The following is a 212,402-nucleotide window of genomic DNA, read 5'->3' on the forward strand; positions in this document are numbered from 1 at the left end:
TGGGTTCTAAACTGCTGGAACACCAGTGGGTTCTAAACTGCTGGAACACCAGTGGGTTCTAAACTGCTGGAACACCAGTGGGTTCTAAACTGCTGGAACACCAGTGGGTTCTAAACTGCTGGAACGCCCCCGTTTTGGACAACGGTCCAAAACGGGGGCGTTCTGTTATCGCTGGTATTCGTTTAGATACCCTTCAAAATATCCAGCTTGAGCTGAACCAGATCAAAGATGTTGATGCTGCCGTCGCCATAGTAATCGGCTGCCTTCTCCTGTGCCGCGGAGTATTCTCCTCTGCCCAGGATCATGCTCTTGATGTTGATCAGATCGGCGACACCTTTGATTCCATTGCCGTCCATATCGCCCAAAACCGCCAGCGCAACTGTTTCAACAGTCTCGCCATCCATGGTCAGTACGATCTGGCAGTCTGTGCCGGCTTTGCCGCCCTCTGCGAGCGGGTTTCCATCCTTGTCAAGGATCGAGAGCGTGCCCTCATTGATGTCAAACCGGCTGAGAATCTCCTGTGCATCCATATCGGCCGGAACCACGGCGATGCCGTCCGCTATTGTATAATCATAGGACATGATCTTGCATGGCTGTTCGGCGACATCCATCAAGAACTTCGCATCGGCCCAGTCCGCGTGGTCGTTGCTGTTGTTCTCCACCTTGTCGGCGACCAGCTTGACCTCTTTGACGTCTGTGATGTCCAGATCCACGAACTTCGCGCCGGTATTGTAACGCATCACACCGCTGTCATAGGACTCTGTGCCGTCCAGGTATACCTTGAACTGCACACTGCCCGCGCGGTTGTTGTACTGCGTGTAGTCCACGCCGATCCAGGACTGGAACCTTGTAAGGCCCATACCCTCGACGTCGTAGATGATTGTGGAATCCGCATGGGTGCCAAGACCCTTTTCATAGGTGACCGGGCCGCCGACGTCGTCATGATAGAGGTTCAGCGGAACGCCTTCAATCTCTTGATCCTTCTGGACCGGATGTCCGGACCATCCGCTGGTCGCGCTGACCCAATCGAGATCGCTCAGGTAAACGGCTCCGTCGTTGCGGATGACAAAGCTGTAGACCTTCTCGCTGCCGTCCGGCGCCGTGACGGTCGCCTGCACCTTGTTCGCGCCCTTGTACAGAGGAATCTCGCCGTCCACGGTGTTGTCCTCCGATATAAATTCGATGCCGTTTGCGCGCACCGTGATCCTTGCGCCGAGATCCTCCGCCATCATGCTGAACACGGTGGACTCGTTGTAGCTGGAACCGGTGTAGCTGAGCTGTCCGGTCTGGAAGACGTCGTTCAGTTTCACGCCGCTGAACGATGCCGCTTCGAGGTTGCTGTTGTCCTCCTTGGCGACCTTCACCTGTACGGTGTAGTACTGGATGGCACCCATCGATTCGGATTTGACCGCCACCGTAAATTTGTTGCTGCCGGGCTGTGCTTCACAGGTAATAGCCGAACCCGCTGTGACCGTATGTCCATTCGATACGATGATTTCGGAGCGCGCGTTCTCCGCGCTCGCCTCCAGTGTGAAGGACATCGGCTCGTCCGAAGCAATCAGATATTCGGTCTTGGCCGGATCAAAGCCCTCGATGGTCTGGCCGTTGATCTTCAGGTCGGACAGGTTCGCGTCACGGTAGCCGTTGCGGACCACGACCACGCGGTACTGTTCCGTGGTTTCGCCGTCCGGCGCGGTGACATCCATGTAGATGTAGTTGAGGCCGGAGAGCAGCGTGATCTCTTCGTCAAACGCGGCGACATCCTGTGCAAGGATCTCATCATTGACCTTAACGGTCATCTTCGCGCCTGCGTTCTGCACGGCGCAGCGCAGCGGAAGACTCTCGACATCCTGGGATACGCCGGTGATATAACGCATTGTGTTGTAAGCAAAGCTTGGGGAAAGCTGCGCTTCACCCATCTCGATGTTCGACAGCCATGCGTTCGGGGAAACCGCAATGCTGTTGCGGATGATCGTCACAACATATTCCTTCACAGTGCCGTCCGCGGCAATTACCTGGACTGTTACGGTATTTTCACCCTCATTGAGCGCGATGGTATCGCTGCTTTCTGCAGGTTTTCCGGGCCACTGCAGCGCTATCTGCGCTTCGCTGTTCTCCGCCTGTGCCGTGAGCCTGACAGCGTCTGCGCTGGTGACCGCCTGATAAGCTGTGGTATTTGCATCAAACGCCGGGGACAGCGCGATCACCGCACCGTTTTCCTTCTCCAGCTTCAGCGCCTTCAGATAGTTGTTGCCCTGCGGATTGCTGCGCGCCTTGATGGCCGCAGTTGCTTCGGTATAGACCGCATCTCCCGGAAGATTCATCACATCCGCCGGAATTACCGCCGCCTTGATGTATTTGCCTTCATAGTCCGCGGTCAGTCTCAGTGTCTTTCCGCTGACGCCGTCGATCTTGGTATATGCGCCGTCCGCGCTGTCCGCCATGAACCATGCGACAGCCGTCGCGCCCTCTTTATCGCCGTTCGGGTCGGAGAAGTCGTAGCTGACCGAAAGGGTATCTCCGACAGCCGCTTCGCTCGCGCCCAGCGTCACATTCTGTGCCGACGGGGCCTCGTTCTCATAGGCGAATACCTGTGGTTCGCCGTTGATGGTCAGATCCTCCCACCGGTATACATTTCCGTTTCCGTTGCCCGAAGCCGCCCACATGGTGAGCCGCAGATCGCTGTTGCCGACCGTGTTGTTGTCCGTCTCGCCGATCTTCGTCCAGTCGGCATCGGTCAGGCGTTTATAATAACCTTCGAAATGGTTGTCCCTCTTGACAATCTTAAAGTAGACCTCATTGTCGGCGATCTTGCCGGTGCGGATCGCTTCGCTGCCCTTCGCGTTGGATTCGGTGACCAGCAGCGTTCCCAGATGGTTTTTCTTCTGCACACCGACAAAGTTGTCATAATCCTTCAGGATGCCGAAGCCGGTTTCTTCATAGGTGGCCTTGGTGTTGCCGACCAGCTTGACGGTCGCCTCATAGTTTGTTCCGTCCGGAATCGGGAAGGAGATCAGCGTCTCCGGCTGGTTGCGCGAATCGAAGAACGCATATTTGTTCGATACGACCTGGCTGATGCTGTTCGCGCTGTTGATCCACCACGCGCCCTCCAGTTCGTGTTCGATGTTCGGCACCACAGTATAGCCCGGTATCGCGACTGAAATCAGCTTCGAGCCGGATACGCCGTTGGCGCTGACCGCTTTGACCTCCACAACACCGTTTTTGACCGCGGTCAGAACGCCGTTCTGATCGATCGTGGCTGCGGCAGACGCCGCGCCGGTCGCCGCATCCAGCGCATACCAGGTCACATTCTGCGACGCTTCGGCCGGGGCGACCTGTGCGTTCATCTGTGCGGTGTCGCCTGCTGCACCCAGAACATCCTTATCGGAACTGACCGCAACCGATTTGGCCGGGAACGCCGATCCTCCGGCGACCACAACCGGGATGTAGTTGCTTTCACAGACAGTGTCGTCCGCTGTGGTGATCACGGCATAGACCTGCGCGGAGCCTGTGCCCACCGCTTCGATGGAATTGCCGCTCTCATCGATCCGGATGACATCCTCATCAGAGCTGACATACTGTACCTTGCAGCCCTCCAGCGGGTTGCTGTCGATGTTGCTCTGATTCAGCTTGAAATCGTCGTCCAGAACGGTCACCTCGCTGGTATCCATGTTGGAGGTGGTTGCGCTCTTGTTGAGTCCCGCGCCGTAGGTATTGCCGGAAAGCTCGACGTTTTTGCAGTAATTGAACTGGAACAGCGTCGCGTTGTGCACGGCGGTATCCATATCGAGACTCAGCTGCGCGGTCTCCCCCGGCGTAAGCTCGGTTTTGGCCGCCGTCAGCGTGCTGTTGACGTCGTCATCCGCGCGCTTGATGATATTGTTGCGTATTTTGACATTTTCCACATTGGTCAATGTTACAGCCGCGGTGTTTTTCAGCAGGAAGGTGTTTTCTTCGATCACCAGATTTTTATGCAGCGGATTGTTGCGGTCCGGATTCTGCACAACAGGGCCGAAGTTGATGACCGCCTGGTTGCACAGCTCGAAGGTGTTGCCGCGGATGATGACGTCGCGGCAGTAACCCGACTCATACCAGCTGTTCGCATCGTCTGAGATAAAGATGCTGTGCATGTTCGTATTTTTAAACACATTGTTTTCAATGACAACTTTTTTACGGGTTGTACACAGAATGCCGCGCACCGGGGACTGGTCAAAGATGCAGTCGGTGATCTCGACCTCCGGCGTGTAGGTGATGTTCTCCACCACATAGCCGCTCGGCGTTCCGTTCAGAATCTCCTCCGGAAGATCGCGGTCGAATGTCAGGGTGATCAGCTTGCGCGCTTCTTTATCGTAGCTCTCCTGAGGCGGATTGACCACCTCGGTGACGACGGCGTTCTTATTCTCATCGGTTCCCACCGCGTTTAAGGTGGAACGCTTGATAAATTCGACCTCATCGCCGACATAGTAGTTCGGGAAGCCGTAGGTCTCAGGCTGCATATAGCGCACACGGATTTTATTCGGCGCAAGGACTTCCTCGATCTGCAGGAAGGTACCGTGGATGTTGATCGGATCGTCATGCGGATTGACAAAGTGGCAGTTCTTCACCGTGATTTTGCCCTTACAGCCGGACATCTGAACCATATCCGCACAGGCCGCGCTGACATTTCCCTTGCGCGGATCGGTGATGGTGTCCACATTGTCCAAGGTCACGTTCTCCGTAAACTGTCCGACAATGCCGAAGGAATACATGAAATAGCTGTGGACGTCCCGGATGGTGACATCCTTGCTCTCCCACAATAAAACGGATGGGTTGTCGCGCACCGTTCCATGCATCTGGGTATTGTATCCGGCCTTGACCGGCGTCGCCGTCGAGTAGTGGAAGCGCACCCGGCGGTTTCCAAGCTCCTCGATGGATGTGCAGTTTGAGAACAGCGCCGGTGAACCGCCGGTACGGTAAAGCTCTCCGGTATTGAGTTCGTTGACCAGCGTATAGTAATAATCCTCGATTGTCCAGTAGCGTTCTCCGGTTTTCGGGCTTTCCTCCCCGTAGAATGCCAGCTTATTGCCTTTGATTTCATATTCATAGCAGTCCGGGATATACACATCGGCTGTGTTGTCCCCAACAGATTCGACGGTGATATCGATGGAGAACGGCCTTGCGAAATCATATGAAAGGTTTTGAATCGTGACGTTTTCGCAGCCGATGACGGCAAAGCTCATCATCTTGCCATGATAGATCAGCTTGGAGCCGTTGCCTTCCAGTGTGACATCCTTCATATCCTCAAGCAGGATGCCAATGGTCCTGATGGCGTTCTCCTCTTCGGGCGTGCTGCTCGGGGTCGTCGCGTTGGAGATGTAGATCCTGCGCACGATCGCGTCATCCGGCCAGAGGTTGTATTCGCCCTTCGGAAAACTGATGGTGACCGGTCCGTCCACCTGTTTGGCGGCTTCGATCGCCTTCTGAATCGGAATGACGCTGTCAGTCCTGCCGCTCGGATCGGCGCCGTAATCGGTGACGTCGATGATCGTGGTATCCGAATCCGCGGCCGACGCGGAGAATGTCAGTCCGGTCAGACAGCTTGTCAAAATCATCGAGAGGATGCATAGCCATGAGATGGTTCTTTTCATTGTTTTCATGCTGAAACTCCTTTTCATTTTGTTTTTAAGCGATTATCTGCAGATCCTTCAGGCTGCCTCCTTCCTTTCATGCTGCAGACTTGGATTGGCCTATGTGGTGTTTTGTTGCCATATATTTTCATACAAACTTCATTATAATTTTACTATATTTCAACAACAGTTTCTACTGGCAGAATCCACGTATTTTCATTATTTTTTTGTATAGACCATACAACTATTTTATTTATTTCTCGTTCAACCTGTAAAAAAAACACAAAAAAGGAATGACGCAAACGTCATTCCTTTTTTATTTCGATATTCAGTAAAATCAGAATCTATTCAGCCAGTTTCTATAGGCTTCGGGCAACATACCAGCTGACTCTGCAAGCGAAAGCTTCGCACTGCTTTTGGAAGCAGCTGGCGTTTCCTCAGAGGCAGCGCTCTGCTCCTCGGACGCGCCCGACAGCACACCGGCAGAGCTTTCTTCCCCGCCGCCCTGCTGCTGTTTGTTCGCAAATTCCTTCTTGGCGATTTCAATGACCTCTAGCGCCTTCTGGAGCTGCGAATCATTCGCCTCCGCAAGCGCCACTTCGCCGCTGAGCACATCCGCCGGCAGCTGCACCTCATAGTCCGGCTTGACGCCGATGCCGTCAAAATTGTCGCTCATCGGCGGATTGTATTTCGCCACGGTCAGATCCAGTGCCGAGCCGTCGGACAGCTGGAACACGGTCTGCATGGAGCCCTTGCCAAAGGTCTTCGCACCGACCGACTTTGCCTTATCGTAATCCTTCAGCGCCTGTGTGAACAGCTCCGCGGCACTTGCGGACTTCTCGTTCGTGATGACAACCATCGGCAGCTCCACCTCGTCCGCATCGGACTCCTTGAGCACCTCGGTCTTGCCGTTTTTATAGGTAGCCGATACAATCGTACCCTCCGGCAGCAGGATGTCCAGAATGTCCGCGACCGAATTGATCGTGCCGCCCGGATTGCCGCGCACATCGAAGATCAGCGACTGCGCGCCCTGGTCCGCCAGTTCATCCAGCGCATCCTGGAACTGCGTCGTGGTGGAATCATTGAATTCGGTGATCTTGATGTAGCCGTTCTGATCGCCGATCATCTTGGATTCGACCGTCCTGATCTCAAACTGCCTGCGGGTGATTTCGGTTGTGATCTCCTGCGTGTCGCGGTGGATCACAATGGTCACCTTGGTGCCGGCCTCCCCGCTGAGCTTGTCGATCGCATCGCTGTAATTGTTGGTTGTGATATCCAAATCGTCCACCTTGACGATCAGGTCCCCTTCTTTAAGACCCGCAGACTCGGCGGGAGACTCATCGTACACCTGTTTGACCTTGATATAACCGCTGGCGTCCTTCTCGGAACCGATGCCGATGCCGACCATCTTGCCGGTGTAGGAGTCCATCAGCTGCTTGTACTGCTTTGCAGTCAGATAGGTTCCGTAGGTGTCCCCGGTTCCCCGGATATAGCCGTCCGCAATTTCATCGTTCAGATATTCCTCGTCGATGGTCCCAATATAGTTCTGACGGACCAGACGGTCGACCTCCGCCACCTTGGTGTACATGTTTTCCCGTTCTTCCAGGCTGAGAACCTTCTCATTGAAGCTCTGCATCGAGAAGACCATGGTGATCGAAAACGTGACGGCAATGGTGATGATGATTGCAGACAATGCCGCGCCAAGTGATATTTTTTTATTCATAACATACTCCTAACATCATGTCCTGTTCAAATATGAAGTCAGCGCAAACCGTATTGCACGCTTATAAAAAGTATGGCAGTATTCCGCCGAGGATAAACCATCTTTTTCATCATTTAAAATGGCTCATCGGGTCGGTGGTCTCATTGTTGACGCGGACCTCAAAATGCAGATGCGGCCCGGTGGACCAGCCGGTGCTGCCGACCTTTCCGACCACCTCGCCTTTGGAAACCTCCTGTCCCGGCTTGACCAGGACCTCGTCACAATGGGCATACAATGTGGAGATACCGCCGCCGTGGTCGATCTGGAAGTAGTTTCCGTATCCGTTCGGCATCCAGCCCACCACAATGACGATGCCGGAATTGGCCGCAACAATGTCCTTGCCGCGCGCGCCCCCGCCGGTGATATCGGTGCCGGTGTGGAAATCCGCTCCGCCGAAGCGGGAGCCATATGGCGAGGAAATCGTGTAATATCCCGGAAGCGGCCAGGCAAGGTCGCCGCCCGCATATTCCTCGCTGAGCTCAAACTGGCCGATGGCCTCGCTGTACTTTTGATTCACCTCGTCCCGGATTGCCTTCATCCGCCGGACGGTCTGTTCCCTGTTGTCAATAAATTGACGTTCCAGTTCCTCTATATTGCTAATCTGGTCGACAATCTCACGTTTCTTCTCGGCCAGCTGAGTTTTCTTCTTTTCAACCTCTTTTTTGTTGGACTCCATGTCTTTCTGATCCTTTTCGAGCCGGGTTTTCTCATTGGTCAGCCCCTCCATTTCGCTGGTCAGGGACTCGATCAGCTCGTTGTCATGCTCTGTGATCCGCTCCACCGTGTCGGTCCGGGTCAGCATATCGGTATAACTCTGAGCGCCCAGAAAAATCTCCAAAAGGGAGGTATCCCCCACCATATACATGGCGCGCAGACGCTTTTTAAACAGCTCGAACTTGTCTTCGACGTCGACCTGCTTCTTTTCAATCGCTTGTTTTTTATCCTCAATCCCCTCACCCAGCAGTTTTCCCTGGGTGTTCAGCACCTTCAGCTGCCGTTCAATCAGGACGATGTCCCGCTGCAGCTTCTGCTTTTCGATCTCTTTTTTCTGTTTGTCGTTTTGTACCTCCGAAGACTTCTGCTTGAGTTCCTCCTGCTGCTGTTCCAGCTGTGCATACTGATCCTTCAAGCCCTGCAATTCATCCGGATTTTCGGACGAAGCCGGCGAACCGGATGTCTGGGAAACAGAGCTTTCGGATGACGTCCCGCTCGTCTGCGCCGCGAAGGGCGTTACCGTCAGACTGGAGAGCAAAACAAGAAATGATAAAATCAATGCGGTTACACTTCGTACATTCCTTTTCAGCATGATCATATGCCTCCTGGTATTTGCTTTCTGAGGTTCCAAAGGAAGGCAGTCCCAGAATGTGGATCTGCCTTCCCTTCCATGTCGTTATGTATTCGCTTAGAGGACGCTTTCCGGATCGATGCGGACGCCGTTCTTGTACACCTCAAAGTGCAGGTGCGGTCCGGTCGTCCAGCCGGTATCTCCGACCTTCGCAATCGTCTGGCCGCGGCTGACAGACTGTCCTTCCGAAACCAATATCGCGCTGGTGTGCGCGTACAGTGTCCGGTAGCCGTTTTCATGATCGATGATCAGGTATTTGCCCCAGCCGTCCGCATCCCAGCCGACGTACGCGACCCTGCCGGAATCCGCCGCCACAATGTCCGCGCCGTAGCAGCCGCTTCCCGTGATGTCGATGCCGCCGTGGTTATCGCCAAACTCCGGACGATAGCCGAAGTGGCAGATGATCCATCCGTAGCCCGGCATCGGCCAGGTGAATTCCCCGGTTCCAACCGACGGGGTGTTCGAAGAGCTCCCGCCGGAAGAACCGCCGGACGAGGATTCGCCGGATGAGCCGTTGCCGGAGGACTGGTTCTGCTGTGCCTCCTGCTGCTTTCTGCGTTCCTCTGCCTCCCGGTCTAGCTGTGCCATGACGTCATCAATCTCACTGTCCATGGCCTTCTGCTTCTCTTCAACCTCTTCAGCACTCTGCTGGTATTTCTCCATTTTGGTTGCGATATCGTTGAACGCCTTCTCGGCTTCGGCCATCTTGCTGTCAAGCTCGGTCTTTTTGGCGGTGGTTTCCTGCCGGCTCGCCTCCAGATCCTGCTTGTCCTGCTCGAGTTCGCTCTTGATCTGTTTAAGCTCTTCTATCTCCTTGAGCAGTGTTTCGATAAGCTCATTGTCATGCTGCGCGATACGGTTGACCGTATCCTTCTTGGTCAGCATGTCGGTATAGCTCTCCGAACCGAGGATGATTTCCAAAAGCGCGGTGTCCCCCGCCATATACATGGCGCGCAGGCGTTTCTTAAACAGTTCGTAGTTTTCATCAATCTGCTTTTCTTTTGCCTGAATGTCCTTTTCCCTCTGTTCAATGTTCTCGTTGAGCTTTGCCATTCGCTCATTCAGAATATCAATCTGCCCCTGGATCAATTCGACTTCCTGTACGAGCCGATCATACTCTGTAGCCGCTTCTTTCTTTTCCTGGTCGGCCTGACTGATCTTGTCCTGCAACTCCTTTTTCTGCTGCTCCAATGCACTGTACTGATTCTTTAAGCTGTCAAGTTCATCCTGTGTCGAAGCAGTGGAGACAAACAGCTGGGAGGTCATTAAAACGGTCAGGGCCAATACGAAGGAAACGGCCCTCTTGAGCTGATTTTTCTGCATGGTGCTTCCTACCCCCTGTTTCTCTTTATACCCTTAAATGCTTTCTAACAAATACGAAGCTGCCCAGAACGCCGATGAGCGAACCGCCCAGCGCAAACCCGCCGAAAAGCGGCCAAGCCATCTGGGTAAACGGCACAAAGGAACCGTACGCGCTCTGCAGCCAGCTCTGCGGATTGGCGATCAACCAGCTCATCAGCCAGTTGTAAGCGCCCCACAGGATAAAGAAGGATACAATCGCTGAGATCAGTCCCAGGATGATACCTTCCGCAATGAACGGCAGGCGTATAAACGAATCGGTCGCGCCGACATACTTCATAATGTTGATCTCTGTGCGTCTGGAAAAAACCGTGAGCTTGATGGTGTTCGCAATGATGATCAGCGTGACCACCGCCAAGATCAGGATGATAAACGATCCCGCAAAGGATACCGCATACCGGATGTTGACCAGCATGTCCGCGACATTGCGCGGCGCCTGCGTGCTCTCCACCCCTTTGAGGTGCTCGATATCCCGCACCGTATCATTGATGTATTCCAGATTTTTGAGCTGAACGACAAATTTATCCGGCAGCGGATTGTCTTTAAACAGGCCGTCAAATAAGGCTGCCGCATCGCCCATGTTTTCCATTTCTTTTAACAATGCCTCTTCCTTGGAAACGAAGGTGATGCCGCTCAGGTTGTCGTTGTCGCCAAGCTGGGCACGCAAATCTTCAATTTCCTGGTCGGTCACATCGTCGTCCAGAAAGACGACGACCTCGTTCTGGCTTTCCACATAGCCGACAAAGCTGTTCACGTTGATCGAAAACAGCATGGCGGCGCCCACAATCAGCAGGCAGGCAACCATAACGCCGACCGACGCAAAGGACATGAGACGGTTGTTCCATATATTTTTTGCGCCTTCCTTGATCAGGTAGGTAAAACTGCTTCCTTTCATTATGGCCTCCAATCTAACTCATCCGAATCAACTTCGCCTTCCTTCAGCACGAGAACGCGCTGGTTAAATTTTGTAACCAGATCGTGCTCATGCGTGACGACGACGACCGTTGTTCCGTATTTGTTGATCTCATTCAGGAGTTCCATAATTTCAAGGGACATTTCCGGGTCGATGTTTCCGGTTGGCTCGTCCGCGATGATCAGAGACGGGTTGTTGACCAGCGCGCGCGCCAGACTGACCCTCTGCTGCTCTCCGCCGGAAAGCTGCGTCGGGTAATTCCTGGCCTTCGATGAAAGTCCCACCAGTCCCAGGACATAAGGCACCCTGCGTCTGATGATTCGATTCGAAACATTTGTCACACGCAGCGCAAATGCGACGTTGTCAAACACCGTCATGGTCGGGATCAGCCGAAAATCCTGAAAAACCACGCCAAGGGTCCGGCGGAACTTCGGAATCTTCCGGCGTTTCAGCCGGTTCAGATTGTACCCGTTGACCTCCACCTCGCCGGATGTGGGCTTTTCCTCCCTTAAAATCAGTTTCATCAGCGTACTTTTTCCCGCTCCCGACGCGCCGACAATAAACACAAACTCTCCGTCTTTTATTTCCAAATTGATGTCCTTGAGCGCCTCGGTACCGTTCGCATAGCATTTGCTGACATCCGTAAATTTTATCACGTTTTATTTCGCCCCTTGGAATAAAGTCACCGTAAAAAGCATATTCCAAATACACACTTTCACTTTTTCAGGCTGAACCGGCATCCGCGCAGATACATCCCTATACCCCATGCTGTTCCGCGCGCCGAGGCCAATCAATATTTGATCGGATTGGCCGTCAGATATTTCTTGACCATCAATGCAACCTTGAAGACGATTGCATGGTCAAACTCCCTTAAATCAAGGCCGGTCAGCTTTTTAATCTTTTCTAGACGGTAAACCAGCGTATTGCGGTGTACAAACAGCTTTCTGGAGGTCTCGGACACGTTCAGGTTGTTCTCAAAGAAACGCTGAATCGTGAACAGCGTCTCATGGTCCAGACTTTCGATCGAACCCTTTTTGAAGACTTCCTGCAAAAACATCTCGCACAGCGTAGTCGGAAGCTGATAGATCAGCCTTGCGATGCCAAGGTTCTCATAGCTGACAATCGATTTCTCGTTGTCGAAAACCTTGCCGACTTCCAGCGCCACCTGCGCCTCCTTGAAGGAACGCGCAAGCTCCTTGATGCCCTGTACCGCCGTGCCGATGCCGACCGAGGTCCGGATGTAGAACTCGCTGCCCAGCGTGTCGACGATGGAACGCGCAAGCTTCTCCAGATCCTTGGTCTCGATGCCCGGTTTGATCTCCTTTACCAGCACGATATCCGATTCGCTGATGTTGAAGACAAAGTCCTTCTGCTTGTCCGGAAACAGGTTCTGGACAACATCCAGCGCCGAAATATCGGTGGAGGAGATGATTCTGATCAGTAGCACCACCCGGCTGACATCCGCGTTGAAATGGAGTTCCCTCGATTTCACATAGATGTCGCCCGGCAGAAAGTTGTCGAGAATCACATTTTTGATAAAATTGCTTCTATCGTATTTCTCATCATAGTACTGTTTTATACTCGAAAGGGAAATGGCCAGAATGTTCGCATACTTCATTGCGACCTCATCCGTTCCCTCGACAAATACCGCGTAGTCCGATTTTAAGCGGGTGCCAAACGGTTTGTAGGTGTATCCGTCCCTGATAAATACCTCAGGCGATTCGCCCAAATCCAAGGACACATACTCGCTTGTCTCGCCAATTTTGGACAGCTCGCTGCATGCGACCACGGTAGCGTTGTCATCGATGATGCCGATCGTCCGTTCAATGACATCCCGCATCTGATGGATCACGCCCTGAAAAAGCCTGTTAGACATATTCTTCCCCCTCTTTTTGTTGTTTGAACGGGATGTTTTGAGTTGCCTAAAAAACATCCCAACAAAGCCATCATATACATTGTACAAAATTTGAGCGCGTTTTGCAACATTTTGAATAATAAAACTTGCAAATATTTATTAATTTTTTATCAGACCCGGCGCAAAATCTCTATTTCATACAATTTTATGGGGGTATCATTGTCTATAACTATTTCAGTTGTAATATACTGGTATGTACAATCCTTTCTCTGCCGCCCGGGCAGAGAAAATAAAAAAACGCGCCCGGTTGAGAAGCGGCCTTCACAAACCGGGCTGGATGTTGTTCTTATATTGTTCTGTCAGACGCCCGGGGACACACCGTGTTACAGCGCAATGTTCTTTCCGCTGGATTTGTTGAAAAGGTACAGTGTCCCAGACTGCGGGTACTGTGCGATCTTTTTGGCCTTGCTTTCCTCGATGCACAGCACGACGTCTTCTTTTAATATGTCCGGCGCGGCTTTTTCCACCAGCTCGTCCGGTACCCTCAGCTTGATGCTGCTGTCGGAATAATAACAGAAATAGGCGCCGTCTTTGGTGTTCTTGATGGAACCGTCATAAAAATGAAACTGTGGACTCCCCAATATCTGTGCGACATGCACGTTTTTGGGCACGGAGAGAACCTCCCGGACCTCCCCGCTCTGCAGCACGACGCCATCCTCGATGATGGTCAGCTTTTCCGCCAGATCGAGAATCCCGTCGTTTTTTACGGTTGTACAGAGTATAACACAATCCAGCGCTTTCTGCACGGTTTTCAGTGCAGATTTAACGCTATTTTTATCTTCTGTTAAAACATCCTGCAGCGCTTCCTCGATCAAAATCGCCTTGGGCTGCTTGATGATCGCCTTGGCGAGCAGCACCATCAGCCGGTTGTACGCGCTGAGCTCGGCGGCCGGTTCGCTGAGGATATCCTCGATTTTCAGAAGCTTCACGGCATAGTTGATCCGGTCCGTGTCGATGGTGCGGTCCACGCCCATCAGGCTCTTGATGTTCTCCAGCACCGTCATATTCGGGTACAGCGTACTCTGCTTGAAGATCACCGCGACGCCGCGGTCCCGCGCATGCTTGGCTGTCACATCGGCCTCGTCGATGTAGATTTTGCCGGACATCACGGTGTCCAGCCCGGAAATCACCTTCAGCAGACAGAACAGGCTTTCCGCATTGGAGGACAGCACCACATGGATGGCGCTGCTCTCAAAGGAGATGCTCGCGTTGTTCAGCACGTCGGTCATTTCATAGCTCTTTTTGGATACAGATTTCAAATTAATACACTTCATCTATACACTTCACCCCACTGTATTCGGCCGACTGATCCGTTATGGCCGGTTCTGGCAACCAGTTTCCGATCTCTATGTTTTCTTATTTTTTCCAAACTTTCAGACTTTTCCACTGATACAATCATAACATATCGCGGCAATCTTTTAAACTAGTCAGATGACCAAAGTTTTTTGACGATTCCTTGTGATATTTACCCATAAATGCCCCCGGTAAAATTTCATTCACAGTCTTTTCATGCAAATTAAACCAACCTCGTTTGGGGTAAGCTCCCGGCATTCCCCGGGCTTCAGCGCATCATCCAGCGCGAGCGCGCCCATGCGCACCCGCTTGAGGGCCAGCACCCTTCTGCCGAAGGCCTCGAACATTCGTTTGATCTGATGGTACATCCCCTCGCAGATCGTGATCTGCACGTACGGATGCTCCGCGTCCCTTAAAATCCGCAGCTCTGCCGGGCGGCACAGCGTATCCCCGCCCAGGCTTACGCCCTGGTGGAACCGCCGGATGAGCTCGTCGTCCACCGGCCCGTCAATCTCGGCCTCATAGGTTTTGGGGATGTGGTTTTTGGGCGACAGGATGCGGTGTGCAAATTCACCGTCGTCGGTGATGAGGACAAATCCTTCAGTATCCCTGTCCAGCCGGCCTGCCGGAAACAGGTTTCTGCGCCGAAGCGCTTCCGGAAGCAGATCCAGCACCGTCTTCATCCTCCGGTCTTCGGTTGCGCTGACGACGCCCTTCGGCTTATTGAGCATGATATAGAGGTGCTTCTTAAACTGCAGCCGCTGAGAACTGATCTGGATCTGGTCCTCGTCGGGGTCCGCCTTGTGGTCCGAAGCCCGGATGCGTTCCCCGTTGACCCTGACCATCCCTTTCCTCACCAGGTCCTTGACCTGGCTGCGGGAATATTTTCCCTGCGACGCAATCAACTTGTCAATCCGTTCCTTTGCCAACTGCCGGCACCCCTTTCCAATGTTTGCATATCCTCAGTATATCACAGATCCCTGCCGGGTTGTTACCGAAATGACGGCCCGGCGTAAACTTTCTGCAACCGGCTCCGGGAACCGCGGCACAGGCATCCTGCCGGCCGCTTAATTGATGGTCTGGGGCTGATAAATTCGCTGGACAGTTCTATAAATGACGATGATTTGCTAAGGACGCCGGTCTGCAAAAACGGATTGCCCGCACATCTCATAAAGCCATAAACGCTGTGAGATGCAGCTCATCCAGTCCGCTGTACAAAACGGCTGATCACCAATCCGGCGGCAGCAAAAAAGCGGGGCCCGCTTCGGGGCCCCGCCTGTTTCATATCTCCTTTTCAATATCCTTTTTCAGCCGCTTGATGATGCGCTTTTCCAGCCTCGATATGTAGGACTGCGAGATGCCGATGATATCCGCTACCTCCTTCTGGGTGTGCTCCACACCGGTATTCAGACCGAAGCGAAGCTGCATAATCGTCCGTTCCCGGTCGCACAGCCGGTCCACCGCCTTGTGCAGGATGCCCTTCTCCACATCGTTTTCGATGTCCCGGTTGACACAGTCGTTGTCGGTGCCCAATACGTCGGAGAGCAGCAGCTCATTGCCGTCCCAGTCGATGTTCAGCGGCTCGTCGATGGAAACCTCGTTTTTCAGCGTTTGGCTTTTGCGCAGATGCATGAGAATTTCATTCTCGATGCAGCGCGACGCATAGGTCGCCAGCTTGATGTTCCGTTCCGGACAGAAGGTGTTGACCGCTTTGATCAGCCCGATGGTGCCGATTGAGATCAAATCCTCCACACAGACGCCGGTCGACTCAAACTTTTTCGCGATGTACACAACCAGACGAAGATTGTGCACGATCAGCGTCTGTCGCGCCTGGTCGGTATGGACCTTCAGATCCTCAAACACCCGCACCTCCTCTTCCCGCGAGAGCGGCGCCGGGAGCGTCTCAGGCCCGTTGATATAATGAACGTCCTTTTTCAGTTTCCACCTCAGAAGCAGCTGTTCCAGCTTCAGCCGCAGTCTGTCCAGCACATGCATTCCAGTCATGCCTCCCTGCAAATGAATTGACGGCCTTTCCGGCCAATCATATAAATCCACATCTTTCGATGCATTTCCAACAAACATCCGACAAATACAACCATACCGCCTGAATCAAAACCGCTTTGATGTACGCTTCATTCCGAAAAAACGAACGATTGAATCGCTTTAAAACCGTTCAATAAGAGCCCATTTCCTATTCATCCGCAAAAATGATTTCCGCCGCATCCGCATGCGGACGACCGGTCGTTTCACCGGCAGGCGAACAAGCCGCGGCATATATTACGTAGTATGTACCATCTGCATCTGCTCCCCAAACAGCGACGGGTTCAGCAGGATGTCGCAGTCCCGGCCCGCAAAGCTGTCCGGCGACACGGCGATCAGTACATCCCCGATGTCGCGTCGTTCCTTGTCGTTCTGCACAAAGAAGCGGTCCGGCCGGAAGGCTGGCAGGACACCGGCGCTTCCAACGCCGGCGTACGGCACCATCCGCAGCTTGCAGTAGAACGCGTCCTGCTTGTGCAGGTTCGCGGAAAAGGACTCCATATCGCGATAGAATTCCCCGAAATCCCGCGGCAGCAGCGTTTTGATCTTCTCATACGGACAGACCACGACCGGCGTATCAGAAAACGCATCGGTCAGCTTGTTTCCGGTGTCCACGAAGCCCTTGAGCAGCACCTCTTTGTGTCCCAGGCGCACCGTCACCATATAGTTCTCATGCGGCACTTTGTCCTTCTTGAGATGGCGGTTGACAAAGTAAAGGACCGCGTAGGCGCCGATGGTTGTAAAGATCAGGATCGGCACCGAAATGTTCACATAAAGCACGCCGTTCTGGTAAAGCATATTGTTGGGGCTGATCAGATACCAGACGCCCAGCGTACAGCCCGCAAACGCAAAGTTGACCGCAAAAAAACAGAGCAGCAGCTTGCAGTAGGCCCTCCAGTTGACGAAGCGGAACGCCGCGATCACAATCGTCGCGGACAGCGCGAGCCGGATGAGAAAGGTCAGCGGCAGCGGCATTTCCGGGAAAAAAATGGCGACAGAATACAACGCCCCGAGCAGCGAGGCCGCCAGAAGCCGGCCGCGCGAGGTGTGGCGGCTGCCGATTTTCATGGTTGCCAGCAGCAGGAAGTAATTGATAAACAGATTGATAAAAAACAGTACGTCCAAATAAACAACAGTTTTTTGCAATTCCTATCACAGCCCAGTCAGGTTTTTGATATTGAAAAAAGCCGCCGGTCTTCAGCCGGCCTGCCAGTACCTATTATATGAGTTTGTCTTCCTGTAATATGTCGAAATAGAAATATATTCCCAATATATTTTTCTTAGAACCCCGCGGCCCCTCCGCACACCCGTAGCCGCGGTGATTTTACATTTTAGCCATTGAAATGGTGTTCTTTTTATTGTAGAATGAAGTTTAAGTATCAACGCTTCGGCGGCTGAAAACGGGGCTTTTCTATCTTTCACAGGGAAACGCACCCGTATTTTTTCTACAATGCAGGGCCATTGGCCTGAAACCATGAAAGGAACATCTACTTGTTTGGATATATCAAACCGCTGAAACCGGAGCTCAAGGTCAAGGAGGCCGCACAGTACGACGGCATGTACTGCGGGCTGTGCAAACAGCTGGGCCTGTCCTTCGGGCCGTTCCTGCGCCTGTCCCTGAGCTACGATTTCACCTTTCTCTCGATGCTGAAGGCATCGCTGGACGACAGCTGCCCTAAATATGAAACCAAACGGTGCATACTGAATCCGCTGCGGAAGAAATCCTGCTGCGCGTCCAGCGAGCCGCTCATCTTCAGCGCCAGCATCGCGATGCTGCTCCTTTACTACAAGGTGAAGGACAATCTCAAGGATTCCGGTTTCTTCGGCAGACTGGGCAGCCTGTGCCTGCTGCCGCTCGTCTCATCCGCCCGCAAAAAGGCGCTGAAGCGCTTCGCCGGACACGACCGGGTCATCGCCGCCTGCATGGAGGATCAGGCCGTACTGGAACAGGACGGCTGCACCGATGTGGACAGGGCCTGCGAGCCCACCGCGAAGATGCTGGAATTCATCTGCGTATCTTTATCGGAAGATCCGACTGAACGGCGCATCCTTTCCAGGACGGGATACCTTCTCGGACGCTGGATCTATATGATGGACGCGCTCGACGACCTCGAGAAGGATATCAAACAGAAAAGCTTCAACCCGTTCCTGCCGGCCGACCGTTCGGATGTGTCCGGACAGGATCTGAAGGAAATCCGGGAAAACGCGGCCGGTTCGATCAACCTGACGATGGCCGAGGTGGTCAGTTCCTATGAACTGCTGCCGGTCCGGCATTTCAAACCGATTTTGGACAACATTGTCTATCTGGGCCTGCGGGAAACCTGCAGCCAACTACTGTTAAAAGGAGAAAAATAAATGGCTAACGACCCGTATCAAGTACTAGGCGTCTCCCCCAACGCGAGCGACGACGAAATCAAATCGGCTTACCGTGAGCTTGCGAAGAAGTACCATCCCGACAACTACGCGAACAATCCGCTTTCCGATCTGGCCGCGCAGAAGATGCAGGAGATCAACGAAGCATACGACACCATCATCAACGCACGCCGTACTTCGAAGAACAACGCAGGCGGCCAGCAGGGCTACAACGCGAACGCAGCCGGTTCCCAGTTCCCGGATGTGCGCAGGTTGATCGGCCAGAACCGGATTGACGATGCGGAGGAGATTCTCAACGGCGTCGCGGAGCTTTCCCGGAATGCCGAATGGTATTATCTGAAAGGCATGATCTTCTACCGCCGCGGCTGGATGGACCAGGCCATGAGCTACTATGCCAGGGCCGTGCAGATGGAACCGGGCAATCGGGAGTACGCCACCGCCTACCAGCAGATGAACTATCAGCGTCAGACCGGCACCAACCCGAATTATCAGGGCGGATACAACACCAGGCCCGCCGGCGGCGGATGTACAATGTGCGACTGCTGTACCGCTTATCTGTGTACCGACTGTCTGTGTGACTGCTGCTGCCGATAGGTTTGATATAGGTTTTGATACGCCGGCATGCAACGATAAACGACGGTACGGATGAAAGCGCTCCGCAGCCCATAGGCCGGACTGCAGCCGGCGCTTTGTCAGAACCCGAACCGGCAGCTGCCGCCAGAGCATGCATATTGCGGCAGCCGATGTGCGGCGGATACATTCTGCCGATGCTGCGTTCTTTCCAGACACCATAAGCTTCATATGATATCCGGCGGATTTATTTCGTCGATACTGCGTTCTTTCCGAATACAATCCGTTTCAATATGATGTGCGGCGGACATATCCTGCCGATGCTGCGTTCTTTCCGAACACAGTCCGTTTCATAATGTTGGGCGGCCGTCTTTTGACACATGGAACCTGCATATACTTTTACACGAGGACGAAGTTTTCGTCCCTGCGTGATTGTCCATTGACATCCACTGAAAAACACATCCTGAAGAGGTGTTTCTATGCCAAAACAAAAGAGCAGCTACCGGATTGCGCTTGGCGGACTGATCACCGCGCTGTCCATCCTGTTTTTGTTCATGACCGGCGTCATCCCGTTCGGCACCTTCGCGCTGCCCACGCTCGCCGGTGCGGTACTGGTCGCCATCGTCATTGAGTTTTCCGGCAAAACGGCGCTGCTTACCTATATCGCCGTGTCCATCCTGGCCGTCTTCATCACGCCGGACCGGGAGGCCGCGCTGCTGTTTGTCTTCTTCTTCGGCTACTACCCCATTTTGAAGGAAAAGCTGGAGATGCTCAAAAGCAAAGTCATTTCCTACCTGATCAAATTCGCTGTGTTCAACGTGAGCATCGCCGCGGCCTATTCGCTGCTGATCTTCCTGTTCCAGCTTCCTGTCTTTGAAGCGTTCGGCGTTTACGGTATATGGGGAATCATTGGGCTGTGGGTTGTCGCAAACCTCGTGTTCATCCTGTACGACGTCGCGCTGACCAGGGTCATCAGTATGTATGTGAACTGGTTCCGACCCAAGTTTCTGCGAAAACTCCATTAAATAAGCTTTACATAAAGATATGATATAAAAGGACGGATCAAACTATGAGAAGTAAAAAGATGCTGACGATTGTTTCGCTTGTACTGGTCGGCTGCATGGTGCTGTCTATTGTGGCAGCCGGAATTGCCGCGCTTTTTTCACTCTAAACTGTGGGAAACTGCATAAAAAAGTACCTGTTGTTTAAACTAACAACAGGTACTTTTTTTATATTGGAGATTGAAATATGACAATTATCTTTATTCGAACCATTCTGCTGTACATACTCATTATTTTCGCACTGCGGATAATGGGTAAACGGCAGCTTGGCCAGCTGCAGCCTTCGGAACTTGTGATTACGATTTTGATTTCCGACATTGCGACGCTCCCGATCGAAGACAGCGAAATTCCGCTGCTTGCCGGCATCATACCGATCCTCGCCCTGGTCTGCTTCGAGGTCATCATGTCCGCATGGACGCTCAAATGCAGCCGCGCGCGAACGATCATATCCGGCAATCCAAAGATCATCATCAAGGACGGCGTGATCAACCAGCAGGTCATGAAGGACCTGCGTTTCTCGATCGACGACCTGATGGAGCAGCTTCGAATTAACAGCATCTTCGACGTGGAAGAGGTGTCCTTTGCCATTGTGGAAACCACCGGATCGATCAGCATTTATCAGAAATCTGAACATAGGCCCGTGACGCCAAGCACACTCAATATTCCGAACGACAACCAGAACTTCCCGCCTGCCGTCATCATCGATGACGGAACCATCAACCATCAGTCGCTGGATCTGTGCGGACTGAATGAGGAGTGGGTGTACAGCACCCTCAAGAAGGAAGGCTACCGGTTAAAGGATATCTTTCTGCTGACATCGGATAACGCTGGGAATTATTATATTGTTCCAAAGGAGAAACTCAAAAAATGAAACGATTTATCATCGCGGTCTGCATCTTTCTCCTGCTGATTGGAACCTGCCTGTTTGGCCTCTACGAGGTTTACAACGTCAAAAACGATATGTCGGCCTCGCTTGAAGAGATTGGTGAACAGGTTCTGAACAACCATTTGGAAAAAGCACAGCAGTCTATTGAGAATCTGAAGAAGGATTGGATCGGCTATGAAAAAAAGCTGGTTCAGTTTGTGGGACATATTCCGCTCAACGAAATTTCCAGCACCTTGGAGGGCCTCACCTACTACATCCAATACGACGACACCGCGACCTTTTTCGCGGAGCTGCACCGCATCAAATCGTTGGTGGACCATGTGTGGTATACGGAAATCCCGACGCTTACCAATATCTTTTAAGCGCCCCTGTCTATTTATCTTTCAGGAGCAGCTTCAGCTCATCCATAAAGGAATTGACATCCGCAAACTGACGGTATACCGATGCAAACCTGACATAAGCGACTTCGTCGATCTGTTTGAGCTTGCTCATGCTCAATTCTCCGATCCGATAGGATGTGACTTCGCGGTCCAATGAATTCAGAAGCTCCGCTTCGATTTCATTGACCGCTTTTTCAAGCATTTCCATGCGGACCGGCCTTTTTTCGCAAGCCTTGATCAAACCGCCCAACAACTTGTTCCGGTCAAACGTCTCGATCGACTTGTCCTTTTTGACCACCATCAGGGGCAGTCTCTCTATAATCTCATAGGTGGTAAATCTTTTCAAGCATTTTAAACACTCACGGCGTCTTCTGATTTTTTCGCCCTCGTCGGTGGGCCTTGAATCAACGACGCGGCTTTCTGTATAGGAGCAGTACGGACATTTCAATCTGAACACCTCAAAACATCTTTTATGATGATTGTATCATATCATGTTTTCGCGGGATTCACAAGAAATTTTTTCTATCTCTCATCCAGCTCCCCAGCCGATTCAGAAGCGCGGTGCCCAACCTGTTATCTTTACAGGCCGTAGACGATGCCGAGGTAATCATCCAGAACATCGTAAACATGATCGATGCTCACCCGGCTGTTCACACAGCGGCGTGCAAACTCCTCAGCAAGATTCTTGTCCGGAGAGATGTCCTTGATATCGACGAACGTATTTTTGTGATTTCCATAATACAGTCTTGCGCCGAATGTGACGAATCCTTTCTCCTCGGTTGTCTGAATGGAACTGATCAACTCATAAGCGTGCACAATCGATGTGCTGGGCCTTGTTAACACTACATTTTCCATTGTTCTTTACCTCCATATAATAAATTTTGTGGTGCACTCCTATTATACCGCTAAATCATCATATGGAAAAGAGCTTTTTATCGCAAAATTAGACAGATAAAACCGTGAAATTCTCCATAGTCGATAAGAAATGCGATTCCAATCTGTATATCTTCGTTGTTTTGGAGTAAAATCCGCAAGCATTGTCGAATTTTATCTAACGATTTTTCGTTAACAAATAGTCATAGGATGCTATTAGATCCTGCAAATTTTGGAAATTATTACGATAAAGTTCTATAATAATACCACCGTGGTATGAATTATCATGCATTTTTGCAAAAAATGACTCAAAATCAAAGGTTCCTTCGCCAGGCGGCAGGCAGTCGGCATTTTCCGTAAAATCACTGATGTGGATATGGGCTATATTTTTCCCCATCGCGTCCAGCAGGTCGTAGAATTTGACGCCGCTGCGGATGGCCTGCTTGCTGTCCAGCACAAACGAAACGTCCTCGCCGAGATACTCCCGCATACCGCGGATATAGGACAGATCATGGCTCTTGCAGCGCGCGACATTCTCCTGCGCGACGGTGACGCCAAACGAAGCGCCGGTGTGGTACAGCGTCCGAAACCGCTCCCAGTTTTCCCGCTGGTCCGCCCCCGGGACATTCTTCTCCCCGTGAAACACCAGCAGATCGCTTCCCAGGATGTTCGCCGCCTCGAAATACCGTTTGTAGATATCCAGCGCATCCCGGAAGCGCCGTTCATAATTGGTGAAGAAGAACAGCGTTTCAATCTCCGACGTAAACGGATGAAGCGATTTGACATGTACTCCGTAAATATCCGCCATGATTTTGAGCTGTTTCAGGTACGGGATATGCAGCTCGGACGGCGCGTTGAAGAAAATCTCAACTGTTTTTACGCCGCTTTTGCAGAGCGTTTCCAAGGCCTGCTCGACCTGCATCGGATACAGGCAGGCCGTCGAGATACCCAGTTCCATGTGTTCCTCCCATCCGCCCTCTAGGGCCGTGACTTCTCATCAATATTATACCAGCAAGTCTTGTCGAAATCATCTCTAAAACGTAACCATCGTATACCGGAGCGGCTGGGATACCTTCGGCACCTGCCGTCCTTGTACATCCTATTGATGTATGGTCCGTTCGGTTCCTCTCTTTCGGAACGGGAATAGCCACAGGGAACGGATGTGCGGTGAAAACCGCACAAAAAAGGATACTCCGCTTTCAGATAAGCGGAGTATCCCCATAAAACATTCTTCTATTTCTTTTTGGATTTCTTATTTTCCAGCTTTGCCTTTTCGACCTTCTTGACCTTGTGCTCCTGCCAGGAAACCCAGAGGGAACCGCAGATACAGAGGCTGGAGAAGGCGCCGTACGCGACACCGATGAGCATCGGGAACGCGAAGGTGACAATTGAGCTGATGTTGAAGATCAGCGAGATGACACAGACGGTTCCGATGGCCAGGGCGGTTGTGACACTGGTGTTGATCGAACGCGCGAAGGACTGCGTAATGCTCTTGTTGACCAGTTCCCTGATCGGGACCTTCGGGCCGAGCAGCCTGCGGTTCTCACGAATACGGTCGTAGATGATGATCGTATCGTTGATCGAGTAACCCAAAATCATCAGTTCCACCGCGATGAAGTTGTCGTTCAGCGGAATACGGAAGATGACGAAGACCGCGAAGACGACCAGCATATCGTTGCAGAGGGTCAGAACGCCCATGACGCCGGCCGACAGGCCGCCGATCTTTCTGAACCGGATCGCAACGTAGATGATGATCAGCACCGCCGCAAGCAGCAGCGCGAACAGGGATTTTGCCAGGAACTCGCCGCCGATGGTCGGGTCAACCGTGTTCATCTGCATGACTTCCAGGCTGTTGTCGGCGAATTTCTCCTGCAGCGCCTTGGTAAGTCCAGCCGTCTCATCGACATTCAGCTTGGACGCGACGGTGATGACGACGTTCTTGTTGCCGCTCGCATCCTGCTGTTCCTGGATGCTGGATTCCTTGCCGACAGCGTCCTTGACAGCCGCCTTGACTTCGTCGGCGCTCAGGTCGCCCGTATACGAATAGGTGGCAATGGTACCACCGCTGAACTGCACATCCATTTTGACGCCGAAAACAAAGCTGCAGATGAGGGCCACACCGATGATGCACAATGCGATTGTGAAAAAGATCTTACGTTTTCCAATGAAATCAATCGTTTTGGTCATTTCGAACCCTCCTATACAGACTTTCTTTTCTAAACGGACCCCATTTAGAAAGGGATTTGAGCATCAGGCGCGAGCAGAGCACGCCGAACACCAGGTTCATGATCACGCCGACGAGCAGCGTGTAGCCGAAGGAGTAGATCGAACCTGCCGTGGACGGTCCAAACATGAAGAAGACCGGTGTCAGGATCTTCGCAAAGATGCTCGAAGGAGGTCCAAACGCACCCATCAGAACGATGGATACCAGAATGACGGTGACGTTTCCGTCCAGGATCGCCGAGAACGCGCGGGAGAAACCGGCATCGATGGCGCCGTCGATCGTTTTGCCCACACGCAGCTCCTCTTTGATGCGCTCCGCCGTGATGATGTTGGCGTCCGCGCCGATGCCGATGGTCAAAACGATACCCGCAATACCCGGAAGTGTGAGCGTAAAGCTCGGGATAAACGGCAGGAAGCCGGAAACCGCGGCCACAGAGCCTGCCAGGATGGCCAGCAGCGAAATGGACGCCACCAGGCCGGGGATTCTATAGAAGACAATCAGGTAAGCCGCGACGAGCAGGAAGGCGATCGCCATTGCCAGGATCATCGCGTCCCTTGCGCCCATGCCGAGCGTCGGGCTGATTGTGCTGAAGCTTTCAACATTCAGGCTGAACGGCAGTGCACCGCCGTTGATCTTGTCCGCCAAAGCTTTTGCCGATTCAACGGTGAAGTTTCCGGTGATCGATGCCTTTCCGTCGGTGATGGCGGTCTGAACGGTCGGGGCGGAGATCATGGTGTTGTCCATCCAGATCGAGATGGTGCCCTTGGAAGAGGCCAGACGGGTGGTCGCTTCCGAGAACTTGTCCTTGCCGCTGTCGTTCAGTTCCAGGCTGACGCCCGGTTCATTGGTCTGGGTGTTGATCTGTACGGTAGCCTCTTTGACATCCGCACCGGTCAGGATGATGGTGCTTTCGGTCGTGCCGGTCGGCGCGCCGGTGGTCTCATCGACCTCCGCACCTTCGCGGAAGGTGAGTTCAGCGGTTGCGCCGAGCTCTTTGACCGCGTCCTCCGCGTGCTGGATCTGTTCCTCGTCCTTCCACGGATAACGGACAATGATTCTCTGGTTGTTGTAGTCGGTGTAGATCTCATGGTCCGTGATGTTCTGTGCGACGAGCCTTTGCTTGATAACAGCTTCCGCTGCGTTCATCTGTTCTTCAGTTGCTTTGGTATCGGCTGGCGGTGTGAAAACCACATCGACGCCACCCCTGATATCGATACCCCAACGGATATCATTGACGCCTTTGACATATACCTGCTTGGTATCTGCCACCTGGGAACTGACGCCAAAGAATGAGAGATAGGAAAATGCCAATATCAGAGCCAAAACAATGAAGAATACTGGTTTGCCAACTCTTTTCATGGATAAATCCTCCAATGCTTTAACATGGCCGGGCAGGCCCGCTTTTTGTTCAGACTGCACAAAGCTGACCGATTGGGTTGATCGTTTCATCTCCGGCAGAAAATCCAATGAAAGCGGTCTGTTCGACACTCATGCCATTTATTATATTGCAAATTTCATAAATTGTCAATAAGATGGCTAAAAAATATGAAGAAAAGCTACGAAACTAAACCGATAATTCTGCACTTTCGCCCAAAATCTGTTGATTTTTCGTCAAGATGGGCTGAACAACCTCAGCGAGGTATTCGTCCACCTGTTCGGGGCTTCTTCCGACGAAATTCTTCGGGTCGAGGATCTTGTCCAGCTCCTCATGGCTGGTCATAAAGCTCTCGTCGGCGCAGATACGGTCGATCAGATCGTTCTCGCCGCCCTCCTCCTTGACGACCTTCGCGGCGGCCAGAGAGTGCTGGCGCAGCTTCTCATGCAGCTGCTGGCGATCTCCGCCCTTCTTGACGGCGTTCATCATGATGTTTTCGGTCGCCATGAACGGCAGCTCCTTCATGACGCGCTGGCGGACGACCTTCGGATAGACGACCAGCCCGTCGCAGACGTTGATCAGGATGTTGAGGATCGAATCGATGGCCAAAAAGCCCTCCGCGACCGAGACGCGCTTGTTCGCCGAGTCGTCGAGCGTCCTTTCAAACCACTGGGTACCGGCTGTGAAGGCCGGGTTCAGCGCGTCGATCATGACATATCTCGCAAGCGAGGTGATGCGTTCGCTGCGCATCGGGTTGCGCTTGTACGGCATGGCCGACGAACCGATCTGGTGGCTTTCAAACGGCTCTTCCATCTCCTTGAAGTTCTGCAGGATCCGCATGTCGTTTGAAAACTTGCTGGCCGACTGCGCGATGCCGCTGAGGGTATTCAGGACATTCGTGTCCATCTTTCTGGAATAGGTCTGTCCGGAAACCGGGACGACCTGGTCCTTCTCGAAGCCCATCGCCTCGGCGATCGACTGCTCCACCTTCTTGATCTTCGCGCTGTCGCCGCCGAACAGCTCGACAAAGCTGGCCTGCGTGCCGGTCGTTCCCTTCGAGCCGAGCAGCTTCAGCGTGGTAAGCCTGTGTTCGACCTCCTCGAGATCCATCACAAACTCATTGAGCCACAGCGTCGCGCGCTTGCCGACCGTGGTCAGCTGCGCCGGCTGCAGATGGGTGTAGGCGAGCGCCGGCATATCCTTGTACTGGTCCGCAAATTTCGCCAGCAGCGCAATCACGTTGATCAGCTTGCGGCGGACCGCCTGCAGGGCGTCCCGCATGATGATGACATCGGTGTTGTCGCCGACATAGCAGCTGGTCGCGCCGAGATGGATGATGCCCTTCGCCTTCGGGCACTGCACACCGTAGGCGTAGACATGGCTCATCACGTCGTGGCGGACCTCCTTTTCACGCTGGATGGCCACATCGTAGTTGATGTCGTCCACATGCGCTTCGAGCTCGGCAATCTGTTCGTCGGTGATGGCAAGTCCCTGTTCCTGTTCCGCCTTCGCCAGAGCCACCCAGAGCTTCCTCCAGGTCTTAAACTTCTTGTCGGCGGAGAACAGGTACTGCATCTCCCCGCTCGCATACCGCGTGCTGAATGGGCTTTCATAGCGATCTGTCATGTTGGTTCCTCCCTTTTATATCAACCTTCGTTTGGACAAAAATAAAAAACAGCGCTTGTGACTGCACACATCGCGTCGTTTTTTTGCGTGTTGGATGCTTCCGATGGAAGCATCTCTTATTATACTACAGGATGCGGCGATAGACCAGAGGTATCCGCAAAATCACACAATTTTTTTCAGTTTTCGCAGATACTGCTCCCGACGGCTGTCTGTTTGCGGGATTCGTGAATATCCCCTTCGCGTACATGGCCAAGCTGCGGCCGGTTAAATCGCGGCCATGCCGCCTTAAAACCGCGAAGCGTACGACGGGCATCCTGGACGGCTACATTACAAGCCGGCTGCCTATCAGCCCAGAAAGAAGCCCTATCAAAATGCAGGGGACATCAGGCCAAAGCCCTTCATCCCCTGCCCTGTTTTTTATGAATGATACGGCGCCTTATCTGGAAACCGCCGCGTTTGCTGCCGCTTCACAGACAATTCCGCATGCACGGCTTGCAAGGATTTTCTCAACACTTGCAATTTTGATCGCAATGCAGAGAATTTCCACAGCCTTCGCAAGCTCCGCGCTGCTCGGATAGGTCGGCGCGATGCGGATATTCTGATCCTTCGGGTCATTTCCATACGGATAGGTCGCGCCCGCCGGGGTCATGACGACGCCCGCTTCTTTACAGAGCTGCACCACGCGTTTCGCGCATCCCTCCAGCACATCCAGAGAGATGAAGTATCCGCCGTTCGGATTGGTCCAGGACGCGACGCCCAGCCCATCCAAATGCTTGGACAGACCCTGCAGCACGGCATGGAATTTTGGACGGATGATCGCCGCATGCTTCTTCATATGCGCATGGATGCCGTCGGCATTCTGATAGAACCGGACATGGCGAAGCTGGTTGATCTTATCCGGGCCGATGGTCTGCACCGCAATCTGTCTGCGCAGAAATTCGATGTTGTTTTTGCTGGCCGCAATCATCGAGATGCCGGAACCCGAAAAGCTGATCTTCGAGGTGGAGGCAAACAGGAACACGATGTCCCCGTTGCCGGCCTTCTGCGACTCGGTCAGCAGGTTCAGCAGATGGTCTTTGCGGTCCTCGTACAGGTCGTGGACGCAGTAAGCGTCGTCCCAGAAGATGCGGAAATCCGACGCCTTCGGCTTCAGATTTGCAAAGCGGCGCACCACCTCATCGGAATAGGTGATGCCCTGCGGGTTGGAGTATTTCGGCACGCACCAGATGCCCTTGATCGTCTCATCCTCCAGGACCAGACGCTCAATCATATCCATATCCGGTCCGTCCTCGCGCATGTCGATGTTGACCATCTCGATGCCGAAGAATTCGCAGATGGCGAAATGGCGGTCATAGCCCGGCGCCGGACACAGGAATTTGATCTTATCATATTTGCACCAGGGCTTCTCGCTGCCATACACGCCGTGCGTCATGGCGCGCGCCACGGTGTCGTACATCATGTTGAGGCTGGAGTTTCCGCCGATGATGATCTGATCAGCCGGAATATGCAGGATATCCGCAAACAGCTGTCTTGCCTCGGGAATGCCGTCCAGAAGGCCGTAGTTCCTGCAATCTATGTTATTCTGGGTTTTGACATCGGTAGAGCTGCTCACACAGTCGAGCATATGTACCGCGAGATCCAGCTGTTCGGTGGAAGGCTTGCCTCTGGACATATCCAGCTTCAACCCCTCTGCCTGATAGGCCTGATAGGCTTTTCTGCTCTCTTCCTGCAAACTTTCCAGATCCTGCTTTGACATTTCCAATAATGATGCCATACAAATCCTCCTACCCTGATTTCAATGATTGTATTACAAGCGATCCATCTGTAATACACGAAATACACTCTTATTATCGTACAGACTCTATTGTAATACAAATCCCTTCATTTTGCAAGTTTTATTTTGAAATCTTGCAAAAAGTTCCTGTGAAAATTTTTGAAGCCTGTTGGAGACGTACCATCATCATTATATGTAAAAATCAAAATCCGGTTCAAAAAGTCCTCAATCCTCTGTTTTCTGTGTGCGGTAGCCTTCCAGATCCAGCACAACGCGGTCATAGCCCATGCTCTTAATCTCATGTACCATGTCGTCCGCCTTTTCCAAAAATGCAGGAAAGTTGTATTTGAGTATCTCAATCACCACCATGTTTTCCACAACGCAGACACGGCATTTTTTAAATCCAAGCGTCTGCAGATAGAGCTCAAGCTGTTCAATCATCTTTTACACATCCTTATCATCATGTATCATGCTTCATTCTGTTAAATGTATCCATAATCAGGAATCCTTATTGGATGAAGATGGGCAGAGCCCTGTAAGACAGACCCTGCCCCATCCTATTCAAATCGGTATACGTCACGATTAGAATTCCGCGCTGCCGGTGGTTCTCGGGAACGGCAGGACATCGCGAATGTTCGTCACGCCGGTAACGTACATGACCAGCCGATCAAAGCCGAGCCCATAGCCCGCGTGCTTGGTGCCGCCGTATTTTCTCAAATCCAGATACCAGCTGTAATCCTCCTCCTTGAGGTCCAGCTCCTTCATGCGGCTTAACAGCACATCCAGACGCTCTTCACGCTGGCTGCCGCCGATGATCTCGCCGATGCCCGGAACCAGCAGGTCCATGGCCGCCACGGTTTTGCCGTCGTCGTTCATGCGCATATAGAAGGCCTTGATCTCCTTCGGATAATCGGTGACAAAGACCGGTTTCTTAAAGATCTGTTCGGTCAGATAGCGCTCATGCTCGGTCTGCAGGTCGCATCCCCAGTAGACCGGATATTCAAATTCATCCTTGTGCTGCTCAAGCAGCTCGACCGCTTCGGTATAGGTGACGTGGCCGAAGTCCGAATCCACAATCGTCTGCAGACGCTCGATCAGCCCTTTGTCGTAGAAATTGTTGAAGAACTCCATCTCCTGCGGGCAGTTCTCCAGGATATACTGCAGGACATACTTGATCATGTCGCTGGCAAGCTGCATATCGTCCTCGAGGTCGGCAAACGCGATCTCCGGTTCGATCATCCAGAACTCAGCCGCGTGGCGCGGGGTGTAGGAATTCTCGGCACGGAAGGTCGGGCCGAAGGTGTAGACGTTCGAGAACGCCATCGCCATACATTCCGCGCTCAGCTGTCCGGAAACGGTCAGGCTGGTCATTTTGCCGAAGAAGTCCTGGCTGTAATCCACCTTGCCGTCCTCGGTCAGCGGCGGATTCTGAGCATCCAGCGTGGTCACGCGGAACATCTCGCCGGCGCCCTCACAGTCGCTTCCGGTGATCAGCGGGGTGTGCGCATAGACAAAGCCGCGTTCATTGAAGAACTGATGGATCGCAAACGCCGCCTTCGAACGCACGCGGAACACCGCATTGAAGGTGTTGGTGCGCGGACGCAGATGCGCGATGCTTCTGAGATATTCCAGCGAATGCCGTTTCTTCTGCAGCGGATAATCCGGCGAGGAGGTTCCCTCGATGTCAATGTTATCCGCATGGATTTCAAACGGCTGCTTGGCGCCCGGCGTTTCGACCAGCTTACCGGTCACGACAATTGCGGAGCCGACATTGAGCTTTCCGATCTCCTTGAAATTGTCGATCTTCGCATCCTCGAATACCACCTGCAAATTCTTAAAACAACTGCCGTCGTTGATTTCAATAAATCCCAGACTCTTCGAATTGCGGAGTGTTTTGATCCATCCGCAGACTGTGACGGATGCGCCCAAAAGCCCTGCATCCTGATACAGTGTTTTGATCTCTACTCGCTTCATATGATTTCCTCCAACATTCTGATGGGTTCTGTTTCCCTGCCCATTATGATGTCCGTCTTTTTGTCAAAAATCCGGGTTTGTATGCACAAGGCCCAACAAAACCTCACGTTCTACTCTGCATTTCGCCTAATATTGTTATTATAGTACTTTTTGCCGCTGTCTACAAGTCTTTTCTTGTCGCCTGCCGGCTTATGCATACTGCAGCCTGTCCGGCGTCCAGTTTTCGAGTACCTTTGCCATCCGTGCCCCCATCTTTTTCGCCGAAGCCAGGTCGTGTTCCAAAAAGTTGCCGCATTCCACCACCGTATTGCCGGGTATCTCCCCTTCATACGACGCGATAAACGCCATGGCGTCCTGCACAAGGCGGATGGCATCCGCTTCATCCAGGTCTCGCACAAGCAGGTAGAATCCGGTGCGGCAGCCCATCGGTCCGACATAGATGACCTCATCGGCAAAGGCCGAATTGCGCGCATAGGTTGCAAACAAATGCTCAAAGGTGTGCATGCCCGGGTTGTCCAGATAATCGCCGCCGTTCGGCTTGCACATCCGGATATCGTAGGTCTTGATGTCCCCGTCGATTCTCGACAGATACATCCCCTTTTCAAGCTTCGTATGGTCCACGCAGAAACTGCTGATTTTTTTCATCGTTCTTCCTCCCGTTTCATGATGCGCACTGTTCAGCAACATATGGAAAAGTTCTGAAAAGGCACATATTTCATAAGATTACAGTCTTTTTTGGCTTACCTCACCGCCTGCGGCGGTGAGGTAAGCCGCTTTCATGTTCCCTTAACAAAGCCCATGACATGCCATTCTATCTTATTTTACATCATGAACCGCAAATTGACAAGCATCCCGGGGCGTTGTATAATGAAACAAATGTAAATGGGAGGAATGTTTGATGACATGGGGCATTATAGGCGCGCTGGATACCGAAGTCGCATTGATCAAAAAGAAGATGCAGGTGCGTGAAACCAAAACCATTATGGGCTGTGAATACTATATTGGAACCATCGGCAGCCAGGAGGTCGTGACGGTCTGCTGCAGCATCGGCAAGATCAACGCCGCGATCTGCACCAACACCATCATCCGCGAACTGGGCGCGGATGTGGTGATCAACATCGGTGTCGCCGGCGCGCTGCATCCAAGCTTAAAGATTCTCGACGTCGTGATTTCGGAGAACGTCATCCTGCACGATGCCGACCTGCACATCCTGAAAAACTATTATCCGTTCCGGGAAGATTACAAAGCCGATCCGAAACTGATCGAGCTGTGCAGGAACGCCTGCGAGCGGATTGAAAACCGCAGCTTCCAGGTTCACACCGGCCGGATTGCATCCGGAGACCGGTTCATCGAGGACAAAGCCGTCAAAGCGGATATCATTGAACGCTTCTCCCCCTGGTGCGTCGAGATGGAGGGCGCATCGGTCGGGCAGGTTGCCTATATGAACGACACGCCGTTTCTGATCATCCGGTCCATTTCGGACAACGCGGATGACGGCGCTTACGAGGTCTATGACAATTTTGTAGACCTTGCCGCGCACAACTCCGCCCAGATTGTACTGAACATGATGGCGCTTTATACCGAATAAGGATCAGATGTATACCGTTCCCCTAAGACTGAACGCATCGGTGAACGCATCAAAACGAAACGGAACTGTTGCAAAATAACTCCTCGGAAAAAGATACACAAAAACGCCCTTGAATCTGGCTGTAAGAGGCCATTTTCAAAGGCGTTTTCTTTCGTCGTAAACTGTTTTTCGTGCGATGTGCTGTTACAAATTCATCGCTATCGCTTTTATTGGACCACCGGCACCGTCCGTTCATTGGTCCACAACGAGAACAGCGCCGCAACCAACACGATTGCGGCGCTGTCTTTATTATACTGCCGTTCAATGAATTTCACTCATACATACCCTATATAATACACATTAGGGCTTCAGCACTTTTATGAGATTAAAAAATACTGATTCTGTGATATGACGATCTGTTATCCAAACTCCTGATGCTTTTTCTTTATTTTGATTGTATCGTTCTCATACAACCGGGTTTTTGAAAAGCATCTATCCTTGAGAACACTCCATCGAGAACTCTTGGCCGCTATCTACCTCATAGCAAACCTCATCCCCCACTTTGCCGGATATTTATTTTGATCGCATATCCTGATCATTGACTACTGCATGGGTCTCACCTTTTTACAAGATTCGTTCTTCTGAACAGATGTTTTTTCAATCTGTTCCATCATGACTATTTCATTGGACTCACCATTCCATAGATTATTTTATGAAACTGAACTCCTTTTACTTTATATGAATTTTAAAAAGAACCGAGAATCTATATAAATTTTGCGAGAATGATGAAATTATAGATTGGATGATCAGCTTTCGTGATACACGAAATGTCGTTATTCCTCGATCTCTCGGATAATTCCCATGGGCGTTTGCTCATGACATTGACCTAATGGATTGTCTTTCAGAATGGCTACCAGTCTTTCGATATCATTCTGATCACCGGAATAGCCCAATATATTTCCACCAATATCGTTGATATCGGTGATTGCTACCGGAAACCCAATTTTTTCTGACAGTTCATGTGCAACCTTATCAGGCTGTGCAGGTGTTAAGACTACATACTCATTATATGGAGGTAATGTTCCACTGGTCGGTCCGTCGATTCCACGGGCCTGTTCACCTGCGATCTTGTAGAACCAGCCGCGTCTGCGAAACAATTTGCCAATGGCCGATATAAATGCTGCAAATAATATTCTGATCGTACCGCATTCCCGAAGCGCCATCTCCATGGTTTCCGGCATTGCCAAGCCTATTCCGTAGGGTGTCTTGACAACAAACCTGCTTAAAAACACCGCCAGCCTTCTCGGCTTGATGTCCTTCATGGGAATCGCCCGGTGCTGCGTACATGCTACTATTTTTTCCGTGATAAATAAGATATCGCCATCCTGCAAAAATTCGACCGCGTATTTGTCTACAACTTCGTCGATCTTGTCACTGTCGGTAATGACATGGGTTTTGATGGGTAGCCGCTGATATTTTTTACCATCTACTTCTATAACTTCAACTTTGCCTTCATTGGCCTTTAAAATCTCGCTCACAATTTACCCTCCACACTTCCGTTTTGCTTTTTCTGCACTTGCCATACTACTCAGTATTGCAAACGGAAATTGCCAAACATCGTGCTTTAAGTAAAATTATTTTAAATGTTAGGCCTACAGCGAAATATTATCAAAACAACCGGATTCATATTTCTTCTTTTAACCTGATACGGTGGTCAGCCTTTATCCTTGTATTATGATAATGATTTGCCTTTCAGAGAGCGAAATTCCTCCGGCGTATAATAATGTGACTCGACTGCACTGTCCATTGGACTCGCCTCCTTTCAATGTTCTGTAATGCAGTCATCTCTGACTGTGGCTTTATTATAGCACGCCAATTGGAATATGTCAATAGTTTTATTGAATTTATTTTTCTTTTTCTATATAATATGCAACAATCTTTCGGCTTGAGACAGCCAAAAATAATATATTCAGTAAAATTTATACAAGTGGTTCTCGTCATGTCCTATGGCGCTTTTAAACACATCCGATTCCCTATTTTTATGTCCTCATACCTTCTTATCGCCCTTTACTTCCCTAACTGAGATACGGCATGGAAACGAATGGTTCCCATCTCTCTTACGGGGTACTGCTGTGCATCGCTGCGGTCCTATCCATGCTCCGGTTTGGCGAAACGGTTTTGCATATGAGCAGAATCGCTAAAAAGCAGATGAAATCGACGAAAAAAACCCCGCGAATCTTCCAAAAATTCACTTGACTTCTCGGCAGATTTGTTTTACAATCTTAGATGTTGAACCGTTCGCGGTCTGTTTAAAATGGAAAGGAGCTGAAGTAATTGTCTGAAGAAAAGGAATACAATCCGGAGCTTCTGAACCTTGTGGATGACGAGGGAAATGAACATGAGTTTGAGATCCTGGATGTGCTTGATCTGGATGATAAGCAGTATTTTGCATTGATTCCGGTGTTTGACAAACCCGAAGAGGTTTTGGAGGACGACGCCGAGCTTGTCATCCTCAAAGCCGTGGAGGACGGAGAGGAAAGCTATCTGGAGGTCATCGAGGATGATGACGAATTCAACAAGGTCGCCGCGATTTTTACCGACCGTTTGTCCGAAACTTTTGAAATTGAAGAATAAATTTTAGATATTTTGGATATCGCTCTTGAAAATCCCATCCATCCGTGCTATAATACACTCAAGTAATATAGAACCCTGCCATGTGCGTGAGTGCAGCTTTTATAATCCAACACATTTTTCCAAGGGAATTTGACTCTTGGTGTGAAGTGCAGACCTCCCTATTTATTAGGACGAAGGGAGCGTGCAGCTCCAAGGCATTTACCCACCTGTCGAGAGACGGGTTTTAACTCGCTGTGCAACGGCTTGGCGGGGGTTATATTATAAAAACACCGGGTCTTTGCACTCGGTTTTTTTATGCCCTTTTCTACCGATGTATTGACAACGCCCACCAGGGTATGCTATAGTATGGTCATCATACAGATGTCAGGAGTGAAAGCGTGTATCATTTTTCTTGCTAGATCAAACAAACCGGATATCATCGTTCCAAGGAATCCTTCTTGGGGCTTTATTGGGTATCCGTCTGCAAGAAAAAACGCGCTGCATTCCATGATCTGAAGGATGGGGAGATCTCTTCTCCGTCTGTCATATTTGTCATGTCTGAGCTGCAGGATTTTTCTTGCGGCTCTTATTTTTTGTATGACAGGGGGAAATTCCATTGTCCATGATCAGCGTACAGAACCTCACCTTCCATTACGAAAGCAACTATGAGAACATCTTTGAAAACGTCTCGTTCCAGCTTGACACCGACTGGAAAACCGGCTTTATCTCCCGCAACGGCCGGGGGAAAACCACCTTTTTAAAGCTGCTGATGGGAGAATTCCCGTACAGCGGCCGCATCGAAAGCAGCGTCAGCTTCGATTACTTTCCGTTCCCGGCCGAGGATACAAAACGGCCGGCGATAGAGCTGCTCAAGGAGGTCATCGCCCCTTACAAGGTTTGGGAAGACCGTATGGAACAGCTTTTGGATTCAGATGCACCCGAAGACCAGCTGGCATATTCCACGCTGCTCCAGCGGTATCTGGACCATGACGGTTACACCATCGATGAGCAGATTAAGTGTGAGGCCGGAAAGCTCGGCGTCTCTTCCGACGCTTTGGCCCGCCCGTTTTCCACGCTCAGCTACGGGGAGCGCACCAAGCTTCTGCTCGGCGCGCTGTTCCTGAAAAAGAACAACTTCCTGCTGATCGACGAGCCGACCAACCATCTTGACCTTGCGGGCAAACAGGCGGTCGCCGGTTATCTGGCTTGCAAAAAGGGATTCATCCTGGTATCGCATGACAGGGATTTTCTGGACCGGACGGTGGACCACATCCTTTCGATCAACCGCGCCGGCATCGAAATCCAAAAGGGCAATTTCACCACCTGGAAGCAGAACCGCGACAACATTGACCAATTTGAACGGGATGAGAACGAAAAGCTCAAAAAAGAGATTCGAAAGCTGACCGGCGCGTTCCGGCGCACGGCGGGATGGTCCGATCAGATCGAGAAATCCAAAATCGGGGAGCACTCGGCCGATCGCGGCTTTGTCGGGCATCAGGCCGCGAAGATGATGAAGCGCGCAAAATCCATTGAACAGCGCCGGGAACGCGCGCTCGACGAGAAACAGTCGCTTCTGAAAAACACCGAAATTGTCTCCGCTTTAAAAATTCATCCTCTGACCTTTTCGAAGGAAAAGCTGGTGGAATGCAGCCATCTGACCCTGCGCTATGGGGAGCGGACGGTCGCAGAGGACCTGAATTTCTGCGTACGGCGCGGTGACCGCATTGCACTGCAGGGGCGAAACGGATGCGGTAAATCGAGTGTGCTCAAGCTGATCCTCGGTGAAACGATTGCATACAGCGGCACCCTGCTGGTTTCGAGCGGTCTTGCCATCTCCTATGTACCGCAGGACAGCTCGTTTCTGAAAGGAAGCCTGCGCCAATTCATTGCCGATGAGCGGATCGACGAAAGCCTGTTCAAGGCAATCCTTCGAAAGCTGGATTTCTCCCGCAACCAGTTTGACAAGGATCTGGAAGCATACAGCGAAGGACAGAAGAAAAAGGTCCTGCTTGCCGGCAGCTTGTGCCGGCAGGCGCACCTTTATATCTGGGATGAGCCGCTCAACTACATCGATATCTTTTCTCGCATGCAGATCGAGGAACTGATCACCTCCTACCAGCCCACCATGCTGTTTGTAGACCATGACACGGCGTTTCTGCAGGGAGCGGCAACACAGATCATCACATTGCAGCAAATATAGACTGCGGCCATTTTCAGTTATATCATTTCAATCAAAGAATTCTGTGTTTTTTCATGTAAACGTTCCCGTTTAAACAGCATCGGAACGGATGAAGGCCTTCATCCGTTCCGATTTCTTTTATAGAAAGTATAATTGACCATTTGCATGGAAAAATGTTAGTAGCCCAATTGGAAAAACTGTATCTGGTGGTAATTATGAAAAAGAAACACAATCTGGCTTACGGCCTTATCGGCTTTTTCGGCGGCATTCTGAACGGCCTGTTCGGCGCCGGCGGCGGTATGGTCGTCGTGCCGTTTTTGGAAAAAACCGGCCTTGAGCCGCAGAAATCCCACGCGACCTCCATCTCCATCATCCTGCCGCTCTCCATCTTCAGCGTCGTGCTCTATCTGATGGGCGGCAGATTTTCCATTCAGGACGCACTGATCTTCCTGCCCTCCGGCCTGGTCGGCGCGGCGGTCGGCGCATTTCTGCTGCCGAAGATCCCGAATAAATGGCTGCGCAAAATCTTTGCCGTCCTGATTGTCATCTCATCGATAAGGTTGTTGTTAAAATGATCGGTCTCATTATCGCCGCGTTTTTTGCCGCCATCGCCGGATCGCTCGGTCTGGGCGGCGGCGGCATCCTGCTTTTATATCTGACCGCCTTTGCGGACTATGAACAGCTGAAGGCGCAGGGAATCAATCTGATTTTCTTTATCCCCTGCGCCATCATCGCGCTGATTATCCATGCAAAAAATAAACTGATCGAATGGAAGGCCACATTGGTCTGCGGCATCACCGGGCTTGCCGGCGTCGCGCTCGGCTTTTATCTGGCCGGGCTGTTCGATCCCAAATGGCTGGGCAAGGCCTTCGCCGTATTTCTGCTGTTTCTGGGTCTGAAAGAGCTGTTCCACAGGGAAAAAGATCAAAAGAAACCGTGAAACGTCCGGTGAACAAAAAACCTGCGTTTCATACCGAAAGGCTGCGTCGTTTGTGTCCGCCCGCCTGTCATTTTCATGAAAAAACGGCTGTGTCAGCAGATTACATGCTGACACAGCCGTTTTTGTGAGCGTATTTTCCAATGAGTATATCCGTGCATCCATAGTCTCTCCGATGAGTATCCTTTACTTTTTCGGAGATTATTTTGTGCTCTTGTCAATCAGCTCCTGCAGCTCTTTGCGGTTAAAACGGTATTTCTTGTTGCAAAAATGGCAGTCCACCTCGGTTACCGCCTGCTCCTCCTTCAGCTTGTCAAGCTCCTCTTTTCTAAGGCTCAGGAGAGTTTTTTCCACCCGCTCACGGCTGCAGTCGCATTGATACCGCACCTCGGCCTCATCCAAAATCTCCGGTTCAAAGCCTTCCAGAATTTTCATGCAGATGTCCGCAGGCGTCATGCCGTCGTCGATCATCTGGGACACCGGCTTCAGCGTCTTCATATTTTTTTCCAGCTGATCGATGAGCGAGTCGTCCGCGCCCGGCAGCAGCTGGATCAGGTAGCCGCCGGCCGCTCTCACCGTCAGGTCCGGATTGACCAGCACGCCAAGCCCGCAGGCGGTCGGAATCTGCTCGCTGATCGCATAGTAGCTTGTGATGTCCTCGGCTATCTCGCCCGAAATGATCGGCACCTGTCCGATATACGGGTCCTTGAGACCTAAATCCTTAATGACATACAGGATTCCCTCTTTGCCGACCGCGCCCGCCACATCCAGCTTGCCGTGTTCGTTCAGCGGCAGCTCGACGACCGGGTTCATCACGTAGCCCTTGACATTGCCCAGCCCATCCGACACCACAATCAGCGAGCCGGCCGGGCCGTCGCCTTTCATACGCAGTGTCAGCGAATCATCCTGAGATTTCAGCATTGAGCCCATCAGCGAACCGGCGGTCAGCAGCCTTCCCAGCGCGGCCGTGACGACGGCGGAGGTGCGGTGCAGCCATTCGGCCCGCGACGCGATATCGGTGGAATTGACCGTGGCGGCTGCAATCGAGCCGTCCTTCGAAATGGCCCTTACGATTTTTCCCATAGTGACATCCTTTCTATCATAACGCTGCCGTCCACAATTGTGGACGGCAGTTTTTTCATCCGTTCCAGAAAACGGCCTTTAACAGCCGTTCTGTTTTCTTCCTCTTCATGGCTGCATCCGTCTGTTCCGGCCTTGCAGGATACCTGTAAAGTACGCTGCATGCTATCCCCTGCACAGCATGATGGCATCCATACCGTCATTTCTTTCGCGCCACAAAGATCAGGCGCTCGGAGTCGGGCTTCGGCTCATCCAGGCTGTCCTCATGATGGATGTGCAGCAGCTCAAAGCCTGCCTTCTCCAAAAGCATTTCCAGCTGTTCGGGCTGATAGGCGCGTTCGCAGAAATACTCCGAATAGCGGCGGTAGCACTGCCCGTCCGGCTCAAAGAAATCGAGATCGATCTCGACCACATCATCTTCCTGATGATAGGTATTCTGCCAGGTGCAGAACACCGCATCGGTCTCATAGACAAAGCTGTTGTCCGCCAAAACCTCCCGGTGCTTGTACGGCGTGTTGACGTCAAACACAAACAGCGCGCCCGGATTCGAGAACAGCGACACGCCCTGGAAGGTATCCAGCACATCCTCTTCATCCTCCAGATGGTTGATGCTGTCCAGCGCGCAGACCGCCGCGTCGATGGTGCCGTACAGGTCGATCTCCCGCATATCCTGGCAGAGGTACAGAATCTCGGGCGGGGACTTCTGCATCGCCTTCGAAAGCATCTCCTCTGAAGCGTCGATGCCGATCACATCGTAGCCGCAGGCCGCAAGCTCAACCGACAGGCTGCCGGTGCCGCATCCTAGATCCAAAAGCAGCTTCGCATCCGGCAGATGCTGACGGATGATCCGATTGAAGTAACCCGCGCGGGACTTGTAGTCGACATCCGCCGTCAGCAGGTCGTAATACTCCGCAAATTTATGATATTGACTCATCGTTTGTCTTTTCCTTCTCCTTCAGCCGGTCAAATACAACCGCATATCCGTCGCAGCCATAGGCAAGCGAACGGTTGACACGGCTGATGGTCGCGGTGCTGGCGCCGGTCTGACCGACGATATCGCTGTACACGTTGTGCTCGCTGAGCATCTTCGCCACCTGCAGCCGCTGGGACAGCGCCTTCAATTCCTGCACCGTGCACAGGTCTTCAAAAAAGTTGTAGCATTCCTCTATCGTTCTGAGCTCCAGAATTGCCTGGAACAAAAAATCCACATTGGTATCTTTGAGTTTACTGTTCATAGATCCGCCCTCTTTACCTGTTCGTTAGATTTTTACCGATACTTCATTTTACCACATTAAAAGATAAAAGTAAATGCAGAAACTGCATTTACTTTTATGAATTCACCAGAATATCGGTACGATTCAGCAGATTTATGGGATGATTTCACAATCAATCCAGGTCGTTGCGGACAATATCCGCAAGGGTTTCGCGTTTGACGACAATCCGCTCGGAGCCGCCGTTCACCATGACAACCGCAGGCTTCGGGATGCGGTTGTAATTGGAGGACATCGAATAGTTGTACGCGCCGGTCGAGAGCACCGCCAGCGTATCGCCCGCCCGGACGTCCTGCACCGGCAGGTTTTCACCGATCAGGTCGCCGCTTTCACAGCATTTGCCGGCCACGGTGACCTTGCCGACCCTCGGCTGATCTGCGCGATCCGCAACCAGCACCTCATATTCCGACTGGTACAGCGCATAGCGCGGGTTGTCGGTCATGCCGCCGTCCACAGAGATGTAGGTGCGGATGTTCGGGATATCCTTGAGAGCTCCAACCGTGTACAGCGTGATACCGGCCGTGCCGACGATCGAACGGCCCGGCTCGATGATGATGAACGGGCAGTTGATACCAAGCTCCTCACAGGTCTTTTTGACGGTCTGGGAAACCTTCTCCATGTACTGGTCATACGGAACCGGCTTATCCTGCTCGGTGTATTTGATGCCGAAGCCGCCGCCGAGGTTCAATTCGGACAGCTCGGCCCCGGTTTCCGCTTTGACCTGCGCGATGAAGCGCAGCATGACCTCGCTTGCCAGCTCAAACGGCTGGATGTCGAAGATCTGCGAGCCGATGTGGCAGTGCACGCCCCTGACATGGATGCTCCGCATACCGATGGCCTGTTTCACCACCTGCAGCGCTTCGCCGGTCTCCAGCGCAAGGCCGAACTTCGAATCGATCTGGCCGGTGCGGATGAAGCTGTGGGTGTGCGCATCGATGCCCGGCTTGATCCGGAACAGGATTTCGGCGGTCACATCCATTTCTTCGGCCAGCTTCTGCAGCCGGACAAGCTCGTCCGGATTGTCGACCACAATGCGGCCCACGCCGCATTCCAGTGCGTAGCGCAGCTCGGAGACCGTTTTGTTGTTTCCGTGGAAGACCAGCCGCGACGCCGGGAATCCGCTGGAAACAGCCGTGTAAAGCTCGCCCTCGGAGACGACGTCCAATCCCAGCTTTTCCTCGTTCGCGATCCGGCACATCGCGCGGCAGCAGAACGCCTTGCTGGCGAACGCGACCATGCCTTTGCCGTCGTAGCAGCGGTCGATGGAACGCACATAGGCCCGGCAGTTTTCGCGGATCTGCTGTTCGTCCATGACGTAAAGCGGCGTGCCGTACTGCTTCGCAAGCTCGACGGTGTCCTTCCCGCCGATGGTCAGATGGCCCTTTTCGTTGATATTCAAACAGTCTGAAACAAACATGCGCAACTCTCCTTTAGCTCTCGTCGTTTACAATCTCTTCTATAATCTCTTTGAGCTCCTCGACACCCTCGCCGGTCATCGAGGAGAACGGTATCATCGTGATCTGGTCCGCGTATTCGAGCTCCTGAAGGATCGACTCCATGCGCGCGGCGCGCTGTGTCTTGTTCAGCTTGTCGCTCTTGGTCAGCACCACGACAAACGGAAGCTCCATCTCGATCAGGAATTCGATCATCTGCCTGTCGTCGGCCGTCGGCGGATGCCGCATATCGATGAGCTGGAACACCAGCCCGATGTCCCGACCGCTGTGAAAATATCCCTCAATGAGTCCCGCCCAGCGCTTCTTCTCAACCTTGGAAACCTTCGCGTAGCCGTAGCCCGGCAGGTCGGCAAACCGCACGTCCTCTACCCGAAAAAAGTTGATCGTGCTGGTCTTGCCGGGGCTGGAGCTGACCCTTGCCAGCTGCTTGCGGTTGAAGATCTTGTTGATCAGCGACGACTTACCGACATTTGACCGGCCCGCAAACGCGAATTCGATCTTATCGGACTCCGGCAGCTGCGACGCCAGTCCATATGAGCACTCAAACTCCACCTTGTTAAAATTCATAGAAACTCCTTCGATGTATATCGGATCATTTTGACCCGTTTAATTCCCTATGCGCAGCGCGGCCGGTTCCTTTTCTGTTTCCGGCAGCAGCACCGGCAGCACCGGCTTCGATTCGTCGATGTTTTTATGGATGTTCCTGAGCGCTGTGCCAAGCACCTTATCCATCGTATCGACCGGGATAAACTCAATTTTATCCTTCACGACCTGATCGACCTCAGCCAGATCCGGCTCGTTGTCCATCGGGATCAGCACCGTTTTGATGCCGTAGCGGTAGGCGGCCATCGTCTTCTCCTTGAGCCCGCCGATTGGCAGCACCCGGCCGCGCAGCGTGACCTCGCCGGTCATCGCCACATCGTGCCGCACCGGGATTTCGGTCAGCGCCGAGACAATCGCCGTGCAGATCGTGATGCCCGCGGACGGGCCGTCCTTCGGCACCGCGCCTTCCGGCACATGGATGTGGATATCCTTGTTCTTGTAGAACTCCTTGTCGATCTTAAATAAGTGCGACCGGCTGCGGATGTAGCTGACCGCCGCCTGCGCGGACTCCTTCATGACATCCCCGAGATTGCCGGTCAGCTGCAGCTTGCCGCTGCCCTCGAGTACCGCGACCTCGACCGGCATTGTCTCCCCGCCAACGGAGGTCCAGGCAAGCCCGGTCACCACGCCGACCTCATCGGTCAGCCCCGCCGTTTCGGTCTTATATTTGATCGGACCTAAAAAGTCCGGGAGATTCTTCGGCGTAAAGGAAACCTTTTGATCCTCGCCCGAAACGATGCGCTTGGCAGCCATACGGCAGAGCTTCGCGATCGTGCGCTCCAGACTGCGGACCCCCGCTTCCCTTGTGTAGCTGTCGGCCAGCATGTACAGCGCGTCGTTCGAGATGCGCACCGTCTTTGCGCTCAGTCCGTGCTTTGCGGTCTGCTTGCGCCACAGATGCCGCTTGGCGATCTGGAACTTCTCCTCACGGGTATAGCTGGAAAGATCGATGACATCCATACGGTCATACAGCGGCCCCGGGATCGTCGAAGCGTCGTTCGCCGTCGTGATGAACAGCACGTCGCTCAGATCGAACGGCAGCTCGATGTAGTGGTCGCGGAACGCCACGTTCTGCTCCGAATCGAGTACCTCGAGCAGCGCCGACGCGGGGTCCCCGCGGAAGTCGTTGCCGACCTTGTCGATCTCGTCGAGCAGGATGACCGGATTCTTTGTCCCAGCCAGCTTCATCGCGTTGATGATGCGGCCCGGCATCGCGCCGATATAGGTTTTGCGGTGTCCGCGGATTTCGGATTCGTCCTTGATGCCGCCCAGCGAGATGCGCACATATTTGCGTCCCAGGCTCTTCGCAACCGATTTTGCGATCGAGGTCTTACCGACGCCCGGCGGACCGACAAGGCAGAGGATCTGCCCACGGATATCCGGGTTCAGCCGCCGCACCGCGATGACCTCCAGGATGCGTTCCTTGACCTTCTGAAGCCCGTAGTGGTCGCGGTCCAGAATCTTCTGCGCTTTCAGGATATCGGGCTTCTGTTTGCTGTATGTATTCCAGGGCAGCTCCAGGCAGGTGTCCAGATAGTTCCGGATCACATTGGCCTCCGGCGAACTCGACGGCATCTTGCTCAGCCGATCCAATTCCTTGGCAAGCTTGTCATGCGCCTCTTCGGACAGCCCCAGCTTCTCTATTTTATTGTAGTATTCGTTGAACTCGGCGTCCTCGCCGTCCTCCTCGCCAAGCTCCTGCGAGATGACCCGCATCTGCTCGCGCAGGAAGTATTCGCGCTGGCCCTTGTCGATCTGTTCCTTGACCTTGTCGTAGATCTCGTTCTCCAGCACCAGGATGCTGTTCTCCTGTTCGAACAGCTCGGCGGCCATCTCCAGACGCTTGACCGGGTCGGACTGCTCGAGCATCGCCTGCTTGGTATCCGCGTCGAACGGCAGGTTGCCGACGATGCGTTCGATCAGCGCGTGCGGGTCGTGCTCGGTGATGACCTGCGTGATGATCTCCTGCGGGATCTTCGGCGAGAGCATACAGTATTCCTCAAACTGCTCCTTGACCGTGCGCACCCATGCTTCGATCAGCTCGGCGTCCTTCGCGCGGGGCTGCCGCACATCAAAGCGCTCCACCTCGGTCAGCCAGAACGGATTGGATGCCAGCACATCGCCCATCTTCGCGCGGTAAAGGCCCTCCACCAGCACGCGCAGATGGTTGCCCGGCATCCGCAGGATCTGCGTGATCCTAGCCACCACGCCGACCTTGAAGAGCTGATTCGCGTCCGGGTCGTCGTCCCGCAGGTCCTTCTGCGCCACCAGAAAGATCTGCTGGTTGTAGCTTTTCATCGCCGTTTCCAGCGCTTTGATCGATTTTTCCCGCGCCACTTCGAAGTGCAGGATCATATTCGGATATAGAACCAAACCGCGCAGCGCCAGCATCGGGCAGATTTGCAGCTCGGATTCATGATTCATATTCATAGATTTCCTTTCGTTTCTTCGTATCTTTCCTATCGTTGAGCATCGTCCATGCGAACGATACAGCTACTATCATATGAGAAAGATGTGAATTTTTCAAGATGCATTTTGCAACCTTTTATAGCCGGAATTCGGCTTCACCGCCGGGTTTCCGGGCATTTGACACAAAAAGCCCCCGAGGGCCGGACCGGCCCTTCAGGAGCTCCATTGCTCTTTACATATACAAATCGTTCTTGCCCGAGCCAATGGCCTGAACCGCAAATTTCAGGGTTTTAGGAACCTTGTTCGGGTTGTGCGTGATCTTCGGCGGCTCGTGATCCGCGACGCATTCCTTCGTGATGGTGATCGTCTCGATCATCGGATCGCTCGGCGCGTCGTACATGATCTTTGAGAGGATTTCCTCCATGATGGAGCGGAGTCCGCGCGCGCCGGTCTTACGCTCGATCGCCTTCTTGGCGACCTCGGTCAGCGCGTCCTGCTCAAATTCGAGCTGGATGTCGTCGAGCTCCAGCAGCCGCTTGTACTGTTTGACCAGCGAGTTCTTCGGCTCGACCAGAATCCGCACCAGCGCGTCGGGATCGAGATCCCTGAGCGTGGTCAGCACCGGCAGTCTTCCGACCAGCTCCGGGATGATGCCGTACTTGACCAGGTCGTGCGGGATGATGTACTGAACCAGGTTCTCGCGCGTCGCCTCGGCTTTGGAACGGATGTTCGCGCCGAAGCCCATCACGGTCTTGTTGACCCGGCTCTCCACGATCTTTTCAATGCCCTCGAACGCACCGCCGCAGATAAACAGGATGTTCGCGGTGTTGATCTGGATGAACTCCTGCTGCGGATGCTTCCTGCCGCCCTGCGGCGGCACGTTGGACACGGTGCCCTCGATGATCTTTAAGAGCGCCTGCTGCACGCCCTCTCCGCTGACGTCGCGGGTCAGCGACGTGTTTTCGGATTTGCGCCCGATCTTGTCGATCTCATCGATGTAGATGATGCCGTACTCGGCGCGCTTGACATCGAAGTCCGCATTCTGGATCAGTCTGAGCAGGATGTTCTCGACGTCCTCGCCGACATATCCGGCTTCGGTCAGCGTCGTCGCGTCGGCAATCGCAAACGGGACGTTGAGCATCTTGGCCAGCGTCTGCGCGAGCAGCGTCTTGCCAACGCCGGTCGGGCCGAGCAGCAGCACGTTGCTCTTCTGCAGCTCCACGTCGTCCTGACGGTTGTAGCAGATGCGCTTGTAGTGGTTGTAAACGGCGACCGCCAGCACCATCTTTGCGTCGTCCTGGCCGATCACATACTGGTCGAGGTGCTCCTTGATCTCGGCCGGCTTCGGAATCACGATTTCCGGCGGCTCATTCGACGCTGCCCTGGTTCTGGGCGGGTTGGTATTCTCTTTTTTACCGCGCGGCATCTTTGCCTTCTCATAAAAATGATCCAGGCAGAGTTCGATGCACTCGTCACAGATGCATGCGCCGGTGTAACCGGTGATCATACCGGCCACTTCATTTTCAAATTTTCCGCAAAACGAACACTGTGCGGGTCTTTCATTTTTTGGCATGGACATCACTATCCCTTATAAATCACTTTGTCGACCAGACCGTACTCGGCCGCCTCGGCCGCGGTCATAAAATTGTCACGCTCGGTATCGCGCTCGATGGTTTCCAGCGGTTTTCCGGTGTTCTGAGCGAGCAGCTCGTTGAGGTGCTTCTTCAGACGAAGCATGCGCTCGGCCTGGATGCCGATATCGGTTGTCTGTCCCTGCGCGCCGCCGGACGGCTGATGGATCATGATCTCGCTGTTCGGCAATGCGAAGCGTTTTCCCTTCTGGCCCGCCGCAAGCAGGAAGGCGCCCATCGACGCCGCCATTCCGACGCAGATCGTCGAGACGTCCGCCTTGATGTACTGCATGGTATCATAGATCGCCATGCCGGCGGTGACCGATCCGCCCGGGCTGTTGATGTACAGGTTGATATCCTTATCGGGGTCCTGTGCTTCCAGATACAGAAGCTGTGCGACTACCAAGCTGGCGGACGCGTCGTTGACCTCGTCGCACAGCATGATGATTCTGTCATTGAGCAGCCTTGAGAAGATGTCGTAGGAACGTTCACCGCGGTTGGTCTGTTCCACTACCATTGGCACTAAGCTCATGTAAAACACTCCTTTTCTTCATCTCAAACCGGAAAATCCAAATCGATTGCCGGTCTGATCATGGTATTTCAAATCGTATACGGGAATGCCGGACATCCCTGTCCGGGCGGTTTATGGCTTTGCTCGTCTTCGATATGACTTGCTGAAGGGAACGCCAATCTGCTCGGCAGCCACCGGATGCACTGCGGCTTGATATAAACTGAGGAATAAACCAAATCGCTGCATCCCGGCCAAAAGATACCGCATGGCCCCTTCTTTGAGCCAGGTCACAAAAAACCCGGCCGCGCCACTTTTACAGCGGTTTCCAGATGTATTCCACCCTGATACGAATTACGGAATGAATCAGGCGGCTGCATCCTGACTGAACAATGCCAGAAGCATTTCTCCTGAAGCGGAATAAAAAGATTTGGTATCCCCTGCCGGCAAACGCCGAACCTCACCGCCTTCGACACACATCGACGAAAGGTATCGGCGGCCGTCAGGATGCGCGTATCGTTTCAGGCGAAGCAAAAAACCGCAGTTTTTAAGGCAACAGCCAGCCGACGGATGCGGCTGGCCAATGTTGAGCTTGTAAATTATTGAATTTCTTCCTGTTTGACCTCTTCGGTGATCTTAGCGCTCTCCTTGATGAGGTCGACCGCCTTGTTCATCTTGATATCGTTGACGATATCCTTCACATTGAGCGCCTGCTTGACGTTCTCAACCGGGACGCCGTACTGGGCAGCCAGCTTCTCGCACTCGGCGGCGATATCCTCTTCGGTCGGCTCGATGTTTTCGAGCTGCGCGACCTTTTCGAGGGTCAGACGGGTTTTGACCTGACGTTCGGCCTGCTCGCGGAAGGTTTTGCGGATGGTCTCCTCGTCCTGGTTGGTGATCTGCAGGTAGGTCTTCATATCCATGCCCTGCGACTGCAGTCTGTACTGAAAGTCGCGCAGGTATTCATTGACCGAATTTTCATACATGACTTCCGGAATCTCCGCTTTGAGCGTCGAAACGACCTGTTCGATCAGGCTGTTCTCAACGGCCTGGGTCGCGGTCTTTTCACGCGCTTCCTCTAGTTTGGTCCTAAAATCGGCCTTTAATTCATCCATCGTGTCAAACTCGCTGACATCTTTCGCAAACTCGTCGTCCACATCCGGCAGCTCCATCGTGCGGATCTCGTGCAGCTTGGTCTGGAATACGGCAAGCTTGGAGGCCAGCTCCTTGGAGAAGTACTCATCCGGGAACTTCACGGTGACTTCAAACTCGTCGCCCGGCTTGTGGCCGATGATCTGATCCTCGAAGCCCGGGATAAACTGTCCGGAGCCGAGTTCGAGCTGATAGCCGTCGCCCTTGCCGCCTTCGAACGGCACGCCGTCCACAAAGCCCTCAAAGTCGATGACGACCGTGTCGCCGTTTTGGGAATCGCGGTCCTCCACAGTGACCATGCGGCCGTTCTGCTTGCGGAGCTTGTCGATCTCCTCTTCAATATCCTTGCCGGCGACCGGCTGGATGGTCTTGGTGGCCTCAAGGCCTTTATATTCACCGATTTCAACCTCCGGCTTGACATGGAAGGTTGCCTTGAAGCTGAAACCGTCCTTACTGACTTCCATAACCTCAACGTCGGCCTGCTCGACCGGCTCAAGTCCGCTCTCCGTCATGGCCTCCTCAAAGGCGCCCGGCAGCACATTGTTGACAGCGTCTTCATAAAACACGCCCTCGCCGTACATCTTCTCGATGATGCCGCGCGGCGCTTTGCCCTTTCTGAATCCCGGAACATTGATCTTGGATACGCTCTTGCGGTATGCCTGATCAACCGCTTTGCCAAAGGTTTCGCCGTCCACCGCGATCTCCAAACAGTACTGATTGGTATTTATCTTCTCTGCCTTGGTAAGACTCATCTTAAACTGCCTCCTAAATTTTATGAAAAACAAAATTATCTAATTGATTATAGCATAATGATGCCTAAAAAGCCACTGTCTTGATAAATTTTTTACACCTGTATCTTTAAAGGTTTAAATTTGAGAAAATCCCCTGAAATCAGCTCAAACTGGATGCCCGCAAACTGCCCGCGCAGCGCGTAATCGCAGCTCTGCCCGTGCAGATGCCCGTAGTAGCAGCGCTGTATGTTGTGCTTCACCAGCACGTCGACGATCTTCGCTGAAAGCTGGTTGCCATAGACCGGCGGGTAATGCAGAAACGCGATGATCTCCCCGCCGTACTGCATGGCGTGCCGGATGGACATATCCAGACGGCCGGCTTCCCGGTTCAGGATCTTCTGGTCGTGCGGTTCCCCGGCCTCAAACAGCCATCCGCGGGTGCCGCAGACGACCGCGTTCCCGACCTTGAAGCTGTTGTTGTGCAGAATCTGGATGGTCTCCAGCCCGTTTTCCTCAAAAAAGCCGTCCATTTTGCTTTTGGTCGACCACCAGTAGTCGTGGTTGCCCTTCATCACAATCTTTTTTCCGGGCAGTTTATCGATAAAGCGGAAATCGGTCAGCGACTCCTGCAGCGACATGCCCCATGAGCTGTCGCCCGCAAGCACCACGGTGTCTTCGGCGCCGACCTCTTTCAGCCAGTTTTCCTGTAACCGATCCACATAATTGTCCCAGCCGCTGAAGATATCCATCGGCTTGTCGCTGCCAAGGGACAGATGCAGATCTCCTATTGCAAATAAAGCCATCCTTGTCCTCTCTTGTGTATATCCGTTTGGTTCCTCGTTATACTAACATTGTATCCGTTTACACATTCAAATTATTCCATTTTCTGGGGAGGTCCTTTTCATGAAATCCATCATCGATGAAGAAGAAAACAGCCGCGATTATCTGAACGGCGTACAGTGCCACGTTGACAACTGCATCTACAACGAACAGGGCTGCCGGTGCACTGCCGACCGCATCCTGATCGACCCGCATCACGCGATCACGAGCCAGGATACCATCTGCGCGACCTTCCAGGCGCAGTAAAGCTTCAAAAAGCATACCGGACAGCAGATTGCCGGCCGGTATGCTACATATAATCGATTGGATCGCTACGCTTCGATTCCCAGCATGTCGAACACGACCTGCTTCATATTCTGGCGTTCACAGGCGCTTTCAAAGCGCACCTGTTTTTCACCCAGCGATGCCAGCGGTGCCGGAATCTGTGTGCCGGTTTTCGCGGACAGGGTCTTCACCGCTTCGAATTCGTCGGTCTTCACTTCCCCGCCGTTCAATGCGCTCAGCACGCTGACCGGGAATTTATATGGGCTTGCCGTCGACGCGATGACCGTCTTGGTCTTGTCGCCGGTCTGCTCGATATACTGCCAATAGGCGTTGACCGCCACAGCGGTATGGGTGTCGATCAGGTAACCGTACTGCTCAAACACCTGTTTGATGGTCTGCTTCGTGATGTGGTCGTCACAGCAGGCGGCAAAGAAATCCTTCTGCAGCTTGCCTTTCATCTCGTCGTTGATGGTGTACTGGTTCTCCTTCTGCAACGCGTCCATCAGAGAGACCACCATCCGGTCGTCGTTGCCGCTCAGGTGGTACAGCAGCCGTTCGAGGTTGCTGGAGATCAGGATATCCATCGACGGGGAGATCGTCGTCACAAACCGGCGGTTTTTATCATAGGTGCCGGTGCGGATGAAATCGGTCAGGATGTTGTTCTCATTCGACGCGCAGACCAGCTTCGCGATCGGAAGGCCCATCTCCTTGGCATAGTAGGCCGCGAGGATGTTGCCGAAGTTTCCGGTCGGAACCACGACGTTCATGCTGTCTCCCGGCTGCAGCTCGCCCTTTGCGAGCAGGTCGCAGTAGGCCGAGAAATAGTAGACGATCTGCGGCACCAGGCGGCCCCAGTTGATCGAATTCGCGCTGGAGAAGAGCATACCGTGTGCTTTCAGCTTCTCTTCGATTTCACGGTCGGTGAAGATGGCCTTGACGCCGCTCTGCGCATCGTCGAAGTTGCCTTCGATCGCGCAGACCGATACGTTTTCGCCCTCCTGCGTCGTCATCTGCAGCTTCTGCATGACGCTGACGCCGTCGCGCGGATAGAACACCAGAATCTGTGTGCCGCCGACATCCTTAAAGCCTTCGAGCGCGGCTTTTCCGGTATCGCCGCTGGTGGCGACCAGGATGACGATCTTCTTATCCTTTACGGTCTTTCCGGCCGATACGGTCAGCAGGTACGGAAGAAGCTGCAACGCCATATCCTTGAACGCACAGGTCGGGCCGTGCCAAAGCTCCAGCACAAACGCGCTGTCGTCGAGCTTTCTGAGCGGCGCTTTCTTCGGGTCGGCAAATTTTCCCCCGCCATACGCGCCTTCCACACAGGATGCGATTTCCTGTTCCGTAAAATCGGTCAGATAGCGCGACAGGATGCGTTTCGCCCGGTCGGTGTATCCTTCCCCCGCCATCGCTGCAATTTCATCCATCGAGATGCGCGGGAACGATTCCGGCACAAACAGGCCGGCGTCGCGGGAGATTCCCTGTGTGATCGCCGCGGCGGCTTCCACCTTTGCGGCGCTGTTTCTGGTACTCTGATAAAGCATCTGTTCTTCTCCTTTACCCTGATCTGCCGAATATCGTCGGCGGGTGATGTCCGCACAGCTGTTCTGTGCGGGGTGATCTATATTTTCGTCTGTTATGTTCTGTTTGACTTTTTTCACTGCTTTGGTTTTTTTTAGCTTTGAGGATTGCCGCATGGGCTGATCTGCGCCGATACGCGGCAGTTTTCCTTTGGTTTGCCAAATTCCCCTTGGCAAGGTGGTCGTTACTCTTTTGCGTGGCCAAAAGAGTAACCAGAAAAGGCCATTCAAGGGGTCTACCGCCCCCTTAAAAATCCCCCAATCACGCAGCATTCATCAAATTGGGCAGTTTCTGCTTCTAGATGACGGCTGGGATACCCGCAATGGCTTGGTTCAGAGGCGATGCGATGCGCGGTGTTCTTTACAGCCATTGTGCTGTCGCTGTAAGCGACCCGTCTCATCTTCGTCCTCACGTCGTCCAGCCTCATAGACTTCCGCCCGCTAGGGATGGAATCCTCGCTTTCCGACGTATGGGAGGTAATTTCATGCTTCGTTCTGTAACGGCCATCCAAATAGTTCTTAACTGTTTGACTCCATCAGATGCATCTGCGTTCATCTTTCGCCTGCGTCAAATGTGTTCTCCAGATGTGTGATGGAGATCGGTTCGAAGCTGTCCTTGCTTTGAATCATCACTTCGATGATATCGAACCGGTACTGCGTGTCGGATGGAAACTGTGACGAATACTGCATGGCCGTTTGGATGATCTTCCGCTGCTTTCGGGGATCTACGAATTCCCGCGGCAGCGCGAATGCATCACTGCTGCGGGTTTTGACCTCGACAAACGCCGTGATGCCGCCCTTTTGCGCGATGATATCGATCTCTCCATACCGGCTGCGGTAATTGCGCGTCACAATCTTGTAGCCGTTTTGTATGAGATAACCGGCGGCGCAGTCTTCGCCAAGGCTGCCGGTTTTATGCTTCATGCTTAAAAAGGGTCTTTAAAAACGTGGTTCTATGTATGGCACAGGGTCCATGCTCCAGGATCATGGCATAATGTTCCTTCGTCGGATATCCCTTGTGTTTTTCAAAATGATACTGCGGATACTGCTCAGCCATCTGTTTCATGAAGCGGTCGCGGCTGACCTTCGCGAGGATCGACGCCGCCGCGATGCTGGCGCTCTTGGCGTCTCCCTTGACGATGCAGACCGATTCGATTGGAAGGCCCGGGTCGCGGTTGCCGTCCACCAATGCCAGATCCGGACGTTCCTCCAGTCCGGCTACGGCGCGTTTCATGGCCAAAAAGGTGGCGTTCAGGATGTTGTGCTGATCGATTTCCTTCTCGGTCGCAAACGCGATTTCATAATCCAGCGCCGCGGCGATGATCTGGTCAAACAGCGCTTCGCGCTTCTTTTCACTGAGCTTCTTGGAATCGTCGAGGCCCTCGATCACCGCGTCCGGCGGCAGGATAACCGCCGCGGCGAATACCGGTCCCGCAAGCGGGCCGCGGCCCGCTTCATCGATGCCGCAGACCCGTTCAAATCCATTTTGATAGGCTTCGTGTTCAAACTGCCACAAATCATTCATTGGCATCTGCTTCAAACCTTTCTATGTCGTCCGGCGTTTCCAGCGTGACGCGCCCGATCTTGCTGGCGCGGAATTCATCCAGCACAATGATCGCCGCGCGCTCGGTATCCACCTCGCCGCCTGGAACCAGCATGCCGCGCCGTTTGCCGATCCTTTGGAGCAGCTCATAGGCGTCGTCCGTATCGAGATCCTCCTCGGTCAGCTTATAGCGGTCGGCCAGCAGCTGCCCGTAACGCTCCTTGAGCTGCAGCACCAGACGCATGGCCAGAAGCTCCGTATCCAGGATGTCGTCGCGCACCGCGCCCGTGAACGCCAGATGCTCGCCGACGGTTTTGTTTTCGAATTTCGGCCACAGCACACCCGGCATATCCAGCAGCTCCAGGCCCTTGTCAAGGGTCACCCACTGCTTGCCGCGCGTGACGCCCGGCCGGTCCGCCACCTTCGTACGCTTGGACTTCGCCATGCGGTTGATAAAGGAGGACTTGCCGACATTCGGGATGCCGACGATCATCATGCGGATCGGCTGTCCCTCCATGCCCTTCAGTTTGCGGCGCTTGATCTCATCCTTCAGGGTGCGTCTCAGAAGCGACAGGAAGCCGCCAAGCCCCTTTCCGCTGCGGCAGTCCGCCGCAAGGACCGGGATGCCCTTTTCCTGAAAGTAGCCGCACCACTGCTTGGTGATGCGGTCGTCCGCCGCGTCGCTCTTGTTGAGCAGAACGATTCTCGGCTTTCTGCCGATCATCCTGTCTATTTCAGGGTTCCGGCTGCTGATCGGGATGCGCGCGTCGATGAGTTCCACAACGACGTCGACAAACCGCATGCTGTCCCGCATAATGCGCCGGGTTTTGGCCATATGTCCCGGAAACCACTGAATGGACGGTGTCTCTATCATTAACTTACAACTCCCATACGATTAATCGGAAGGATTCTAAAAATAGCTTTTCCCAGAATATAGCGGTTATCCACCATACCGACCTGTTCAAACCGGCTGTCCAGAGAATGGTTGCGGTTGTCGCCCAGGACAAACACACAGCCTTCCTTCACCTTCACCGGGAAGGTGACATTTCCCTTGGTGTAGGTCGGTTCATTGATATACGGTTCGTCCAGCACCTTGCCGTCCACCGTGACCGCTCCGGAATCGAAATCGATGTCCACCGTCTGTCCTTCGGTAGCAATGACCCGCTTGATAATCGGCACATTCTCCACATTGGTGCCCGGCTTGGTGACGACCACAATGTCGCCCGGCTGCGGTGTGTAGAACATATGGGTCAGTATGACGCGGTCGCCCATGCCGCCGTTATCCCCGCCGTCCAGCGTCGGCTGCATCGAGACGCCTTCCACGCCGACGATGCGGAACACAAAGGTAAACAGGATGATCACCGCCACCACCGATGTGACAATGGCTTCAATCCATTCCATAAATTCCGCTTTCGCGCCGACCGTCCGTTCAGATTCCGGGATTTCTGCATCCTCTAAAAATACGTCTTCTTCCGCGAATTCCTCGGTATCCTGTACGGAATCCGAAAATTCTGCTGGCTGTTCTTTTTCAAATTTGTTTTCATCAAACGGTTCGTTGGACATCAGGACCACATCTCCTTTTGTATGTATTGCAATGGACAAACCGGACTTTTCTCTATTCTATCAAAAAATAAGCGGATATCCAATCTTTATTTTTTACGAGTTGTTGAATTTTAGTCAGCCAGGCGGCTCATAACGGGAATTTTCATGCTTCCATGCATCCCTGCACATCTCTTTGCATGCACACATGCATCTATTCATATTATGATAGCCCCAAGCGCGGACTCCGCGGGGCACCTCAGAGACGACACGGCAACAGCGTCAATGCATTCCGGTATCCCGATAAAAGTATAACAAAAAAGGGACGGAATCGTCCCTTTTTCTGAATCCGTTTTAAATTCAGCGGATTGCTTCTTTAACTTTCGCAGCTTTACCGACTCTGTCACGCAGATAGTACAGCTTGCCTCTGCGGACCTTACCGTGTCTGATAATCTCGACCTTTGCGACATTCGGGCTGTGGATCGGGAATACCCTTTCAATACCGCAGCCATGCGCTACACGGCGAACGGTAAAGGTTTCCGCGATACCGCCATGTTTCTTCGCGATAACGGTGCCTTCAAATGCCTGCAGTCTCTCCCTGTTTCCCTCCTTGATCTTAACAAAGACCCGGATGGTGTCACCGATATCAAACTGCGGCAACTCAGCCTTCAAGCTCTCCTGAGCAATGTGCTTTAAAGCATCCATCGATACTTCCTCCTTAATTTTAGGACATTCATAACCAGCACCTGGAAAGAGGACTGTCCGATTAAATGTCTCGCCGCGAAAAGCGGCGGGCATTAACCACCACCGAACATGCCATCCGGCGTACTTAAATGCTTTGATATTATACCATATTCTGTTCCTGTTTGCAAGTAAAAGGTCAAAAAACTTTTCCGTCCGGCTTGATTTACAAAAACCGTCCATCACGCAGGAATGGAGATGCAGAAACGAGGGATATGCATGCAAATATTATCTTATATGGATCTTCTATCATGCGGCTAACCGTGATTTGTGCATAGGTTGCGCGAAGATTTTCAGTTTTCCTTTTCTGCTTCATATAGACAACACCGAGCATCTTGGGCGGAAGCTGTCGTTTTCAAGATCAGCATCCTATTGAGGCTCCCGCCATATCATGACGCACTGTTTTGGATCATGCTGCTCCATATCCATGATACGAATCCGTCTTAAAAATCAAATCCGTGTTTTCCTGTCACGCGGGAATCAAGTGCGCAGATAAAAAAGGGGCCCGAAGGCCCCTTTAATCCTGAATGTTTTTTTCAAACTCCTCACGCCGCTGCTGTTCCATGTACCCATTTACCTGTTCCTGCAGCGCGGCCACGCCCTGTTCAATCAGGCGAACCGGCGCAGGCGTCAGGGTAAAATAGGATTTCCGAACCCGGTTGGCTGTTTTGAGCGGCTGGAAAGAGAACTCATAGGTCTCGCCAAAAACGGTAAATCTCCAGGCGTCTTCATCGGCCTGCTGCAGCTGCAGCACCTCCTGCGTGGCGTCCCCTGTCAGGCTCCTCGCCTGCGCGGCAATTTGAAAAAACGCCGCCGCAAAGATAATCAGGATCAGCGTGATTGCGATGGATGTAAAATAATATTTTAAACTTTCTTTCATATGTTAAAACGTCCTTTTGGGTGATCTTTATTTCGTGATGGAGGTCAAAAGCTCCGCCAGCGCCTTGCCGACCATCTCGCCGGAATACTGCGCTTCCTTCAGCGAATTGGCGTGGCCTCCCATTTCTATCAGCAGCGAACCGGCCGTGAGGTCCTGGTTGTATTTGCGGTAACAGAAGAAGATCGGGCGGGTCAGCGTCGGGAACATCGACTCGCACTTATCCTGCAGCGCCACGGCAAATCTCAGATTTTTATCCCAGTTCGGCATATCCATCGTGCCATCGTCGCATCCGGCGATGATCATGATCTGCGCCGCCTTCTTGCCGTCAATTTCGGTCACGGGCTTGACACGTACGCCCCCGTCCCGCTCGATGGCGTCACGGTGGATATCCAGCACCACCTGAATCGTCGGGTACTCCTTCAGATACTTTTTAACGGTCTCCGCACTGCGCTCATATCCGCCGTTGTAGGATGGGTAGTCGTGCTTGGTTGTATCGTGCAGCACGCCGATGCCGGCTTTCTTCAGCTGCTCCTCAATCTTGTTGCCGACACTGACCATATTCTGTTCATCGTTGGTGCTTCTGGCGTTGTAGGTTGGATCGTAAAACAGCTGGCTGTGCAGCTGGTAGGATTCCGTCGTATGGGTGTGCATAATCAAAACCTGCGGCTTGTCGGTCTTCTCAAGCTTCATCTCGAGCGGCTTGTCGATGACCTCCTTCACCTGCGCGTTGGACAGCTCGGTTGTATTTTTAAGGAATCCGCTGCCGTATTTGAGCATGGAGGAGCTGCTTTGGATGTTGAAGTCCTCCGCCACGATGTCCTTGGCATTCTCCGGACGCTCCACGGGTTCTTCGGGCTCCTCTTCGCTTGCTGTCTGGGAATCGGCCTTGGAATCATCCGCCGGCTGTGAACCGGATTTGGAATTGTCATTGCTTTTCTGCGAGGAAGCATCATCTGAAACGATGGCATCCTTAAAACGTTTTTCAATAAGGCTCAATCCGCCTTCCGGCATGGCAATGCCGGCGGAAACCATTGCCGCCTGCGCCGTCACCATCTCCAGCGACGGCAGCATCGCACCGGCAAGGCGCAGCACCACCGGCGCGCCCAATGCAATGGCTGTAATGGTCAAAATAATACGTCTTGTATGATTTTTCGCGCGTTTCAATCTATCGCCCATCCCCTTTACGGTAAATTCCTCCCTGTGCAGGCTTAGACAGAAGAAATCAGAACCTCTTCAACGGAAAGCCCGTCCACAGCGGCTTACGCCCTGGGTCTGACCTGGCAGAAATTCTATACTTCCATACATATGCGGCACAGCGGCCGGTTATGTCTTGGGGACGCGTTCAAGAATACGGTCGATCGGCACCGTTCTCTTAAAACGGATACCATACACATCGTTTCTGCGCTTTTTTAAACATCCACCGGGCAGGCTTCATTTATCAATACTTTGAAAGTAAAACACCATCACCGGACAGACCGTCCAGTGGGGTATTGTCCCTTAGCCTATTGCCAGTATAATAAAGAAGGAATACCATCACGGCGGAAAAGATAAGCGCATCACAGATACGGAACCAGATCATAAAACAAAAAGGATCTGACTGTATGATCGACAAAGCGCTTTTCAGGTCAGGCGGTCAGATAGATCAGGTCCTCGTTGGAAACGCCCGGCTGCAGCGCCTTATTGATCGAAAAGGACAGCACCTTCGCGGCCCGTTCCACCAGAAGATCGATTTCCCGCGGCGTGATCATCATCTTCTCGCCGCGTGGTTCCACGTTCCTTTTGATCTCCTCGATGTTGTCCTTCATGCTGCCGCTGAGCAGCTCGCAGACCAGCGTCGTCGCGTCGACCACGGTCGGGATGCCCAGAGACAGCACCGGAACGCCCAAGGTCTCCCGGCTCAGCTCTTTGCGCTTGTTGAAGACGCCCGATCCCGGGGAAATGCCGGTGTTCGAAATCTGGATGGTACATCCGAGCCTGCTCAGCGACATCGATGCCAGCGAGTCGATGATGATGACCGCGGCGGGCTTGATATCCCGGACGATCGACGCTGTGATCTCCGCAACCTCGATACCGGTCTGGCCCAGCACGCCCGGGCTGATAGCGGCTACCGGGCGCAGAAATCCAAAATTCGCGCCGGCGTTGATGTCCTCGGTCACATGACGCGTGGCCAGAATCTGCGAGATGGTTTTCGGGCCGAGCGCATCCGGCGTGATGTTGTAGTTGCCCAGTCCCACCACCAGTACCAGCCCTTTTTCGGGAAGCAGGTTCTGGATTTCCTGCGCCACCACCTCCATTTCGCTGTCGGAGCTCTGCGTTGTGGTGGAAAACGGCGGGACCGTCACCGTCACATAATGCCCGATGGGCTTTTCCATGACCTTGGCGGCTTCCTGATTGGTGATTTCAATCCTCGATATCGTCACATGCTCTTTCTGATATTCTTCAAATTTTACGCCGTCCGGCAGGTTCGGCGCTATGTTCTCCTTGATCTCTATGGCAAGGTCGGTTCTGAAATTCATAGCATTCCCTCGATTCTTCTGGATGTTCCAGGCACAATTTCGTGTCACGGGTCCTGAATTCGCATGTCATTCATTATTGTTCACCGTTCATAGGACTCCATGCATCTGTTTTGCGGCGCATTCTAAAATTTTTTTGCGTATAACGGTTGCAATTTTTCTGAAAAAATGTTATGATGAATTGTAATGTGTAGGAATGCAAAGGAGGTGTCACTATGCCAAACATTAAGTCCGCAAAGAAGAGAGTAAAGGTCATCCAGACCAAGACGATGCAGAACAAGGCTGTCAACTCCAACCTGAAGACCGTTTTGAAGAAAGCTGACGCAGCGATCACAAACGGCAGTGAGGATAAGAACGAAGCCGTAAAGCTCGCGGTCAAAAAGATTGACCAGGCTGTTGCGAAGGGCATCCTTCATAAGAACTGCGCCGCAAGAAAAAAATCCAAGCTGACGGTCAGGCTGAACCAGGCCGGCTAAGGCTTCGCAATTGCAGCATAAACAAAAGGAAGCAGAATCACCGTGTACTTTGTCGTAACGGGTCTGCTTTTTTTGTTGCCTTTTTTGCCCTCTCAGGCAGTCCCATTTTCTGTATTGACTTTCCCGGTTAAATCGGGTATGATAGAAGCATCATAAAACGTGGAGGTGGCAGTACATGAAGCTGATCAAGTTCATCAAAGAGAATAAGGTATTCGTCTCCATCATCTTTTCCGTCCTCTCGCTGGTGATGTCTGCCGGATATATTGTGTACAAGCTGGCAAATGAACGTGCATACCGTGAAAAGTGGAAGGATTATAATGACTGCGGCTTATCCTGACATATATTCTTACTGATAGAAACAAAAAACCGGTCCAGCAATGCTGGGACCGGTTTTTTTTGCCTCTGGACGAAAACACCGAAGGCAGTTTACGATACTTTGTCCATACATTTGAGCGGGTCGACATACTTGCCGTTTTCCTTCATCGCAAAATGCAGATGCGGCTGCAGCGCCACCTCCGCAAGCGCGGTGTTGCCGATGGAACCGATGATGGTGCCGAGTTCCACCTTGTCGCCCTTCTTGACATTGACCGCTTTGTTGAGGTTGCAGTAGATGCTCTGCATGTTGCCGCCGTGGTCGATGACGACCATCATGCCCCACATGGCGTCCTCGGTAACTTCGGAAACCGTTCCGTTGGCCGCGGCTTTCACCTGCGTGCCCTCTTTGCCCTTGATGTCAACGCCGTCGTGGGTGCGCCAGTCGCCCAATGTCTCGGATTTGACAAGCTCGTTGTTGCTGTACTCTTTAATGACGTCCCCCGTGACGGGCAGCATAAACAAGGGCTTCTCCCCCGTCGACGAGCCGGTATCCTTTTTGGACGTTTCGGACTGTTTTGATGAGTCTGACTGCTGCGCCTGCGAGGAGGACTGATTTGAGGAGGAGGAAGCCGACTGAGAAGACTCGTTCTTCTCTACGCTGCTGACGATTTCGCCGGCCTCCTCCAAATCGGGGAAAAGGGAAGACGTGGTGCTGTTCGTGTTCTGATCGCTCAGATAGTTCTGATTTTCTTGTGTGATATTGCCGAGCGTTTTATCCACTGCGACCCATGCAGCAGCACCCGCGCCGACAACACATACTGCCAGGGCTACATAAAATCCTTTGCCTGAAATAAATTTGGAAAATTTTGATTTGCCGAAATGTAGGTTGCTCATATTTCTTTGCACCTCCAATTGTATTTTTGACAGCCGATCAGGCTTTTATGCTCACGCATTCGAGAAAGCGCCAAAATACCGGACTCTTTTCAACGTTATGTAAACGTTGCTGTCTATTGATGATATCCGTCTCACAGGATCTCAAATACTCTGGCAATTTCTTTGGGCGGATATTCTGATGAAAGCCTTTCTTTCATCTGCAGAGCGGATGAAGGCCGGCATATGCCATCCTTTTAAACGCATTCCCGGTAAGCGGCAGCCGCCTGCTGAGGATGCCGGATACTTTAAAATTCCACAGCACCCGCAATGATCACTGAACCTGCGGCGGATACTTCTGTTTCACCTGATCGATCTGGGGCTGCTGAGCTGCCTGCACCGGATACCAGCCGCGTTTGCTCATCTCGGTGAAAAGCTCCATCTGAATCTGATGCTCCTCGTTCAGGATGTTCATCAGTTCGCTTTTGATCTGCTGGGTAGCGCATTCGTTGGCCCAGATGTTGTAATTGTCGGTGATGAATTTCTGTGCCGACAGCGCGTCGGTCATCATCTCTTTGTCGCCAAACATGTTGGTGTTGATTTCCATAACGGTTCCCTCCAAATTAGTTCAATGTGTTCAGCAGCCGGCTGTAATGGTTTTGATGCTTGTTTGCAATCTCCTCGCATTTTGCTTTGATCTGCGGATCCGTGCAGGCCTGCGCATACACCCTGTACTTTTTGATGAGAAGCTGTTCCTGACTCAGCTGATCTTCAATGGCAGTCAGTTCCTTGCTTGTTAAATTCGGCATTTGAATCTCTCCTTTATGGTTGCTTGCATATGAATGCATTCCTAGTTTTTCCTCCTTTTTCATGTTCTATTCCATCTCTTTGTGAATTCTCTGAACCTGCATAAAAAAAGCAGCGAAAATTTTTCGATAATTGAAAAATTTTCGCTGCGGCCTATCAAAAAGGAACATGTATTCTGTCTTTGTTTGTGAAGGTATGCTTTTTGCTATGTTGAGGTGATAACACTGTAACACAGCGGTTTTATTGTGTTTGCCAAGATATCTTGGCAATGTGGTCGTTACTTCTTTGCCGGCCAAAGAAGGTACCAAGAAAGGCCGTTCAAGGGGGCCAGCTGCGCTGGCGCACGCGCTACGCGTCACTGAGATAAGAAAAGAGCCTATGACAAACACACCACAACTATGCGGCAGAAAAGACGGCATAGCCGAGTGCACCACCGCAGGTGGTTACCCTCCTTGAAAATCCCCCTCTGATATCCCTCTTTCTGCTTCGGCCGTCTGCGGACGGCGTTTGGCTTTGGTCAGGGCGGCTGAATGGCTGGCAGCGGACGCTTACGTTCTCTAAGTCGATCTTTGCAGGTACCCCCATTTCCGCAGCTGCTTTGTAAATGACTCTTTAACCGATATTTGTAGACAAGCTGCGCGTATTCCATACAAGCCTTTTCGAAATCATGTTTCATCTGCATTCATCCCTTTATACCATAAATACCGCACAATGTCTGTTTCGTTACAATGTTTCTGCTTATTCTATAAAAAAGAGCCTGCTGTGTCAACAGCAGGTCCCTGTCTCTGTCTGCGTCCATATCCTGATGCCGCCGTCTGCGTCCGGCTTATCCCAACTGGATAACCGAACGATGCCGCGGCAGCCATGCAAAGCATCTTGCCAGACTTGTCGTCCGGATCAGTCTGTGTCCGGCGCGTAGCGGCGCATCAGCGCCTGCGCTACGCGCAGCCCGTCCACGCCGGCGCTGACGATGCCGCCGGCATAACCGGCTCCTTCTCCGCAGGGAAAAAGCCCTTCGGCGCCAGCCGATTGCAGCGTTTCACCGCGCAGGATGCGGATGGGCGACGAGGTGCGCGTTTCCACGCCGGTCAGCACCGCATCGTCACAGGCATACCCTTTGATCCTTCGGTCAAAACGGTACAAGCCTTTTTTCAACATCTGAGAGATAAACGGTGGAAAGAATGCGCCAAAATCGCAGGCTTCCACGCCAAGGCTGTAGCTCGGCTGTATCCTTCCAAGCGTCAGCCCCTTCTTTCCCGCCAGAAAGTTTCCGACGGTCTGCGCGGGCGCGCGGTAGGTGCCGTTCCCGGCCCGGAAGGCCTTCTGTTCCAGCTCCCGCTGGAAATGCATCCCCGCAAACACATCGGAACCGAAATCCGACGCGCCCACCGATACCACAAGCGCCGCGTTCGCATTCTCCCGGTCGCGCGCATACTCGCTCATGCCGTTGGTCACCACGCCTCCGGCCTCGGAGGAGGACGGCACCACCAGCCCGCCCGGGCACATGCAGAAGGTATAGACCGCACGGTCCCCTTCCCGCAGGCTGAGCTGGTATTCCCCATGCCTGAGCGCCGGATGGGACGCGAACTTCCCATACAGTGCGGTGTCGATTTCACGCTGCAGATGCTCAATCCGCACGCCGACCGAGAATGCCTTTGGTTCCATCGGGACTTCCCTATTCCCCAGCATCTCAAAGGTATCCCGTGCGCTGTGCCCGATGGCCAGCACCAGCGCTTCGGTCTCCAGTTTCCCCTCATCCAGCTCAATCGAGCAGAGCCTGCCATTCCGCACCGAGATATCGCGCAGAGCGGCATGGAAGCGGATCTCCCCGCCGAGCGAAAGGATCTCCTCCCGGATGGACCGGACCACCTCGCGCAGCCGGTCGGTCCCGATATGCGGCTTGGCCCTTGTCAGGATCTCCCGGGGCGCGCCGTGCTGCGCAAAGGTCTCCAAGATATAGCCGCATCGATCATCGTGGATGCGGGTCGTGAGCTTGCCGTCCGAAAAGGTGCCGGCGCCGCCTTCGCCGAACTGCACGTTGTTGTTTTCGTCGAGCGTCCCTTCCTTCCAGAAGCGCTCCACCGCCTGTATCCGCTCTTCAACCGGCGCACCGCGCTCCAAAACCAGCGGCCGGTAGCCGTTTCTCGCAAGCGCCAGCGCGGCAAACATGCCGGCCGGACCAAAACCCGCCACAACCGGCCTCGACTTCAGCCGCCGCGTGCCGACCTCAAAGGAAAGCGCGCCGCGCCGCCTGACCGAGATATCCCGGTCCTTTCGGCTCGATGCAGCCCGGTCCTCATCGATGTTCAGATCAAACCCCACCGTATAGCACAGCCGGACGGCATCCTTTCTTCTGGCGTCCACCGATTCCTTCACGATGTACGCCCGCTCAATCTGCGCGGCTTTCAGCCCCGCCTTTCTTGCCGCTCTCTCTACAACGGCGTCCTTGCCTTCCGTCAGTGCCGCATGCACATTGCTCACAATCAGCGCCATATGCCACATCCTGTTCTTTATGATGATAAAAGCAGGAAATGTCCGCTGCAGGAGAAACCGAATTGCATCCAATTTATCCTGCAGGCCGTTTCCTGCTTTTTTGTTATGAACTTTTTTCTTCCACTGTGATCTGGGCGACATAATCGCCATATGCCCAGATCGTCCCCTTCGCCGGAATCGAGATATTGGCCTTCACTTCGGACTGTCCCGTCTTCAGGTTGATCTGTGAGAAATCGATCTCAGCCACCACATCGGCCGCTGTGATGCTGTCCAGATCGGCCGTGGGGCCAATCAGCGTCACGCCGCTGATCCTTGGGCTTACCAGCGAGATATCGTAGTTCGACGGCTTGTTGATCATGTTGATGGTGCTGACCGTGAAAACCTGGGAGGTCATGCCGGTCATGTCGAACTCCACTTCGATCTTCTCATATTTGGAGACATTGAGTACGCCGCTCGGCAGAACCACCTCAAAGGTCAGCGTTTTATCCAGTCCGATCTCCGGCGGGCTGATATACCCGAGCTGAAGCTCCTCCAATTTATCGACGACATGCTTCTTGGCCGCCACCTGAATGGTCTCGACCGGCTGCCCGTCATGCATCAGACGATACTTGATGGAATCCTTCTTAAAACCTTTCGGCAGGTTGTTAAACGCGACGGTCATCGGGATTTCCTTGGTCTTCAGCACCGGGATTGTAACGGTGACCGTTTTGTAATCGGGCGTCAGGTTCTTGTTCTCAATTTCATTTCCGCTTTCATCCAGCAGGGTAACCTCACAGGATTCGTATACATCCTCAGTCAGCACGCCAGTCACCGTCGGCTTAACACGTGCCGTTTTGACAATCGAGATCTCGTCCTTCGGCCCGCTGACGGTGATTTCGGTCGGCGCGGTATAGGCCGCCTGCACCGTATAGCCCTCCTGTGCGGACACGTTGTCCAGCTCGATCTCAATCGGCACCTTGACGCTTTCCAGCTTGTTGAAGTTGAGCTCCACCGTCTTCGGGCTGATCGACACGATCTCAAACATCAGGTTGGAAGCCCGCTCCGACTTCTCGGCCTTCAGCTGCACCTTGTTGACGCCCGGCGAAGTGATGCCCTTGATGTCCGGCGTCACCTTGATGTCGCTCGCTTTGAGCCCGCCGACGACTGTGCGTTCGCCGCTGACCCGGACGTTCACCTTGACCTGCTCGTCGGAGATGATATTCAGCCCCATCTCCTGCATGATATCCGACTGCCCGCTCAAATCGACCACCACGCCCGGAATGGTCTGTTCGGTCGTCTGACTGAAGGTCATGGCGATGATAAACCAGAGGATCACCGAAAGGAAGATGGACAGTACCACCGCATACCGTTTGTTCTCTATGACTTTATGCAAATTTAAGGTTCTCATTTTTTTCTCACCTTCCAGAATGCTTTCTTTTCAGCCGTCTCACTCTGCTTCCGGCTTGGAAACAGTTCCTCCTCGAGCGAAAAACGAAGCGTCTCCGGCGTGATGTTCCTGGTAAGCACCCCGTCATGCGCGATCGAGATGTATCCGGTCTCCTCCGAAACGATGATCACCATCGCGTCGGAATTCTCGCTCATGCCGAGCGCAGCACGGTGGCGGGTTCCCAGCTCGCGGCTGATCGACTGGTTGGTGGACAGCGGCAGAAAGCAGCCGGCTGCGAAAAGCTTGCCGTAGCGCACCACCATCGCGCCGTCATGCAGCGGGGAATTCACGAAAAAGATGTTTCCGATCAGTTCCTTGCTGGGTTCCGCGTCGATGACCGTTCCGGTCTTGATGTATTCGCCCAGCTTGGTTTCCTCCTCCACCACGATCAGCGCGCCGGTCTTGCTCTTCGAAAAGGAGGTACAGGCGTCCACAATCGCGTCGATGGCGATGCGCCACCGCTCCTCGGTCTCCTCGGATATTTGCTGGTTGGAGCCGAACAGCTTGAAGCGCGAGATCCTCGAACGGCCCATCTGCTCCAAAGCGCGCCGCAGCTCCGGCTGAAACACAATCAGGAGCGTGATGACGCCGAACTGGAACAGGTTCTGGAAGATAAAGCTCATCATCTTCAGCTCAAACTGGGTCGCGATGAAGAACGGAATGATCAGAAATAAAAGGCCCTTGACCAGCTGCTCGGCGCGCGTCTCCCGCACCAGCTTGATGCCCTGATAGATCAGGAACGCGACGCAGATCACATCCACGGCGTCAATCAGCTGAAAGGTCTTGAGTACGTTAACAAATGAGCTCCAAATATCCATACCTGCCTCCCAATTTCTACAACATCCGGACCCCTGTATGTCCTTTATGTACAGTCAAGCAGCTTAAAGAAACTTTAAGCCGCTTAAACAAAATTACACATATCCAGTATTATTCTATCACACATTCCCGCGAATTCAATGGATATTGTTTTTTTTAATAATTTCTTTATATCCATACAGAAACGCTTCGCCTGCTCTATGGTGTTGAACGCGCCGATGCTCAGCCGCGCCGCGCCGATCTCCAGCGTGCCCATATACTCATGCGCGAGGGGCGCGCAGTGGTAGCCGCCGCGCAGCGCGTAACCCATCTGGTTGAGCTGCTCGGTGGTCTCCTCGCTGTCCAGGCCCCGGATGTTGAACGCGATGACCGGCAGGTTCCTGCCCATCTTCAGCGGCCCGGTATACAGCAGGACGCCCGGCATCCGGCTCAGCTGGGTATAGATATAGCTGGCAATCTGCATCTCGTGCTTGTAGATGACCGGCAGAGATTTCTGACGGACATAGCGAAGGCCTTCCTTGAGCCCGATGATGCCGAAGACGTTGACCGTGCCGCTTTCCAGCTTGTCGGGCATGAATTCCGGCTGGGTATATTCGGTCGAGCTGCTGCCGGTTCCGCCTTCCATGATGGTGTCCAGCGTCTCGCCGTGATCGGTGATCAGCACGCCGGTGCCGGACGGGCCGTACAGGCTTTTATGTCCGGGCATGCACAGAAAATCGATATTCATCCTCTGCATGTCGATCGGCAGGACGCCCGCGGACTGCGCGGCATCCACCAGAAACAGGATGCCGTGACTGTGCGCCAGCTCTCCGATCTTCTGGATCGGCAGCACCAGGCCGCACACATTTGAGCCATGGGTCGCGATAATCAGCTTCGTATTCGACCGGATGAGCGATTCGTAGCTGCGCAGCGTGCGCTCATCGTCGTTTTCAAACACCTTGGCGATGCTGTAGGTGATCTTTCCCTCCAGGGAAAGCTTGTGCACCGGCCGCAGCACCGAGTTGTGCTCCAGACAGGAGATGATCACATGGTCCCCCTGCCTGAGCACACCCTTGATGCTCTCGTTCAGCGCCTGCGTGCAGTTCTGTGTAAACACCACGTTGCTGACATCCTTCGCATGGAAGAAATCCGCCAGCATCTCGCGGCATTCGAATACCTGTTTGGCTGTTTTGATGGCCATGTCATGGCCGCTCCTTCCCGGATTTGCACCGTAGACATGGAATCCCCGCTCCATGCCCCTCAGCACGCTCTCGGGCTTCGGCGTTGTTGTCGCCGCGTTGTCAAAGTATATCATCCCGATCACGCCCCTTCTCGTGGCCTGAGTATCCTTATATCGTAGGACATCAGCAGCTGCACAGCCTCCTCATACCGGGCCGTATCCCGGATGATCAGGCTGTAGCCGCAGCTGCGTCCGGAAAGTTCCTTCGGCGTCTTCTCCACATAGGAAAAAATACCGCGCTTCTGCAGCAGTTCCTGTGATTTTAACGCATAGGTTATGGAACTGACCATAATCACCTGCTCTTGCATATCTCGTTCACCTCTATACCATGTTTTTATGCCTGACATACAATCTTGTTCTGAAACTGCTCTTTGTAAGTCCGCAAAAAAAGAAAGACTCCACCCCGCCGCTTTGTCATTGGCCGGATGTCGTTTTCTCAGGCAGTCCTTCCCCTCATACCCCGGCAGCGCCGGTTTTAAGCCGTGCCGCCGCTTGCTCCTGGCAGAAGAGGATAAACAGTTTCCTTTTTTATTGTATGTATCCGCCGCTGGTAAGGTGAACGATCTATACCGGATCAGTCTTCCATCAGTAAAACGACGGCATGCGCGCTGATGCCCTCTCCCGCACCCGTAAAGCCCAAATTTTCCTCGGTTGTCGCCTTGATATTAATTCTTTCGGGTTCGCAGTGCAGTACCGCGGAAAGATTTTTTTTCATCTCATCCAGATACGGTGCGAGCTTCGGCCGCTGCGCGATCACCGTGCAGTCCGCGTTGCCGAGCTTACAGCCGCGGCGTTCCATCGTCTCTGCGACCGACTCCAGCAGCTTCATGCTGTCGGCGCCGCGAAAGCTTTCGTCGGTGTCCGGGAACCATTTTCCAATGTCTCCAAGTCCCATCGCGCCGATGACGGCGTCCATCAGCGCATGGGTCAGCACATCCGCATCCGAATGGCCAAGCAGCCCATATTCATATGCGACCTCGACGCCGCCCAGAATCAGCTTCCGGTCCTCTGCCAGCCGGTGCACGTCGTAACCATGTCCAATCCTCATCGAATTACCATCCTTTCTTTTCCCCGAACGTCTCAGCAAACCGTTCGGATATCACAGCCTGCGCCAGGTAGATATCGTCCGGCGTGGTCAGCTTGATGTTTGTGTAGTCCCCCGGCGCGATGTACACCTTTTCCCCGATCTGTTCGACCATCTGCGCGTCGTCGGTAAAATCAAGACCGTTCTCTTCGGCATTCTGCACGGCATGTTCGTAAATATCAAATCGGAAGATCTGCGGCGTCTGGATTGCGTAAAGGCTGTTGCGGTCCGGCGTCGAGACGATCTGCCCGTCATGTGAAACAACCTTGATGGTATCCTTGACACGGACGCCGGCGGCCACGCAGTTCTTCTCATACGCCATGCGGATGCATGCGTCGATCCTGTCCGGTGTGACAAGCGGCCGCGCGCCGTCGTGCACCGCGATAAAGTCGGTGTCGCGCCTGACCGAATGCATGCCGGCAATGACCGACTGCTGCCGGGTCTTTCCTCCACAGACGATGTTGGTCACCTTTGTGATGCCGTACTGCCTGATCAGCTGGGCGATGTGTAAAATCTCCTGACGCCGGGTTACCACCACGATTTCATCCACCAACAGAGACGCTTCAAAGGCCTGGATGCTTTTGATCAGAACCGGAACGCCTTCAATGGTGATCATCTGTTTATCGAGACCGCCCATCCTCGACGCGCTGCCTGCCGCGCAGATCACAGCGCTCAGTGTCGGGCGGGAAGCTTGTGTCCTTTTCATATTGTCCTCCCAGTATGTTGATTGTCCCTCTATTATACTACGGTACACCGTATAGGTAAATCACCTGTGCAAAATTCTTACAAATTTTCTGCGCCGCCGGGCTTCTGCGCACAGTCCCTGCTCTCTATAATCTCCCGGCAGGCCATCTGCGCTGCGATCGTACCCATATTCTGGCCGATCGATTCAAAGATACTGCCAATATATGCGATCTCCACGGCACTGCGTCCTTTGGACAGCGCGGCCGCGATCGCCGATGCGGACAGCATACCGCTCATATCGCCGCATTCCGAACAGCTTCCCATCTCCACTCCACTCCCCGTCAACAAGTGCTTTCTTTATTGTATTGTCCCGCCGCGTCGGATGTGACTGCCAGTATCTTGCTGTTGATTTCAATCAGGTCAAAAATGTTTGCCCTGTCGTTCTTCCTGACAGAAAAACCGGCCCACAAATGCGCTTTGCGGGCCGGTTGTTTTGTTTTACTGTTTTAAAGCGCTGTTATCCCCTGAAAACAACATACAGCTTGACTTCTTCGAGATCAAGATGTTGGCCCAGCCGTCCTGCCCAACAAAACAAACCGGCCCGCGAATATGCTTCGCGGGCCGGTTTGTTTGATTCACTGTGTCAAGGAATTGTTATCCTCTCAAAATATACAGCTTGATCGCAACCAGGTCAAAGATGTTGACCTTGCCATCCTTATTGAAGTCTGCCTGATAGGCCTCTCTCGCCGAGAAATCTGTACGGCCCAGGATGTAGGACTTGATGCTCAGCAGATCGGCCACGCCGATTGCGCCATTGCCGTCCACATCGCCCATCACCGCGCTGGCAACCTCTACCGGGATGTCGATGGAAACCAGCTCGCCGCCGTTCTTCACATCGTAATAGTCCCCGTCGCTGCTGAGCCGCTGGTAGGTCAGTGTCAGCGTGGTCACGCCTTCCTGCTTGCCGGTGACGGTAATGCTGCCGTTCTGCACCGTGACATCTGCGATGTCGCCGTCGGCAATCTTCGCGTCTACACGGTTGAGCACGTTTGCGAGCGGCAGCTTTGCACCGGCCGCGGTCTTCACGTCCACATTGAGGTTCTTCACACCGTCTTCCGCCAGATCGACAAAGAGATCATCCTTGTCGGACTGGATGCTGTACGGAGCGGTTCCGGACGGCACCGGACGGTCGCTTGTGCTCTGGTCCACCCAGATTACCGGCAGTCCGTTTTCATCCAGCTTCGTCTCGTCGATGTACATCCGGTCGGTGTAAAGCCTTCTTCCTCCCGTCGTCGATGAACGGCCATGATATACATAATAGCTTTCCGTTCCATCCGGCGTCGTGATGAAGCTTCCGTGTCCCGTCGAATACATGCCCAGCTCTTCATTCTGAGAGATGACCGGGTTCAGTTCGTATTTGTCCCACGGACCGAGTGGGTTGTCCGCTACGGCATAGCCCACACCGTAATTCTCGTTTTCATAGTTGTTGCAGGAGTACAGGATGTAGTAGATCGGCTCCTTCTCGCCGTCTCCATCCTTATCGTAGTAGTACTTCAGCGTTGTAGAGCCTTCCGCCCATCTGCGGTCCTTCTTCTTGCCGTTGTACTTCTCGTAATCGTTTACATGCGCGTTCTCCCACGCCTGCTTTTCGCTTCCATAGTTGATGATCGGCACAAAGCCGTCCTTGCGGACGTTTTCCGCGTCGTTCTCATCCTTAGTCGCGTTCACATACTCATCCTTAATCGTCGGCTGTGTGCTGCCGGTCGGGTCGTTCCACCACTCGGTGTTCAGTTCCACCGCGTAGATGTTCGACTCCTCGATGTACTTGCCCAGATCGTCGTCCCATACCCAGTTCCGGTATGCGTTTCTTGAATAGTACAGATACATCTTTCCGTTGTCGTCAAAGAAGACGTTCGCGTCGATGGTCGGGATGTAGGTACCCTTCGGCGCCGTCATACCCTCTTCCTGCGTAGCCGGCGGCTTCATCTGCGCAGAATCCATGATCTGGTTTACATCATAGTAATCCGGGTCATACGGGGAATAGTCGATCGGCATATCTCCGATGATGCTGAACGGGCCTTCCGGCTTGTCCGATACCGCCACGCCGATCTTGCACGCTTCGCCGAAATCGGCAAAGCCGAACGCCTCTTCTCTCAGCTCCGGCTTCATCATCGCTGAATAGAAGATGTAGTAGAGCCCGGTGTCCTCATTGTGATACACCTCCGGCGCCCAGAACCAGGTGGAACCCCACTGATTCGGGTCGTTGGACGCGATTGCTCCGCTGGATGCCTTCTCCCAGGTCACAAGGTCCGGCGAACGGTACACGCCGAAGTAATAGCCCCTGTTGGCACCGTCGGTGCTGTAGGCGTAGTAGTAGCCGCTGTCCTTGTCATACAAAACATAGGGATCCGCCGCCGCCATGGTTGCGTTGTTGTAGTAGGTCGCATTGGTTTCCGCAACCAGAACCGGAATGCTGACCGAAACCAATTCGTCGCCATTGGTGACGTCGTAGTAGTTTCCATTACTGCTGAGCCGCTGGTAGGTCAGCGTCAGCGTGGTTTCACCCTTCTGCTTGCCGGTGACGGTCACATTGCCGTTCTTCACAGTGACATCCGCGATGTCTCCGTTGGCAACCTTCGCGTCCACACGGTTCAGAACATTGCTGAGCGGCAGCTTTGCGCCGGCCGCGGTCTTCACATCCACATTGATGTTTGCTGTCATATCTTCGTTGGTCTGATCGATGTACAGCTTATCGGTATCCGCCTGGATGCTGTACGGAGCTGTTCCGGACGGCACCGGACGGTCGCTTGTGCTCTGGTCTACCCAGATCACCGGCAGTCCGTTTTCATCCAGCTTCGTCTCGTCGATGTACATCCGGTCGGTGTAAAGCCTTCTTCCTCCCGTCGTCGATGAACGGCCATGATATACATAATAGCTTTCCGTTCCATCCGGCGTCGTGATGAAGCTTCCGTGTCCCGTCGAATACATGCCCAGCTCTTCATTCTGTGAGATGACCGGGTTCAGTTCGTATTTGTCCCACGGACCGAGTGGGTTGTCCGCTACGGCATAGCCCACACCGTAATTCTCGTTTTCATAGTTGTTGCAGGAGTACAGGATGTAGTAGATCGGCTCTTTCTCACCGTCTCCATCCTTATCATAGTAGTACTTCAGCGTTGTCGAGCCTTCCGCCCATCTGCGGTCCTTCTTCTTGCCGTTGTACTTCTCGTAATCGTTTACATGCGCGTTCTCCCACGCCTGCTTTTCGCTTCCATAGTTGATGATCGGCACAAAGCCGTCCTTGCGGACGTTTTCCGCGTCGTTCTCATCCTTGGTCGCGTTCACATACTCTTCTTTGATCGTCGGCTGTGTGCTGCCGGTCGGGTCGTTCCACCACTCGGTGTTCAGTTCCACCGCGTAGATGTTCGATTCCTCGATGTACTTGCCCAGATCATCGTCCCATACCCAGTTCCGGTATGCGTTTCTTGAATAGTACAGATAGATTCTGCCGTCGTCGTCAAAGAAGACGTTCGCGTCGATGGTCGGGATGTAGGTGCCCTTCGGCGCCGTCATGCCCTCTTCCTGCGTGGCCGGCGGCTTCATCTGCGCAGAATCCATGATCTGGTTGACATCGTAGTAATCCGGGTCATATGGGGAATAGTCGATCGGCATATCCCCGACGATGCTGAACGGGCCTTCCGGCTTGTCCGATACCGCCACGCCGATCTTGCACGCTTCGCCGAAATCGGCAAAGCCGAACGCCTCTTCTCTCAGCTCCGGCTTCATCATCGCCGAGTAGAAGATGTAGTAGAGCCCGGTGTCCTCATTGTGATATACCTCCGGCGCCCAGAACCAGTCGGAACCCCACTGATTCGGGTCGTTGGACGCGATCGCGCCGCTGGATGCCTTCTCCCAGGTCACAAGGTCCGGCGAACGGTACACACCGAAGTAATAGCCCTTGCTGGCTCCTGCTGTACTGTAGGCGTAGTAGTAGCCGCTGTCCTCATCATAGAGCACATGCGGATCTGCCGCATTGATGGTAGCATTGTTGTAATAGGTTGCGTTGGTCTGTGTCTCTGTCTCAGACGGCTGTATTGCCGACATCGCCGGAATCACCGCAGTCGATACCATGGTAACTGCCAGCAAGGTGCTGAGACAACGTGTCAATTTTTTCATTTTGGTCTCCTTTCAAATTTTCCTGTCTCTTGTAGCATTGCGGCTTTCGCTGCGCGGATGGTTCAATCCCTCCTTCAAAGACTAATGTAATATGAGACTGTATGGAAGGTCAATAGGATATATTCCATACAATTTTCAGCTGTATTTGTATGATTATTACAAAATTTCAATCTAAAATATATTCATAATTGTCCAATCATATCAATTGTTATTATAATATATCCGTATCTTTTTTACAAGACTATTTCGTGATCTTTTTCAAAGAAAAAAATGTATGTTCCATTGCTGTTCTGTCCGAATGCCCTTATATTGTCTGATTGAACCTGGATACGTATCCTGCAACCATTATATCTTGTGCTATCACAGCAAATTATCTGAAACTGGTTAAGCCAACAGGCCATCAGTAGAATTTTCTACTGATACTCATTATAAAAATAGGAGCCACGGGTTGAACCCGTAACTCCTATTTTTATAATATGAAATCAACTCAGTGAAAACTGTGCCAGCAAATCCGGATCGACATCACCTGCTTGTTGGATATCGGATTTTATTGCCATGAGGTCGGCAACATCGACGACACCGTCATGATTATAATCAGCAGCAGCCCAGTAGCAGCCAGTAAACGACTCGTCACAGCTTAAAATATAATATTTAATGAGCTCCAAATCCTCTATATCTACAACACCGTTTCCGTCTGCATCACCCATCATCACGACAGTTTTAACCGCTTTATCCATAGAAGTCCGTTCGCTTCCGTCAATGATCATCGTGCCGGTACCGACCACTGCTGCCGGGTCGGTAATCGATGTGCCGTTTTCAATGTCTCGGAAACTGTAGGCTGAATTTAGCGCGAGCCAATCACCGATTGTTTTGCATGTCATCGTGGTTTCTAAAAAATGCTGTGCGGTTGTATCAAATGCATCCTCTCCAGCTGGAGGGGTGTTCTGTAGCTTTTGATTTTTTGCCAATACCAAATCCAGAACATTGATAATATTATTCCCATCCATATCAGCAGCCTTTAAATAGCATCCCGTCAATCCTTCTTCGCTTAAAATATAAAGCCGCATGGTTTCCAGATCATCATCCGAAATAATGCCATCTCCGTTCACATCGCCACGAACATAAAGAGTTGCCACATTTTCGGCTGGATTCTGAAGACCGTCCTGCTTGTAGACCACCATGCCGGTTTTCAGAACCGTTTGCGTATAGTTTTGACCGGTCACGAGATCTCTCGCCTGGTATCCGGCTTCATTGAGCTGTGACACGGTTGTGACATAATCGACGCCATAGAAATATGCAGTCGGCTGCGTGTCGTCGGCAAATACCATCAAAGAACCTCCCGTGATTAACAGCGAACCGGCCAGTGCAGAGCATATCAGTTTTTTCATCATGACACCTTCCTTTTCATAATACTTGATTTTTATTCTAATCGGTTTTGAATATTAGAAGCTGATTCCGGAAGACTTGGAACGCATTGAAATATTCTGCCTGCATCTCAACGTCCAAGCATACATCTCCGTTGACAGGATATTAAGCGGCAATGTCATTTTACCGAAACCATACTTCGAATATTTCTTTCCGTTTAGCACCTGCTGCATTCCATAAAATTCTTGGGGAACCATTACCGTACCTTCCAACAAACCAGATGATCATATTTCTTACTGCAGAGATCCGTGTTCAATATTATATCAAATTCAAAAATTTATCTGTATGACATAATTATAGTTGATATTAGATATATGTCAATATATTCGACAAAAACAGTCTTTTTTCTCTATATTATTGTCAAAATCACCTCATGAAAAGCCTACTGGCCCTTCTTTCCCGGATATCAAAAAACCGGTTCATCCTCCTCAAGAGGACAAACCGGCAACTCATTTCCTGCTACTGATTCTCAGATACACAATAATAAACACCTTTATAATCCAGATAGCTGTGCTTTAAATCGCAGAACACGATATCATGGTGGATGACCTGCTTTTCCTTTGGCGGCGGCTGCATATAGTCACCGAAAGCCATCGTCAGATAGGCGTCGTATCCCACCGGGATCGGGAACTTCTCCCCTTCAAATTCCTTCCAGACAGCGGAAGCAAAGGCTTCCCTCGGATATTCATTCTTCATATAGCCGGGGCCGGAACAAAGTTCGGTGATCTTCTCACACTGCGAAATCGGATACCTGGTCATCTTTCTCTCCGCAAAATTCCGGATCCTGTTGCGCAGCTTTCTGCCCCTCAATAACGCCAAAACGGCTTTGCCGACAAACTCGACCTTCTTACCATGATTGGTCGGCGCCTGCTGGATGCAGAACAGCGAATAGGTCAGCGCCCAGATCTTCTGCATCCGGCGCTGCCATTTTCCGTTAGGGCAGCCGTCCAAGGGAAGGACATCCAGCACCAATCCGTGATTAATGTCCAGGTCCGCCTGATAGGTCTTGATAAACGCCGTATGGTTGTCATTGATCGTGGAGAATAGATTCTTGGTGTAATGGGTGTCGTCGGTGATCTGATAGCTGTAGCGTTCGGTATCCGCATACCGATTCCAGAGCTTTTTCAGCTTCTCATAATCTTCCCGGGGCATGAATACATCCACATCATCGTCCCAGGGGATAAAGCCCTGATGACGCAGGGTCCCAATGCAGCATCCCCCGCAGAAAAAGAAGGTCAGCCCGTGTTCTTCACAGAAATCCCGGAAATAAACGGCCATTTCCAGACCTTTCATCTGCAATTCGCGCAGCTGCTGCGGTGTGAATACATGGTTGTGCTTGTCCATTATGATGACGCCTCCTCTTTGCGGCGGCGGTTGTCGATCAGACACCGGCGCACCTCTTCCATTGCCGTACAGCTGCGATTTTCCTTCCGCAAACGCCAGAATGGCAGCTTAATGATGCCAAACAGCGTTCCGACGCCGTAGCCTGCATGCAGCAGGAAAAACATAAACGGAAGCAGCAGCGCGCGGGCTCCCAGCTTCTTACCCCGGCTGGAAAGGATCGTGAGGATCACATCCATCACGCCATAGAGGACACCCAGCCCGGCCAATGGCTGCCAGATGCCGCATATGGCAAGAATCAGTGCCGCAAGGACCGCCAGCACAAAGCAAAGCGGCATGAAATGATACAGGGAAAAGCAGTTCGGGGAAACGCCAAGCGTCAGGCCGATCCAATTGCCATTCTGATATTTCTGCTTGAGCATCTTCGAAAAGCGGTTCCGCGGATGGTGGTAGGACCGGACCTTGGAATCGAAAAACAGGCGGTACCCAGCTTTCCGCATCCGATAGTGCATCTCGTTGTCCTCTGTCCGGGCCAGACGCTCGTCATAGCCGCCGACCGTTTCAAATACCTCCCGGGCATAGGCCCCATGCGCGAGGGTGCTGACATATTTCGTCTCCTCGCTGTGGCGGTATGCCGCAATGCCGCTGCCGAACAGCGACTCCTCCGCCGTCAGCAGCGTGCGCTGCCAGGGGTCCTCTTCATTGACCACGCTTTTCCTGGGGCCGCCGATAATCTTTTCTCCCCGCTCAAAGCCGGCCACATCGTTTGCTATGAAGTCCGGGTCCAGCGTACAATGCGCATCCACCCGTACGATCAAATCTCCCTTCGCCTGGCGCAGCGCGACATTCCAGCCGCATGGCAGAATCATGCCTGGATTATCCAGCACCAGAATCCCGGCAAATTCATCCTGGCAGGATGCCCCGAAATTCTCCATAATCCGGCGGGTGCCATCCTCCGAGGCGCTGTCCACCAGAATGCACTGGATCAGATGATGCGGATAGGTCTGTGCTTTCAGACTGTCCAGCAGTGCGGGAAGCAGTGATTCTGCGTTCTTTGCGATTACCAGAAACGATACAACCGTATTTTCCTGACCCATAAAACAACCCCTCTTTTTATCTCTCCGGGGCATTCCGACGAAAATCAATCTGATATACGGACTCTGATATCACCGGAAATTCCCATCATCAAACAGCCGGCATCGCCGTGCTTTGCTGTCGCTGAATCCATTTTTTAATCTGCCGGTCTGCTGTTTTCTTCAATTCCATTTCCATAATGTACTGTCATACTCTCTGACGTACCGGCTGTCCATGAACCGATATGAAAAGAACCGATTGTCTCAGACAATCGGTTCTTTTCTATTTGGAGGTGCCACCCAGATTTGAACTGGGGAATGAAGGTTTTGCAGACCTTGGCCTTACCACTTGGCGATGGCACCGGATAAAAAAGACGCTATATTGGCAGCGTCAAAAGAAAAATTGGAGCGGGTTACGAGGCTCGAACTCGCTACCTCCACCTTGGCAAGGTGGCGCTCTACCAGATGAGCTAAACCCGCATACAGTATATGTTGAGCGGATAGAGTGCAGAAGAAACTTCTCACTCTATCGACTCAGGTGTGGTGCCTCCGGTCGGAATCGAACCAACGACACGAGGATTTTCAGTCCTCTGCTCTACCGACTGAGCTACAGAGGCATGTTGGCGACCTGGAAGGGACTCGAACCCTCGACCTCTAGCGTGACAGGCTAGCGTTCTAACCAACTGAACTACCAGGCCAACTACTGGTGGGAACAACAGGGCTCGAACCTGTGACCCCCTGCTTGTAAGGCAGGTGCTCTCCCAGCTGAGCTATGCTCCCGTGTGCCTTAGCCGCTTTATCTCAGCGACGTATTATATTATACTAGATGGTTTCTGAAAAGTCAAGGCCTTTTTTCACAAAAAACAAATTTTTTTGCCTTTATTCGCCTTTCGCTTCCAGAAGCATCGGTACAATCGGCACAGGGGCCCATTTTCCCAGCTTTGTTCAGATGGTTTTCGTTCCGGCCATGCGCAGCACAGCCGGATGAAACCGGTTTTCTCATCTACACTGGTATTATATGCGCCCCTGTTACAAAGTATTCCTGTAAATTATCTGGCCGCCGCCGCGATGGTGTTTTTCAGCAGCATCAGGCGGGTCATCGGGCCTACGCCGCCCGGCACCGGCGTGATGTGGCCGGCAACCTCCTTGACCGCTTCAAAGTCCACATCGCCGCAGAGTTTGCCGTCCTCAAGGCGGTTCATGCCGACGTCAATGACGACCGCGCCTTCCTTGACCATATCGGCCGTGACAAAGTTCGCCCTGCCGATGGCGACCACCAGGATGTCCGCGCGCCTGCAGACTTCCTTTAAATCTTTGGTGCGGGAATGGCAGATTGTAACGGTGCCGTTGCTATGTAACAGCAGCATGGCCATCGGTTTGCCGACGATGTTGCTGCGGCCGATGACGACGCATTCCTTGCCGCAGACATCGATGCCGCATTCCCTGATCAGCTCCATGACACCGGCCGGCGTACACGGCAGGAACTTGTAGTCGCCGATCATGATTTTGCCGACATTCTGCGCATGGAACGCATCCACGTCCTTGTCCGGTGAAATCCGCTCGATGACGGCCTTCTCGTCGAGATGCTTCGGCAGCGGGAGCTGAACGAGGATGCCGTCGATATCGGTTTTGCTGTTGAGCTTGTCGATCAGTGCGATCAGCTCTTCCTGCGTTGTCTCGGCCGGCAGCGCATATTCCTCGGAATAGATGCCCACCTCGGCGCAGTCTTTCTTCTTGTTGTTGACATAGACTCTGGATGCCGGATCGTCGCCCACAATGACAACGGCAAGGCCCGGCGTCGTACCCTGCTCCTCCTCGAGCTTTCTGACCTCTTCGGCCAGCTGTGCGCGGACCTTTGCGGATATCTCTTTACCATTGATGATCTTCGCTGACATTATTGTTCCTCCTCCTGCTCATTCGGGTTCTTCACGCTTTTGGACATCTCGTCAAGCTTCTGTTTGATGAGATCAATATCGCCTTCATCCTCCTCCGACGTTTCATCGGTGGTTTCGGCGGGATTGTTTTCCGGGAAGCTGTCCGCCGGATTCTCCCGTGCCGCTTCTTCCGGCAAAGGTTCACTCGGCGTCATGCTGTCATTGCTTCCATCCGATCCTTGGACTGACGGCTCATCCGCTTCCCCAATCGGTTCTTCCGTTACCGCCGCATCCTGGATCTTTGCATCCTCCTGTTCAGGCGAAAGCGGTTCTTCCTGTTGTTCGCCTATCTCACGCGAATCCGCATGCTGGGAAGCGGCCGCAGAACGGGCTTTTTTCTTCCTGCCCGCTTTGTCTGCGGCGCGGCGCTCGATGGACGCTTCGGTGTTGACATACAATTTAAGGTATTCCGGATCGTTCTTTTTCTTGATTTTGACACGGATGACAATCCAGATCACAATGGCCGTCAGCGCGAACACCGCCGCCAGAATCTGCGAGATGCGCACCGAACCGAGCATCAGGCTGTCGGTGCGCATGCCCTCAATCAGGCAGCGTCCCAAGCCGTACCATGCCGAATAGATCAGAAGCAGCTCGCCGTCAAACCGGCGGTGCTTCAGATAGAAGAACAGGATCAGAAAGCCGATCACGCAGACCAGTGATTCATATAAGAAGGTCGGATGCACCGGCTCCATCGGATGGATGTCCATGCCGTTTCGGGTCAGTTCTTCCAGATGGGAACTCAGATAGGTCTGGATGCGCGCGCTGGTCATGCCCCAGGGCAGATCGGTGTTGGTGCCGAAGGCCTCCATGTTGACAAAGTTGCCCCATCTGCCGATGGCCTGTCCGATAAACAGTCCGCCGACGGCGAGGTCCGCAAACGGCAGGAACTTGATCTTTTTGATCTTGCACATGAGAAGCGCCACCAGGAAGCCGCCGATGATGCCGCCGTAGATGGCAAGCCCGCCTCCCCTGATGTTAAAGATGGCCCCGAGATTCTGGCTGTAGTAATCCCAGCTGAAGATGACGTAGTAAAGCCGCGCGCCGACCACGCCGCCGACCACCGCGCCGATTAGGACGTCCAGAAAGTCGTTCTGGGCAAGGCCGAATTTGTCAATGCGGCGGTAGGTGTAGATGAACGCAAGCAGAAAGCCGACCGCGATAATCGCACCGTACCACTTGATCTCCAGCGGGCCGATATGTAGCATCGTTTCATTGAGCTTAAAAGACAGATCTAAATTTGGAAAATAAAGTGTACCCATTTAAAACCTAGTCCTTTCTGTTGATGTGTTGATATCCATGACGGGTTCTGTCCATGCGGCCCGCCAAAGGGCAGGCCGGCAGGACAGCATCCGTCCGATGGGCAAATGGTTATTCTTCTGCCGCCTCGACAATCGAAAGGGCGCATTTCTGAGGATCCAGAGAGCTTCTGAGCAGCTCGTTCATCTGCTCGAGCGTGCAGTCCGCGATGAAGTCCAGCACATCGTAGCTCTGAATGCCCGAAAAGTGCGACAGAAGCATCAGCGACGCGACCGACTCGACGTTGTTGAGACTGCGCACCTGCCGGCCGTAAGCCGCCTTTTTGCAGCGCCCGAAGGCCGCCGGGTCAATGCCGTCCCGTTTGAGCTGCGCAATGTAGCCCAAAAGCTGTTCCTTGACGGCGTGCGGGTCGCGGGATTCCCCCGCGAAGAAGTTCACGATGTAGTCGCGGCCGCCCATGACCTCGCTGGCAAACACCGCGTTGATGAGTCCCTCGTCGTACAGCTTGCGGTAGATCGGCGAGGTCTCCCCTGCCACGATCTCCAAAAGCAGCTCGTAGAGCACCTGCGCTTTGGTGTTGTAGACGACGTCGCCCGCCTTCTCCTTAAATCCGAGATAGAACAGCGGCGCGGCGACCGGCAAATTCTGTACAACCTCCGACTTGACGATGCTGTCCGGCTCCTTCACTTCGCCGCGGTCAATCGTGATCGGTTCGGCGGGCTTTAGGATTTTATCGGCGAGCTCCAGCACCGTATCCACCTCGAAGTTTCCGGCGATGGACAGCACCATATTGTTCAAGTTGTAGAAGGTATTGTAGCAGCGGTACAGAAGCTTCGCGTCGATCTTGGCGATCGACGCCTTGGTGCCGGCGATGTCCACCCGCACCGGATGGTTGTGGTACAGCGCGCCGAGCAGGTTGAAATACACCCGCCACTGCGGATCGTCGTCATACATGCTGATCTCCTGCCCGATGATGCCCTGTTCCTTCTGCACGGTCTCCTCGGTGAAATACGGGGAGGTCACGAAATTCAGCAGGATTTCCAGCGACGCCTCGAAGTTCTCAGCGGCCGAGAACAGGTAGCAGGTCTTATCGAACGAGGTGTAGGCGTTTGCGCTCGCGCCGGTCTTCGCATACTTCGAAAACGCGTCGCCGTCCTCGCTTTCAAACAATTTATGTTCCAAAAAGTGCGCGATGCCCTCCGGCACCGTTACGAAAGCTTCCTCTTTATCGGTTTTAAAGCAACAGTCCACCGAGCCGTAATTTGTGCCGAACAGCGCGTAGGCGCTGTTGTAGCCCTTCATCGGGCAAAGCAGGATGGTAAGCCCGGTCGGATGCTTGATTTCCAGATACTCGTCCCCGATTCGCGCGCTTTTGATGATCTTCTTCTCCATGATTACGCCTCCTCCTTTGCAGTCAGGAAATAGACCGTGTCGAGCAGCATATGGTTCGCGGCGTCGATCACATCCTGCCGCGTGACCTTGCTGACGCGCTCGATCTGCTCGGCTGGGGAACAGGATGTGCCCAGCATGATCTGGGTCAAATACCAGTTCTCCAGTCCGCCGAGGGAATCCTCCACGGTCCTGAGCGCATTGATCAGGCTTAAGAAGGTGTTCTGCAGTTCCTCTTCGGTAAAGTCCCCGCGCTTCATGACCTCAAACTGCTCGAGGATGGCTTCTCTGGCCTTTTGTTCGTTTTCAATCTCGACGCCGCTGTCCACCAGCATCAGGCTGTTGACCTTGTCATAGCGGGCGGCGCAGTAGTAGCAGAGGCTCAGCTTCTCGCGCACGTTCAGGAACAGCCGCGAGAACGGCGTTCCGCCGTACAGCGCGCACATGACCTGCGCGGCGTTCTGCTTCTCCTGGGAATCCATCTCCTGTCCCTTGAAGCCGAGCACCAGCTTGCCCTGCGTGACCTCCATCGGCTCGGTCACCTGTTTGAGGTTTTTCACCGAGGTGTCCGGCTTCTGCACCTCGAATGGACGGTCCTCTCGCTGCACATCCGCAAAGGCGCTTCGGAAAACCTCCATGACCGCGCCGCTGTCGCCTGAACCGATGAACAGGATTTCTATCCGCGCGGTTTTGATGACCTGACGGTACGCGTCGGTGCACATCTGCGCGGTCAGCGCCTGCGCGCCCTCGACCGTGCCGTACTTGCCGATGCCGAACGGCTGTCCCTCGCACAAAATCGACGTGCAGCGGTTCAGCGCATAGATGCGTTTTTCGTTGATTTCGGCTTCAATTGTGTCAATCAGGAACTGCTTTTCCAGTTCCAGGTCCTTCTGCGGAAACTGTCCGTTTTCAAAGTGCGGCTCCAGCGTCAGATCGCAGAGCAGCTTCGCGCATTCGGACGCGACGGCTTCCCCGCCGATTGAAAAGCGGTCGTCCAGGCTCTGGATGCTCAGGTTCAAAATCTGGCAGCTGCCGGATTTCTTGACGTCCGCGTCCAGCGAAGCGCCGTAGAGCTCCGCAAGCCTCTGGTTGAGCAGTGTGAAGTCGGGCAGCTTCTTCGAGCCCTTGCGCATCAGGAACGGCAGGATGGCCTGGCTGGAAACCGTATCCTCCCGTAAAGGCATCATCAGGTTGACCGAAATCCGGTTGGACTTGAACTTCGGGTCGGTGATGCCGCTGAAATAAATATTTTCATAGAGTTTTTGTCTGATCAATGATTTCTATCTCCTTTTCAATTTATGTAAATGAAGAGACGATGCAGTTCTTGCTTTCCTGTGTCTGCAGACGGCGCCGCCGTTATCAACGGCAGACAGCTATTTCCGCATACGGGAAATTTCTATAAAAGGATTTTTGGTATCATTAGACTGGTCATTCCGCTGCGGTTCAGCGGCCTTATTGTGTTTGCCAAGTGTAATACTTGAAGGCGTGATCATTGTGCCACTACAGTACAGCAGCTTTGGCGTGCTTACCAAGAAATCTTGGCCTAGCGACGGTTGTTCCGCTGTGGCTCAGCGTTTCTACTATGTTTGCCAATTGACCTTGGCATTGTGGTCGTTACTTCTTTGCCGGCCAAAGAAGTAACCAAGAAAGGCCGTTCAAGGGGGCCATGCAGTGTGCCGCTCCTAGCCAGATGGCCCCCTTGAAAATCCCCTCTGATATCCCTTTTTCCGCTTCGGCCATCTGCGGACGGCGTTTTGCTTTGGTCAAGGTGGCTGAATGGCTGGCAGCGGACGCTAACGTTCCCTGTGACAGTCTTTCCCGGTACCCCGATTCCCGCAGCTGCTGCGTTAATAATTCCTAGGCCAGAAAACGCCGCAGGCGATTGCTCCACCACAGGCGGCAGACACTAACGCTCCCTACGACAGTCTATCCCAGTACCCTAATTTCTGCAGCTACTGCGTTAATAACTCCTAGACTGGAGAACGCTGTAAGCGATTGCTTCACCGCAGGCGGCAGACACTAACGCTCCCTACGATAGTCTATCCCAGCACCCTAATTTCTGCAGCTACTGCGTTAATAATTTCTAGGCCGAAGAACGCCGTAGTCGATTACCCCACCGCAGGTGGTTCCTCAACCGTAGAACGGCGCAACTGTCGTTATGCAGCGGTTTTCCGGCAACCTGCCGCTGGCTTTTGAAACAAAAGCCAGCGGACTTTTTCTTCTGACTTCCACCCTCTACGGATGCTGAACGGCCGGTTTGGTCAGGAACAGCGGCTGATCTCTGCAAATATTCTTGCCGCGAATGATCGTTTTAATTATAGCAATGTTTGGTGAAAAATGCTATTGGTTTCGCAAAAATTTTATAAATTTACGCGATCTGCAGTTCCACTGTATGCTTTCCTCCATCCAGATGAACGGTTGAAACCTCTTTGCCGTCCACTTCCAGCCTGTATGCGCCGCCTCTGCGGACTGAAACATCCAGCTGGGTGCCGTCCAGCGTCAGCTGCATGCGAAAACCGTCCCAGCTGCTTGGGATGCGCGGCGAAAGCTCGAGTACATCGCCTTTTTTATATACACCCAGCAGCGATTCCACGGCGGTCCGGTAGTACCAGCCAGCCGAACCGGTGTAGATGCTCCATCCGCCGCGGCCATAGTAATCCCTGCCGGTGTAGATATCCGCCGCGATGTAGTACGGCTCCAGCTTATACCGCTCAGCAAGCTCCTGATTGCTGCAGCGATAGGCCGGATTCAGGATCTGCAACAGCTGATAGCCCTTGTCGCAGTCCCCGTTTTCCAGCAGCGCCATCGCGAACCAGATCGCGCCGTGGGTATACTGCCCGCCGTTTTCGCGCACGCCCTTCGGATAGGCTTTGACATATCCGGGATCCTTATCGCTCTTATCAAACGCTTCTGTGAACAGCTTGACAACCCGGCCCTTCTCATCGACCAGATACCGCCAGGCATTCGACAGCGCCGTGTTCACCCGCTCCCTGTCCGGCATACCGCACAGCACCGCAAAGCTCTGCGGCAGCGAATCGATCTTGCATTCGGTGTCCTCATGCGTGCCCATCTTGGACAGGTCGTCGTAGAAGGCCCGCAGATACCAGTCGCCGTCCCAGGCGTTTTCATCGATGTTACGGCGCAGCTTTTCAGCATCCTCGCGGAGTTTTTCCGCCCTTTCACTGTCCGAACGCCGCTCGCACAGCGCGCTGAAACGCTCCAGCACAATCACTAAGAACATCGCCAGCCAGACGCTTTGGCCGCGTCCTCCCGCGCCGACCGTGTTGTAGCCGTCGTTCCAGTCGCCGCTTCCCATCAGCGGAAGGCCGTATTCGCCCAGCCGCATCGCGTGATCGATGGCGCGCAGGCAATGCTCGTAGACGCTGCCCTTCCTCGGCGCAATGCCCGGCTCCAGATAGAGCTCATGCTCGTGCTCTTTTAGCACCGGCGCGCTCAGGTAGCGCGTCTCGATATCCAGGATGCCGCTGTCCCCGGTCTTCTCGACATACTCGCAGACCGCGTACGGCAGCCACAGCAGATCGTCGCTGTACCGCGTGCGCACGCCCTTCAGCCCGCCCGCGTTTTTCGGCAGGATGTGCCACCAGTGCATCACATCCCCTTCCTCGAACTGCACGGCCGCACAGCGCAGAATCTGCCGCTTCGCCCACTTTGGATCGATTAAGAGATAGCTTGTGACATCCTGCAGCTGGTCGCGGAAGCCGTACGCGCCGCCGGCCTGGTAGAAGCCGATGCGCGCCATCACACGCGCGCCCAGCGTCTGCCATGGAAGCCAGGTGTTGACCAGATGGTCGAGGTACGCGTCCGGCGTCTGAATCCGGATGCGGTTCTTGTCCGCTTCGGGCTTTGGAAGCGGAAGTTCTGCCAACTGCGCGGCCGACCGCTCGGTCATACCGTAGGACAGGACGAACCGTACCTTCTCCTTGCGCCTCGGCGGCAGCTCGATGCCGGTCACCAGCGCGCCGCAGAGATCCGCGCAGGGCGCCGCCGCGCTTTTCTCCCAATCTCCGTTCAGGAAGCCCACCCGGTCGCAGATGGCGCGGACCTCCTGCCGGTCGCAGGAAAGCGCCATATGGCTCTTGACCGCCGTATTGAACGGATTGTGGAACAGCAGCTTCCCATCGCGGAACTGCGGGCTGATCAAGCGGGAATTCCGGCGGTTGACGCCCAGCACCGGTTCGGTGTAGTAGGCGCAGTCAAGCCGTATCTCCCGGTCGGTCGTGTTTTCAAACAGCACATCCACCTGCTTTGCACATCCTTTCCCCGGCACCGTGACCTTGACAGCGCAGCGCACGCCGCGCGCTTCCCCGGCGTAGAACGCGAAGTTCGGCTCAAACACCGCCGAGCTGCCGCTGATGAGATCGAAGGTCTCGTTTTTGATCTTCATGAGCAGCATCTCGCCTTTATTGTCACTGATGACGTCGTTGTTCCAGGGCGTCAGCTTGTTTTCCCGGGAGTTGATCGCCCAGCTGCATCCCAGCGCCCTGTCCGATACCAGCGCGCCGAAGGTCGGGTTCGCCAGGATGTTGCAGAACGGCAGCACGGTCTTGCGGTCGGCATAGAACCGCTCATCTGCGAAGGTGCCGCCGTACACCGTCAGCCCCTCCTCTTCCCGCAGCAGCGGCTTGCTGTCAAGAACCTGCGCCGGATGGAACGGCACCGCCTCGGACGGCTCCTCCGGCTTTGCAGATACAATCATCACCGACTTTGCCAGCAGCAGGTTGTCAAGCGTTTCATCCATCTCCTGCCGGTAGATAAAAAAGATGCCGCCGCGGTGGTTCAGAATCTCCTTACAGCCGAACTGCTCGATCTTCTTCTGGAGCAGCGGGCCGATCTGCTCTTCCCAGTATGGGATGACCAGATCGAATTCCACCTTGTAAAGCCGCAGCCTTTTGAGCGCGAGCAGATAGCCCTCGAGCCGGTCGACATCCTCCTTCGAGCCGATCGGGGCCAGCACGATCGGCAGGTCGCCCGAAATGCCGTACGGCCACAGCGCGTGGTTGCTGAGCTGATTTTTGCCGATCGCCTTCAAAATCTTCTCATCGTCGCAGTATGGATACAACAGCTTCGGCAGCAGCTTCACCGCCGTCCTGCCCTCCAGGCTGTCGGTGAAGATCGGGGACGGCGCATTGCGCTTCTCCTGCACGCTGCCCTGCTCGCGCAGCTTCAGGATTCTCGATATGGCCTCATCCCTCGTCTCGCCGCAGGCACTCAGGAAGGTCACTTCCTTCTGCGCCCCCGCGTTGATGGAAAGCTCCACCCGCAGCGCGCCGATGCAGTCCGGCGTACCAGTTCCGCCCTCGAAATCGAGGTCCGCAAAGTCCAGGATGCTTTGATAGCCGTTTTTCATCAGCTTATCGCGGCTGGTCTCGTAGTCGAAATCGATCTCCTCCAAGAATCCGACCGCCAGATACTTCGCGTGCTTGCCGGACCGCATCTTTCTGGAAAACACCAGCGTCCTGGTCGAGCGGTCGTACCGCGCCTGCACAAACAGCTGTGAGAAGACCGGATGCGCGGCGTCGTCCTCGAACCGGATCAGGCTCGGCTCCAGATAGATCAGCAGCGCGGCGCGCTCCCGCTTCTGCTGCTTGTTGTGCACGACGATCTGCCGCTGCTCGGTCGCATACAGCGAGTGGACCGTACACTTCATCCCCGCTTCGAAATCCCGCGCGTTTGCCAGATATTCGACGCTGTCCTCGCTGAAGGTCGCCGAATAAACGATGTCCTTGCGGTAGAACGGCGCACTGGTCACCGAGAATTTTTCCTTTTCGCTTGCCACAAACGCATAGATGCCCTTCGGCAGGCGTAGCGTGTCGGTCGTCGCCTTGGTCAGGTTGTCCTCGCCGACCGCCAGATAGGAGATGCCCGCGTCGGTGTAGAACGCGCTGAGCTGCCCGTTGGACAGGATGGTCGCGTGCCCGTTTACCGGCGACACCTCGTCATAGGTTTCGGACAATCCCGCCACACGGGCGTTCTTGTCCACGACATCCTTGCGCTTGATCTCCTCAAACACAACGGTGTCCTTCGCAATCTTCTCCTCCAGCAGTTCCTTGGATGCCTGCATATCGTGATCTCTCATAAATCTCTCCTGCATGCGGTTGTGGAACAGGCAGTTGTCGATGCCCAGCAGGCTCATCCCGATGTGATGCGCCATATAGCTGCGGACAACCGATCCGTTTTTGCCCTGCCTGCGTCCGGTGGTGTAATCGACGGCCTCATAGAACCCATACGGCCCGACCGCGCCGCGTTCCTCCAGCAGCATCAGGTTTTTGTAGGAGGTCTGCGGGTTGAACGGCAGCGTCAGAAAGGTGGAATAGGGGCTTACCACCAGCTCCTTGTCCAAATCCTGCTTGATGCCGAGCTTCTGCACGCCGTGCGCCTTGTACTGGTAGTTCATCGTCGCGTCGAAGGTGAAAAACGCGCTCTCGCTGATGCCCCACGGGATGCCCGTCCCCTTGACGCGCCGCTGCTGGCAGTAAATGCAGTAGCGCAGGGCTTCGTCCAGCAGGGATCCGCCGTAGGCCGGCAGCAGCAGATGCGGCATGAAATATTCGAACATCGTGCCGGTCCAGGAGACCGGGCCCGCGAACGAGCCGTCCTTGCTCATGACCCGGCTGAGCGTGCCCCAGTGCTTCTTCGAGGCCATCCGCTTGGCAACCGCAAAGTAGCTGGTCATGCGGGCCTCGCTCATCAGGAAATCGTAGTAGGACTTGCTGTATTCGTTCTTCTCCGTATCGAAGCCGATTGAAATCAGCTTGCGCTGCTTGTTGTAAAACCGCGACAGGTCGGTCTCATCGGCGATCTTACCGATGCGCTTCGCAAGCTCCCCGATCCGCATATCCTCGCCCGCGTAGTCCCGGATGCCCTCTTTGAGCGCCACCATGCAGCAGGCGAAGTTGCCGGAATCGACCGCCGAGACGAACGACGGCTGCAGCAGCGCGAGGGTCTTCGTATCGTACCAGTTGTAGAGGTTCCCATGCCATTTTTCCAGCCTGTCAATCGTGTCAAGGGTGTGGGAAAGCCTCGTGCACATCGAGGCGGTGTCGATGAAATCGAGATCGCGCGCGGCCAGGACGCTGAGCATGTACATGCCGATGTTGGTCGGCGAGGTGCGGTGCGCAATTTTGCGCACCGGGGTTTCCTGCATGTTGTCGGGCGGCAGGTAGTTGTCCCCCGCCGTGCAGTGGTCGCAGTAGAATTCCCACATCAGCGCGGCATAGGCGGTGATCTTCTCCTTCTGCTCGCTGTCCAGCTCGCTGACCTTGTTCCTCAGCTGATACGAGGAGATCATCACAAACGGCATCAGCAGCAGAAACAGCACGCCGAACAGGTTGACAAAGCCGTAGGGACTCACCAGCAGGATGAAAACGCCGGACAGCTCGCCGAGCAGATAGTGCCGAAACAGCGCGCCGATGCTTCCCTTGCGCTTCTCCCCCTCGCTGGCGGTCATCCACTCGAGCAGCCGCTTCTTCGAAACGCACATCCGGTACAGGCTGCGGACGACCGCGTCGAGGTTCTTGATGGCGTGTGCCGGCAGCATGATGATGTTGAAGAGGGCCTGCAGCAGGTTTTCGACCGACAGCGGCAGAATGGCCGCATAGTATTTGCGTGAGAGCGAAAACATACCGCCGCTGGCCACTGCGCGCACAGCGGATAAAAGCTGCGCGAAGGTGACCGACAAAAACGCCGTGATGGTCAGCGCGGCCGCCGCATACTTGCCGGTAAACGGCGAGACGAGGATGGCCAAAAAGGCCAGAACCGGCACGACGCTGCGCCGCAGGTTGTCAAAGATTTTGTACCGGCTCAGCGGTGAAAAGCGGTTCGGCTCCCCGTCAACCCTGGAACCGAGATAGCGGATATTCTGCCAGTCGCCGCGAATCCAGCGGTGGAGCCGGGAAAGCCAGGAGGTCAGGTTGGACGGGAAGGAATCCACCAGCTCTACGTCCGATAAAAACGCCGTGCGCAGGTAGCAGCCCTCCAGGATATCATGGCTGAGCACCCGGTTTTCCGGGAACCGCCGGTCGAGCAGCTCATAGAAGACATCCGCGTCGATCAGGCCCTTGCCGGAGAAGATGCTCTCCCCGAACAGGTCCTGATAGAATTCGCGGCTCTTGGTGTCGTAGGCCGTCGCGCCGCCGGTGCCCGCCATGACGATGGAGAACACCGTCTTCTTCGCGGAATCCAGGCTGGTCGCAATCTTCGGCACAAAGATGCCGTAGCCGCTTTTGACGACGCCGGCTTCATGGTCCACAATCGCCTTGTTGAGCGGGTGCAGCGCGGCCGCCACCATCTTGGAGGCGGTGTCCATCAAAAGCTCGGTGTCGCTGTCCAGCGCCAGCAGGTATTTGACCTCGTTTAACTTGGACAGGTCGCCTGCCGAGCCGAACAGCTCGACCTCCTCGCCGTGCATCATGCGCACAAGCTCGGTGATCGCGCCGCGCTTGCGTTCCCAGCCGCTGTACCGCCCGCTCATCCGGTTGTAGGTGCGGTTTCGGATCAGCAGCATGAAGCGGTTCCCGTACTGCTTGTTGAGCCGCTCGATCTCCTTGATGGCCGCCGCGGCCTGCGAATGGTCGAACGGGTTCTGCTGGTAGGAGGCCTCCCCAAAATCGGCCAGCACGCAGAAGTCGATGTTGCCCATTCCGTTGCTGTAAAGGAGCTTCTCGAGCCGTTTTCCAAGCTTCGCCGCTTCACTGGCCTTCGGCAGCAGCACCGAGATGACCACCAGCGTCTTTGCGTATTTCGGGATGCAGCTGCCGATATCCATGCGCGGTATAAATCCGATATCGGAGAAGCGCAGGCCGACCGTTTCGAGAATCACCTTGGTCACTTCGGTCAGCGGGATGTATAGGAGCACCGCTGTCAGGATACTTCTGCACAGCCAGCCGAGCAGTACGCTGACGGCAAGCGCAAGGATGTAGGTTCCCCAGAGGATCAGCCTGCCGATGGTGCGGTTCTTATGGTGCAGCTTCGGATGATGCAGCAGGTAGTAGCCGACATGCTTTTTTTCATCCTCCTGAGCGGATTTGGCGCGGTCGAGTACCGCTTCGGCAAGCTCCTGCTCCGACTTCCCCTCCACCTGGGAAAGCTCGTACAGCAGATGCCGGTAATAGTTTTTCGTTTCGGTATCCATCCTGCTGTAGACCCCGGCCGGGTCCTCGGCCAGGATTTTTTCGACGACGCTGTACCTGTCGATCAGCTCCGCAAAGCCGATGCTGATCATGTCCTTGAGGTTGACCACCGCGCGCATCATGAGCTGCGGGGCCTGCTCTTCGTCCTGTATCTCAAACAGCGCATAATAGGCCAGCTGCAGCATCGTGATCTTGATCGCCACCGGCAGGAACGCGAACTCGCCGGAATCGAGACTGCGCTGCTCCTGCATGATTTCAATCAACGTGCTGATGGCGTTGTAGTTGACGTCATGGCCTTCCTTTAAAAAGTATTCGCGGGCATAGAGATAGGTAAGCGGCAGACGCGTCTTTGTGTCGCAGGGCAACGCGTCCATCTGTTTCAGTTCCAGCAGCACCGCCTTGCTCTCGCTCTCGATGACATAGTAATTGTCGGTCAGCCACTGCTGGACGCCGCTCTTATCGGGGCGGTCCAGCACCGCGACATATTCCTCCCGGATGCGCCTGAGATTCTGCTGCACGACGCGGCGCAGCGTCTTCGGCTTCATCGGCGAAGCTTTTTTGATATCGATGTCTTTTAAGTATAAGGTTTTCATTCCGGTCTATTCCCCCAAAATATGACACTGTCTTTCGGCGGTATGGCCGCCGGACAGTCAGTTATCCTTATTGTTGCCGGACGAAGGGAAAAACATGCAAACGCATCAAAACCGGATGAAAACGGATTTTTTTGCGTAAAAAATCCCGGCGCCGGTACAGAAGTGTTTCTGTACCGGCGCCGGGCTGTTATCATTTCAAATCGCGGACGATCAGACGGGCATCCAGAGGTTTCTCAGCATCCAGACGGCGTCCCGCATACCGCGGCGGTAGAGCACCTCCATCTGGCGCTCGTAGCTTGCACTGATCTCAAACAGGATTTCATCGACGAATTCCCGCTCCTCCAGTCTCAGATTGGTGGTCAGCATCTCATCCAGATGCCTGCTCCGCTGCCTGTAATACTGGTATTCCACCGTCTCCTTGTGCTCTTGGAGCGCGTGCTCCATCAAATTTTCCACAATTTCATTCCATGCTTCGCTGTTCGTCATAGGATATCTTCCTTTCAAATGTCTTGCAACCCCCTTGAAAGAAATCACAGCGCATGATATAATATTTACGCTGTGACATCTTTTTAGATGGTTGCGGTGTTGGGAAGTGGCTGCTACTTTGCTGGAGAAGAGCCGCTTCCTTTTTTATTTGAGGTCTGGCTTCAAACGTTTAATCCCGCGGCGCGTAGCTTCCATAATGGATACTGCTTCCTGTTCGCAATAGGCATCTAAGATATCTTTTGCTTCCTGATCAAGCTTTACGCCAATTTTATACGGCTTGGGATTGTCCGTTTTGGGACCTCTTTTTTTCCCCGTAGCCAATATGACACCTCCTTCAAATGGGACCATCTTAATTATATAATAAGACCATCCTATTTGTCAACAGATGGTGATGAAAAAGGAAGAAATTTGATAAAATTTATTTTGTTTTGTCGAAAAACAGGTAATGTTCTCATCCATCTATGTTGATTGTCCTCATTCTTCCGCATTATTTTCTTGCCTATCCAGTATTTGTTGTATTCTCAAATACCCGATCAGCAAAAATATGGTTCTACCCCTTGATTTTCATAGAGGTTCATGCTATAATAATTGAACATAAAAGATCGAGTTGAATGGTTCGACCGGTCTCCCTTATCATATCCGGGTGTGGCACAGTTTGGTAGCGCGCTTGAATGGGGTTCAAGAGGCCGCAGGTTCGACTCCTGTCACTCGGACCATTAAAAAGACCGTCGACTTTTGTCGGCGGTCTTTTTTTATTATTGTCTCTCCATACCTGTGCGGATATATACAAAATTCTACATTATATACTTGATAGTAAAATGGAGGTGAATTTATGAATAAAACTCTGTCTTTTTGTGTTAAAAATCAGGACGGTCTAGTCTCTCTGATTAGATTTTTAACAATAAAGCCAGATGGATCCTGCTATATTAACTATAATAGTAAAAAAAGCCTTTATCACTTTTCTCTTCATCCACCAAGTATAAAGTACGTCAATGGTCAAATGCATATCAAAACAAAAAGGAAAATAATTTTCAAACGTACAATTCCTAAATTTTCTGATTTTAATTTTCACAGATGTTTTGAAAGCGTCTTGATACTTGAACCTGAATTAAGACACTCACCAAGAAAAATATTAGATTGCGTTAAAATACTGGAATTACCTAAGAATCATATGGTTCATTTCATGCTTATAAGAAGCGATAAGGCCTGGGGACATATAGAAGAAGCCTTTATAAGTGATAAACCTACCAGCCAACCTAATGAAAGTATTATATCTTACCCTGTATTTTGTGGTATTGAGGATCTGCCTAATGCTAATTACTACCTTACATACAATATTGAACCAATTGACAAAACCGTTATAGATTATGTTTCAAGTATAAAAATGCAAAATATTAAATCAGGGCTTATTAAAAGGAACGTCAACCATATTCTTCATATAAGACATCCTTTTCTTTTTACTGATATAGAAATATGTATAACAGGCGAAGACTTCGCAAAATATGAAGTGAACACAAAAACTCTTAATGATGTAAATACAGTTTTCGACTTGCCTATAAACCACTAATATAACTGGGTTTTTCCAAGCCACATTATTCTACTTCGACTAACTAAAAGAAAGACTTTCGATTACAATCGAAAGTCTTTCTTATTTTTTACACAGATATACGAAAATCCGATCGTTCAAACAGCAGATATTTCACGAAACCTTTTTCAACCCACCATCCACATCCAGCAAAGGCTTCTTTTGTCCACCCATAATTTCCATCGGCTTTTTCTTTGGATATGCAGCTGAATCTTCCCTACGATATTCTGTCCTGCCCATCTGCGTGCTTTCTTTTCCTGACCACAGCCAATACGACGCCCAAACCGGCCAGAAGGACGAAACCGCCGATTGAACCGAAGAACAGCGCCTTGTTGTTGAAGTAACGCACCCAAAGATTCGTCGTCACATAGAAATTCCAGATTTCGGCCACCGTCTCGTTTCCGGCGGCATCCATACTCACAACTCGGACCGCATGGGCCTTTGTGGAATTTCCGGGAATCTCAAAGATAAAGTCCTCCTTTTGAGCCTCCATCGTCTCGATGTCCCCGGATGACCAGGTCCTGTTCTCCTCCCCATCCAGGTAGACCGCTACGGAATCCAGCTTCAGGTTATCCTGCGCAGACAGCAGAACCGAGAGGCTCTCCACCGGATAGGTGACGCCATCCTCCAGATTTGCCACAACCAGGTTGGGCGGAGTCTTGTCGATTCCGAAGCTGATTTCTTTATCCTTGGTTTCCAGTGTGTTTTCGGCGACGTTTCCAGCCGCGTCCTCTGAGTGGATTGAAAGCCGGTAAACGCCGTCATCCTCAAAATTGCTCTTGAAGATGGTGTAGGTATATTTGTACCAGCTGTCATTTCCGCCTTCCACGTCAATCCTGTACTGTTCACCCTCCCGCAAAACCAGGGTTTTGTCATTCTTAAACAGTGTAATCCGGATGTTGACCAGTTCATTCGGGTTTGTTTCCGTGACGACCACATCAACCGGCGCGCGCGTAAACGAGCCGTTGAGCTTCTCCGTCATCAGCGCATAGGTCGAGCCAAACCGGTTGACCGAAAAGACGACCTGTTTTGTCGTGGTGTTGCCCGCCCTGTCGGTCAGGGACGCCTCCAGCGTATAGATGTCGTCCACGTACTTCTCCTTAACAAAGTTTCGAAACGTGAAGGTCTGTCCATTCTGAACCGCCGCATAGCTGCCGTCAAGCTCCACCTCACCTCTGCCCGCGCCCTTCAACGTGATGCGCACCTCATTCACATCGAAGTTCGTATCGGTATAGGAAACGACGGGGATGACATCCCCCTTGTTGGCTGAGCGGTCTTCCACGCCGGATATGCTCAGCTCCGGGGCTGTTCGGTCGACATAGAAGCTCTGCCGCTCAAAATCCGCCGCCCGGTTTCCGGCCTTGTCTGTGTATGAAATATCAAACGTGTAGAGCGCGTCGCCTGCGTAGGTGATGGTCGCAATATGATCGTCCCCGCTTTCCCGCCATCCGCTTACTGATGGGCGGGCGGCGTCCGCGCCGTCATTGACGGCGGTCAGCTCGATGTTGATCCGGCTTTCATCGAAATTGTGCTCCCGGATGGTGACGGTGGCCGTACGCGCCGCGTTGTAATAGCTGCCGTTCTGGACGGCATTGTTGTCATAGGCAACGCGGATCGTCGGGACTGTCTTATCAATCGTAAAGTCGGTCGGCGCCGCTGTGCCGTTCCTATACCGCTCGCCGCTGCATACATTCCCGGCCTGGTCGGCATACGAAATGGCAAACCGGTAGTCCCCATCCGCCGCATAGGTGATGGTAGCCGTCCACTTCGTATTGTCAAGATTCCCGGTACCGGCCGTCCTGCTCCAGGATGAGATGGCCGGCACCGGACCGTCCGTGTTTGTGATGGTCAGCCTGACATCCTTGGGATTAAAGTTGCGTTCGGTCACCACAATGGTTGCCGTTCGGTTTTCCTTAAAGTATTTGCCGCTGTCCGCGTTGTTGTTGTCATATGAAATGTCGATCTGGGGCGCCGTCGTATCGATCTTGATGGTTGTCTGCTCCTGCGATGCGTTTCCGGCATTGTCTTCGGCAAAGACCCGGATGACGACGTCGTTGCTGTTGTTGCGCGTTTTGTCCACCGTGATGCTCCCCGTCCAGGACTCGCGCAGCTGGTCTCTGCCGGGCGCGGGATTGTCAAAGACAAACAGGTTTCCGCTCTGGGTGGTTTTCCCCATATTCAGCACCTCGTACCGGACACGCTTGAGTCCTGAACAGGTGTTCCCGGCGACAGGATCCGTCACCTTGATGTCCACCTTGACATCGCGGCTGTAGATGCCGTTCACAGGCTGCGGCGGCCGGATGGTAACTTCCGGGGCGATGGTTTCCTCCCGCGGCTTTGTGTTGTCGACAATCATACCGTCGGTGCTGATGTAGGTGACGTTGCCGGCGTAGTCCACCAGCTTCAGATAGACGGAAAACTGTTCGTTCGGCTTGATGTTCAGGCTGGAGAAATCGCGCCACTCCTTCACCGCGTCCAGCTCCGAAGTCTTCTTCGCGGCTGTATCGGCTGTCTTATAGTACTGGATGGTCTCAAGCGGCGAGGTCAGGTCATTCGCGTCTCCGGTAATCGTGATGCCCCGATTTGAGAAGAGACCGAAGAGCAGCGGTTCCGTCAGGGATTCCCATCTCCTTTCCCAGCCCTCCTGCGCTTTGGCCTTGATATGGCCCGTCGGGCGGTTCTGGTCCACCGTAAACGCAGTCGGCGCGGCGGAATTCCCATAGCTGACGCCGTCGTTTTGATTGCCTGCCAGATCGGCATAGGAGATATCGAACCGGTAGTTGGCGTCCGCCTCATAGCGGATCACAGCCGTATGCTTCGCTTCGTCCGGGCTGCCGCCTTCGGCCGTCTTCCATTCGCTGATTACGGCATCCCGGTCGATCTCAATCTGCGCGCCATTGCCATCGGCCGCCGCAATTCGGATGCCCCCCGCCGCATCCTCAGGACTGAAATGATGGCTGCGCTCGGTGATCACAACCGTGGCGGTTCTCTGCCTGTCAAAGTAGCCGCGGTCCCCCACGATCTTATGTGCGTCGTTATTGTCATAGGAGACGGTGATCTCAGGCGGCGTGATGTCGATGTCCAGTTCTTCCTCGCTGTACGATTCATTTCCGGCATTGTCGGTACTTCTGACATGCAGCACCACCTCACAGCTGTTGTTGAGATCCGCCTTGACCGTGATATCCCGGCTGAAATCCTGCTGAAGCTGCGCCTGAGCGGGATTTTCAATATCAAAGTCAAACAGCAGCTCCCGCTGTGTTTCCTCTCCATCGCATTCGACCCAGTACTCGACCTGTTTGATACCGGAATAAGGGGCTTCCTCATGGACCGAAACGCCGACTGTGACATCGCCGCTGTAAACGCCGTTCTCATTCGGTTCGCCGGGATGAAGGGTGATGATACTCGGCTGCTTGTCCACAATATAGCCGTTCGAGCTGACATAGGTGTAGTTGCCCGCGTAGTCGGTGATCTTCAGATAGACGACAAACTGTTCGTCCTGTTCCACCCGGAACGGTTCAAACGGCTCAAATTCCACTTCATCCAGCTGCTGTGCGGTCATGGCAAGCGGATTGTCCGTCTTGTAGTATTCCAGTATAACCGGGCTTGTTTCATCCTCCCCTGCCGCATAGGATACATCGTATCCGTCACTGCTGTACAAGCCGAAGGTCAGCACCTCAAGCAGCTGGTCCCAGATCCTTTCGCTGATTTCAATCACACCGCCGGACGGCGCCGTCCGGTCAACAGCGAAGTAAAAGGGCGTGTCGCCGCTGTCCGCCTGAATCTTGGCGGGTGAATGGCCGGCTTTATCGGTATAGGAAATGGACCAGGTGTAATTGGCGTCCTGAAGAAAGCGCACCTGCACAGTGTGAATATCGCCTTCGGTTGTCCAGTCGCCGATCATGGCATCCAGATCCAGCGCAACCGGCGCGCCCTCGGCATCCACCGCCGTGATGTCGATTCCCTGCGTCGCCTTCTGCGCATCAAAGACCGATTCCCGGTTCGTCACGGTGACGACTGCGGTTCTTTCCAGCGCATAGTAACCCTTATCGCCAACCACAGTGACGGCTTCATCCTCAAAATCCACCGACACCGATGGTGGTACGGCGCTGATGGAGAGGACCGCCGATTCTTCGGATACATTGCCCGCATTGTCGGTAGCCGTCACTGTGACACAGACCTGATCGCCGTCGTTTTCCTCAGAATCGACGGTGACCGCACCGCTCCAAACATGTTCGAGCTCTTGGAAGGTGGGATTCTTTTTATCAAAGGTATAGAGGGTCTCTGTACTGGTAACACGGCCGTCACAGGTAATCTGGCAGTCAATCCGGCGGATACCGGAATACGGCTGCGCATCATTCACCTCGATTTCCATGTTGACGTCGTCGCCGTAGAAGCCGTGTTCGTTCGGTTCATCGTACCTCAAATCGATCTTGCTCGCCGTCATATCCACAATCACGCCGTCCGTACTCACATACCGCGTGTTGCCGGCGTTGTCGCTCACCCTGGCATAGATGACAAACAGCTCGTCCGTATCCATCGTATACGGCTGGGTTTGAAACCGCCCCTCCTGATACAGCTCTTCAAGCCGTTCCCAGGTGAGAACCGCCGTTTCATTCGATTTGCAGTACGCCACCTCGTTGACGCCGCTGAGGGTGTCGTCCGCCTTTGCCGTCACAGTGACCGGATGGTTTTTCCAGATGCCGAAGGTGAGCGTTTCTATCACCTGATCCCAGAAATCGGCCTCCAGCGAAAGGCTCGCCGTCGGCTCGGTCCGATCTATGCAGAACGCGAACGCATCGTCGCCGGACACATCCGGCTCAGGATTGGACAGGCCGGCCTTATTCTCATAGGCGACTGACCAATCATAATACGCCTCGGCATAGAAGCGGACAACCGCCCGGTGCTCATCGCCGTCAGAAGTCCATTTCCCAATCATCGACGCGAGGTTCAGTTCGACCGGCCGCCCCTTCTGATCCCGCGCGGCAATGCGGACGCTTCCTGTCGCGGCGGCTTCATCGAAGGTCGACGCGCGGTCCCTGATGGTGACGACAGCCTCTCTCGGCACACCGTAGCAGCCGTCTGCATATGCCTGCCGTTCCTGCGTGATGCTGACGCTCACCTGCGGCTTTGACGAATTGATCTTCAGTGTGAGCGGGTCCGTTTCGTTGCTGACCACATTTCCGGCGAAATCCTTTGCTTCAACATACACCGTGACATGATCGCTGTTGTTTTTGTCCTTGTCTACAACGATCTCTCTGCCAACAGCCTGTTCCTTCCCGCCGGACTCTGAGCTGTAAAGCTTTCCCTCCTGTGTGATCTCACCATCCTCGCCGCTGGTTACGCGGTATTGGATGGATTTGATGCCGGAATACGGCGCCTGATCCTCCGCGCGCACCGAAACTGTGACATTTCCGTTATAATAGCCATGCTGATTGGCCTTCGGCGCATCGACGGCCAGCTTTGGCGCTTGGGTGTCGACGGCCAGCTTGAGCTTCACATCGATCCGGGTCGGATCACGATAACCCATAAGCCCTTTGCTGAGCGTGATGCTGTCGATTTCCGTTGTAGCGTCCCTTACAATGAGCTTTTTCTGAACATCCATGCCGTTCAGCTTGATGAAGGCGTACGCCCCGCTTGGCGCAATGGTGATCTGCGTTCCGGCGGGAAGGACAACCACATGCGTGTCTCCTTCGGTATATCTGCGAAGGATTTCCTTGTCAAACGAAATGGTATACTTGTCACTTGTCAGCGGATCTGAACCCGGATCCGAAACCGGGATCTTCTTAAAAACGGCATGAACCTTTGTATCCGAAGTGACTTTGGGAAGCTTGTATGTATAGGTGTTGTTCCGGCTGGCATCCTCCGCCGCGTCTTCTATGACGTTGTTTCCGTCCAGAAGCAGGGATTCCAGATAAAAGCCGTCCTTCTGTGCAATTTCGAGGACCGGCTCGGACCCATATTCAGCCAGGAATGTCCCGGCATCCTGCCCGCCGGGATACGCTATACCGCCTTCCCCCTCCTGAGATACCGCAACCTGATAACGGTTGAGGGCAAAGGTGACGACGAATTCATAGGGCTGGCCGATTTTGAACTCTTTTTCATAGATATAGTCATTTTCCTCAAAACCGGTAGGTTTCCCATTTATCCGCACCTCTGATACACGGTAATTGGAATTGGGAACGGCCTTGATATGAAACATCGTCTGATCCTTCAACAGGACGCTGCCCGCTTCACAGGCGGGATCGGTGTGCACCTCGCCGTTCTTTCCAACCGTCACGGTAACCTTGTACACCCTGATAAATTCCACCATCACCGTGGTATCCGTTTCCGCACGGAAACTGCCGGCAAAGATACCGGGCACATCGATAGGCTGTGTCACGCCCCCGATAGAAACGGTCTTGATCTGGTATCCTTCCTCTGCCCGGACTTCAAGCTTTACGGTCTCATGTTTGTCTATTTTGAGCACATCGGTCTGCGTGTCGTTCATCAAGACCGTTCCGCCTGCATTTTTCTGAAGCGTCACCGCGGCTTCCTCTTGAAACGCCACCACAACCTCCATATCATCGTCCACCGTATATGTATGTTCATAGGACTCGTATTTTTTGACGGCGGCCGTCTTGCCGTCGATGGAGAGGGTTTTGATATAACTTCCCGCTTTTGGTGTGATCGAGACTGTCGTTCGGCTCCCCTGACGGATCTGAATTTCGCCGCCGTTTTCGTAAAGCTCCCCGTCGATCCGAACCTCTCCTCTGCCAGTCTGGGATATCGTCACCTTCTTCTGGACAACCGCGGTCACGGGTACAGTGACGTTGCCGTCGAATGCGGTGATCTTCTCCTTTGACAGTTCCGCGGTATGGTAGCCGTCCTTCTCAGCAGAACAGGATATCGACACCTCTGACAAAGGCTCAAAAGCAAATCCGGTCATCTCCTCCACCACCGCTATGCCCTGTGCGTTGGTGACGGCGCTGCCGGTTGCATCCGCCCGTCCTGTACAGGATATCGTATACCGCACCCGCGCTTGTTCGACGGCCTGACCGGTCGCCTGATCAGTCACAGTGATCGTAAACGCGCGCTGATCCTGTGTATCCTGCGCGAACGCCGTTGCCGGCAGCATACCGAAAAGCATGACTATAGACAGCAGCACTGCCAGAACCCTCTTTCCAGTTCGTACCCTCAACATTCTCCCCATCATTACACACCTCCTATGTTTTTTCTTGATCCGTTTCATCTTCATCTCTGTCAAAAATCAAATGCTCCGCCCTCAGCGAACGGTAATATCCGCCGTCCAGTATACAATGCCACTGCACTGACAGATACAGCAGGGTCAATGCGGTCATGACCAGAATCCTCGAGCCGGGAAAACAGGCCGCAAACAGAACCAACAGGCACGCCGAAACGATCATGACGGTATCCGTGGCCGCGGCCTCAGGATTCGAAAAGAAAGAGCGCCATCCAATTACTTGATGACAGGCCTTCTCTCCATCGGGCTGTGAGACCCTTTTTCCGCGGCGAACGCCGTGCCAGAAAAGTGCCTGACTGCTCAGCAAGCTGATCCAGAACAGCGCCGCTGTCAGATAAGCCGCCGCTTTCTCCGCGCTTCCCCCGCGGATATTCGTCCACGGGATCAAAAAAAGCAGCACAGCGGATATCAAAGACAGGAGCAGAGTGCCGCAGAGTGGACGCAGCTGCTGAAACGGCCGTTCTTCCGTTCCCGTTTTTTCACGATGTGTTTTAATTATTTTGGCGCGCCGCATCGCATCACTTCCTATTCAATGATTTCGTCGCTCTCGTAATACGTGATCTCCGTCTCCACACGCCAATCCGCTCCAGCTTCCTCTGCGGCAAGAACCGTGGTTTGGGATGCCTGTGCCGGCTCGGTATCCAAGGGCTGATTGGGCCGGCGGGGCACTTCACAGCCGTCCGCACGCAGGGCCGGCCCAAGCCGGGCGGTCGGTGCGCCTCCCACCGCCGAAGGCCGGTCTTTGGCAATGCGCCCGGACGGCGTAATCCTGTCGGTCAGCTTGCCGCGCGCGATGTTGACTTCGCTCGGCTTGTACGTTTTGTCCCCCGTCTGCGCATTCTGCCGGCGGATACGTGCAATCGCCCTTTTTGCATTGGCCCCGCTGATATCCCCTATCAGCTTTGGCACATCGAAAAGGAAAAACAGTGCGGCCGCACAGAGAAAGCAGATCCCGCACAGGATCCATGCGGCGACGGACAGGTTCTGCAGCAGCTCCACCGTCATATCAGCCAACCTCCTTATCCGTACTGTAAACCGTGTCGATGGCGTCCCTCGTATCATCCAGCAGTGACAGGATGCTCCGCTTCTTTTCCTCCGTCTTGTCGGTGGTGGTTTCGATTGTCCGGATGACCTTGGACACCTGCCGGTACATGGCGTCCATCTCCTCCCTGGAAACGCCGTCAATCTTCAGCTTTGCGGCGTACTGCTGCAGGGAGCTGCGCGCGAGCTCCAACAGCTCCAGCCGAACAATTTCGCTCTCGTCCTCCCGTTGGGCAACCGCATCCATCAGTTCCGCCAGATTGTCAAAAAAAGGCCTGTACTGGCCTTTATCGCTCGCTTCGACCGTGTTGATGGAGATATCCCGGTAAAAGGCGCCGACATTCGCATATACCCTCGCCATATTCAGGTTTTCGTCGCCGGCCGGTGCATGCGCGATCGTATCCTCAAACCACTCCACTGCACTTTTCATCCTGGTGATCTGGTTGTCGTTGGCATCGCCGTATTCGTAGTAGTACCAGAACAGCTTGCCGGTTTCAAAACAAACCTTCGCATATCCCGCAGGATCTGCCAGGAGCTGTGCCTTGTGGTTCTTAATCTGCTTGACCAGGATTTTAGCCTCCTCCACCGATAAAGCTGAATCGTCCTCCTTAAAAAGCTGGATCAGACCCAGATAGGCATCCGTCTCCGAAGCTTTGTCTGGAATGGCAATGCACTCCTGATAGATCCGGCTTTTGTCATCGTAGTCCACTGTCTTCGCCGCTTCGTCAAGCTTATCCTGATAGATGTCGGTCGCCATCTGAGCGGCTGAAACCTGCAGCACTGCGCCGCCGGCGGCAAACAGAACCGAGCAGGCGGCCGCCGTGAAGAATATGCCAAGCTTCTTTTTCTGTTTTCTTCTGTACCGGTCGTCGATCTCCTCGTAATGCTCCAGCGCATACATAAGCTCCGCGCAGGACTGGTACCGGTCGTCCGGATTTCTCTGCGTGCATCTTTCTATGATCCTTTCCAGTCCGGTGGAAAGCCCCGGATTGATCTGCCGGATCGGCTTGATCTCATAGGGCGGCTCGCTGGGATTACATCCCGTCACCAGATGGTAGAGGGTGGCGCCCAGGCAGTAGATATCCGTCCGCGCGTCGGTCTGTCCCATGCCGCCGAACTGCTCGGGCGCGGCATAGCCGACCGTTCCCAGGCAGATCGTATCGGCCAGGTTTTTTTCCTTAAACTCGCGGGCGGTTCCAAAGTCGATCAAGGTCAGATTGCCGTCCGGCTTGAGCATCACATTGGCGGGCTTCATATCCCGGTAGATGATGGCCGGTGTCCGCGTATGCAGATAGGCCAGAACATCACAGAGCTGCTTTGCCCACCCGATGACAAGCTCCTGCGGCTGGGCGCCATACTCCGCAAGGGTCTTGGACAACGGATTGCCTTCTATATAATCCATCACAATCAGCAGGGTCGATTCGTCCTCTATGACATCGATGATGCTGGGCAGGTTGGGATGCTTGAGCCTGATGAGCATCTCCGTCTCGACAATCAGCCCTTCCCGGACAGCTTCAAAATTCAGCACGCCGTCTTTGCGCACCTCCTTGATCGCCCACGTTTTATTCGCTTTTTCGTTGATGGCCATATACACCACGCTCATGCCGCCGCGCCCCACCTCGCTCAAAACGCGGTATTTGCCGTCAACCAAGGTTCCTATTTTGAGCATAATGTCCTCCCCTCAATATGTCCTGATTGTGACGACCGAAATATTGTCCCGCTCCTGCCGCTGTTTGTTCAATTCGATCAGCGACCGCTCCTTCTCCCGCATCGTCTGCGTGTCGGTCATGTTTTCGGGGCTGAACGCGGCGTGGATCTCCTGCGCGGATATTTTGTGGCGGAAGCCGTCGCTGCAGAGCATGTACACAGCATCCCCGCAGCTGCCGCCCGAAAACCAATCAGGGAATACCGCATCGGAAGCACCGACACACTGCAGCAGGACATTTCTGCGCGCGTCGGTTTCGGCCTGCTCCTCGGTCAGAGTCCCGCAGGCAACCTCATGCGCGACAACCGTCTGATCCCTTGTCAGCAGGCGTATGGACTCTTTGATCTCATACGCTCTGGTATCGCCGACATGGATGATGCGGCAGCGGTCCGGCGAAAGCAGCATCGCTGTCACAGTTGTGCCCAGACGGATGCCCGACCTGATTCCATATGCTCTGATCTTTTCGCTGCATTCCCGGATGATGGATTCCCAATCGGCCCGAACATCCTCATCGGTCAGCCCGGCCCGGCAAAGCTCCTGCAGCCTCGGGCCGGACCACTTCATAAAGGCATGGACGACGCTTGAGCTTGCCACCTCTCCCTTTTGCAGGCCGCCCATGCCGTCGCAGAGAACCGCAAAAGCGAGCTTCCCTGCGTTTGTCGAGATCACTTTAGCACTCAGGCTGTCCTGGTTGCTGCTTTTTACAATACCGATGTCGGTGCTGGCCGAAATGAGATAGTTCAATGCTGCTTCCTCACTTTCGATTTTGCTGCAGGGCCGGACGCGGCCGCTGTCAATACTCGTGAAATTCGAAGTCCTCATTGGCAAAACGGATTCTCATGCCGTGGCGGATTTCTTTTTCCATATTGCTCGGTATCATCTCGCCGTTCACATAGGTGTGATTGGTGGAATTGGTATCCACAATGTAAAACCTGCCCTCCCGTGTGACGATGTTTGCATGGCTGCGGCTGATGGCCGTATTGTTGCTGATGAAATAGTCCACATAGCTTCTCTCCTTGCCGATACGGAATACAGGTTTATTCAAAGGAATGCGTTCACTGTTTTTTAAGCAGATCAGATAAGGCGTCCTGTTCTCGTCAGGCTGCTGGTATGACAACAGCACCGTTGTTTCACCCGTATTGCCGCCAAGCACCACCGTTTCACCGAAATCGGCCGCAGACTGCGCGGCCGCCCAGTTCACCTGCGTTTCAGCGGGATTCTGAGGCTGTGGGCTAAAGGAAGCCTGCCGTGTATCGGATGAATTGTCATGTTTCCGCGGGGAAGCTGCCGCATTCGGCTGCATGGACGCTTTCTTCTGAGCCGGAGAGCCGGGCTGTATGGGGGAACTGGGAACCGCATAGCCCACCGGCTGCCCACCGGCACTCGGAACCGCATAGCCAGCCGCCTGCACCGGCTTCTTCTGTGCCGCGCTGCCGGCCGCCTGCGGCGCTGCCATCGGTGTTTTGGAACCATTCCTGGCAGCGGGCGCCGGGCATTTCTTCCCGTTTGATTTCCGCTGCTGCTTCTGCGCTTTGTAGGCGGCCGCGTTTTCCTTGTTGTAATGCTGCATCAGATAGAGCCAGGACATCCCCTTTTCCGGTTCCTCCGCTTCCTGTTTCGGCTCAGCGGTTTTATTCAGGGAAATCGGGTGTGCCTGCGGATTTTGACGCGGAGGAGCCTGATGCGGCTGCACCGCCGCCCTGGGCTGCTGTGGAGATTTTCCCTGCATAGGCTGCACCGGCTGCTGGAACTGCTGAACCGCCGGATACACCGCACCCTGCGGCATATCTGTCCCGTCCGGGCCTGAAAAATGCTGTGCCGCAGGCCGCCGGGATGACGCTGCCTGCTGAAACGCGCGGCGATCGTCCGCCGTGCTTTCAATCTCATCCAGCACCCGTTTAAATTCCGTGATGGAAAATGCAGGCGTACTGTTCAGATGGTTGAATATCTTCGCTATGTAATCGTTGTTCGCCGCCTGGTCGAACTGCGCGGAAAAGATGATTTCCTTGATAAAGCTTTTGAGATCCGGGACATCCTTTGATTCGCCGACCAGCGGCAGGCAGATCAGACAGGTCTCCCCGGAGGATACGTCGACGAAGATCCTGTCCAGATCAAAGACCAAAGAGCATGCGTCGATCATGTATTCCTCCGCAGACAGCACCGCTGAAACGATGCCGGACAGTACGCCGAGCAGATGCCGCCGCCTCACCGTCCCGGAAATGAGCTGCCGCACTGAGATTTTTGCCGTGACATTGTATTTCATGAACCGGTCCGTATCCTGCTGTACAAAGACGGCGGATGCAAAATGGGCGATGGTGTTGTTGGTGAGCATTCCAAGCGTAAACGAATCCAGCCGGTCCGATTCCCCGATTTGATAGACTAGAAAGCTGCTGCTTCCCCGATTCTCAAAATAAAAGTCCTTCATTGGTCTTCCCCTCTCAGCGCTATTTCCACAATTTCGAGCAGGTTCTCTGTTTGACCTCGATGGTTCCCAGATTCCAGATATTGAAGTCGTACTCCAGCTCGTATTCCAGCACGACATACAGCGTGTCCTGTGCGACGAAGGACGACGAAAAATTGACGCCTTCAATCCCGTTCACGATATTCAGATTTTTGAGATATTTGTCGGCGGCATCCGTGGCTGCGATGCCATCACTATCGCCGCCGGTGATAAATCCGATAAAACGGTTCTTCGCCGCGCTTGCCACTTCGGCGTTTCCCTTTGTGTACCACTTGTCATTGCTGACAAAATAGGGGTTCTTTTTGGCTGAACCGCAGAGCTTGTTGATCAACTCGCCAAATTTCTGCTCCAGCGTACCGATGCCGTCGACGTAAAACTTCTCCGTGGAGTGCACGTCCAGCGACAGGCTCTCCGAAGTCTGGAGCAGCGCGTGCGCCGTCGCGTTCTGTGCCATAAAGATGACAAACACACTGGAAAGCAGAAGCATCAGGACGAGAAACAGCAGCACCGACACACAGGCTTCCAGCGTAACCGCCCCTTTTTTATTCGCACCGTTCATAATCAATACCCCCTGAACTGTTCCCTCTGGACGGTGAACAGGGACGAATCCGCGAGCGACGGCAGCATCTGCCTGACACTGACGTCCGCCTGCGCCTGGATATAGGTATAGCTCTTCCTGAGGTCAAAGGCATGGACCGTGTCGTGGCAAGCGCCCGGCTTGCTGTAATGGTAGGTGCTCTCCATCTGGATCAGGTTGCTCAGTCTTTCCATCTGCTGTGACCTAGATATTAGAAGCAGCATCAGCACATAGCAGTGCTCCCGGTAATCGAGCTTAAAAGGATCTGAATGCTTTTCTTTCCGACCGTCTTCCTCATTCTCAGAGGAAGACGAGGAGGCCTCGTTGTCTGCCTCTTTCTGATATTCTGCCAGTTTTTTCTGGTAATTGTAATCATCATCGGATGCCTGAAAAACCCCAATCAACCCGGACTCAATCTTTTCTTTCTGCGCTGTCGTTATATTTTTCAGGACACCCCAAAGCTTTGAGAGCATTTTGGGAAGACCGGTCGGTGTCAGATAGATGGATGTCTTGATCAGCGGCTCTGAAGACCCGTTTACCAGCAGAAGGGTGTCTATTAGAGGCTCTGCCAAAACCTCTACAAGCATAACAATCGGATAACCAAGCATGGAAGCCTCCGCCATAACCTGCACCTCCGTATTTGTCAGAATCATAGGAAGATTGAGAAGCAGCCGCACAATGTAGATGGACAGGAAGGTATACGTCTGGTTGGCCATCTCACTGTTGCTGCCAAACAGAACATACTCCAGTTCAGCCCCGCTGAACGCAAGGTCGTCTCCTGAACCTCCCGTGAACGCAATGATCTGTTTGAACAGGGCCGCCAGGCTTCCAATAATCGGGGCTTCATATAACTCCCCATGATTGGGAAGGGTTGATTTGGTAAAGCTATAACCGGTCATCGTCCTGAACGTAGGCTTTTCTTTGATATAATCCGTCCGGCACGGCAGATTAAAGGCAGAATATGCCGTATAGTAAATTCTGTCATAACCCGTCATCAGCTCAGAAATATTTGAGATTATAGTCTTGGCAAATTCCACCAAATCCGACACCAACAACATGGTATTCTGGATCATCCCCTTAAAGGAGAGAAAAATAATCGAGAGTATACCATTTTTCGGAAGATAGCTTTTTTCAAATTCTGACATCATATCGCCCATTCGCGACGCGAGCTTCATAATGTCATTCTCTGAGCTGTCGTTACCGGGGAGGCCGCCCATCCCCTCATAATAATTGGTATCGATATTGGAGCACAGCTTGGGATTGTAAACCGCACTGAGCTGAAAAAGGGATTTGATAAAGGACATGATTCCCTTGACCACCGAGGTAAAGCTTCCCTGATACAGAGCTGCCTGATCCCTCAAATATGCACCCAAATCCGCGGACGAAATAAATCCCGCGACGGTGATATGATATGTGTTCTTGTTTAAGGTATAATTTTTACTGATTGAACTGCCGCGCAGTTTCGCCAGCTCCACATCCAAGCTCTTCAATGCGGAAACCATTCTATCCAGGTTTTGGCCATTGTATGTGCTGATGGATTTTTTCCATCCTTCCGTAACAGTTGAGTATCCCTGTTCCGTAGCTTTATCCATCTCCGCATGGACCGCCAGTTCCAGCACATTATTTTCCAAAGCCTCGCGGGTTTTAAGTAATTTTAAATATTGGGTGTCGCTCTCACTAAATCCATCTTTCTCTAGGCTTCCAATTTTTTTATTTGTCTCTTCCAGCTTGTCATTCTGTTCTTTCAGCTTTTTATTCACTTCGGACGTGTTGGCGGCCACGCTCGCAATATTCTTTCTGATGTTCTCTATGGCATCCATGCAGCCGTCCATCTTTTCCTTATAAGTTGTGAGCAGGGAAATGATGTCCGGTATGGTTTTTCTGTAGGCAGTCACACTGTCGTCCACCAGTTCCCGCAGATATTCAATGTGATCATCATACGCATCGGCCTCATCCTTGTCGCTGGGACGCTTTTCCTTAAGCGCACTGGTCAAACGGTCAACCGCCCGTTTCAACGCATTGTAGCCGCTGTCAAACTCCTTGATCCTCCCTTCCAGCTTTTCTGCAATCCCTTTCAGTTCCTCTGCGGTTTCCGCGAAGGTGATCGCTGAATCGAGCCCATCCGCACTGGAGGAAATGATCTCAAAAAAATTTTTCATATTACCTATTTTCTCTAATTTTCGGATCATACCCGCCAGGTCAAAAAAGCTGGTCGCCAGCTTCGTGGGAGCATTAAACTTGCTGTACTCCATGACCTGATTGTACAGAATCTCCGACTCCGACAATGGATAGATTCCTGTGGCCGTGCTGTCGTTCATCGTCAGGCTGTTTCCCATGATGCCGCCGTTGATCGTGAGGTAGTCGCCGTACAGCTTGTTGATGTCGACATCCTGCGACACCCCCAAAAGACCCCAGCGCTTTTGCAGGTATTCATCGAAGTTCGCGAGCGTTGAGGTAGCGGAAACGCCCATCGCCTCATCCAGAATGGAAACGGAGCTGTTGAATCTGCCAACCTCGACAAGCATCATCGCAATGGTCAAAAATGGCGTCATGAGCACAGCCAGAAACAGGGAGATCGCTCCCTTGCATCCATTGATGCATTTGAACGGATGAAATCTAAACCCCTTCTCCATATGCTTCGCCTCCATCTAAAAAGATATGGCCAAACACCTTCAGAATTTTGCTGATCATTTCGACAAGTCCGCTGTTCAGCTCTTTGAGCGATGTCTGGTAATCCACATAGTCCACGGTGTTGATATAATCGATGATATCCAGGCACTCCGCATACGCCTTCGTCTCATACCGTATAACGCTGTCAAAGCCGAAATAGGACAGCGCGTCGCCGAACGGCACACAGTACTCTCCTGTCACGGTCACCTCGATGTGCCGCCTCGCCAATGCGTCATGCTCCGCATGGGCATGGACATCGGGCTCCGTGACATTTTTCGTGTAGGTGGTCTTCGCCAGCCGCTGAGGGGCGTACACTTTCGCTTTGTTTTCCGCTGCGGTTTCAAGCGCCTTGCCATCATACAGATACCGGTACTCGCGCACATCCAGGATCTGTTCCTTCGTGGCGTAGCCGGTTACCGTATCCGCTTCGCTCAGCTTGTAGGTTGAAGCAATGCGCGCCGCCGTTTCATGGGCGATGGTCTGTATATTCCACCTTTGGAACAGCACGGAAAATATGGCCAGGATAAAAAACAGCAAAAACAGCGTAACGGAATATACGATCAGGGATTCCAGCATAACCTCTCCATTTTCACGTTTCAACAGGATTTGCAATTTCATCTCATATCACCTAACAATCAGAACCAGCTTCAGCATGCGGTACACCAGAATGGCCATGATGGCGCAAAACGCCGCGGCCCTGCAGCATTCCGCCTGAACCGGCTTCAGTCTTTCCGCTTCTTCTTTGCTGTATGCCTCTGCAGGATTGCCTTTCGCATAGTAAAGTGTGATCTTCTCGGGACAGCGAAGTCTCTCAGCATGTGGGGAACGAAACACCAGCTTTTTTCGGTACTGTTGTCCATTTACCTCATAGAGGTAGGTGGCTTTACACCGACTGGACCGATCCCCGCAAGCATTGGCGGCTGTATGATCAGCACGGAGCAGCGCGCTTTGACAAATCCCATACGCAATACGGCCCGATTGTCTTGCCCTTGCAATCAGCCGCGCCTTCCGGCTGCGTTTCAATAATTTCCCTTGGATCATAAAATACAAAAAGAGAAATAATGAGCAGCTTAACGAAAAGATCAGCTGCATCCTTTCGGTCATTCCGCTTCACCTCACTCGAACATAAAATGAAGGATCTGATAGGCGTTTTTCGTCGTGCTCACCATACAGGTTTCTTCGCCGCTGAAATAGTGGGCATCCAGATAGGCATAGTCGATCACAAGTGTAAAGGTATCGTCCACGAAGCCCCAGAGTCCCTGTTCACTCTGCACCGCGGCAAAGCCATTGGAAAAGCTTTTGGCGGATGCGAAGGCAGGCTGCGCCACAATATTCCCGTCCAGATCCGCGTACCCCCATTTTTCACCCTGCCTGAACGCAATCGGACCGCCGCCGATGCAGATGTCAATGTCATCGCAGGAGAAATCACCCTTTTGTTTGAAGTTCTCGTCATAAAGACGATACCTTCCATTCTCCTTTGCGATGATCACGCCGCTTTGCAGATAGCATCCGTACAGATCCAGCTTGATATCCTCATAGGTGTCGTCCGACGCCTTTTTGCCCTGTTCATCGATCAAATACCACCGGCCGTCTTTCCTGACTGCCGCTTTATGGTTATAAAAACTGCCGGCCGATTCATATGCGCCGGGCAGAAATTCTCCATCCAGATTTGTATATTTCCATTTTCCGTCAATTTTGACCGGGATATATCCGGAGGATTCGGTGAAATACCCCGCGTCCTCGATGTCAAAGTCAAACCTTGCCCGCGTCACCTGTTCAGCATCCAGAAGTCTTGTGTCGATCTCGTTGACAAAGATACCCTTTCCGTCGTCGTTGATCAAACCGATCAGCTTGTAGCCGCCCGTCAGGCTCTCCCCGCGGGCGTTGAGAACCTTCCATTGATCCCCGTCAGAAACGGCCAGATATCCATTCAACGCCGTCCTGAAGTCATAATAAAGCTTGAAATCGAGCTTCGTCATGTACAGCAGCTGCTGATAGATGCCGTTGAGCTCCTCCCCGCCGGCGCCGTACTGCTTCGCTCTGCGCACCGTGCTGTAGGCCTTGGTATAATCCGATGCATCCAGATAAAGGTGTGCCTGTGCCACCCAAAAATCGGCGCAGGCCGGATAATCCGCGGCTGCGGCTTCCATATCGGTCAGGTAACTGCCGCGCACAAAAGACGATTCCTCTTCCGCGTAAAACAGGTCGTATGCCTCTTTGATTTTCAGATAAACCGACTGGCTTTTGTTCTGCGTCAGCGCGCTTTTGTAATGCTCAATCGCCTGCTCATACAGCCCGTTCTCCAGGCTTTCCCGCGCCATTTCAATATGGTCGCCGTATACCGCCCACGTCCGGAACGCATTCCCCATATAGACCGTCCACGACAGGGCAAGCGCGGCAGCCAGCAAAACCGGGACAATCACTCTTGAAATCTTCATTTGATCCCCACCATTCCATCAATGCCGTCAATATAATGTCAGAAGGAGCATCCCTGTAAATCCCAGATAGATAAACGGGCCGAAGGGAAGCAGATCCTTCGCTGTTTTCTTCTTTGCAAGCAGCAGGATAACCGCCACAAGGATGCAGGACAGCATGGACAGCAGAAGCGACGTCAGCACGGCATAGATGCCGCAGACAAAGCCGATTGAGCAGATCAGCTTGATGTCCCCTTTTCCAATGCCGCCCTTGGATATCTTGTCCGCAATGACCAGTACGACGCCGCATAAAAAGCACCCCAGAAGGGAACTGAGCATGGCGCTTAAAGCTTCATCCACGCAAAGCAGCTCATACACAAACAAAAGCAGTCTTGCGGCAAGCAGACTCAGCGGAATATAATTGGGAATGATGCGCAGCTTGAAGTCGATGACAGCCGAACCCAGCACGGCCAGATAGCAGACGCCCAACTCGATGCATGCGGCAATGGACACCGCATAAACCGAAACCAGATAGCCGCAGGCCGCGGACACGGCGGTTATGAGCAGCAGTATGGAGCCGGAATACCGGTTCATCCGGTAGGACTTGAAGCTTTGAACACTTTCCCATCCATCCCCTGAAACGGTGCGTACCGCCCGTTTATTTGTGTACAGCGCTGCTAGAATCAGAATGCCGGCGGACAGTATGCCCCAGCAAAGTGATTGGATGATTGAAAACAAGCCGTCCTCTCCTTCCCGTTCAAATCAGTGCGAATGGCAGGAGATTCCGCCGGAATCCCCTGCATCCAATTTTCTGCGTAAATCTTAGGACCTGCCGCCTTTCTGGTTAAAGAAATCGCCGATGTTTTCATCCACCCAGGTCAGAATCTGATCCTTAAACACCAGGAAAACCGCCGCCAAAGCCAAAGCGATGCCCAGAATGACAAGAATGGAAATGAAGTTTGTGTCGCCCTCCTCATCGGTTAAAAAGGTATTCCATCCCTGTGCTGCCCGGATCTTCAGCAAATTGAGTTTGCTCATGATACGCAAAGCATTCACCTCCCTTCCTCCTTCTTTCTCTATCTACACGCTGGCGCGCATAAATCCATCTCAGCAAAGTGGAACACTTTTCTTTTCTGTTTGCCCGCAATCGGAAAGCCTTTCGCCGTCGTCTGCTATACCGGTATTCGTTTCTCATCCGCCTGCACGTATGGACATACCGCTCAGAAGGTCATGCTCTGCATGGCCGCCGCAACGACAATCATGATAATGCCGCCAAACATCAGCCCCAGCGGGATGATCAGCTTTCCCGCGGCAATCTCTCCTTTTTGAAGCGCAAGCTGGCGCTTGTGCGACCAAAGCTCCGTGGCCTGCGCGATCAGAAAATCGGCAAGCTCGCTGTTTCCCTTCTCCATACCCTGAATCATGGCGCTTGTAAACTTCTTGATCTCCGGGGAATCTGAAAGCACGCCAAACTGGTGAATGGCGGAAATATCGGATTCTCCGTTCTCCATACAGGCACAGGCCTTCTGCATCAGGTCGTACAACTCCCCCTCCTTGCCCTTCGCAACGACGTACCAGGCTTCGCGCAGGACCATGCCGGAGTTGATCAGAAGCGACAGCTTCGAGACCATATTGGGAAATTCCAGAACGCAGGCCTCCCTTCGCTTCTGCAGCTTCTCCTTCATTTTAGAGATGGAGAGATTCCACACCGCCAGCACTGCCAGCAGCACGATACACAGAACAAACACAGCGGCACCCGTTTCGAGCATCCCCGCGAAGATCAGCCCAATGGCGGCGAACAGCAGCGAAAGGGTCAGAAACTGCACCCATGCCAGAAGCGCGTAGTATTCATCATAGACATTGTCCCAGATCAGCCTGGCCTGCATGCGCAGGTCCTTCCCAAGCTTCCCTCGCAGCTTGAACAGTTTGAAATCGTTGAGCCCATATCCAACCACATACAGATTCTTCATGATATACTCGGATGAATCCAGGTTCTCAACCAGATAAGCATACTTGCGCCCCCTGACCATGCCGATCAGAAACAGCGCCGTCGCTATGGTCGCCAGCACAAGCAGTATAAAATTCAGCAGCATCGTCTCATCCCTTTATATCCACAATTTTCAGACCGAACTTGTACGCGCCGATAAACACGCCGATCGCTATGGTGTTGACAATGACGCCTGTCGGCGTGGCGAAATTGGCCGCAAACGATTCATTGGTCAGGCGCAGCAGCGCCACGACGGCGATTGGCATCACACTCATGACGTTGTGCTGCATCTTGTTGGAGGTCAGCTTGGTTTCAATTTCATCGGAAACCGCGATCTTCTCACTGATAACGCTGTAGGTCCGGTGGATAATAAACCGCATGTCGCCGCCTTTCCGGTAGCAGATTTCAAACACGTCGGCAAAGCTCAGAATATCCTCGTTTCCGCTGCGGTCCCCGAAATTTCTCAGCATGATTTCCACACTGATGTTTTGATCGATTCCATCGACAATCTCCTGCATCTCCCTGACGATAAAATCCTTGTCGCTGTACTGCATCTTCAAATCACCGAGCGCCGCTTCAAAGGCGCTGCGCACATTGCTGCCCGATGAAAAGGACGCCACCAGCGATTTGAGCATATCGCGGAACTGTGTCTTCAGCTGGCTGCTTCGCTTTTCAAGGCGCCGTTTTTTATAAATCGGCAGAACCAGCTTCATGGCAAGCAGCCCGGCCGCGGCAAAAAACAGCATGTTGGAAATATGTGTTGCCCATGTAGAAAATCCATCTATCTTGAACAGTCCGCCGTAAAACACCAGTCCCGTCAGTCCCCCGACCACAAAGGCTGCCAGTCTCACGAGGATCCCCTCCGCCCTGCTCATCACATAGACGCTGTAATTCAGCATGGGATTGTGCAGCGGGGAATTGATGGTCGGCTGTTCCGCCAGCTTCTTTTTTTTCATCGGCATGTCCCTCCTATATCTCTTCATGAACGCCGGCAAGCTGCAGCTTGAAGGTGTTGATCATTTTGTTCTCTGTGCGGTTCAGCGAGCCGGAAACCTTCTCCAGCGTGCTGTTCGCATCCTCCTCAAACACATACAGGGGATTCAGCGCAATCCTGCCCTGCTCATAGCCGACCACCTCGGTGATTTCCATCGTCTTCCTGGATTTATCTCGAAGCCTTGACAGATGGACGATGATGTCGAGCGCCGACGCGATCTGCTGCCGGATCGCGTCCAGCGGCAGCCCCGCCGCGCCCTGCAGCACCATTGTTTCAAGGCGGCTGAGCATATCCTGCGTCGAGTTTGCATGGCCGGTCGAAAGGGAGCCGTCATGGCCGGTATTCATGGCCTGCAGCATATCGAGCGCTTCGCCGCCGCGCACCTCTCCGACAACGATCCTCTCCGGACGCATGCGCAGCGACGATTTGATCAGGTCACGGATGGTGATCTGACCGGCGCCGGAGGCATTTGCGTTGCGCGTTTCGAGACTTACGAGATTCTCAATCCCGGTAATCTGCAGCTCCGCAGAATCCTCAATGGTGATGACGCGTTCATCCTTTGGAATATAATTGGAGAGCGCGTTCAGAAAGGTGGTCTTTCCGGAGCCCGTACCGCCACTGATAAAGATGTTGTACTTCGCCTGGACAAGCTTCCTCAGCTTGTCCGCAATCTCCTGTGTCAGGGAACCGTATTCGATAAGCTTTTCCATCGTCATCGGCGTTTTAGAGAACTTCCGGATGGTGAGCGTGGGACCGCACAGTGCAATCGGCGGCAGCACCACGTTGACACGGGAGCCGTCCGGAAGCCTCGTATCACAGATTGGATTCGCCTGGTTCACCTCACGGCCCGCAAGGCCGACAATCCGCTGGATGATGTCCTCCAGCCTCCGCTGGTTCTCAAACTGCTTGTTCAGCCTGAACAGACGGCCGTTCTGTTCAATGAAGATGTTCTGCGGACCGTTTATCATCACCTCGGTGATGCTGTCGTCATTGATAATGCTGTCCAGCAGCCCAAAACCGCGGATGGAGCCGTATACCTGCTCTACAATGGAAACCCTCTGCTGAATCGAGCAGTACTCCCCGTTCAGATGCTCCTGGGTGATCTTTTCAATCCGTTCTTCGAGTTCTTCATCTGACAGCTGCGTAAGAGGAAAATGGTCGGTCACAAATTTTCTGATATCGGACACAACGGCCTGTTCCCGTTCAAAGGTCATGTTCTCTCACCTCGGCGGCCCTCCAGCAGGCCTTGGAAAACCTGCATGGACATCAGCTGCCGCATGACTTCCCGGGTGTTGGCATGCTCAAATTTCGGAACACCGCCAAGCCGCTTCATCTCCACATTCTCCAAAACCCTGCCGTTTTTATTGCTGAACTTGTTATACAACACATAGGCCCTGCCCATAATAGAGATATCCCGCTGTTCCTCCAGCGTCTGCATCGCGGCATAGGCCCGCTGAAGCTTCGCGTTGGAGATGTCTGTACCATCGCACACAAAGACGATCTTATCGGCGCTTTGCAGCGTGCCGAGCGTCTTTGCGTTGAGCCGGAAGTCGATATCCAGTACAATCAGGTCATATGACCCGGCCAGGCTGAGCTCCTGCAGGAGCCTGAGCAGATCCTCCTTTGTGAGTTCGGTTATATCGAGGGCATTCTTCGGGCTGCTGTAAAAGTATACGCCGCCGGCATCCTGCTTTACCGCGCCTTCGAGCTTCAAGGACAGGTTGGTTTTTCTGCTTTCCAGCGCGTACAGGACATCGCTGAAATCGAACTGTCCTTCCGCGGTAAAGAAGGTATCCGAACACCCGAACTGCTCCAGATTCAAATACAGGGTCTTGCGTCCCTGCCGGGACGCATAGCCCGCGAACGCGGCCGCAGCTGTAGAACTGCCGGCTCCGCCGCCGGCGGAAGCAAACGCAACCATCTCCGATGAGGAATCACTCAGGCTGAAATTGACAGAGGTACTGGTGTTCTCCGCATACAGGTTCAGTATCTCTTTATACAGCAGATCCGCCCGCTGAAATTTTGAGATGGCTTTCTCACCCCTGATAAGCTTCACATCGGCGCTTTCTACAAAGTAAGCGAAGCTGCAGCGCGCGGGAATCCGTTTCCTGTCGATCTCAAACTCCTCGCCGGCCAAAAGCACATCGATTCTCGAGGTGTTCAGATGGTTTAAAACTGTCTCTTCATTGGTAAAGGAGCAGACCTCCAGTCTATCCGCAAATCTCGCCGTAAACGCTGCGGTGATCCTGTCGAGACAGCTGTTGTCCGTATCCAGTATCGCCAGCCTGATCTTCATGTCAATCCCCCTCATGCAATTGAGCAAAAATATGGATCGTTTTCTTGTCCATCATTATGGAAGAGCCTTTGTATGGGTTTCGAGAAAACTTCGACTCCTGCAATTATTTTTCCATTATTTTCATTTTCGTAGAATAGATTCTTCTATGAATTGAAATCTCTTTTCAAGCAATAGGGTGATTTTATCGAAATACAGACCACATTATTGACCATGAATCGGATACATACGGTCGAGCTGTGCCCGTTTTAACTCAAGTGAAGAATGCACATAGGTGCTCAGTGTAATGTTTACACTCGAATGCCCCAGGATTTCACTCAGTGATTTGATATCCATTCCGGTTTCGATGCATCTTGTTGCAAAGGTATGCCTGAGAGCGTGGAAATTGATACTGCGCAGACGGCATCCCTTCAGGTACCGTTTAAACTGATACTGATAGGACCGCGGATCCATATACTCATAAGATTTTCCCGGGAGAACAAACCTGCCGCTGCGCTTTAAACTGAACGACTGCAAAAGCGGCATAAAAAAAGAAGGAATCGGTATAATACGGTTCGAGGATACGGTTTTCACATCTCCTAAAATAAGCTTTGTTTTGGTTTTCCCATTCTCAGCATACAGATTTGCAACCCGTTCCACAGAATGACGTATATGGATGGAACGATTTTCAAAATCAATATCCTGCCACATCAGACCGCAGACCTCTCCCAACCGCAGACCAGTGTACAGGGACAACAGCACACCCAGCTTTTTTTCATTGCAGTCACAGAGCATATGCTGTTCCAAAATCAACTGTTCCGCCACTGTCATAATTTCAAGCTCCTTCACCCTCTTGGCCGGCCGCTGAATCTCACCGGAAAGAGGCCTGCAAAGATTTTCCTTCGCCGCATATTCCATTGCGGCCTGCATGATAAAAGAGAGCGTTTGAATATAGCTTGCCGACAGACCGCCTTTTCCGTCGAGCCGCCCCCCATCTTTTTTCATATTTAAAAACTGGTTGATTGCTGTCGCATCAAGCCTTTTCACTTGAACATTTCCGATCTCTGGCACAAGATGGTTTTTAATCAGATCAAGATACTTCGCATAGGTCTGATCCTTCAGCCTAATTCGGTTATTTTGAAGCCATAAGAAAAGCACGGCCCTAAATGTTACATTCTGCTCCATTGCTGCTGGCATTCCCCTGCGCAGCTGCTCCTTGGCATTGTTGAGCTTTTCTTTGACTTCAAAATACGTTTTGCCATAAACCGATGCATATTTCGCTTTCCCATCCTCAGCGTAGCCTTTTATATATCGTCCTTCCCATCGGTTGTCCTTTCTTTTCCGAATGTTCTCTCCGCGTCTGGGCATATTTCTACCTCCTAATTCAAAAATTTTACCCATTATTTGACCCGTAATAATTTAAACGGCAGGCTAAGTTTTTTGCGAACGATCCATACATAACATTATTATTAAATCAAATTCATAAATTTCATAAAATCCTGTAAAAAATATTGACGTATTTAATGTTAATATGATACAATATAATAAATTGCAATGGATATGGGCATTCATAGAAGAATCTATTCTGCGAATAAAGCCAGCTCTTCTCAACAAGAATAGCTGGCTTTGTCTATTGTCACGAAAATACTGTATCGTTACTACAATTATCAAAAGATCAATAAGAATTTCCATAATCCATCAATATTACAAATGATATGATTGAAATTTTTACAGATATATCTACATTATAAACCATAATATGGGTATATGCATTTCATAAAACCATATCTATTTTTCATATGATCTCTGAAATTTTATACTCTGCATGATATACAAATGCTCTAAATGAAAACATGGACTTACAGAATGTATATAAGCTCTAAACGATGACTGCACGGTGTTGCAATCCAATATCCAACATTCCAAAATATCCTTTACACCGACAGCGGATACTTCATCGAAACTTGAATGGTCTATCAGACAAAAATCCGCAGGAAATATTCGACTCAGATCCTCTCGTATGGTATAATAAGAAGAAAAATGTGCCACATTACTGACAGAATAAAAACAAAAGGCTTTCGCTTTTTACAGCGGAACATTACAATAGAAAGGATCTGTAATATGGGTATCAGTATACTGTCAACCGGCTGCTTCCTGCCGGAAAAGATCGTCACCAACGACGACCTCGCAACCTTTTTGGACACCAGCGATGAATGGATCACCACACGCACCGGCATCAAAACGAGGCATATCGCGGTTGGCGAAACCACCTCGACCATGGGTGCGAAGGCCGCGGCGCAGGCGCTTGAACGAAGCGGGCTCTCCCCCGATGAAATCGATCTGGTGATCTGCGCGACCGTTTCGCCGGATGTCTGCTGTCCGATGGTCTCGGCCAACATCAAAAAGGCGCTTCAGATAGAATCGGCGGCCACCTTTGACATCAACGTCAACTGCTCCAGCTTTATCTATGCCATCGCAATCGCTTCGAGCATGATGCAGACTTGCGGCTACCGCAACGCGCTGATTGTCGGCTCGGATACCAACAGCCAGATCATCGACTGGTCCGACCGGTCCACCTGTGTGCTGTTCGGCGACGGCGCGGGCGCGGCCATTCTGACAAAGGATGACCGCCGCGGCATATTGTCCTCCCATCTCGACTGCATCATTGATCAGGACAACATGCTGTACTGCGCCAATAAAATCGATCCGACGCCCTTCTCCGATCACGCGGTCCAAGGCGCGGACACCAAGGTCTCGATGCACGGCAGCGGCGTCATGCGCTTCGCCATCCACGCATTTCACGATGCGGTTGAAATCGTCACACAGAAGGCCGGTGTCAAGCTCGAGGATATCCAGCTGATCTTTCCGCATCAGGCCAACATCCGGATCCTGTATTCAGCCGCCAAAAAGATGGGGATCGATATGGATAAATTTTATGTGGATATTGACAAGGTTGCCAACACCTCCTGTGCCTCCATTCCGATTGCGTTGGATCTGGCGGCCACAGAAGGTAAACTGAAGCGCGGCGACCTGATCATGCTGATCGCTTTTGGCGGCGGGCTTTCCTCCGGCGCTATGCTGCTGGAATGGTAATTGGGGACCGGTGATATTTCATCGCGGGAAGACAAGCAGTACCCACATTCTGCTTCTTGGGTTTCTCTCAGGAAGGGTATTTGCATCGCTGCTAAAAGGCCGTTATCATGATCCGCGCATATGGATTGATACAGGAGATCGTCTGTGAGGCCGTCGCCCTGCTCCGCAGGGATTCGCGGCCATAGAAATATGGGGGCATCCACCCGCATTTGCCGCAATTTGACCGGGAACGATTTGACAATCCGGGAAAATTGCTATACAATAGGTTCTGGTTCATTGAAAAACAAAAGCGCCCATAGAAATCACTATGGGTGCCTTTTTGATAGATTCCGTTTACGCTGCGGGATCAGGATACAGGAAAGCGGCGTTCTTTGAATGCGCCGGAACAACAGAAAGGAAGAAATAACATGATAGTGGAACCGAAAGTGCGCGGCTTCATCTGTACGACCGCACATTGGGCAGGATGCAAAGAGAATGTCAGGAGACAGATTGAGACTGTCAAGAACGGACCCAGGATCGACGGCCCTAAAAAGGTGCTGGTCATCGGCGCTTCGACCGGATACGGGCTTGCCTCCCGTATCTCGTCCACCTTCGGATGCGGCGCCGCAACCATCGGGGTGATCTTCGATAAGCCGGCATCGGGCAATCGCACCGCTTCCGCCGGCTGGTACAATACCGCGGCCTTTGAAGAATTCGCGGCGGCCGACGGCTGCTATGCAAAGACGGTCAACGGAGATGCGTTCTCCGACCCGGTCAAACGGCAGACCATCGAGCTGATCAAGCAGGATCTCGGCAAGGTGGATATGGTGGTGTACAGCCTTGCTTCCCCGCGCCGGACCACGGCGGACGGCAGGACCTATACCTCCGTTCTCAAGACGACCGGAGAACCCTACGCCAACAAAACCATCGACCTTAAAAGCAAAAAGGTTTCCGAGATCACCATTGAACCCGCTTCCGAAGAGGAAATCCAGAACACCGTCAAGGTCATGGGCGGCGAGGACTGGTTTGACTGGATGCAGGCGCTGCGCGATGCGGATGTGCTCGAACAGGATGCCGTCACTATCGCCTATTCCTACATCGGCCCTTCCCTGACGCATCCGATTTACCGCGACGGTTCGATCGGCATGGCAAAACGGCATCTGCACGAGACCGCGGGCAAAATCACAAAGGAATTTGCCGACCTCGGCGTCAAAGGCTATATCTCGGTCAACAAGGCGCTGGTCACCCAGTCCAGCGCGGCCATCCCGGTTGTGCCGCTGTATATCTCGATCCTCTACCGCATCATGAAGGATCTGGGAAGCCACGAGGGCTGTATCGAGCAGATTCACCGGCTGTACGCAGAAAAGCTGTTCGGTTCCCATCCGGTTTTGGATGAGGACGGGCTCATCCGCATGGACGATTGGGAGATGCGGCCTGAGGTGCAGGAAAAGGTCACAGAGGTCTGGAACCGCATCGACGACGGCAGCCTAGAAAGCCTCGCAGATCTGGAGGGCTACTGGGAAGACTTCTACCAGATGTTCGGATTCCAGATTCCAGGTATCGATTATCAGCAGGATATCGATATCGACGCCCCAATTCCAAGCCTGCAATAAGCAACGATACGAATCCATGCGCGTTTTCTCACCAACATAATATAAAGGTAAGGGCATCCGCAGTTTGCGGATGCCCTTACCTTTATATTATGGGACTGGTTCATCGGGCATGAAGAAGCTTTACCGCACCGGGCGCTGTCCGTACGGTATGCTTCCCGGTGCTGCCGGCACCCTCGCCGGATGTCTGCAGCCTGAATTTGCAGATGATGACCTGTCCGCATCATTCAGCATAAAAACATCTTTTTCACATAAATTTAAGGCGATCCGGTATTCCCGGTTGACAATCTGTGATATAATGGTCAATGTATAAATTTATAAACTAGGGAAGTGTTTGATTTGTCTTGTTTCAGTGAGGCAAAGCGTATCGTCATCAAGGTCGGCACCTCCGCGCTGACCCATGAATCCGGCCTGTTCAACATCCGCCGCATCGAAAAGCTTGTCAAAGTACTCGCGGACCTGAAAAATTCCGGCCGGGAGGTCATCCTCGTCTCCTCCGGCGCAATCGGCGTCGGCGTCGGCCGGCTCGGCCTCAAGGAGAAGCCGCAGGATATCCCGTCCAAACAGGCCTGCGCCGCGGTTGGACAGTGCGAGCTGATGTACCTGTACGACAAGATGTTCAGCGAATACAACCACACCGTCGCACAGCTGCTGCTCACCAAGGATATCGTCGCGGATGAGAACAAAAAGCGCCGCGTCATCAACACGATGGAAAGCCTGCTGGGCTACAACGCCATCCCGGTCGTCAATGAGAACGACACCGTTTCGATCGCGGAGCTCAAGTTCGGCGATAACGACACGCTGTCCGCACTGGTCGCGGTGCTTTGCAAGGCCGATGTCCTGGTCATCCTGAGCGACATCGACGGGCTGTATGACGGGGACCCGCGCAAGGACCCGGACGCCACGCTGATCGAGACGGTTCCGGTCATCGATGAGAATATCGCGAAGCTGGCCGGCGGCGTCGGAAGCACCCGCGGCACCGGCGGCATGATCACCAAGGTGCAGGCGGCGAAGTACGCAACCAAGCATCACATCGATGTGGCGATCATCAATGGGCTCAAGCCATACAACCTGTATAAGCTGTTTGACGGCGAGAAGCTCGGCACACACTTTCCGGCAAATCCGGTCAAGGTGAAACCAAAAAAATAAGAAAAATACTGCACACACGATAGAACCGACAAAACGGACAGGAGGGATTTTTACATGGGAAATTACATCGACGAACTTGGAAAACGCATTAAAAAAGCATCTAAAACGATTTCGGTGCTGCCTACCACACAAAAGAATGCAGCTCTGCTTGCCATCGCCGACGCGCTGACTGAGAATCAGGCGCGCATTCTGGAGGCCAACGCGCTGGATATTGCCCGCGCGCAGGAGCATTCCCTGAGCAGCGCCATGATTGAACGGCTGACACTCAATGAAAACCGCATCCAGGGCATTTCGGATGCGGTCAAAAAGCTGGTGGATCTCGACGATCCGGTCGGCATCATCGACGAGGGCTTCACCCGCCCGAACGGGCTGCAGCTTATGAAGACCCGCGTTCCGCTCGGCGTGGTCGGCGTGATCTATGAGTCGCGTCCGAATGTCACGGTCGACACGGCGACGCTCTGCTTAAAATCCGGCAACTGCGTGCTGCTGCGCGGCGGCAAGGAGGCCTTTCAGTCCAACAAAATCCTTACTGACATCATGCGCGGCGCGCTGAAAGCACAGCGGCTTCCTGAAGACGCCATCCTGCTTGTCGAGGACACCTCCCGCGAGATTGCCGCCCAGATGATGAAGGCAAACGACTATCTGGACGTGTTGATTCCGCGCGGCGGCGCTGGACTGATAGGCAGCGTTGTGCAGAACGCGACGGTCCCGGTCATCCAGACAGGCGCCGGCAACTGCCATGTCTATATCGACGAGTATGCCGATCTTGATATGGCGGTCAACATCGTGGAAAACGCCAAGACCCACCGCGTATCGGTCTGCAACGCCATTGAAGGCATCCTGGTTCATCAGAAGATCGCCGACGCGGTGCTGCCGATGATCAAGGAAAGGCTGGAGCGCTACCCGGTCGAGCTGATCGGCTGCGAAAGAACCCGCGCGATCCTCGGCGGCGATATCAAGGCCGCGACCGATGCGGATTACGCAACCGAATATCTGGATTATAAACTGTCTGTCAAGGTGGTCGACAGCATCGAAGAGGCCATGGAGCACATCGACCGGTACAGCACGAAGCACAGCGAATGCATTGTGACCGAAAGCTACAGCCGTATGCAGACCTTTACGAAGTCGGTCGACGCGGCCGTTGTGTATGTCAACGCATCCACGCGGTTTACCGATGGCGGAGAGTTCGGCTACGGCGCGGAGATCGGCATCTCCACACAGAAGCTGCACGCGCGCGGCCCAATGGGGCTGCATGAGCTCACCACCATCAAATACATCGCATATGGAAACGGTCAGATCAGAGAATAGGAGTATTTTTTCTATGCAGAATCATATCCACGTGAAACGTAAAAATATGAAGGCATTCCTGTTGGGCGCCGTCTTTCTGGCGCTGGCGCTGGTGGGACTCGTGACCATCATTCTGTCCGCCATCCAGGCCACGCAGAAGCTGCTGGACCAGTCCGACCAGAAGCAGGAATATGCCAGGATCATCGCGCCGGTCGTCATGTTTGACACAGTGGCGTTCGACAACGTCGCGAAGCTTGACAACAAGTCGATTTTACAGTCCTCCATCTGGAAGATTTTGATCGACACACAGCTTGGCAACAGCGAAAACCAGTTCAATTACGACGATACCGGCTTGGTCGTCATTCCGGCATCGGATGTCGAGATTGCGGCCAAAAAACTGTTCGGCCCGAAGGCCAGCATCAAACACGAAAGCTTTACCGACTATGAATCGACCTCCTACTACTACGATGAGGAAACCAAATCCTATCATCTGCCGATGATGGGCAAGGTGCCGCTGTATGTGCCGAAGGTCGAAAGGATCGAGCGCGAAGGCTCGTATGTCAACCTGACGGTCGGTTTTGTGCCGCCGGGCTCGACCTGGGGCATGGACCTCAACAACACCAAGTATGAACCGCAGCCGGCCAAATATATGATGTACCAGCTGATGGATTCGGACGACGGGCTGATCATCTATTCCGTGTCGGAGATCAAGCAGGAGGACCTCGGGAATCTCGCGCCGAGCGGAACTGATGGCCAGGCTGCCAGCAGTCAGACGTCTTCCGCTGCCGAAAGCGTGGAAGCGGCAGGCGGTTCGGAGGACGGCATCAGCGTCGATCTCAACAAAACCACGTAATGTATAAACAAGCACTGTAATAGCAACCCGGCCTCTGACCAATTATGATAACTGGTCAGAGGCCGGGTTATTTTTTTCTATTTTATACTTCTCTCACTTTTAAATTTGACGGCTCAATCGATTTTTACCGTAAACATATCGCCTTGGGCGAGTTCCTGTCCGTCTCTCGAAAATTTAACCTCCACAAATACATTTAATTGGATTCCATGCACTGTTTTTTCTAAGATTTTGTCCATAACAGAACAGGAGATCACGTCGGAATATCGTTCGGACGCGGCTTGCAGAACCTGTTCTTCATACAAATCAAAATTTATATTAGGTATGACCACGCCGTCAAACATCCCCTTGTTCGGAACCGCAAAGGCTGTGATTTCTCCGGTTTCTTTAATAAATACAAAGGCGACATCCGATGTCTTACAACCGTTGATCACTCTGTAATACTGTACGTTGTAATGATTCTGATCTTCGATGAACTGCTCTCCAGAATACTGGTAGTTTTCAATATCCGTGTAAGCTGACAGATACTGCTCGCAGAGCTGTTTTCTTTCTTCCGGAGAAGATGCCCGCAGCACGCTTCTGGATGAGATCGCCTGCTTTTCATTCAACAGAAACCCTGTCATTTCTCCGGCGTCATTGTAAAGATATTGATCGATTCCATTGTCCGTATACACATGCAGCGCCGCTTCAGTGTCGTCATTTCTGGTCGACGACTGATAGGACACTTGCTTGGTTTCACCTTCCAGTGAAACGGTCTTCGTTTCAGGAACCTCCGTCGCGTGAAAGGCATAGATGTTGTCGGACTGTTCCACATATTCCACTGTGTTTTCAGCGGAGATTGTTTGAAAAGACAATAACATCAAAACGCCTAAAACGATACTCCATTTTTTAATGGTTAATTTCTTCATTTTACTTCCCCCTCAATCATTGATTGTCTTCTGCAGGGGAATTGCCGGGCCATCCAGTATATTGCGGAATCCGATCAAATAGTAGCTTTCCACTCCATCCTCATAAACTGTATAGGCATGGTCAGCAGGCTGCTCATCCGCCAACTGGTGCCAGATGATGATCTGATAGCCCAATCCCCTATAATCCGTTGATCCGCCATCATCCAATGATATACTGGAAATCGTAAAAAGCGGTTTTTCTCCCTGCACGGCCCGGTGCAGATCAATCCGATAAAAGACGATTGAAACAATTATTAAAACAATGGCCAATCCTATTAGAATTATAAAACACTTTTTCGCTTTATTCAAATTACTACACCCCCATCATTCGGTCAAATGCTGTGCTGTGTTTCCCCGTACCAGCCGAAAATCCGTACTTCCATGCGATGCCAGATACACCCCTGTCCAATAGTCTGCATCATTACACGCTTGCTTGACAGTCTTGCCATTTTTGCTAGAATAGAAAAACTCATATATCCATCTATTGGCGTGTGTATATACTATAGTATACTCAAACCCAATGACACATTTTGCGCCTTTTTGATATGTAAGGTTGACAATGTTATAAGCACTATTTCCACCACTTCCTCCTCTACACATTGCGTATACAACCATTCTATTTCTATATAAGGAGTAATATGGAAGTGTGCTGAGCATTTCACAATCCAACCAGCTGTCTTTGTTACCGCCGTAAAAAAGCACACCATTAGAATTCCCATGTGCACGGACCGCCCAGATACTGCTGTTCTTCAACTGTGTAAACGCTGTGGCAGCGGTGGGATTTTGATAGGTAATCGTGCTGTATCCCATGTCTCGGGTCGCCGCCGCCGTATTGGGCAGCCAGCTGGTGCGGTCAAGCCCGTCCTCTTGGATGCTTCCATTCAGCGTTGCGGTTCCCTTTTTCGCCGATTCCAGCACCCACATCTCGTTTGTCGTGTCGTTATAGGAATACTGTATGACACTGGCACCACTGTCCGTGGAGCCGCCCTGCACCACCATAGCGCGCGTGTCGTTGCTGCACTTGGATAAAATCCGATATGTCCCGTTTGCGTTTTTTACAAACTTCCACAACGCATAGTCAGGCGTACTCGACGCCCCTACCGCCCAGATATCGATTTTGACTCCCATCGCGTCGTTCGATGTCGAAACGTCGAGCGCCGAGCCCAACGCATTCAGCGGCCGGATGATGTAATATCCGGATCCGACATATTTGATTCTCCATTTCTGACAGGGATCTCCATGGAACCACCATTGCTGTACCTTCGTTCCATTGGCCGTATACGCTTGATATACATCCAGATAATAATTGCTGCGGTAATTGCGGATGTAGTAGTCCCCTTCCGCTATGACCGCATAACCGGACACCGCACGGGTTCCGATTCCCGCATCTGCGCTTTGCAGGGATGGCGAACTGCTCTCCTCCTGCACTTGACCGGATGATTCTGAGACCCGCTCCCCTATACCGCTTTCTTGCTGCGCTTCACTGGTATTTGCGTCCATAGCAAATGACGGGAACATCGAACTGCCCAACACAGAAAGGGTTAACAGGATGGATAGAACAATCTTTTTCATAGAAGCTTCTTCCTTTCTTTGATGTCATATATTCCGCACATATGTTTGTCCAGTCAAATGGTGCATCGGAATCACTTCTTTTAAACAAAGCCGCATTTATGATCTTCTTTAACCAAAATATTATCACAATATTTGCAAAAATCAACATTTATTTTATCATTTATTCAATCTCAGTCGTTTATACAATATCATTACGCTATATTCATGTAAATCAACGATAAAAAAGGGCTTCTGTCCAAAAACAGAAGCCCTTTTTCTATCTCTATTTTTACATTAATATGCTTTGCCCCAATATACCATCTTGGCCGCCGGCTTGCCGCAGCAGACACAGGTATCGGTGATCTGTTCCTGTTCAAACGGCATGCAGCGGGAGGATACGCCCGCCGCTTCCTTGAGCTTCTCCTCGCACTCGAGTTCGCCGCACCACATCGCTTTGATGAAGCCGTTCTTCTCTCCCGCTGTGCTGATCAGCTCGTCGAGATCCTTGACCGCCCAGGTGCGGTTCTCGCGGTTTTCCAGCGCCTTCTGATACAGCGCGTCATGGATTTCCGCCAGCAGCTCCGGAATCTTGACGGACAGCTCATCCAGCGGCACGAAATACTTCTGGCGGTTGTCTCGGCGCACCAGCACACACTGGTTCTTCTCGATGTCCTTCGGCCCGATCTCCAGGCGCAGCGGGACGCCTTTCATCTCATACTGTGCAAACTTCCAGCCCGGTGAATTGTCCGAGGTGTCCATCCTGGCCCGGCAGACATCCTTCAGGCTTTCGAGCAGCTCGGATGCCTTGTCCAGCACGCCTTCCTTGTGCATCGCAACCGGGATGATCATGCACTGGATCGGCGCGATGGCCGGCGGCAGGACCAAACCGTTGTCGTCGCCGTGGGTCATGATGATGGCACCGATGATCCTGGTGGACATGCCCCAGGAGGTCTGGTGCGGGTACTGCAACTTGTTTTCACGGTCGGTAAAAGTGATGTCGAACGCCTTTGCGAAGCCGTCGCCAAAATAGTGGGAGGTGCCGCTCTGCAGCGCCTTGCCGTCATGCATCATCGCTTCGATGGTGTAGGTCGCTTCGGCGCCCGCAAACTTCTCCTTCTCGGTCTTCTGGCCCTTGACGACCGGAATCGCCAGCTGATTTTCACAGAAGGATGCATAGACATTCAGCATCCGGATGGTTTCGGCCTCGGCATCCTCTTTGGTCTCATGCATGGTGTGTCCTTCCTGCCACAGAAATTCACAGGAGCGCAGGAACGGACGGGTGGTTTTCTCCCAGCGGACAACGCTGCACCACTGGTTGTACAGCTTCGGCAGGTCGCGGTAGGAGTTGATGATGTGCGCATAGTGCTCACAGAACAGCGTCTCGGAGGTCGGGCGCACGCACAGCCGCTCTCCCAGCTTCTCGCTTCCGCCGTGGGTCACCCATGCAACCTCCGGCGCGAAGCCTTCGACATGATCCTTCTCCTTCTGCAGAAGGCCTTCCGGAATAAAGAGGGGCATATAGACGTTTTCATGTCCCGTCTCTTTGAACATGCCGTCCAGAATATGTTGAATGTTTTCCCAGATCGCATATCCGTACGGTCGGATGATCATGCATCCGCGCACCGACGAGTAGTCGATCAGGTCCGCTTTTTTCACAATATCGGTATACCATTTCGCAAAATCTTCATCCATGGAAGTGATCGCTTCCACCATCTTTTTCTGTTCAGCCATTGGTCTGATACCGCCTTTCTTTTGATACAGCTTCTATTATAAGGGGAATTGCGCTTTTTTTCAAGCTGTTTTTCTAAATTGTCGGCAGAATCCGTTTTATGTCTTGATATTGAATTTATTAGACAATATATAAATTTTATAAACATAATGTGTTTACAGGTATATACAATTATGTTATATTGGATATATAACAGGAATTTCATAATAGAATGCAAGAAAAGAGGTTAAAAGAATGGACACTATCATAGAAACCGTCAATTTATGTCGAAACTATGGTACCGGCTCTAACCTGGTTCAAGCACTGAAATCCGTCAACATCCAAATACCTGCAGGCTCCTTCACAGCCATTATGGGAAAAAGCGGTTCCGGAAAATCCACCCTGTTGCATTTGATCGGCGGTTTGGACCGACCAAGCTCCGGAAAGGTGATTGTCGACGGCGAAGACCTTTATGTACTGAATCAAGATAAGCTTGCCGATTACCGGCGGCGGAAAATCGGTCTTGTCTTTCAGTCATACAACCTGATTGAAGAGTTAAATGCTTATGACAACATCGTCTTTCCGATTCTGCTGGATAAAAAAAAGCCGGACCGCGGATATGTCGAAATGCTTGCCGAAGAATTAGGAATAAAAGACCGATTATCCCATCTTCCGCATCAGCTGTCCGGCGGTCAGCAACAGCGTGTCGCCATTGCGCGCGCTCTGGCGCACAAGCCTACGGTTATTCTCGCGGACGAGCCGACCGGAAACTTGGATCAGGAAAGCGGTCAGGAGGTGCTGAAGCTCTTTTTGGCATGTCATGAGAAATTCGGACAGACCATTGTCATGGTCACACATGACCCGGACATCGGCGCGCTGGCCGATCAGATCCTGAACATTGAGGACGGAAGGATTGTGGGGGATGCCGTGTGATTTATCTGAAATTTATCTGGAACAGCCTGCGCCGCAGAAAAAAACGGACAGCATTTCTATTGCTGAGCATGGTGTTATCGCTGTCATTTCTCATTGCCTTGGTAACCTTTGTTTCGTCTTACATCGCAACGATGAAGCAAGAAAGTCTTTACCTGTATGGTGATTTTGATGTAGCATATCATGTGACTCCCGACCAGCCTGCATCTCTATCTGACCAAAGCGGATTTGAATACACTGGGCATTTATACAACATTGGACGCACTTTTGGACAGCGCTCTGAAACTTCTGTCTTCTCTGAAATTGGCTGTTTGGACGTGCAAGGGGAAGCTTTATCTTATTTAAAACTGAAACAAGGGCATTTTCCACAAAGTAGAAATGAAGTTGCCATGACGGAGAATGCTTTACTCCTATGGAAATTGGATAATCAAATTCAGCATGAAATCTCTATAGGAGACACGATCTCTATTCCATGTGTAGATTTCAATCATATTACGGAGAAATCTCCTTCCTATCGGCAGGAATTTGTTTTGAGCGGTATCCTGACAGATTTGGACACACGTCAAAATATCAGAACAATTCCTTTTCCCAGTATTTATTTCTCCACAGAACAATTAAGTAATTTCCCAAATTATATAGAAACTCTCTTGCTTAAAGCGGATGATCCATCAAACATCTCAAAATACAGTTCCAATCTATCTTCTTTAGAGCTAATAAAGAATGATCTAAAATACACTCTTACCGGTAATAAACTGGCCGAAGGATATCACTCCATGTTCTCCAACTTGTGGTTGGTTGCTGTATTGATTCTGTTGATTACTTCTGTCAGTGTTTGTGCCTCCTATATGATCAGTGCAAAGGAAAGAGAAAAGAATGCCGGTTTATTACGTGCTTTAGGCGCCACTCGTAAGCAAATTCTCAAGTTGAATTTGCTTGAAATCAGCATTTTATTAGCAGTCTCAACCTTGGTTTCAATACTGCTTGGCTTAGGCACTTCTTACTTTTTTGTGATTGGCATAATGACACAGGTTCAGCAAATCTCGTTTCTGTTTACAGTAGACATTCTATTATTATTCCTTGTTGTGGCATGGACATTGATAATTGTTTTAATATGTGTGTATATCTTTTCTAAAAGGATGACGTTTCACCCGCCTATCAGACTGATTTTAGGAGATAACGTTTCGATTCGCAGGCATCCGCCGGGCAGACATCTATCTCACTCTGCTCTTTGGCGTTTATATGTACGTTTTTTGTCTCATCGTCCACTCCCTATATCCGTCGCAGCAATGATTTTAGCCATCAGCTGTGTTGTGTTAACGCAGACCTCTCTGCTTGCATCCAGTTTTACGGAGCAGTACAAGCCTTGGGAAATTGCAGACTACATGCTCTCCACAGAAAACATTAAAGCATCTGGAGGGTATGATTATCTCAACATGCCTTTTGGTGACCCACTTTCCTTTACGACAGAAGATCTAGAAACTTTGGAGCATCACCCTGCCGTCGACCTCTATACGGCCTGTCACTCTTTAATGACAACAGAAATTTTGATTTCAGAAGAACAGTTAAATGGAAAGAATGCAGCTTTTATGCCACCCAACGATCTCCGGTCAAAACTACAGCAGGATATTGCCGATTGGGGAGATGCACAGCGCTTGGATCAATTTGATCAACATATGGTTTCCTGCGGTATATCTTCGGATGACTATCTGTTTTCCATCAATTGGGTCGGCTTTGATAATGACACATTGCATTGGTTTGAACAGTTCTTGGTAGAAGGTGAGATTGATTTAGATGCGCTAAATGCAGGCAAACAGGCACTTATTGTAGATATTGCCTACACCGATGACGTTGTTCCTGAAACATGCGTCTCACCATTTGAAGTGGGACAAATTGTTCAAATAATGGATTTCTACCCCCTTACGGAAGAGGACGGACTTGACGAGCATATATTGGGTCCTGTAAAACGCGTGGATTATCCCATACAGATTGGTGGCAGATTGAAATTTGATGACCCTTCTGTGTTTGCACGGCGGGATCTTTTAAAAATGAAAACATCTTCTAATATTATTACTGGACTAGGTGCGTTTTCACACTGCGATCTGCCGTTTAAAAATCTTCAGATATCTTTCTTTTTAAAAGAGAATGCCGATTGGCAGAGTTTTGAGTCATCATTGAAAAATACTGCTCAAACGGATCTTTTCATGATTTCATCCCGACGGGATGAAAAGGAACGGGTCGAAGCACTGAGATTGACTACGAAAATTTGTGGCACAGCACTCACTTTGATGGTTGCTCTGTTAGGCTTTTTTTCCTTTGCCAGTGTTATGCAGGCCCGTATCGCCAGGCGACAGCGTTCATTTGCTATTCTTCGTTCTATTGGCATGACATCTAGACAGCTTAGAGTTCTCATTCTAACTGAATCCATATTTTATGGAATTTTATCCGCTGTAAGCGGCTTGATATTTTCTATATTTTTCTTTATTGTCTTTCACAGTCAAACAGGCTCATTTCCATGGCTATTACTGGTTCTCTACCTGATTTCTCTGGTGGCAGGAAGTTTTTTATTCACTATCTTTCCTGCCGCAAAAGCATCTAAATCGTCCACGATAAAGGACATTCAAGATTTAGTATGACAAAACTACAGGAGGTTGCAAAAATGAAAAAGTTGATTGCACTTTTATGCTTAGGCGCACTTACGTATCATTAAGTTGCATATCTGTTGCCGCTTATACGCAACAAGGCCCCTACGTCATATCAACTGCGGGATATACACTCTCTCCATCGAACCTTTCGACAAACGCTACATTGCCCAGCATGTCGGTGGACGCATTAAAAGTAACACAGATCCATACACCCAAACCCTCAGGAAGCACGGGAAAATACTCTGTTCGAGCTGGTAGTAAAACTCGTACTTTCTCAGCTACTGGCAGCGGCATAAGAACCGAAGCTTTGCTGGAACAATCCTATTACAATGCAAAACCATTGGTCACATGGACTAAAACAGATGGTAATGCAGGTAGTATCGTGTTGTCTTACATTTCTTATTACAAAATGTATAAATAATACGGTTCATTGAGCTTATCTGACTGTAAAGATACACCCGCTGCATTTGCCTGCAGCGGGTTCTATTTATTAAAGGAAAGGATGTACTGTCATGAAAAAAGCATTGTCTGTTCTTTGTTTATGCGCAACTTTGTTCACTCTGTTTCAATTGAGCGTTCATTCCATTGCCAAACAGTCGTTCATAGAAAAAGGGCCTTATGTTATTACTGTCTCCAGCTGGAATCTGACAAAAACACTTGATCACATATCCGTTCCAACTGTCCTTGATCAAACAATAAGCAACGCTCTTGCTGATACAACAGCTATACTTCCTGAAATATCTGCTGATGGCATAGAAATTAGTCAAGTACATTACTCTGACGTGATTGGATCCAGTTATGAGGTTACGGCCGGCAGTAAATATAAACTTTTCCTCATAGACAAAAACTACACTCGCACACAAGCATACTTATGGCAATCCTACTATAACGCACAACCTCAGATTCGTTGGAGTAAAATAAATGATAAAGATTGTACAATAACACTTTCTTATATCAGCTATTATAAACTTTTTTACTCCTAGTAAACTCTACTCTAACAAAAAACAAACCCGCCTCGGATTCCAATAATCCGGGGCGGGTTCAGCTGATTGTGGTGCAATCCAAAAATTAGTAGATATCTATGTATTACAGGGACATGCCCAGTCGGATCGCTTTCATATTCGGCTCCAGAAGGTGCTGCTTACTTGCAGGCACACATTTCCGCAGCGCTTTTTCGATCATCTCTTCGGTGGTGAAGGCGGTCTCCCCAAGCATCTTGCCGAGCATGATGATGTTGGCAAGGCCTGCAAGACCGTTTGCATTCGCCTGCTTGGTCGCATCGATATAGAAGACGCTGATGTCGTCGCGGTCGGTCCTCTTGTCGATCAGGGAACTGTCCACAATGGCCGTTCCGCCCGGCACCACGGTGTCGATGAATTTGTCAAACGACTGTACATTCATGACGACGAGGATATCCGGCGCGAGCACCAGCGGCGAGCCGATCGGCTCATCCGAGATGCAGACGCTGCAGTTCGCCGTTCCACCGCGCATCTCCGGGCCGTAGGAAGGCAGCCAGGAAACCTGCTTCTCCTCCATCAGTCCGGCGTATGCGGCCACCTTCGCGGCAAACAGGATGCCCTGTCCGCCGAAACCTGCCAGTAACATATTCTTTGTAGCCATCAAACATTCCCTCCTTATTCTTTCTCTTTGTAGACGCCCAACGGATAGTAGGGAATCATGTTGTCTCTGAGCCAATCCAGCGCCTTGACCGGGGTCAGCCCCCAGTTGGTCGGGCAGGTGGAGAGAATTTCGACGATCGAGAAGCCCTTCTTGTTGATCTGGTTCTCAAACGCCTTCTTGATGGCCTTTTTCGCTTCGCGGATATGCTTGACGTTGTCGACCGTGACGCGCTGCGCCAATGCGACGCCGTCGAGTGTCGCGAGCATCTCGCAGACCCGGACCGGATAACCGGCAAGGTTGGTGTCGCGTCCGTACGGCGTGGTCTGGGTGACCTGGCCCGGCAGCGTGGTCGGCGCCATCTGTCCGCCGGTCATGCCGTAGATCGCGTTGTTGACGAAGATGACCGTGATGTTTTCGCCTCTGGTCGCGGCATGAACCGTCTCAGCCGTGCCGATGGCCGCTAAATCGCCGTCGCCCTGATAGGTGAAGACCACGCTGTCCGGCAGGCTCCTTTTCAGGCCGGTAGCAACGGCCGGCGCGCGTCCGTGCGGTGCCTGCACAAAGTCGCAGGAGAAATAATCGTAGGACATGACCGAGCATCCGACCGACGCAACGCCGACCGCTTTGCCTTCCACACCGAGCTCATCCATGACCTCCGCCACCAGACGGTGGATGATGCCGTGCGTACAGCCCGGGCAGTAATGAAATGTGACATCGATTAAGGATTTCGGCCTGTCAAATACTACTTCGCTCATTATTTGACACCTCCTGCAATCTTCTTGATCTGTTCGAGCACCTCAGCCGGCGTCGGGATGACGCCGCCGGTGCGTCCGAAGAAGTGGACATCCTTCTTGCCGTTGACGGCAAGGCGAACGTCGTCGACCATCTGGCCCATGCTCATTTCGACGCACAGGAACGCCTTTGCGGTATCGGCCGCGGCGGCGATGGCCTTATCCGGGAACGGCCACAGGGTGATCGGACGGATCACGCCGGCTTTGATGCCCTGTTCCCGCGCGGATTTGACCGCGCTCTTGACAATTCTGGAGGTCGCGCCGTAGGCCACGACGATGATATCCGCGTCCTCGGTGCCCAGGCACTCGACGCGCGGTTCATTCTCCTTGACGATCTCATATCTCTTAAAACGGTCCACCACGCGCTTTTCCAGCTCGTTCGGCGTCAGGTAAAGCGTGTTGGTGACGTTGCGTTCTCTCTTGAATCCATGGCCGTTGGTCGCCCACGGCTTCTCCGCCGGGACATATTCCTTATCCTCGAAGACAACCGGCTCCATCATCTGTCCGAGCATGCCGTCGGCCAGAATCATGGCCGGCATGCGGTATTTCTCCGCCATATCGTAGGCATCCGCGACGGTGTCGACCATCTCCTGCACCGTGGACGGCGCAAAGACCAGAATCTGAAAATCGCCGTGGCCGGTCGCCTTGGTGGCCTGCCAGTAGTCCGCCTGGGACGGCTGGATGCCGCCGAGTCCCGGTCCGCCGCGCTGTACGTTGATGATCAGGCACGGCAGGTCGGAGCCTGCGATATACGAGATGCCTTCGCCTTTGAGCGAGATGCCCGGGGAGGAGGACGAGGTCATTGCCCTGACGCCCGCCGATGCGGAGCCTAAAATCATGTTGATCGCGGCAACCTCCGACTCGGCCTGCATATATGTACCGCCGATTTTTGGCATTCTCTTTGCCATATAGGCGGCGACCTCGGTCTGCGGGGTGATGGGATATCCGAAGAAGTGACGGCAGCCGGAACGGATAGCGGCTTCAGCCAATGCTTCGTTGCCTTTCATTAAAACTCTTTCTGACATGTTCACACTACCTTTCCACACGTATTGCGACATCCGGACACATGGTTGCACAGAACGCGCAGCCGATGCAGCTGTCGATATCGATGACTTCACACGGATTATAGCCCTTTGCGTTGATCTTTTCTTTGGACAAAGCAAGAATCTTCTTGGGACATGCCGTTGTGCACAGCCCGCAGCCCTTACATTTGTTCTGGTCGATGACAACCTTAGCCTTAGCCATTCAAACACCTCCAATGATGAATTTACTTTATATAAAAATTACTAGAAAACCCTATCATGAATCCTGAGAATCCTGCTTCTTCTCCCAGACCGGCTTGACAAAAATATCCACGCCGTAGGTCCTTTCGAGCGGGCACTGCGCGAGCAGGTCCTTCCGGATGACATGTGCCGCGATCGGAAGCCCGGTTTCTTGGGACACCTCTTCGGCATACGCCGCACAGGACAGGATATCCTCCACACTCGTTTCATACGAGAGGTTCGAATTGTTGAGGATGCCGGTCGCCTTGACCTTGCCCATCAACTCGATTTCGCTGAGGATCTCGGCTGCCTCCTCGGCGTCCCTGGTCAGGTACCGGTACCGGTTGATTACATAGAACATGTTGTAATCCCGCGCCATGATGTCCTCGCTGTACCGGCCAAGCGCCGCCGCGCCTGCGTCGTCGCCGCCGACGTCCACGATGACATACTTCTCCCGCTGCACGATCGCCTGTCCGATCGCGGCCGTCAGCGCCGGGATGTCCAGGTTGGTGTTCGCGTAGACCGGCGCGGAGACCTCAATCCCCTTCGCCTCAAGCTCTTCTGTAAAATCGGCCGAACGGAAATACGGGTTGACAATGTCCAGATCCACCAGGATGACCTCTTTGCCCATCTTTTTCAGGTCCAAAGCCAGATTGACGGCGATGTTGGTCTTGCCGCTGCCGTAGTGTCCCGTGATGATGGTCAGTTTGTTGAGCAGATTGATCATATTGCTATCCTCTTGATTCTCAAAATTCATCAGGTCATAAATATACGATAACAGAACGTCGAAAAGCAGATCCCGGAAAGGAGACGAACCTTTCCAGGATCCGCATCTGGTTTTCGACATCCATTTTACCACATTTAGTATACCACAAACCAAATTTCAATACAATGTTCGACGCAAGCTTTATCGGAATGCGACAAATTTCATCCGCCTGCGGATGGATTTTTATTCATTGTTTAAAGTTTTTAACAATTGCTGTAAGTCGTCGTGGGTGAAATATCCTTTGGTATAGGACGGGAACGACTTGAGCGGCAGCCCCTCGATGATGGCCGCGGCGAATTCCCGGCCGCGCTCGTCCAGCTCCTCCATTTTGAGTCCGCTGTGCTTGGTCAGCATCCTGACAAGGGCCGTCGACAGCTCCTCGAACCGCTTGTCGGCGATCAGGTCGCGCAGCGGCGTGGAGCCGGTGTAGACAGGATATACTTCCCGGGTGGAATGCACCCGCACCTCGCCGGTCAGCCGGATATCCTGCGAAGAGGAACCGACCAAAACGGTGAACGCGCCGCTCTCGACATACCAGTCGTCGAGCTGCTCGTTGAAATAGGCAAAATCCTGTTTTTTCAGCGTAAACGACACGGTCTTTTCCTCGCCCTTTTCCAGCGAAACCTTCGTAAACGCGCGCAGCTCCTTGCTGGGGCGCATGACCGAGGACTCGTTGTCGTGCACATAGAGCTGTACGACCTCCTTGCCCTCGACCGGTCCGGTATTCTTAATGTTACAGCTGACCTCCAGAACGCCGTTGTCGTCCATCTCCTCTTTGGAAAGCTGAAGGTCGCTGTACTGGAATTTCGTGTAGCTCAGGCCGTGTCCGAAACAGAACCGCACCGGGATGTGCTTGGTGTCGTAGTAGCGGTATCCGACAAAGACATCCTCGTTATAGCGAACCGTCTCCCCTTCGCCCGGGAAGTTCAGATAGGACGGGTTGTGCTCCAATGCAATCGGATAGCTCTCTGCCAGCTTGCCGGACGGGTTCACAGCGCCGTACAGCACATCCGCCGCCGCGCCGCCCGCCGCCTGTCCGGACAGGTACATCGTCAGGATGCCGCCGGCCTTCTTCGCGAACGGCATGGCGACCGGCGAACCGTTGGCCAGCACCACAACGACCTTTTCATGCGCTCCCGTCAGCTTGTCAATGAGTTCGATCTGATTCTTCGGCAGATTGATATGGGTGCGGTCGTAGCCCTCGGATTCATACCGCTCCGGAAGCCCCGCAAAGATCACGACGACGTCGCTTTCCTTGGCGATGGACAGCGCTTCGGAGACAAGCGCTTCGTCCGATTCATCCCGCTCGATATCATAGCCGCGCGCATAGGAAACACGGCTGCCGCCGTATACACGCAGCTCGTCGAGCGCGACATCCACGCAGGTCGGATTGACCTTGCTGGAGCCGCCGCCCTGGAACCGCATCTCCTTGGCCATCTGACCGATGACCGCGACCTTCTGCGAAACGCGCAGCGGCAGAATATTCCGCTCATTTTTGAGCAGAACGATGCATTCTCCCGCCGCCTTTCTGGCAAGGCGATGGTCCGCTTTCCTGTCGTACGGCGGCACCGGATCGTTGGCATGGTCGGCCTTGAGGATAACCCGCAGCAGCCGTTCGACCGCCCGGTCGAGTATGGCTTCGTCGAGTGTGCCGTTTTGGACAGCTTCGACCACCAGCCGGTCGTTGAGCCCCCCGCTGCCCGGCATTTCGAGCTCACAGCCGGCCTGAACGCCCCTGACGCGGTCGTTGACGGCGCCCCAGTCGGTCACCACAAAGCCCTCAAACTCAAATTTACCGCGCAGGATGTCGGTCAGCAGGCTGCTGTTTTCGGAGCAGTACTCGCCCAGCAGCTTGTTATAGGCGCACATCACCGTCCAGGGCTGCGCCGATTTCACGGCGATTTCGAAGGCGTGCAGGTAGATCTCCATCAATGCGCGGCGGCTTACCTGCACATCCACCGAGATGCGCTTAAACTCCTGATTATTCGCGGCAAAGTGCTTGAGGCTCGTGCCGACGCCGTTTTCCTGTACGCCGAGGATATAGGCTGCCGCCAGCTTTCCCGCCAGCAGCGGGTCTTCGGAAAAATACTCAAAATTGCGGCCGCAGAGCGGGGAACGCTTGATGTTCACACCGGGGCCGAGCAGGATGCCGATCCCCTCGCTGCGCGCCTCCTGTCCAAGCGCATGTCCAATCCTGCGCAGGAGATTTTCGTCCCAGGAACAGGCCAGCGCGCACGCGGCCGGGAAACAGGTTGCCGGGACGCTCACATTCAGCCCGATGTTGTCGGTGTCTCCCTGCTGTTTGCGCAGTCCGTGCGGCCCGTCCGAAAGCATCACCGACGGGATGCCCAGCCGTTCTATCGGCTTGGTCCGCCAAAAATCGAGACCGGAAAGCAGAGATGCCTTATCTTCCAGGGTCAGTTCCCTGACCAGATTTTGAACGTTCATACCTTCACTCCCTTGATGCAGTATATGTGTTACGTGCCTTTATTATAGCATTCACGCTGGAGGTTTAAAAGATCCATCAAAAAATTTGCCAGATTATTTTTCTTTCCGTCATCTGCTCTACCAATGCAGAAAAATCAGAGTACAGCCGGCAAACGGCCGTCGAACGGCCAGTCTGTGAAACCGCTCTCACATATCTTTATAAATTCGAAGTCCAGAAGCAGTGTATCAAAAGCCGCGCTGTACAGAAAGTTTTATCTGCCGGTGTTTCATTCTGCGTGGCCCTGCTTGTACAAACAGGAATCCCGCCTATTTTCGACATCCTTTTATGCACTATAAGTTCAAATAACATTCTGTGCAACAAAGAAATCCCTGTGAATATGTGAACAGGAAGAGATAGAAAAATAAGCCATCTGATTCGAAAAAAAAATCAGACGGCTCAAAATATTCTTCTCATTACAGCGCCTGGATGACGTCCTCGTCATACTGGCTCTTCAGCCTGAGGCGCAGCTTGTCGGCAATCATCGCGATGAATTCGGAGTTGGTCGGCTTGCCTCTGCCGTTGTGAATCGTATATCCGAAGTACGAGGTCAGCACATCGACATCCCCGCGATCCCAAGCAACCTCAATGGCGTGCCTGATCGCGCGTTCCACCCTCGACGAGGTGGTTTCGAACATCTTGGCAACGGTTGGATAAAGCTGTTTTGTGATCGAGTTGATGATGTCGGTGTTCTTGATGGCCAGGATAATCGATTCCCTCAGATAGTGGTAGCCCTTGATGTGCGCCGGAACGCCGATCTGATGCAGGATTTCGGTGACCATCAGTTCCAGGTCCGGCTTGTACGAATTTGTGACGACACCGCCCGGAATGTTCTTGATCGGTTTCTTGCTGCCCTGATGTCCGACAATCTGCAGAATGCGCTCGGCGAGCATGTCCACATCGAACGGCTTCAGGAAATAGTAGACCGCTCCGCTGGACAGGACCTCCATCTCAAGCAGCGCGTTGTCGAAGCCGGACATGACCATGAAGAGCGGCTGATACTTTCCGGGCGTGCTCTTCGTCTTCGCGATGACGCCGATCGCGTCGAGCTGAGGCATGAACGCATCGAGCAGCGCGACGTCCGGTTTAAAGCTCTCGATCAGCTCCAGCACCTTGAAGCCGTCCTTCGGCGCCACCAAAGTCTCAAATCCGTAAGTTTTTAACATATTCGCACACAAACCGCTGAAATCCATGTTATCATCTGCAATTAATACCTTTATTTTTCTGTCCACATTCGTTTCCTCCTCATGAATATTATAATGTTTGTTCGTCTGACATTATAATACCATAAATTTCCAAATAACGCAATACCTTTTTGGAAAAAAATGTCTTTCTTTTTTTGATCACCTTTTTCCGGACATGGATCTATGCTACACTATCATTATAATCACGTTTCGACAAAAAAGCAAGCGAAGATACATTGTTTTTATTCGGTTGTACAGGTCGTTAACGTATTCATCATATTTTCACTGAAAATACCGTAGCCTCTGGTCGGATCATTGACAAAAACATGGGTGACCGCTCCGACGATTTTGCCGTTCTGCACGATCGGGCTGCCGCTCATTCCCTGGACAATACCTCCTGTTTTTTCCAGAAGCTTCCCATCCGTCACATGGATGACCATATTCTTGGTGGGCGCGTCGTCGTTGAAGTTGATGTGTTCGATCTCAATTGTAAAGGTCGATACGGTGTTGTCGTCAAGGGTGGTCAGAATCTGAGCCTTCCCTTCCTGCACCTCCTGGCGCATGGCGACGTCGTACAGCGTATCCTGATCGGGCACACTGCTGAGCTTGCCATAGATGCCGGTTTCGGTGTTCGAGTTGAGATAGCCGATGGGGTAGGAATTTTTGAATACGCCCTGCAGCTCGCCCGGGCTGCCGGAAACGCCCTTGTTGACGCCCGTGATGCTCACATCGACGATCTCTCCGCTGGAAAGCGGCAGGATTTCTCCGGTGTCAACATCGCAGATCGGATGCCCGAGCCCCGCGAAGCCGGAGGTCGTCGGGTCGATAAAGGTCATCGTGCCGATGCCGGCCGAGCTGTCCCGCACCCAGATGCCCGCTTTGTACTGCCCGTCGGAGCTGGATATGACCGATTTGAATTCCACGGTGTACTGCGTATCCTTGCGCTTGATCACCAATGTATTGGTCTTGTCGCCGTTTTCAGAGATCAGCTTCGCGACATCGTTGTTGCCTGAAACGGTTTGTCCGTTTACCTTTAATATGATGTCGCCGACACGGACGCCCGCTTCACTCGCCGGATTCTTGGTTCCATCCGCGGTCGGGATGTCGCTGAGCCCGACCACCATGACGCCCTTCGTGAACATCTTGATGCCGAACGGCTGCCCGCAGGCGATCACCGTCTTGCGGTCGACATACTGCACCTGGGCGGATTTGACCTTCACACCCAGTGGGAGCGTCAGGTCGACCGTATAGCTGTAGGTCTTCTCAGCCGCCGTCTCCAAAAGCTGATTGCTGCCGATTGTCGGAACCGCCCGCACCTGCAGCTTGCTGTTCAGCGTCAGCTGCTGTCCCTTTACCACATAAAAATGATCAGGCAGTGTCCGCTGCATGTAGGCAACCAGTCCGAGAACTGAGATGCAGATCACCGCGGCAATGCCTGAAAAAAGCCTGACTGTTTTTTTCATCATCCTGTTTTCCACCTTTTTTTCATCCTGAAAAGCGGCCGCAGGGCCGCCTGCCGTACGCCGTCCCGGCGTATACAGAAAAACCGGCTTCTCGTTTCCCCTGCATATGATAAAACACGTTTTGTACCGCACAGCTCTTCATACGCTGCTTCTGTACACCGATTTTATAATGTTCTGCGCAGGGAACCGAAAAACCAATGATTATCTTTTTCCTGTTGTTTTGTATCTGCTTCTATTGCGTCTTTTTTATTTTTCGCGGAACCATCTCGATTATTTCAGGCAAATATACGAGTATTTCACATTAAAATATTTACATAGAAATTTTTTAATGTTAAAATTGAAATATATGAGTCCCATCGGGAGGAACTGGCCGGCCTATCGGATAAATTTATGACTAAAGGGAATTGTAATCATGAAAGTTGCCATTATTGGATCAAGGACCGCTGAAATTGACAAAACATTCATCCTGCCATATCTGCCGCTCGGCTGCTCGGAGATCGTCAGCGGCGGCGCAAAGGGCGTGGACAGCTTAGCAAAGGAGATCGCCGACGAGCTGGATCTCTCATACACCGTGTTCTATCCAGACTACCAGCGCTACGGGAAAAAGGCGCCTTTAAAACGAAATACTCAGATCATCGAATACGCCGACTACATCCTGGCCTTTTGGGACTATGAGAGCGCCGGCACGCGCAATGCGATTCTGCAGGCGCTTAAAATTCACAAACGCATTAAAATCATCTGCATTTAAACCGGCTTTATGAATGGGAAAGCAGAAGTATTGGGAGGAATATGATGGAGATTTTTGAAGAGATATCGCTGAACCTGCAGAAAGGCAAAGCAAAGGCGGTCGTCACACTGGTGAAGGACGCCATCGCGCAGGATATCCCGGCCCGGGAGATTCTGGACAACGGCCTTCTTGCAGGCATGGACATTGTCGGGGAAAAATTCAAAAACAACCAGGTTTATCTGCCGGAGGTCATGCTCGCGGCCAAGGCGATGAATATGGGCTGCGCGCTGCTCAAGGACCTTTTAAAGGAAGAGGGCGTACAGGCAAGCGGCAAGGTCTGCATCGGCACCGTCAAGGGCGATCAGCACGACATCGGAAAGAATCTGGTCAAAATGATGCTCGAGGGCAAGGGCTTACAGGTCGTCGACCTGGGCACCAATGTGCCGCCCGCAAAGTATGTGCAGGCCGCGATTGATGAAGATTGTTCAATCATCATGTGCTCCGCGCTGCTGACCACCACGATGCCGGTCATGGGCGACATCGTCAAGGCCTGTGAAGAGGCCGGCATCCGCGACAAGGTGAAGATCATGATCGGCGGCGCGCCGATTTCTCAGGAATACTGCGACAAGATCGGCGCCGACGCCTACACGCCCGACGCGGCCAGCGCCGCCGAGATGGCGGTGCGGTTCTGCAGCGCATCCTGATCTTCGGCATGCAGTCTGACGACCGCTTTCTTCTATATTAATGAAAACGCCTTTATGATGACCGCACCGTTTAACCGTCATCATAAAGGCGAACTGTTATGCTTTTTTCGATATGGGAGGCTTTTCTTTCCAGAACTTTACCTTGCCGGTTTCATGCATGTATTTGAGGACCAGAATAAAGACCGGCATGAGCAGCATCCCGCCGAAGCCGAGCGTTTTCAGGCCAAAGAACATCGCGGTCAGCGTGATGAGCGGATGCAGCCCTACCTGGGAGCTGACAATCTTGGGTTCTAAAATGCCGCGCACCGTGATGATGATCGCATACACCACGCCAAGCCCGATGGCCAGTGTGACCTGGTTCTGCAGCAGCAGATACAGGATCCAGGGAACCATGACCGCTCCCGCGCCGAGCACCGGCAGCATATCGAACAAGGCGACAGCGGCCGCGGCAAGGATAACATTGTCGATCCGCAGCACGAAAAAGCCGACCGACAGCTCCGCAAAGGTCACCAGCATGATGATGGTGTAGGCCTTCATCAGCTGGAACACCACGCTGTTTAAGAAATCCTTGATGTCAAACAGCCAGAGCCGGTACCGCACCGGAACCTGCCGGGTCAGGAAGCTGACGATCATCCTGTAGTCGAGGCTGATGAAGAAGGACGAAAGCACCGTAAACACGCAGGTCATCACGACGTTCGGCACACCGGCCGCAAGGCCGGTCAGCGAAGCAAACGCCTTCGAAGAGAACTGTGCGACAAAATCAGACGCGCCGGTCATCAAGCCGCTGAAAAAATCCTCCACGCCGCCGGTTTTCTCCGGGGAAAGCTGGGTACAGAAGCCCTTGCAGGCATCCAGCAGCGTGCCGATCGCCGGTTCGACGTTGTTTTTATAGAAGTCGGGCAGGTTCCGGAAGAAATCCCCAAGAAACAGCAGCAGCTTCATCCCCGAAAACCAGAGAAGCACGCCGATTGTCAGGTAGAACAGCATCAGCAGGATCACCGCCGTCCCCTTCTGCGGGATTCTTGTGACGCGGGAAAGGAATACCGCCGGCTTTCGCAGCAGGTACGCGATCAGAAAGCCGAGCACAAACGGCAGAATCCAGACCAGCAGATACCGGTAGGCGAGATACAGGATGACGAACAGAACCGAAACAAACAGGATGTTGGTCAAAAAAGCGCGTTTTTGTGCGATCGTCATTTGAAATATCACCACCTATATGGTATAATCATAGAATAAGAAGATACTGGGGAATTGCGATTGGAATTTCATATTCCTTCAATCATATGTAAATCCAAAGAATTTTAGACAAACGGCTCACACAAAAAGTGAATCCAAACCCGCCGAAAGATTTTGGCGGGCAACAGATGAGGAGTGGTAACATGGCAAAAATCGCGGTAATGGGACACGGTGTCGTCGGTTCCGGCGTCGTCGAGGTGCTGTATAAAAACAGGGAGAGCATCACACGAAGGACCGGCCAGGAAATCGACATCAAGTACATTCTGGACTTGAGGGACTTCCCGGACAGTCCTTTCCACGATAAGTTCATCAAGGACTTTTCGCTGATCGAAAACGACGACGAGATCAGCGTGGTGGTAGAGGTCATGGGCGGATTGGAGCCGGCCTTTACATACGTCAGAAAATGCCTGGAGAAGGGCAAAAGCGTCGCGACCTCCAACAAGGAGCTGGTCGCCAGCAAGGGCGCCGAGCTTCTGCGGATCGCGCGCGAAAACAACGTCAACTTCTTCTTCGAAGCCAGCGTCGGCGGCGGCATCCCGATCATCCGCCCGCTGCACCAGTGTCTGGCGGCCAACGAGATCCGGGAGATCGCCGGCATCCTGAACGGCACGACCAACTTCATCCTGACCAAGATGATCCGCGAATCGATGTCCTTCGAGGACGCCTTGAAGCTCGCGCAGCAGCTCGGCTACGCGGAGCGCGACCCGTCCGCCGATGTGAACGGCGACGACGCCTGCCGCAAGATCTGCATTCTGGCCTCGCTCGCCTTCTCGAACCACATCTATCCGCAGAACGTCCCGACCGAGGGCATCACGAAGATCACGCTTGAGGATGTCGAATACGCGGGCAATTGGGGCGGCGTCATCAAGCTCATCGGCGTCGCGAAGAAGATGGAGGACGGCAAGGTGCTGACCTTCGTCAGCCCGGCTCTGCTGCACGGCGACAGCCAGCTCGCCAATGTGGATGACGTATTCAACGCCGTGCTGGTCCGCGGCGACGCGACCGGCGACGTGGTGTTCTACGGCAAGGGCGCCGGCAAGCTGCCGACCGCATCCGCCGTGGTGGCCGACGTCATCGACGTGGTCAAGGCGCACGGAAGCAGCAAATCGCTGTACTGGAACGAGACTGAGGACAACTTTGTCGGCAGCCATGAAAAGATCGATACATCCTTCTATCTGCGCATGACGGCCGACGATGCCGCAGCCGCGAAGCAGCAGATCGCCGCGCTGTTCGGCGACGTGCAGACGCTTTCGCGCAAGCATCAGCCGGAGAACGAGCTTGCCTTTGTCACCGGCACCGATACCGACGAGAAGCTTCAGGCAAAGCTTGACAGCCTGCACGGCGTTGATATCCTTTCAAAAATCCGCGTGCTGGATTACTGATCCAGCACGCTATCCGGGCATTGGCTGGACAGATGCCGGCACCGGACTTGATAAACTGCGGGCAGACTTCTGGGGCGCACCGTGCAGCTGTTTCACTTATTCATCCGCACAGGGTGTGCCGGCACACATGCTTATTTCCATCTGGGCGTGTGTTTGGCCCGCCAGTATCATATCGGCAGAAGCAGCGGCTTTTCTTTCCAGACGCCGTTTCTGCCGCCTTTACAACAAAGCCGACAGGTGTACAGCCGCAGACGGATGTACACCTGAAAACTGCCCGGACCTTCTCCATACAGAAAGGCCCGGCGAAAATCTGAGGTAGGAGAAAGTTCTATGATAAAAGTACAGATCCCCGCCACCAGCGCAAACATCGGCTCCGGCTTCGACTCGCTGGGGCTTGCACTGAACCTCTACAACGACGTCCATCTCGCAGAGCACGACGGCATCCTGATCGAATCGCTCGATCAGACCCGCGTCCCGCGCACCGAGAAGAATCTGATCTACCGTACGGCGAAATCTCTCTATGAACTGTGCGGCAGACCGTTCCCGGGACTGCACATCAAGCAGACCAACAACATCCCGATGACCCGCGGGCTTGGTTCCAGCTCCGCCTGCATCGTCGGCGGGCTGGTCGGCGCAAATGAGCTGATGGGAAAACCGCTCTGTGTTTCGGAGCTGGTGGACATCGCGGCGCAGCTGGAGGGACATCCGGACAACTCGACCCCGGCGATTCTCGGCGGCCTGGTGACGTCGGTCTTCGACGGCAAAAAGGTGCACTGCGTCAAGCAGCAGATTGCGGAGGATCTGAAGTTTGTCACCTTCATCCCGGATTTCGAGCTGAAAACCGAGGTGGCGCGCCAGAGCCTGCCAAAACAGATCGACCATCGCGACGCGGTGTACAACCTGTCCCGCGCGGCGCTGATGTCGGTCTCCCTGTACAGCGGCAGCTATGAAAACCTGCGCGTGGCGGCGGACGACCGGCTGCATCAGCCCTACCGGCTTGGACTGATCCCGCATGCCGGAAAGATTCTCGACATCCTATATGAGGCGGGCGCCTATGCCGGCTACATCAGCGGCGCGGGCCCGACCCTGATGGCGATCGTCGATGGAAGCGCGCAAAGCTTTGAAGCGGACGCCAAAGCGGCGATCGAACAGGAAGGAATTTTGGGCTGGCGCATCGAGACGCGGCAGATCGACAATCAGGGCACACAGGTGTTTGTGGATTAATCGACGATTTTTTCGATTCGTTCACAGTTTTCTCATGTTAAGGCCATCTGTTTTTTGTACTCTCAGAGATGCGGCCAAGATGGACCCTGCCGGGTTCTACCGCGCCGCTCCTTACATATGCTTATAACAGGAAGCTTTCCTGTCACACTGGTCCTCGCGCCGTTCTGCGGGCAGAAGGGGTCAGTCAAAAATTTGTGCCGTATCAAGCGGCGGAATGGATGAAATATATGGATTTATATGTTCAGAAATTTGGCGGCAGCTCGGTGGCGAACACAGAACGCATCTTCAATGTCGCGAGGATTGTCACCGACACCTACAAGGAAGGCCACAATGTCGTGGTCGTGGTCTCCGCACAGGGCGACACCACCGATGATCTGCTGGAAAAAGCGGCGGAGATCAACGAGAATCCCTCCAAACGGGAAATGGATGTCCTGCTTTCCACCGGCGAGCAGATATCCATCTCTCTGCTGGCCATGGCCATTGAGAAGCTGGGCTTCCCGGTCGTCTCGCTGACCGGCTGGCAGGCGGGCTTTTTGAGCGACTCCAACCATGGAAACGCCAAGATCAGACGCATCAACACCGAACGGCTGGAAACCGAACTGGATAAACGCAACATCGTGATTGTCGCCGGCTTCCAGGGGCTCAACCGTTATGACAACATCACGACATTGGGACGCGGCGGTTCCGACACCTCCGCTGTCGCGCTGGCAGCTTCGCTGCATGCGCAGCGCTGCCAGATCTTCACCGATGTCGACGGCGTGTACACGGCGGACCCGCGCATCGTCAAAAATGCGAAGAAGCTCGATGCGATCACCTACGATGAGATGCTTGAGCTCGCTTCCCTCGGCGCGCAGATCCTGCACAACCGTTCGGTTGAAATGGCTAAAAAATACAATGTGGAACTCGAGGTCCTTTCCAGTCTGGAGAAGACGAAAGGAACCATCGTGAAGGAGGTTGTCAAAGTGGAAAAAATGCTGATCAAAGGGGTCACCAAGGACGACGATATTGCGAGGATTTCCGTCATCGGTCTGCCGGACCGTCCGGGCATCGCGTTTAAAATATTCTCCGCGCTGGCGGCAAAGAAGGTCAACGTGGATATCATCCTGCAGTCAATCGGCCGCGACGGCACCAAGGACATCAGCTTTACCGTTGCGAAGAACCACAAGGAGCTGGCCGTTCAGACCCTGGAAGAGAAGATGGATATTCTGGGCGCCGCCAAAATCCTTAGCAACGACGACGTTTCGAAGGTCTCGGTCGTCGGAGCGGGCATGGAAACCCATCCGGGCGTTGCGTCCACGATGTTCGAAGCGCTGTTCAACCTCGACATCAACATCAAAATGATTGCAACCAGCGAGATCAAAATCTCGGTGCTGATCGACAAGAAGGACGCTGAAAAGGCCGTCATCGCCATCCATGACGCGTTCGACATCTGATCATACCCAGCTAATCTAGGGACGAAGCCATGCGGCTTCGTCCTTTTCATTGGCAAAAAAGTGATAAACTGCGGCAATCAGCATCAGCATATCCTCTAAAATATTTTAAAGCTTCAATAAAATCATCCCTTTATAAAGGAAGCGGGCACAAACCGATGTGTCCGCTTCCTTTTCTGCATATTTTTGGCGGTTGTTTGTCATACTAAGACTGATATGAATAAAAAGGATGTTGTTCCTATGAAAAAATCGATTTACTCCCGGATCAAGAACATCATTTCCGAGGTGAAATACAAGGAAGAAACGCCGCCGGTCGTGGACAAAAAGCCAAAGGAACCGGACAGCCCCCAGGACGCCATCAGCACCAGCTTACAGGATAACCTTGCGAAGATGGCGAAGCTCTATGAGAATTCCAATGAATACTTCGTCAAGCATCTGAACATCCAGGGCACTGAAATCGCCGTGTTTATCCTCGACGGCATGGTGGACAAGGAGCTGCTCGCGCGCGCCGTCCTGCTGCCGCTGACCGAACAGAAAAATGTGGAGGAGCCGGTTTACGACTGGATCATCCACAGCGGCATCAACATCGTGGATTTCGAGACCACGAAGAAATTCAGCGAGCTGAGCGACAAGATGCAGTCCGGCTTTACCATTATCCTAGTCGATGGGAAGGACATCGGCATCACCATCGGCACACAGGGATACGCCAAGCGTCCTGTCGGGGAGACTTCTTCCCGCAACGTCGTGCGCGGCTCGCAGGAGGGCTTTTCCGAGGTCGTATTCCAGAATATCCCGCTGCTGCGCCGCCGGCTCAAGACGCCGCATTTCAAGACAGAAATGCTGTCGGTCGGCCGCACCAGCCATACCAAGCTGTGTCTTTGTTATCTGGACGACGTGGTTTCCGAAGAGCTGCTCAAAGACGTCAAGAAACGGCTCGACAGAGTGGATCTGGACGTCGTGCTGGACACCGCCTACCTGCAGCCGTATCTGGAAAAGAACCCGCTTTCGGTCTTTGAGGACGTCGGCACCACCGAACGTCCGGATGTGCTGGCCGCGGAGCTTTCGGAGGGGCGCATCGGCCTGATTCTGGACGGCACGCCGTTCGCGCTGATCGTGCCGCATCTGTTCAACGAGAACTTCCAAAGCATGGACGACTACACGCACAAATACTTTTACAGCACCTTCATCCGCATCCTGCGCTACCTGTCCTTCTTCATCTCGACGGCGCTGCCCGGCCTGTTCGTCGCGCTCGGAGCACTGCAGTATCAGATGCTTCCGCTCGGGCTGCTGTTACAGATCATGCAGGCGGAGACGCAGACCCCGCTTCCGCTGCTGTACGAGGCGCTGGGCATCTACGTCGCTTATGAAATATTGCGCGAAGCCGGCATGAACCTGCCCAAAACGATGGGGCATGCGATCTCGATTGTCGGCGCGCTGGTGATCGGGCAGGCGGCGGTTGAGGCCGGTATTGTCGGCGCACCGACCGTCATCGTGCTTTCCATCACGGTCATCAGCAGCTTTTTGACGCCGGATCTGTTCCAGACCACCACCATCCTCCGGTTCGCCTACATCATCCTGGGCGGTACAATCGGGTTGTACGGCGTCGCGCTGCTGACGCTGGTGGTCGCGATCAATATGACCTCCATCAATTCATTCGGCATTCCGTACACCTCCCCCATTTCGCCGTTCGGCCTGAAGGAGATGCGGGATGTCATCTTCAAGGCCCCGGAGCGCAAGGTCAATTCCAGAACGATGCATGTGCAGGACCTGCCCGGCTCGGAGCTCAGCAAAAGCACGCCGCAGACCAAATAAGCCGCAACAACCGCTTCGAAGGAGACATACTATGAATGCAAAAGGAACCATCAGCTCGTTTCAGCTGACCATGCTGATGTTTGTCAGCAAGGTCACCGTGATCTTCTCGTTTCTGTACAATACCGTCCAAAGCGCCAGCGGCTACAATCTGCTGATCATCACAACCGGTGTCTTTCTGTTAAATTTTCTGACCATCCTGCCGTTTCAGTTCCTGCTGAAACGGCATCCCGGGAAGAACCTTGTCGAGATCATCCGGCAGATCTCCCCCAAAGCCGGCACCGTTATCGTCGCGCTTTACGGGCTGCTGTTCATGTACCTGACCACGATCAGCGTGTCCAATTCCAACTACACCGTGCAGGCGCTGCTGACCGAAGGCTATCTGGCGCCGTTCTTTGTCGTGCTGATGGTGCTGGCAATGATTTACTGCGTGTTCAAAGGGGTGGAACCGATCGCCAGACTCAGCACCATAATCGGCATCTCCGCGATTGTGATCACGCTGTTCATTTTTATGACGCTGACGCCGTTCTTTGAAGACGCCGTGCTGGCCCCGCTGTTTGTCGACGGCGTCGCGCCGGTCTTTTACATCCTGCTGGGCTCCGCCCTGCAGTTCTTCGAATTCCTGATCTATGCCATGCTCGCCCCCTACACCAAGGGCAGTAAAAAGGTCAGCTTCTTCAACTTCAATCTGATCTCCTATATCATCACTTCCATCGTTCTGATCACCATTGCGGTGGTGCTCGGCGGATATGCCGAAACACAGACCTTCTCATTCTTCACAGCCGCTTCCATCTCGCACATCGGCATCGTGCGGCGGTTCGATTCCCTCTACATCAGCTTCTGGATCCTGCTGGCGGCGCTGAAATCCGCGCTGTACCTGTTTTTATGCAGCAAGTGCCTGCAGCTGGTCCTCAAGGGGCGGTACACCAAGCTGACCATCTATCTGATCGGCGGCGTCATTGCGGCGCTGAATCTGCTGATCTCCAATCAGCTGCACTGGCTGAGCATTGTACAGCATCCCTATCTGGTCTGCAGCCTGTTTCTGGTGTTCATCATCCTGATTCCGCTGATCTTCCTGGTCGCCGATAAGGTCAAGGCGCACAAGGCACGCATGGACAGAAAGGAGGTATCCGAGACATGAAAAGATTCTGGTTCCTGCCGCTTTTTCTGCTCCCCATACTGCTCATGCTGACCGGATGCGCAAACGACGATGTCGGCATTGCTCAGCGGGCTGTTGTGCAGCGCTTCGGCATCGATTGGGACGAGGAAAAGGGATTTGCGGTTTCGATGTACATCATCACACCCGACAAGCTCAGCCCCGCAGGCGGCGGGGGCGGAGGAGGCGGCGGTGGTGAAGAGAGCGGCCAGCCCGAATCCGACAAACCGGAAAGCAATGGCAAGGACAAGCTGATCAGCTACGGGAAAACCCTCTATGACGCCATCAAGAATTTCGAGAATGTCCTGCAGCTCAAGCCCTATTTCTCCCATGCCGAGGCGCTGGTCATCGGGGACTCGGTTTCGAAGGAAAGCCTCAACCTGATCACCGATATCTTTGACCGCAACAACGATTTCCGGCCAAGCCTTTCCATCTTCTGCACAAACGGAAAGGCGTCGGACATCGTGCTGCTTGGCGACGACAAGCCGTCCGCGAGCGACCGTGCTGAGACGGTTGCACAGCTCGGAAACGACAACGCGCAGATGAGCAGTACCTTTTTGTACAAGGTCATCGATCTGCTGCGGGACGGAGCGCAAGACCTGTTCATCCCGGTGCTGTCCACGGAAAAGCACGGCAAACAGGATATCCTGGTGGTCAACGGGACCGCGCTGTTCCGCGGCGACAAGCTGGTCGATTACATCAGCCCGGAAGAAACCCGCAACCTGCTGTTTGCAAAGGACCTGGTCTCCCATGCTGACGTTGTAATCGAGAACGAAGAATTGGGGCTGGTTTCCCTGAGCACGACAAAAAGCCAGACCAAGATCACCGCGGAGCTGGATGAAAACAACAAGCTGTTCTTCAAGGTTAAAATCGACAGTGCCTTAAGTGTTGAAGAAATCGTCAATACCAAGGGCGTCGTTCTGCATGAAAATCATTATCAAGGCATTCAGGACGCCTACAATAAGCAGATAGAAGAGCAGGTCAGCGCCCTGATTCACAAGATGATTTTTGAATATGATGTCGATACGATCGGGTTCAGCAATCTGCTGTGGGCACAGAAGCCAAAGGTCTGGAAGAGCATCACCGGCGGCGATGTAAAGAAGCGCGAATGGCTGCAGGAGGTCCCCATCTATGTGGAATGCCATTCCAAGGTCACCGATGTCGGGCTTGCCGCGCAGAAACGGTAACGGACCCGGCTTGTATCTCCATCTCTTTTCTTCCAAAGCTCTGCCGACACAGCGGAATGGGTGTATTTCTGAAAAACAGAGAGGGTCTGCCTTCCTGAATGGAAGACAGACCCTCTCCTTATTATAGGGAAATTATGTAGTACGCAGATGGTTTATTTGAAATATCTGTCCAAAAGGCCCTTGAACGCACAGCCGTGACGGGCTTCGTCCTTGCACATCTCGTGGACAGTGTCGTGAATGGCGTCGTAGCCGAGCTGTTTTGCCTTGGTTGCAATCTCCTTTTTGCCTGCACATGCGCCGTGCTCCGCCGCAACACGCAGCTCTAGATTCTTCTTTGTGGATGGGAATACAACCTCGCCGAGCAGCTCCGCAAATTTTGCGGCGTGCTCCGCCTCTTCAAACGCGATTCTTTTATAGGCTTCCGCAATTTCCGGATAGCCTTCCCTGTCGGCCTGACGGGACATTGCCAGGTACATACCGACCTCGGTGCATTCTCCCTCAAAGTTCATTTTCAGGCCGTCAACGATCTCCTGATCGCAGTCCTGCGCAACGCCGATTCTGTGTTCATCCGCCCATGCCATCTTGTCGTCCGACTCCACGAGCTCTTCAAATTTCGATGCCGGCGCTTTGCACTGCGGACATGCTTCCGGCGGTGTATCTCCCTCATGAATGTATCCACAAATTTTACATACATACTTTTTCATAGCCAATTCCTCCAAGCTTTATGATTTCAATGAATTTCCCTGTGACTATAGTATACCTCAACAGTACTGTTTTTGCAAGTCTTTCTTGATAAAAATACTCCACAATCATCCCAGCATTCTTTCCAAATATTTTGGCAATCTTCTCTAAACTGCACGCCATCAGTTCAAAAAAAGATGATTGCTCCATTTTTTACACAGAAACATGATCAGGGTTGATACGGCGGCATGGAGGATATAAAATAATGATAAAAAGATAGACAGACGTGGAACTATTCGATCATTTTACAACGCTAATAGAGTGAAAGGCGGTGAGAACATGGCGGACCAGGACATCACAAACCTTTTCAATGAAATCTATGATGCAACCAGGCAAAAGACGCTCGGCATGATTACGGCGAAATGTGGCAGCATTGCGGGCATCCCGGACATCTTTCAGGAAACCTATATGGAGCTGTTTGCCATCCTTTCAAGACGCGGACCGGGCTACATCAAAAATCCGGAGGCCTTTGTCATGAGGCTCGCAAGGCAGAAGATCTACCGGCATTACACGCTGCTTAATAAAATCAAATCCATCGTTTCCATTTCCGGCATGCGTGGCGAGGATGGAGAAATCCATGTTGAGGACCTTGATATCGACACCTTTTCGATTGAAGACCATATGTCGGAGAAGGACTTGATCGATCAAATTCTCCAATTCTTGTCCCACAAACCATTGGACACACAGAAAATCTTCTATCTGTTTTATTATCTGGATCTGTCCATTCCTAAAATTTCCAAGCTATTGTCCATCAGCGAATCGAACGTCAAGCATAAGCTGTACCGTACACTGCAGGAAATGCGAAAACAATACTCTGAAAAGGATGGTGAAAAAGAATGAACGAAAAAAAAATGATCAAAGCCGCCGTATCTTTCAATATGCCCGACTTTGAAACGGTGCGCAGGAATTGCCTGACACAAACCGCAGAAACAGCGCAGCTGTTGGGAAAATCATCCCCGTGGATAAAACGCATCGCGCTTACAGGCGCTTTTGCGGTGTTTTTCTTCCTTGCAATTGCAGCGCTTCCGGCTATCGATCAGAACAACCTCTCCGACCCGCCCAGCACAGGCCCGGAAATGCCCTATGTAAGCTCCGATGTTCAACCTGGCGCCGATATGGATATTGTAATCAATCAGCTGGATCGTCTCTCCGCTTACAGATTCGACGCACAGGTAAAACGGGTTGACGGAAAGAACTGGGGATTCGGCTTCATCGACCGCATCTCTGTCCCCGATGATCTGAACCACATTGTGTATTCTGAAATCTACACAAAACCATTCCACACGATGAAACCGGCGTCTTCTTCATGGGATGAAACATCTTACAGCGTCCTGCACGAATACGATATCTCTTACAGCAATGAAGCCGGAAAAAACATCATGATCTCATTTTCTAAAGACTTTATTCCGCTTAGGGACTACTGGTTTCATGAAGCAATGAAAGCATCTGCGATATGCGGCACAGAACTGACCATCGCGAGATACGAAAACAATTATATGGCCCAATTTCGATATGACGGCATGAACTTTGACTTGGAATTTCAGAACCTGAGCGAAGAAGAGGTTCTGGATGTCCTGGTCTCCATATTGAGCGACTCGTAATAGGAACCCACCAGCTAAGCTGGTGGTTCTACATATGCGAGCAAAGCCCTCTATTACTAGTAGCGTCTCAAGACGTATATTACGAACGACGCTCGTAAAAGTTCATATCCGGTGGACAATTGCAGACGGGCAGACTTTTTATATTAGTTAGCGCGGTTCACGTCCTAATGTTAGTCTCTGTCACATCTTCTTAACGTATACTTTTGTATAGCCGTTTTTATTTTGCATAATTGTTCACGCTTTGCCTATTTTAAGTCTCTGCTTTTTCTACTCACCGCTAAAGCTTTTTCGGAACTCCCGGCATTGCCGGGGATTTTCGCTTACAAAAAAGGCTCTTCCGCGCCATCGCCGCAGAAGAGCCTTTTTTATCTTATCGTTCGATTATGTAAACAGAGGAGATACCGGTTCGTCTTCATAGATGCGGTCAATCGCCTTCGCGAAGACCGGAGCCACCGGAAGCATGGTGATTTTGTCGAGCTTCTTCTCCGGGCACATCGGGATGGTGTCGAGGATGACAAGCTCCTTGATCGGCGAGGCCTGGATGCGGTCCAGCGCCGGTCCGGACAGAACGCCGTGGGTTGCGCAGGCATACACCTCGGTCGCACCCTTTTCGACGACAGCGGCGGCGGAGTTGCAGAGTGTGCCGGCCGTATCGATCATGTCGTCCACGATGATGACCTTCTTGCCCTTGACGTCGCCGATGATGTTCATGACCTCACAGACATTTGCGCGCTGGCGGCGTTTGTCGACAATCGCCATCGGTGCGTCGATGCGCTCCGCAAACTTTCTGGCGCGGGTAACCGAACCGAGGTCCGGGGATACCACCACGAAATCATCCTTGTTGTCCTTGAACTTCTCGATGAAGTACGGCACCAGGACGGGCACGCCCAGCAGATGGTCGACCGGGATGTTGAAGAAGCCCTGGATCTGCGCCGCATGCAGGTCCATTGTCAGCACACGGTTGGCGCCGGCTGTGGTGACCAGGTCGGCGACCAGCTTCGCAGAGATCGGGTCGCGCGCCTTGGCCTTCCTGTCCTGCCTGGCATAGCCAAAATACGGGATGACGGCTGTGATGCGCGCGGCGGATGCCCTTTTGAACGCGTCGATCATGATCAGCAGCTCCATGATGTTGTTGTTGACCGGCTGGCAGGTGGACTGCACCAGAAAGATGTCCGAGCCGCGGACCGATTCCTGAATCGAAACCGCAATTTCACCGTCGGAGAAGGTCTCCACCTTGCTCTTTCCCATCGGCAGGTTTAAAATGTCCGCGATCTGCTGCGCCATCTCCGGTGTGGAGTTGGCGGAGAAAATTTTAATTTCTTTTCCATGAAAACTCATGCTTGATAACTCCCCTTCAATTTTATCTATCTATATATACAAACCTCGTTTTCGATGTCCATCCCTATTTTTTCGAAAACCGGCGGATAACCCAATCCTCTTTATTTTCCTGCTTGACGCGGCCCACCGCGAGCGAATTCTCCGGCACATCCCTGGTCACCGTTGTACCGGCCGCCGTATAGGCCCCCTTCTTCACCTTGACCGGCGCGACCAGATTGGTGTTGCAGCCGATGAAGCAGTCGTCCTCCACCACTGTCCGGAATTTCTGGCTTCCGTTGTAGTTGACTGTCACGACGCCGCATCCGACATTGATGTGCTTGCCGAAATCGCTGTCGCCGATATAGGTCAGATGCGCCACGCTGGTCTTTTCATCGAGCGTGGAATTCTTGATCTCGACGAAATCGCCGATCTTGACATAGTCCCTGATCGTGCAGTTCGGCCGAATCTGGGAAAACGGTCCGATCCGCACGCCGTTTCCAATGGACGATGAATAGACCTGGGAAGCGTTGAAGATGGTATCATCCCCGATGGTGGAGTCCTCAACCAGGGAATTGGGGCCGATGACCGAGCCGGAGCCGATTTTGACCCTGCCCTTGATGATCGTCCCCTGCAGGATGCGTGTATCACAGCCGATCTGGGCATCCGGCGAGATGACGATGCCGTCGGTATTGACAAAGTCCACGCCCTCATCCAGCAGCCTGTCGATGACCTTCATCCGCGCGATCTCATTGAGCTTTAAAAGCTGCCTGCGGTCGTTTGCCCCCAGAATGACATCCGGATTTGCGGAAAGGTATCCATCCGCCCGCTGGCCGTCCTGCAGCAAAATGCTGACGGTATCGGTCAGGTAATACTCTCCCTGCGCATTGTTCGGCGTCAGCTTTTCGAGCGCGCTGAGAAGCGCGGAAACGCTGAACCAATAGGCGCCGGAATTGATCTCCTGGATCCTCAGCTGGTCCTGCGTGGCATCGGCCTGTTCGACAATCCGTTCAATCCCGTCATCGGTTCTGACAATTCTGCCGTAGCCATATGGATTGTCAAGCTTTGCCGTGATGACCGTCACCGCATTGCCGGCTTTCTGATGCGCTTCAAACGCATGCCGTATCGTTTCCTGATCGATGAACGGCGCGTCTCCGCAGAGGATCAGCACATGCTTTGCGCCGCATTCATGCAGGAAATCCTTCGCCTGCATGACCGCATGGCCGGTTCCCCGGCGTTCTTTCTGCTGGATATAGGTATAGCCTTCTCCCAGCGCATCCTGTACAGCCTGCGCGCCATTGCCGCAGATCACGCCGATCTGTTTGATGCCCGCTTTCTCTATGGAATCCACCACCCATTTGACCATGGGTTTAAACAGGACCTCACACAAAACCTTCGGTTTCGAGGATTTCATGCGTTTTCCTTCACCGGCCGCTAAAATGACAGCACAGCAGTTCTCCATCCAAAATTACCTCCCGGATTTCTTTCTATATTCGATTGTCGTTCTCACATTCATATGGGAACCTTTTACGAAATAAAAATGTTTTGGCTTTTGCCCCCCAAGACCCGTTTCTATTTCGTTACATACGTTTATATTATCTCAACTTTTACATGCTTTTGCAAGCCCCTATACGATATTTCATAGAACATTGCGATATATGAAGAATCGCGCGTCAACTTTTGTTGATTTTCCCTAAAGAATGTCTATGCTGTCCCCCTATGAAAATATCTCCGATTCCGTATTACATGCATCTTTATCTGATACCACACCGTCAGCGCCTCCTTTTTCGCTTCATGCGGACGGCAAATCTGCATGGATTCCAAAAAGCGGAGACGTTTCGAGCTGAAAACACCGCTGTTTCCACCGGCTGAGCCGATGGTTTATCTCACACTGAAACAGCCACGTAAATGGACCGGTATGGGAAACTCCCATACCGGTCCTGCTGATATTCTTTATAAATCCCGTTATGATCAGGAAGCTGCGGATGTCCCGGATTTTTCAAAGCTGTAGCTGCCTTCTTCCGAGAACAGCAGATAGTCCGTCACATCCTGTTCGTTCAGCGCCTTGATCTCATCGGAGATCTCCGCCGTGGTGTAGCCGTCGCTCTGGATCACGCCGGTAATTTCCGCGGAGCTGCCAAGGCTTGCCTTGAGAGCGCCAAGGATGGTCTTGACCGTTTCATACGGCTTGGACACCGGATCGGTCAGATTCGCGCCATTAATTTCCACATCGCTGTCAAACTCCGACGGACGCAGATCGACCGTCACCGCATGGAAGGCGATGCCCTTCGCGTTGCCGCCGTACTGCGCAAGCCCGTCGCCGATGAACGCTTCAGCCGGCAGATAGACGCTGACCTTGCAGTTCTTCTCCTCCATCGCCGTGTCGACCGCGCCGATAAAGTCGCTGAGTGCCTGCTGCTGGCTCTTGGAGCCGGAGCCGGGATAGTATGCCAGATTGAGCCCCACGCCCTCCGGGAACTGCACGCCGTCCAGCAGGAACTGCTTGACGCCTGCCGCCGCCAGCTCATTCAGCAGATCGGTGATATACTGCTGTGACGAGGAGGAATACGGATTCAGCCATGCTTTGCCGCCATTCTCGTAGTAGTCGTCCAGCCAGAGGGTACCGCCCTCGCTCTGGTAACGCACCGCCATGTCGGCATTGGCATACGGCATCGTGTGGTCGCGGAATGCGTTGACACGGGCAATCAGCTCCATGCCATGCTCCTTGAGTTTCTTGATCACCGCGCTGAGGTCTACAGCGTCCGATGCAACCGCATCCGCGGAGACCGCCTGCGCGTTCTTGGAAGCGTAGTGCAGGATACCGGTTTCATCCTTGAGATCCACCACAACGGCGTTGATCTGGCTTCCTTCCAGCGAACTTAAAAAGCTGTCAAGCCTTGCGCTGTCCTTGAGCACATCAACCGGCAGATAGGCCGATTTGGACGCATCGGTATTTTCTGGCGTATTGCCCGGCTGGGATGCCTCTGAAACCTCCGAAGAGCTTCCGGCATCCGATACCGGCATCGACGCACTGGACGTGTTCTCCGGAACAGGCGTCTTTCCTGTGATAAAATCGACGACCGGCTGATAAACGCTCCATCCGACAAAAAACACCACGCCCGCGATCAGGATGGTCAGGAAGATGTGCAGCGGTGAAAATCTCCGGCTTCGGTTTCTGCGGTAGATTTTCTTGTGTCTTTTAACCTTATATGCCAAAGGAAACCCCTCCTATCCGCTGTAGATGCATACAGCTGTCCAACAAAGTTTTATAAAGAAATATCAGGATTGTTTTATATGATTATGAGGAACGCGCGCCTTCCATGTATCAGGTCGGCAGCTGATGGCCCACCAGGCCATACAGCGCCAGCGCCAGGATGCCGACAAACAGCAGTGTGATCGGCAGGCCTTTGAAGGCCTTCGGTACGTTGGCCGCCATCAGCCGGTCCTCAATCTCGCGTACCAGCAGCATGGCAAAGGTGAATCCGATGCCGCTGCCGATTCCAAACACGATACTGTGCCCGAGATCCATCGACTGCCGCACGCTCAGCAGTACAACGCCCAGCACCGCGCAGTTGAGGGACGCCGTGGTCAGCACGCCGCCGAACCGTTCATAGGTCTTCGGCATCAACTGCAGCCAGGCAAACCGCACAATCAGATATACCACAATGACGCAGACCGCATAGGCCAGCGGTTCCCACAGGTACCGGTGCGGAAGGTTTTTCAGAAAACTGCCTGCCGTCCAGGCAAACACAGCCGAGAGCGTGGTGACCAGCGTCAGGCTGACGCCCATCGGCAGAACCGAACGGGGCTTGCGCAGCACCACCATCAGCTTGGTGCTGCCGAGCGCACGCGCAAAGACCGCATTCTCCACAAAGATCGCAATCAGCGCCGTAACCATAAAATCAAATAGAAGCTGTCTCAAATCTTCCCGCCCCCTATCTCTGTTTGACTTTCAGTTTTTTCTGCTCCATCCTGCGTCCCGCCCTCGCCATCAGGCGGTTCATGCATTTGCATATCGCCATGGCAAACGCCAGCAGGATAAAGCCGGAGAACGGATAGAGCAGCGCGGGCGTCGTCGAGATGCCAAGCTGTACATCCCAGATGGTGCCGCTGCCGAGCATCTCGCGGAAGATGCTGAACAGGCAGATGATGACGCCGAAGCCCACCACATGGCACAGCACATCCACCAGCGCATACGGGATATTCCATTTAAAGCTCCTGCGCTGCGCGCGGTCAACCAGGATGCCGTTGAACACCAGAATCGGCAGGTAGATGCCGGTCGTATCGATGATGGCAGGGCCAAGCGTGTGCTTGACCAGATAGATGGCCGGCATGTAGAAGAGACAGGCCAGCAGCACACAGATGATCGTGCCGAGATACTTCGGCAGTTTTTTTGGCAGCAGGGACGCGAGCAGGAAGGTCGGGATTGTGACAACCGCCAGAACCGTTGTGATCGCGACGGCGTTCTTGAGGCTTGTTCCCGCAACAATGGCCGGGGCCAGCACCAGTCCACCCAGCAGAACCGGGTTCCTGGCTAGAAGCCCCTGAAGCAGCAGCACAACCGAGTGTTTTCGTTTTTTAAACCTCGTATTCATGCTGCACACCTCCTCTCTTCCTCCGCGACAGAAGCGGCAGATAGCGGTCCAGCATCGGAGACAGCGCGTTCATCAGGAGGATCGCGAAACACACACCCTCCTCATAGCCGCCGAACATGCGGAACAGCATCGTCACCATGCCGGCCAAAAAGCCGAAGGCCAGCCGCCCTGACCGGGTCGTTGGGCTTGTGACCGGGTCGGTCAGCATAAATACACCGGCAAACAGCAGTGTGCCGGATGAGAGTTCATAGTAGACAGACTGCAGATGTCCGCCCATAATGCGCGGGTATAAAAACGCAAACAGAGCGCAGGTTGCGACAAAGGTCAGCGGTATCTCCCAGCGGATGGTCCGGCGGAAGATGAGGAACAAAAAGCAGGCGCAGATGACCAGGATGTTGGTCGCGCCCATCGGTCCGGGATAGTTTCCCAGAAGCATATCGATCGGGTTGATGTTCGGGATGCCGCCGAGCTGCATCGTAAAGGCCGGGCTGTCCATCAGCTTGGCCGAAATATCGCCGAAGACCGGCAGCTGCTCGAGCGGAACCGTATAGGAAAACACCAGGTTGGGCCAGCAGACCGCCAGAAACGCGAACGCACCGGCCGCCGGGTTGAACGGGTTGTTGCCAAGCCCGCCGAACGGATGCTTCATGACCAGCATTGCAAACACCGCGCCGGAAAACACCATCATATACGGCACGGTTGCCGGCAGCAGAAGCGGCAGGATCAGTCCGGTTACAAACGCCGAATTGTCGTATTTGTTGAGCTTTTTGCCGGACACCTTGACACAGATGATATCCGTCACCACGCAGGTGGCGACTGAAAACAGCGCCATTACCACCGGCCGCCAGCCGTAGTAATAGAACGCCATGATGTAAAGCGGCAACAGTGCGATGAGGCAGTCGTTGAACATGGTGCGGACCGTCTCCTTGGAACGTATAAAAGGAGCCTTGAAATCTCGATGCTGCACTTCTTGTAGCTCTCCTTTCCTATCCTCTATTCTTTGTCAGGATCTTCAATAAATACATCATTTTCCATTTTTATCGGAGGCCTGTTCTTTCCCAATGAGTTTCTTGGCGCGCCGGATCGATGCGGCCACACCCATATTGGCCGGACAGACATAGGAACAGCAGCCGCATTCGATGCAGTGATCGATGTTGTAGCGGCTGAGGACATGCTTGACGCCGCTTTCGGCATACTTGTAGATGAAGTGCGGCAGCAGATCCTGCGGACAGATGTCGTTGCACCTGCCGCAGCTGATACAGGCGGTCTTCTTCTCGACGATATCGGTCTTCATGGCCAGAACCGCCTTGGTGGTGTGCCCAATCGGCTGTTCCAGATCCTCGATGCGGTGACCGGTCATGCTTCCGCCGTAGATCACAATATCCGGCTCCTGCTTAAGCCCGCAGAACTGCAGCAGGTCCCGGACCGGCGTGCCGATCGTCACCTCGATGTTGTACGGCGTCGACACACAGTCCCCCGCCACCGTGACAAAGCAGCTGGTCTGCGGCTTCGAGAATTTGCAGGCGCGGTATAGATGCACCAGCGCGCCCGCGCTGATCGTCACGATGTCGTCGTGCTCCTTGAAGTAGTATTTCAGCCGGTAGCGCAGCGGATATTTGCCGTGGATGTTCTTGATGCGGATGTTGTCCAGCAGCTTCGGGATCTTCGTCTTGAACTCATCGAACTGCTTATACACCGCGATACAGGCCTTGTCGGTCTGCATCGCCCGCACCGCGAGCTGGATGCCGGCGGACAGCTCCGCCTGGTTCTTGAGCAGCAGGTTGGTCATGCAGGAGACATACGGTTCATCCTCCACGCAGTCCACAACCAGCGTCTTCTTGCCGTGTTTCCGGGCATATTCCAGTTTTTTGTACAGGTAAACGCCGTCGTTCTCGTCGATGATCGACGCCGCTTTTGCCGCCGCGGTGATCTCGGTGATCGACATCCGGTCGGTCTCCTGCGGCTTCTGCACATCGGCAAAGCCGATCATGTTTTTATAGACAAAATATCTGCCGGTATCGTCGGGGTTTGTGATGGTCACATCCCGTACAAACCGTCCGTTGATGCCCGCATGCAGCGCCATGCCGTCGTCATAGACATAGACCGGCTGGTCCTTGGACACGCGCATGATATTTCTCAGCTTCTCTTTATAGCATGGAACGTAGATCTCTTCCGGATTCAAATAGCTTCTCAGTCCCCTGGACACGGCCGGTTCCTTCATAGGCTCCAGCACGATGCCGGTGTTCAAATTGACTGCCATAATACCTCCATTTCCTGCCGTTTCGCCATAGACGCTGGCGAAAATTTTCTCTCCCGGCCCATGTGCCGACAGATTTATAAAGCCGCGGACGCCGATGTTGCGCGCAGCTCTTCGATTGCCTTTTTATAATCCTTCTGTTTAAACAGCGCGGAACCGGATACCAGCACATTGGCGCCGGCGCCGATCACTTCCTTCGCGGTATTCCTGTCGATTCCGCCGTCCACCTCTATATCCATATGCAGGGAGCCGTCCAATATTTTCTGTTTCAGCGAGGAGATTTTCGGCAGCATATCCCGCATAAAGGATTGTCCGCCGAAGCCCGGCTCCACCGTCATGATGAGCGCCATGTCAAGCATCGGCAGGAAGCCGTAAATTTCCTCCACCGGCGTGCCCGGCTTAACCGAAAGGCCCGCTTTTTTGCCCAACGCATGGATTTGGCCGATGGTCTCCCGCACGTCGTCTGCAGCTTCGTAGTGGATGGTGATGATATCCGCACCGGCTTTCGCAAACGCGCCGATATATTGCAGAGGATACTTGATCATCAAATGGACATCAAACAAGAGATCGGTTTTGGAGCGCAGGGATTTAACGACATCCGGGCCGAAGGTGATGTTCGGCACAAAATGCCCGTCCATAACATCGATGTGCAGCATATCCGCTCCGGCAAGCTGCACCGCAGTGATTTCCTGTTCCAGATTGGCGAAATCCGCCGCCAGCATGGATGGTGAAATTTTGATCAATTTGTATACCCCTTTTTGTCACATAAGCATAGTTTTACTAGTTTATTTTAACCCAAGAACATAAACTCGTCAACACGTTATTAAAAATAAGTTGTTAACGTTCACTTTAAATATTTCCCGCTCTGATTTCGGCCCAAATGCACCGTTTCCGGCCGTATTTTCGACGCGGCGGACGACATGGTTCCGCGCTGCCACCGTCTGCGCCGAACCTATATACCCGGCTTACAAACTCCTGCTTCATTATCGTCCTTTACAGCATATGTTTTATCCCATCTTCCTGCTGTTTCATTCAACGCTTCTCTGCTTCCCGTTCTATTTCTCTGGACAGTTTTACCCTTTCCAGTCTTGGTTTCTGCAAAATAGAACAGCAGCACAGATGACATATCATCCGTACTGCTGTTCTATGGCAAGAAGCATACCGCATCGGCCAATGGCCTTTTGCATACAGCAGGGCTATTCATGGACAATCTGTCACCCCTTGTATCAAGCATGCATCTTATCGTCACCCTCTATCCTATGCGGCAGATCGGCCATCCGGCACCTGGAGCCTGTACCGATGCACTCGTAAAACACGCGTTTCCGATGCAGAATACGCTGTTCTGTATTTCAGGCCATCTTATTTCCTGCCGAATCAATAAATAAAAATATTATGCGTTTTTCTGCGTCTCCTCCTGTTCCGATTGTCCCCAGTGCCATGCAGCCCGCTCCATGGAGAAAGCACGCCCCGCCAAGCTTCAGAATCAACCGCAGATATCGTTGTAATGGATATGAGAACAACATCGATTGTCATTTTGCGCTGCTCCTTTCTTGAAGTCAAAGCATGACACTTTCGCTGGCTCAACCTCTGATTTCCAACAAAAAATCCCGGCCAGTCAAAAGACCGGCCGGGATTTTTCCATGATATTTAGTTTCCGTTTAAGATGTTCAGTTTGATGCGCAGCAGGTCAAAGATGTTGAGCTTTCCGTTTTCATCCATATCTGCCGCCTTAAAGTTTGGCGTGTCGAGTTCCGAAGCTGTAAGGATGGTCTGTTTAAGCACCATCAGGTCCATGACACCCTTCCGGCCATCTCCATCAACATCGCCCGGTACCACGACCGTCAGGACGTCGGTTCCCACGGTGACGATGCATCCGGTGCCAACCAAGTGCCCGGCTTCCAGCGCATTGCCGTCTTTGTCGGTAATGCTTATCGGTGCGGTGGTGCCAAACAGCTCCGCAAATTCGTCTGCTGTGGTGGCTTCCGGCGCGTTTGTAATGACTTTGTCTTTAATGTTAAGTCCCGTCTCGTAGCTGTTATCGTATGCAAACGGGATCGCTTCTCCGTTCACTTTAAACTCTGTGAAGGTCGCCGGCGCGCCCAGCGCGTCGGAATTCGGAGCGCCGCCGGTTCCGCAGTAGAGACCGATTCGAAGGTCATCGACATTCAGGCTGTCATTGGTTTGGATGCTGTCAATGACCGTCCAGCTTTCGTTGTCGTAGCTGAAAGAACCGGTCAGCTTGTTGCCGGTCTTCTCGAGCTTGAGATACACATCCTGATCCGGCTGCTCATCTCTGACCCATTTTTCAACGCCGTTCGGCGTCTCGTTGAGGGTGGCAATGACCTTGCCGCCCATGCTGTTGTGATATCTTCTGAAAACGGTGAACAGCGCGTCGACATTGTCCGCCGCCAAAACGACCAGGCCGGCCGAGTCTGCGTGTTTCTGCGGTGAGAAATGGAGCTTGGTGGTCATAGTGAAGTCGCTGCCCGGCGCTTCCCTCAGGAACAGGTTGCGGGTGGTAAGGCCCGAGCCCCAGGCATCGCCTTCCTGCGGCCAGATGGTCACGTTATCCGTTCCGTTGATCTGATAAGCGCCTTTGAATTCGTTGCGGATACGCCAATCCGATCCGAGAATGTATGCCTTCTTCACCACGTTGACTACACAGGATGCTGTGACATCCTGATTGAGACCTGTGGTTGCTGTAATGGTGACAACGCCTTCTTTGCCGTGCGCCGTGACGACGCCCGCGTTGACAGATGCGATGCTCTCATCACTGGAACTCCAGGTAATGGCTGAGATATCGACATCGCTTGGGTTGAGCGTTGCGGTGATGGTCGCGCTGCTTTCCACTTCCATGTTCAGTTCTGTGGCGCTCAGGATGATTTCATCCGCCTGGCTCGGCGCCCTGTCGACGATTTTAACGCCGAAGCCGCCGGCCTTGGCACAGGGGATTTCGAGGACGTCTTCATTGGTAACCTTGACAATGCTGGTATCGATGGCTCTGGCATCCGCGCCATCCTTGTAGATAAATGCATAGTGGTCGCCTTCGCCCAGGAAGCTCAGGTCCACGGCTGCCGTTCTGGCGTCCACGGTTGTGCCGCCGACATACCAGGTTTCTCCGCCGCGGCGCGCAACGGTGAAGTACTTGCCCGGATATCCTTCCAGAACAACCGAATCGTCCCACGCAGCCGGGATATCTTTGAAGAAATCGTACGCCGTGCTTTCCTGATACTTCGCAGGTTTGTCCGCCGGACACGGAATGCCCGATTCAAAGGTGACGAGAGATGCGAGGGACGCGGTGTCGGTGACGTTCGGGTTGTAATAAAGCGGGGTGAAGTCCATCGGTCCGACTGCGTTTCTGGTGAACGGCAGCGTGTTATAATGCTGTGCGTTCGGCGGTCTGCGGTGTACCGGATGCTGATACTCGCCGCCGAATACGCCTTCGCGCGCCAAAATGTGCGGCCAGGTTCTTCTTTCGCCGGTCGGCAGGTTGGAGCCGTGGAAATTGACAACCATTTTGTTTTCAGCTGTAATCTTCATCAGATCCTCATACAGCTGAATCTGGCTCTGGGTGTCGCCGTCGAAGAAGTCGATCTTCAAGCCGGAGATGCCCGCTTTGGCCAGTCTTGGAATCAGGTTCTGCTGCTTCTCCGCAGTGTTCAGCATATTTTTGTGCAGCCATGCCAGCAGCTTGACGCCCTTTTCCTGTGCATAGCTGTATACATCGTCATACCAGGACGGGAAATCAAAGCGGTCATAGTTGTTGCCGCCGATGTTCCAGCCGTCGTCCATCAGGATATAGGTCCAGCCCATCTCCGCTGAGAAATCGATGTAGCGTTTGTAGGTTTCGCCGCTATTGACCGGGTCTCCGTTCAGCCAGGTCCAGCTGGTAAGGCCGGCTTCGATCCAGGAGGTATCCTCAATCACACACGGATCGCTCAGGTTTTCAAAGATCTGGGTGTTTGCAATCTTTTCCGGGGTATCCAGCACCATTACGCGCCACGGCGAAGTAAATGGAGCGGATGTGCTCGGTTTGCCATTCTGCTGCGCGGCGAAAGCAGCCTTCAATTCGTCGCTGCCGTTTGCCTTGACCATCAGACCGGTGTACTGGGAGGTGTGTTTCGCTTCCGAAATCATCACCCATGCGTCGTCCGGGGTTTTGTACAGGAAGGTCATACCGTAGTTGCCGTTCAGCGCGGAGACATATTTCTGATCATACACCGCTTCGTAGCAGTTGCTCGAATACGGCTGGGCATAGGCAAAAGAACCTGCCGGCAGGCTGAAGGTGGTATCCTCATCGTTGAAGACAATTCTCTGTCCATCCTCCGCGATGATCTGATACTGGATGGCCACGCCGTCGTCATAGGCCCGCGCAGCGATGTTAAACTGTACGCCATCCTTTTCAAACTGGAAGGTGGTCTCGTTTGCCTTGTTGACAAAGGTGGACTGCTTGCCGGAGAGCATCTCATAGGTCTCATCGATCACCTTATCTTCACGTCCCACATAGGTAAGGCCGGTCGAGAAATCGCCAATGCTGGTGTCAAGGCCGGTTTTGGACGGATACATGGCGATCTTTCCATCGGCAATGATCATATATTCGACGCCGCCGTCCGCATTTTGCATAAACAGAAGGCTGTTCTTTGCGTCCGGGGAGGATACCGCCCATCCGTTTTCGGAAACGCCGGTTCCAACCACAATGGTTACGGACGCTTTTTCCACCAGGCCGTCCAGCTGGGCTGTCGCCGTAATCTGTACCATGCCGTCGCTTATACCGGTGATGATGCCATTCTGATCGACCGAAGCGATTTTTTCATCGCTGGTGGAATAGGTCAAACTGCCCTCCTTTGCAAAATCGATGACCTCACCGCTTTTGCGTTTTGCCACGGCGTTTGCGCTGGTCTGTTCCGCAACCGCGATGACAGAGCTGTCGACCGTCATTTCCACCCTGGAAAGCTGCTGCAAAACCGCCGGGTCAATTTTGACCATCGCGTCGCACCAGTCCACCCAGTCCTGGCTGTTGCCGTTGCCGCCGTCCGTACCGACAAGACGCAGCTTCTTGTATCCGGAAAGGTCGATCTCCCCTGTACTGTGTATGCCGTCGTTTGCCTTTAAAACACCCGATTCGTGCAGAAGCTCATTGTCGCCATAGACTCTGAACTGCACCGAACCCATGGTGTTGGCGGCTGTGCCTCCGTTATACGCATTTACGCCATAGCTGGATTGGAACGCGACAATGCCTTCCTTTTCGATGTCGTAAACCACCTCCGAATATGCGTGGCTGCCAACACCATGGGTAAACGTCCGATTGGTTCCAGCTTCCGCGTCGCGCAGTGTCAAGGTTTCGCCGGTAACGGTCTTCCCCTTTTGCGTCGGATAGCCGCTCCAGCCGGACTGTTCGCTTGTCCAATCAATCTGGTCAATATACCTCCATTGATCCGTATCCTCAGCGGAAGCCACAAAATTCATGGCCGGCACTGCGGATACAACCATTGCGGCCGCCAAAACATTGGCCAGCAGTTTTTTCAGTTTTTTCTTCATTTTCATACCACCTTTTTTCATTTTTTGTCTTTTAGTGATGCTGCAAGGAATAAGGTTTTAACAGAACTTATTTTATTATATCATGCTGTTCATTGATATTCCATGTAATATTCTACGCATTTACATGTAAATATCTACGATTTTTAACATATTAACTATTCTCTTCAAAAATAAATACCAAAAATTCTTTTCGTTAACTTTGCGTTAAATGTAAGTTATCCGTTGAGCGGACGGCGTATACCGCTCCAAAAAGGAATGACGCCGTTTTTTCCTCAAAAGGCACAGTACAACACATCCGCCCATCCCACGCAGCCGCTAAAGCGGTTCTGTATGATATCCGTTCAGCCGCAGAGAAACAATTCGAATGGCCATTCGCTTCTCGAATGCCTGAAACGAAAGCTGACAAGGATACCTTCAGCAGCGCAGCTGGAAGGTTTAACATAAAATAGACCTCAAGCGGCTATAGCCGCTTGAGGTTCATCAATATCAGGGTTTATTATCCTTTGAGGATGTCGAGCTTCAGCTGTACCAGATCGAAGATGTTGATGACGCCGTCCGCATGGCGGTCCGCCGCCATCACGTTTGCGTCAGCCAGCTCGATTCTGCCAAGGATGCCGCTCTTCATGGTCAGCAGATCCATCACGCCGACTTTGCCGTCTGAGTCGACATCGCCCGGTACGACGACCATCAGCACATCGGTTCCGACGGTGACGATGCATCCTGTTCCGACAAGCGCATCGTCAGCCAGTTCATTGCCGTCCTTGTCGGTGACGCTCATCGGTGCGGTGGTGTCGAACATCGCCTTGTACGCTTCCGCCGAAGTTTCGGCAGGCGCGTCGGTGATCACCTTGTCGGTGATGTTCAGTTCGGTTTCGTAGCTGTTGGCATACGCAAACGGAACAGCTTCGCCGTTGACCTTGAACTCTGTAAAGGTCGCCGGCTCACCAAGCTGAGCAGAAGACGCGTCTCCGCCGCTTGCGGCAAACAATCCGACCTTGACACTGCTCACATCCAGGCTGCTGTTGGTCTGCGCCTGTTCGACAACCGTCCAGTTCACATTGTCATAGCTGTAAGAGCCGGTCAGCCGGCTGCCAGCCTTTTCAAGCTTCAGGTAAACATCCTGCTCTGGATGCTTTTCAACGGACTTCTGTTCGGAGGATCCCGGATTCTTATTGAGCGTTCCGATGACCTTGCCGCCCAATCCGGAATGGTGCCTTCTCAGGACGGTGAACAGCGCATCGTCTCCGGCATATACGATCAGGCCGGCTGACTGATAATTCTGAGCCGGCGCGAAGTGCAGCTTGGTTGTGACAACAAAATCACCGGCGCCCGGGTCTGTCAGGAAGATGTTTCTGGCATCCCTGCTCGAGCCGTACATATCGCCGCCCTGCGTCCAGATTGTGACGCTGTCACCGCCGAAGGTGAACGCATTCGCGTCTTTCCGGATGATGGACCAGTTGTCATACAGGACGATCGATTTCTTCACAACGTTCACCCTGCATTCCGCCGTGACATCCTGATGGAGACCGGTCGCCGCGGTGATGGTGACGGTGCCTTCCGCGTGCGCGGTGATAACGCCCTTGTCGACCGTTGCTATGCTGTCATCGCTGGATATCCAGCTGACCTTGGAAATATCTGTACCGGAGGGACTCAGCTTCGCGGTGACGGCCTGGCTGGAATCGACTTCCATGGTCAATTCGCTGTCGCTCAGTATGATCTCCCCGGCCTGCGTGGGAACGCCTTTGATCAGCTCGATGCCAAATCCGCCCGCTCCCAGGCAGTCGATATGCAGGACATCTTCACTGGTCACCTGCCTGGTATCCGCAAGAATCGTGCGGTTGGATGAACCATCCCGGTAGATGAACGCGTAATAGGCGCCCCCGCCCAGGAAGCTCAGGTCGACCGCCGCGGTCCTCTTGTTGACGGTGGTGCCGCCGACATACCAGCTCTCGCCGCTGCGGCGCGCCACGGTGTAATACTCGCCCGGATTTGCTTCCAGCACGGTGGAGTCGTCCCAGACTGCGGGGATGTTCCGGAAGAAGTCAAGCGCGGCGCTGTTTTTATATTCCGCCGGCTTGCCCGCCAGACACGGAATGCCCGATTCATAGGTGATTGCGGTCGCAAGGTGTCCCGCATCGGAGATCACGCCGTCCGAGTAGAGCGGTGTGAAATCCATCGGGCCCACCGCGTTTCTTGTAAACGGCAGGATGTTGTAATGAACGGCGTCCGGCCTTTTGTTCTCCGCGCCAAACACGCCTTCACGGTTTAAGATGTGCGGCCAGGTTCTTCTCTCTCCCGTGGGCAGGTTGCAGCCGTGGAAGTTGACGACCAGCTGATATTCGGCCGTAAGCTCCGTTAAGGCTTCATACAGCTTGAGCTGGTCCTGCGTCTCGCCGTCAAAGAAGTCGATCTTCAGGCCCGCGATGCCCGCTTCCTTCATCATCGGAATCAGCCGCTGCCGTTTTTCTTCGGTGTTGAACGCGTTCTTGTGGAACCACGCGAGCAGCTTGATGCCCTTTTCCTCCGCATAGGCATGGAGCTCTTCGTACCAATCCGGGAAGGCGAAGCGGTCATAATCCCTGCCGCCGATGTTCCAGCCCTCGTCCATCAATACATAGGTCCAGCCCATCTCCACGGCGGAATCGACATACCGCTTGTAGGTTTCGAGATCGTCGCACCGGTCGCCGTTGAGCCAGGTCCAGTTGGTGACGCCCGGTTCGATCCAGGAGGTGTCCTCCAGTCTGCACGGATCGCTGAGGTTTTCAAAGATCTGCGTGTTGGCGATCTGTTCCGGGGTGCTCAGGACCATCACCCTCCAGGGCGAGTTGAACGGGGCGGTCGTCGCGGGTGTATCCGGTGCAACGAACGCCGTTTGAAGCTCGTCGCTTCCGTCCGCTTCCAGCAGAACGCCGATGTATTCGCCGGTGTGCTTTGCCTCGCCGAGCATCACCCAGATGTCGTCCGGCGTCTGATATAAGAAACTCCAGCCATAGTTGCCATTCAGTTCGGAGACATATGCCATCCGGTAATAGTTCTCGTAGCAGTTGGTTATGTAAGCCTGCGAATAGGTATAGGAACCCGCCGGAAGATCGTAGGTGGTGTCTTCGCCGCTGATAACAAGCGCCTGCCCGTCTTCGCCGATGATCTCATACTGGAACGCCACGCCGTCGTCGTAGGCGCGCACAATGATGTTGAACCGCACGCCGTCCTTTTCAAATTTCAGCTTTGATTCGCTTGCCCGGTTGATAAAGGTGGACTGCTTGCCCGAAATCACATCGTAGGTCTCGTCGATTTCCCGGTCCTCGCGTCCCACATAGGTGAGGCCCGCCGAGAAGTCGCCAAGGCTGGTATCCAATCCGGTCTTCGAAGCGTCCACGGCGAGTTTGCCATTCGCAGCGGCCATGTAGCGGACACTGCCGTCCTCGCCCTGCGTGAAGATGATGCTGTTCGACCTGTTCGGAGAGATGACCGACCACGATTCTTCGGAGGAACCCGTTCCGACCAGAATCATGATAACACCTTCCCGCACAACGCCGTCCAGTTCAGCTACCGCTTTGATCCTGGCGATTCCGTCCCCCACACCGGAAACATGTCCGTTTTCATCCACAGTGGCTACCGCTTCATTGTCCGAGGAGAAGCGCAGGCTGTCCAGCTCTGAAAGGCCGGCCTCCTCTCCGCTCACGCGTTTTACAGAGACGGAGACTTGCGCCTGTTCGCCAATCTGAATGGCGCTGTTATCGATGTTCATATCCACTTTTGAGATTCTGTTCAAAACATTCTCGTCGATCTCAACCTTTGCATCCGCCCATTCGGCCCAGTCCGCACCTGCACTGTTGGCGACCAGGCGGAGCGTCTGATAGCCGGTCAGGTCGATGACGCCGGTGTTCTGGATGCCGTCTGCTCCGCTGATATAATCGGACTCAAACAGAAGCTCGCCGTCCCCGTAAACCTGGAACTGCGTGTGTCCGCCGGCTCCGACAGCGGTGTCGATGCCAAAGCTTGCCGAAAAGGACACCATCGCGTTTTCGATGATGTCATAGGTCACTTCGGAAGGGGTGAGAACAAACAGCCCATGCTCATACTCTCTCTTCTCCCCCGTTTCCAAATCCAGCAGGGACAGCGGCTGTCCAAACAGGTTCCTGTTTTTGAAAACCTCTCCGTTTGTCCAGCTGCTTTTTGCACTCTCCCACTCCAGTTCGTCCAGATATCTCCAGTTATCCGAATTCTGGGCCAGCGCGGAAAAGCTTATGGCCGGAACAGTCGAAAGGATCATGACCACTGCAAGAATATTGGCCATCCATTTTTTCAGCTTGTTTTTCACTACACACAACAACCTTTCTTTTTTATTTGCTGGCTTGAGATATAAAAATGAGCATTCTTATGCGAACACTGCATTTGATATCGCTTGCCGCATTCCCATTATATAATGATTTATTCATCTTTTCCATGCAATTTTCTACTTATTTTATAGTAAAATTCTATGATTTTAAATTTTATATATAAAAATTCAATATTTATTATCCAAAGCAGCATTTAATATGTATATTAAAATGACCAAAGTATAAAGTATTTCACTCTTTGAGCAAAATACTTTATACCTGGCCCATCATCATACCTTTGATTTTGGATTTTCACTCTGTCTCAAAGAGGGTGGTATTCCGTCCATTCTCCAGCCGGCACTTCATGTCTGAAGTCTCCTGCTGCTCTTTCGTAATGCAGCTGCCAAAGCAGATATATACTCCAATCGTTTTTAGGTTCATTTCTTTTATTGTCATTTTGCTCTGCTCCCTTTTTGAAGGCAAAGCATCATACTTTCACTGGTTTAGCCTCTGACTTCCAACAAAAAACATCAGTAAACTGGTGTTTTGCACAGTTCTAGAGGGCCCCTATGACCGGCCTAGTCCCCTTCAAGGGGCATCGAATATAATCAGCACGGCAACCCGTAAACGGGTGGAATTCATTTCCCGCAAGGATGGATATCTACGCATATTGCTGTTTATTATGCTTTAGCGGAGAAACAAAAAACCCCGGCCAGTCAAAAGACCGGCCGGGGTTTTCCATGATATTTAGTCTCCGTTTAAGATGCTCAGTTTGATGCGCAGCAGGTCAAAGATGTTGAGCTTGCCGTTTTCATCCATATCTGCCGCCTTAAAGTTTGGCGTGTCGAGTTCCGAAGCTGTAAGGATGGTCTGTTTAAGCACAATCAGGTCCATGACACCCTTCCGGCCATCTCCATCGACATCGCCCGGTACCACGACCGTCAGGACGTCGGTTCCCACGGTGACGATGCATCCGGTGCCAACCAAGTGCCCGGCTTCCAGCGCATTGCCGTCCTTGTCGGTGATGCTTATCGGTGCTGTGGTGCCAAACAGCTCCGCAAATTCGTCTGCTGTGGTGGCTTCCGGCGCGTTTGTAATGACCTTGTCTTTAATGTTAAGTCCAGTCTCGTAGCTGTTCGCATACGCAAACGGGACTGCTTCGCCATTCACCTTGAACTCCGTAAAGGTCGCGGGCTGATACAATGTATCGGAATTTGGCGCACCGCCCTGGCTGGTAAACACACCAATCCTGAGATTCTCAACGTTCAGGCTGTCATTGACCTGTGTTCCTTCAACAACTGTCCAATTTTCATTGTCATAGCTGTAAGAACCGGTCAGCTGGTTTCCAACCTTCTCAAGCTTGAGATACACATCCTGGTCCGGCTGCGCTTCCCTGCTGGATTTCTCAGTGCCATTCGGCGTTTCATTGAGGGTAGCCACTACCTTGCCGCCAAGGCCGTCATGGAGCCTTCTGGCCACAAAGAAGAGCGCGTCTACATTATCAGCCGCGTAAACAACCAGGCCGGCTGTTTCCGGATGTGTCTTCGGCGCAAAATGCACTTTTGTGGTCATAACGAAATCGGTGGCCGGCGCTGCTAGGTGGAATACGTTGCGGGTGGTAAATCCTGAGCCCCACGCATCGCCGCTCTGCGGCCAAATGGTCAAGCTGTCCGTACCATTGATCTGATACGCCGTCTTAAACTCATTTCTGATGCTCCAATCAGAGGTAAGAAGGTATCCTTTCTTTGTAACGGTAACGACACAAGACGCGGATACATCCTGATTCAGTCCCGTTGCCGCCGTGATGGTTGCGGTACCTTCTTTTAACGCCGTGACCGTTCCGCCGTTTACTGCAGCAACGCTTTCGTCGCTGGAAGTCCAGACAATGTCGCTGATGTCCACATCGGACGGATTCAAGGCTGCTGTGATGGTTGCCTGGGATTCCACTTCCATGGTCAGTTCATTTTTGCTCAAAATAATTTCCTCAGCCTGCGTCGGCGCGCGGTCAAGAATCTTGATGCCGAATCCACCTGCCTTGGCACAGGGGATTTCGAGGATATCTTCACAGCTTACCTGTTTGATTTCCGAGTTGATGGTTCTCATATCCGCTCCATCGGTATAGATGAACGCATAATAATTGCCTTCGCCCAGGAAGCTCAGATCAACGGTCGCCGTTCTCGCATTGGTTGCGGTACCCGCCACATACCAGACACCGCCGCCTCTGCGAGCCACTGTGTAATACTCCGCCGGGTCCGCTTCCAGAACAACGGAATCATCCCAAGCTGCCGGAAGATCTTTAAAGAATTCTTTCGCTGCGCTGTTCAGGTATTTATCCGGCTTATCTGCAAGACACGGGATACCGCATTCAAATGTGACGGCAGAAGCCATGGAAGCCGTATCCGTTACGTTTGGATTGTAGTAAAGCGGGGTAAAGTCCATCGGCCCGGTTGCATTTCTGGTGAACGGCAGGGTGTTGTAATGGTCGATGTGGGGCGGTCTGTTGTGCACCCAATACTGGTACTCGCCGCCGAACACGCCTTCACGAGCCAGGACGTGCGGCCAGGTCCTTCTTTCGCCGGTCGGCAGGTTGGAACCGTGGAAGTTGACGACCAGCTTATTTTCCGCTGTGATCTTCATCAGATCCTCATACAGCTGAATCTGATCCTGCTTATCTCCGTCAAAGAAGTCGATCTTCAATCCTGAAATACCGATATTGGCCAGCAAGGGAATCAGATATTCCTGTCTCTCTTTGGTATTGACCATGTTCTTATGCATCCAGGCCAGCAGCTTGATGCCCTTCTCCTGTGCATGTGCATATACTTCATCATACCAGTCAGGAACTGCAAAACGATTGAAATCATTGCCGCCAATGTTCCAGCCGTCATCCATCAGAACATAGGTCCAGCCCATTTCGGCCGCAAAATCTATGTAACGGATGTAGGTGTCGCCACTATTGCAGGGATCTCCGTTCAGCCATGTCCAAGCGGTAACGCCCGGCTCAATCCAGGAGGTATCTTCGATTACGCTCGGATCACTCAGGTTTTCAAAAATCTGGGTATTGGCAATATCCTCCGGCGTATCCAAAACAACAACTCTCCAAGGAGAGGTGAACGGGGCGGTTGTTTCCGGTTTGCCTCTCTGGCTGACGGAAAATGCTGCCTGCAACTCATTCGCATTGTTTGCTTTGAGCATCATGCCTGTATACTGGGAGGTGTGATTCGCTTCCGCAATCATGCCCCATGCACCGTCCGGCGTCTTGTAGAGGAAGTCCGCCGCATAGTTGCCGCTCAGCTGCGAAACGATTTTTTTGTCATACTCTGTTTCAAACCCGCCATCGGTTTTTTGTGCATACGCGAAGGAACCTTCCGGCGTGTTGAAGGTTGTATCCTCATCGTTGAAGATCAGTTTCTGTCCATCTTCTCCGATAATCTGATAGCGGAATGCAACGCCGTCATCATAAGCACGCGCGATGATGTTAAACTGGATTCCATCCTTTGTAAACTTCAAAGTGGATTCGTTTGCCTGATTGACAAAGGTGGACTGCTTACCGGAAAGCATCTCGTATTCTTCGTCAATCACCTTGTCTTCACGTCCCGCGAATGCAAGGCCGGCGGAGAAATCACCCAGGCTGGTTTTCATACCGGTTTTAGAAAGGTTCATGGCAATCTTGCCGTCCGCGATTACCAGGTAATCCACTCCGCCTTCTTTATTCTGCATCAGGATGATGTTATTGGTTTTGCTTGGAGAAGTGACCGCCCATGAGCCTTCAGACTCCCCGCTGCCAACCAGAATGGTCTGTGTGTCTTCCCTGACAACATTGCCAAGCTCCGCTTTTACTGTAATTTCGGCAATACCATTGCCAACACCGGTAATCACGCCGTTGTCGTCAACAGCCGCGATCTTTTCATCGTTGGAGCTGTACGTCAAACTGCCTTCTTTTGCAAAATCGACGATCTCTCCATTGACACGCTTCGCCACAGCAGCCGCCTGGACTGTTTCGCCGATGTCAATCATCTTGTCATCCAAATTCAGGCTGACACTCGAAAGTCTCAGCGGGACATCCGGGTCAACCGTGACTCTGGCGTCACACCACTCGACCCAGTCGGCACTGTTTCCATCTCCGCCATCGTTTCCTACCAGTCTCAGCTGCTTGTACCCAGTCAGATCGATTTTTCCCGTATAATGGATTCCATTCGATACCTTTAAAACGTCAGACTTGAACAGCAGGGTGTTGTCTCCATAAACCTCGAACTGCACGGTTCCTCTGTCAAGTCCGCCGTCATCGCTGTTGACGTCCATGCCAAAGTAAGACTCAAACGAAGAAATGCAGTTTTCTTCAATATCATACACGATTTCAGAATAGGCATGTCCGCCAACGCCATGTTCAAAGGTCCTGTTTTCGCCTGTCTCTGCATCTCGCAACGTCAATGTTCCGCCCGTTATGGTTTTGTTTTTCTGTGTGGGATGTCCGCTCCAGCCGGACTGCTCACTTGTCCAGTCAAGTTCGTCGAGATATCTCCACTGATCGGTATCCTCAGCGGAAGCCATGAAATTCATAGCCGGCACCGTGGATACAACCATTGCAGCCGCCAAAATATTGGCCAGCCATTTTTTCAATGTTGTTTTCACTTTCATACCACCTTTTCAATTTTTTAAACACTTGCAAAGAACAAGATTTTATTAAGGGATTATTTATATTATATCATTTTTTCTTTCTATGTCCATGTAATATTCTACATATTCGCATAAAATTATCTCCAATTTATATGTTTTAGATGTCTCCATTTAAAAACACTTTCAATCAATCCGCCGTGTAATGCGGTGATCCTAAACATAAAATGGACCTCAAGCGGCTATAGCCGCTTGAGGTCCATCAATATCAGGGTTTATTATCCTTTGAGGATGTCGAGCTTCAGCTGTACCAGATCGAAGATGTTGATGACGCCGTCCGCATGGCGGTCTGCCGCCATCGCGTTTGCGTCAGCCAGTTCGATTTTGCCAAGGATGCCTCTCTTCATGGTCAGCAGATCCATTACGCCGATTCTGCCGTCTCCATTGACATCGCCCGGCACAACGACGGTCAGGACGTCGGTTCCGACAGTGACGATGCATCCGGTTCCGACAAGCGCGTCGTCAGCCAGCTCGTTGCCGTCCTTGTCGGTGATGCTCATCGGTGCGGTGGTGTCGAACATCGCCTTGTACGCTTCCGCCGAAGTTTCGGCAGGCGCGTCGGTGATCACCTTGTCGGTGATGTTCAGTTCGGTTTCGTAGCTGTTGGCATACGCAAACGGAACAGCTTCGCCGTTGACCTTGAACTCTGTAAAGGTCGCCGGATTGCCGAGTGCCGTGGAAGAAGATGCGCTTCCGCCGCTTGCAGCGTATAGGCCCACCTTGACGTCCGCGACATTCAGGGTGTTGTTGGTCTGCGTTTTGTCGACAACAATCCAGTTCTCATTGTCATAGCTGTAGGAGCCGGTCAGCTGGTTGCCAGCCTTTTCAAGCTTCAGATAGATATCCTGTTCCGGATGCGCTTCTTTGGTAGCCTTCTCATAGGTATTGGTCTGTTCGTTTTTGTTGAGGATTCCGACAACCTTGCCGCCAAGACCGCTGTGATACCTTCTTACGACCGTGAACAGCTCATTGTCGCCGGCATAGGCAATCAGGCCGGCCGTTTCATAGTTTGCGGAAGGAGCAAAATTCAGTTTCGTGGTGACCACGAAGTCGTTGGAATTTGGATTGGTCAGCATGGTATTGCGGGCTGTGTATCCGGTTCCATACGACTCGCCGTTCTGAGGCCAGATGGTCATGCTGTCCGCGCCGTTGATCGCGTAGGCGGTCTTGAACTCGTTCCGGAAGGACCACTGGGAGGTCTGCACATACGCCTTCTTGACGACATGTACCACACAGCTTGCGGTGACGTCGTCCGCAAGGCCGGTCGTTGCGGTGATGGTGACAGTGCCTTCTTTTTTCGTGGTGATAACGCCGCCGTTGACCGATGCAATGCTGTCGTCGCTCGAGGTCCACTTGATCGAAGAATAATCGACATTGGACGGATTCAGCGTCGCTTTGACGGTCGCCGACTGGTCGACCTCCAGGTTCAGCTCGCTCTCGCTGAGGATGATTTCATCCGCCTGCGTCGGTGCGTTGACGGTAATTTTGATACCGAATCCACCGTCCTTCATACACGGAACCTCGATGACATCGGTGTTGGTCACCTTGCGGATCTCCGCGTTGATGGTGCGGTTGTTTTCGCCGTCGCTGTAAATGAACGCATAGTGTTCGCCTTCGCCCAGGAAGCTCAGGTCTACGGTGGCCGTTCTGGCATTGACGGTGGTGCCGCCTACATACCAGTAGTTGCCGCTGCGGCGCGCTACGGTGTAGTAGTCGCCCGGATATGCTTCCAGAACAACGGAATCATCCCAAGCAGACGGGAGACTTCTGAAGAAGTCCACTGCGACGCTGCCGGTATATTTCGCCGGTTTGTCCGCCAGGCACTGGACGCCGCTTTCAAAGGTAATGGTCGTTCCGAGATGTCCGGCATCGGAAACGGAGCCCTGGGAATACATCGGGGTGAAGTCCATCGGGCCTACCGCGTTTCTGGTAAACGGCAGGATATTGTAATGCACCATATTCGGGCTGCTCTGCTCCGCGCCGTTGACGCCTTCACGATTGAGAACGTGCGGCCAGGTTCTTCTCTCACCGGTTGGCAGGTTGGAACCGTGGTAGTTCACCATAATATGATACTGGGCGGTGATCTCCGAAATTTCTTCGTACAGTGCGATCTGATCCTGTCTGTTTCCATCGAAGAAGTCGATCTTGAGTCCTACAATGCCGGCGTCCGCCATCATCTTTACAAATTTCTGACGTCTCTCTTCGGTACTGTAAGCATTTTTGTGGAACCATGCCCAAAGCTTGACGCCTTTCGATTCCGCATATTCGTACAGGTCGTCGTACCAGTCCGGAAGTGCAAAACGGTCGTAGTCTCTGCCGCCGACGTTCCAGCCTTCGTCCAGCAGGACATAGGGCCAGTTCATTTCAGCCGCAAAATCCACATAACGCTTATAGGTTTCACCGCTGCTGGTTCCATCGCCGTTCAGCCAGGTCCAGTTGGTGACGCCCGGTTTGATCCAGGAGGTATCTTCGATTTTGTTCGGGTCGCTCAGGTTTTCAAAAATCTGTGTGTTTGCAATCTTTGCCGCGGTGTCGAGAACCGCAACACGCCAAGGAGAGACAAACGGAGCTGTCGTGCTCGGCTTTGTATTGCCCTGATCCCAGGAGAAAACGCCCTTCAGCACCGTGCTGCCGTCCGCTTTAATGGCCAGGCCGGTGTACTGCGGGGTATGTCTTGCTTCTGAAAGCATAACCCAGACATCACTCGGTGTCTTGTACAGGAAGGTCATACCATAGTCTCCGCGGAGTTCGGAGAGCTGTTTTTTCTCATATTTTTTCTCATAGCAGTTGCTGCCGCCCGGCTGTACATAGGTTTCAGAATTTTCCGGTACATTGAAGGTGGTATTTTCGCTGTTGAAGATGAGCTCCTGTCCATCCTCTGCAATAATCTGATACTGGAACGCGACGCCGTCGTCATAGGCCCGCGCCACGATGTTGTACTGGATATCGCCCTTCATGAATTTGAAGGTGGATTCATTCGCCTTGTTGACAAAGGTGGATTGTTTGCCGGAGATCATATCATAGGTCTCGTCGATCACCTGATCCTCACGGCCCACATAGGTGAGTCCGGTCGAGAAATCGCCGAGGTTGGTGTCAAGACCGGTTGCAGAAGCGTTCATCGCAATCTTTCCGTTTGCGGTGACAAAGTATTCAACGCCGCCGTCTGCATTCTGGGTAAAGATGATGCTGTTGGTGTTGCTCGGGGAGCTCACCGCCATGGCATCTTCCGAAGCGCCGGTTCCCACCAGCAGCACCACGGTGTTTTCCTTGACAACGCCGTTCAGCTCAGCGGTCGCCTTGATGCGGGCAATGCCGTCGCCCACGCCGGTGATGACGCCGTTTGCATCGACCGCCGCAACGTCTTCATCGCTCGAAGCAAAGGTGAGACTTCCCTCTTTTGAGAAGTCAATCGCCTCGCCGTTTGCGCGCTTTGCTACGGCGCTGACCTGTGCCTGTTCGCCAACCGGAAGGATACCGCGGTCAACGGACATTTCCAGGGTGGACAGTTTTTCCAAAATTGCCGGGTCGATCTCGACCTTGGCGTCGCACCATTCGACCCAGTCGCCGGAGATACCGTTGCCGCCGTCGTTTCCGACAAGACGCAGGGTCTTATAGCCGGAAAGATCAATCTTGCCCGTATTCTGCATGCCGTCGGTGGCCCGAAGGACATCGGACTGGAACAGCAGCGTATCGTCGCCGTAAACCTGGAACTGTACGCTTCCTCTGTTTGCGTGCTGATCGTCGCTGTTCACATCGACGCCGAAGTAGGATTCAAAGGAAGAGATGGCGTTCGCTTCAATGTCATAGACCACTTCGGAATGGGCATGTCCACCGATTCCGCGTGTAAATTCCTTATTCTCGCCGGTTTCCTTGTCCAGCAGCGTAAATGTCGTGCCATTGACTGTCTGATTTTTATGGGTTCCATTCCATCCGCTTGCTGCGCTCGACCAATCGAGCTCATCAAGGTACTTCCAGTTCCCTTCATCCTGCGCCAGAGCGGTAAAGCTCATCGCCGGTACGGTGGTAGCAACCATCGCAACCGCCAGGACGTTGGCAAGAAGGTTTTTCAGTCCTCTTTTCATACATACACCAGCCTTTTCTATTTTTTGGACTTGTAATCCAACAATCGACAAAACGATTCCAGGGATCAAGGTTTTCATTGTTTATCGATTTATGGCTTCTTGGTCATTATAACATGTTTCACATTTTCTTGCCATATAAATATCTACGATTTTTATATAAAAAATCTACGATTTAATAAATAGCTTGTTTTTTTGATCGTTATGTACAAAAAATATTTGGAATTTTGTGTATATAACAAAAGAATTGTTACTTGTTTTGTACATCTCACCCTGATCTATCAATAAATTCCATGCAAAAAAATAACACCGGCCGGTCCACAGACCGGCCGGTGTTTTCTCTATAAGGTTTAGTTTCCGTTTAAGATGTTCAGTTTGATGCGCAGCAGGTCAAAGATGTTGAGCTTGCCGTTTTCATCCAGATCCGCCGCCTTGAAGTTCGGCGCATCGAGATCGGAAGCCGTCAGGATGGTCTGTTTGACCGCAACCAAATCCATAACACTCTGTCTGCCGTCTCCGTCCACGTCGCCCGGGATGACGACATCCGCGCTGTCGGTGACAACGCCGTCGCAGACGATCTCGACCTTGCAGCCGGTTCCCACCAATGCATCCGCTGCGAGTTCATTGCCGTCCTTATCACGAATAACAACGGCGCCTTCATCCTGATTGAACATTGTCTTGAACGCATCTGCCGTCGTTTCCTTCGGTGCGTCGGCGATCATGCCGTCCTCAACGACCAGATCAGAGCTCATACCTTCGTTCCTGTAAGCGAACGGAACCAGCTCGCCGTTGACCTTGAGATCCATGAAGGTCGCGTCGCAGTCGCCGTATTCCGCATCGCCAATCATCGCGATCATGCCGATCTTGATTTCCTTTTCGTTCAGCGCCGCGTTTGTAACGGTCTCGCCGATCTGCGTCCAGTTCTGCTCGTCGTGGCTGTAGTAGCCGCTCAGGCTGCTTCCCTGCTTGACGATCTTCAGATAGACGATGTCGTCCGGCCTCGGGTCGTCGACCGGCATCTCCCTGGTGCTGCCGTTGACCTGGTTGTTCGCGGAGAAGCACTCATTGTTCCAGTAGCTGTGATGTCTCTTCAGGACAGAGAAGAAGTTTGCATCCTCCGCATAGACGATCAGTCCTGCGGACTGGAAGTCGGTAAACGGCTTGAAGTCCAGCTTCACAGTCGCTTCAAAGTCGCCGGAAACAGGTGTCAGCGTGATGTTTCTCGCTGCCGTTCTGTTGTTGACCAGGTCGCCCTTCTTGGCAACGATGGTCATGCTGTTCTGGGAATTGATCCACCAGCCCGGTTTGTACTCACGGACGATCGACCAGTTTTTATGCAGTTCATATGGTTTCCTGGTGACGGTGATTTCACAGGTAGCCGTGACTTCGCCGTTCGGTCCGGTCGCCGCGGTGATGGTTGCCGTACCCGGATTGACGCCGGTGACGACGCCCGCTTCGACGGTTGCGACGTTTTCATTGCTGGAGGACCAGGTGACCTTGGTGTCATCCACATCGGACGGGTTCAGCGTATAGCCGATGGTGACGGTGCCGTCCTTCTCAATCGAAGCGGCAGTCTTGTCCAGAATGATTTCATCCGCATAGGAAGGCGGGGTTTTGCTCAGCTTGACGGCATAGCCGCCGTTCGCCTGTACGTCAAAGGTCAGAACGTCTTCGCTGGTGACCATTCTTTCCTCTTCAATCAGCGTCTTGTTGTTGTTTGCATCCACGCCGTCGGTGTAGATGTATGCATAGTACGGGGTATCGGCATCCAGGAAGCTGAGGTCCAGCGTGGAGGTCCTGGCATCCACGGTCATACTGCCGACATACCACTTGTCGCCGCTCTGGCGCGCCATGGTGGTGTACTGAGCCGCGTAGCTCTCAAGCAGCTTGGTTTCATCCCAGGCGGCCGGAAGCTTTCTGAAGAAGGAATATGCCGGGCTGTTTCTGTATTCGCTCGCGCTGCCTGCCAGGCACGGAATGCCGGATTCAAACGCGACGGTCATGGCCAGACGGTGTCCGAGCGTCAGATTGCCTCTTCCGGAGTAAACCGGGGTGTAATCCATCGGGCCGACTGCGTTTCTGGTCAGGTTCAGCACGGTGGTCTGATTGGAGAAGGAGTTGTTGTACTCGTCGCCGCGGATACCCTCTCTTGTCAGGACATGCGGCCAGGTTCTTCTCTCGCCGGTCGGCAGGTTGGCACCGTGGTAGTTGACGACCAGATGCTGTTCCGCACAGATGCGGGTCAGGTAATCGTACATGATCATCTGATCCTGCGACTCGCTGTCAAAGAAGTCCATCTTGGTTCCGGCAATGCCTGCCGCTGACAGTCTGGACAGCACGTCCTGTGCCTTTTCCTCGGTGTTGATCGCCGAGACATGCAGCCACGCCAGCAGCTTGACGCCCTTGGAATCCGCGTAGCTGACCAGGTCATCCAGCCAGTCCGGGAAGATGATGTTCGGACGGCCGCCGATATTCCAGCCCTCGTCCATCAGCATGTAGGTCCAGCCCATCTCTGCGGTCAGGTCCACATACTGCTTGTATGCGTTGTAGTTCTGGCCTGCGCCGTTGAGCCAGGTCCAGGTGGAGACGCCCGCCTCGATCCAGGAGGTGTCCTCGATCTGGCACGGGTCGCTCAGGTTCTCAAGAATCTGGGATTCCGCAATGTCCGCCTGGGTGCCCAGATAGGCGACACGCCATGGAGAAAGGAACGGCGCTGTGGTGGTCGGCTTCGCGGAGCCCTGTGTGCGGGCCCAGACGCCCTGCAGCATCGTGCTGCCAGTGGCCTTCAGCATCATACCGCAGTACTGCGGGGTATGCGCCGCTTCTGCAAGCATAACCCAGACATCGTCCGGCGTCTTGTAAAGGAAGCTCATGCCGAAGTTTCCATTGAGACCGGTGATGGTGCCCTTGTCATAGGTTCTCTCATAGTTATCGCTGGTGTACGGCTGCGCGTAGGTTTCGGAATCCGCCGGAACATCAAAGCCGGTGTTCTCGGAATTGATAATCAGTTCCTGGCCGTCTTCGCCAATGATCTGATAGCGGTAAGCGACGCCGTCGTCATAGGCGCGCGCGATGATGTTATACTGCACGCCGTCCTTCTCGAATTTCAGCGTGGTTTCGTTTGCGTGGTTGCGCTCCACCGAGCGTTTGCCGGAATACATCTCGTAGGTCTCGTCGATGACCTTTTCTTCTTTGCTGACAAAGTTAAGGCCGGTTGTGAAGTCGCCGAGGCTGGTGTTGAGTCCGGTCGGGGAAATGTTGATGGCGTTGTTTCCTTCGTTTCTTGCCATGTAGCTGACAGCACCCGCCTCATCCAGCAGGAAAATGATGCTGTTGTTGGCCGACGGGGAATCGATGGTCCAAAGCTCCACATAGCCGCCCTTGCCGACCAGGATGTCCATCGACGCGGTCTTGGTGATATCGCCGAGCGTCGCGGTGGCGGTGATGGTGGCGCTTCCGTCCGCTACGCCGGTGATCACGCCGTCCTCGCTGACAGAAGCAACCGTTTCGTCAGAGGAGGTGTAAACCAGGGAGCCTTCCGCGGAGAAATCCACGGCAGTGCCGTCCAGATGCTTCGCGACGGTATCGAGGTTCACGCTGTCGCCGATCTGAATCCAGTTTTCACTGGCTTTCATCGAAAGCTCGTTCAGATCCTTGTGGTACTTCTCGTCCACAATCAGCTTGGCGTCCGCCCAGTCGATCCAGTCGCTGTTGTTGCCGTCTCCGGCATCGTTGCCGACCAGCTTCAGTTCCTTTTTGCCGGTCAGGTCGATATTGATGTGCTCAAACTGGGAGTCACGTACAAATTTCGGCGATTTGTAGGCCAATTCGCCATCCAGATATACCTCAAAGTATACGCTGCCTTTACCTGAATTGGACGCGTCGCTGTACTTGTCCAATCCAACATAGCTGTCAAAAGCGGTGTACTTTCCGCTGCTGATGTCATAGACAATCTCGGTGTTGGCATGTGCTCCCACACCGTGGTCAAACGATACTTCCTTGTTGTTCTCATAATCCTGGAAGATCATTTTGCTTGCGTTGCAGGGTTTGCCCAAACCGATTTCTTTCCAGCCGGTGGTGGCGCTTACCCAATCAACGTCCTCCAGCCAGACGGCTACGTCGTTGGCAGCGGTATCCTGCGCCGAAGCCAAGTTGATGGCCGGTACAACCGACGCTACCATGGCCGCTGCAAGAATGGAGGAGAGGAGTTTTCTGAATCTGTGTTTCATCGTCAACATCCTTTCTCTTAAAGGTATTATTATTTTTCATACATGGATGATGATCACGATGTAATTTTTCTATATTTATACGGAGTAGTTTGCCAACATCATGATATCCTATGTATAACTTCAGAATGTATTATAACATTTTAAACAATATATTGCTATGCAATATTCTACGATTTATAGAAAAATTCTACGATCTTACAGCGGGAATTCTATTCAGAATCATATGTGAAAGGGATTTATGCCACAATCTTCCCTGTTTGATTCATAAAATTTTCGCATATTTGCCGGCTGGCATGAGACTATAAAAACTTCTGTATCTTTAAACATTTTCGCGTGAAATTTTTCGGTATAACCCTTATCATCATAAAAAATAAGTTTTGATACCAGACTGCGTTTAACGTCAAAAGGTTTTCTAGATACGCTGCAGGTCTATAAACCGCAACCGATATAAATTTTTATATCGTGAAGTGTCTATTTCCATACTTTTTATTATGGAAACTGTCTAATTTGCCTCTCATTTGATTTTCAATTCAAAGGGCCACTCATAGAAAAAGGTCCTTCCCTTCGGTATAAAAATCTTGCGCCGTCCTCTGCAAACGCAAAAAAGCCATCCGGTCAAAAACCGGATGGCTTTCTGATACAGATTTTAAAAGAAGAACTTATTTCACTTCTACTTCTGCGCCTGCATCTTTGAGTTTCTTTTCGATTTCCTCAGCGTCAGCCTTGGAAACGCCTTCTTTGATTGCCTTCGGAGCGCCGTCTACGAGCTCTTTGGATTCTTTGAGTCCCAGTCCGGTAACTTCTTTGACAACCTTGATGACGTTCATCTTGGAAGCGCCAGCGCTCTTCAGAACGACGTCAAATTCGGTCTTCTCTTCTGCAGCGGCAGCGCCGGCAGCCGGAGCGGCAGCAGCGACAGCAACAGGAGCGGCAGCGGAAACGCCGAATTCCTCTTCCAGAGCCTTAACCAGTTCAGACAGTTCCAGTACGGTAAGGGACTTAACCTCTTCAATCATCGATAATACTTTCTCAGAAGCCATGATATAATACCTCCAAATAAATTTTATAAATCATCTTATTTTATCCCGCCTGTCTCAGGCGGCCGGCAGATGGAAGCGGTATATCCAATCTCCGCCGGTTGGTTCGTCCGCTTACGCGGACTGTTTCTCGGCAATGGCGTTGAGTGCGATGACCAGCCCGCGCAGGTTCGCATTCAGGACATTTGCAAAACCGGAAATCGGAGCGTTGAAACCAGCCAGAACCTGTGCGATGAGCACTTCTCTGGACGGCAGCTTCGCAAGCGCGTTGACGCCTTCGACATCCAGGATCTTTCCATCGACAAAACCAGCTTTGATGTTGAATTTGTCTTTGGATCCTTCCGCATATTTTGCCAGGATCTTGGCAGCGGCAACCGGATCATCGTTGCTGATTGCGAGTGCGGTGGTGCCTTCCAGTACGCTTTCGAGTTCTTCGAAGCCTGCGTTCTTGGATGCAAACCGCAACAGTGTATTTTTGATGACAAAATACTCCACGCCCGCTTCACGCAGCTCCTTACGAAGCTTGGTGTCGTCCGCAACGTTGATGCCCTTATAGTCTACAACAACGCCTGCAACCGCATTCTGAAGTTTTTCAGTCAGTTCGGCTACAGCCTGCTGTTTTGCTTGTAAAACCTTCTCACTTGGCAAATCGTTCACCTCCTGAAAGTTTTTTTCATCTAAAAAGCCCTTCCTGTGACAATCCGCAGGAAGGGCGCAAAAATCATCTATCAAAATGAGCGCATCACGCTGATAGGTTTCTTTTTTGCTTCTTCCTCGGCAGGCAGGCCTTGCGGCCTTTTAGACAAATTGTACCTGCTGTCTTTGGAATCGACAGCTTTATTAGTATAGCACAAACATGCTATTTTGTCAACCTCAAATTATACGGCGACGTATTTATTGGAATTGACGCGGACACCAGGACCCATGGTCGCCGAAACAACGCAGGACTTGATGTACTGGCCCTTTGCAGCGGCCGGTTTTGCCTTTGCAATGGCAGCCATCAGGGTGTCCAGGTTCTTGGAGAGCTTCTCTGTACCGAAGGAGACCTTGCCGATCGGGCAGTGAATGATGTTGGTCTTGTCCAGACGGTATTCAATCTTACCGGCCTTCGCTTCAGTGACCGCACGGGCGACATCCGGGGTAACGGTGCCGGCCTTCGGGTTCGGCATGAGTCCGCGGGGACCGAGGATTTTACCAAGACGTCCCACAACGCCCATCATGTCCGGAGAAGCGATGACGACGTCGAAGTCCATCCATCCCTCATTCTGGATCTTGGTCATATACTCTTCGCCGCCGGCGTATTCTGCGCCTGCTTCCAGAGCTGCGTCCACCTTATCGCCCTTTGCAAATACCAGAACGCGAACCTTTTTACCGGTTCCGTTCGGCAGAACAACGGCGCCGCGGACCTGCTGGTCCGCATGACGGGAGTCAACGCCCAGTCTGACGTGAACTTCCACAGTCTCATCAAATTTTGCTTTGGCAGTCTTAATGCAGAGATCCAAAGCTTCATTTGTGTCATATACTTTGGTACGGTCGACCAATTTTGCGCTATCTGAATATTTCTTACCGTGTTTCATTACATGTTCCTCCTTGAGTGGTATTTACGGAATCTACTTGTCCTCCCACCCGAGAGCGATTAGTCTACTACTTCGATGCCCATGCTGCGTGCGGTTCCGGCAATCATATTCATTGCGTTATCGACGTTCGCAGCGTTCAGGTCAGGCATCTTCTGTTCAGCAATCTTTCTAACCTGCTCCCTGGTAATCTTTGCGACCTTTGTTTTGTTCGGCACACCTGAACCGCTCTCGATGCCACAAGCTTTTTTAATGAGAACAGCTGCCGGCGGTGTTTTTGTTACAAAGGTGAAGGAGCGGTCTGCATAAACTGTAATGACGACTGGAATAACCAAACCAATATCGTTCTTTGTGCGCTCATTGAAATCCTTTGTGAATGCCATAATGTTGACACCATGCTGACCCAGTGCAGGGCCTACTGGTGGAGCCGGAGTGGCTTTGCCGGCCGGAATCTGGAGCTTAATATAGCCTACTACCTTTTGAGCCATTGTTTGCACCTCCTGATTGACGTGGTAAAATACCGGAACAGCATCTGTGACTTACTGTTCCTCCCACACGGCGACGTCATCGTCTTCTGTAGCTCAAAAAAAGAAGACAGCCGCCGAAGCACATCCGGAAACGGACATGCCGGTTTGTGATCTTAAAAGATCTACCTCAAAAAAAGATTAATCCAACGGTTGGGCCTGGTCAAGCTGAAGCTCTACGGGTGTATCCCTTCCGAACATGGACACCGTTACGTTGACATAATTGCCCTCGATGTTCATTTCGCCCACCGTGCCAATGAAGCCTTCCAGCGGACCCGCAATGATTTTCACGGAATCCCCGACGGAGTACTGGACTTCCACGGATTTGGTTTCCACACCTAAGCCTGCTACCTCTTCTTCAGTCAGAGGAACAGGTTTCGAGCCAGGTCCTACGAACCCGGTAACGCCTCTGGTATTTCTCACGACATACCAGGAGTCGTCCGTCAAAACCATCTTTACGAGCACATAGCCCGGAAAGATCTTGCGTTCCACTTCACGTTTTTTGTCGTCCTTGATCTCTGTTACGGTCTCGGTCGGGATCTTCACTTCACAGATCAGATCCTGCAGGCTGCGGTTCTCCACTACCTTTTCGATATTGGAAGCAACCTTGTTTTCGTAACCGGAATAGGTATGGACAACATACCATTTTGCGGTTTCAGACATTTTTGTTCCTCCTATGCTTCCAGAGCCTTAGGAAGCTTGTTGTAAAAATGCACTGACCAGTGTGGACATACCGAAGTCAAGCAGCCAGATGACAATGCCAACCGCCAGCATGGTGACAAGCACCACGATGGTGTTGTTGACGACCTGTTTCTTGGTCGGCCATACGACCTTTTTGACTTCGCCCCTTAAATCCTTGAAAGAGCGACCAATCTTTGAGGCGATTCTTTTGGGGCTGAATTTTTTCTTGCCCTCGACATTCGTATTTGTTGCCGTCATTGTTTAGCCCGCCTTTCGCCTATTTTGTTTCCTTGTGAAGTGTGTGTTTCCTGCAGAACCGGCAGAATTTCTTCATCTCGAGCCTGTCAGGATCATTCTTCTTGTTTTTCATGGTATTGTAGTTGCGCTGTTTGCACTCTGTGCAAGCTAAGGTAATCTTTACCCTCATATCGGCACCTCCTGATTGACGGAATTTTTTGCCTCCCTCGTAAAAAGAACGCTGATTTTTGGACATAAAAATAAACCCTTTTAGAGGTATATCTATGTTACCATATTAATCGGATTTTGTCAATTGTTTTTTTGTACAAGCCATCCTGAAAGATCGGCTGTATATCGTATGAAAGCGGCTGTACAACCTCAAACCGGCGATGATTGTCCCGCCGCTGCCCGGCCATCTCATTCTTATTCCATATAATCGTCAATCGATATCGTTCCATGAAGTGTTTCAAATGCTTCAATACGCCTCTTGATCATCCGTTCCAGCTCCTTATTCTTTGTACGGCCTTCAAAACGCGCAATATATCCCAGCTTGTAAAGCAGCACATATGAAACGCAAAGCGTATATCTTGACAGCAAGTTTCTCATGCAGCAGACCTCCGTGATGATGTACTGCCTTCCATGATATCCTAATTTTAATAGGAATACAAGCTGTCAAAAGTCTTCTGTAAGAAGCCGCACCCCATTGAATTAGAATGATCATCAACCCGGCTGCACGGATAGAACGCAGCATTATCAGGCATTTCCCAAAAATAAAGGCCGTCATCGAAGATGACAGCCTCCAAGATGCGGAATGTTTTATGAAAATAGAAGAAATTGTCCGCGTGTTTGAACAGCTTGGCAGCAGCGGCAAAAGCCGCCATGATTTTGGATGAGCATCATCCATTCACGCTTGGATGCTGTTCGATGTAAGCATCCAGCATCCGCGCGGCACTCTCCACCAGACGCACACAGGGGCGCACCTTGTAATAGCGCTCGTCCCGCTTATCCGGCTGCGGGCTGGTGTCCGGCCGCAGCGCCATCTGCTCCAGCAGCTCCCGGCAGACGATGGTGCCATGCTCCTGCCTGAATGTGTCCGCCAGCTCCTGCACCCGCGCATAATGCGCCGCCTTCGCCGTGGTATCGGCCGGGTCGGGGCTGCTGTACAGCGCGCCCAAAACGAATCCCATGCCGGCGACCGCGCCGCACATCTCCCTGAGACGGCCAAAACCGCCACCAAAGGACGCGGACAGCTTCAGCAATGTCTCTTCCTCCACGCCGATCAAGTCGCTGAAAGCGCAGCATACAGCCTGCGCACAGTTATATCCCCGTTTGAACAGCTCATAGGCCCGTTCCTCGTGGTTCATATTCTTCGCCTCTTCCAAATAATATCCCGTTCGGATACTGCTAATCCTTTTCTTCCATATCATCCCGGTCCACCGTGACGAGCACCTTGGTGATGCGGTTGTCGTCCAGCTCGGACACCGTGATGATCAAATTTTTATAGCTGAAGCTCTCCCCCGGCTTCGGGATGTGTCCCAGCGTCTCGAAGATCCATCCGCTGATGCTGCTGTAGCTGCTTTCAAAATCGCGGATATCCAGTCCCAGCAGCTCAAACAGGTCCTCCGGATCGACATCCGCGTTGACCTGGTAGGTGTTGTCGCTCAGCGGCGTGACCATATGGGTGATTTCATCGTCCTCATCCCAGATTTCGCCGACCAGCTCTTCCAGGATGTCCTCCATCGTGACAAGCCCGTCGACGCCGCCGTACTGGTCGGTCACAATAGCCATATGGGTCTTGTCCTTCTGCAGCTGCCGCAGCAGCGCGGAGATTTTTATCTTTTCCGGCACAAACAGCGGCTGTTTCAGCAGCGGACGCACATCCTCCAACTGCGGATTGCCGATATAGGCCCGCAGGAATTCCCGCTCAAACAGGATGCCGATGACGTTGTCCTTGCTCTTTTCATAGACCGGGATACGGGAGAAGTGTTCTTCCAAAAACACCTGCATGATCTCCTCCACCGAATTGCGGATGTCCACCGAAACAACATCCACGCGCGGGGTCAGGATTTCATCCGCCGTGATGTCGCTGAACTCCAGCGCGCTCTGCAGCAGCTCGCTTTCCTGCTTCTCCAGCACGCCTTCATCCTCGATCTCCTCGATGATGTATTTAAGCTCCTGCTCGGTGACGGTCGGCGTGCTTTTATCCGATTTGTTCGCCCGGTTGACAAGGTCGGTGATCTTGACAAAGAACAGGATGATCGGCTTCAGGATGAACATCAGAAACGACAGCGCGCGGGAAACGCCCAGCGCAAATTTTTCGGCGTTCTGTTTCGCATAGCTCTTCGGGACGATCTCGCCGAAGATCAAAATCACAACCGTCGCAGCCAGTGTTGCAATACCAACGCCGGAAGGACCGAACATCTGGGTCGCCAGCAGCGTTGTGATGGACGCCGTCAGGGTGTTGACGATGTTGTTTCCGATCAGGACGGTGGAAAGAGCGCGGTCGTAATCCTCCGAAATTTTCAGCGCGATGCCCGCGCGTTTGTCCCCTTCCTCCTCTATATTCTTCATCCGGATGCGGTTGAATGAGGAGAAGGCCGTTTCGGTGCCGGAGAAAAACGCCGACATCATAACCAAAATTACCAACAGTACATAGAGCAGTGCTGTACCGGTGTCCAATAGTAACCCTCCAGTAAAATTATAAAATTATGCTTTATTGTATCAGATATCCCGGCCTGGTACAAGACATCCCTGTAAAAAATTCCTTGAAAGTTCACAGGGCGGTGTGAAAAGGGAATCCAAAACGCAAAAAAATCCAATACCGCATGGCATTGGATGCTTCCTACAGTGGTATGGACCCTTCCATATTTGCTGATTATCCGAAGATAATCAGCAAATACTTATAGGGCAAAATGAAAAAAAGGACCAATATCTAACAGAAACGTTTTCCAGGCAACATGAAAGCGTTTCTTCTTGCACTCTCAAGTAAAATAAAACCCCGATATCGTCAGCTTATACAAAAACTCTGCACATACTGAAATGCTATTTGGCAGAACCCTGAAACTGTTTCCAAATGTATGAACCTTAAATATCTTGAGTATGATTATACTAAAAAAAGCACAGCTTGTCAAGGGCATTTTTCCAAGATTCAATTATTTTTTCTAGTTAAATAATCCTGTCCATTTTTTAGAAATTTCCGCTTCCATCAAGTCCATATCACGTATACTGTTATCTCCCGCCGCCTTTTATCATCGCGGCAGCAATCGCCATCCGCCAAGCCTGTCTGCGTCTTTTCATGAAAGGATGCCGCCCTTGTATACCAGTTTCCCCCATATGAGGCTGTACACGCGAACAGATGTGGTTTGCCGCTCACAGACGGGCCTGAATTCTCCATCGCCCGCTGAGCGTTCCGTTCACTGGCTGACAGAGCGCAAGTCTATTTTACACCAGAAGATATTTTTTCATTTAAAAAATCCCGCCCTCCTTCCCGGAAGACGGGATTCCCATGTATAAGCTTATGACAGTCTGCTGGTCACCTTTTTCAGATACTCCTTAAACTCGGAGCCGACCTCCGGATGAATCAGGCCGACCTCGACAATCGCCTGCAGGATGCCCAGCTTGTTGCCCATATCGTAACGCGTTCCCTCGAAATCCACGCCGACCATGCCTTCGCGTTTGGCCAGGGTGCGCATCGCATCGGTCAGCTGCAGCTCCCCGCCCGCGCCGTACGGCGTGTTCTCCAGAATCTCAAAGATGCTGGCCGGCAGCACAGTCCTGCCCAGAATCGCAAAGTTTGAGAAGAGCTGTTCCCGCGACGGCTTTTCAATCATATCGGTCACCTTGTACAGGTTGTCCCGGATGTTCTCAACCGCCAGCGAGCAGTACTTGAGGATCTGGTCGGTCGGGACCTCCTTCATGCCGGCGACGCCGAGGCCGAATTCCTCATATGCGTCGCAGAGCTGCTTGCAGACCGGCGTCTCGCTCAATATCACATCGTCGCCGTAGAGCACCGCAAACGGGTCGCCGCCGACAAAGGTTTTGGCACAGAGCACCGCGTGTCCGAGCCCCTTGGTCTCCTTCTGGCGGATGTACTGGATGTTGGCAAGCTTGGAGATCGCCACGATCTCATCATACGCCTGCTGTTTTCCGGACCTTAAGAGCCTGTCCTCCAGTTCGGGCGCACGGTCAAAATGGTCCTCTACGGTCGTTTTTCCGCGGCTGGTGATGATCAGGATGTCCTCAATTCCAGATTTGACGGCCTCTTCGACAATATACTGAATCGCCGGCTTGTCGACGATCGGAAGCATCTCCTTGGGCATCGCCTTGGATGCCGGCAGCACTCTTGTACCCAGTCCCGCGGCCGGAATGACCGCTTTTTTGATCTTCATAAAATAATCCTCCTGTTTTGTCACATCATTGGCAGGATCACCGGAACCAGAAAGACCGATACGGCGATCATATACAGAATAAACAGTCCACCCAGCACACTCGCCACTGCTATGGCGGAGATACCGCCCTTTTTGTCCATATAGGCGTTGTATCCGGCCGTGTCGGATGCAAAATCATCCTTAGCATGCTTAATATGCTTAAACGCATAGCTGCGATACCAGTGGTTGGTAAACGCCAGCGCGATAAACGATATCCCCGTCATCACAAACCGTGAAACGTCCAAAAGGGTCATCCAGACAGCATAGGCGTTGTAGTCAAACGGAACGCCGGCAAGCTGTGCTTGTATGCCGGCAAATGTGACCACTGTGGCCGGCACCGCGCAGATCACATAGATCGCCATGAACAGCGCGCCGAGCTTGTACATCTTTCGATAGAAAAAGTACAGGAAGTGCAGAAAAAACGCCGGAAAATTCAGCGAGATGATGCGGTTGTACATGCTCATCGCCTTGAATTTCACAATAAACGAGATCGCGTTGTTCTTCACAAACCGGCTGATATCCGCGATTTTGACGCCGTCAATCTGCTCCTCCACGGTAAATCCATACATCGTGGCGGTTTCCTCATTCACAGCGCCCTGTCCCATATTCTGAAACGGCTGCTGAACCTGAGGCTCGCGCATCGTCCGGCCGCAGGTCACGCAGAACTTTTTGCCCGGCTCATTCATCTCGCCGCACCAGGGACAGGCGACCTTACCGCCGGCCTCTTCCCCTGCCGCACGGATATCGGCCTGTACGCCCGGCTGCGCGGGCGTGATGACCTGTTTGGGCTTTCTTTTCCACTGCTTTCCCGGCTCATTGCCGCAGAACGCGCAGACATTTTCCTCTTTATAGCATGGCCTGTGCTGCGGCGCACCGCAGATCGGACAGACCACGATGTCATCATCCGGTTTAAAATGATTTTTGCATTTTACACAATCTTCTCCAGCATACAGCAATATAATCCCCCGCTTCCAAAACTGAATTTCCCGTAAGGTATCCTGACGGGCGCTGAACCAAGGTCCGATTGGCAATTAACATTATATCCTATATTTATAAATAATCCAACACTTTACAATAATTAATAAGTAAAATATAATAGATAGGACACAATTGAAACAGACGGAAAATCGGAGGAAAACGGCGTTCTAGCCCGCCGTTTTTTCCCCTGTATGAAACATCGTCCATTCGTGGACTTCATCGGCCCGGCCGATCAATACAACTGGAGGAAAACCATGTTACAATTTGAAGAACTCAAGCAGCAGCTGACCGCATTAAAACCGCAGATTGACGATCTTGCCGAGGCCATCGGACTTTCGGAGCTTCAGAAGAAGCTGGGCGCGCTCGAGGAACAGGGCGCGGACCCCGCCTTCTGGAACGATCTCGAGCAGTCGCAGAAAACGCTGCAGCAGACCACGCAGATCAAATCCAAGATCGGGGATTATAACCGATTGGTCAGCCTGTACGAAGACATCAGCACGCTGATCGAAATCGCGCTGGAGGAACAGGACGAGGCGCTTTACACCGAAGCCGAGCAGACCTTCCAGACGCTGGTCGGCGAGCTGGAGACGCAGAAGCTCTCCACGCTGCTCAGCGGCGAATATGACGGCAAGAATGCGATCCTGACCTTTCATGCCGGTGCGGGCGGAACCGAAGCACAGGATTGGGTGGAGATGCTCTACCGCATGTACACCCACTGGGCCGAAAAGCATAAATTTAAGGTCAAGGTGCTTGACTACCTCGACGGCGACGAGGCCGGCATCAAGAGCGCGTCCATTTTGATCGAGGGAATCAACGCCTACGGATTCCTGAAATCCGAAGCCGGCGTACACCGACTGGTGCGCGTCTCCCCGTTCGACGCATCCGGCCGAAGGCACACCTCGTTCGCATCGCTGGAGGTCATGCCGGAAATCGACGACGCCGTGGATGTTGAGATCAATGAAAGCGATTTGAAGGTCGACACCTACCGCGCAAGCGGCGCGGGCGGACAGCACGTCAACAAGACCGAATCCGCCATCCGCATCACCCATCTCCCGACCGGGATTGTGGTCGCCTGCCAGAACGAGCGCAGCCAGCATCAAAACCGGGAGGTCGCCATGAAGATGCTGATCTCCAAGCTGACACAGATCAAGGAGCGCGAGCATCTCGACAAGATCGGGGACATCAAGGGCGAACAGAAGGATATCGCCTGGGGTTCGCAGATCCGATCCTATGTCTTCATGCCCTACACATTGGCGAAGGATCACCGCACCGGCTACGAGATGGGCAACATCAACGCCGTTATGGACGGCGACATTGACGGATTCATCAACGCCTACCTCAAAGCAAAAAGCTTAGGACAAATCTAAGGCAATTATGGAAATGAAAAATCGATGACTGATTATAAGAGTAAATTTATCATCCCAGCCAAGGTATTGGGGTACCATAGAAGCAGCTTATAACCGGGGAAGCGTTCGCTGCTAGCTATGCCCAACCACCCTGCCCAAAACAAAACGCCGTCCGCACCACCTGCGGTGGAGCAATCGCCTACGGCGTTCTCCAACTAAGGAGTCGTGTACGCAGCGGCTTCGGGAATCAGGGTACCAGTCAAGACAGTCTTAGGGAACGTAAGCGTCCGCTGCCAACCATTCAGCCACCCTGCCATCTGGATGCCGCCCGCAGACGGCCGAAGCAGATAACGGGATATCAGGGGGGATTTTCAAGGGGGCCATCTGGCTTGGGGTGGCACAGTGTATGGCCCCCTTGAACGGCCTTTCTTGGTTACTTCTTTGGCCGGCAAAGAAGTAACGACCACACAGCCAAGCGTCACTTGGCAAACACCATGAAACCGCTGTGCCACAGCGGTACCGCATTCATCAAGCTAAGCTTTGATCACCAAAACATAACAAGCAGCGCATTTTTTACATGCAAAGGGCACCTTGAAAATTCAAGGTGCCCTTTGCTATTGCACTAATGGAAATCAGAGATCATCATTCCTAAACCCGGGAAAATTTACAACACATTTTCAATACTTTTACTCTTTTGTCAATTTTATTAACGGCGCACCGTTAGCCTCGGTTTTTATTTGTAGTATACTTAAGCTATTGGTATACGAAACAAATGAAAACCAAAAACAACAGTGTTAAGAGGAGAAATTAATATGTGTACATTCAACAGCATATTTAAACGCAGTAAATTTAAAAATCTCATGTCTTATATCATAAACGAAATAGGAGAAGACGGCGAAAACATAGAAGACTATTCCCGAGCCATCGACCAATCTTATGAAGACTTTTTTACAAATCTCGAAAAACTGTATCCGAAAGCCGACAGAAATGATAATCGATTATTCGATGTTGTAACGGACTTTTCAATCATCCATGATGATATTTATTTTAAAGCAGGAGCACTGACAGGCTTTCAGCTATACAAGGAATTTGAGGAGCATTATAAAAATCACAAGGACAGCGACATCCCATCTCTTTTGAAAAAGCAGGAAGATACAAACAATGAACAGCAAAAACAAAAAACAGATTCTATACTGGATGCCTTCCAAACATTCAGATTGGACACTGCTTTTGAGACATCTATAAAAGACAATGAGAACTATCAGAAACTAAATGAAAAGACCTCGCAAAAAATATTTCGTATTGACCATATTGGATTGAATCGTGAGCAATGGAACGTTGTAGACGCCGCCTTATCCGCTTGCAATGAACGAAGTACATATTTTGGAGATATGGCATATCATCAAGGTTTCAAAGACGCAGTAAAGCTGCTTGCGGAAATCTTTGAATGCTGATCATGGAATAAAAAAAGTCACGCCCTGTCCACAGATGCGGACAGGGCATGATTCTGTATAAAACAGGAATTCACCATGAAATAAAAGCGCGCTGATGAACCATCATCAGCGCTTTGCATGTATCAGGGAATCAAAAGCAGATTCCTGTCAAACTCTGTGAAATCCGTGATGACGCCATTGACATCCTCCCGATTTTCAAGATCGGGACGGGTATCCTCGGTCACCACAGCTAAAACGCTGCCATACCCGGCGGCATGCGCGGAACGGATGCCGCTGGCCGCATCCTCCACCGCAATCAGTTTTTCCGGCTTTATGCCAAGCCGCTGCGCGCTGCGCAGATAGATGTCCGGCGCGGGCTTTCCACGCATCTTTCCGTCGTCGAAGATGATGTGCTCCATTGGAAACCACCGCAGCAGGTAAAATTTTTCCAGATAATACCGCACATTCGGTTCGCAGGAGGAGGTGCCGATGGCGTGAGGAATCCGTTTTTCGGTCAGATAATCGAGCAGCTCGACCGCGCCCGGCGCAAGCGCGAACGCCTCGCCGTCCTTTTCGCAGAGCTCCAGATAAATCTGTTCCTTCTGGTCTGCGAGCCGCGCCGCGGTTTCATCATCCAAAGCATGGCCCACGAGGTATTCCAGGATCACCCGGTTGACCCGTCCGTGCACCTTGCTTCGGATCTCCTCATCGGTAAATGCCCGGCCGCGCAGCTGCTCGGACAGGATGCGCCACGCATATTCATGCTTGTCGGAATCCCAAAGCAGCGTGCCGTTAAAATCGAAAACAATGCCTGTATACCGCATAAAAACTCCTTTCCGGCTACCGCAGCAGCCTGCCGCGCATCTTGATCTGGCGGATGTCGTTGCCGAAGAATTTCAGCACATCGTAGTTGCCGAGAATGCGTGACACAATGCGTTCGTTGTACACCTTCAGAAGCTCGTTCATGTTCAAGTTGGTGTTGATGATGACCGGCCGCTGTTCATTCAGCCGGGTATTGATGATGTTGTAGAGCGCGGAGACGGTAAAGGTCGTCTGAAACTCCGAGCCGAGATCATCCAGGATCAGCAGGTCGCAGTCCAGCACCGTCTGCAGCGTGTCCGCATCGGCCGCTTGGACCCGTGAGAAGCGCTCCTTCTCCATCCGGTTCATCAGGTTCTGCATCGACGAATAGACGACGCCGTATCCGCGGCGCGTAATCTCCGACGCAATCGCAATCGAAAGATGCGTCTTTCCAAGACCGGTGGCGCCGATCATCAGGATGTTCGGCGCATGCTGATAAAAGGCACGGCAGTACTGCTGGCAGTACCCGAAGATCTCCCCCATCTTCTTTCTGGGGTTGACGCCGGTTTTGGCATCCGGCTGGTCCGGATAATATTCCAGACGGAACTGCTCAAAGGACGCTTCATCTGCGGACACCGTCCCCTGCAGCCTCTTGATCGCCTGCGCCTTCAACAGCTGCTGCAGGCAATCACATTTCTCATTTCCTATGTAGCCCTCATCCTGGCAGGCGGCACAGCTGTACGGGATTTCCAGATAATCCACCGCATAGCCGTTCTCCCGCAGCAGCTGCGCTTTCTCCTGCTGCAGCGAGATGTTCTTCTGCTTCATGCCTTCTATCAGCTGCGACGCGTCGCTCCCGCCGGCCAGCACGGCTTTTGCTACCATGATGCCGGTCCCGCTGAGCTCCCGGTCGATCTGACGGATACGCGGGATTCGGTCGTAAATCTCCATCCGGCGCAGCTCGGCCGTCTGTTTGGCCTTGCTTTTGCGTTCGGACAGAATGCGGAAGGCGTCGTCATATACCTCTTTGGAATATCCCATCTTCTATCGCCCTCCCCTTCCTTATAATTTCGGTGTGTTGAAGATGCTGATCTTATCGAACTCGTCCAGATCAAACGAGGTTTTCTTCTCCTGCTGCCCCTGTTCAGGCGGCTTGTCGGAACGCATCACCTGTTCGGGCGTTTTCAAACCCTTTTCCTTCCAGGATGTCAGAATCGCGTTCATATAGTCAAACGACAGCTTGCCGATCTTTTCAATGGTGCGCTCATAAGAAAGCTTGATCAGCCGGATATCGAAGCCCATCTCCTCGAACCAGCTGCGGATATACTGCCTCTCCTTGGGGATCAGGCTGCGGTCATGGATGCCCAGCGCGGATTTGACCAGGCCCTCATGCTTGAAGGCGGTGGTTCTCTCCCGGATATGGTTTTCGGCCTTTTCGTGGGTGTCAATGCCCTTATCCAGCCAGTCGAGCGCCGTCCGTTCCACATAGCGCATATTGGTTTTGCCAAGCTCCTTGCAGTACTGCACCACCATCAGGATGATATCCGGATGAATCCCCGCCCAGCCGCTCAGCCCCACCAGGGTCTGCATCTCCGGGCCGGTCAGCGGACGGGTAAACAGCCGCTCACATTCCTGCAGAAGAAATTTGATATCCTTATTTTCGGTCAGGCACCGGCGCAGCTCCTCCTGCGACATCTTGGGCGGCACGCCGCCGGAAGCATGCTGTATTTTTTTCTGCGCCGGCGGACTCTCCTGCTTCTGTACCCGCACCTTGACAGGCGCCTGGTTCAGCAGAAGGATATTCTCATTGGCCCAGAACTGCACCGCTTCATCCGCCTGCTGCTGCGATATGCCGAGCTGCTCGCTGAGCTGAGCCGTGTCCACCGTGCCCGAGGCATTCCGCAGAATGAGCAGAAGCACCTTTAAAGCGGCCCCGTCACAGCTCTTCAGATAACGGTCCATCAGAGCCGTCGGCACCGCAAACACACTGTTCCAAAGACCTAAATTCAAACTACAGTTCATCCCGTTTTCCCTTCAATTCCAGTTTTGGTTCCATATCATTCTGATAAAATCCTTACGATATTGGTAATGTCATTATAGCATAGGAATGCAAAAATAAACAGAATAAAAAATAGCCAAACAGAAAAATTAAAAAATCCCAAACCAGGGGTTGACAAAAGGGTGTTTTTCAGCTATAATAGTTCTCGCAGTCAAAAAGATATGCGGGTTTAGCTCATCTGGTAGAGCGCCACCTTGCCAAGGTGGAGGTAGCGAGTTCGAGCCTCGTAACCCGCTCCAGCATCTTAAGGACCGGATCTTTAATGGATCCGGTCCTTTTTGCTGTGTTTCCTCGACAATTTCCTTGCTTTTACTGCTTCTCCAAGATATAATATAATAAAATAACCGTGACAGAATCTTTCCTGACGGTTTTGACAAGCGAGGGAAACTCAATGGGGAACACACGATATTACAACGACGTATTCATTCCTGGCGGAACGCCAACCGTCACATACAACCCACGGCGCGGCCGCAACCTTGAGGACCGCGTACAGCAGACGAAGAAAAACATCTGTAAGCTGATGATCATCACCGGACCAACCAAGACCGGAAAAACGGTGCTCGTGGAAAAGGTTTTTGGACGGGAGAAGCCTGTCTGGATCGAGGGCGGTTCCATTTGTGACAATGAAGAGTACTTCTGGGAAAACGTCATTGCACAGCTTCAGATCGCGTCAGAATTTGAAGAGCATCAATCTCAGGATATGGATTTTGAAATCACAGCAGAGGGACAGCTTAAAATTCCTTTCATCCAAACAGGCGTGGGCGTATCGGGCTCGGTAAGCCGTTCCCATATGCGGGGACAAACCCTGCGGTCTTCTGTCAGCAACAAGACGGCGGCGATCCGATTCCTTTCTGAAAACCGGATTCCATTGATCGTGGACGATTTCCATTATATCGACCGCAATGTTCAAACTGCCATTGTACGGGCTTTGAAGGCACCCGTTATGCATGGGCTCCCTGTCGTCTTCATTGCCATCCCCAACCGCAAATTCGATGTGCTGAAGGTGGAGAGGGAGATGACCGGCAGGCTAGAAATATTTGAAATTCCAAGCTGGAGTCTCGACGAATTGGCGATGATCGCCGATACCGGGTTCCAGGAACTGAATGTACATATTCCCGACACCCTGAAAATGTCTCTGGCACAAGAAGCACTGAGCAGTCCGCATCTCATGCAGGAATTCTGTAAGGCAATCTGTGAAGAACAGCAGATCGTCAAGCCGGCAAAAGAGCGGAGTTCTGTCGACGAATCCATTGATCTTCCAAATTTATTTCAGAAAATTGCACGGAACACAGGGCGTCCTCTGTTTGAAAAGCTCGCACGGGGCCCGCGCCAGCGTTCCGACCGCATTAAACGCAGGTTGAAAGACGGAACCGTCACCGATATTTACGGCGCTGTCATGGCTGCCTTTGTGCAGATGAAGCCGGGAATGGATTCGGTCAATTATGACAGGTTCCGAGGCTATCTGCGCGATGTGCTGGATAGCGACCTGCCGCAAAAGAATGAGATTACCCGCGTCCTGGATAAGCTGACTGAGATTTGCTACAATACCGGCGCATCCACGCCGGTCATTGACTGGGACAGTGAGGAGGACATTTTGACCATTACCGATTCTTTTTTTGCTTTCTATCTGAGGTGGAAGGGGCTAACTTACTGAATGACTTTTAATATACATCCATGTTTGAAATCTTATAAGGTGGTTTATGATGAAATTGAAACCATTTAAAAACCGGTGCATGCGTCAGACCTCTTCCATCGCCATCATCGGCAGCGCGGATGGGCCGACGGCTGTTTACTCTGATGAAAACGATGCACAGCAGCATGAGCAGCAGGCCTTTCTTGAATTGGCCGCAGAGAAGATCAAGCCCTGTGAACGGGCCTTTTCCGAGCTGCCGGCATATCTGGCAGACCGCTATGCCGCAATACCATATACGTTGTCGGAACGGGAAGCTGAGACTCTTAAAATCAATGTCATTCTGAACCATTTCCGGGACCAGATCGAATGGCCGGAGGAACTGCCCGTACATCCTACTCACAGGCAGCTGATGGACTGGCACAGCGCGGACACATCGGTTGAGCAGGCCCGCCAGCTTGCGTCGGAGGACCTTGGGCTGCAGATATTGGCGTTCAAGCTTCCCGACAGGTACGCCGCCGAAGCGGCAAATGAAACCGTCAGCCGGCGCTTTCGGAAACACTCAAAAACCATACAAATTCAAAGACTGGATGAAGTCCGCATTGAGCTTGAAACGACAACCGGCTATATGGCCCTCCACAACGGCCGGGATGAAGTGATGAATGACATCGTGCTGTGGATGGGCGTATCGGAACAGGACATTTATGAGCGTTCTCCCCGCTTTATCTCCTATGCTTATACATGCAGACAGCTTGGAAAGCTGTAACCACACGGCAGAAGATTTTATAATCTCATAGCCAAATATCCTAAAAATCATTCAATGTGAACACTTACAGATATTTAAGATAAAAAGAGAGCCCGTCTAAAAGACAGGCTCCCTTTTTTATCGTGACAGAACTGCCGGCTACTCCTTCACGTGTACAACTTCATTGTCACGGAACAACAAAGAGATACACCAGATGCCCGCGAGTCCCACCAGCGTGTAGATGATACGGCTGACAATCGCTGCCGTACCGCCGAACGCCCAGGCGACAATATCGAACTGGAACAGTCCGATAGATCCCCAGTTCAGCGCACCGATGATGACCAAAATCAAAGCGATTTTATCTAACATGAGCTTTCCATCTCCTAAACGATTTATTTATAGTTAGTATGAAGGGATTTTCACTGTATTATGCGGCTGTCGAACGATAAATATGAAATTTATTCCATCTCGTTTGCCGTCCGCATCATTTTGACAGAGTCGTAGCAGTGAAACCAGTTATAGTATGCCTTCTTTTTTCATTTTTATTCTGAAATTTTTTTATTTTTGTCCGTATGCCCACAGGATACGGCAATAAAACTTATATACGATGCATGCTCCCCCATCCGCAATGTTGATGTTATTCTTCCCATAAACCCGCAAATCATGTACAGCGGAAATGGACCAATGCGGCGGCCGCCGCATTGGTCCATGACTGTATGTATGTTCAATTTTGATTTAAAATCATCAATTTTAAGTTCAGCAGATCGATGACGTTGATCTTGCCGTCCTCATTGACATCGCCCGCTTTGAACTGTTCTTCCGTGAAGGATACCTGTCCTGTAATGTACTGTTTCAGCAGGGCCAGGTCCTTATCGTCCAGTATCCCGTCGCCGTTTACATCTCCCGGCATCATCTGGGAACCGATCGGTATCAGGCTGGCAATCGCGTTCAGCAGATCCTTCTCCGCCTGATCCGCATCCTTCTGGGAAACCTCATCCGACACCGCGACGCTCCACGCATCTTGGGCAGCTTCGGCAAAGCCCTTCCAGCTTGCGGCCGTATAGTCCGACTCCTTCCTCAGCAGGCCTTCCAGAATCGCAAAACCGAGGTCGGTCTTATCCACGACGATGACGGACCCGTCCAGCTTCTCAATGGCATCCGCAAGGCTGTAGTACGCTTCTATAATCTGCGTTGCAGCCGGGTTCTCACTGTTCCAGATCTCCTTCGCGCTGTCGATAAGCTCCTGCAGCCGGTCGATGACCGCCTGCGGATACTGGCCGTTCAATTCTCCGGCCACCATGGCATCAAGCTTCTCCTGAGCCTTTGCGATCAGGGCTGTGATGTCCGGGCAGATCTGCACCTTCGCATCCACCCATTCGGCCCAGTCGGCGCCGCCCGTGCTGGCGTTGGCGACAAGATGAAGCGTCTTGTAGCCGGAAAGGTCGATCTCCCCGGTATCCTGGATGCCGTCGTAATAGGTGATATAATCGGATTCAAACAGAAGCTCCCGGTCCCCATAAATTTGGAACTGCACATTGCCTCCCTTTGCCGCATCGTCGACGCCGAACGACGCGGAGAAGGAGATGATGTCGTTTTCCTCCAAATCATAGGTGACCTCGGCCGGGGTCAATGTAAAGATGCCATGGTTGAAAATTTTATTCTTCTGCTCCTGCGCATCCCACAAGGTGAGCGGCTGGTTTACCAGATTGTGGTTGACAAAGACCTCGTTCTTCCATCCGGTCGTCGCACTGCTCCACTCCAGCTCGTCCAGATACTTCCATCCAACCTCCGCTTCCTTTTCGTTGGTAACAAGCTCAAGGCCGCACCAGTCGCCGTAATCCCCACTGATGCCGTCGTCCGCATCGGTCACAACGAGCCTGAGCAGGCTGCAGCCCTCAACGTCCACTTCCAGCTCCTTCGCGGCCGCGCCCAGCTTCATCGTGCCGCTGTCAAACAGCTTTTTGTCGTCGCCCCACACCTGGAACGCCGCAGATGATTTGTCGTTTCCTGTATCGTCAATGCCGCAGAAGCCGGTCAGCTTCACCTTACGTCCGCCCAGGAACCAGGCGATTTCGGAATCCGCATGGACGCCGAAGCCGGATTCATATACGGTTCCGCCTATCGAGAGCGCGCCGCCGGACGCGGACTGGTTGACACCGATCTCGCCTTCTTCGGTCGTCGCATACATCCAGTTGTCCTTGATCAGCGGGCCGTCCGGGCTTGGGACATCCACCGTCACGCGGACATGGTTCTCCATTTCCGTGCGCGCTTCATCCCCTTCGTACAGCAGGCTTGTCTTTACGCCGATGTCCATCTCGCCCTTCGCGGAATCCGGCGCGGTGACCAGCCATTTCACAATGACCTCGTCTCCGAAGGTAAGCGCGGTTCCGACCGTCGAGGTGAGCGGCCGCGCGGTAAAGCCTTCGGGCAGGTCCAGGCTCAGCACAGCCAACTCGATGCCGATGTTGCCGCCGTTGAAGAACCTGCCGGTCACGATGAACGAGCCGTTCTGGGCCACATAGCGGTAGTTGGAGGCGCTCATCAGGTAGGCGCCCCTATCGATGCTGGTGTTCGGTTCGACGACATACATCTTGACGCCGTGGGACGGGACGGTGCCGCCGACCTTCACATCGGTGAATTCCTCCGAGGTCCACACGTCCTTGATGTCATACATCAGGGACTTCTTCATGTCCTTCATCGTGAACGCATAGTACTCGGGGTCCACATCCTGCACGATGCCGGCGATGGAGGCAAGCTCGATCTCCATATCGGCGGCGTCGAAGCTGCGGTTGAACAGGCAGACGGCCATCCTGCCGCCGGAAAGCGGCTTCACCAGATACTCCAGATCGCCCTCATCCTTGAACTTGATGGCCTGGATGCCCTTTTCATCCTGGTCGACCGCGATGGCATCCGGGTTGGTGATGATGTCGACGACCTCCTGCTGGTCTGCAAGCTTGCGCAGGTCGTTTCCAAGGATCAGCGGGGACGCCATCATGCACCACAGGCTGAAATGCGCCACGTTTTCATCGTGGGTCAAATCGCCGTTGCCTACCTCGAGCATATCCGGGTCGTTCCAGCCGTAGTCGAAGTCGTCCTCAGCCTTGCCGTACCGGCCCGCATAGCGGTACAGATTGACATTGACGTCATAGATGCTCATGACGGAATTCCAGTTGGCGTTGATGTCTCCGGTGGTCCTCCACAGGTTTCCGGTCTGGGCTCCCCAGAGCCATGGCGAGGTGCTGCCCCACTCACAGATGGAAAAGGTGATCGGGCGCTCTTCTTTTTCGGGATTCTGCGCGGCATATTTTGCTGTGGCCTTCATCAGGTTGTCCCGCATGAAGCCGTAGTTATACCTTGCCGTATCGTAATTCCTGTTTTCGTTTGTGATCGGGTTGTAGAACCGCAGCGTATTCTCGCCGGCCTTTAAATCCAGCATTGCCGAGGCTCTGGCACCCGGCGCGCCGCCGGTTGCGCCGGTGGCCGGCAGCATCATCCTGTACGGATGCACCGAATCGCCGTTGATATCGATGAACATCGGCACCTCCGTGCCGGACGCCTTTTTATAAAAGTCGAGGTTCAGCGCGTAGGTGCCATCCTCCGGCACCTCAACCGTGAAGGTGGCGGAGCCTGCGTTGAGTCCCACGCCATAGATATATTTGCCGTCGATCAGCTTTGCCGTCCCCTGAAGCTCCGCCTCCTTTGCCGTATAGGAATAGACGGGGGTATCCGGGGAATAGGGCTTCGCAAGCTTGATGCCGTAGATACCGTATGACCCGCTGGACAGCTGCACGTTGTGGCAGTAATCGTACTTGAAGTAATCGATCTCCCATTCCGCAAAGCTCGTCGCATCGGTCAGCTCGTGGAATTCCGAGCCGGGCAGGTCCTGGCAGGTGAACAGGCCGTTCGATGTGTAAAGCCCCATCTTCAGGCCCCTGTCATGGATGTAGCCGCTCAGCCATTTTCCGTTGTGCGGGAACCGGATCGGGTCGAACTGGAGCCTGCCGTTTTCGTCCCGTTCGGATGCGTGCCAGTTGTCATCCAGATTGACATACTCGTAGCCCGCGTCCCGCAGGCCGAACTGCACCATCGCGTCGGCCGTTTCGGTAATCAGTTCCTCGTCGATGTTGGCATGGAACGCGTTCCAGCTCGACCAGCCCATCGGCGGGGTCTTTGCGGCGCCGTTGTCGTGCGCGCTCGCACCGGCGGACAGCGCCGCCATGGTCAGGAATCCGGCCAGCATGGTGCCTGCGATTTTTGTCGTTCGTTTCATATTAATCCTCCCTTGAAATATAAAATTGTTGCCTGTCAGACTTCACATCCTTTTTTTGTATGGATGGAAATCTCTATATTTATGATATGAAGGATAACTTTATGAGCAAAGCTGGAATCCGCGCCGTTATTATAAACATGAATTTATGATATGCATACAGTTTTTTAACAATTAAAGCGCGGCGGTGCTTCCATCGTCATCCTTCTTACCATTGCCGTGTTGCTGTTTCATCCGGCATACCCGTTTCTCAATCTGGTGCAGCAAGCGGCATATCCGCGCCGCTTTGCGCTGCATCACCGAAAACGGCATTCACACCGGCGGATATCCGAAAATTACAGTTCTCTTTGCGGACTGCGCCTCAGCAGGCTACTGCGATACACGGATGCGGCAAGCCTGCCGGTGTGGATAACAATACGCCAGTTTTTTCTTATTTCTGCGAAAATCTTTCTCGCTCTATGCGGGACGATCCTCCAGACAGGTCCCTGACGGCTGGCAAGGCTGCGCCCCGTTTTTTTCATCACATTGAAAGAGGTACTCAAACTTACAGTCAAACAGCCGCAGCAGGGTCTCGATCTGAGGCCGGTTAAACGTTCCCGCCTGCTTCTTGTGCTCGTAAGCGGCGCGGGATATGCCCAATATTTCCGCCATATCCGTATTTGTATACCCACTTTGTTTTTGTTTGTCCTCCAGGTTTTTAAACATCGCTTTCACCCCCTCATGTTTTCAATTCGCAACCTTATGGCGTTATTATAGTCCCGTTTAGCAAACTTGTCAAGACAATATGAAGAATTAAGTTCGCAAAATGAAAACTTTTTATTGACATCTGCATGCTCCGGTAATATAATTCCTTTAGATAGGAGGGATTGCATTGACTTTCGGCGAAAGACTGCGTGAAGCGCGGCTTCAGAATGGACTGACTCAGGAACAGTTAGCACAGCAGATTGGTGTTGCAAAGTCTACGCTAACGGGTTATGAAAAAGGAAATCGGGAACCCGATGTGTTCAAGATTAAACGGATATTAGAAGTATTGTGTTTGGATTCCGACTATTTATTGGGCGTAAGCCGCAAAACACAGGAGGACGACGTCTCTGCACAGACGCATGAAAAATATCTGCAGCTGAACGATGAATCCAGAAAAATCGTGGACAGCCTGATCGAACATCTCTTCAAGATGCAGACGAAAGGGCCGCGGTAGGGTACGGTGACTGTTCGTGTCTCTTTGCCCTCGTGAACCGATTGTCCGGCCTGTTTCTTCGCCGGTTTCGCTGGTATCAGCGTACGATGAAAAGACACCCGCTGTCCTGGACTGCAGATACATGTAGAAAAGGCGTCCTCTCGGATGAGAGGACGCCTTTATGCGCCACAATGAGAAATCCCTCAGAAAATATTGCCGCCATGGCAGTCAATCCCCACAATCAACGGAAACGCAGCGATTTTCAGACGTTTGACTGATTCGCATCCCAGATCCTCGAACGCGATGACCTCACAGGATTGGATGCATTTTGCCGCCAACGCGCCCGCGCCGCCGAGCGCGCACAGGTAAATGCTCGCGTTCCGGTTGACCGCTTCTACAACCGCGCTGCTGCGTGCTCCCTTGCCGATCATGCCGCCAAGCCCAAGGTCCAGCAGACGGGGGGTGTAGACGTCCATCCTGCCCGCCGTGGTGGGCCCGCAGGAGCCGATCGGCAGTCCTTCGGGCGCCGGCGTCGGCCCCGCATAGTAGATGACCGCGCCCTCGATGCCGAACGGAAGCGTTTCGCCGTCGTCCAGCATCCGGTTGAAGCGCTTGTGCGCCGCATCCCGGGCCGTATAGATCGTACCGGACAACAGAATCTTCTGTCCTACCCGAAGCTCCTGTGCCGCCTGTTTGATTTCATCTGTGGAAACCCGCAGAATCTGCACGCTGCATTCCTCCTATTAGTTCCTGTAACGTTTATAAATCCCGCACATCGATCTCAACCGGGTGCTCGCTGAGCTGGTCCACACGCTCCTTGTAGGTACTGAACCGCTCTGCCGCCTGTTCCACCACCCGTGTGACATTGCTCATCGTCACATTGATCGATGCAAAGGTGTCGTTGACATATTTCTGAAGCTTTTCGCTCTCCATCTTCATGCGGGAAAACTCCGCTGAGAGCTTGTCGGTGGTCGATGTGGTCTCACGGCTGATCTTCGACGCGGTTTCCTTCGCCTCATTGATGATCACATCGGCGCTGGCCTGCGCCTTTGCGATCGCGTTTCCGATGCGCATGACCACATGGTCGTATTTCTCGCTTTTGTCCTTGTACTCATCCAGCTTCTGCTGCAGCTGCTTGTTCTGCGTCGCAGCCATCCGGATGGTTCTGTCACGCTCCTCCAGTTCCTTTTTGGTGCGCTCCAGTTCATCCTGCAGCTCCTGGAAAGAGCTGTTGATCTCCGAAGACCGCTGCTGCTCCCTGCCGACCATGTCGTCCACGACCGACATCTTCTGCTCGAATTCCTTCAGGCGGTGCTCCATGTCCTGATTGGTTCTGGTCAGTTCCGAAATCTTCTCCTTCAGCCGCTTTTCGACCGATTCAGAGCTTCTTGCCATAGAAGCGATGTACTCCAGAACATCCTCCTTGTTAAAGCCCATCATCGAACTTCGGAACAATTTTTCCCGATACTCCATATTGATTATCTCCCCTCCGAAAAAACACCTGCGTTCCAGCTGCGGTCTTTCTATACCACACACGAAAAAACCGCAAAAAACGCAAAAAAATACAAGTTCCTACTGAATCATTATAGCATGGAATGTTTCAAAAAACAAATAATAAATTTCAATCTTTACACGGCGAATCGTGAAACAAAATTTGATATAATAAAAACAGAAGAATATCCTCCCCTTCATTCATCAAATATCCCAAAATTGTCCTGTAATCTTTCAAAGTTTCCAAGGAGGTATCCCGATGAAAAATCTTGTGGTCTTTGACCTGGACGGTACGCTCAACCGGACCGACCTGTACGCGGTGCGCGCTCATACCGAGGCGCTGCGGCAGTACGGCGTAACGCATCTCAGCGAAGAGGAGATCAAATCCTTCTTCGGCGGCCCCGCTGAAAACTTCTGCCGGCATGTCTTTCCGGACATGGATGACAAGCAGGTGCGCGGTTACCTCGATGTCGTGGCGGCGTTTGAGAACGAATACATCAAGGAATACCGCGCCAGCTTTGACGGTGTTCCCGAGCTGCTGGACCGTCTGCACACGGACGGCTACCTGCTGGCGGTCTGCTCAAACGCTTCGCTGCGGTACATCACGCTGGTGCTGACCGAGCTTGGCCTGATCCGAAAGATCGACCACATCCAAAATATTGTGCCCGGGCTTGCCAAAACCGAAACCCTCGCGATGCTGCTTGAAAAGGTCCGGCCGGACAATGCCGTCATGGTCGGCGACCGGCACTTCGATCTGGAAGCCGCGAAGGCCAATCATCTGCCGTTCATCGGCTGCCTGTATGGATTTGCGCCTGAAGAAATGCGTCAGGCGGATATCGCTGTGGAAAGAGCCGGGGATATCTATGACGCGGTCAGAAAACTGATGCCGAACGCCTGACAGACACCACCTGCGGTGGGGCAATCGTCTGCGGCGTTCTCCGGTCGGGGAATTGTTTACGCAGCCGCTGCGGGTATTGGGGTACCAGCAAAGACTGTCGCAGAGAACGTAAGTGCCCGCTGCCAGCCATTCAGCCACCTTGACCAAAGCAAAACGCCGTCCGCAGACGGCCGAAACAGATAACAAGATATCTGAGGGGATTTTCAAGGGGGCCATCTGGCCCTAAGCGGCACTGTGT

Annotated in this window: 168 protein-coding genes, 7 tRNA genes, 1 other RNA gene and 1 other annotated feature; of the genes, 42 read left to right on the forward strand and 134 right to left on the reverse strand. The window is 52.7% G+C overall.

Translation table 11 applies throughout. The annotated features are described in order from the left end of the window. Positions 1-182 precede the first annotated feature (182 nt). From BN348_RS13265 to BN348_RS09425, 11 genes are all read right to left on the reverse strand, one after another. On the reverse strand, positions 183-5,636 hold the full coding sequence (locus BN348_RS13265) for an NPCBM/NEW2 domain-containing protein (RefSeq protein ID WP_052446860.1): 5,454 nt from the start codon (positions 5,634-5,636) through the stop codon (positions 183-185). Between the two features lie 307 nt (positions 5,637-5,943). Beyond that, complete coding sequence (locus tag BN348_RS09380; protein WP_052446861.1) at positions 5,944-7,329, reverse strand: S41 family peptidase; 1,386 nt, start codon at positions 7,327-7,329, stop codon at positions 5,944-5,946. A 109-nt stretch (positions 7,330-7,438) separates the two neighbouring features. Continuing rightward, entirely contained in the window at positions 7,439-8,674 is a 1,236-nt protein-coding gene (locus tag BN348_RS13270) for a murein hydrolase activator EnvC family protein (RefSeq protein ID WP_052446862.1), read from the reverse strand. Between the two features lie 96 nt (positions 8,675-8,770). Further along, positions 8,771-10,036 (reverse strand): murein hydrolase activator EnvC family protein, encoded by a 1,266-nt coding sequence (locus tag BN348_RS14325; protein WP_052446863.1) that lies wholly within the window; start codon positions 10,034-10,036, stop codon positions 8,771-8,773. 25 nt (positions 10,037-10,061) lie between these two features. Beyond that, a complete protein-coding gene (gene ftsX, locus BN348_RS09395) occupies positions 10,062-10,967 on the reverse strand; it encodes a permease-like cell division protein FtsX (RefSeq protein WP_040197675.1) in 906 nt (301 codons plus the stop codon). Further along, positions 10,967-11,641, reverse strand: coding sequence for a cell division ATP-binding protein FtsE (ftsE, locus tag BN348_RS09400; RefSeq protein ID WP_040197676.1), 675 nt, complete (start codon positions 11,639-11,641; stop codon positions 10,967-10,969). Before ftsE ends, ftsX begins: the two co-directional genes overlap by 1 nt. Positions 11,642-11,775: 134 nt before the next feature. Then, positions 11,776-12,861, reverse strand: coding sequence for a PucR family transcriptional regulator (locus BN348_RS09405; protein WP_040197677.1), 1,086 nt, complete (start codon positions 12,859-12,861; stop codon positions 11,776-11,778). A gap of 362 nt (positions 12,862-13,223) precedes the next feature. Next, positions 13,224-14,174 (reverse strand): ATP-binding cassette domain-containing protein, encoded by a 951-nt coding sequence (locus BN348_RS09410; protein ID WP_082020912.1) that lies wholly within the window; start codon positions 14,172-14,174, stop codon positions 13,224-13,226. A gap of 222 nt (positions 14,175-14,396) precedes the next feature. Continuing rightward, positions 14,397-15,122 (reverse strand): pseudouridine synthase, encoded by a 726-nt coding sequence (locus tag BN348_RS09415; protein WP_242844337.1) that lies wholly within the window; start codon positions 15,120-15,122, stop codon positions 14,397-14,399. Positions 15,123-15,474: 352 nt separating this feature from the next. Beyond that, positions 15,475-16,188, reverse strand: coding sequence for an RNA polymerase sporulation sigma factor SigE (gene sigE / locus BN348_RS09420; protein ID WP_156136483.1), 714 nt, complete (start codon positions 16,186-16,188; stop codon positions 15,475-15,477). A gap of 282 nt (positions 16,189-16,470) precedes the next feature. Continuing rightward, on the reverse strand, positions 16,471-17,358 hold the full coding sequence (locus BN348_RS09425; RefSeq protein ID WP_040197680.1) for a sigma-E processing peptidase SpoIIGA: 888 nt from the start codon (positions 17,356-17,358) through the stop codon (positions 16,471-16,473). Positions 17,359-17,724: 366 nt separating this feature from the next. Here BN348_RS09425 and BN348_RS09430 point away from each other — a divergent pair, with 366 nt between their 5' ends. The 5 genes from BN348_RS09430 (at position 17,725) to BN348_RS09450 (ending at position 21,485) form a co-directional block, all read left to right on the forward strand. Next, positions 17,725-18,588 (forward strand): DUF5685 family protein, encoded by an 864-nt coding sequence (locus BN348_RS09430; RefSeq protein WP_040197682.1) that lies wholly within the window; start codon positions 17,725-17,727, stop codon positions 18,586-18,588. Further along, a complete protein-coding gene (locus tag BN348_RS09435; RefSeq protein ID WP_040197683.1) occupies positions 18,589-19,200 on the forward strand; it encodes a J domain-containing protein in 612 nt (203 codons plus the stop codon). Positions 19,201-19,655: 455 nt separating this feature from the next. Continuing rightward, complete coding sequence (locus BN348_RS09440) at positions 19,656-20,201, forward strand: hypothetical protein (protein WP_040197685.1); 546 nt, start codon at positions 19,656-19,658, stop codon at positions 20,199-20,201. Positions 20,202-20,424: 223 nt separating this feature from the next. After that, complete coding sequence (locus BN348_RS09445) at positions 20,425-21,108, forward strand: DUF421 domain-containing protein (protein ID WP_040197686.1); 684 nt, start codon at positions 20,425-20,427, stop codon at positions 21,106-21,108. Further along, a complete protein-coding gene (locus BN348_RS09450) occupies positions 21,105-21,485 on the forward strand; it encodes a DUF4363 family protein (RefSeq protein WP_040197687.1) in 381 nt (126 codons plus the stop codon). Before BN348_RS09445 ends, BN348_RS09450 begins: the two co-directional genes overlap by 4 nt. Positions 21,486-21,495: 10 nt before the next feature. On the opposite strand, the gene nrdR is transcribed toward BN348_RS09450, so the two are convergent. The 10 genes from nrdR to BN348_RS09500 all read right to left on the reverse strand — a co-directional run bounded on the left by nrdR (position 21,496) and on the right by BN348_RS09500 (position 31,994). Beyond that, entirely contained in the window at positions 21,496-21,951 is a 456-nt protein-coding gene (nrdR, locus tag BN348_RS09455) for a transcriptional regulator NrdR (protein ID WP_040197688.1), read from the reverse strand. A gap of 131 nt (positions 21,952-22,082) precedes the next feature. Further along, positions 22,083-22,358, reverse strand: coding sequence for a DUF6514 family protein (locus BN348_RS09460; protein WP_040197689.1), 276 nt, complete (start codon positions 22,356-22,358; stop codon positions 22,083-22,085). Between the two features lie 196 nt (positions 22,359-22,554). Further along, complete coding sequence (locus tag BN348_RS09465) at positions 22,555-23,334, reverse strand: sugar phosphate isomerase/epimerase family protein (RefSeq protein WP_040197691.1); 780 nt, start codon at positions 23,332-23,334, stop codon at positions 22,555-22,557. A 275-nt stretch (positions 23,335-23,609) separates the two neighbouring features. Then, a complete protein-coding gene (gene secF / locus BN348_RS09470; protein ID WP_040197692.1) occupies positions 23,610-24,563 on the reverse strand; it encodes a protein translocase subunit SecF in 954 nt (317 codons plus the stop codon). Further along, positions 24,547-25,959, reverse strand: coding sequence for a preprotein translocase subunit SecD (locus BN348_RS09475; RefSeq protein WP_040197693.1), 1,413 nt, complete (start codon positions 25,957-25,959; stop codon positions 24,547-24,549). The genes secF and BN348_RS09475 overlap by 17 nt, the downstream gene beginning before the upstream one ends. Before the next feature lie 205 nt (positions 25,960-26,164). After that, positions 26,165-27,601, reverse strand: coding sequence for an adenylosuccinate lyase (gene purB / locus BN348_RS09480; protein WP_040197694.1), 1,437 nt, complete (start codon positions 27,599-27,601; stop codon positions 26,165-26,167). A gap of 436 nt (positions 27,602-28,037) precedes the next feature. Then, positions 28,038-29,375: an aspartate aminotransferase type Ic gene (locus BN348_RS09485; protein WP_052446864.1), complete on the reverse strand. Its 1,338-nt coding sequence runs from the start codon at positions 29,373-29,375 to the stop codon at positions 28,038-28,040. A gap of 225 nt (positions 29,376-29,600) precedes the next feature. Beyond that, positions 29,601-29,816 (reverse strand): adenine nucleotide alpha-hydrolase family protein, encoded by a 216-nt coding sequence (locus BN348_RS09490; RefSeq protein WP_040197695.1) that lies wholly within the window; start codon positions 29,814-29,816, stop codon positions 29,601-29,603. A 141-nt stretch (positions 29,817-29,957) separates the two neighbouring features. Then, positions 29,958-31,349, reverse strand: a complete 1,392-nt coding sequence (gene asnS / locus BN348_RS09495; protein WP_040197696.1) for an asparagine--tRNA ligase — start codon at positions 31,347-31,349, stop codon at positions 29,958-29,960. A gap of 189 nt (positions 31,350-31,538) precedes the next feature. After that, positions 31,539-31,994: an S-ribosylhomocysteine lyase gene (locus tag BN348_RS09500; protein WP_040197697.1), complete on the reverse strand. Its 456-nt coding sequence runs from the start codon at positions 31,992-31,994 to the stop codon at positions 31,539-31,541. A gap of 253 nt (positions 31,995-32,247) precedes the next feature. Here BN348_RS09500 and BN348_RS09505 point away from each other — a divergent pair, with 253 nt between their 5' ends. After that, positions 32,248-32,937 (forward strand): 5'-methylthioadenosine/adenosylhomocysteine nucleosidase, encoded by a 690-nt coding sequence (locus BN348_RS09505; protein ID WP_040197698.1) that lies wholly within the window; start codon positions 32,248-32,250, stop codon positions 32,935-32,937. Positions 32,938-33,749: 812 nt separating this feature from the next. Here the strand turns inward: BN348_RS09505 and BN348_RS09510 are convergent. Continuing rightward, positions 33,750-34,454, reverse strand: coding sequence for a coenzyme F420-0:L-glutamate ligase (locus BN348_RS09510; RefSeq protein WP_197068328.1), 705 nt, complete (start codon positions 34,452-34,454; stop codon positions 33,750-33,752). A 796-nt stretch (positions 34,455-35,250) separates the two neighbouring features. Here BN348_RS09510 and BN348_RS09515 point away from each other — a divergent pair. The 5 genes from BN348_RS09515 (at position 35,251) to BN348_RS09535 (ending at position 38,648) form a co-directional block, all read left to right on the forward strand. Continuing rightward, complete coding sequence (locus tag BN348_RS09515; RefSeq protein WP_040197699.1) at positions 35,251-35,550, forward strand: DUF1292 domain-containing protein; 300 nt, start codon at positions 35,251-35,253, stop codon at positions 35,548-35,550. Positions 35,551-35,619: 69 nt separating this feature from the next. Next, positions 35,620-35,807: non-coding RNA, 6S RNA (ssrS, locus tag BN348_RS13645), on the forward strand. Between the two features lie 344 nt (positions 35,808-36,151). Next, positions 36,152-37,729 (forward strand): ribosomal protection-like ABC-F family protein, encoded by a 1,578-nt coding sequence (gene abc-f / locus BN348_RS09525; RefSeq protein ID WP_082020930.1) that lies wholly within the window; start codon positions 36,152-36,154, stop codon positions 37,727-37,729. Positions 37,730-37,923: 194 nt separating this feature from the next. Then, on the forward strand, positions 37,924-38,283 hold the full coding sequence (locus BN348_RS09530) for a sulfite exporter TauE/SafE family protein (protein WP_040197860.1): 360 nt from the start codon (positions 37,924-37,926) through the stop codon (positions 38,281-38,283). Then, the gene (locus tag BN348_RS09535; protein ID WP_040197702.1) at positions 38,280-38,648 is read left to right on the forward strand and encodes a sulfite exporter TauE/SafE family protein; all 369 of its coding nucleotides are present in this window, start codon (positions 38,280-38,282) and stop codon (positions 38,646-38,648) included. Before BN348_RS09530 ends, BN348_RS09535 begins: the two co-directional genes overlap by 4 nt. Before the next feature lie 198 nt (positions 38,649-38,846). Here BN348_RS09535 and hslO read toward each other — a convergent pair whose 3' ends face one another. From hslO to BN348_RS09585, 11 genes are all read right to left on the reverse strand, one after another. Then, positions 38,847-39,728 (reverse strand): Hsp33 family molecular chaperone HslO, encoded by an 882-nt coding sequence (gene hslO / locus BN348_RS09540; RefSeq protein WP_040197703.1) that lies wholly within the window; start codon positions 39,726-39,728, stop codon positions 38,847-38,849. After that, positions 39,713-39,889 (reverse strand): hypothetical protein, encoded by a 177-nt coding sequence (locus BN348_RS14080; protein WP_197068329.1) that lies wholly within the window; start codon positions 39,887-39,889, stop codon positions 39,713-39,715. Before BN348_RS14080 ends, hslO begins: the two co-directional genes overlap by 16 nt. A gap of 35 nt (positions 39,890-39,924) precedes the next feature. Then, on the reverse strand, positions 39,925-40,659 hold the full coding sequence (locus BN348_RS09545) for a class I SAM-dependent DNA methyltransferase (protein ID WP_040197704.1): 735 nt from the start codon (positions 40,657-40,659) through the stop codon (positions 39,925-39,927). Next, a complete protein-coding gene (locus BN348_RS09550) occupies positions 40,643-40,960 on the reverse strand; it encodes a YerC/YecD family TrpR-related protein (protein WP_040197705.1) in 318 nt (105 codons plus the stop codon). Before BN348_RS09550 ends, BN348_RS09545 begins: the two co-directional genes overlap by 17 nt. A 151-nt stretch (positions 40,961-41,111) precedes the next feature. Further along, entirely contained in the window at positions 41,112-42,413 is a 1,302-nt protein-coding gene (lysA, locus tag BN348_RS09555) for a diaminopimelate decarboxylase (RefSeq protein ID WP_040197706.1), read from the reverse strand. 13 nt (positions 42,414-42,426) lie between these two features. Beyond that, entirely contained in the window at positions 42,427-43,017 is a 591-nt protein-coding gene (gene yihA, locus BN348_RS09560; protein WP_040197707.1) for a ribosome biogenesis GTP-binding protein YihA/YsxC, read from the reverse strand. 39 nt (positions 43,018-43,056) lie between these two features. Next, positions 43,057-45,483 (reverse strand): endopeptidase La, encoded by a 2,427-nt coding sequence (gene lon / locus BN348_RS09565; RefSeq protein WP_420885259.1) that lies wholly within the window; start codon positions 45,481-45,483, stop codon positions 43,057-43,059. 211 nt (positions 45,484-45,694) lie between these two features. Further along, positions 45,695-47,035, reverse strand: coding sequence for an ATP-dependent Clp protease ATP-binding subunit ClpX (gene clpX, locus BN348_RS09570; RefSeq protein ID WP_040197862.1), 1,341 nt, complete (start codon positions 47,033-47,035; stop codon positions 45,695-45,697). A gap of 8 nt (positions 47,036-47,043) precedes the next feature. Continuing rightward, on the reverse strand, positions 47,044-47,625 hold the full coding sequence (gene clpP / locus BN348_RS09575) for an ATP-dependent Clp endopeptidase proteolytic subunit ClpP (RefSeq protein ID WP_040197709.1): 582 nt from the start codon (positions 47,623-47,625) through the stop codon (positions 47,044-47,046). A 575-nt stretch (positions 47,626-48,200) separates the two neighbouring features. Beyond that, positions 48,201-49,505 carry a trigger factor gene (gene tig, locus BN348_RS09580; RefSeq protein ID WP_040197710.1) on the reverse strand — a complete coding sequence of 435 codons (1,305 nt, stop codon included), beginning with the start codon at positions 49,503-49,505 and terminating at the stop codon, positions 48,201-48,203. A gap of 92 nt (positions 49,506-49,597) precedes the next feature. Then, positions 49,598-50,287, reverse strand: a complete 690-nt coding sequence (locus tag BN348_RS09585; RefSeq protein WP_040197711.1) for a metallophosphoesterase — start codon at positions 50,285-50,287, stop codon at positions 49,598-49,600. Positions 50,288-50,387: 100 nt separating this feature from the next. Between BN348_RS09585 and BN348_RS09590 the strand changes: the two genes are divergently transcribed. Continuing rightward, a complete protein-coding gene (locus tag BN348_RS09590) occupies positions 50,388-50,570 on the forward strand; it encodes a DUF1540 domain-containing protein (RefSeq protein WP_040197712.1) in 183 nt (60 codons plus the stop codon). A 65-nt stretch (positions 50,571-50,635) separates the two neighbouring features. Here the strand turns inward: BN348_RS09590 and thrC are convergent, their stop codons facing one another. The 9 genes from thrC to gpr all read right to left on the reverse strand — a co-directional run bounded on the left by thrC (position 50,636) and on the right by gpr (position 59,390). After that, positions 50,636-52,135 (reverse strand): threonine synthase, encoded by a 1,500-nt coding sequence (gene thrC / locus BN348_RS09595; RefSeq protein ID WP_040197714.1) that lies wholly within the window; start codon positions 52,133-52,135, stop codon positions 50,636-50,638. Between the two features lie 588 nt (positions 52,136-52,723). After that, positions 52,724-53,095: a YraN family protein gene (locus tag BN348_RS09600; protein ID WP_040197715.1), complete on the reverse strand. Its 372-nt coding sequence runs from the start codon at positions 53,093-53,095 to the stop codon at positions 52,724-52,726. Continuing rightward, positions 53,085-53,696, reverse strand: a complete 612-nt coding sequence (locus tag BN348_RS09605) for a ribonuclease HII (RefSeq protein ID WP_040197716.1) — start codon at positions 53,694-53,696, stop codon at positions 53,085-53,087. Before BN348_RS09605 ends, BN348_RS09600 begins: the two co-directional genes overlap by 11 nt. Further along, complete coding sequence (ylqF, locus tag BN348_RS09610; RefSeq protein WP_040197717.1) at positions 53,689-54,588, reverse strand: ribosome biogenesis GTPase YlqF; 900 nt, start codon at positions 54,586-54,588, stop codon at positions 53,689-53,691. The genes BN348_RS09605 and ylqF overlap by 8 nt, the downstream gene beginning before the upstream one ends. Beyond that, the gene (lepB, locus tag BN348_RS09615) at positions 54,588-55,277 is read right to left on the reverse strand and encodes a signal peptidase I (protein ID WP_082020914.1); all 690 of its coding nucleotides are present in this window, start codon (positions 55,275-55,277) and stop codon (positions 54,588-54,590) included. Before lepB ends, ylqF begins: the two co-directional genes overlap by 1 nt. A 336-nt stretch (positions 55,278-55,613) precedes the next feature. Next, a complete protein-coding gene (gene rplS, locus BN348_RS09620; RefSeq protein WP_040197718.1) occupies positions 55,614-55,958 on the reverse strand; it encodes a 50S ribosomal protein L19 in 345 nt (114 codons plus the stop codon). Between the two features lie 553 nt (positions 55,959-56,511). Next, positions 56,512-56,874: a hypothetical protein gene (locus BN348_RS09625; protein ID WP_040197719.1), complete on the reverse strand. Its 363-nt coding sequence runs from the start codon at positions 56,872-56,874 to the stop codon at positions 56,512-56,514. Positions 56,875-56,901: 27 nt separating this feature from the next. Beyond that, a complete protein-coding gene (gene spoIIP, locus BN348_RS09630) occupies positions 56,902-58,038 on the reverse strand; it encodes a stage II sporulation protein P (RefSeq protein WP_052446866.1) in 1,137 nt (378 codons plus the stop codon). A 461-nt stretch (positions 58,039-58,499) separates the two neighbouring features. Beyond that, on the reverse strand, positions 58,500-59,390 hold the full coding sequence (gene gpr, locus BN348_RS09635) for a GPR endopeptidase (RefSeq protein WP_040197720.1): 891 nt from the start codon (positions 59,388-59,390) through the stop codon (positions 58,500-58,502). Between the two features lie 212 nt (positions 59,391-59,602). Between gpr and rpsT the strand changes: the two genes are divergently transcribed. After that, positions 59,603-59,863: a 30S ribosomal protein S20 gene (gene rpsT, locus BN348_RS09640; RefSeq protein WP_040197722.1), complete on the forward strand. Its 261-nt coding sequence runs from the start codon at positions 59,603-59,605 to the stop codon at positions 59,861-59,863. Positions 59,864-60,038: 175 nt separating this feature from the next. Next, positions 60,039-60,200 carry a hypothetical protein gene (locus tag BN348_RS13940; RefSeq protein ID WP_156136484.1) on the forward strand — a complete coding sequence of 54 codons (162 nt, stop codon included), beginning with the start codon at positions 60,039-60,041 and terminating at the stop codon, positions 60,198-60,200. Positions 60,201-60,289: 89 nt separating this feature from the next. Here the strand turns inward: BN348_RS13940 and BN348_RS09645 are convergent, their stop codons facing one another. The 27 genes from BN348_RS09645 to BN348_RS13945 all read right to left on the reverse strand — a co-directional run bounded on the left by BN348_RS09645 (position 60,290) and on the right by BN348_RS13945 (position 92,718). Then, positions 60,290-60,958 (reverse strand): M23 family metallopeptidase, encoded by a 669-nt coding sequence (locus BN348_RS09645; RefSeq protein WP_197068330.1) that lies wholly within the window; start codon positions 60,956-60,958, stop codon positions 60,290-60,292. 424 nt (positions 60,959-61,382) lie between these two features. Continuing rightward, positions 61,383-61,655, reverse strand: coding sequence for a spore coat protein (locus BN348_RS09650; RefSeq protein ID WP_040197724.1), 273 nt, complete (start codon positions 61,653-61,655; stop codon positions 61,383-61,385). Between the two features lie 16 nt (positions 61,656-61,671). Further along, positions 61,672-61,857: a ferritin family protein gene (locus BN348_RS09655; protein WP_040197865.1), complete on the reverse strand. Its 186-nt coding sequence runs from the start codon at positions 61,855-61,857 to the stop codon at positions 61,672-61,674. 895 nt (positions 61,858-62,752) lie between these two features. Then, on the reverse strand, positions 62,753-64,348 hold the full coding sequence (locus BN348_RS09665) for an NAD(P)/FAD-dependent oxidoreductase (RefSeq protein WP_040197726.1): 1,596 nt from the start codon (positions 64,346-64,348) through the stop codon (positions 62,753-62,755). Positions 64,349-64,451: 103 nt separating this feature from the next. Next, on the reverse strand, positions 64,452-65,720 hold the full coding sequence (locus BN348_RS09670; RefSeq protein WP_156136485.1) for a CdaR family protein: 1,269 nt from the start codon (positions 65,718-65,720) through the stop codon (positions 64,452-64,454). An 11-nt stretch (positions 65,721-65,731) separates the two neighbouring features. Next, positions 65,732-66,592: a diadenylate cyclase CdaA gene (gene cdaA / locus BN348_RS09675; RefSeq protein WP_040197728.1), complete on the reverse strand. Its 861-nt coding sequence runs from the start codon at positions 66,590-66,592 to the stop codon at positions 65,732-65,734. 83 nt (positions 66,593-66,675) lie between these two features. Further along, the gene (locus BN348_RS09680) at positions 66,676-67,884 is read right to left on the reverse strand and encodes an aminotransferase class V-fold PLP-dependent enzyme (RefSeq protein ID WP_082020916.1); all 1,209 of its coding nucleotides are present in this window, start codon (positions 67,882-67,884) and stop codon (positions 66,676-66,678) included. 5 nt (positions 67,885-67,889) lie between these two features. After that, positions 67,890-68,099, reverse strand: a complete 210-nt coding sequence (locus BN348_RS09685; protein ID WP_197068331.1) for a putative Se/S carrier-like protein — start codon at positions 68,097-68,099, stop codon at positions 67,890-67,892. Positions 68,100-68,383: 284 nt separating this feature from the next. Next, on the reverse strand, positions 68,384-68,857 hold the full coding sequence (gene ispF, locus BN348_RS09690) for a 2-C-methyl-D-erythritol 2,4-cyclodiphosphate synthase (protein ID WP_040197730.1): 474 nt from the start codon (positions 68,855-68,857) through the stop codon (positions 68,384-68,386). Between the two features lie 4 nt (positions 68,858-68,861). Continuing rightward, positions 68,862-69,599 (reverse strand): 2-C-methyl-D-erythritol 4-phosphate cytidylyltransferase, encoded by a 738-nt coding sequence (ispD, locus tag BN348_RS09695; RefSeq protein ID WP_052446867.1) that lies wholly within the window; start codon positions 69,597-69,599, stop codon positions 68,862-68,864. 77 nt (positions 69,600-69,676) lie between these two features. Beyond that, complete coding sequence (locus tag BN348_RS09700) at positions 69,677-69,901, reverse strand: hypothetical protein (protein WP_040197731.1); 225 nt, start codon at positions 69,899-69,901, stop codon at positions 69,677-69,679. Positions 69,902-70,231: 330 nt separating this feature from the next. Beyond that, the gene (locus BN348_RS13280) at positions 70,232-73,750 is read right to left on the reverse strand and encodes a family 43 glycosylhydrolase (protein ID WP_052446868.1); all 3,519 of its coding nucleotides are present in this window, start codon (positions 73,748-73,750) and stop codon (positions 70,232-70,234) included. A gap of 482 nt (positions 73,751-74,232) precedes the next feature. Further along, positions 74,233-75,138 (reverse strand): dockerin type I repeat-containing protein, encoded by a 906-nt coding sequence (locus BN348_RS09715; protein ID WP_197068332.1) that lies wholly within the window; start codon positions 75,136-75,138, stop codon positions 74,233-74,235. A gap of 496 nt (positions 75,139-75,634) precedes the next feature. Beyond that, positions 75,635-76,519: a LicD family protein gene (locus tag BN348_RS09725; protein ID WP_052446869.1), complete on the reverse strand. Its 885-nt coding sequence runs from the start codon at positions 76,517-76,519 to the stop codon at positions 75,635-75,637. Then, a complete protein-coding gene (locus BN348_RS09730) occupies positions 76,519-77,613 on the reverse strand; it encodes a glycosyltransferase family 2 protein (protein WP_040197734.1) in 1,095 nt (364 codons plus the stop codon). Before BN348_RS09730 ends, BN348_RS09725 begins: the two co-directional genes overlap by 1 nt. 264 nt (positions 77,614-77,877) lie before the next feature. Further along, positions 77,878-77,952: transfer RNA gene (locus tag BN348_RS09735), tRNA-Cys, on the reverse strand. 41 nt (positions 77,953-77,993) lie between these two features. After that, positions 77,994-78,069 (reverse strand) — tRNA-Gly (locus tag BN348_RS09740). A gap of 61 nt (positions 78,070-78,130) precedes the next feature. Continuing rightward, a tRNA-Phe gene (locus BN348_RS09745) sits at positions 78,131-78,206 on the reverse strand. Between the two features lie 4 nt (positions 78,207-78,210). Continuing rightward, positions 78,211-78,287 (reverse strand) — tRNA-Asp (locus tag BN348_RS09750). Between the two features lie 6 nt (positions 78,288-78,293). After that, positions 78,294-78,369, reverse strand: a tRNA-Val gene (locus BN348_RS09755). Between the two features lie 269 nt (positions 78,370-78,638). Continuing rightward, positions 78,639-79,484, reverse strand: coding sequence for a bifunctional methylenetetrahydrofolate dehydrogenase/methenyltetrahydrofolate cyclohydrolase FolD (gene folD, locus BN348_RS09760; RefSeq protein ID WP_040197736.1), 846 nt, complete (start codon positions 79,482-79,484; stop codon positions 78,639-78,641). Next, positions 79,484-80,782 carry a prolipoprotein diacylglyceryl transferase gene (gene lgt / locus BN348_RS09765; RefSeq protein WP_082020918.1) on the reverse strand — a complete coding sequence of 433 codons (1,299 nt, stop codon included), beginning with the start codon at positions 80,780-80,782 and terminating at the stop codon, positions 79,484-79,486. The genes folD and lgt overlap by 1 nt, the downstream gene beginning before the upstream one ends. A 109-nt stretch (positions 80,783-80,891) precedes the next feature. Beyond that, the gene (gene yfmH, locus BN348_RS09770; protein WP_040197737.1) at positions 80,892-82,172 is read right to left on the reverse strand and encodes an EF-P 5-aminopentanol modification-associated protein YfmH; all 1,281 of its coding nucleotides are present in this window, start codon (positions 82,170-82,172) and stop codon (positions 80,892-80,894) included. Between the two features lie 2 nt (positions 82,173-82,174). Next, positions 82,175-83,443: an EF-P 5-aminopentanol modification-associated protein YfmF gene (yfmF, locus tag BN348_RS09775; RefSeq protein WP_040197739.1), complete on the reverse strand. Its 1,269-nt coding sequence runs from the start codon at positions 83,441-83,443 to the stop codon at positions 82,175-82,177. 1,094 nt (positions 83,444-84,537) lie between these two features. Beyond that, a complete protein-coding gene (locus BN348_RS09780) occupies positions 84,538-91,911 on the reverse strand; it encodes a GH36-type glycosyl hydrolase domain-containing protein (protein WP_040197741.1) in 7,374 nt (2,457 codons plus the stop codon). 210 nt (positions 91,912-92,121) lie between these two features. Then, positions 92,122-92,397: a hypothetical protein gene (locus BN348_RS09785; protein WP_040197745.1), complete on the reverse strand. Its 276-nt coding sequence runs from the start codon at positions 92,395-92,397 to the stop codon at positions 92,122-92,124. A 144-nt stretch (positions 92,398-92,541) separates the two neighbouring features. Further along, entirely contained in the window at positions 92,542-92,718 is a 177-nt protein-coding gene (locus tag BN348_RS13945; protein ID WP_156136486.1) for a hypothetical protein, read from the reverse strand. A 318-nt stretch (positions 92,719-93,036) separates the two neighbouring features. Between BN348_RS13945 and BN348_RS09790 the strand changes: the two genes are divergently transcribed. Together BN348_RS09790 and BN348_RS09795 are read left to right on the forward strand one after the other, a co-directional pair. Beyond that, a tRNA-Pro gene (locus tag BN348_RS09790) sits at positions 93,037-93,113 on the forward strand. Between the two features lie 116 nt (positions 93,114-93,229). Further along, positions 93,230-93,964 (forward strand): hypothetical protein, encoded by a 735-nt coding sequence (locus BN348_RS09795; RefSeq protein ID WP_040197747.1) that lies wholly within the window; start codon positions 93,230-93,232, stop codon positions 93,962-93,964. A 235-nt stretch (positions 93,965-94,199) separates the two neighbouring features. Here BN348_RS09795 and BN348_RS09800 read toward each other — a convergent pair whose 3' ends face one another. The 18 genes from BN348_RS09800 to BN348_RS09885 form a co-directional block, all read right to left on the reverse strand. Then, positions 94,200-101,171: an Ig-like domain repeat protein gene (locus BN348_RS09800; protein WP_197068333.1), complete on the reverse strand. Its 6,972-nt coding sequence runs from the start codon at positions 101,169-101,171 to the stop codon at positions 94,200-94,202. Positions 101,172-101,184: 13 nt separating this feature from the next. Next, a complete protein-coding gene (locus tag BN348_RS14085) occupies positions 101,185-101,736 on the reverse strand; it encodes a hypothetical protein (protein ID WP_040197751.1) in 552 nt (183 codons plus the stop codon). Positions 101,737-101,747: 11 nt separating this feature from the next. Beyond that, positions 101,748-102,236 carry a hypothetical protein gene (locus tag BN348_RS09810; RefSeq protein ID WP_156136488.1) on the reverse strand — a complete coding sequence of 163 codons (489 nt, stop codon included), beginning with the start codon at positions 102,234-102,236 and terminating at the stop codon, positions 101,748-101,750. Next, positions 102,229-103,932, reverse strand: coding sequence for a serine/threonine protein kinase (locus BN348_RS09815; RefSeq protein WP_040197755.1), 1,704 nt, complete (start codon positions 103,930-103,932; stop codon positions 102,229-102,231). The genes BN348_RS09810 and BN348_RS09815 overlap by 8 nt, the downstream gene beginning before the upstream one ends. A gap of 12 nt (positions 103,933-103,944) precedes the next feature. Next, positions 103,945-104,712, reverse strand: coding sequence for a PP2C family protein-serine/threonine phosphatase (locus BN348_RS09820; protein WP_040197757.1), 768 nt, complete (start codon positions 104,710-104,712; stop codon positions 103,945-103,947). 49 nt (positions 104,713-104,761) lie between these two features. Beyond that, positions 104,762-106,393: a DUF6382 domain-containing protein gene (locus BN348_RS09825; protein ID WP_040197759.1), complete on the reverse strand. Its 1,632-nt coding sequence runs from the start codon at positions 106,391-106,393 to the stop codon at positions 104,762-104,764. A 19-nt stretch (positions 106,394-106,412) separates the two neighbouring features. Further along, complete coding sequence (locus BN348_RS09830; RefSeq protein WP_040197761.1) at positions 106,413-106,988, reverse strand: hypothetical protein; 576 nt, start codon at positions 106,986-106,988, stop codon at positions 106,413-106,415. A gap of 2 nt (positions 106,989-106,990) precedes the next feature. Beyond that, positions 106,991-109,639, reverse strand: a complete 2,649-nt coding sequence (locus BN348_RS09835; RefSeq protein ID WP_040197762.1) for a DUF5702 domain-containing protein — start codon at positions 109,637-109,639, stop codon at positions 106,991-106,993. Next, positions 109,623-110,294 (reverse strand): hypothetical protein, encoded by a 672-nt coding sequence (locus tag BN348_RS09840; protein ID WP_156136489.1) that lies wholly within the window; start codon positions 110,292-110,294, stop codon positions 109,623-109,625. The genes BN348_RS09835 and BN348_RS09840 overlap by 17 nt, the downstream gene beginning before the upstream one ends. A 6-nt stretch (positions 110,295-110,300) precedes the next feature. Further along, a complete protein-coding gene (locus tag BN348_RS09845; protein ID WP_040197764.1) occupies positions 110,301-110,780 on the reverse strand; it encodes a hypothetical protein in 480 nt (159 codons plus the stop codon). A gap of 11 nt (positions 110,781-110,791) precedes the next feature. Continuing rightward, positions 110,792-112,114, reverse strand: a complete 1,323-nt coding sequence (locus tag BN348_RS09850) for a WG repeat-containing protein (protein ID WP_040197765.1) — start codon at positions 112,112-112,114, stop codon at positions 110,792-110,794. 27 nt (positions 112,115-112,141) lie between these two features. Further along, positions 112,142-112,828 (reverse strand): prepilin peptidase, encoded by a 687-nt coding sequence (locus BN348_RS09855; RefSeq protein WP_040197766.1) that lies wholly within the window; start codon positions 112,826-112,828, stop codon positions 112,142-112,144. Between the two features lie 84 nt (positions 112,829-112,912). Further along, positions 112,913-113,146, reverse strand: coding sequence for a hypothetical protein (locus tag BN348_RS09860; protein ID WP_156136490.1), 234 nt, complete (start codon positions 113,144-113,146; stop codon positions 112,913-112,915). Between the two features lie 164 nt (positions 113,147-113,310). Next, positions 113,311-114,183 (reverse strand): type II secretion system F family protein, encoded by an 873-nt coding sequence (locus tag BN348_RS09865; protein WP_040197768.1) that lies wholly within the window; start codon positions 114,181-114,183, stop codon positions 113,311-113,313. Between the two features lie 4 nt (positions 114,184-114,187). Continuing rightward, positions 114,188-115,033, reverse strand: a complete 846-nt coding sequence (locus BN348_RS09870; protein WP_052446871.1) for a type II secretion system F family protein — start codon at positions 115,031-115,033, stop codon at positions 114,188-114,190. A gap of 13 nt (positions 115,034-115,046) precedes the next feature. Next, entirely contained in the window at positions 115,047-116,285 is a 1,239-nt protein-coding gene (locus BN348_RS09875) for a TadA family conjugal transfer-associated ATPase (protein ID WP_052446872.1), read from the reverse strand. Beyond that, entirely contained in the window at positions 116,282-117,367 is a 1,086-nt protein-coding gene (locus tag BN348_RS09880) for a P-loop NTPase family protein (RefSeq protein WP_040197770.1), read from the reverse strand. Before BN348_RS09880 ends, BN348_RS09875 begins: the two co-directional genes overlap by 4 nt. Before the next feature lie 201 nt (positions 117,368-117,568). Continuing rightward, entirely contained in the window at positions 117,569-118,711 is a 1,143-nt protein-coding gene (locus BN348_RS09885) for a tyrosine-type recombinase/integrase (protein WP_040197771.1), read from the reverse strand. 753 nt (positions 118,712-119,464) lie between these two features. On the opposite strand from BN348_RS09885, the gene BN348_RS09890 reads away from it, so the two are divergent. From BN348_RS09890 to BN348_RS09910, 5 genes are all read left to right on the forward strand, one after another. Continuing rightward, positions 119,465-120,436, forward strand: a complete 972-nt coding sequence (locus tag BN348_RS09890) for a 3-oxoacyl-ACP synthase III family protein (RefSeq protein ID WP_040197773.1) — start codon at positions 119,465-119,467, stop codon at positions 120,434-120,436. 407 nt (positions 120,437-120,843) lie between these two features. Further along, entirely contained in the window at positions 120,844-122,028 is a 1,185-nt protein-coding gene (fabV, locus tag BN348_RS09895; protein WP_040197776.1) for an enoyl-ACP reductase FabV, read from the forward strand. A 336-nt stretch (positions 122,029-122,364) separates the two neighbouring features. Then, complete coding sequence (gene proB / locus BN348_RS09900) at positions 122,365-123,174, forward strand: glutamate 5-kinase (protein ID WP_040197777.1); 810 nt, start codon at positions 122,365-122,367, stop codon at positions 123,172-123,174. Between the two features lie 54 nt (positions 123,175-123,228). After that, on the forward strand, positions 123,229-124,482 hold the full coding sequence (locus BN348_RS09905; protein ID WP_040197779.1) for a glutamate-5-semialdehyde dehydrogenase: 1,254 nt from the start codon (positions 123,229-123,231) through the stop codon (positions 124,480-124,482). Between the two features lie 13 nt (positions 124,483-124,495). Continuing rightward, a complete protein-coding gene (locus BN348_RS09910) occupies positions 124,496-125,314 on the forward strand; it encodes a hypothetical protein (protein WP_040197781.1) in 819 nt (272 codons plus the stop codon). A 113-nt stretch (positions 125,315-125,427) separates the two neighbouring features. On the opposite strand, the gene BN348_RS09915 is transcribed toward BN348_RS09910, so the two are convergent. The 4 genes from BN348_RS09915 to proS all read right to left on the reverse strand — a co-directional run bounded on the left by BN348_RS09915 (position 125,428) and on the right by proS (position 129,540). Beyond that, complete coding sequence (locus BN348_RS09915) at positions 125,428-126,219, reverse strand: hypothetical protein (RefSeq protein WP_156136491.1); 792 nt, start codon at positions 126,217-126,219, stop codon at positions 125,428-125,430. Between the two features lie 12 nt (positions 126,220-126,231). Continuing rightward, positions 126,232-126,567: a hypothetical protein gene (locus tag BN348_RS13290; protein WP_052446873.1), complete on the reverse strand. Its 336-nt coding sequence runs from the start codon at positions 126,565-126,567 to the stop codon at positions 126,232-126,234. Between the two features lie 15 nt (positions 126,568-126,582). After that, on the reverse strand, positions 126,583-127,830 hold the full coding sequence (locus BN348_RS09925) for an RICIN domain-containing protein (RefSeq protein WP_040197785.1): 1,248 nt from the start codon (positions 127,828-127,830) through the stop codon (positions 126,583-126,585). 273 nt (positions 127,831-128,103) lie between these two features. Then, positions 128,104-129,540 (reverse strand): proline--tRNA ligase, encoded by a 1,437-nt coding sequence (gene proS / locus BN348_RS09930; RefSeq protein WP_040197787.1) that lies wholly within the window; start codon positions 129,538-129,540, stop codon positions 128,104-128,106. A gap of 232 nt (positions 129,541-129,772) precedes the next feature. Here proS and BN348_RS09935 point away from each other — a divergent pair, with 232 nt between their 5' ends. The 3 genes from BN348_RS09935 (at position 129,773) to BN348_RS09945 (ending at position 134,072) form a co-directional block, all read left to right on the forward strand. After that, on the forward strand, positions 129,773-130,450 hold the full coding sequence (locus BN348_RS09935) for an ABC transporter ATP-binding protein (protein WP_040197789.1): 678 nt from the start codon (positions 129,773-129,775) through the stop codon (positions 130,448-130,450). After that, a complete protein-coding gene (locus tag BN348_RS09940; RefSeq protein ID WP_040197791.1) occupies positions 130,447-133,080 on the forward strand; it encodes an ABC transporter permease in 2,634 nt (877 codons plus the stop codon). The genes BN348_RS09935 and BN348_RS09940 overlap by 4 nt, the downstream gene beginning before the upstream one ends. A gap of 521 nt (positions 133,081-133,601) precedes the next feature. Beyond that, positions 133,602-134,072, forward strand: coding sequence for a hypothetical protein (locus tag BN348_RS09945; protein WP_040197793.1), 471 nt, complete (start codon positions 133,602-133,604; stop codon positions 134,070-134,072). Between the two features lie 103 nt (positions 134,073-134,175). Here the strand turns inward: BN348_RS09945 and BN348_RS09950 are convergent, their stop codons facing one another. From BN348_RS09950 to spoIVB, 8 genes are all read right to left on the reverse strand, one after another. After that, positions 134,176-134,709 (reverse strand): 2-oxoacid:acceptor oxidoreductase family protein, encoded by a 534-nt coding sequence (locus BN348_RS09950; protein WP_040197795.1) that lies wholly within the window; start codon positions 134,707-134,709, stop codon positions 134,176-134,178. Positions 134,710-134,723: 14 nt separating this feature from the next. Continuing rightward, the gene (locus BN348_RS09955) at positions 134,724-135,464 is read right to left on the reverse strand and encodes a thiamine pyrophosphate-dependent enzyme (RefSeq protein ID WP_040197797.1); all 741 of its coding nucleotides are present in this window, start codon (positions 135,462-135,464) and stop codon (positions 134,724-134,726) included. Next, positions 135,464-136,525 (reverse strand): 3-methyl-2-oxobutanoate dehydrogenase subunit VorB, encoded by a 1,062-nt coding sequence (locus BN348_RS09960; protein WP_040197798.1) that lies wholly within the window; start codon positions 136,523-136,525, stop codon positions 135,464-135,466. Before BN348_RS09960 ends, BN348_RS09955 begins: the two co-directional genes overlap by 1 nt. 7 nt (positions 136,526-136,532) lie before the next feature. Beyond that, positions 136,533-136,745, reverse strand: coding sequence for a 4Fe-4S dicluster domain-containing protein (locus BN348_RS09965; RefSeq protein WP_040197799.1), 213 nt, complete (start codon positions 136,743-136,745; stop codon positions 136,533-136,535). A 54-nt stretch (positions 136,746-136,799) separates the two neighbouring features. Continuing rightward, positions 136,800-137,489, reverse strand: coding sequence for a nucleotide-binding protein (locus BN348_RS09970; protein WP_040197874.1), 690 nt, complete (start codon positions 137,487-137,489; stop codon positions 136,800-136,802). A gap of 222 nt (positions 137,490-137,711) precedes the next feature. Then, positions 137,712-139,976, reverse strand: coding sequence for a beta-glucosidase family protein (locus BN348_RS09975; RefSeq protein ID WP_040197800.1), 2,265 nt, complete (start codon positions 139,974-139,976; stop codon positions 137,712-137,714). A 453-nt stretch (positions 139,977-140,429) separates the two neighbouring features. Beyond that, positions 140,430-141,245 (reverse strand): sporulation transcription factor Spo0A, encoded by an 816-nt coding sequence (gene spo0A, locus BN348_RS09980; RefSeq protein WP_040197801.1) that lies wholly within the window; start codon positions 141,243-141,245, stop codon positions 140,430-140,432. A 194-nt stretch (positions 141,246-141,439) separates the two neighbouring features. Continuing rightward, a complete protein-coding gene (gene spoIVB / locus BN348_RS09985) occupies positions 141,440-142,663 on the reverse strand; it encodes a SpoIVB peptidase (protein ID WP_156136492.1) in 1,224 nt (407 codons plus the stop codon). Positions 142,664-143,072: 409 nt separating this feature from the next. On the opposite strand from spoIVB, the gene BN348_RS09990 reads away from it, so the two are divergent. Beyond that, the gene (locus tag BN348_RS09990; protein WP_040197802.1) at positions 143,073-143,408 is read left to right on the forward strand and encodes a hypothetical protein; all 336 of its coding nucleotides are present in this window, start codon (positions 143,073-143,075) and stop codon (positions 143,406-143,408) included. Positions 143,409-143,452: 44 nt separating this feature from the next. Then, positions 143,453-144,091 (forward strand): cobalamin B12-binding domain-containing protein, encoded by a 639-nt coding sequence (locus BN348_RS09995; protein WP_040197804.1) that lies wholly within the window; start codon positions 143,453-143,455, stop codon positions 144,089-144,091. 96 nt (positions 144,092-144,187) lie between these two features. Here the strand turns inward: BN348_RS09995 and ytvI are convergent, their stop codons facing one another. Beyond that, positions 144,188-145,288: a sporulation integral membrane protein YtvI gene (gene ytvI / locus BN348_RS10000; RefSeq protein WP_040197805.1), complete on the reverse strand. Its 1,101-nt coding sequence runs from the start codon at positions 145,286-145,288 to the stop codon at positions 144,188-144,190. A 182-nt stretch (positions 145,289-145,470) separates the two neighbouring features. Here ytvI and BN348_RS10005 point away from each other — a divergent pair, with 182 nt between their 5' ends. The 6 genes from BN348_RS10005 to BN348_RS10030 all read left to right on the forward strand — a co-directional run bounded on the left by BN348_RS10005 (position 145,471) and on the right by BN348_RS10030 (position 153,515). Further along, a complete protein-coding gene (locus tag BN348_RS10005; protein ID WP_040197807.1) occupies positions 145,471-146,709 on the forward strand; it encodes a homoserine dehydrogenase in 1,239 nt (412 codons plus the stop codon). A gap of 330 nt (positions 146,710-147,039) precedes the next feature. After that, on the forward strand, positions 147,040-147,933 hold the full coding sequence (gene thrB, locus BN348_RS10010) for a homoserine kinase (protein WP_040197808.1): 894 nt from the start codon (positions 147,040-147,042) through the stop codon (positions 147,931-147,933). Positions 147,934-148,160: 227 nt separating this feature from the next. After that, the gene (locus BN348_RS10015) at positions 148,161-149,366 is read left to right on the forward strand and encodes an aspartate kinase (RefSeq protein ID WP_040197876.1); all 1,206 of its coding nucleotides are present in this window, start codon (positions 148,161-148,163) and stop codon (positions 149,364-149,366) included. Between the two features lie 237 nt (positions 149,367-149,603). After that, the gene (locus BN348_RS10020; protein WP_052446875.1) at positions 149,604-151,175 is read left to right on the forward strand and encodes a spore germination protein; all 1,572 of its coding nucleotides are present in this window, start codon (positions 149,604-149,606) and stop codon (positions 151,173-151,175) included. 31 nt (positions 151,176-151,206) lie between these two features. Continuing rightward, positions 151,207-152,313: a GerAB/ArcD/ProY family transporter gene (locus tag BN348_RS10025; RefSeq protein WP_040197809.1), complete on the forward strand. Its 1,107-nt coding sequence runs from the start codon at positions 151,207-151,209 to the stop codon at positions 152,311-152,313. Next, positions 152,310-153,515 (forward strand): Ger(x)C family spore germination protein, encoded by a 1,206-nt coding sequence (locus BN348_RS10030; RefSeq protein WP_040197810.1) that lies wholly within the window; start codon positions 152,310-152,312, stop codon positions 153,513-153,515. The genes BN348_RS10025 and BN348_RS10030 overlap by 4 nt, the downstream gene beginning before the upstream one ends. 152 nt (positions 153,516-153,667) lie before the next feature. On the opposite strand, the gene BN348_RS10035 is transcribed toward BN348_RS10030, so the two are convergent. Then, the gene (locus BN348_RS10035; protein WP_040197811.1) at positions 153,668-154,219 is read right to left on the reverse strand and encodes an NADH peroxidase; all 552 of its coding nucleotides are present in this window, start codon (positions 154,217-154,219) and stop codon (positions 153,668-153,670) included. Between the two features lie 316 nt (positions 154,220-154,535). Here BN348_RS10035 and BN348_RS10045 point away from each other — a divergent pair, with 316 nt between their 5' ends. Then, positions 154,536-155,096 carry an RNA polymerase sigma factor gene (locus BN348_RS10045; protein ID WP_040197813.1) on the forward strand — a complete coding sequence of 187 codons (561 nt, stop codon included), beginning with the start codon at positions 154,536-154,538 and terminating at the stop codon, positions 155,094-155,096. Next, positions 155,093-155,857 (forward strand): hypothetical protein, encoded by a 765-nt coding sequence (locus BN348_RS10050; protein ID WP_040197815.1) that lies wholly within the window; start codon positions 155,093-155,095, stop codon positions 155,855-155,857. The genes BN348_RS10045 and BN348_RS10050 overlap by 4 nt, the downstream gene beginning before the upstream one ends. A gap of 381 nt (positions 155,858-156,238) precedes the next feature. Here BN348_RS10050 and BN348_RS10055 read toward each other — a convergent pair whose 3' ends face one another. The 21 genes from BN348_RS10055 to BN348_RS10155 form a co-directional block, all read right to left on the reverse strand. Beyond that, positions 156,239-157,195 (reverse strand): ribose-phosphate pyrophosphokinase, encoded by a 957-nt coding sequence (locus tag BN348_RS10055; RefSeq protein ID WP_040197816.1) that lies wholly within the window; start codon positions 157,193-157,195, stop codon positions 156,239-156,241. Positions 157,196-157,259: 64 nt separating this feature from the next. Continuing rightward, positions 157,260-158,633, reverse strand: coding sequence for a bifunctional UDP-N-acetylglucosamine diphosphorylase/glucosamine-1-phosphate N-acetyltransferase GlmU (gene glmU / locus BN348_RS10060; RefSeq protein ID WP_040197817.1), 1,374 nt, complete (start codon positions 158,631-158,633; stop codon positions 157,260-157,262). A 509-nt stretch (positions 158,634-159,142) separates the two neighbouring features. Next, entirely contained in the window at positions 159,143-160,387 is a 1,245-nt protein-coding gene (locus BN348_RS10065) for a putative glycoside hydrolase (RefSeq protein ID WP_040197818.1), read from the reverse strand. 109 nt (positions 160,388-160,496) lie between these two features. Beyond that, positions 160,497-161,093, reverse strand: coding sequence for an Rnf-Nqr domain containing protein (locus BN348_RS10070; protein WP_156136493.1), 597 nt, complete (start codon positions 161,091-161,093; stop codon positions 160,497-160,499). A gap of 13 nt (positions 161,094-161,106) precedes the next feature. Further along, entirely contained in the window at positions 161,107-161,766 is a 660-nt protein-coding gene (locus BN348_RS10075; RefSeq protein ID WP_040197820.1) for an Rnf-Nqr domain containing protein, read from the reverse strand. After that, positions 161,750-162,733 carry an RnfABCDGE type electron transport complex subunit D gene (locus BN348_RS10080; protein WP_156136494.1) on the reverse strand — a complete coding sequence of 328 codons (984 nt, stop codon included), beginning with the start codon at positions 162,731-162,733 and terminating at the stop codon, positions 161,750-161,752. Before BN348_RS10080 ends, BN348_RS10075 begins: the two co-directional genes overlap by 17 nt. Before the next feature lie 57 nt (positions 162,734-162,790). Beyond that, on the reverse strand, positions 162,791-164,026 hold the full coding sequence (locus tag BN348_RS13295) for a 4Fe-4S dicluster domain-containing protein (RefSeq protein WP_052446876.1): 1,236 nt from the start codon (positions 164,024-164,026) through the stop codon (positions 162,791-162,793). A 74-nt stretch (positions 164,027-164,100) separates the two neighbouring features. Continuing rightward, positions 164,101-164,766 carry a ribulose-phosphate 3-epimerase gene (gene rpe, locus BN348_RS10090; protein ID WP_040197822.1) on the reverse strand — a complete coding sequence of 222 codons (666 nt, stop codon included), beginning with the start codon at positions 164,764-164,766 and terminating at the stop codon, positions 164,101-164,103. 904 nt (positions 164,767-165,670) lie between these two features. Beyond that, positions 165,671-169,561, reverse strand: coding sequence for a glycoside hydrolase family 97 N-terminal domain-containing protein (locus tag BN348_RS10095; RefSeq protein WP_040197823.1), 3,891 nt, complete (start codon positions 169,559-169,561; stop codon positions 165,671-165,673). A 496-nt stretch (positions 169,562-170,057) separates the two neighbouring features. Next, positions 170,058-173,882 (reverse strand): glycoside hydrolase family 97 N-terminal domain-containing protein, encoded by a 3,825-nt coding sequence (locus tag BN348_RS10100; RefSeq protein ID WP_040197824.1) that lies wholly within the window; start codon positions 173,880-173,882, stop codon positions 170,058-170,060. A 745-nt stretch (positions 173,883-174,627) separates the two neighbouring features. Further along, positions 174,628-178,509, reverse strand: a complete 3,882-nt coding sequence (locus BN348_RS10105; RefSeq protein ID WP_197068334.1) for a glycoside hydrolase family 97 N-terminal domain-containing protein — start codon at positions 178,507-178,509, stop codon at positions 174,628-174,630. A 260-nt stretch (positions 178,510-178,769) separates the two neighbouring features. After that, positions 178,770-182,633, reverse strand: a complete 3,864-nt coding sequence (locus BN348_RS10110; protein ID WP_040197826.1) for a glycoside hydrolase family 97 N-terminal domain-containing protein — start codon at positions 182,631-182,633, stop codon at positions 178,770-178,772. 347 nt (positions 182,634-182,980) lie between these two features. Next, positions 182,981-186,859 carry a glycoside hydrolase family 97 N-terminal domain-containing protein gene (locus BN348_RS10115; protein WP_040197827.1) on the reverse strand — a complete coding sequence of 1,293 codons (3,879 nt, stop codon included), beginning with the start codon at positions 186,857-186,859 and terminating at the stop codon, positions 182,981-182,983. A 659-nt stretch (positions 186,860-187,518) separates the two neighbouring features. Then, positions 187,519-187,899, reverse strand: a complete 381-nt coding sequence (rplL, locus tag BN348_RS10120) for a 50S ribosomal protein L7/L12 (RefSeq protein ID WP_040197828.1) — start codon at positions 187,897-187,899, stop codon at positions 187,519-187,521. Positions 187,900-188,010: 111 nt separating this feature from the next. Further along, positions 188,011-188,544, reverse strand: a complete 534-nt coding sequence (gene rplJ / locus BN348_RS10125) for a 50S ribosomal protein L10 (RefSeq protein WP_040197829.1) — start codon at positions 188,542-188,544, stop codon at positions 188,011-188,013. Between the two features lie 21 nt (positions 188,545-188,565). After that, positions 188,566-188,740, reverse strand: a sequence feature (ribosomal protein L10 leader region). A 34-nt stretch (positions 188,741-188,774) separates the two neighbouring features. Next, positions 188,775-189,473, reverse strand: a complete 699-nt coding sequence (gene rplA, locus BN348_RS10130; RefSeq protein WP_040197830.1) for a 50S ribosomal protein L1 — start codon at positions 189,471-189,473, stop codon at positions 188,775-188,777. Positions 189,474-189,532: 59 nt separating this feature from the next. Then, positions 189,533-189,958: a 50S ribosomal protein L11 gene (rplK, locus tag BN348_RS10135; protein ID WP_040197831.1), complete on the reverse strand. Its 426-nt coding sequence runs from the start codon at positions 189,956-189,958 to the stop codon at positions 189,533-189,535. Between the two features lie 177 nt (positions 189,959-190,135). Further along, positions 190,136-190,657 (reverse strand): transcription termination/antitermination protein NusG, encoded by a 522-nt coding sequence (nusG, locus tag BN348_RS10140; protein WP_040197832.1) that lies wholly within the window; start codon positions 190,655-190,657, stop codon positions 190,136-190,138. Positions 190,658-190,684: 27 nt separating this feature from the next. After that, on the reverse strand, positions 190,685-190,933 hold the full coding sequence (gene secE, locus BN348_RS10145; protein WP_040197833.1) for a preprotein translocase subunit SecE: 249 nt from the start codon (positions 190,931-190,933) through the stop codon (positions 190,685-190,687). A gap of 19 nt (positions 190,934-190,952) precedes the next feature. Then, positions 190,953-191,102: a 50S ribosomal protein L33 gene (rpmG, locus tag BN348_RS10150; protein WP_040197879.1), complete on the reverse strand. Its 150-nt coding sequence runs from the start codon at positions 191,100-191,102 to the stop codon at positions 190,953-190,955. 233 nt (positions 191,103-191,335) lie between these two features. Next, positions 191,336-191,518, reverse strand: a complete 183-nt coding sequence (locus BN348_RS10155; RefSeq protein ID WP_040197834.1) for a hypothetical protein — start codon at positions 191,516-191,518, stop codon at positions 191,336-191,338. A gap of 107 nt (positions 191,519-191,625) precedes the next feature. Between BN348_RS10155 and BN348_RS10160 the strand changes: the two genes are divergently transcribed. Further along, on the forward strand, positions 191,626-191,805 hold the full coding sequence (locus BN348_RS10160; protein WP_040197836.1) for a hypothetical protein: 180 nt from the start codon (positions 191,626-191,628) through the stop codon (positions 191,803-191,805). A gap of 3 nt (positions 191,806-191,808) precedes the next feature. Here the strand turns inward: BN348_RS10160 and BN348_RS10165 are convergent, their stop codons facing one another. The 4 genes from BN348_RS10165 to BN348_RS10180 form a co-directional block, all read right to left on the reverse strand. Continuing rightward, positions 191,809-192,276, reverse strand: a complete 468-nt coding sequence (locus tag BN348_RS10165) for a C-GCAxxG-C-C family protein (RefSeq protein ID WP_040197837.1) — start codon at positions 192,274-192,276, stop codon at positions 191,809-191,811. Positions 192,277-192,316: 40 nt separating this feature from the next. After that, positions 192,317-193,591 carry a hemolysin family protein gene (locus tag BN348_RS10170; RefSeq protein WP_040197838.1) on the reverse strand — a complete coding sequence of 425 codons (1,275 nt, stop codon included), beginning with the start codon at positions 193,589-193,591 and terminating at the stop codon, positions 192,317-192,319. A gap of 836 nt (positions 193,592-194,427) precedes the next feature. Beyond that, positions 194,428-195,300: a UTP--glucose-1-phosphate uridylyltransferase GalU gene (gene galU / locus BN348_RS10175; protein ID WP_040197839.1), complete on the reverse strand. Its 873-nt coding sequence runs from the start codon at positions 195,298-195,300 to the stop codon at positions 194,428-194,430. A gap of 20 nt (positions 195,301-195,320) precedes the next feature. Continuing rightward, positions 195,321-196,370, reverse strand: a complete 1,050-nt coding sequence (locus tag BN348_RS10180; protein WP_156136495.1) for an RING finger protein — start codon at positions 196,368-196,370, stop codon at positions 195,321-195,323. Positions 196,371-196,571: 201 nt separating this feature from the next. Here BN348_RS10180 and prfB point away from each other — a divergent pair, with 201 nt between their 5' ends. Together prfB and BN348_RS13300 are read left to right on the forward strand one after the other, a co-directional pair. Next, positions 196,572-197,684 (forward strand): peptide chain release factor 2, encoded by a 1,113-nt coding sequence (gene prfB / locus BN348_RS10185; RefSeq protein ID WP_040197841.1) that lies wholly within the window; start codon positions 196,572-196,574, stop codon positions 197,682-197,684. 791 nt (positions 197,685-198,475) lie between these two features. Further along, positions 198,476-199,117, forward strand: coding sequence for a hypothetical protein (locus BN348_RS13300; protein WP_052446877.1), 642 nt, complete (start codon positions 198,476-198,478; stop codon positions 199,115-199,117). A gap of 122 nt (positions 199,118-199,239) precedes the next feature. Here the strand turns inward: BN348_RS13300 and BN348_RS10195 are convergent, their stop codons facing one another. From BN348_RS10195 to BN348_RS10205, 3 genes are read right to left on the reverse strand one after another with little or no spacing between them, the layout of a single operon-like run. Further along, positions 199,240-199,920, reverse strand: coding sequence for an HAD family hydrolase (locus tag BN348_RS10195; RefSeq protein ID WP_040197842.1), 681 nt, complete (start codon positions 199,918-199,920; stop codon positions 199,240-199,242). Positions 199,921-199,936: 16 nt separating this feature from the next. Next, on the reverse strand, positions 199,937-200,938 hold the full coding sequence (locus BN348_RS10200) for an ATP-binding protein (protein ID WP_040197843.1): 1,002 nt from the start codon (positions 200,936-200,938) through the stop codon (positions 199,937-199,939). A 21-nt stretch (positions 200,939-200,959) separates the two neighbouring features. Next, complete coding sequence (locus BN348_RS10205; protein ID WP_197068335.1) at positions 200,960-201,907, reverse strand: DnaD domain protein; 948 nt, start codon at positions 201,905-201,907, stop codon at positions 200,960-200,962. A gap of 212 nt (positions 201,908-202,119) precedes the next feature. Here BN348_RS10205 and BN348_RS10210 point away from each other — a divergent pair. From BN348_RS10210 to BN348_RS10220, 3 genes are all read left to right on the forward strand, one after another. Continuing rightward, positions 202,120-202,195, forward strand: a tRNA-Gly gene (locus BN348_RS10210). A 152-nt stretch (positions 202,196-202,347) separates the two neighbouring features. Then, a complete protein-coding gene (locus BN348_RS10215; protein ID WP_040197845.1) occupies positions 202,348-203,610 on the forward strand; it encodes a P-loop NTPase family protein in 1,263 nt (420 codons plus the stop codon). 49 nt (positions 203,611-203,659) lie between these two features. Then, a complete protein-coding gene (locus tag BN348_RS10220; protein WP_040197846.1) occupies positions 203,660-204,352 on the forward strand; it encodes a hypothetical protein in 693 nt (230 codons plus the stop codon). A gap of 138 nt (positions 204,353-204,490) precedes the next feature. Here the strand turns inward: BN348_RS10220 and BN348_RS10225 are convergent, their stop codons facing one another. The 3 genes from BN348_RS10225 to BN348_RS10235 all read right to left on the reverse strand — a co-directional run bounded on the left by BN348_RS10225 (position 204,491) and on the right by BN348_RS10235 (position 209,303). Continuing rightward, positions 204,491-204,700 (reverse strand): DUF378 domain-containing protein, encoded by a 210-nt coding sequence (locus BN348_RS10225; RefSeq protein ID WP_040197847.1) that lies wholly within the window; start codon positions 204,698-204,700, stop codon positions 204,491-204,493. Between the two features lie 355 nt (positions 204,701-205,055). Next, positions 205,056-208,601 carry an NPCBM/NEW2 domain-containing protein gene (locus BN348_RS10230; RefSeq protein ID WP_040197848.1) on the reverse strand — a complete coding sequence of 1,182 codons (3,546 nt, stop codon included), beginning with the start codon at positions 208,599-208,601 and terminating at the stop codon, positions 205,056-205,058. A gap of 453 nt (positions 208,602-209,054) precedes the next feature. Continuing rightward, positions 209,055-209,303, reverse strand: coding sequence for an antitoxin Xre-like helix-turn-helix domain-containing protein (locus BN348_RS10235; protein WP_052446878.1), 249 nt, complete (start codon positions 209,301-209,303; stop codon positions 209,055-209,057). Between the two features lie 166 nt (positions 209,304-209,469). On the opposite strand from BN348_RS10235, the gene BN348_RS10240 reads away from it, so the two are divergent. Continuing rightward, on the forward strand, positions 209,470-209,796 hold the full coding sequence (locus BN348_RS10240) for a helix-turn-helix domain-containing protein (protein ID WP_052446879.1): 327 nt from the start codon (positions 209,470-209,472) through the stop codon (positions 209,794-209,796). A gap of 182 nt (positions 209,797-209,978) precedes the next feature. On the opposite strand, the gene BN348_RS10245 is transcribed toward BN348_RS10240, so the two are convergent. Together BN348_RS10245 and BN348_RS10250 are read right to left on the reverse strand one after the other, a co-directional pair. Continuing rightward, positions 209,979-210,503, reverse strand: a complete 525-nt coding sequence (locus BN348_RS10245) for a FumA C-terminus/TtdB family hydratase beta subunit (RefSeq protein WP_040197849.1) — start codon at positions 210,501-210,503, stop codon at positions 209,979-209,981. Between the two features lie 31 nt (positions 210,504-210,534). Beyond that, positions 210,535-211,248, reverse strand: a complete 714-nt coding sequence (locus BN348_RS10250) for a hypothetical protein (RefSeq protein WP_040197850.1) — start codon at positions 211,246-211,248, stop codon at positions 210,535-210,537. 277 nt (positions 211,249-211,525) lie between these two features. On the opposite strand from BN348_RS10250, the gene BN348_RS10255 reads away from it, so the two are divergent. Then, on the forward strand, positions 211,526-212,164 hold the full coding sequence (locus BN348_RS10255; RefSeq protein ID WP_040197851.1) for an HAD family hydrolase: 639 nt from the start codon (positions 211,526-211,528) through the stop codon (positions 212,162-212,164). Positions 212,165-212,402 lie beyond the last annotated feature (238 nt).

Origin of the sequence: Candidatus Soleaferrea massiliensis AP7, assembly GCF_000820765.1 — a bacterium.
Lineage (GTDB): Bacteria > Bacillota > Clostridia > Oscillospirales > Ruminococcaceae > Soleaferrea > Soleaferrea massiliensis.

Excerpts from the sequence above, each read along its gene's own strand:
- BN348_RS13265 (WP_052446860.1), bottom strand. The coding sequence starts at position 5,636 with ATGAAAACAATGAAAAGAACCATCTCATGGCTATGCATCCTCTCGATG.
- BN348_RS09380 (WP_052446861.1), bottom strand. The coding sequence starts at position 7,329 with ATGAATAAAAAAATATCACTTGGCGCGGCATTGTCTGCAATCATCATC.
- BN348_RS13270 (WP_052446862.1), bottom strand. The coding sequence starts at position 8,674 with ATGCTGAAAAGGAATGTACGAAGTGTAACCGCATTGATTTTATCATTT.
- BN348_RS14325 (WP_052446863.1), bottom strand. The coding sequence starts at position 10,036 with ATGCAGAAAAATCAGCTCAAGAGGGCCGTTTCCTTCGTATTGGCCCTG.
- ftsX (WP_040197675.1), bottom strand. The coding sequence starts at position 10,967 with ATGAAAGGAAGCAGTTTTACCTACCTGATCAAGGAAGGCGCAAAAAAT.
- BN348_RS09405 (WP_040197677.1), bottom strand. The coding sequence starts at position 12,861 with ATGTCTAACAGGCTTTTTCAGGGCGTGATCCATCAGATGCGGGATGTC.
- BN348_RS09410 (WP_082020912.1), bottom strand. The coding sequence starts at position 14,174 with ATGAAGTGTATTAATTTGAAATCTGTATCCAAAAAGAGCTATGAAATG.
- sigE (WP_156136483.1), bottom strand. The coding sequence starts at position 16,188 with ATGCATGTGCTGGACAGACTGCGGCTGAAGCTGGAACAGCTGCTTCTG.
- BN348_RS09435 (WP_040197683.1), top strand. The coding sequence starts at position 18,589 with ATGGCTAACGACCCGTATCAAGTACTAGGCGTCTCCCCCAACGCGAGC.
- BN348_RS09440 (WP_040197685.1), top strand. The coding sequence starts at position 19,656 with ATGCCAAAACAAAAGAGCAGCTACCGGATTGCGCTTGGCGGACTGATC.
- BN348_RS09445 (WP_040197686.1), top strand. The coding sequence starts at position 20,425 with ATGACAATTATCTTTATTCGAACCATTCTGCTGTACATACTCATTATT.
- BN348_RS09450 (WP_040197687.1), top strand. The coding sequence starts at position 21,105 with ATGAAACGATTTATCATCGCGGTCTGCATCTTTCTCCTGCTGATTGGA.
- BN348_RS09460 (WP_040197689.1), bottom strand. The coding sequence starts at position 22,358 with ATGGAAAATGTAGTGTTAACAAGGCCCAGCACATCGATTGTGCACGCT.
- BN348_RS09465 (WP_040197691.1), bottom strand. The coding sequence starts at position 23,334 with ATGGAACTGGGTATCTCGACGGCCTGCCTGTATCCGATGCAGGTCGAG.
- secF (WP_040197692.1), bottom strand. The coding sequence starts at position 24,563 with ATGACCAAAACGATTGATTTCATTGGAAAACGTAAGATCTTTTTCACA.
- BN348_RS09475 (WP_040197693.1), bottom strand. The coding sequence starts at position 25,959 with ATGAAAAGAGTTGGCAAACCAGTATTCTTCATTGTTTTGGCTCTGATA.
- purB (WP_040197694.1), bottom strand. The coding sequence starts at position 27,601 with ATGACAGATCGCTATGAAAGCCCATTCAGCACGCGGTATGCGAGCGGG.
- BN348_RS09485 (WP_052446864.1), bottom strand. The coding sequence starts at position 29,375 with ATGGCATCATTATTGGAAATGTCAAAGCAGGATCTGGAAAGTTTGCAG.
- BN348_RS09490 (WP_040197695.1), bottom strand. The coding sequence starts at position 29,816 with ATGATTGAACAGCTTGAGCTCTATCTGCAGACGCTTGGATTTAAAAAA.
- asnS (WP_040197696.1), bottom strand. The coding sequence starts at position 31,349 with ATGAAGCGAGTAGAGATCAAAACACTGTATCAGGATGCAGGGCTTTTG.
- BN348_RS09500 (WP_040197697.1), bottom strand. The coding sequence starts at position 31,994 with ATGAAAAAAATCAGCAGTTTCTGCGTGGACCATACGAAGCTTGAAAAG.
- BN348_RS09505 (WP_040197698.1), top strand. The coding sequence starts at position 32,248 with ATGACATGGGGCATTATAGGCGCGCTGGATACCGAAGTCGCATTGATC.
- abc-f (WP_082020930.1), top strand. The coding sequence starts at position 36,152 with ATGATCAGCGTACAGAACCTCACCTTCCATTACGAAAGCAACTATGAG.
- BN348_RS09530 (WP_040197860.1), top strand. The coding sequence starts at position 37,924 with ATGAAAAAGAAACACAATCTGGCTTACGGCCTTATCGGCTTTTTCGGC.
- BN348_RS09535 (WP_040197702.1), top strand. The coding sequence starts at position 38,280 with ATGATCGGTCTCATTATCGCCGCGTTTTTTGCCGCCATCGCCGGATCG.
- hslO (WP_040197703.1), bottom strand. The coding sequence starts at position 39,728 with ATGGGAAAAATCGTAAGGGCCATTTCGAAGGACGGCTCGATTGCAGCC.
- BN348_RS14080 (WP_197068329.1), bottom strand. The coding sequence starts at position 39,889 with ATGCAGCGTACTTTACAGGTATCCTGCAAGGCCGGAACAGACGGATGC.
- BN348_RS09545 (WP_040197704.1), bottom strand. The coding sequence starts at position 40,659 with ATGAGTCAATATCATAAATTTGCGGAGTATTACGACCTGCTGACGGCG.
- BN348_RS09550 (WP_040197705.1), bottom strand. The coding sequence starts at position 40,960 with ATGAACAGTAAACTCAAAGATACCAATGTGGATTTTTTGTTCCAGGCA.
- lysA (WP_040197706.1), bottom strand. The coding sequence starts at position 42,413 with ATGTTTGTTTCAGACTGTTTGAATATCAACGAAAAGGGCCATCTGACC.
- yihA (WP_040197707.1), bottom strand. The coding sequence starts at position 43,017 with ATGAATTTTAACAAGGTGGAGTTTGAGTGCTCATATGGACTGGCGTCG.
- lon (WP_420885259.1), bottom strand. The coding sequence starts at position 45,483 with ATGAATATGAATCATGAATCCGAGCTGCAAATCTGCCCGATGCTGGCG.
- clpX (WP_040197862.1), bottom strand. The coding sequence starts at position 47,035 with ATGCCAAAAAATGAAAGACCCGCACAGTGTTCGTTTTGCGGAAAATTT.
- clpP (WP_040197709.1), bottom strand. The coding sequence starts at position 47,625 with ATGAGCTTAGTGCCAATGGTAGTGGAACAGACCAACCGCGGTGAACGT.
- tig (WP_040197710.1), bottom strand. The coding sequence starts at position 49,505 with ATGAGTCTTACCAAGGCAGAGAAGATAAATACCAATCAGTACTGTTTG.
- BN348_RS09585 (WP_040197711.1), bottom strand. The coding sequence starts at position 50,287 with ATGGCTTTATTTGCAATAGGAGATCTGCATCTGTCCCTTGGCAGCGAC.
- BN348_RS09590 (WP_040197712.1), top strand. The coding sequence starts at position 50,388 with ATGAAATCCATCATCGATGAAGAAGAAAACAGCCGCGATTATCTGAAC.
- thrC (WP_040197714.1), bottom strand. The coding sequence starts at position 52,135 with ATGCTTTATCAGAGTACCAGAAACAGCGCCGCAAAGGTGGAAGCCGCC.
- BN348_RS09600 (WP_040197715.1), bottom strand. The coding sequence starts at position 53,095 with ATGAAGCATAAAACCGGCAGCCTTGGCGAAGACTGCGCCGCCGGTTAT.
- BN348_RS09605 (WP_040197716.1), bottom strand. The coding sequence starts at position 53,696 with ATGAATGATTTGTGGCAGTTTGAACACGAAGCCTATCAAAATGGATTT.
- ylqF (WP_040197717.1), bottom strand. The coding sequence starts at position 54,588 with ATGATAGAGACACCGTCCATTCAGTGGTTTCCGGGACATATGGCCAAA.
- lepB (WP_082020914.1), bottom strand. The coding sequence starts at position 55,277 with ATGTCCAACGAACCGTTTGATGAAAACAAATTTGAAAAAGAACAGCCA.
- rplS (WP_040197718.1), bottom strand. The coding sequence starts at position 55,958 with ATGGATGCTTTAAAGCACATTGCTCAGGAGAGCTTGAAGGCTGAGTTG.
- BN348_RS09625 (WP_040197719.1), bottom strand. The coding sequence starts at position 56,874 with ATGAAAGAAAGTTTAAAATATTATTTTACATCCATCGCAATCACGCTG.
- gpr (WP_040197720.1), bottom strand. The coding sequence starts at position 59,390 with ATGAATTTCAGAACCGACCTTGCCATAGAGATCAAGGAGAACATAGCG.
- rpsT (WP_040197722.1), top strand. The coding sequence starts at position 59,603 with ATGCCAAACATTAAGTCCGCAAAGAAGAGAGTAAAGGTCATCCAGACC.
- BN348_RS13940 (WP_156136484.1), top strand. The coding sequence starts at position 60,039 with ATGAAGCTGATCAAGTTCATCAAAGAGAATAAGGTATTCGTCTCCATC.
- BN348_RS09650 (WP_040197724.1), bottom strand. The coding sequence starts at position 61,655 with ATGGAAATCAACACCAACATGTTTGGCGACAAAGAGATGATGACCGAC.
- BN348_RS09655 (WP_040197865.1), bottom strand. The coding sequence starts at position 61,857 with ATGCCGAATTTAACAAGCAAGGAACTGACTGCCATTGAAGATCAGCTG.
- BN348_RS09665 (WP_040197726.1), bottom strand. The coding sequence starts at position 64,348 with ATGGCGCTGATTGTGAGCAATGTGCATGCGGCACTGACGGAAGGCAAG.
- cdaA (WP_040197728.1), bottom strand. The coding sequence starts at position 66,592 with ATGGATATTTGGAGCTCATTTGTTAACGTACTCAAGACCTTTCAGCTG.
- BN348_RS09680 (WP_082020916.1), bottom strand. The coding sequence starts at position 67,884 with ATGATATACTTTGACAACGCGGCGACAACAACGCCGAAGCCCGAGAGC.
- BN348_RS09685 (WP_197068331.1), bottom strand. The coding sequence starts at position 68,099 with ATGGTCAGTTCCATAACCTATGCGTTAAAATCACAGGAACTGCTGCAG.
- ispF (WP_040197730.1), bottom strand. The coding sequence starts at position 68,857 with ATGAGGATTGGACATGGTTACGACGTGCACCGGCTGGCAGAGGACCGG.
- ispD (WP_052446867.1), bottom strand. The coding sequence starts at position 69,599 with ATGAAAAGGACACAAGCTTCCCGCCCGACACTGAGCGCTGTGATCTGC.
- BN348_RS09700 (WP_040197731.1), bottom strand. The coding sequence starts at position 69,901 with ATGGGAAGCTGTTCGGAATGCGGCGATATGAGCGGTATGCTGTCCGCA.
- BN348_RS13280 (WP_052446868.1), bottom strand. The coding sequence starts at position 73,750 with ATGAAAAAATTGACACGTTGTCTCAGCACCTTGCTGGCAGTTACCATG.
- BN348_RS09715 (WP_197068332.1), bottom strand. The coding sequence starts at position 75,138 with ATGAAAAAACTGATATGCTCTGCACTGGCCGGTTCGCTGTTAATCACG.
- BN348_RS09725 (WP_052446869.1), bottom strand. The coding sequence starts at position 76,519 with ATGGACAAGCACAACCATGTATTCACACCGCAGCAGCTGCGCGAATTG.
- BN348_RS09730 (WP_040197734.1), bottom strand. The coding sequence starts at position 77,613 with ATGGGTCAGGAAAATACGGTTGTATCGTTTCTGGTAATCGCAAAGAAC.
- folD (WP_040197736.1), bottom strand. The coding sequence starts at position 79,484 with ATGTCAGCGAAGATCATCAATGGTAAAGAGATATCCGCAAAGGTCCGC.
- lgt (WP_082020918.1), bottom strand. The coding sequence starts at position 80,782 with ATGGGTACACTTTATTTTCCAAATTTAGATCTGTCTTTTAAGCTCAAT.
- yfmH (WP_040197737.1), bottom strand. The coding sequence starts at position 82,172 with ATGGAGAAGAAGATCATCAAAAGCGCGCGAATCGGGGACGAGTATCTG.
- BN348_RS09780 (WP_040197741.1), bottom strand. The coding sequence starts at position 91,911 with ATGAAAACCTTATACTTAAAAGACATCGATATCAAAAAAGCTTCGCCG.
- BN348_RS09785 (WP_040197745.1), bottom strand. The coding sequence starts at position 92,397 with ATGACGAACAGCGAAGCATGGAATGAAATTGTGGAAAATTTGATGGAG.
- BN348_RS09795 (WP_040197747.1), top strand. The coding sequence starts at position 93,230 with ATGAATAAAACTCTGTCTTTTTGTGTTAAAAATCAGGACGGTCTAGTC.
- BN348_RS09800 (WP_197068333.1), bottom strand. The coding sequence starts at position 101,171 with ATGGGGAGAATGTTGAGGGTACGAACTGGAAAGAGGGTTCTGGCAGTG.
- BN348_RS14085 (WP_040197751.1), bottom strand. The coding sequence starts at position 101,736 with ATGCGGCGCGCCAAAATAATTAAAACACATCGTGAAAAAACGGGAACG.
- BN348_RS09815 (WP_040197755.1), bottom strand. The coding sequence starts at position 103,932 with ATGCTCAAAATAGGAACCTTGGTTGACGGCAAATACCGCGTTTTGAGC.
- BN348_RS09825 (WP_040197759.1), bottom strand. The coding sequence starts at position 106,393 with ATGAAGGACTTTTATTTTGAGAATCGGGGAAGCAGCAGCTTTCTAGTC.
- BN348_RS09830 (WP_040197761.1), bottom strand. The coding sequence starts at position 106,988 with ATGAACGGTGCGAATAAAAAAGGGGCGGTTACGCTGGAAGCCTGTGTG.
- BN348_RS09835 (WP_040197762.1), bottom strand. The coding sequence starts at position 109,639 with ATGGAGAAGGGGTTTAGATTTCATCCGTTCAAATGCATCAATGGATGC.
- BN348_RS09840 (WP_156136489.1), bottom strand. The coding sequence starts at position 110,294 with ATGAAATTGCAAATCCTGTTGAAACGTGAAAATGGAGAGGTTATGCTG.
- BN348_RS09845 (WP_040197764.1), bottom strand. The coding sequence starts at position 110,780 with ATGACCGAAAGGATGCAGCTGATCTTTTCGTTAAGCTGCTCATTATTT.
- BN348_RS09850 (WP_040197765.1), bottom strand. The coding sequence starts at position 112,114 with ATGAAGATTTCAAGAGTGATTGTCCCGGTTTTGCTGGCTGCCGCGCTT.
- BN348_RS09865 (WP_040197768.1), bottom strand. The coding sequence starts at position 114,183 with ATGCTGCTGAATTTTATACTGCTTGTGCTGGCGACCATAGCGACGGCG.
- BN348_RS09870 (WP_052446871.1), bottom strand. The coding sequence starts at position 115,033 with ATGAAAAAAAAGAAGCTGGCGGAACAGCCGACCATCAATTCCCCGCTG.
- BN348_RS09875 (WP_052446872.1), bottom strand. The coding sequence starts at position 116,285 with ATGACCTTTGAACGGGAACAGGCCGTTGTGTCCGATATCAGAAAATTT.
- BN348_RS09880 (WP_040197770.1), bottom strand. The coding sequence starts at position 117,367 with ATGAAGATCAGGCTGGCGATACTGGATACGGACAACAGCTGTCTCGAC.
- BN348_RS09885 (WP_040197771.1), bottom strand. The coding sequence starts at position 118,711 with ATGCCCAGACGCGGAGAGAACATTCGGAAAAGAAAGGACAACCGATGG.
- BN348_RS09890 (WP_040197773.1), top strand. The coding sequence starts at position 119,465 with ATGGGTATCAGTATACTGTCAACCGGCTGCTTCCTGCCGGAAAAGATC.
- fabV (WP_040197776.1), top strand. The coding sequence starts at position 120,844 with ATGATAGTGGAACCGAAAGTGCGCGGCTTCATCTGTACGACCGCACAT.
- BN348_RS09905 (WP_040197779.1), top strand. The coding sequence starts at position 123,229 with ATGGGAAATTACATCGACGAACTTGGAAAACGCATTAAAAAAGCATCT.
- BN348_RS09910 (WP_040197781.1), top strand. The coding sequence starts at position 124,496 with ATGCAGAATCATATCCACGTGAAACGTAAAAATATGAAGGCATTCCTG.
- BN348_RS09915 (WP_156136491.1), bottom strand. The coding sequence starts at position 126,219 with ATGAAGAAATTAACCATTAAAAAATGGAGTATCGTTTTAGGCGTTTTG.
- BN348_RS09925 (WP_040197785.1), bottom strand. The coding sequence starts at position 127,830 with ATGAAAAAGATTGTTCTATCCATCCTGTTAACCCTTTCTGTGTTGGGC.
- proS (WP_040197787.1), bottom strand. The coding sequence starts at position 129,540 with ATGGCTGAACAGAAAAAGATGGTGGAAGCGATCACTTCCATGGATGAA.
- BN348_RS09935 (WP_040197789.1), top strand. The coding sequence starts at position 129,773 with ATGGACACTATCATAGAAACCGTCAATTTATGTCGAAACTATGGTACC.
- BN348_RS09945 (WP_040197793.1), top strand. The coding sequence starts at position 133,602 with ATGAAAAAAGCATTGTCTGTTCTTTGTTTATGCGCAACTTTGTTCACT.
- BN348_RS09950 (WP_040197795.1), bottom strand. The coding sequence starts at position 134,709 with ATGGCTACAAAGAATATGTTACTGGCAGGTTTCGGCGGACAGGGCATC.
- BN348_RS09955 (WP_040197797.1), bottom strand. The coding sequence starts at position 135,464 with ATGAGCGAAGTAGTATTTGACAGGCCGAAATCCTTAATCGATGTCACA.
- BN348_RS09960 (WP_040197798.1), bottom strand. The coding sequence starts at position 136,525 with ATGTCAGAAAGAGTTTTAATGAAAGGCAACGAAGCATTGGCTGAAGCC.
- BN348_RS09965 (WP_040197799.1), bottom strand. The coding sequence starts at position 136,745 with ATGGCTAAGGCTAAGGTTGTCATCGACCAGAACAAATGTAAGGGCTGC.
- BN348_RS09970 (WP_040197874.1), bottom strand. The coding sequence starts at position 137,489 with ATGATCAATCTGCTCAACAAACTGACCATCATCACGGGACACTACGGC.
- BN348_RS09975 (WP_040197800.1), bottom strand. The coding sequence starts at position 139,976 with ATGAACGTTCAAAATCTGGTCAGGGAACTGACCCTGGAAGATAAGGCA.
- spoIVB (WP_156136492.1), bottom strand. The coding sequence starts at position 142,663 with ATGATGAAAAAAACAGTCAGGCTTTTTTCAGGCATTGCCGCGGTGATC.
- BN348_RS09990 (WP_040197802.1), top strand. The coding sequence starts at position 143,073 with ATGAAAGTTGCCATTATTGGATCAAGGACCGCTGAAATTGACAAAACA.
- BN348_RS09995 (WP_040197804.1), top strand. The coding sequence starts at position 143,453 with ATGGAGATTTTTGAAGAGATATCGCTGAACCTGCAGAAAGGCAAAGCA.
- ytvI (WP_040197805.1), bottom strand. The coding sequence starts at position 145,288 with ATGACGATCGCACAAAAACGCGCTTTTTTGACCAACATCCTGTTTGTT.
- BN348_RS10005 (WP_040197807.1), top strand. The coding sequence starts at position 145,471 with ATGGCAAAAATCGCGGTAATGGGACACGGTGTCGTCGGTTCCGGCGTC.
- thrB (WP_040197808.1), top strand. The coding sequence starts at position 147,040 with ATGATAAAAGTACAGATCCCCGCCACCAGCGCAAACATCGGCTCCGGC.
- BN348_RS10015 (WP_040197876.1), top strand. The coding sequence starts at position 148,161 with ATGGATTTATATGTTCAGAAATTTGGCGGCAGCTCGGTGGCGAACACA.
- BN348_RS10020 (WP_052446875.1), top strand. The coding sequence starts at position 149,604 with ATGAAAAAATCGATTTACTCCCGGATCAAGAACATCATTTCCGAGGTG.
- BN348_RS10025 (WP_040197809.1), top strand. The coding sequence starts at position 151,207 with ATGAATGCAAAAGGAACCATCAGCTCGTTTCAGCTGACCATGCTGATG.
- BN348_RS10030 (WP_040197810.1), top strand. The coding sequence starts at position 152,310 with ATGAAAAGATTCTGGTTCCTGCCGCTTTTTCTGCTCCCCATACTGCTC.
- BN348_RS10035 (WP_040197811.1), bottom strand. The coding sequence starts at position 154,219 with ATGAAAAAGTATGTATGTAAAATTTGTGGATACATTCATGAGGGAGAT.
- BN348_RS10045 (WP_040197813.1), top strand. The coding sequence starts at position 154,536 with ATGGCGGACCAGGACATCACAAACCTTTTCAATGAAATCTATGATGCA.
- BN348_RS10050 (WP_040197815.1), top strand. The coding sequence starts at position 155,093 with ATGAACGAAAAAAAAATGATCAAAGCCGCCGTATCTTTCAATATGCCC.
- BN348_RS10055 (WP_040197816.1), bottom strand. The coding sequence starts at position 157,195 with ATGAGTTTTCATGGAAAAGAAATTAAAATTTTCTCCGCCAACTCCACA.
- glmU (WP_040197817.1), bottom strand. The coding sequence starts at position 158,633 with ATGGAGAACTGCTGTGCTGTCATTTTAGCGGCCGGTGAAGGAAAACGC.
- BN348_RS10075 (WP_040197820.1), bottom strand. The coding sequence starts at position 161,766 with ATGAATACGAGGTTTAAAAAACGAAAACACTCGGTTGTGCTGCTGCTT.
- BN348_RS13295 (WP_052446876.1), bottom strand. The coding sequence starts at position 164,026 with ATGGCAGTCAATTTGAACACCGGCATCGTGCTGGAGCCTATGAAGGAA.
- BN348_RS10095 (WP_040197823.1), bottom strand. The coding sequence starts at position 169,561 with ATGAAGAAAAAACTGAAAAAACTGCTGGCCAATGTTTTGGCGGCCGCA.
- BN348_RS10110 (WP_040197826.1), bottom strand. The coding sequence starts at position 182,633 with ATGAAAAGAGGACTGAAAAACCTTCTTGCCAACGTCCTGGCGGTTGCG.
- BN348_RS10115 (WP_040197827.1), bottom strand. The coding sequence starts at position 186,859 with ATGAAACACAGATTCAGAAAACTCCTCTCCTCCATTCTTGCAGCGGCC.
- rplL (WP_040197828.1), bottom strand. The coding sequence starts at position 187,899 with ATGGCTTCTGAGAAAGTATTATCGATGATTGAAGAGGTTAAGTCCCTT.
- rplA (WP_040197830.1), bottom strand. The coding sequence starts at position 189,473 with ATGAAACACGGTAAGAAATATTCAGATAGCGCAAAATTGGTCGACCGT.
- rplK (WP_040197831.1), bottom strand. The coding sequence starts at position 189,958 with ATGGCTCAAAAGGTAGTAGGCTATATTAAGCTCCAGATTCCGGCCGGC.
- nusG (WP_040197832.1), bottom strand. The coding sequence starts at position 190,657 with ATGTCTGAAACCGCAAAATGGTATGTTGTCCATACCTATTCCGGTTAC.
- secE (WP_040197833.1), bottom strand. The coding sequence starts at position 190,933 with ATGACGGCAACAAATACGAATGTCGAGGGCAAGAAAAAATTCAGCCCC.
- rpmG (WP_040197879.1), bottom strand. The coding sequence starts at position 191,102 with ATGAGGGTAAAGATTACCTTAGCTTGCACAGAGTGCAAACAGCGCAAC.
- BN348_RS10155 (WP_040197834.1), bottom strand. The coding sequence starts at position 191,518 with ATGAGAAACTTGCTGTCAAGATATACGCTTTGCGTTTCATATGTGCTG.
- BN348_RS10160 (WP_040197836.1), top strand. The coding sequence starts at position 191,626 with ATGATCATCAACCCGGCTGCACGGATAGAACGCAGCATTATCAGGCAT.
- BN348_RS10165 (WP_040197837.1), bottom strand. The coding sequence starts at position 192,276 with ATGAACCACGAGGAACGGGCCTATGAGCTGTTCAAACGGGGATATAAC.
- galU (WP_040197839.1), bottom strand. The coding sequence starts at position 195,300 with ATGAAGATCAAAAAAGCGGTCATTCCGGCCGCGGGACTGGGTACAAGA.
- prfB (WP_040197841.1), top strand. The coding sequence starts at position 196,572 with ATGTTACAATTTGAAGAACTCAAGCAGCAGCTGACCGCATTAAAACCG.
- BN348_RS13300 (WP_052446877.1), top strand. The coding sequence starts at position 198,476 with ATGTGTACATTCAACAGCATATTTAAACGCAGTAAATTTAAAAATCTC.
- BN348_RS10195 (WP_040197842.1), bottom strand. The coding sequence starts at position 199,920 with ATGCGGTATACAGGCATTGTTTTCGATTTTAACGGCACGCTGCTTTGG.
- BN348_RS10200 (WP_040197843.1), bottom strand. The coding sequence starts at position 200,938 with ATGGGATATTCCAAAGAGGTATATGACGACGCCTTCCGCATTCTGTCC.
- BN348_RS10215 (WP_040197845.1), top strand. The coding sequence starts at position 202,348 with ATGGGGAACACACGATATTACAACGACGTATTCATTCCTGGCGGAACG.
- BN348_RS10220 (WP_040197846.1), top strand. The coding sequence starts at position 203,660 with ATGAAATTGAAACCATTTAAAAACCGGTGCATGCGTCAGACCTCTTCC.
- BN348_RS10225 (WP_040197847.1), bottom strand. The coding sequence starts at position 204,700 with ATGTTAGATAAAATCGCTTTGATTTTGGTCATCATCGGTGCGCTGAAC.
- BN348_RS10230 (WP_040197848.1), bottom strand. The coding sequence starts at position 208,601 with ATGAAACGAACGACAAAAATCGCAGGCACCATGCTGGCCGGATTCCTG.
- BN348_RS10235 (WP_052446878.1), bottom strand. The coding sequence starts at position 209,303 with ATGTTTAAAAACCTGGAGGACAAACAAAAACAAAGTGGGTATACAAAT.
- BN348_RS10250 (WP_040197850.1), bottom strand. The coding sequence starts at position 211,248 with ATGGAGTATCGGGAAAAATTGTTCCGAAGTTCGATGATGGGCTTTAAC.
- BN348_RS10255 (WP_040197851.1), top strand. The coding sequence starts at position 211,526 with ATGAAAAATCTTGTGGTCTTTGACCTGGACGGTACGCTCAACCGGACC.